Origin of the sequence: Pseudomonas sp. NPDC088444, from assembly GCF_044900175.1 — a bacterium.
Lineage (GTDB): Bacteria > Pseudomonadota > Gammaproteobacteria > Pseudomonadales > Pseudomonadaceae > Aquipseudomonas.
In genome coordinates, this window is sequence record NZ_JBJDNK010000002.1 from 1 (window position 1) to 223,408 (window position 223,408).

A 223,408-nucleotide genomic window follows, 5' to 3' on the forward strand; every position below is an offset into this window, starting at 1 on the left:
AGGCCGGTGCCTTCGGCCAGTTGTTCAAACGTGAAACCTTTACGGGATTTGCTGTCGAGCAGTTTGGCGGTCAGGGCCAGCGTTGGATCCTGGTAAGCATTGGACTGGGTCATGTCGGTCACTCCGATAGGTTTATTCAGTTTCGTTTCATTTAGTTGGAATCGATTTTTGGCGACAGCCGTCGCATCGCCGGTGAAGCTGTAGCACTCAACCGGTATGGCCAGTGCCGACGACTTCGTATTCCATCACGTGGATGACGCCCTTCGAATCCTCGTAGGTCATCTGGACAGTCGAGACATCCTTGAACTCATCTGGCGCGGTCTGATTGATGACCTTGGCGATGTCCAGTTCGGTGCCGTATTGATAGTGCTCAACCGGGGTCTGGTCTGCGGCGTGGGCTGCGAAACTGGTAAAGGTCAGGGCGGCGATTAGGAAAGTCTTGTACATGGGGAAGTCCTCTTTAATGGGGTAAATGGCAAATTTCAGGTGCAGGACGCCGGCGCATGGCCATCCATGCGCACAAGCATCGTTGTCAAAGGTTGGTGAGTGTCAGGCTACGGCCGCCTGCGGATCTGAACCGTAGGCACAAGCTTCTGGGTGCGCGCTGAGCGAAACAAACTCATTGGTGCGGCCATCGAGCGCTTCAACGGTGCCGCTTTCGATGTCGTAAACCCAGCCGTGCAGATTCAGTTGGCCTTGCTGACGAGCCAGGCGGACGCTTGGATGAGTCAGCAGGTTGCTCAGTTGCGCGGCGACGTTTTCGCGGACCATCGAGCTCAGTTTATGAGCCGGCGTCAGGTGTGTACGCCCCTGGTTGATGACCTTGGCTGAGTCAGCGTGACGCAACCAGCTGGCAACCGCCGGCAGATGATCCAGGCATTTGCACTGGGAGATTGCAGTCATGGCGCCGCAGTCGGAATGGCCGCAAATCACGATGTCTGTCACACCGAGTACCGCCACTGCGTACTCCACCGTTGCCGAAACACCGCCTGGCTCAGGGCCGTAGCTGGGAACGATGTTGCCTGCGTTGCGAATTACGAACAGTTCACCGGGCTCCTGCTGAGTCAGCATTTCGGGGATGACCCGGCTGTCCGAGCAAGTGATGAACAACGTCCCGGGGTTTTGCGTGGTGGACAGGTGTTTGAACAGATCAGTGCGTTGTGGAAACGCTTCTTTCTGAAACTTCAGGATGCCTTCGATCAATGCTTTCATGGTGTCGGTCTCGGTGTCGTTTGCTGTTGGAGCCATATTGAGCTTCGCCAGCTATAACGTCCAAGACCGAGATGCAATACTTTCTATAAGCAGTACCTATAGCTTGAGGGCGCATCGACAGGCGCTTTGAGAGTCAGTGCGGATCGCGGGTGCCTTATATACCAAGCGCCCGAGCAAGCGAATCCAGACCAGCGCAAAGATTGATAGGCCAAACAGGCCGTGCAACCCCAGGAGTGCAGAGCGCAACGTGCTCCCACGTGGAGACAGGCCTTTGAGTTCGATGCAGGCATAGACGCCGACGAACAGCGCAAGCATCAGCCAATGCAGATACATGGAGAGGTTGGCGTAACGCGGTGTTGATGACGTCATGTCGGGGCTCGCTTTCAAGAAGAGGATGAACAGGCCGTAGCGGCGATCGGACTGTGCGGCAGTTGTCTTAACGCAATCTGAAGAATGCGGCCTGCTCCCTTTTTTCTCACCTTCAGACTTCGTTAAGAATCGGCACCGATACTCCCCACCATTCACCACTGGGGAGGAGCCTCGCCCATGCAGGGTCTGGACTGGAACATTTGTCTACCATTGAGCTTCGGCACCGCTGAAGCCCCCGCTCTCTCACTCCACCGTGCCTTGGCACAAGAGCCGCGGCGCGAAAGTTTCGAAGCCTTTATCCAGCAGCGCTTTCGAAAAGCCCACGACGCAGAGATCCGTCAGTTCATGCCTGAGCTGTTCGGCCTGAACGATGGCGCAGGTAGCCTGTGTGCAGTCGCAGGGGTACGCACGGCGACCTCAGGCTCTTTGTTCCTGGAACAATATCTGGACGAGCCGATCGAGCGAGCCATCGAGGCGCAGGCGGCACGGCCAGTCGATCGCCAGGGTATCGTCGAGGTCGGCAACCTGGCCGCAAGCAACCTGGGCAGTGCCAGGCTCAGCATCATCACCGTCACCTGGTTACTCGCGATGGGCGGCCTGGAATGGGTAGCGTTTACAGGTAATGCCGGGCTGGTCAACAGATTCAATCGCTTGGGTCTGCGCCCTGTCATGTTGTGCGCTGCCGACCCGATGCGGCTGGGGGATGATCGCCATGCCTGGGGCAATTACTACGACACCCAGCCCAGCGTGCATGTGGGGGACATACGTTCCGGCTTCTTGCATTTGAGCCACAGCGGTGTGTTCGAGCGGTTTGGCCTGCCACTGACCTTGGAGCGCAGTTGCCATGTCGCCTGAACTCAGCGCTTTCCGTCAGCGGATCGCAGAGCTGGCGACCCATCAGCCAAACGCCTATGCCCTTTGGGGCGATGACCTCAAGCTCGACTACGCCGAACTGGATGCCGAGATTCGGATGCGCCAGCAGAGACTGCGCGACCTGGATGCCAAGGTGGTCGCAGTCTCGCTGGAAAACGGGCCTGACATGATGATCTGGGATCTGGCGATTCTGTTTGAGGAGCTGGCCTGCCTTGCTCTACCGCCCTTCTTCACCGCCGCTCAGCGCCTTCATTGCCTTGCACAGAGTCAGGCCGACGTGGTCATCGGCGGCGCCGACCATGGGGCAGAAATGGCGCAAGCGGGTTTTCAATGCCGTGATGGTTTCTGGGTCAGGCCTGCGGCTGAGCCCTCGCCGCTCCCGCCGGGCACGGCGAAGCTGACTTTCACCTCCGGTACCACCGGCACACCAAAAGGCGTGTGCCTGAGCGCCGACAGCGTGCTGTCCGTCGCGCGAGAACTGCAACTGGCCAGTGAATCGCAGGAACCTCGTCACCATATCTCACTATTACCGTTGGCCATTCTGCTGGAAAACATCGGCTGCTACGCTGCGCTCTACGCCGGTGCCTTGATCAGTTTGCCCAGCCAGCGGACGCTGGGCATTCACGGCGCCAGTGGCGTGGATCTGCCGAAGCTTCTATCTAGCCTGAAGCTCCGCCATCCTGAGAGCATGATTCTCGTGCCGCAACTCCTCCTGCTGTTGGTCAAGGCCTGTGAGATCGGCGCGTTCGACGGCGGCGAGTTGCGCTTCGTTGCAGTAGGAGGCGCAAAGGTCAGCCATGAGCTGCTGATGCGTGCCGCCTCCGCAGGCATTCCCGTTTACGAGGGCTACGGGCTCTCCGAATGCGCGTCGGTTGTCGCACTCAATCGCCCTGGGGCACATCGTCCGGGCAGTGTCGGCAAGCCATTGCCACATGTCCGGTTGCGTCTGGCTGAAGACGGCGAAGTCTTGATTGCATGCTCCGGCATGCTGGGATACCTCGGCGATACGCAGCCCGTTCCTCAGTGGTGGCCAAGCGGTGATTTGGGGGAATGGGACGCCGATGGGTTCCTCCATCTTCACGGCCGCAAGAAGGCTCAGTTCGTCACCAGCTTCGGCCGAAACGTCAGCCCTGAATGGGTAGAGGCCGAGCTGACCCAGCGCGGCCATATTGGTCAGGCGTTCGTATACGGAGAAGCGATGACCCACAACCATGCGCTGATCTGGCCGCTGCGTCCTGAAACCACTGACCTGCAAATCGCCGAAACCGTCGCCATGGCCAATGAAGGGCTACCCGACTATGCACGCGTCCATGGCTGGACACGGCTAGGGCAGCCGTTCAGCCCAGGTAATGACATGGCGACCGCCAATGGTCGTCCCAAGCGGGAAGCCATTCTGGCGCACTACCACCATCTTTTTACCGAGCCCGCACGAGCCGAGGATCATTCATCATGAGTTTTTTCGAGACGCTACAAGCCGCCACGTGCACTGAACGCGAGGCACTGTTCAATCTGCCGGTGATTCATCATGCGCTGTTTGGGCAAGTGACGCTGGAGAGCTATACCGCCTTCCTGACACAGGCCTATTACCACGTACGCCATACCGTGCCCTTGATGATGGCCTGCGGCGCTCGCCTGCCCTCGCGGCTGGAATGGCTACGCGGTGCTGTGTGCGAATACATCGAAGATGAGTACGGTCACGAGCAATGGATTCTCAACGACCTGCGCGCCTGCGGTGCTGACGCTGACGCGGTACGCAACGGCACGCCGGGCCAGCCCATCGAGTTGATGGTCGCCTACCTCTATGACTTGATTGCCCGGGGCAATCCCGTGGGTCTGTTCGGCATGGTGAATGTCCTGGAAGGCACCAGCATCGCCTTGGCGACTCATGCGGCGGGTAGCATCCAACAACGGCTTGGCTTGCCTGCCACTGCTTTCAGTTACCTCAGTTCCCACGGCAGCCTTGACGTCGAGCACATGGAAACCTACCGCAAATTGATGGATCGTCTGAACGATCCGCAAGATCAGGCAGCGGTGATCAAAGCGTCGAAGATGGTGTACGCGCTGTACACCGACATGTTCCGGCAACTCCCTGCCGTGCTCGTCGAACCTGAGAGGGAATCTATTCATGCGTCTGTCTGAAGCCCGTGTCGTATTGACCGGAGCCAGCGGCGGAATCGGCCTCGCCATTGCCGAAGCCTTGTGCAGCCACGGCGCCGAGGTGCTGGCGGTGTCCAGGCATCAGGAGCCCTTGCTACCGTTGCAGAAGCAGTACCCGCACTTGTTGCACTGGGTCAAAGCCGACCTGACGACTCATGACGGTCGTCAGCATGCCCTGATGACAGCTCAGGCTATGGAGGGCATCAACCTGCTGATCAATGCAGCGGGGGTCAATCACTTCGCGATGCTGGAGCAACTCCCTGCCAGAGAGATCGACGCGATGCTCAACATCAATGTGCATGCGCCGATCCTGCTTACCGGCCTGATGCTGCCGCTGTTACGCCGTGTCGAACGCGCCATGATCGTCAACGTCGGCTCGACCTTTGGTTCGATCGGTTACGCCGGCTACGCCACTTACTGCGCCAGTAAGTTTGCCCTGCGTGGATTCTCCGAAGCCTTGCGTCGAGAGTTGGCGGATACGCGAGTCGGTGTGCTGTACGTCGCCCCGCGTGCGACCCGCACCTCGATGAACGGCCCAGCGGCGCGCGCCTTGAATACGGCCCTAAAAAGCCATGAGGACGACCCTCAGACCGTTGCTGCCGCCGTTGTCAGCGCGATCGCTGGCAATCTACGCGAACTCTACCTGGGCTGGCCGGAACGTTTTTTCGTGCGTCTCAATGGTCTGCTTCCCGCCTTGGTTGACCGCTCCCTGCGCAAGCACCTGCCGCTGATTCGTCGGCTGAGCAGCACGCCTTTTGAAGAGAAACCCAAACGATGAAAGCCCTGATCATCACCCTGCTCTCGTTGTTCATCGTGCCTGCTTGGGCGCTAGATGCGCCGGACCAACAGCGCCTGGCGTCCATTCAACAGGAATGGGCACACATCCAGTACCAGTTGCCTGAAGACCAGCGTGTCGCCGCGTTCGAAAAGCTGGCCTCCCAGTCAGCACGGTTCAAGCAGGAGCGCCCCATGGCTGCCGAGGCCTGGATCTGGTCAGGTATCGTCACCAGTAGTTGGGCCGGTGCCCAAGCTGGGCTCGGCGCGTTGAGCAAGGTCAAGCAGGCCAAGGCTGATCTGGAAAAGGCGTTGTCGCTGGATCCGTCGGCGCTGCAAGGCTCCGCGTATGCGAGCCTAGCGGCCTTGTATGATCGAGTGCCCGGCTGGCCCATCGGATTTGGCGACGCGGACAAGGCTCAAGACCTGTTGGAGCAGGCGTTGAAAATCAATCCCGACGGTATCGACCCGCTGTACTTCTGGGGCGATCATCTTTTCCGCCAGGGGCACTATGCTCAAGCGAAGAAGGCGTTGGAGAAAGCCCTGCAAGCGCCCCCCCGCCCGGGTCGGGAGTTGGCCGACAGTGGCCGACGCAAGGATATCCAGCTGCTGCTGGTCGACGTGAACAAGAAACTGAAATGACGGAGCTTGCATGCGTCTGCTGTTGATCGAAGATGATGTTGCGCTGGGTGAAGGGATATATCAGGCGTTGAGTCGAGAGGGTTACACCGTCGATTGGGTGAAAGACGGCAGCAGTGCGCTGCATGCGCTGCTCAGCGAAGGGTTCGATCTGGCGATACTTGACTTGGGCCTGCCCAGGCTTGATGGGCTGTCGGTGCTACGGCGTCTGCGAGAGAGCGGTACTGCTCTGCCTGTGTTGATTCTCACCGCGCGGGATGCCACCGAGGATCGCATCGCCGGCCTCGATGCGGGTGCTGACGATTACTTGATCAAGCCCTTCGACCTCAGTGAACTCAAGGCGCGGCTGCGCGCTCTGCTGCGACGCAGCGCCGGGCGCGCACAGGTGGCGATCGAGCATGCCGGCATCCGGCTCGACCCTGCGACGCAGCAAGTGAGCTATCACGCAGCGCCCGTTTCTCTCACCCCTAAGGAATACCAGCTACTGCATGAGCTGCTGTCCCCTCCCGGCCGTGTAATGACTCGCGAGCGCCTGACACAGTTGCTTTACGGTTGGAACGAAGAAGCGGACAGCAACACCCTGGAGGTGCACATTCATCACCTGCGCAAGAAGTTTTCCAGTGAACTGATTCGCACCGTCAGAGGCGTCGGCTATTTGGTGGAGGATCGCCTTTGACCTCGATACGTCGTCGCACCCTGACGCTCATCATTGGCCTGGTACTCATCGGGCTGACGATCCTGACGCTGACCAATGTCCATGACAGCAACCACGAGATCGCCGAGGTCTACGACGCGCAACTCGCCACCAACGCCCGGTTACTGCAAGGGGTGATGCGCATGCCACTGGCGCGTCAGGAGCACGCCCAGCTGTATCAGGCGTTCAACCAGGCCTTGAGCCAGGCAGACCCCAAGGTCGATGGCCATCCATACGAAAGCAAGATCGCCTTTCAGGTGTGGGATCTACACGGCAACCTGCTGGTGCACACCCCCAGCGCGCCAACCCTGACGCGTGCGCCGACCTATACCGGGTTCAGCGATATCAATGATCTGGGAAAACATCAGTGGCGCACCTTTGTGCTCAAGGACGAGACGCATAACCTGCTGATCTGGGTGGGCGAGCGCGATGATGTGCGCTCCGATCTGGTCAATCGCATCGTGCGCCATACCGTACTTCCCAATCTTATCGGAAGCCTGTTGTTGATGGCCGCCATCTGGCTGGCCATTGGGTGGGGTTTAAAGCCGTTGGCGGATCTGGCCGCCACGTTGCGGGGGCGCCATCCAGGCTCACTTGAGCCCTTGCAACTGGCGCCATTGCCCAGCGAACTCGAACCGATGCAAGCAGCCCTGAACCGGCTGCTGGGGCAGATTCAGGAAGTGCTGAGCCGCGAACGGCGTTTCATCGCCGATGCAGCCCACGAGATGCGCACGCCACTTGCGGTGCTTCGAGTACATGCTCAAAACGTTCTAGAGGCACAAAACGACGCGCAACGACGGGAGTCACTGAACTACCTCGTCGTGGGCGTTGATCGAACGACAAGATTAGTCAATCAACTGCTGACGATTGCCCGGCTCGAACCCGGTACTAGCCCGATCAAGACGCAGCTTGGAGATCTTGTGGCTTCCGTACGCGAAAGCCTTGCGCAGTTGACACCCTGGGTCTTGAGCCGAGGTGTGGAACTGTCTTTCGAGTGCAACGAGCAGACGCATCTGCTGGACACTGACTTCGCGGCGATCGATATCGCGCTACAGAACCTGATTACGAATGCGGTGAATTTCTCGCCAGCAAACGGCCAAATCAACGTCATCCTGGCTGTTAAAAACGACGGTTTTGAATTGAGCGTCGAGGATCAAGGGCCCGGCATCAGTGAGTCTGATCGTGAACGGCTTTTCGAGCGCTTCTACAGCAAAGGTAACGACCACGGGGTCGGGCTCGGTCTTGCCATCGTGAAGACCGTCGCAGTACGCCTCAGCGGTGCAGTTCGACTGGAAAACAGAGTGCCTACAGGATTGGTTGCCATCCTCGCAGTTTCCGTCGTGGCGCAATAGTGTGGGTGGGGTTGAGCATCAGCACGTAGGAGTCAGTTTATGAAAATCCTGTTCATGTGTACGGCCAATAGCTGCCGTAGCGTCTTGTCCGAGGGGCTATTCAATCATCTAGCCCCGGACGGATTCACAGCCATCAGTTCGGGCAGCTTCCCCAGCGGCACGCTCAATCCGCGTGCGGTGAGCACTCTGCAAGGATTGGGAATCGACACGTCCGACCTGTACAGCAAAGGCTCGCAAGCCTTCGCAGACACACCACCTGATGTCGTCATCACTGTGTGCGACAAGGCCGCCGGCGAGCCTTGTCCGGTGTATTTCGGCCCAGCAATCAAAAGTCATTGGGGGCTGTCCGACCCGTCCGAGGTAAACGGCACTGATGAAGATAGTCAGGCCGCATTCGACGCGACGGTTGAACACATCAAGAGGCGATTCTCCGCGTTCTTCACCCTGGATCTGAAAACGCTTCAAGGTGCGGATCTGAAACAGGCCCTGGATCGGATCGGAGCACTGTGATGAGCGAATTTGATAGGGACTCCGCCGAGACCTTTCCAGCCCTTGATCTGTCGCTGATGGATCTCCCCACCGCCGATAAGCTGGGCCTGGCCGACATAACAGGCCGAATCAAGCCCTATACGAGTTTGCTCGAGACTTTTGTTATTGGCTGATGCCGACAACGAACTCCAGGAATGCACGTACTTTTGCCGGGGCAGGTGCCGCGAAGGATAGAGCGCGTATAGCGGGAAATATTCATCTGGCCAATCGGCGAAAAGTTCGATGAGGCGTCCTTCTCGCAGCGCAGCCTCTACGCCGAGTTCCAACACCTGAGCGACGCCCTGCCCCTCTTTGCTCGCCGAACCGCACAGCCAGATCGACTCCCTCTGCCACCAAGTCGCCCAATTGTTCCCGAGTGACGAGATCCAGCTCGATTTCAGGGTAGGTTTCCATGAAGCTCCCAAGAGCCGGCCAGGATCACTCTGGAGAAATACGGATCAACATTCACCCTGAGTCGCCCCGCACTGCAGTAGCACTGCCCGATGCCATCGTCGCCGCCCCTTCAAGTGCGGCAAGCAATGGCGCTATCTCTTCGTAGAGTTGGCGACCTTCAGCCGTGAGCGTGACTGACCGGGTCGTTCTGTCAAATAGGCGGATACCGAGCCTTGCCTCAAGCCGGTCGACTGCTCTGCTGACGCCTGACTGGGTCATGTCCAGCGCACGCGCCGCATTGACGAAACTTCCACTGTCGACCACTGCAGACAGCACTCCCATTCCACTGACTCGGTGTCAGCACCGTCGCTGAATGCATCGATCAGTTATCCACATCGCCTGCCTGGATCAGCGCAGGCCCAGGCGGCAGGGGTTTTGTCGAAGCGGCGGACGCCATTCTGGCGGGACGGGGTCAGCGTTGATCCTGCCGCCCTGCCAGACATGTACCAGACAGCCCGGCCACGATGCTGCCCGCGTGCATGGATGAGCGATATGACGCTCAGACCCTTTGCCATCCGCCTCATGGAAGCCCTCGGTCGAGCCAAAACCGAGAATGTGCAGATCAAGGGCGAAACGAACGCAGACCTTGGCGTGGGCGTCGAGGTCGATGGGTTCGAAGCTCAGAGGAACGAGGCTATCCATTCTGAAAAACGTCCTGTAGGTAAGTCAGGTGTCACCTTTGATTGGATAACGCGCTAGCGCCGACGGCAGGCACCGGTCAATCAGCGCTCGCACTTCCATTCACTCCCGTTCGAACGCAAATACCGGCTCGCCCAGGTTGAGCATCAGCCGATTGGCCCAGGCAAAAATGGAAATCGCGTGAATCAGATCGAGGATCTGTCCGTCATTCAGCCCGTGCTCGCGGAGCGCCTGTATGTGACGGGTACCGATTTCTGCGGGGGCCAGCGTCAGCTCGATGGAGAATTGCACGATGGCCTTTTCCCGTTCGCTGGTCCCGGCTGTCGCCGGATCGGCAAAAATCTCCCGGATGACATCGTTGCGTTTGGCCAACTGTTCGAAGCGCTGGGCGTGGACCGAGGCGCAGTACACGCACTTATTGATCCGCGACACCACCGTGCTCGCCAGTTCGCGCTCGCTGCGCGGAAGCCCGCCGGGTGCATACATGATGGCGTTGAAGGCCTGGGAACGCTGACGCAGGATGTCCGGGTGATGTCCCAGGGTCAGGTAGTAGTCAGAGGTCTTGGCTTGCGGATGACTCTCTTCGAGCACCGCGATCTGCTCAGGGGTTGCGGTTTCAAGGTCAAGCGTCGGCAACCAGGCTTTCCAGCCCAGCACCTCGTTGGTGAATCCGTTGCTGCGAATGGTTTCGCTCATCACGCGGCTCCTGTGGCCGACAAGGCTGAAAGGCCGGCGGCCAGTCGAACCTGATAGGAAAGAAAGGCGATCAGTTGCGCCAGCACCACAATTTCCCCGGTACTAAGCCCCTGTTGCTGCAAGGCCTGCAACGCAGCCCGATCACCATGGACCGGAGACTCGATCAGCGTCCTGGTGAAGCGCAGGATCGCCGCCAGACGGCCATCGTTGAGTTCATCCAGCTTTCCGGCATCGATCAACGCCAGCCCATCGGAGTCGATACCCTGCGCTTGCAGAGCCTTCAGGTAATACGCGCAAAGCGTGGCTTGCGGCGTCAGACGGGCAGCGAAGTATGCCACCCACAGGCGTTCGGTCAGTGACAGGTCAATCCCCAAATCCTGGGCGAAGAACAGGTTATGGCTGCTCTGAGTCGCCAGGGCGACTTTGTCACGGGCATGGCGCACGCCGTGTAGCGCAGAGCCAGGCTGGATATCAAGCAGGCTGTCGAGCACATCGGCAGTGACAGCGATCGGAGAAGTCGAGGACATGGCAATTCCTGAAGTCTATGGAAGCCATCCCGCATCGGCTGTGGCCCATGCGGGATGACCGCGGGTTCACGGTTGTTCGGTGACCATAAGGGCGGCCGTTCGGTCACTGACCAGCGGCTCGACCTTCAGCCCTTTGCGCGCCGCCCAGATGTTCTGGTAGTGGAACAACGGGATGATGCCGACGTCATCGCTGACGACTTTCACCGAGTCCTGAAGGATCTTGCGGCGCTTGGCGTCGTCGAATTCAGCGGTGGAGTCGATCAGAGCCTTGTCCACCAGCGGGTTACTGTAGTGACCCCAATTGGAAGCACCCTGCCCTTTACTGCTGTCGACCGTGGTCAGGATGTTGGTCAGTGCGTACGCCGCTTCGCCGGTGCCGTTGCCCCAGGCGATCACGCTGATTGCCAGTTCGTTCTTATTGGCTTTACCGGCGTACACGGCCCACGGCAGCACTTCCAGCTGGACCTTGACGCCGATCCGCGACCAGAACTGCGCCACCGCCTGCATTGCCTCGGGTGCCTGCGGGTAGCGGTCGCCCGGCACGTGAGCGGTCAGCTGAAAGCCCTCGGGAAAACCCGCTTGCGCCAACAGCTCCTTGGCCTGTTTCGGGTCGTATGGAATGTTCTTCACGTCCGGGTTGTAGCCGAAGGTGTTGGCGGGCATCCACTGATTGGCCTCGGTCACGGTGCCTTGCATGATGCGCTCGTCGATGGCCTGACGGTTGATCGCCAGCGACAGCGCCTTGCGCACACGCACGTCACGCAGCGGGTTTTCGACCAGTGGCTTGCCCGCATTGTCGCGAATGTATTCGTTCGGGCCTTCGCGGAAACTTGGCTGGATGATCAGCGCGCGCAAACCCTGATAGGCGAACACGTTGACACCTGCCGTCTTGCGCAAGCGTTCGACATCGGTGGGCGAGACCTTGTCGATCACGTCCACATCGCCCGCCAGCAGTGCCGCCGTGCGGTTGGCGGCGTTGGCGATGAAGCGGAAATCCACTTTGTCCCAGGTCGGTCTGGCGCCCCAGTAGCTGTCGTTGCGTTCGAAGATCGTGCGGTCACCCGGCACGTAGGACACGAAACGATACGGCCCGGTGCCGATCAGTGCCTTGCCCGAGTTGTAGTCGGCACTACTGGCACTGGCACCGGCATGACGGCTGACGATGTAGATCGAATCCACGTCAGGCAGCAGGTTGGCGTTCGGCGTTTTGGTTTTGATGATCAGGGTGTGATCATCTTTGGCCTTCACCGACTCCACCGTGCGCGTGGCACCGGCGTAAGACGCCACGCTGCCCGGCACGTTGCGCGCCCGTTCGAAGGAGAACACGAAGTCATCGGCGGTCAGCGGCGTGCCGTCCTGCCATTTCACATCATCGCGCAGGTCGAACTGCCAAGTGGTGTCATCCAGCACTTTCCAGCTTTTCGCCAGGCCCGGCAGGGTCTTGTCGTCGTGACGGTTGACCAGCGATTCGAAGGCGTGCAGCGCCACCGAACGGTCACCGGCATAGTTATTGAGTTGCGGGTCGAGAGACGACACCGGATCGGCGTAACCGATGCGCAGCGACTGCGCCGAAACGCTGCCAGCCGCCAGGATCAGCGCCGAGGCGATCAGTGTACGAACACGTGGTTGCATGAAGAAATCCTTGTACGCAATGGCAATGGACACGGCGAGCATTCAAGTGCTCGCTCATGACGGGTCGTTGAGGTGACACGCACTCAGGTGGTTCGGCGAAACCTCCCTGAGCACTGGAACGTCTTCGCGGCAGCGTGCTGTAGCGTGCGGGCAGCGAGGGTGGAAATGACACCCGGCGGGCGGGTTCAGCGGGCTGGGGATTTCCCCTTTGATCGCGTCATATCGGGTATTGCGAACATCGAAACGCGGAATCTGAGCCAATAGCGCCTGGGTGTAGGGATGGTTTGCCCGGACGAACAGGTCGTCTACCGACGCGCTCTCGACCACACGACCCAGGTACATCACCACCACGCGGTCGCACAGATGCTCGACCACCCCCAGGTCGTGACTGATGAACAGGTACGTCAGGTTCAGCTCGTCGCGCAGATCCATGAACAGGTTGAGAATCTGCGCCTGAATCGACACGTCCAGCGCCGCCACCGATTCATCGCAGACCAAAAGCTCAGGCTGCACGGCCAACGCACGGGCGATGCCGATGCGCTGACGCTGGCCGCCACTGAACTGGTGCGGATAACGCTGACGAAACTGCGGGCTGAGTCCGGCCCGTTGCAACTGCGCGCTGACGTAATCGTCGAAACCGGCCTTGTCGGTCAGGCCATGCAACAGAGCGCCTTCGCCGACAATCCGGTCGACCCGCAGACGCGGGTTGAGGCTGGACGACGGGTCCTGGAAGATCATTTGGACTTTGAGACGCACTGCATGGCGTTCCTCGGCCGTCAGCGAGTCGAGGGATTTGCCGTTCACCGACGCCGTGCCCGAGGACACCGGCAACAGCCCGGCGACCATGCGCCCCAGGGTCGACTTGCCGCAGCCGGACTCGCCCACCAGTCCGACCACTTCACCACGATGAATGCGCAGATCGACACGATCGACCGCGTGGGTCACCGGCTTGGTGCGGCTCAGTTGCAGGCGTTGCAGCAGGCGCTGAACCGAGTGGTCGGGGAGCGGTTTGCCAAAGGTCTTGCTGACCTGATTCAACTCGATCAGCGGGATCTGTTCACTGCGCATCGGCGGCTCCCGGATGAAAACAACGAACGATCTGGCCGGGGGCGACATCGCGCAGCGGCGGCTCCTCTGCGCACCGGTGCGAGGCACGCGAGCAACGGGCGGCGAACGCGCAACCGGCAGGCATCGACAACAAGTCCGGCGCCATGCCGGGGATCTGTCGCAAGCGCTGGCCACGATGGTTGCGGCTTGGCAGGCTGTCGATCAGGCCCTGGGTGTAAGGGTGTTGCGGGCGGTCGAGCACATCATCCACCGCCCCCTGCTCGACGATGCGCCCGGCGTACATCACCGCCACATCATCGGCCAGACCAGCGACCACGGACAGGTCGTGGGTGATCCAGATCAGCGAGGTGCCGTGCTCACGCACCAGTTTCTGCACTTCACTGAGAATCTGCGCCTGAATGGTCACGTCGAGCGCGGTGGTCGGCTCGTCGGCGATGATCAGGTCGGGCGAATGCAGCAAGGCAATGGCGATCGCCACGCGCTGACGCATGCCGCCCGACAATTGATGCGGGTAGGCACGCAGGCGTTCTTCCGGGCTGGGAATGCCCATCAGCGCCAGGGTGCGTGCAGCGTGCTCGCGGGCGTCGCGCTTGCTCAGCGAACGATGGGCGCGCACGGCTTCGATCATTTGTGTATCGACCCGTAGCACCGGGTTGAGGGTCATCATCGGGTCCTGAAAAATCATCGCGATCCGATTACCTTGCAGGTCACGCAACTGCGCGGGCGAAAGCCCGGTGAGGTCGCGCCCCTTGAACAGCACCTGACCACCACTGATTCGGCCTGGCGCATCGACCAGCCCCAGAATCGAGAACCCGGTCACCGACTTGCCCGACCCGGACTCCCCCACCAGCCCCAACACACGACCGGGCTGCACGCGCAACGACACATCACGCACCGCTGGCAGCACGCCTGCGCGGGTGTGGAAGGAGGTACACAAATTGAGCACTTCGAGGGTCGGGGCCGCCACGGCGGACGATTCAGGCAGGCTCATCGCTGCAACCTCGGGTTCAGAACGTCACGCAGACGGTCGCCGACCAGGTTGATCGCGACGATGGTGATCAGCAGCGCCAACCCGGGAAACAGGCTGATCCAGTATTCGTTGCTGAGCATGTATTGAAAGCCGTTGGCGATCAGCAGCCCCAGAGAGGGTTCGGTGACCGGCACGCCAAGGCCGAGGAACGACAATGTCGCTTCAAGGGTGATGGCCCGGGCGATCTGCAACGCGCCGATGACGATCAACGGCGGCAGGCAGTTGGGCAGAATGTGGCCGACGACGATGCGCCACGGCCCGATACCCTGTCCGCGTGCGGCCTCGACGTACTCCCGGCGGCTTTCGGTCAACGCCTGCCCCCGTGCCGTGCGGGCGTAATAGGCCCACTCCAGCAGCACCAGGGTGAGCATGACGTTGCCGACGCCCTTGCCCAGCCACGCCAGAATCATCAGCGCCATGAGGATCACCGGGAAAGACAGCAGCAGGTCCACCAGACGCATCAGCAAGGCGTCGACCCAGCCGCCGACATAGGCCGAGACCAGCCCGAGAAGCGTGCCGATGACCGCCGCGATCAGCGCCGAACCGATGCCCACCCACAGGCTGATGCGCAGGCCGTACATGATCGCCGATACCAGATCGCGGCCCTGCCCGTCGGTGCCGAGCCAATAGGTGTAGCCGCTGTCCATGTTGGCACTGCCAGGCGCCAGACGCGCATCCAGCACGTTGAGCTGCATCAGGTCATACGGGTTCTGCACCACAATCCATGGCGCGAGCACCGCGACCAGCACAATGATCAGCAGCGCAATCAGGCCGACCACCGCGGTGGGTGAACTGACAAACTCTACCGCGACGCGACGCCACGGGGACTGGGCCTGCAAGCGCGCGTCGCGTGGCACAGGTCTGGAGACTGCATTCATCGGGAAGCCTCGACACGCACGCGAGGGTCAAGCAGGTAATACAGGCCGTCAACGACCAGATTCAGCACGACGAAAATCACTACGACCACCATCAGATACGCGACCACCACCGGGCGGTCCAGGGTGTTGATGCTGTCCAGAATCAACTTGCCCGCCCCCGGCCAGGAAAAGATGCTTTCAGTGACCACGGCGTAGGCAATGGTCGACCCCAGCTCCATCGCCAACACTGTCACCACCGGAATCATGGTGTTGCGCATGACGTGCATGCACATCACCCGAAGCGGTGACAGGCCCTTGGCCCGGGCGAACTTGACGAATTCCTGGGGCAGCACTTCGCGCACACCGGCGCGGGTCAAGCGCAGCACCAGCGAGATCTTGAACAGAGCCAGATTCAACGCAGGCAGCAGCAGATGTTGCAGCCCGTCGAGGGTCAGCCACGACCATTGCACACCGAACCACTCGCGGGTGTCGCCGCGACCGCTGGCCGGCAACCAGCCGAGCTTGATCGAGAACAGCATGATCATCATCAACGCCACCCAGAACGCAGGCAGGGAAAACCCGACAATGCTGGCGGCCATCATCACGCGTGACAGCGGGTGGTCAGGGTAAGTCCCGGCGAACATGCCCAGCGGCACGCCGATCACAACGGCCAGAAAAAGCGCGCTGAAGGCCAGCTCGAAGGTCGCGGGAAGGCGTTGCAGGATCAGGCGCATGGCGTCTTCGTGATAGACGAAACTCTGGCCGAGATTGCCGTGCATCGCGCCTTGCAGAAACAGCAGGTATTGCTGCCACAACGGCTTGTCCAGCCCCAGATGAGCGATAGCCTGAAGACGTTCGGCCTGGTTGAGGTCCTCGCCGACCAGAATGTCCATTGGGTTCCCAATGGCATTCAGGCCGATGAACACCACCAGCGTCATCAGCAGAATGACCAGCAGTGACTGGCTCAGCCTTCTCACCGCCCAACCCATCATGAACGCAACTCTTCAGCGGTCGGCTGGCTGGCGACCCACTCGTCACCCAGCAGTTCGGGATCGGCGTAATTGCGCATGGCCTCGAAATGCTGCTCGATGTCTTCGTTGAACAACTGGCCGATCAGTGCGTGGGCCAAGCGCTTGGAGCCTTCGCTGATCGCCGGAATATCGCCGGAGACCGCGCCATAACTCAGGGCGGCCGGGTAACTGAAGCAGTGGATGTGGTTCAGTCCGGGGCAGACGCCAGGGGTCTTTTCCTGAAATTCGAAACAGGTGCCCAGATCCGGCAGCTCGGCCAGTTCGTCATCGGCTTCGCCAGCAGGTGCCGCGAAGCGATCCCGCCAGACCCGAATCTGCGCCGAGAACGGCGCGAATTCCGGACGCAGCGCAAAATCGGTGCGAAAACCTGTGGCGAACACCAGAAAATCCGCCTCGATCTGTGCGTCAGGTGTGTTCAGCAACAGGCCACCGGCGAGGTTTTCCTGCACCGACAGCACCGGGCTGTTCAGCAGAAACCGCGCCTTGCCCGAACGCGAGACACGCAATGTGCTGCCCCGTGGCGGCGGCACTTGCTGGGTATTGAGGTAATTGCGGATACGCCATTTCCACGCGTCGGGCAGGCGCCAGTAACCATGAGTCATGCCCGGATTGCCCGCGCCCTTGCCCTTGTTGATGCGTGGCAACTCGGCGCGGCGAATTAGCAGGTCGACTCGCGTGGCGCCTGCTTCCAGTGCGGTGGCGGCGCTGTCCATGGCCGAAGCCCCTCCGCCGATCACGGCGACACGCTTGCCTTCGAACCACTCGTTCTGCAGCCCATCGGCCGAGTGCGCCCACAAGTGACGCGGCACCTGATGGGCAAAGTCCGGCACCCATGGGCCGCCCAGCCCGTCGCGCCCGGTGGCGAGGACCACGTGACGGGCGAGCAGACGCTGAGTCTGTCCGGCGGTTTCTACATCAAGCTCGACGATGCCGTCCGCCCTTGGCGCAACACGGGCCACGTAATGCTCATTGCGCACATCCAGCGCCAGTACCTTGCGATACCAGCGCAGGTAGTCAGCCCATTGCAGACGCGGAATCTTGTCCAGCTGTGCCCAGCCCTTATCGCCGAACTGTGCTTCGTACCAGGCGCGAAAGGTCAACGCTGGCAAACCCAGCGCAGGGCCTGTCAGTTGCTTGGGCGAGCGCAGGGTTTCCATGCGGGCGGTGGTCGCCCACGGTCCTTCGAAACCTGCGGGAGCCTGATCGAAAATCACCGCCGCGACGCCCAGATGACGCAGCTCCGCCGCCAAGGCGAGACCGGCCATGCCGCCTCCGATGATCGCCACATCCAGCACAGGCGCGTCCTGATCGAGACGCGGCTTGACCCACGGATTGGCAGGCAGGTCGAGCCAGGCCAGATCCTGGCGCAGGCGCGCCTCCAGCACTTCAAGGCCAGCGGGGGCAAACGATTCGGACATGTTCGGTACTCGGCATGACGATCGGGCCAAATGCCCGGTCCTTGATTCAAATCACTTCAAAAAGCGTTCCAGAACCACAGAATATGAATTCATGAAGGCATTGAATGCTTAAATCGAATACTAAAAGGCGTTTTTTATTCTCGCAATGCGCAAAAAAGCATATTGATATTCTTTAAAAGAATATTTGATAAAAAAATGCCAGTACGCTATTCGGCGTAGATGCTCTGCAGCAGTGCATCGTGGGCGCTGGCTTCGTGCATCACCATCTCCGGCAGTAGTCGCTTCGCCGCATGGGCAATCTCCTCGATCAAGGCTAGCGCCACGTCAGACAGTGGACTGGCGAAGGCCGAGATCAGGCCGAAGAAGAACGGGATGTGGCTGTTGATGGGGCGAACCACTACCCCCTCGACCGGCACGCCTTTGGCAGTAAATGGGTCGATCAGCGCAATGCCGAGCCCCGCCCCGGCCATCTGCATGGCGATCAGAGAGGTGTTGGTGTCGAGCATGCGCGGCGTGCCGCACCCGGCATCGACAAACGCCTTGTCGATGCGACGCCGGAAGCGGTAGGGATTGGCCATGGTCACCAACGTTTCGCGTGCCAGCGCCTCCATGGACAGCACTTGATGGCCCGCCAGCGGTGAGCCAGCCGGCAACACCGCCACGCAGGGGGCCTCGCCGATCCAATGAATCTCCAGCCCGCGGTGCTCAAGCGGCAGACTCACGGCCCCCAGATCCGTGGTTTTCGACAGTACGGCCTGTACGACGTTTTCCGGCGACATGCTCTGCAACTGGACGTGCTGCGGACGCAGCGGCTCAGGTAGTTGCGCCAGGGCAGCAGGCAGCAACCCGGCCGCCAACGCCGAAATCGCCACCAGCTTGATGTGGTGATTCTCCTCGTGTGTGATGAGCTTGGCCCGTTGACGAATGTTGCGAATCCCCAGCAAGGCGCTTTCGACCTCGCCATACATCATGAATGCCTTTTGCGTCGGGGTGACCTTCGGCCCGCTGCGTTCGAACAGGGCAAAGCCCAGCTCCTGTTCCAGCTCCTGGATTGCCCGGGTAACGGAGGGTTGAGACCGGCCAAGCATCTTGCCCGCTGCTGTGACACTGCCTGCCGACATTGCCGCCGCGAACGCTTCCAGTTGACGCAGATCCATACACTCGTCCTACAAATGACCAATCAAGGAGGGCGCTTAAAGCATCCTCGTGGAGGCGCAGAAGTCTACACGCAGATGGGTCTCGGCATGGAAGAGACGTTTGCAAGGAGCAATGACAGTTTGCAGCGGATCCCATGCGGGCCTGATCCGGCGCCACGTCACTGCACCGTGCCTGATCCAGCCACGTCAGATGCTCTCGCGAACGACCACGCTGCACGCCAGCAGGTTCAGACGCTGCAGCTCGCCTTCGAAGTGGAGCACCCCCAGGCTCTGCAGCACCCGTTCAGCCGCCAACACACCGATCTCCAGTGCCGGTGGTTTGATCGTGCTCAGGCTGGGCAGCAACATGTGCGCGAACGGGTAATCGCCGAAGCCGAGAATGGCGCAATCTCCGGGAATGCTCAGCCCGGCCCGCTGCGCAGCGAGCTGCCCACCTGCGGCCAGGTTGTCGTTGGCGAAGAAAATCGCATCAGGCGGCTCGGGCTGCGCCATCAGGTCGGTCATGGCCTGTTTGCCCGCCTCGAAGGGCGCCAGGGTTGCGGCCGGGGTATAGACCTGCGGCGTCAGCCCAAGCGCCCGCATCGTGTCGCGATAACCGTCACAGCGCTCGACGGCGCTCAAGTCACCCGCCGCGCTGTTGAGTACAAAGGCGATCCGGCGATAACCACGCTCATGCAAACACTGTGTGCCGCTGACGCCCACTTGATGATGTGAAAAACCGATCTGAACTGGCGTGCGGTCAGGCTGATAATCCCAGGTCTCGATCACCGGGATATCGGCATCGGTCAGCATGCGCTCGGTTCCGGCGCTGTGAAAATGGCTGGTGACCACCAGCGCCGCCGGTGACCAGCCGAGGAAGGCACGCACCGCGCTTTCTTCCTGCTCAGTAGAGAAATAACTGGACGCCAGCAACAGCTGATGACCGTGTCGACTCAAGGTATCGCTGAAGCCCTGAATGGTGTCCGCGAAAATGGGCCCCGAGATGTTAGGCACCACCATGCCAACGATCTTGCCCCGCGCCGACGCCAGACCGCCTGCCACCAGATTGGGCACGTAGCCCAGCTCGGCCACGGCCTGTTCGATTCGCTGGCGATGATCTTCCGAGACGAGTTCTGGCTGATTGAAGTAGCGCGAAATGGTCATCATCGACACGCCGACATGCCGGGCCACCACGGCCTGAGTCACGCGTCCGGCACTTCGGCGCTTGCGCGCAGGTTCTTTTGCATCTGTCACGCTTATCCCCTTTTTAAAAACCAAAACGCATAACAGGCTAATTTTTGAGTATTGGACGGTCTATGTGTCAGTTGACAATACTGGCGATGTTAGCGCTAACCAAGTGCCTTGTCAGCTACTCGCTTGAGCGAATGCCACCCGCACCGGACACCTGACGCAACATGCGCGCAGCGCCCAGAGAAGGCGTAGCGCCCGGCATTCATCTTTCCAGTGAGCATCGCTATGCAGCAGACATCAGGGAACCGTATCACCGCTGTTTTCACCCCACGACGTGCCTCATCCTGTGTGCCGACCCGCCTTACCCAGGCCGTTGGCGCGGCATTGGCACTCGGCGCATTTCCGGTGCTGGCGACAGAGCCTGCGACCCGTGTCGAATCACCCTCTTCCGCGACCGGAACGGCCACCTTGCAGGCCGTTACGGTGACCGCCACTCGGCGCGAGGAGTCGCTGCAAAAAGTCCCGGTGGCGGTCACGGTCGTGGACGGCGAACAGCTCGAACGCGACAACCGCAACAGCGTCGCAGCCATCGCCCAGCAAGTGCCTACGCTGAATTTTCGCACTGGCGCGTCGAACAAGGATACGTCGTTGTTCGTACGCGGCGTCGGCACCATTTCAACGTCCCCCGGCGTGGAACCCACGGTCGCCACCGTGGTAGATGGCGTGGTCTACGGTCGCCCCGGCCAGGCAACGCTGGACTTGCTGGATCTGGAACGTATCGAAGTGCTGCGCGGTCCCCAAGGGACACTGTTCGGCAAGAATGCTTCGGCTGGCGTACTCAACGTCATCACTCGGGAGCCGACTGAGGAAACCCACGGCTACATCGATCAGTCCTGGTACACCGGCAACGAGAGCCGCACCCGCTTCGGCATCGGCGGCAGCCTGATTCCCGACACGCTGAAAGGCTCGTTGACCACCCTGTTCGGCACCTACGACGGCAACGTACACAACAAGGCCAACGGCCAGGAGGTCAATGGTTACAACCACAAGGGGATACGGGGCAAGCTGGAATTCACACCCAACGATGACGTCAAGCTGACGCTGATCGGCGACTACATGCAATCCCATGACGACACGCCCAACGGCGTGATCAGCCAGTCGCTGACCCCGGCCTTCGCCAATGCCCTGCTGCCGGTGCGCGCCAGCAGCGACAACCGCGATCTGGTGAGCGATTACCGCAGCCATGTCGATGACATCAACAAGGGCTTGTCCGCGCAACTGGACTGGAACCTCGGCGATTACACGCTGACCTCGATTACCGCCTGGCGCGGCTGGAACAACACGCAGTACCAGGACGGCGATCGTCTTGCGAACATCACCGCCGCGTTCCCCGGCACCGAAGACAAAGGCGATCTGGACTACAACCAATACTCGCAGGAGCTGCGTCTGGCCTCACCCAAAGGCCAATTTCTCGAATACGTCGGCGGGCTGTTTTACATGCACGGCAAGGACGAAGAAACCTACCGCCGCACGCTCGTCACGCCAACGGCCACCCACACCGGCATCGCCGACTACAGCACCACCAACGACAGCTACGCGGTGTTCGGTGAAACCACGCTCAATTTCACCTCGGCGTTTCGTGGCATCGCCGGTCTGCGCTGGACCCACGATGACCTGGAATACGATCACCGCCGGGTGTCGACGTCTGCCACCACGGTCAGCGGCATTCAGCCAGGGACCAGCAGCTCCGGTTCCGTGGACGAAGATGGCTGGTCGGGACGATTGGGTGTGCAATACGACCTCAGCGACAGCGTTATGGCGTATCTGACGTATTCGCGCGGCTACAAGGGCCCTGCGTACAACGTGTTCTTCAACATGCAACCGCGTGACACTGGCGCGCTTAAGCCGGAAACCTCGAACAACTGGGAAGTGGGTCTCAAAGCCAGCGCCTGGGACAACCGCCTGACCACCAATCTGGCGATCTTTCATAGCGAATACGACAACTACCAAGCCAACTTCTACGACACCGTGGCCGGTCAGGTGGTAACGCGGCTGATCAACGCGGGCAGTGTCAGCACCGAAGGCGTCGAGGCTGACTATGCGTTGCAGGTGACGCGCCAGTTCAAGGTCTCGGGGGCGCTGGCCTACACCAAGGCCCGTATCGACGAGTTCAGTTGCCCAGTGGGCGCTGCGGCGTCGTGCAACGTCAACGGCAAGCCACTGCCTTATTCGCCGGACTGGAAAAGCTACATACGCGCCGATTACAGCATTCCGCTGGACAACGGCCTGGACATCGAACTGGGCACCGACTACAGCTGGCAAAGCGAAGTGCAGTACGACATCAGCCAGAACCCGGACACCAAGCAAGGCGCTTACGGTATCTGGAACGCCAGCGTCGCGCTGGCCGACTACAGCAACGGCTGGCGCGTGGCCCTCCTGGCCAAGAACCTCACCGACAAATCCTATTCACCGTTGCTGGCCAGCGGCTCGGGCTACATCTACCGCGCGGTGCCCCGAGACGACGAACGCTACTTCGGCGTGCAACTGCGCAAGGACTTCTGATGACCCGACTCCCACAGGACAAGGAGCTTTCATGAGCGACGTATCGCGCCAGATCAAGCTCGGCGCATTTCTGATGGCCACCGGGCACCACGTGGCAGCCTGGCGCCACCCGGATGTGCCGTCCGATGCTGGGCTGAGTTTTGCTCACTACCGGCATCTCGCAACCGTGGCGGAAGCCGCTAAGTTCGACATGCTGTTCATTGCCGACAGCGTGGCCGCCGCCACCGGCGATATCGCCAGCCGCATGGCGCGCTCGGACCATTTCGAGCCGTTGACGCTGGTCTCGGCCTTGAGCGCGGTCACCGAGCGCATCGGTCTGGTGATCACGGCGACGACCACCTACAACGAGCCGTATCACATCGCGCGCAAGTTCGCCTCGCTGGATCATCTGTCGGCGGGGCGCGCCGGGTGGAATCTGGTGACCTCCGACGCGGCCGCCGAAGCGCTGAATTTCGGTCGCGACGAGCATCTGGAACACGCCCAACGCTACAGCCGGGCCGCCGAGTTTCATCAGGTCGTGACCGGCCTCTGGGACAGTTGGCAGGACGACGCCTTCGTGCGCAACAAAGCCAGCGGCGAGTATTACGACCCGACCCGATTGCATGTGCTTGATCACCGGGGTGAGCACTTTCAGGTCAAGGGGCCGCTGAACGTGGCCCGCTCGCCACAGGGCCAGCCCGTGGTGGTTCAGGCGGGTTCCTCCGAAGCGGGTCGGCAACTGGCGGCGCGCACCGCCGAAGTGGTGTTCACTGCACAACCTTCTCTGAGTGCAGCGCAAGCCTTCTATCGCGACCTCAAGGCACGCGCCTCGTCCTTTGGCCGAGACCCGGACAGCCTGAAAATCATGCCCGGCATGTTCGTCGTGGTCGGCGACAGCGAAGCCCAGGCGCAGGAAAAGTACGAAGCCTTTCAGGCGCTGGTCGAACCGCACGTCGGTGTTGCGCTGCTCGGGCGCATGCTCGGAAACTTCGACCTGTCCGGCTACCCACTAGACGAGCCGCTACCGCCCCTGCCGCTCACCCAAAGCGGTCAACAGAGTCGTCAGGCATTGCTGACCGAACTGGCGCAGCACGAGCAACTGACCTTGGCAGAACTGGGTCGCCGTATTGCCGGTGGTCGTGGGCATTTCAGCGTGATCGGCACCGCACGGCAGATCGCCGATCAATGGCAAGCCTGGTTCGAGCAAGACGCGGCCGATGGCTTCAATGTGCTGGTGCCGCACCTGCCAGGTGGTCTGGAAGACGTTGCCACTCACGTGATCCCGGAGTTACAGCGCCGGGGTCTTTTCCGCAGAGAGTATTCCGGCACCACATTGCGCGAGCACTTGGGCCTGCGACGCCCCGTACACCGCTTCGCCCATGCCTAGCCTCAATCAAGCCACCGCCAATCAAGCGAGCAAGACATGCAATCACTCAAACTGTTGTGGGCCGGCCTGCTGGCCTTGGGGCTGACCGGTACAGCGCTGGCGGACTCGCCGGAAACGGTGCGTATCGGCTATCAGAAAGGCTCGATCGCGCTGGTCCTGGCCAAGGAAAACCACCTGCTGGAACAGCGTTTTCCGGACACCCGCGTGCAGTGGATAGAATTCCCGGCCGGGCCGCAAATGCTTGAAGCCCTCAACATCGGCGCGCTGGACATCGGCTCCACCGGCGATATTCCACCGCTGTTCGCTCAGGCCGCCGGTGCGGACCTGGTGTACATCGGCGCTGAACCACCCAAGCCCGAGGCTGAAACCATCTTGGTCGCTGCAAACAGCCCGCTGCACAAAGTGGCCGACCTGAAAGGCAAGCGCGTGGCGTTTCAGAAAGGCTCCAGCTCCCATAACCTGATCCTGCGAGCGCTGAACCACGCAGGCTTGAACTACACCGATATTCAGCCGGTGTACCTGAGCCCGGCTGATGCCCGCGCCGCGTTCGAACAGGGCAGCGTCGATGCCTGGGCCATCTGGGAGCCGTTCTCGGCGCTCGCACAACTGAGCGGCCATGCACGCCTGCTGGCCAATGGCGAAGGGCTGGGTTTGTCCGGTCCGATTTACACCGCACGCCGTGCTTACGCCACACGATACGCGGACTTCATCCCTGCCCTGCTTGCAGAGCTGTCTGCTGCCGAGGCACTGACCCGCAGCCAACGCCAGTCGAGTCTGGACGTCCTGACCCGCTCGATGGGGCTGCCTTCCGAAGTCATCGCCCGCTACATGGACAGCCGCCCTGCCTCACCGATCCAGCCCATCAGCCCTGCCATCGTTGCGGCGCAACAGGCGACGGCGGATCTGTTCTATGAGAACCGCTTGCTGCCGAAAAAAATCGATGTCAGCGCCGTCGCTCACTGAGACGGACTTGCTCAAACCAGCGCCCTTCTGCGCTATATCGTTAGCGTTCGAAATTCTATTGGGACCGTGGTTCATAACGTTAGAGTGAAAGCATCGCGCATCCCAAGGGGAAACCTCGATGTCTTCACCTGCTCTTCAAGTGGCCTGGATCAATGGTGTCGGTGCGGTGCAGGGACTGGGCGCAGCCATTGCCCGACGCTTCGCTCAAGGCGGTTATCGCGTGGCGGTCACCGGCCGCAGTCGGGACCGACTCGATGCCGTGGTGGCGAGCATTCGTGAGGCGGGCGGTGAGGCCTTCGCAGTGGTCGCCGACGCAGGCAACGAGCACGATCTGTTGGCTGCGGTGCAGCAGGTCCGGGCGCTTGGGCCGTTGCATGTCGCGGTATTCAATGTCGGCAATTCGGTGTCGGCCCCAGCCCTCGACCTGAGTGCGGAATTATTCGAGCAAACCTGGCGCGCCTCGACCCTCGGTGGTTTTCTGTTTGCCCGGGAGAGCACCCGCCTGTTGCTGGAAAACGACGGCGGAAGCTTGTTGTTCACCGGTGCCACCGCTTCACTGCGCGGCAAGCCGCCGTATACCGCCTTTGCGGCCGCCAAGGCCGGGCTGCGTTCGCTGAGCCAGTCGTTCGCCCGTGAGTTCGGCCCACATAACGTGCACGTCGCCCATGTGGTGATCGACGGCGGCATCAACGGAGAACGGCTACGCCAGCATGCCCCGCAACGCGTCCAGACGGTTGGCGAAGACGGCCTGTTGGGCCTGGATGCCATCGCTGACGCGTATTGGTATCTGCATCGCCAGCCTCGCAGCGCCTGGACTCAGGAGCTGGATCTGCGCCCCTTCAAAGAACCTTTCTGACGTGCCTCACCGCAAGGAGTTGTCATGGGTATTCATCAGCCACACCTCACACCCGACGCCGTGACCGGAGAGCTCAATTACCTGCTCGATGACGGTACACACCCGGTCAACTACGCCTACCCACGGGAAGACGGCCTGCCGCAACGCATCGGCACGGTGCAGCCGACCCGCGTGGAAATTCACAATGCACGCCTGCTGGCCCGGCCACCGTTGTTGGACGATCAGGGTTTTCAGCGGATCGAACAACCCAGCGCGGTCAGCGACCTGCAGGACGAACAGCAGGTGCGCGAGCGTTATTACGCCGAAGCCGACGCCTTGATCCGCCAGGCCACCGGCGCAATCAAAACGGTGATTTTTGACCACACCATCCGCATCGACGAACCGGGTCGCGAAGCCAACGGCCTGCGCGAACCCGTGCGTTACGTGCACAACGACCAGACTGAACGCTCGGCCATTCGCCGGGTGCGCGATCACCTGCCGGCCGAGGAAGCCGAGCAGCGGCTGCGTAAGCGCTTTGCGATCATCAACCTCTGGCGCCCCATCGGCGGCCCGGTGTTCACCACCCCGCTGGCGGTGTGCGATGCCAGCAGCATTGATGCAGCGGACTTCATCCCAAGCGATCTGGTGTACCGCGACAAGGTCGGCGAGACCTTTGCCCTGCGCGCCAACCCACACCATCGTTGGTACTACTTCCCGCAGTTGCGGCCGGAAGAAGCCCTGTTGCTGAAGATCTATGACTCACGCACCGACATCGCCGCCCGTGCCGGTGCCCACACCGCTTTCGACGACCCGAACACACCTGATGACGCGCCACCTCGGCGCAGCATCGAACTGCGTGCGCTGGTGTTTTTTGACACTTGACAGCATGCTTTTATAGGCCATAAAGGAATTAATAAATGCCAATCAAGTATTTATAGTTCTATCGCAAGGCGGGTTACTGTGGACTCATTCGAACCCGCCTAGCGAGACTCAACCATGCCTGCTTCTGAAAACGTGATTGACCTGACCCTGGCCCGCAAGCGCCGACAGGCGCGCCTGATGGCACAGGTCATGTGGAATCTGTACCTGAGCCGCATGAACGTGCCGATGTACTCAACTCCAGCTGTCCTCAATCCACGCGAGATTCATTGGGCGTGAGACATGAACTACCTGGACACCGCCTCTGCCGAGAACGACCTTTCCACCTCCATCGACAGCCCCCTTTCCGAGCATGACCCCATTGGCCAGCAGGTCGCGATCAACCTGCAACGTCTGCGCTCCAAACGCTACCTGTCTCTGGACGCGCTGGCCCGTACGTCCGGTGTAAGCCGGGCGATGCTGGCCCAAATCGAGTCGGGCCGCAGCGTGCCGTCGATCAAAGTGCTGTGCAAAATCGCCAAAGCGCTGAAGGTGTCAGTGGCAGCCTTTCTGGAGAACCGTGCCTTTGAAGGGGTCGCATTACTGCCCGCCAGGCAGAGCAAGCAACTGGTCAGCGCCAGCGGCGACTTCATCAGCCGAGCGCTGTTTCCCTACGACACGGCACGTCAGACCGAGTTTTACGAGATTCGGGTAAAGCCCCTGGGCGAAGAAGTGTCCGACGCCCATGGGCCGGGGGTTCAAGAGAATCTGGTGGTTGCACAAGGCGTGCTGGAAATCAGTGTCAACGAGGAGCGCTACCTGCTGTCCACCGGTGACTCCATTTTGTTCTACGCCGACCAGCCTCACCGCTATCGCAACCCCGCCGACAGCGAGGCTGTCGCCTATCTGGTGGTTATCCATCCCGAGCGACTGGACTGAACCCCACCCTACCCGGCCCTGAATTGAAAAAAGCCCGGCGAATCGATTCGTCGGGCTTTTTTCAATCAGGCTAGCGTATCAGCAGGTGCAGCACATCATCGGCATGCCGTTGCAGCTCATCATCATCGGCATGCTGCAATCGACCATCATTTTCATCATCAGCATGCAGCAGTTGTTCATCATTTCCATGCTCATGCCTGGCATCGGCATCATCTTGCAGGTCATGCTGCCTGCCTCGACGGTGCATTCCATCATGCACTTCATCATCGGCATCGGCATGCCCATCGGCATCATCATCGGCATGTTCATGCCCGCCATCATGTTCATCATGCTCATGCCGTCTTCGGACATGCACATCATCGACATGTTGCCGCAGTGCATCATCATCGGCATGCCGCACTTCATCATCATGGCCATCATGTCGGCGCTGTTCTTGAACATCGCCATGTCCATGCCCGCAGCCGGTCTGAGGGTCATCATCATGCAGTCGGCCATCATGTCGCACTTCATGGTCGCCATCATCATGCCCATCATGGGCATCATCGGCATGGTGTTGTTCATCGGCATCTGCATTGCGTTCATCATGTTCGAAACTCCGTTATCGAAAAGTCAGTGCGAAAAGTCGTGCGAGGCAAAGGGTGTGCGAAGCAGTGGCGCCGATTCTAAAACCCGCGCTGATCAGGGCAAGCTGACAGCCTAGCAAACGGAATCAGTGCTGATTTGCCCCGGAAAACCAGCCTGACGTACGCAATGACTGCAATAACGATGGAAGGACTGTTTTGACAGATAAATCCGCACCGAAAGCCTACATGTTTACGCTATGGATATGGCATTGGGTTATTACCTAATAACCACCATGAATAATCGGTCTAAGAAATGAACGCAGAGCGTGGACAGGGGAACAATGCCCGGCAAATCCGTCCGCGTTTATGCGAAAGACATTCAGGATTGCGGGATCGAACTGAGCGATGGCGAAACACGATCGGCATATTGATATGCCATTAAGGTATTTAGCTTATTGCTTTTATACCTTTAGATTCATTGTGATACGGCTTATGTGACAAGTTGTTTCTGCACTTCGCCGCTGCTAACGCCTCTCCCACCCTCTTCGACGATTTCGAGCGTACGTGATGAAACGCACTTCCTCTGTGTCCCTGCCCGCCCTGATCGGTTCCTTGTGCCTGCTGACCGGCCTGTGGTCGGCGTCCTCCGTTGCGGGCCTGCTGGAGAAAGGCCGCAGCAGCGGACTGACCGCCGGTATTGCCAATGAACAACCCTACGCTTACATCGGCACCGATGGTCAGGTCACCGGTGCCAACATTGAAGTTCTCAAAGCGGTGCTGGCGCCATTGGGCATCACCCACATCGAGACGCCGATCACAGATTTCGGCTCGTTGGTACCGGGCTTGGCCGCCAAGCGCTTCGATCTCATCGGTGCGGGCCTGTTCATCAATCCGCAACGTTGCAAAGTGATCGGTTATTCCAACCCGGTGACTCGCTCCGGCGGCGCATTTATCGTCAAGGCAGGCAACCCGTTAAAGCTGCACAGCCTCAAGGACGTTGCGCAGAACGGCAAGGCGCGCCTGGCCACACAGCCGGGTAGCAATCAGGTGCAGGAAGCCAAGGACAGCGGTATCGCCAACGCCAACGTCGTGTTGTTCGACAAGGACACCGAAGCGCTGGCCGCCCTTGAGGCCGATCGTGTCGACGTGGTGTATTTTCCCGACGCGGAAATCATCAGCCTGTTGAAAAAGGCCAACAACCCGGCCATCGAACGCGCGTTGCCCTACGAGCAGATCCCCGACGCCCAGGGCAAACCGACCTGGAATTACCACGCCTATGGCTTGCCGAAGAACGATCCGGAGTTCATTCAGGCATTCAACGCGCAACTGGCCAAACTCAGGGCGTCGGGCGAGCTGCTGAAGATCCTGCAGAAATACGGCTACACCGAGAACGAACTGCCACCTGCCGACATCACCGCTGACCAGCGCTGCGCCCTGTGATCGCAAGGTAATGTCCACCGACAGACGAGATTCGCAATGAGCGCACTGACCAAACGGCTGCAGGGTAAGGACGGCCTGCTGAGCTGGGGCACGTTGGACTTCAGCCAGCCGCTGCTCAAGGACCTGCACCTGCCTTATTTCGACATTGTTGCCGAACAACCTGGGCCGCATATCGCGCTGATCGCCGGTATGCACCCCAACGAAGTCGATGCCATGGAAGCGGCGCTACAGGTAAAAGAGCACTTCGCCCGGCATCTGGTGCGAGGTTCCGTGTCGATCCTGCCGGTACTGAACATCCCCGGCCTGTACGCGCATGCGGAGTTCGTCTGCCCGGTGGACGGCAAGAACATCAACTTTCTGTCGCCCGGCGACCTGAATGGCTCTTTCAGCCAGGTGTTGATCCATGAGGTGCTGCACGAGTGGGCGAAAAACGCCGCAGTGTTCATCGATTTGCACGGTGGAGACCTGCGCGAGGAAGTGACGCGGTTCGTGATGTGTCAACTCACCGGCAACCCGGAATTCGATGCCCGGACTCGCGCTGTGGCGCATCAGTTCGACGCCGACAGCATCGTCGAATTTGCCGCAGACCAGACCAACAATCGCGGACGCGCCACCAACGAACTGCCGTGGCTGGGACGCCACGCGGTAATGGCCGAAGGCGGCGCCAATGGCGTGTTGGACCCGGTGTGCATCGACTTTCACGTTCAGGGCGTGCTGAACATTGCCCGCTATCTGGGGTTGACCGCCGAACCTGCGACGACCGTTAAGCAACGGCGCAATCAGGTGGTGCACAACTTCGCCAAGGTAGAGGCGCCTGCCAGTGGCCGTTTGTACCTGGACGTAGTTGCCGGTCAGACGGTGGAATCCGGCCAGCGTCTGGGCGTGCTCAAGGATCTCTTCGGCGACCCCCTGGGTGAACTGCACGCACCCCATGCCGGTCTGGTGTTGATGGTGGTCAATCACCCCATCATCAACCGTGGCGAGTGGCTGATCAGCCTCGCGCCGCTGCCCGACCGAGTCCCTGACGATGTTGATTGATCCCCTGCTGCCCGGGTCGTCAGGCCCCCTGACCTGCTGCCGGAGCACCCTTTGATGCACACTGCCACGTTCATCGCCGGCCAATTGGCCAAGGGCGCTTGGGTGACCCTGCAAATCACCGTCATGGCCGAGGTATTGGTGCTGGTGCTGTCGTTTGTGATCGCACTGATGCGTTTATCGCCGTGGCGCGTCGTGCGCTGGATCGCCACGCTGTATGTGGAGGTTTTGCGCGGGATTTCGGCCTTGGTGCTGCTGTTTTACCTGTTCTTCATTCTGCCGTTGTTCGACATCAGCCTTTCTCCGATGACCACCGGGGTCATCGGCCTGGGACTGACGTTCTCTGCCTATGGTTCGGAAATCGTGCGCGCTGCGCTGCTCAACGTCAGTCAGGGGCAGCGTGATGCCATTCGCGCGCTGGACTTCGGGCCCGTCATCGCGCTGCGTCGAATCATTCTGCCGCAGGCCTTGCCGGTCATGCTGCCGCCTTTGGGGAACCAGTTGGTTGAATTGCTCAAGACCACTTCGCTGGTGTCGCTCATTACCCTCACCGACCTGACGTTCTCCGGTGCCCAGCTCATCACCACCCTCGGCCAGCAAACGTTGATCTGGTGCCTGGTGCTGGCGGTGTATTTCCTCATGGCCTGGCCACTGACCCGTCTGGTACGTCGCTATGAACGCCATCTCACGGCATGGCGCGAGCAGCGGCAAAGGGAACGGGGGTAAGGCAATGGATTTCGATTTCGGATTTGCCTGGTCAATTGTCCCGGACCTGCTGCGCGGCCTGTCGGTGACCGTGCAGGTGGTGGTACTGGGCTTTCTGCTGGCCGTGTTGTTGGGCCTGCTGCTGGCGTTGGCGCAGCGCTCGTCGTCGCGCACGCTCGGTACGATGTGCGCCGGTTATCTGGGGTTCTTTCGCAGCACGCCCTTGATGGTCCAGCTTTATGTGCTGTTTTTCGCCTTGCCGTTGGCCGGGCTGACCCTGCCAGCATTCGCCACCGGTGTCATCGGGCTCGGGCTCTACTACGCCGCCTACATTGCCGAAGCCTTTCGCGGCGCGATCGATGCCGTACCCGAGGGGCAATGGGAGGCGGCTCGCGCACTGGATTTCGACACCGCCACCACCTGGCGTCGGCTGATTCTGCCCCAGGCACTGAAACCGCTGTTCCCGGTGCTGGGCAATTACCTGATAGGCATGTTCAAGGAAACGCCCTTGCTGGCCGTGATCACCCTGCCCGAGCTGTTTCAGGCCGCCAAGCAGATCGCGGGCATGACTTACCATTACAACGAACCCTACACACTGATGGCGTTGATGTTCCTGGCCATCAGTGTCCCGACCTCCCTGTTTTTCAGGTATCTGGAGCACCGCCGTCATGTCTGAGCGCCCGAACTCTCCTGCACCGGCGCAGATTGTGTTCAAGGATGTGGTCAAGCGTTTTGGCGAAACGCTGATCATCGACCACCTGAGCCTGAGCATTCCCCAAGGACAGAAAGTCGCGCTGATCGGCCCCAGCGGCTCCGGCAAATCCACCGTGCTGCGCCTGATCAAAGGCCTGGAAGCCTATCAGCACGGCAGCATTGAGGTGGCCGGGAGCCTTGTCTCGCAGAAACACCGCAGTTGGCACTGGCCCGGCCGTCGGCCCGCGACCGTGCACCGGGTCGGGATGGTGTTTCAGCAGTTCAACCTGTTCCCCCACCTGACGGTGCTGGAAAACATCGCCGAAGCCCCGCAGCGGGTACTCGGGCTCAGCCCGGAACAGGCGCGGGACCGCGCACGGGAATACCTGGAAAAAGTCGGTTTGAGCCACAAGGCCGACGCCTGGCCGGGCAAACTCTCCGGCGGTCAGCAGCAACGTGTGGCCATCGCCCGTGCGCTGGCCATGCGCCCGCAAGTGTTGCTGTTCGATGAGGTCACCTCCGCCCTCGATCCAGAGTTGGTGGCTGAAGTGCTCGCGGTGATTCGCGTCATTGCCCATGAGCAGCAGACCACAATGCTGCTGGTCACCCACGAGATGGGGTTCGCCCGGGATATCGCCGACCGGGTGTTGTTCATGGAGAGCGGTCGGATCGTCGCCGACGGCACGCCGCAGGAAATTCTGATCAACCCGGTGAACGAGCGCACACGACGCTTTCTCAATCGGGTCGAACGACGCGACACCGAGACACTCGCCGAGTGGCCGCCAGCCGTCCCCCGGCACGCCGCACACTGATTCGGTGACCGAACAGGCCGGATCAGCACCCGCTGCACCGGCCTCATGACGACCACGCACAAAGGAAACTGCCATGAACCGTCGACTGATCCTCGCCTTTTCGCTACTGATGTCTGCCGCAGGCGTCCATGCCGCCGAGCGCTGGGAAACCTTGCCCGCCACCCCGGCCTCGGTGGCCGCCACCAAAACCGGCTACGCCACGGTCAATGGCGCACGCATCTACTACAGCGTGTCCGGTCACGGCTCGCCCGTGGTGCTGCTGCACGGAGGGCTGTCGAATTCCGATTACTGGGGCTATCAGGTGAAAGCGCTGACGGGCAAACACACCGTCATCCGCATCGACAGTCGGGGCCATGGCCGCAGCTCGCGAGACGCCCAGCCTTATGGCTACGATTTGATGAGCGATGACGTGATCGGCGTGCTCGACACACTGAAGATCGCCAAAGCCGATATCGTGGGCTGGAGCGACGGTGCGATCATCGGGCTGGATCTGGCGATCCGTCACCCTGAGCGCACCGGCAAAGTCTTCGCCTTCGCGCCGAACACGCAAACCTCCGGGGTCAAGGAAGGCGTAGAGAAAAACCCGACGTTCGCTGCCTTCATCGAGCGGGCTGGCAAGGAGTACGCAAAGCTGTCGCCCACGCCGAAGGAGTACGACGGCTTCGTCGAGCAAATCAGCCACATGTGGGCCAGCCAACCCAATTGGAGCGATGCCGATCTGCAAAAGATCACCTCGCCCGTGCTGATCGTCGATGGCGATCATGATGAGGCGATCAAGCGCGATCATCTGGAATACATCGCCGCCACCATTCCCCATGCCGGGCTGCTGATCCTGCCCAACACCAGTCACTTCGCGTTCATTCAGGACCCGGCGTTCTTCAACGCAGCAGTCACGCACTTTCTGGACGGGAAATAAATCGCGGGCACAGGTAAAAGCCGGGCGATTTGCCCGGCTTTCGCGTTAATGGCTCCAGCGTCGATGCAGCCCGCGCGCCAAGGCATCCAGCAGAAAGCCCAAGACGCCAATCAGCAACACCATGGACATCAACTCCGAATACGCCAACCGGTCCCGCGTATCGAGGATGAAGTAACCCAGTCCCGCGCTGACTCCGAGCATTTCACACGGCACCAGCACGATCCAGAGAATGCCAATGGCCAGTCTGACGCCCGTCAGCACATGGCCCAGCACGCCGGGGATGATCACTCGACTCAAGGTTTCCCAGCGACTGGCGCTCAGGCTACGGCTCAGTTGCAACCAGCGCGGGTCAAGCTGACGCACTCCCGCGACGGTATTGAGCAGGATTGGCCATACAGCGGCGAACGCCAGCAGGAAATAGATCGGACGATCGCCCACGCCCATCAGCATCACCACCACCGGCATCCACGACAGCGGTGAAATCATGCGCAGAAACTGAAACGCCGGGGTCGTTGCGGCTTCCAGATTGCGCGAGCCACCGATCAACAGGCCCAGCGGTACGCCGATCAACAGTGCCAGCAGCAGACCCACGACGATGCGTTTCAGACTGACCAGCACATGCTCGTACAACTCCGGACGACCGAGTAGCTGCCACAGGCTGACGAAGGTTTCCTGAGGCGAAAAGCGGGCCGCCAGCCCGCTGCCATCACTGAACAGCCGCACGCCCAACCACCACAGCACCAGCAGCGCCAGCACACCGGCCAGCCCCAGTGCCCAGTGGCGGGCAAAAGACACCTTGCTCGTCACGCGCCGTACTCCTCGGTTCGCTGGAAGCTTTCCGCCAGGCCAAACGTCTTCAGCCCACCGACCGCGGCAATGCTGTTACGCACGAAGCGGTCATCGACCAGATCGCTGGCCACCTGGTGAGGGTCGAGAGCAGCCAGAAAGCCCTTGTCGCCTTCTATCAAGGTGCCTTTCAGGCGCCGCACCAGTTCTTCGGTGTAGCTGGGAAATGGATACGGCTGGAAGTCGATACGGTGCTCGTCCCACTGCGCATGCCGGATCGCACCGCTGGCCAAATAGCCTTGCCGCTCGCTGACTGCGGGCGCCAGCACCCGGTCCAGCACGCTTTGCGCATGAGGCGTATAGCGATTGTCGCCATCGCGAGACAGCAGTTTTGCCGCTTCGGCGCGGTTGTCGCGGGTCCAGACTTGCGCCTTGACGATGGCATTGACCACCTTCTGCGACCACGCTGGACGGTTGTTCAGGTCATGCTCGTGCATGAACACGGTGCAGCAGGCATGGTTACGCCAGACGTCGCCGGTGAAGCGCTGGATCCGCCCGACCTGAAGGTCCTCGGCCAGCGCATTGAACGGCTCGGCAACGATGAACCCGGCGATGCGCTTGCTGGCCAACGCAGGTGGCATGTCCGATGGCGGCAGCACCAGAAGATTGACCTCGTTGCTGGCCAAGGCGGCGTTCGCCGGTTTGCTCACCGGGGTCAGGCCGTTGTCACGCAGCAATTGCTGCACCACCACGTTATGGATCGAATACCAGAACGGAATCGCCACGGATTGCCCGCCCAATTGGCGAACCTCGCTGATCTGCGGAGCCACCGTCAGGCCTGAACCGCCAACGTGGTTCCACGCGACGATCTTCGCGGGCACCTTGCTGCCATAGCGCGCCCAGATGGTCATTGGCGAGAGCAAATGGATGACGTTGACCTGGCCAGAAATGAAGGCCTCGATCACCTGCGCCCAACTGCGCAACAGCACGGGGCGCTCGGCCTGAATGCCTTCGGCTTCGAACAGACCGTTGTTGTGCGCCACCAGCAGCGGCGTGGCGTCGGTGATAGGCAGGTAGCCAATGCGCACCGGAGCGTCAGGCTCACTCGCGGCACGGGCTTGCAGGCTGTCGAGCAGCGGCAAGGCACCGGCTGCGGTCAGCAACGCGCCGAGTTTAAGAAAGTCGCGACGTGTGTGAGTGAAGTCGTCCAGGCACATGGCCATTCTCCGGCGATTCGAGCGTTTCAGGATGGGATTGAGGAGTGCGGCTCGCCCGCCGAAGGGTTTTAAGGATGTCGACACGCAACACGCCCAGTTCCTCGACCCGGTCGGCCCTTGGCCGTGGCAGGTCGATGCGCCACTCCCCCACCGTCCGCGCCGGGGTGTTACCCAGTAACAGGATGCGGTTGGAGAGCAACAAGGCTTCGTCGATGTCATGGGTAATCAGCACCACGGCCGTGCGGTGCCGGGCAGTGACGTCCAACACCAGTTGCTGCATGTCGGCGCGCGTCACTTCGTCCAGTGCGCTGAAAGGTTCGTCGAGCAACAACACGTCCGGATGGCGCGCCAGGCAACGGGCCAGCGCAGTGCGCTGAGCCATGCCCCCGGACAATTGCGCCGGGTGATAGGTACGGGCATGACTCAGGCCGACTTCAGCGATCGCCTGCTCGACCCGCCTCTTTCGCTCTGCCGCCTCCAGCACCGGTTGACTGGCGAAATCGAGGCCGAAGGCGACATTCTTTTCCAGCGTCAGCCAGGGCAACAGGCCGGGATCCTGAAAGGCCACGGCGATACGCGGGTGCGGCCCACTGAGACGTTCGCCACCAACGCTAACGCCGCCTTCACGGGCGCTCTGCAACCCTGCCAGCACCCGCAACAGGCTGGATTTACCAACGCCGCTGGGGCCGAGTATCGACACCACTTCGCCCGCTTCGACGTGCAGGTCGAAACCTTGCAGCACCGTGTGCCAGCCCTGTTCGCCGGGATAGCCCAGACTGATGCCTGACGCTTGCAGTACGCCGCTCATGCTGCGTGATTTCCGGCTTGACGCTGCAACTCGGCCCGCAGTTGCACCAGGCTTGGCGTGACGATGGGCACGAAGGCCGACTCCCGCCAGCGCCGGGCAAAGTCGCTGCCGTATGCACTGAGAAACGCCTTGCCGCCACTGGCCTGCAGTTCCAGTTGCACCGCGTTCGCCACCGAGTCAGCCAGGGCGATGCGCAGGCGGAACAGCTCGGCAGGACGGGCCAGGAAGCGGCCATCGAGCAAACCGGCTTTTACTTCATCGACAGCGGCTTCGAGACGATGACGCTGGGTCTGATACTCATCACTTAACACGGAACGGGTGCCTGCGAGGTGGGTATTGACCTCTTCCAGCGCACGACGCGCCAGCCCGATGGACATGCCGCATTGCAAGCCCAGAAAGGCGGGGCGTACCGCAGGCAGGAACTGCCGGGCATCTTCGTGGAGCAACCAGTCGCGGCTTAGCGCTACATCCGTGAAATCCAGCGCTGCCGTGTTACTCGATTGCAGGCCCATCAGTTGCAGATCGTCCGAACGGCGCACACCCGGGAGGCCCTCAGGGATCGCCAGTACAAACGGAGGCTGGCCCGCCTGTGGCTCGATGGCCGCCGCGACCACGAAACCGCTCTTGCGCAGATTGGTCACCCAGTGCAGACGGCCCTCCAGCGCCCAACCGTCATCGCGATCGGCGGCCCGGACCTGCAGCGTCTCGATACCGGAAAGGAACTTCATTGCGTTGGACAGCCCGGTGGCCCCGGCCAGCCGACCCTGCAGCAAATCCGGTAACAGACGCTCACGCAGACCGGCGTTCGGACTTTGCAGCAGGTATTCAATAAACGCCCGTTGCCCCCAGAAAACAAACGCGGCGGCCAGCGAATGCCGGGCAACTGCCGCCACGGCTTCCACCGCATCAGCAACCGTGCCACCGGCGCCACCTGACTCAGCGGCGACGCCAATGCGCAGGACATCAGCGCCAGCCAGTTGCGTCAACACGTCCTCCGGCTCCTGGGTGCCGAGGTCTAGCGCCTGGGCGCGGGCGTCGAGCCAGTGGCCGAGAGCCGGATCAAACATGGTCTGCTTCCTTGTTCATCTTGGATCGAAAATAGGCGCAGCATCAGCCTGCCAGGCCCTGCCAGCGGTATTTGGCCAGTTCAGGGTTCAGCTCGGTGCGCGCAAAGACGTTGGCGAAATTGCACAGCGTCGCCAGGCTGACCCCGAGGATCACTTCCAGCGCGTTACCCTGGGTGTAACCGGCGGCCTGAAAAGCGGCGTAAGTCTCATCGCTGACGTTGCCGCGCGTGGCAATGACTTCACGCGCGAAGGCCGCCACGGCTTCCAGTCTGGCGTCCGGCAACGTATGACCTGCACGCAGCGCATCCACCACGTCCTGAGCAAGACGCGCCTTGTTCAGGCCGACAGCGGTATGCCCGGCGACGCAAAAACCACAGCCATGCTGGGTGGCGGCAATCAATTGCACCACTTCCCTTTCTGCCAGACTTAGCTCAGCCTTGCCGTTCAAGCCGGACACGGTCAGGTAGGTCTCCAGCGCAGCCGGTGCATTGGCCAGTGCGCCGAGCAGATTGGGAATGTAGCCGTTGGCTTTGAGCGCGTTTTCCAGAAACGGCTTGGCGGCCTCAGGGGCACTTTGCGGTGTGTGAACGGTAATGCGTGACATGTAGGAACTCCTCGAAACAGGGCGTCCGACAAGTGTGTTGGTTATAAAAATTTCGATCCATATTCTAAAGTAGCGATTACTTGCTCCAGAGTGTTTCCCTTAGATGAATTCTTCCAGCCCCCTTGTCGATTGGTTATTAGAGAGCCTTGAACTGGACGCCAGCGTGTTCCACGTCGGCCGATACTGCGGTGGCTGGCACGCCACGACACAAGGCCTGGCACGCTCCAGCTTCCATCTGCTGGTGCAGGGCCATTGCTGGCTGCACATCGATGGCCAAGCGCACGGGCTGAGACTGGACAGCGGCGACGCCGTGTTTCTGGTGCGTGATCTGCCTTATCGACTGTCCGGTGAGGAAGATCCCCAGACCGCCGCCTGCCAGCCGCGTGTCGACATGCAGGCGCTGGACAATCGTGCAACGGACGGCGTCGGGCTGGTGTGCGGTTTCTTTCACTTCCGGGCGGGGTTGTCGTCGCTGATCGTCGAGTCGTTGCCGGACGTGATCGTGCTGCGTGTCGACGATCCTTCCTCCAGCGCAGCACGCAGCCTGTTCGAGCTGATCCTGCAAGAATGTCAGCGTGTACCCGGCCCCTCGGCGGCATTGCTGGAGCGCTTGAGTCACCTGCTGTTTCTTTACGTGCTACGCCAGCATGTCAGTGACAACCCCGCTCTCGGCGGACTGGTGGCGCTCGCTCGGCAACCGGTATTCGCGACCTTGCTTGAGCAGCTGATTGCCGAACCGGGGCAGAACTGGACGCTGGAAAGCATGGCGGTGTGCACCGGGCTGTCACGTTCGGCGTTTTTCAAGCGCTTCAATGAAGTCGCCGGGCAATCACCGGGCAATGTGCTGCTGGCCCTGCGCATGCGTCATGCCGCGCAACTGCTCAAGGCCAACAACACCGTGGAGTCGGTGGCCGACAGTGTGGGCTACCAGTCCAACGCCGCCTTTACCCGCGCATTCACCAAAGTGGTCGGGATACAACCGGGCGCTTACCGTAAGCGTCAGTAGGGCACGCCCTTCCTGCTTTAAGTCAGCCCGTTTGCTTCAAGAACAGACGGGGGTCAGCGCGGCTGTTCAAAGAGATCCCGGTGCCTGGCCGCCATGACCGTGACAGGCAGAAACGACACGGCAGCAGTGATCGCAATGACAGTCACCGCAACGGTGATACCGGCATGGTCGCCCACATAGCCGTACAGCACCGGAGCCAGTGCACCGGAGCCAATCGTGCCGGTGTAAAAAATCGAAAAGGCTTTCTCAAGCCCGGGTGCCTCAACCACATCGGTGACGGCACCATAGAGCACCGAAGAGGTGCCGTTCAACACCACGCCGAGCAAAGGCAGGACCAGCATGGCCACTGTCAGCGGCGCGACCAGAACGGCCACAATGAGCACGGCGGTCGCGACCTCCGTCAGCATGATCGTTCTGGCGCTCCCCCAGGAATCGGCCATCCAGCCACAGCAGAACTTGCCGATCGCACCACCAATGAAAACCAGCGTCAGGCTGAGTCCCGTCTGCGTCAGCGAACCGCCATGGGCCTTGATGACGAAGGGCAGGAACGTGAGAAACCCCATCCTCACGGCGCTGTCCAGCACTGCAGTGACGAGCAATGCCCGGAATCCGAGTGGGTTACCGCGCCCTTCGCCAGTGCTGGAAATTTTTTGACTCGTCGCATGCTCAGCCAGGGTGCCGGCGTTTTTCAGCAGTGCTCCGATGCCCCATGCCGCACACAGTCCGACGCCCGCGTACACCATCACCACATCGCGGTAGGCGCCATAAGCCAACAATGCCGCCGCCGAGGCAGGCAGCAATGACTTACCGACATCGCCAGCAAAGTTGTAGAGACCAAGAGGCCGCTTGGCGGCCTTGCCGTATGCACGTGACACCAGGCCTGATGCAATGGGATGCTGAACACTTGCGCCGACCCCGGCGACCACCAACGCCGCACCCAGCGCAATCCCGCTACCTGCCAGGCCCGCCAACAACCAGCCCAGCGCGGTGATGACCGTTGACAGGACAAGCAGCTTCGTCGGTCGAATCCTCGCAGACAACGACGCGGCGGGTATTTGCAATACCGCCAACGTCAATGCGTAGGCACTTCTGAGCACGCTCAAGCCTACGTAACCGAGCATGAACATGTCCTGCCAAACTGGCAGGAACACGTACACCAAGTCGCTCAGCCCGTCATGCGTTGCGTGCGCGGTGCATGCCGCGATGAGCGTACTTTTACGTGTGGTTGGTTTAGTATCCGACGAATCAGGCGCTGGGACTAAAGAGGTCATGGTCGACAATCGCGGCAGAGAAAGCTCATTGTGTCCCGACCAAAGGAACCGTGGTTAATGAAAGGATTTAATGCCCTATGAATGTGCTTCAGAGCCTCGATGATGGCCGCTAGAAAGTTTCCCTCGATGGCCGCGCTCAGGGGGTTTGAAGCTTGCGCCCGCTACCTCAACTTCTCGCAAGCGGCGCTGGAACTGCATGTCACGCAAAGTGCAATCAGCCATCAAATCAGGCAACTGGAAGAGCTGCTGGAAACCGAGCTTTTTGCGCGGACTGCCGGGGCGATGATGCTGACCCAGGCTGGCGTTGAACTGCTGCCCATCGTCCGCCGGTTTTTAAAAGATTTCTCAGCGCTGGCCACACGCTTCGACAGAGACGTTCAGGGGCCCGTTTCGATCGAACTGTTCGTTCATGATTCCTTTGCCAACACCTGGCTGATTCCTCGGCTTTCGGCCTTCTATGCCAAACACCCGGGTATCCGCATTCTGCTCAATACCGAGGACTTTTCCAGGTTCGACAATGCAAGCGGACAAGCCGCCATACGCCTTGAGGCGCGAGAGGCGTCCTGGCCGGGGTTGTATTCGGAATTCATCCTGGCCGAACGCATCTTTCCTGTTTGCAGCCCTGCCCTCGTCCAGCGGTTGGGATCTCCTGAAACCGCGGCGGACGTTCTCGATTTTCCCGTCATCCTGCGCGCCAGGAGCATGGCCAATGGCGAGCAAATCTCGACGCCCTCCTGGGACTACTGGCTTCAGAAGCACGGGCTGACACGCTCCTCGCTCAATTGCGCACTGGTCGTGCCGCATTCCAACATGGCCGTTTCTGCGGCCATACGGGGCTTGGGAGTGGCCATGGCCCGGACCTCGCACATCTCGGATGAACTGCACACGGGAGCGCTGCAGAAGTTACTCGATGAGGAAATGGACAGTGACACCGGCTATCACTTTCTGTGTTCTCCGGGGAGACAGAACTCGCCAGAGATTCGCGCGATCCTCGACTGGTTGAAATCCGAATGCGGGGATCAGTCGCCTGTTGGGGCTTGATGCAATCGTCTTCAGAGCGTCGGTAAACACAGCGCTGCGCGGACACGGCATCTTCGCCCGGTGTGCTAACCCCGGTCAGTCCCCTCCAGCGACAACCCTGATCCGATGACAATCAGACGGCCCCAGTGGCTCGCCGCTGGCTGAACGGACCACCAGTGGCATCACCGGCTGGCCGGATGCAGTGTCCAACAACAGCGAGCGCGTCTCATGAGGTTCAAACTCAAAACGCTCGCCCCACTGCCGCAGGCTGACCACAACCGGAAAAATCGCTCGCCCTTTGTCTGTCAGCACGTATTCCTTGTAAGCACTGCCGTCCGAAGCCGGGCAGATGTCGAACACGCCGATCTCGACCAGCGCTTTGAGCCGTGACGCCAGAATGTTCCTGGCGACCCCCAAGCTCTTCTGGAATTCACTGAAACGGCGGATATCGTCGAACGCGTCGCGAATGATCATCAACGACCAGCGATCACCAATCGCCTCAAGCGATCTGGCGACCGGGCATTCCCGAGCGTCGTGCAAAAAGGTGTCAGCCATTTTTCTACCTTTCCAATCATGGGGCTGTGTGGAAGCGACTTGACCCGTACAAATCCGGTTGCAATTTGAAACAAGATCAAGCAAAAATCCAGTCAGGTTTCGATTTGCAACCAGATTACCTGCATGGAAGACGTTATGACAGCAGCGTTCAAATCACCCTCGGGTCACCCGCCAAAACCCGGCTCAACGGGGCTGCCTCGTGGCGAAAATCCGGATGCCGACACACCGCCCACCGGTCTTGGCGCGTCACTTAGCCTGTTGCTGTCCGTGACCTGCGGACTGGCCGTCGCCAACGTCTACTTCGCTCAGCCGCTGCTCGATTCCATGGCTGAAAGTCTGGGCGTCGCGTCGGGGCTGATCGGCATCGTGGTCACCATGACTCACGTCGGCTACGCGCTGGGGTTGCTGTTTCTCGTTCCACTGGGCGACCTGATTAATCGCAAACGGCTGGTGCTGACTCAGACCGGAATCTGCGCCCTGGCACTTGCGGGCGTCGGCGCGTCACAGGCATGGCCAGTCCTTTTGGGCGCCATGGTCATCGTCGGCCTGATGGCCGTGGTTGTTCAGGTGCTGGTTGCCTACACGGCAGTGCTGGCGCCACCCTCACAGCGCGGACAGGCCGTCGGCACCGTGACCAGCGGCATTGTGCTGGGGATTCTGCTGGCACGTTTCACGTCCGGGCTGATCGCTGATATGGCCGATTGGCGAGCGGTGTATTTCGCTTCTTCGGGGCTGATGCTGACCCTTACTGCGGTGTTGTTCAAATGCGTGCCCGATGCCCCGCCTTTGCGAACCGGCGGCACGTATGCGGGGCTGATCCGTTCACTGTTCACATTGCTGCTGAGTGAGCCGGTATTGCAACTCCGGGGGTTGCTGGCCCTGCTCATCTTCGCTGCATTTTCCGTGTTGTGGACGGCGATGGTATTGCCGCTGAGCGCACCGCCGCTCTCGTTGTCTCACACGGCCATCGGCTTGTTCGGCCTGGCAGGTGTGGCCGGTGCGCTGGCTGCGAAAAGAGCCGGTCGCTGGGCCGACCAAGGTCTCGGCCAGCGAGTCAGCGGCATCGCTCTGGGCCTGTTGACGCTGTCATGGCTGTCCATCGGCTTCGCCCAGACCTCACTGCTCGCCCTTGCCTGCGGCGTGATTGTGCTCGACTTCGCTGTTCAGGCCGTTCACGTCACCAATCAAAGCCTGATCTTTGCCGCACGGCCGGACGCCCAAAGCCGCATGGTCGGCGCCTACATGTTGTTCTACTCCATTGGGAGCGCCCTTGGCGCTGCGGCTGCAACCCAGACCTACGAACGCTACGGATGGCCTGCCGTCAGCCTGCTGGGCGCGTCGATCAGCGCCACCGCTTTGCTCCTGTGGTTTGTCACCGCCCGTTACTCAACCTCCCGTCAAGGAAGATCCCCATGAAACTCAGACACCTGCTGCTTGCCATCTCGATCACTGCGATATGGGGCGTGAACTTCTCGGTCATCAAACTGGGACTTGCCACCGTCGACCCGTTCATCCTGGCCGGCATGCGGTTCACCCTGTGCGCCCTCCCCGCGATATTTTTCATACCCAAACCGGATGTCCCATTGCGCTACCTCGCTGGGTATGGTCTGGTCTTTGGCGTCGGTTTGTGGGGCGTGGTCAACTTGGGCATCCAGTCGGGGCTGTCGGCGGGCATCGCGTCGCTGGTGCTGCAATTCAGCGCGTTCTTTACCATCCTGCTGGGCGCCCGCGTCTTCAAAGAAACAGTGTCCCGTTATCAGATCGCTGGAATGGCCATCGCCTTCTGCGGTTTGCTCAGCATCATTGCTATCGTCGACGGGAGCGTGACATCGAGCGGCCTGGCGCTGGTATTGATGGGGGCGCTGGCGTGGAGCGTGGCGAACGTGATCAACAAGAAGGCCAAGACCCCGCACGTGTTTGCCTTTCTGGTGTGGTCCAGCGCGTTTTCACCCATTGCGCTGTTTGCCCTCGATTTCGCGGTGAACGGCACAACCGGGTATCAAACGCTGATCACTCAGATGGACGATCGCGCTGTGCTGTCGATCCTGTTTCAGGTTTACCCCAACACCTTGTTCGGCTACTGGGTGTGGAATTCCCTGATGAAACGCTATCCGGTCTCCACGATTGCGCCGCTATCGCTGCTGGTGCCGGTGTTCGGCCTGCTCGGCTCCGTGATCATCTTCAACGAGAACCTGTCACTCAACAAAATCGTCGCCGTGGTGCTCATCGTGACAGGCCTGGGTGTGGGGCTGTACGGGCAACGGCTCATGAGCGCACTGATCAACCGACCGATACAGCCACAGCGCTGACGTGTCAGGTGTTGAGTCTCGATTGTTCATACAAGAGGTGGGCAAGCCTGCTTTGCCAGCGTTCCATCTTTGTAGGCACGCCGCCAGTACGCACGTTTAACTTGCGTAACTCTGCCACTCCGATGCTCCAGTGATCTATCACTCGGAACGATACTGGGCTGAGGAACTCATCTTAAGGGACGGATTTAAAATCGGGCCTTTCACGGCCCGTCCGGATTTTTCCGGATTTGATAAGGCGGAGCACACACCATGCAAACCTTGGATGACCTTAAAAACTCCCGAGCTGTTGCCAGTTTCATTTCTCGCCCGAGGCTGATGCTGGGAATGGTGATCTTCTGTGCCGGGGTGACCCTGCTGACGGTCGAAGCCGCCTCAACTTTGTACCGATGATCATTGCCGTGTCCCCACATCAAGTGCGGTGACCACAGGCATCCACCACTCAACATCCTCAGGATGTTGCCACCGAAGGAATGACCTATGCAGTCCAGACAACCCATCGTTGCTTTAGCCATGGCTCTGCTATGCGCAGTCTCAACCGTCTCTTATGCGGCAGATGATCCCAGCGTTACGCTGGATCGCCCTGGTACCGGGGACAGGGAATACAAAGTGGGTGATCCTGTCCCCGATGAATATCAACGTGAAAGCATGGAGGTCAAAGACTGGAAAAGCCGCCACTTGAAGGCGCCGACTGAACACGAGCAATGGGTGCAAATAAAAGGCAAATACGCCTTGATCAGCGTGCCTACGGGCACCATCAAGGAGATGGTCGACAAATAGTCCTCAGGAGGCCACAACCTCCTCAGCTACCGTTGAGAAGCATGTTCGACAGATGGGCTTAGCCCTGACAGTCGCGGCGTCACCCCAGCTTCCACTCTACATCGGTGACGCCGAGCTTCTCCGCTTGGGGTTGACTCAGCTTTTTGATGGGATCAGTTCGATAATTAGGGAGCTGGCCGATCCCAGCGTCCACGTTCGCCCAGTGCCACGCTTGCGCGTTATTCATATCAGTTGCCCGAATGTAGAACGTCTTGTAGGCACCGTTCAGTAGGCAGTCGATCCGATAGTGAATACTTCCGCTCGGCAAATACTGGGAACGATGCGTCCAGTGCACCGCTCCCTACTCCATGGACAGCCGTTGTCCATCAAGGAATGAAGAGGAATTCAGCATGTTCAATCCAATAAAAAGATCCGTTCCAGCGTTCGCCCTCATCGCTGCGTTGGGTACTCCCCTGGCCTACGCAGCTCAGGACGATGATTTCGTAGAAGACGCCTCTGCCAAAGGCGTGGCGGAAGTGGAAGCCGGGAAGCTGGCCCAGGAAAAGGGTACAGCCGCCGATGTGAAAAGCTTTGCTGACATGATGGTCCAAGACCACACTGCCGCCAACGCCAAACTCAAGTCGATTGCCGATGCGAAAAATCTTGAGGTATCTGACAGTGCTGAGCTGGTCGACAAAGCGAAGGCGATGATTCTTGAACTCAGAGGCGCCAAGTCGTTCGATCAGGCGTACGCCAACAATCAGGTCAAGGCTCACGAAGCGACCATTGAGCTGTTCGAGAAAGAGGTATCCGACGGCAAGGATGCGGAACTCAAAGCTTTCGCATCCGACACCCTGCCAAAACTGAAGACCCACCTGGAGCATGCAAAGGCGCTAGCGAAAGCCCATGGCGGTGATGCCGCGAGGTGATGCCGCGAACTGACACCACCTGCGCCGCGCTTATCAACGGCGGCGCATTTCACCACGCGCAGAAAAGGATTTCGTTATGGTCATCTCTTACGACGGTATCGCTTCGCTGTGTGTTTCTGCTGGCAAAGATCCATTGCATACGCGTCGCCTGCACACCATCGCTTTCATCAAGCTCAGGAGTGAATATCCGAAAGGGCTAGGCTTGGTGGACTTCGTGGGTCATTTGAATCGTCCCACGGGTTTCAAACACGTGCAGATTTGCACCTCAGGAGGGCCATCGCTTTCAGGAGAAATCATTGATTATCTAGAGCATGGGAACGGGGGCTGGATCAGGTTCGAGGTAGGTGGATCATGACCTGTTGCTTTCCACCTACTGGAGCGATAAAGCGGCTGATCACGCAATTTTAGGAGGCAGTTGTTTCTTGGTGTGGGGCATGGCGGCAAACTCGGCTCGAAGCTCTCCTATCAATTCCGAGATGGCCCGACTGGTGCCCAACGTCGCGATATCAATCCCACCTACCGCTAAATTGGCACCCGTGGCTCGGTCGATGATTTCGATGGTTAACTCATTGGCCGAAGGTGACGTGCATCGACATTCGAGAGGCAAAAATCCTGACTCGATGATGTGGCGTAACTCAAGCAGAGAAATAGACATGGTGTTTTCCTTTTTTTGTGTGTGCGGTCGACTCCGAGACAATTGTGTTAATTCAATCTTTCGGCCTGAAGGCGGCGACAGAAACGTTCCCATCACCTGTCAGGAGGGCATATGAACCATTCCCATCCCAACGCTGAAGCAGAGGTGGCAGGGCACTTGCTCAGACTGCGTAGCGCTATTCAAGCTCTCGCTGAACGACACACCTCTGAACGCCATGAGCTTTCCGGCCATCAGACGGTGGATTCACGGCAAAGCCTGCTGCTCAGCTTCGAACGGCTGGAGGCCTGCGTCGACGAAATGCAGCAGATCCTCGCAACCATCGTGGAAGCCACACACCCCGGATGACCCAGGCACCAGGAATACTGACTCCGCCCTTCCGGTCACGTCCGCGGTGTCATCTGTCCACTCCGATCAAACTTCGTTGAATTAATCCTCCAAGCCTTTCTCTCACCTACATACCAAGAAAACTGTGTAGGCCTACTTATGACTTCTCTGCGAAGTGTCGCCGACCGCCTGATCTCGAAACCGACGCAAACATCAGACGCGGTCTCCATCTATCACGCCCTCTTGAACCGACCTCAGGACGTCGCCTTTCCAGTGATTCAGGATTTTCTGAACGCTCAGCTGACGCTTGCCCGGCAGCACACTGACGCCGTAGCGCTTCCTGACGACCCCAGCAATTGGGCAGCGTGGATCGAGGGCAACGCAAGACAGGTGGCAAGCGCCTATCGCGACTATCTGGAAAGTCGACACGACGGGCATGGAAGAGAATTCTTTATCAACAAAGCCCACGCTCTGTACTTCCTGCAGCACGTGGCACCGACCAAACTGGTCGACGGCGCATGGCTATATGGCGCAGTGAATCATGCGGGTGACTGGCGATATCACCCTCTGATTCGCACGTATCTGGAAGAACTAGGCGATGGCGATCCAGCCATGAATCACGTCGTGCTCTACCGCAAACTGCTGGCAGATCATGATTGCGCGCCGCGTGAAGTGCTTGATCAGGCGTACTACGTACAAGGCGCCATCCAACTGGCATTGGGGCATGCAGGCCACGCGTATCTGCCCGAGGTGCTGGGCTACAACCTGGGTTATGAGCAACTGCCGCTGCATCTCTTGATTACCGCATTCGAGCTTAACGAACTGGGCATCGACCCCTACTATTTCACCCTCCACGTCACCATCGACAACGCCAGCACGGGCCACGCCTACAAGGCCGTGCAAGCCGTACTCGATCTCTTGCCCACCGATGACTCGCGAGAGGAATTCATCGCACGGATGCGCACGGGGTATCTCCTCAACGAGCTGGGCAAAGGCACCCAGGCTGTGATTTCGAGCTTCGATCTTGAGCAGGAAGTCGTCGCGATGCTGGAACGCAAATGCGCATTCGGACAGCACATGCATTCTGACTATTGCCGCCTCGATGGCATGACGGTCAATGAATGGCTTTCTGAGCCCGGGCGTTGCCGAGCCTTTCTTGCCGCTCTCGAAAACAAGGGGTGGATCAAACGACATCAAGATCCGGCTGATAGCCGTTTCTGGCAACTGTGCAATGGCCCGGGTGCAGCGATGTTCGGGGTGTTCAGCGGCTATGAAATGCAGCTGCTGTGGGACTGGATTGCGGGGAGTTGGCGGGCAGAACACCTCTTGAAAAAAGCCAGCCCATTTCGCGCGCAATTCCGTCGTCGAGCACCTTGTGTTGAGCGCCCATCAACAGCCTCAGGGTGTTTATCCATTGAGCACCTGACCCCCCTCCTGTCTCCGTCCATGCATTCCACCCCAGACGGCCTGGATGCTACCCGTGTGTTTTCCCGCCAACTTGCCGAAGGATCTTCAATCCGATGAGCCAAGCTATTGTCCATTCCCAGCCCCTCGATGTGATCAACCCCGAAGATCAAACCCATGATCTGGCGCTGCTGCAGTTGGGACGGCGTCTTCTGGCAGACGACTATCGATTCATTACCGTTACCCCAGTCACTCACCAGCGCAATAACAGCCGTGCCGAGAATCATCAGGCACGCGACCTCAGAGACATTTTCGGTTGGAACAGACCCTTTGCTTCTGAGCTACTCCCCGAGGCAGAACTCGAGGCCCTGCTCAGCCGGGGCATCCTGCGCGCCCATGCCGGCCTGTGGATCAGCGAAGTACGTTGGGCGAGCCTGCACGATCATCTGTTCGTGCACTCCGCTTTCCCCACCGTCTCGAACGACTCAGTGTTCTTCGGCCCTGACACCTACCGGTTTGCACAGGCCATCGAGGAGCACCTGCGCACCTCGACGCATCCCATCCGGACGGCAGTCGACATAGGCTGTGGGAGTGGAGCGGGCGCCATCCTGATCGCCAAGGCCAGGCACGACGCCCAAGTACTGGCGCTAGACATCAACCCCACGGCGCTGAGGTTTACAGCCGTGAACGCCGCGCTGGCTGAGACCGATAATGTCTCTGCATGGCACAGCGATCTACTCGACAGCGCCTCTGGCGATTTCGATCTGATCGTCGCCAACCCGCCCTACATGCAGGACAGCCGGAAACGCGCCTACCGCCACGGCGGGGACCGCCTGGGTTCGGAGTTGTCTGTACGTATTGTGGATCAAGCCATGAGCCGCCTGACGATAGGCGGCAGCCTCGTACTCTACACCGGCTCACCTTGGGTTGACGGGATGGATCTGTTTTTGAAACACGCCCGACCACTGGTGGACAAGCCAGGCTATAGCTGGTCGTATCGCGAGGTCGATCCTGATGTCTTTGGAGAAGAACTTGAGACCGACATTTACTCACGCGCGGAACGAATTGCGGCGGTGGTACTGACCGTGACCAGGCTCTCATGAGGCCAGTGATCGCCCAGCGCTCAGCGGTCGATGTCCAGGCGGGTTCTCATGCAGTCACGTTCGGATCGCTGAAGGATCGACTGGACTTCAATCGAAAGGAAATTCAGTACGACTTGCCCATCAAAAAGCTGGCGATGAACCACTTGAACAACGCGCGTTCATCCGATTTTCCTAGGTCAATGTCGAGGTCTGTAGCGCTGATCTTCTTACCCATGGCTCACCTCGTTCTGGCCTCCGGTTGGCCAGCTGCTGCTCATCCTGATCTGCGCCACTTCAGCGCTGAGGCGGATGCTCTTGCGACACGGAATCATTGGCCTCGACATCCGACATATCCTCATCCACCAAGATGTCACCATCCAGGATTGGCGCGGGCTTGCTGTCGTTCGTTTGCTCTTGAGCGTCGTCCTGATTCTGGTCGGGCATGCCGTCTGGACTTTCGGGTTCCAGTGGCTGGATTGGATCATTAGCATCTTTATCATCACCGGGTATTGCGGAACTGTTCATAAGCACCTCGCTTGATCACAAGAGATTCGCGATCTCCTGATTTCGAGATCGGGGCCTGCCCCAGCGTTCGATGAAGTTCTCGAATGGTCGTGCTGAGGCGATAAAGTGCGAACTCTGCGGATGACGAACCCTCACATGAACAGGTTCGGACTATTCGTAGGTACACAAAGGTGCAGGATCTAAAGATCGCCACGTTCAACGTCAATGGCACCGGCGGATTAGTCTCAAATAGCGGAATGACATAGGGTTGCCTCAGAACGTAGGGAGCGACATGGACTGGGTTCAATGGCCGGCGATGCTGGCTATCGTCTTGGCCTCTTGGCTGGTCGGATCGAAGCGAGCCGAGAGACGGACTACGGCTTTCGCCATATTCATTATTGGAAACCTGCTGTGGGTTGCTTGGGGGTTCTATATCGAAGCCTACGCCCTCGCGCTGCTGGACATCACGCTCTGCGGGATGAATGTCAGAGGTTTTCTAAAGAACAGAGCCGCAACTCGAATGGACGCATACGGCGCAGGTAAGTAGCCGATGAGCATCGCCTGTCAACTTATTTTAAGGAGATCGATCATTTGAACGATTTGGACTGGCTGCAATGGCCAGCGATGGTTGTGACCGTAATAGCCGCGTGGCTCATAGGCTCGCAGCAACCTCGTCGACGCATGATGGGATTCTGGGCCTTTATCGCCAGTAATGTTTTGTGGATTCTTTGGGGCTGGCCTGTCCACGCCTACGCGTTGATCATTCTGCAAATCGCTTTATTCGCCCTGAACCTCCGTGGTTTCACAAAAAACCTGCGCCATCATCAATCTCGCGAACCTTGATTCACGGTGGATAGTCCTTCAGTGCCCATTGGAAGTTGGCGGACTCATCAGATTGTCCGTTGACGGTCGCACCTTGCTCAAGCAGGACGGAGCATCTTGAGTCGCGTATCCATGCGGATAAGGAAGCCGATATCTCCCAGAAAGTTACACTGAGTTTGAACGCATTCCGGCGGTACTGAGCCGCTCGACACAAACCTGCTCCGCCCGTCGCTCTTGGTGCACTTATAACGTCTGCGACCTCTCTGAACTTCATGCGCGGATGAACTGCGTTCAGAGAGGAGAATTGCCATGTCAATCGATAACAACGGACCGGAGGCTGCTTATCCCGGGCCGACTCAAGGGGTCTCCAGTACCGGAGAAGGTCATGATTCAGGCCTCGAAAAAACCGCTTCGGAGCCCAAACAAGGTACGGAAGAACGACCAGAGGACTGGAATCCCCCACCGGTTAATCCCGGCTCGGATCCTGATGCTCAGACTGATGATAAAACCGGTAAATCCAGTGATGAGGAAGAATTAGGCTTCGACCCCGACTCACCTGATGTGTCTGATCCTCAAGTTGACCCGCTGCACCCGGCTCGCACCAGTAACGACCCTGCACCTTAAGGCGTTACAGCCTTTGCCCCTGGCGTCAGCCTCAGTTGCCGTAGGGCACTGAGGCTGTTGCAGCGGCCCCGTCAACGGTATCGGTTTCGGGATCCGCGACCGCCGACTTTAACAATCGGTAGTAGTGCATATGAAAACGTGACTCGTCATCTCGTCCATCCAGTTGTGCGCGCAGCGCGCTATCCAAGTGCCACTCTCGGATACGACGCAAACTTTCGAGTTGACGCGGGGATCGAGTATTGCTGGTCATCAGGCTCTCCTTGCCGTTCGTCGATAGACTTACACATGAGGCAGAGCCTGCCGGCAAAGGTTCGGTGAATTTCGATCCGCCACCGAAACCACCGACAGAAGGGGTTTTCGACACGTCTCGAGGCTTGTCTGGACTAACGGCACAGTGAACTTCTCCCAGTCGAAACCGCACAACTGCCACTGGACTCGCTTAGCCGCCTTGTGCCCTCGGTTCCTTATGCCGTTGCGGGAGAATCCAACAATGAATTCACTGGATTGGATACAGTGGCCCGTAATGAATCATCCATGACCTATGATCAGGGTACAGTCACTGCGCCCCTGCCGTGTCGAGGCCTCGCGCTATACCACCAGGGACTCTATATCGCCAGGAACTATAGCACCTGGACAAATTCCCGAAGTCCCCCGCCTGTCAAAGCCCTATTCTCGGCAACAACTGCTGGAACTCGTGGATGCGGTAGCCAGAGGCTCAACGGGCCCGGTTGCTCAAGGCGACCGGGCCTGAAGGGTCGACAACTTTTCAAATTTCCCCTGGATGCTCAGGCGTCAATGAATTGTTTCGCTCCACCTTCGTAGCGCCCTCCTCCTCTACCGGGGCCTCATCGTCAGATGGCAGAGGAATGTGATCATCCTCGGCCCCCGGCTCACTGATCGCTGGTGGCGTCGGGATCACGTCCGGCCCGCCCGGCTCCAGCGGCTGAATCGAATCGACGGCGTTTTCGGTGCCGCCAGGAATGCCTGCTGAGCTATTCATACTCACCTCGCATGGCCACGGAAAGGCCGCGACCTACCGATTTCGAATCGCAGCCAGTGGCTTGGTTCGATGAATTTCGCCAGTGGTACGCGAACGTCTGGTAGATCCAGTCACGTCGCCTTTATGCCCGATGGGCAAATTGTTCGAACTTCCTGGCAACGGCAATGCCCACACAGGACATGGCTGCACGGTTCTCGCGCAGCTGATTCGTGCCACCTCTGGCACTTCGATGGAGGCTCACCATGACCCAGGATTTGCACAGCAAGAAGGTTTTGATCATCACGGCCAATACCGGTATCGAACGCGATGAATTGCTCAAACCCATGGAGGCGTTGAAGGCGCATGGCGCCCAAGTGGTCCATGCAACGTTGAAAGGGGGTGAGGCGCAAACATGGCTGCATGACAGCGAGCACGACGTGTCCGTGCATTCGGACGCCACGCTCAAAGGTCTGAAGGCCAAAGACTTTGACCTGCTGGTGATTCCCGGCGGCACGGTCAATGCCGATACGCTGAGGCAGGACGCCGATGCGCAGCGTCTGGTGCGTGAATTCAGTTCGAGCGGCAAGCCTGTGGCCGCCATTTGTCATGGTCCGTGGCTACTCATCGATGCGGGCGTGCTGGACAGCAAAACGCTGACCTCCTACGTGAGTATCCGCCCGGATCTGGTCAATGCCGGTGCAGATTGGGTAGACGCTCAAGTCAAGGTCTGCCCCGCTGAAGGCTGGACGCTGATTACTTCACGTCAACCCGACGACTTGCCCGCGTTCAATGAAGCCCTCAGCAACGCCTTGCAAGCGGCATAAGACTCGGTCTTGCTCAGACGATATCAAGCGTGCAGTCACCGCCGTTGCTTCCACGATTCATAGCGGGTGAGCATGGGCTGCACGCTGATGCCATGAACGACGATGCTCAGCGCCACCACGGACAGCACCAGGTTCGTGGCTTGCCGAGCGATGTCAGCCTCCAGGCCATGGTTGAGCGCGTAAAAAAGGTAGTAGAGACTGCCTATTCCCCGGATGCCGAACCAGCCCAGCAGACTGCGTTGGCGAACGTTCAGCAGGCCGGGCAATGGCATGAGCAGCACACTGAGGGGGCGCAGCAGCAGAAACAGCACCGCTGCGACGATCAGTGAACGGCTGTCCCAATGGTCCAGCAGGACGACGCCGATCAGCGTCACCAGAAAAACTTCCATCGCCCGCTCGATGAGGCTGCCGAAGGCGAGCATGTCTCCCAGCATGATGCCTGCTGCGATCTGCTTGCTGTCGAGGGCGTCAATGTCCCCTTTGACCGCATGCTCGGGCGCCACATGCTGATGCCCCACGACCGGCTGCACCAGGTGCTCCGCGGCCGGGTCCTGCGGGTCGGATGAGGTTCTGACTTCCGCCTGACGCAGCCCCGCACCGGCGGCGAAAACGGCCAGGAAGCCGTAGCCGTGAATCGCCTCGGCCACCACGTAGGCGATGGCGATCAAGGCCAGCGCCAGATAGTCATTGGGGGAAACCGTACTGTCGTCATTTTGCAGCCGCAGATACAGCGTCAACTTGCCGAGGCTGCGCCCTAGCCAATAGCCACACAGCAAACCGGCTGTCACTGCCCACAGCACATCCTCAAGCAACCAGCCGCTTAGCCAGCCCTGTCGAGGGTGATTCAGGAGCAGCAGCCCGAGCAGAACGAACGGAAACGCCACCCCATCATTCAGCCCGGCCTCGCCGGACAGGCTGAAACGCACGGAGTCCGAGTCTTGCGCATCGACCACTTGGACCAAAGTCGCCAGCACCGGGTCTGTCGGTGCCAGAATCGCCGCTACCAGCACCGCGCCGCCCCAGGCCATGCCCAACCCGAAATGCAGCAATGCACTGACACCCGCGATGCAGGCGACCATGACCGGACCGGCCAGATAACTGGCAGCCCACCATCTGCGATTTTGCAAAGGCAGACGCAACTTCAGCCCCGTGAAAAACAACGAAAACAGCACGGCGACCTCGGTGAGATGCTCCATCCAGACGCGGGCCTGCGTCATGTCCAGTTGCACCAGCCCCAAACCACGCGCGCCCAACGCTACACCCAGGCCCAGACACACCACCGAAGAGGTGACGGGCATCCAGCGCAGATAGGATGATGAGAGCGCCAGCAACAACAGTACGGCGCCGAGCATGGCCAACCAGACGATGAAGGTCATCGGTCATGAAATCCTGATCGAGTATTGAATACGTGTACGACTGATGAATGGCCCGCATCGTTGCAGGAATCGACAGGAGAATGACTTCGCACCCAGGGTGGCATGAGCTGCTATCTTGACATCACCCATGCCGACAGGTATTTCGGTGCATCGCTCGCCAGCTCCGGGAGCATCAGACCGCTGTTAACTTTACGCAAAGCGTGGGTAGCCTCAGATTTTTTTGAACCTCTGAATCGCGCCACGCTCTTCCTATGATCAAAAAAAGGCGCTTAGCCTTCCCAGGAGTTACTTCATGGCAGCATTGCATCAAAACACCTTGAGTGCCCTCACCCGATCCGAGGCGCAACTGTCGGAGAGCTGGTGGCAGGCACTGGAAGCCAGTGGCTCTACACGCACTCTCAAGGCGGAAGATGTACGCCAGCAAATTTCCGAGTTTCTACAGTTGCTCATGTCCGTCCTGGCGCGTGGGGCCTCTCAGAACATCACGGCGGCAGAATGGGCAGACACTCGGCTTTTCCTCGAAAAGCTGTCGCACCAACGGGCGTTGGCCGGTCAGGACTCCCAGCAAACCGCACACTTCATTTTTGCGTTGAAAGGGCCATTGTTCGCGACCCTACAGACCGAATACGCCGAGCAACCGGCGTTGCTGGCCGAGCAGCTCTGGGAAATCTCCCAACTGCTGGATTTGCTGGCGATGCACACCATCCGTACCTTCCAGAAATCCCGCGAGGCAGTGATCAAACGCCAGCAGGAAGAATTACTGGAGCTGTCCACACCGGTCGTCAAACTCTGGGACGGCGTCCTCGCCCTGCCCATGATCGGTACGCTGGATTCTCAGCGAACCCAGATGGTCATGGAGTCGCTGCTCCAGCGCATCGTCGACACAGGCTCGCAAATCGCGATCATTGACATCACCGGCGTACCGACGGTGGACACCCTAGTGGCCCAGCATCTGCTCAAGACCGTTACGGCCATTCGACTGATGGGGGCCGATTGCATCATCAGCGGCGTGCGCCCACAAATCGCACAGACCATCGTTCACTTGGGTCTGGATCTGCAAGGCGTCGTGACCAAAGCCAACCTTGCCGACGCGCTTGGGCTTGCCTTGCGCCGTCTGGGTCTGACCGTCACTCAGTCGGTGGTGTAAGGCATGGAACGGATCCCGATTCTGCAAATGGGTGATTTCCTATTGGTCACCATTCAGGTGGATATGCATGACCAACTGGCAATGACCCTTCAGGACGACCTGTCCGAGCGCATCAGCAAGACCTCTGCCCGTGGCGTGCTGATCGATATCTCCGCCCTCGACATGGTCGACTCGTTCATTGGCCGGATGATCGGCATGATTTCAGGCCTATCCCGGATCATGGACGCTGAAACCGTGCTCGTCGGCATGCAACCCGCTGTGGCAATCACGCTGGTCGAATTGGGCATGACCCTGCCAGGCGTCAGCACCGCGTTGAACGTCGAACGCGGCATGGCCCTGCTGCGTGAACGAGCCTACGCCCGATGAGCGCGCCGAACAGCGGCAGCCGTGACATTCGCATCGAGCAAGATGTCGTGCTAGCCCGTCAGTTCGTGCGCAAACTGGCGCAAGACTACGGCATGCGCTTGATCGACCAGACCAAGCTGGTGACCGCCGTCTCGGAACTGGCGCGCAATACGGTGGTGTATGGCGGAGGCGGCATCATGGATTGGGAGGTCGTGGATGAGGCCGGGCGCACCGGCCTGCGGCTGACGTTTCGAGATGAAGGTCCCGGTATTCCCGATATAAAACTCGCCATGACCGATGGGTGGACATCAGGGGGCGGATTGGGTCTGGGCCTCACAGGGGCGAAGCGTCTGGTCGACGATTTTGAATTGGACACTGCACCGGGCAAGGGCACGCGAGTGATGATTGGAAAATGGATCTGAACCTGGCCGGTAGCCTGACGCAGGTATTACCAGTTGAAGACGACAGCCACATCGGGCACGCACGGCGAACGGCACGTAAACTGGCGGAAGACCTCGGTTTCGATGAGGTAGACGCTGGCCGCGTCAGCCTTGTTGTCACTGAACTGGCGACCAACATCCTCAAACATGCCGTTCATGGGGAGATTCATCTGCGCAGCCTGCCCGACAGTTCACCGGGTGTTGAAGTCATTGCGGTGGACCGTGGTCCGGGATTCGACCCAACCCATGGCCTCGCTGACGGTTTTTCAACGCGAGGCACGCAAGGTATCGGGCTGGGGGCGGCGCTACGTCAGGCCCAGGTATTTGATGTGCACAGCGATTCGCGCGGCTCGGTGTTGCTGGCGCGATTTTACCCGCGCCAGGCCCCCGTGCAGGATCGCCGCTACGGCGTCAGCCATCACTCGCTGCATAACGATCCCGCGTGCGGTGATCTGTGGGCCATTTGCGCCCGAGACCAGACAGTGAGCGTGCTGGTCATCGATGGGCTGGGTCATGGCCCCGTCGCTGAAGAGGCCGCCTTGGCCGGCGCTGACGCGTTCTCCCGCCATGCCATGGAAGAGCCCGGCAGCGTGCTGGATGCAATCCATCAGCAAATGCGCGGTACTCGCGGCGGCGCGGTGGCGATCGCGCAATACGATGGGGCGCAACGTCGGTTGCAATTCAACGGTATCGGTAACATCGGTGCGCTGCTGATTGGCGGAGAGAAACCCAGAGGGCTTGCGTCGCATCCAGGTATTGTCGGTCTGCAATTCCGTCGAGTCCCGACCGTGGCCTATCCTGACTGTGGCGGCCAGTTGCTGATCCTCTACAGCGATGGACTGCAGTCGCGATGGAACCTGCGTGACTATGCAGGGTTAGCGTTTCGCCACCCGGCGATCATCGCCACCGTACTGCACCGCGACTACTGCCGCGGCAAGGATGACGTGACTGTGCTGGTTATTACCCTGGAGACTTCCGATGACAGACGCTGACACTCACGATGCGGGCGGGGCGTCCGATGAAGTGGCGCAGCTAAGGGCGGAAGCGGCAGCACTGCGTGCCGAACTGGATGAAACCAATCAAGGCGTATTGGCGTTGTACGCCGAGCTGGACATTCAGGCCGAGCAATTGCGCCAGGCGTCCGACTTGAAGAGTCGATTTCTCTCCTACATGAGCCATGAGTTTCGGACACCACTGGGGTCGATTCTGAGCATTGCCAGCCTGCTGTCGGATGAACTGGACGGCCCACTGAGTCCGGAGCAGCACAAGCAGGTTTCCTATATCCGCAGCTCGGCGGGAGAACTGAGCGACATGGTCAATGACCTGCTGGACCTGGCCAAAATCGAAGCCGGACGCATCACGATCTCTCCTGCGTGGTTTGACATGCTTGATCTGTTCTCCGCGCTGCGTGGCATGTTTCGCCCAATCGTCGACACCTCCGCCGTCGACCTGATTTTTGAAGAGCCTGTCGGTTTGCCGCGTCTCTACACCGATGACAAAAAGCTGGCCCAGATACTGCGCAACTTTATTTCCAATTCACTCAAATTCACGCAACGCGGCGAGGTGCGTATTTCAGCGAAGCTGGAGAGTGAACACGAAATACGGTTTGCCGTGAGTGATACCGGTATCGGCATACCCGAAGAACTGCACGGAAAACTGTTCGAAGATTTCAGCCAGGTGGACTCCCCGCTGCAGAAGCGTTTGCGAGGAACAGGGCTTGGGCTGTCCTTGTGCAAACGCTTCGCAGAATTGCTGGGTGGGCGTGTGGGCCTGACCAGCCAGCCGGGCCGTGGCTCGACGTTTTTTGTCGTCATTCCGCTGGCATTGGCGCAGGAGCAAGGTGATGAATAGACATACCCGCCTGCTCATCGTCGACGACAACGAGGCGACCCGCTATGCCCTGCGTCGGCGCATGGAGAAACATGGCTTCAGCGTCGATGACGTCGGCACGGGCTCCGAAGGACTGGCGCTGATCACGGCCCGCTTGCCGGATGCCCTGATCCTGGACGTCAACCTGCCGGACATGAGCGGCTTCGACATCGTTCGTCAGTTGCGCAGCTCTCCTCGCACGGCCCTGCTGCCCGTCGTCCACGTGTCGGCGGCATCGATCCACACCGGGGACATCGTGACGGGGCTGGAAGCTGGCGCCGATGCGTATCTGATCCACCCCGTGGATCCAGACGTTCTGATGGCAACGATTGGCACCTTGCTAAGGGTCCGGGACACTGAACGGGCGTTGCGCGAGAGCGAGGAGCGCTTTCGCGAAATATTCGCCAACGTGGCCGCGCCGATTGCCGTGATGGACGGCGAGTTGAATGTTCATGAATGCAACCACGCCTTTACCCTGCTGGCAGGAAGATCCGGCCAGACGGTGCAGCCGCGTTTCGCAGAGGGTCAGGAACACCTGCTGAACGGACTGCGCGAAGCCCTTGGTAACAGCGAACGCTGGGAGGGCACATTGAGCATGTGGGTCAGAGATGAGCTGCGCGAGACGGAATGGCGTGTATCGCCCTACCGAGCCAATGGTTTGAGCCTGGTGTTCATCGAGGATGTGACCGAACAGCATCGTCGTGAGCAAACCCATCAGCAGGAACTCAAGTCGGTGAGCCATCAGTTGGCGCTTGAAGTGGCCGAGCGCACCAAGACCGAAGAAAAGCTGCTACAGGCTCAGAAGATGGACGCCATTGGCAAGCTCACGGGCGGGATCGCGCACGATTTCAACAATCTTCTGACCGGCATCATCACAGGCCTTGAGCTGATCAAAAAACGCGCGGTAGATGCGCAGACCCAAAAGCTGCTCAACTACGCCGACGCGGCGCTGGCGTCAGCCAAAAGCGCTGCCAGCTTGACCCATCGCCTGCTGGCGTTCGCACGTCAGCAACCTTTGGACGCCCGCCCCTGCGATATCAATTTGCACATTCGTTCTCTGGAAGACCTGCTCAATCGCACGATCGGTAAGCGCGTCTATCTGACGCTGGAACTGACGTCGCAAAATGCGATAGCCCTTGTCGATGCGGGCCAACTGGAAAGTGCCATTCTCAACCTGGTGATCAATGCGCGTGACGCCCTGCCCAACGGCGGGAACATTCGCATCAGCACCTTCCAGACCCACTCCAAAGGTGATGCACAGCTCACGGATGGCCCCTACATCGCCTTGAGCGTGCGGGACGACGGCGTCGGCATCGATCCTCAGGTCATCGATAAAGTCTTCGACCCGTTCTACACCACCAAACCTGTAGGTCAGGGTACGGGGCTCGGCCTCTCTACCATTTACGGCTTCGCGCACCAATCAGGCGGGGAGGTCAAGCTGCGCAGTGTTCTGGCGCAAGGGACGGAAGTGATCCTCATGCTGCCCGCCGCCGAAACCCGGTCGATTCCCCCGCCATTGCCCGTTGAACCCACCGATGCCGGGAAGGGTGAGCATGTTCTGATCGTCGAGGACACCGACTCGGTGCGCATGTTCGTAACAGAAATACTGACCGACGCCGGGTACCGATGCAGCCAGGCGGCAGATGTCAAAACGGCGTTGGACCTGCTACAGCACGATCCGACCATTGATCTGTTACTCAGTGATGTGGGCCTTCCACTCATGACCGGGCGAGAACTGGCTGACGAGATGCGCCGTTGGCGCCCAGAGGTACCGGTGCTTTTCATGACCGGCTATACGGAAAACGCCCACAATCGCCAAGCGTTCATTGGCGACAGGATGGACATGATCACGAAGCCATTCCAGATCCCGGAGTTGCTTGGCAAGCTGAAAAGGATGCTGGGACCACCCTCCGCGCAAGGGTGATCCCCTCATCGTGTGAATGAGTCAGAGGATGGGCTTTCCTCCCGTCACGCCATACCGCGAACCGGAAATGTAACTGCTTTCGTCGGAAGCCAGCAGAACGTAAATGGGTGCGACTTCGACCGGTTGGCCGGGCCGTCCCAACGGCGTGTTCCCGCCGAAGTTTTGCACTTCTTCGCTAGGCATCGTCGACACGATCAAAGGCGTCCAGATCGGCCCCGGCGCGACACTGTTGACCCGAATGCCACGCGGCCCAAGCATTTGCGCCAAACCCGCGGTGAAATTGGCAATCGCCCCTTTCGTGGTGGCGTAGGGCAACAGCGTGGGTTTGGGCGAGTCCGAGTTCACCGAGCTGGTATTAATAATCGAGCTGCCTGGCTTCATGTGCGGCAGCGCGGATTTGCACAAGCGAAACATCGCCGTGACGTTGATATCGAACGTCCGGAGCCACTCTTCGTCGGCGATTTCCTCGAGGCTTTCATGGCTCATCTGAAACGCCGCGTTGTTCACCAGCACATCGATGCGACCAAAGGCCTCCACGGTCTGCTGGACGACCGCCGAGCAATGCGCCTTGTCGGCCAGATCACCTGGCAACAAGACGCACTGGCGCCCCGCTTCTTCGACCCAACGCGCGGTCTCCCTGGCATCTTCGTGCTCATCCAGGTACGAGATCGCCACATCGGCGCCCTCCCGGGCGAACGCAATGGCAACCGCACGCCCAATACCGCTGTCGGCTCCTGTAATCAGCGCGATTTTGTTGGCCAGCCGATTGGAGCCCTTGTACCGCGTCTCGCCACAATCGGGATAAGGCTCCATCCGGCCCTGATCACCCGGCACAGGTTGCTGTTGGGCCTTGAACGGCGGCTTTGGATAATCGGTCATCACACTCTCCTTCGCTGTCCACACGCACTGTGCATGGGTAAGGGGTGGACTTTGCGGCTCACGCAGGAGTTCGCACTTTTTACACAAGCCTCCACACAACGTGACAAACCGTGGCCGCCCGGTAAAAAACGCTGAACGATTCTGACGGGCGCATGCTCCCACGCTGAAGACAACGTGCTTCCCGGTGCCAGACAACATTCACCCTGTGCGTCGCTCAACCCATATCCTTAACGTCGAGAACCGCATGAGCCAAATCATCACTCGCCCGTCAGAGTCCCATGCCACTCCCGCCGACGACGCGATCATGTTCGGCTCGCTGAAAGATCGTCTGGATTTTTACCGCAAGGAAATTCAGTACGAGACCACCATGCTCTCCAATCGCACCAACGCCTACCTTGGGGCGCAGTCGTTTCTGGTCATTGCGTATTCGTCTTCCATGGGCAACACCCATCCGCAGTGGGGAAACTTCTTTTCACTGGTGGTTTCAATTCTGCTGGCCGTGCTGGGCCTTATCACCTCACTACACGCCTGGTCAGGCATCAAGGCGGCGTCGGAGATCATCGGTCACTGGTACTTGAAGCAGACCCATCTGCTGCAGAGCCAGCCTGGCATGAGCGATGTGTACGACGACTCGCCGCTGTTCGCCAAGCGCGAATCCAACCAGCGGGGATACCGGGACGCGCTGAAATTTTCCATACGCTCACCGTGGATCTTCTCGACCCTCTGGATCGTGCTGGGTGGATTTTCCGGGTTCATTCACTTCGTCGGCGTGAAGTTATGAGCACTCTGTCGGAACGACGAAACCGTCTTGCACTACCCCAGTCAGGCTTTCTACCGACCACTGCATGTTTCGCCCTGCGTGGCCGGTCTCGTTCTCAATATCATCCCGAGGGTCAGCCATGATCGGTGTCGTCATCCCTGCTCACAATGAAGAGCTTTGCCTGGAGGCCTGCCTGCTCAGCGTACTGGCCGCCACCGCCCATCCACTGTTGGCCGCCGAACGCGTCGAGATCGTGGTGGTGCTGGATACCTGCTGCGATGAGTCCCGCGCCATCGCCGAACGCCATGCGGTCACCGTCATCGAAGTACAGGCACGCAGCGTCGGCGTCGCTCGAGCGGCGGGCGCTCAGTATCTGATCGACGCAGACGCCCGATGGCTGGCGTGCACAGATGCAGACTCGATCGTGCCGCTGGACTGGCTCGCCGCGCAGTTGGCCCATGGCGCCGACGCCGTCTGTGGCGTGGTCGAAGTGGACGACTGGAGCGAACATGGTGCGATGGTCCGCCAGCGTTATGAAGCCGCTTACATGGATCAGGATGGCCATCGCCACATTCATGGGGCTAACCTGGGCATGACCCGTACCGCCTATGTACAGGCGGGAGGGTTTCCGGCGATGCGCTGCCATGAGGACGTTCACCTGGTGCAAGCACTTCAGGCTTCGGGGGCCAACATTGCCTGGAGCCGATCGGTACGAGTGCGCACCAGTGCACGTATGGCGTTCAAGGCACAGGGCGGATTCGGGAGTTACCTGTTGAGCCTGGCCGCCAGTCTTGAAGGCGGTGCGGCATGAAGGCGATGAATTCAGCGGCCCGGCTGGCCGAACTGCTTCGCGCACTGACTGAGACTGACACTCAGCATCGTTCGACCTCCCGGATCATGGATACCCTGCTCGCGCTTCAAGCCGAAGGTCTTGATCGTCTGCCTTTACCGGGCTCAGGTGCCACCCTGCAACGTTGGCAACGGCTGGCCCACGTGGCGGCGGCGGATCTGTCACTGGCCAAGTTTTATGAGTCCCACACCGACGCGCTGGCCATTCTCGCCGAATGTCAGGCGGGCGTGCCCATGGACGAAGGCCTCTGGGCGGTATGGGCTGCCGAGCCGCCAGACGCTCGCGTTCGTATTGTCCAGCGCCGGGGCCGAGAGGTGCGCTTGACCGGGCGCAAGGCCTGGTGTTCGGGCGCCTTGCAGGTGGATCACGGGCTGCTGACTGTCTGGGATGAATCGCAGCAACCGCAGATGGCAGTGATCCATCTGGATAGTCGCGAAAGTCTGACCTTCATCGATCAGTGGCAGGCAGTCGGCATGGCTGCAACGCAGACCATCGACCTGGAGCTGACCGATTGTCCCGCGGTGCTTGTGGGCGAACCTGGTCAGTATGTGCATCGCCCCGGCTTCTGGCACGGCAGCATCGGCATTGCCGCATGCTGGTACGGCGCCGCCGTCGGGCTGGCTCGCCATCTGCACCTGCGCTGCCAATCCCCGAAGGCTGATCCTCACGCGCTGGCGCATCTGGGCGCCGTCGACGCAGCGCTGGCCGGAGCACGGGCAACGTTGCACAGCAGCGCCGCATGGATCGACGCCCATCCCTGCGCAGACGCCGCTCGGCTGGCGCAACAAACCCGCGCTCAAGTGGAACACGCGGTGCAGCAGGTTCAGGAACACGTCGGACGCGCATTGGGTGCGGCGCCCTTTTGCCAGAACAGCCACTTTGCCCGGCTGGCGGCGGATTTGCCGGTATTCGTCCGCCAAAGCCATGCAGAGCGCGACTTGGCTCAGTTGGGCCAGGCGGTCGCCAGCGAAGGTGAGCACACATGGATGATCTGAGCGCCGATCAGAATTTGATTCAGGGCAACGGCACGCGTCTTGAGGCCTGGAAAGCATCCCGTTCCCTGGCCAATACGCCGTGCATCGACCCACAGCAAGTACGGAGTTCCTTCGAACGCCTGGTGGTGGTCGCGCCGCATCCGGACGATGAAATCCTCGGCAGCACCGCCCTGCTTTCCACCCTGTTGGGCGAAGAACAGCGTCTGTTGATGATCGCCGTCACCGATGGCGAGGCCAGCCACCCCGACTCACAGGACTGGTCCCCGGACGCATTACGGCAACAGCGGCCATTGGAAAGCCGCCACGCGCTGGAGCGACTGGGGCTGCGCAGCGAGCACATCGTCTGGGATCGGTTGGGCCTGCCGGACAGCGAAGCCGCCTCTGGCATTGATCAGCTCGAAGCGCATTTACGCATGACCTTGCGGCCCCACGACACGGTGCTGACCACTTGGCGTCACGACGGGCATTGCGATCATGAAGCCGTCGGTCAAGCGTGCGCGAGGGTGACCGAAGAGAAAGGCCTGCCTTTGATCGAGGTGCCCCTCTGGGCCTGGCATTGGGCCGATCCTGAGGATGCGCGGCTGCCATGGTCGCGGGCGCGCAAGGTGCCCCTGAGCAACGAATGCCTGCAACGAAAGCGCGCCGCCATCGCCGCGCACGCCACCCAGTTAGCACCTCAAGGTGAGCAACCTGCGGTGCTGACGCAGGCCACCCTGCAACGCCTGTTACAACCTTTCGAGTTGATATTCATATGACCGTGAACGAAGCCTATTTCGAGCAGATGTTTGCCGACAGCGATGACCCTTGGTCGTTTCGCACCCGCTGGTACGAACAGCGCAAACGCGCGCTGATCATGGCCTGCCTTCCCCGACAACATTACGAACGGATCTTTGAGCCGGCCTGCGCCAATGGTGAGCTGAGTGCGCTGTTGGCCGAGCGGGCGTCGTCATTGCTGAGCCAGGACGTCAATGCCAAGGCCGTGATGCTGACGCGTGACCGACTGAGCGGCGTGGCCCACGCCAACGTCAATCAGGCCTCTTTGCCGAAGGATTGGCCACCTGGCAGGTTCGACCTGATCGTGCTGGGTGAAATCGGCTACTACCTGACACCGACGCAATGGCAGACCGTGATCGAGCGATGCCGCAATAGCCTGACTGCCGAGGGCGGCGTTCTGGCCTGTCATTGGCTTGCGCCCATCGAAGGCTGCCCACAAACCGGTCGCGAAGTGCATGAGCGCTTGCGTGAGAACTTGGGAATGAGCCGCCTGATCAAACACGAAGAACCTGACTTTATCCTCGAATACTGGACGGTTCGGCCATTCCGGTTCGACTTGAGCGAGCGCACCGCTTCATGTGAAGACAGCGCTTGCAGGTCGCTCAGTTCTGAAACCCGATAAGCACGTCGAGAAATACATAAAACAGCATTGCGCACGCCATGGAGACGCCCACGTAGCAAGCCAGAATCATTCGGTCACTCATCAGCCTACGCTCACTTCACATCAGGGAGTGGTCGTCTGATAGCCGGGCGCATGAACAGTTCCGACAAATGAGCGGCGGATGCCTCGTCTGAGCGACAGTCACCCTCGCTCGTTCTGATACGATGCTCGGGCCGCGCGTTGAATGCCTCGCGCGGCCCGATACTGCACCCTCAGCCAAAGACCGAGTTCACACCAGTTTGTCGAGGGTGACCGGAAAATCCCGCACCCGTTTGCCGGTGGCATGAAACACTGCATTCGCCACGGCCGCTGCAACACCGACAATCCCGATCTCGCCGACGCCTTTGGAGCCCAGCTCATTCACGATGTCGTCCTGCTCTTCGACAAAGAACGCGTCGATCTCTCCGACATCGGCATGCACCGGAATGTGGTATTCCGCCAGGCTGTGGTTCATGAAGCGGCCCAGGTTGTGGTCAGTCAGGGTGTCCTCCTGCAGGGCCATACCAAGGCCCCATACCACGCCTCCGAGCAACTGGCTCTGCGCAGTCTTCGGGTTGACCACCCGGCCTGCCGCGACCGCGCTCACTACGCGGCTGACCTTGATCGTGCCAAGGTCCTCATCCACCCGTACCTCGACGAACACCGCCGAATGCGTCGCGGTTGAAAATCCGCTGCGTTGAGGGCCGGGCTCTGCATCAATCTGCACCTCCAGCGCATCGCCTTCGCAACGGGCGACCACCTGCGCGATGGAAAAGCGGCGATCACCTATGTGCACGAACCCGTCACCGAATCCCACCTGCTCGACCGGCACACCGGCAACCTCCGGATGTAGACGGCGCAACGCCTCAAGCACCTGAGCGCGCAGGATCTGGCAAGCCTGCCTGACTGCCGAGCCCACCGACGACACCGTGAACGAACCGCCCTGCAGCGGCGCGGTAGGCAGCGATGAGTCGCCCAGTACGAACGTCACATCCTGCGGCATGACCCCGGCCGCATCAGCAGCGATCTGAGTCATGACCGTGTACGTGCCGGTGCCGATGTCGGTAGTCGCGCTGCTGACGGTCAACTTGCCGTGGGCATCCAGACGCGCCTTGGCACTGGCCTTCATCTGCATGGCTTCCCATACCCCGCCGGCTACGCCCCAGCCAAGCAACTCGCGCCCTTCGCGCATGCTCCGAGGCGCCGGGTTACGCCGGTGCCAGCCAAAGCGCTCGGCACCCTCGTCGTAACAGGCCAGCAGCGCTTTGCTCGAATACGGCTTGCCTTCGTTCCCATTGCTGTCAGCAAAGTTGATCCGACGCAATTGCAGCGGATCGATGTCGGCGGCCACCGCCAGTTCATCCATCGCACCTTCCAGCGCGATCACACCCGAGGCTGCCCCCGGCGCGCGCATGTCCAACGGCGTATAGACGTCGAGCGGCACGAGGCGATAGTTCAATGCAACGTTGTCACAGCGATAGAGCATGCCGCTCCACTCGACGAGGTGCTCGGTGAAGTCCTCGAAGCGTGAGGTCTGGCCGGTGGCGTCATGCCCGACGGCCACCAGCCGCCCTTCCCCGTCCGCGCCCAGACGTACCCGTTGCGACGTACGCGGGCGATAGCCAAAGGTGAACATCTGCTGACGAGTCAGCGTGACGCGCACCGAACGCTTGAGGGTGAGCGCAGCCATCACCGCCAGAGGCAGTTGATACTGTGGGCGCAGCCCCGAACCAAACGCCCCGCCCACGAAAGCGGCGAGGATGCGAATTTTCTCCTTGGGCAGATCGAAGACCTTGTGCAGGTAGTCTTGGCAGTTCTGCGTGCCTTGGGTCTTGTCGTGGATCTCCAGACTGCCATCCGCTTTGAACAGTACGGTTGAAGCATGTGGCTCCATCGGGTTGTGGTGTTCGACGGGCGTGGTATACGTCACGTCCACTTGCGTGGTGGCATCAGCGTAGTGCCGGGCGAAATCGCCACGGGCCTTGGGCGTCTCTGCCGGTGCCGTGTGTGCGCGGTCGAAGTCGGCGCTCAGGTCAGTCTGATGGGGTTCCTCTTCATAGGTGATGCGCAGCAACGACCCGGCGTAGCGGGCCATTTCCAATGTCTGCGCCACCACCAGCGCCAGCGGTTGGCCGCTGTACAGCACGCGATCGTTGTAGAGCGGCCGAAAGGGACTCCCCTCTGCCGAATCAGCATCGCTATAGTCATCGTCGTAACTGGACAAGCGTGGCCGATTCCGGTGGTCGAGAATGAGCTCCACCCCCGGCACCTTGAGCGCCGCTGATGTGTCGATGTCCAGCACGCGGCCTTTGGCAATAGTGCTGGACACGACACTGCCGAACAGCAATCCCTGTTCAGGAAACTCGCCCGCATAACGCGCCTGTCCCGTGACTTTCGCCACGCCGTCCACACGATCCAGCGGTTGCCCCACCACAGCATTGAAAGTGTTCATCTGGCATGTCCTCCCATCGCCGCATCACTTAGCGCCCGCACGACCGCACGTCGGGCGAGCCTGACCTTGAAGCCGTTGTGGCTCAGCGGTCTGGCCTCTCGCAATAGAAGTTCTGCAGCGTGAGTGAAGGTCTCATGGGCGACGGGCTGGCCCTTGAGCGAAGCTTCCACAGCCTTGTCGCGCCACGGCTTGTGCGCGACACCGCCGAGGGTCAGCCTCGCTTCGGCAATACGATCACCGTCCAGTGTCAGCGCAACCGCCACCGAGACCAGTGCAAAGGCGTAGGAGGCGCGGTCACGAATCTTGAGGTAGCGGTAATGCGTCATGAAACGCGGGGGTGGCAACTCGATCGCCGTGATCAACTCGTCATCGGCGAGCTGGTTATCCCGCTGCGGGGCGTCTCCCGGCAGGCGATGAAAGTCTGCGAACTCGATGCGACGCGAGCCTGCACGGCCTTCCACCAGCACCACCGCTTCCAGCGCTGCCAGCGCCACGCACATGTCGGAAGGATGGGTGGCGACGCAAGCATCGCTCGCGCCCAGAATCGCATGAATTCGGTTGAGGCCAGAGCGTGCCGGGCAACCGCTGCCAGGCTCGCGTTTATTGCACGGTGTTCCAGTGTCGTAGAAGTAGTAGCAACGGGTGCGCTGAAGCAGATTACCGCCGGTGCTCGCCATGTTGCGAAGCTGTGGGGAGGCCCCCGCCAGAATGGCCTGTGACAGCAACGGGTAGCGCTGTTCGATCAGCGGATGCCAGGCAAGATCCGCATTGCTGACCAACGCGCCAATGCGCAACCCACCGTCCGGTAGTTCTTCGACGCCATCGAGCCCCAGCCCGGTGATGTCGATCAAGCGGGTCGGGCGTACGACGTTCTCTTTCATCAGATCGAGCAGGTTGGTACCGCCCGCGATGAAGCGTGTGGTGGCGCCTGCCAGCTTGATGGCTTCGCTAACGTGCGCTGGGCGGGAATACTGGAAGGGCATCATGACTGCGCACCTCTCGGTTTGAAATGATCCTGCTGCAGATCATTGCGGGTACGAGACACGCCCTCCTCGACGGCGCGGATGATGTTGGTGTACGCGCCGCAACGGCAGAGATTGCCACTCATCATTTCCTTGATGCTGTCGCGGTCATGGGCCCGCCCCTCACGCGCGAGCCCCACCGCCGAACAGATCTGACCGGGGGTGCAGTACCCACACTGAAACGCATCATGGGTGATAAATGCGCGTTGCATCGGATGCAGTTCGTCGCCGTTGGCAAGGCCTTCAACGGTGGTCAGCTCGGCGCCGTCACACATTACGGCCAAGGTCAGGCAAGCGTTGATGCGCTGACCATTTCGCAGAACGGTGCAGGCACCGCATTGGCCGTGATCGCAGCCTTTTTTGGTGCCTGTCAGATCAAGCTCGTCTCTGAGCAGATCCAGCAGGGTCAACCAGGGAAAGACATCAAGAGCTTTGTGATCGCCGTTCAGGATGATGGAAATGCGATGCCGCTCGACGCCGGTAGAAGGACTCGGGTTCATATTGACCTCACGGTAGGTAAGCCAGGCGCGCAGTGTGCTGCGTCTTGGAGGTACGACCGGACGTGTTTCCTGAACGTTCAGCCTTTTTCGATGAGGAACCATTGATCAGCAGCAGAGAAACGGTCCCAGGGGACAGACGCCTTTTAGGAGAAGCGCAGAAGTGACTCACGCAATCCCGAGTTCCAATGCTGGCCACACATCGCACTCCACCGCGTGCAGGAAGTCATAGCATCTATGGACGCTGGATATGGAGAGAGAGATGGATACATGGCGGCAAGAAGTCGCAGCAGCGCTACAACGAGAATTCTCTGACATCGCCGATGCTTCCCAACTGACCCTCATAGCCGTTCGGCTCGTGATGGCCGCGCTGCTGGGCGCTATCTTGGGATTTGAGCGCGAGTCGCAGGGCAAATCGGCAGGGGTGCGCACTCACATGCTGGTCTCGATCGGCGCAGCGCTCTTTGTACTCGTACCTGATATTTCAGGCGCGGAGCATGACGCCATTAGCCGCGTAGTCCAAGGAGTGGTCGCCGGGATCGGGTTTCTGGGCGCAGGCACGATCCTTAAAAATAGTGATCTCGACACGCATCAGGTTAAAGGGCTGACGACTGCTGCAGGGCTATGGATGACGGCGGCCATAGGCGTCGCAGCCGGTATGGGCAAAGAGGCCACTGCTGTGTTCAGCACGCTCTTGGCGTTGCTGGTGTTCAGTGTAATGCCATGGTTCGTTAAATTCTTTGAGCGCAAAACTTAATGGGGGGCAGGTCAGACGTTCGATACAAAAATGTCAGGTGCAAATTCGTTGAAGCTTCCAATGTCCGTTTTGGGTCGATTCTTTAGAAAACAGTCGACCCGGCATGCCTTCAGCGGAGAAATCGCCATCCTTGCGCGCTGCTATGGCAAATCTGGACCCCTGAACCTCTGCTCACGCCAACCTCACCTCAAACCCCCGCCGTACTCCCGGTCGCGCCATCATCCTTTCATACCACGCCGCGACATTTGGCAACGCCGAAAACGACACCTGATGCCGTTCATGACGCCAGGCCCAGCCAAGGATGGCGAAATCGGCAATGGACGGCTCGCCTGAGGTCGCGACAAACTCGCGTGCGGCCAGGCGTGTGTCGAGGACGTGGTACAAGCGGTGTGTCTCGTTGCTGAATCGCTTTAGGCCGTAATCGCGGGCTTCGCCGTCGGGGAGTTGCAGGAAGTGATGAACCTGGCCGGGCGCCGGGCCGAAACCGCCCATCTGCCACATCAGCCATTCGTAAACAGCGACGCGTTCACTAAGGTTCCGGGGCAGAAAGCGACCGGTTTTTTCTGCGAGGTAGAGCAAGATGGCGCCGGATTCGAACACGGTGACGGGTTCGCCCTGCGGTCCGTTCTGGTCGATGATGGCGGGGATTTTGCTATTGGGATTGATCGCCACAAAAGCCGGCTCGAATTGTTGGCCGCGGCTGATATCGACTATGTTCACATCGTACGGCAGGCCGAACTCCTCAAGGGCAACGCTGATCTTTCGACCGTTGGGCGTGTCGTAGGTGTACAACTGGATGCTCATGTCTCCCCCTTACTCACTCAAAAAACGGCTCACGGATCGGGCCATCAAAGGTATCAGACCGGTGAGCGATCAAGGAGCCCCTTTCGCTGGCAAGGTGCGGTTTTAGTGCACATATCAAGTCGTCAAGGGTCACATCGTTTCGCATGTGCTACCCCAATAAGCTGATCAACACCGCGCAGCGTCCAACCGCTCCTTTATTTCAAGCAAATGGTGCAAGCGGCTGCCTGTGCAGGTTCAGAGTCATCCGTATCTGCACAGGCGATCTTCAAAACATCCAGCAGGCAACGTCGAAATCCCTCTACCACAGGCTGCGCGGAAGACGACATTCGCAAACACACGGCGAATTCCGGCAATTCAGGCAGCCCTGACTTCTCCAGGGTGATCAAATCCTCCGGAACCGTCGAGGCCAGCCACGCGGTGATCGCCAGCCCGACCCGCACGGTAGACGCCGTCGCTTCGAAGCTGCCATTTTCAAAGATCGTGCGCCACATAATCCCCTCGTTCGCCAGCGCGCCCAGCACCAGAGGCCGAAACACACAGCGCTCGTCCACCAGCGACAGCGGCAATGGCCTGGCTTTCCAGATCTCACTGCCCGCGCTACCCACCCAAACAAGAGGCTCTGTGCGAAGGATTTCGCCTTGCGGGTTGCTCGCCAGGTATTCGATGAGCGCGACGTCCAGATGGCCTTCCTTGATGTCGTCATGCAGTTCAGGCGACGGCGCGCACTTCAACGACAGTTCCACCAGCGGGTGCGATTCGGTGAACGCTTTCAAGGCAGGCGCCAGCGAGGTGATCAAGTCCGGTGGCGCGCCGATGCGCACGCGGCCGCGCTTGGGACTGCCCACGGTGTCCGCCCAGATTTCGTCGTTCAGTTGCAACAGGCGGCGGGCTTTGCCCAGGAACAACTCGCCTTGCGGGGTCAGTTCCAGTTGCCGAGGTTTGCGCGCCAGCAGCACACAGCCCAGGTGCTCCTCCAGGCGCTTGACTTGCTGACTCACCGCGCCTTGGGTCATGAACAGCAAATTGGCAGCAGTGGTCATGCTCTGGTGGTCGGCAACCGCCACGAAGGTGCGGATCAGGGCGAGGTCGAGGTTGCGAATCATGGTCGGGATTACGAAGTGTAATGTCGGGCATTAAGGATATTCGATTTTGTAATCGATGACGCCTCGGTAGCGTACGCGAATCCGTTCATCCTTCCTGCGTGGTTCAAGAAAATGCCTCCACTCCTCCCGTTCGCTGAATCGTTCGATCTCGATCACTGCTTCGCCACCCTTTCCGAACACTGGTCCCCCAAGGTCGTTGCACAGGTCAACGATCAGTATGTGAAGGTGGCCAAAGTGCTGGGGCAGCTGGTCTGGCACGACCACGAAACCCAGGATGAACTGTTCTATGTGGTCAAGGGGCATTTGCGCATCGAGTACGAAGGGGGTCGTGCGGTGGAACTGTCTGCCGGGTCGATGCACGTGGTGCCGCGCGGTGTTTTGCACAACCCGGTAGCCGAAGAGGAATGCTGGATTGTGCTGATCGAACCGGCAGACACGCTGCATACCGGCACGGCCTATTCGCCCCTCACCAAAACCGTGGAACAGCAATTGGGCTGACCCTTTGAGGCCCGTCTTCATTGAGCATGCTGGCGTGTATCGTTGCTTTACATGAATCTAATCATCTAAATCGATTCCACTTCTCGCGCCAAAAGGCCGATGCTCTTCATCAGGCCGCCGTCCTGTCGACGGCGACACTGAACGACGGAGAACATCATGAAAACGAATACCCATCAGGATTACCGCAACGTGCTGTTCCACGACACCGCCGCTGACGCGTTCTTTCTGATTCCGTCCACGGTTGAGAGTCACAGCGTGCGCGTTCACAGCGACGGCCATTCTTATCCTTACGTGGCGCTGGACATCTCCAGCGCTTCGCACCCGCTGTACACCCATCAGCAACGCAAGGCGGGCAGCGAAGGACGCATCGCAGGCTTCAACAAGCGCTTCGCGGGCTTCGGCTCGGTCGCGGCGTGATAAGCGACCCATTCATCGCGTGGCAGTCACCATTGCAGCCCAACCGCAGCCCCCGTCTCAGGGGGCTGTTTTTTTGTGGGGCGAAGGTGCGAACGGCGTGGACGTTGCCGCCGAGCACTGCATCGACCCCCGCCCGTAAACCATGCAATACAACGCCCCCGCCAGCACCAGCCCGACCACCCAACTGACGTCCGCTCCCAGCCATTGCGCCACGACACCGGTGAAGAAGGACAACTTCATGAATGGAATGGTGCCGACGATCGAGACGGCGTAGACCGCCAGCGTTTTACGGTTGAACCGCCCATAGCGCTTGCGGCAGTCATACAAGGCCGCCACGTCATAGTGCCCGTTGCACACCCAGTAGTAGTCGACCAGGTTGATCGCGCTCCACGGAATGAGCAGGTACAACTGGCCGATCAGGATGTCCGAGAAAAAGGTGTCGAAGCGGTACTGTGTGGCGATGGCGATCAAGGTCGCAGCCACACTCAGCACCGCCATCACCCCGGCTTTGGCCCGAGGCGTGACGGCGGTCAGCTTGCCGAACGCCCCGAAGATCGTCACTGACGACATGTACGCGCTGTACAGGCATAGCACGTTGTACTGAACGACGCCCAGCGCAATTACGGTCAGCGCCAGCGGCGCCCAAGGGCCAAACAGCCCGGCAATGGCGGTGGACGGATCCCGTTCAAGCGCAGCCGAAAGCGTCTGGGCCAGCAACGCGCCCAGCGCCATCATCGCAAACGACCCTAACGCGCAGCCGCAGTAGGTGTTCCAGAAAGTGGCGCGGCTGCTCACGTTGTCTGGCAGATAGCGCGAATAATCGGCCACATAAGGGCCATACCCCAACGTCCAGGACGCCGCTTGTGCAATGACTAGGTTGAAGGCGATCCAGGAAAATCCGGCGCCCGCCGCCACAGGTGTCGCACCATCGGGTTGCATGAGTACCAATGCCAGCGCGGTTCCGAATACCAGTGTGGACAACAGGCTCATCCAGGCGCCCAGGCGGTGAATCAGTTCATAGCCCACAAAACCGATGACAAAGGTCAGGACGCCGACCACCATGATCGCCGTGTCATCGCTCATGGGTATCAGGGCTTTGAGCGCATCGCGCATCAACACACCGCTGGCGGCCAGAAACAGCACGGCGGCGATCACCATCACCAGTAGCGGGATGGCCGCCCCATACACGCCAAATTGCGCGCGACTCTGGATCATCTGCGGGATACCCAGATGAGGGCCTTGGGCCGAATGGGCCGCCATGAACACGGTGCCGATCAAATTACCGATCAGCAGGCCGAGCAACGTCCAGCCAAAGCTCAACCCTGAAGCGATCCCCAGTGTGCCGACCATCAGGGCCGTCACCTGGAAATTGGAGCTGAACCAAATGGTGAACAGGCGCCGGGGTGTGCCGTAGCGCTCATCGTGAGGGACAAATTCGATACTTCGCTTTTCCAGCTTCACATCCATCTCCTGAGTCGTCTCGATGGATTATCGGGTACCGCGATATCGCCTCTCGCCCTGCCTGCGAACCTGACATAGCCGGTAACGTCATGTTTCCAGAAGAGAATCATTCGAGACGGCGGGCAGCACGCAGCAACGCTGCAATGACATGGGCAGGCAGGTGTGAGTACGATGGCGGCAAACCCGGACTGGAAACCTTCCATGAGCCCCCCCTATCGCCTGCTCGTACTCTGTGGGCGTGCTCGGCGCCACTCGCCCAGGCCTCGATGAGCTGTGAAAGCGGGATTGGCTTGCCCGGCAACGCCCAGCGGCTTGAGGTTATCGGTGCCCGCGCTCTTCTGCACCGCGTTCGGCACATAGGCAATGGGCAGGTGGAGTGAAGATACCGTGCCCGGTGCTTTTTTTTCGTAGGCGAATGCCTGAGTTTTTGCGGATGAATGCGCACCCACAGGGTTTAGGGATGTCATCGCTGCAAAGCGCCATTTGAAAGCAATACCCCGCCTCCTCTACCATTCGATCAATTTCCCGTCGAGCGTAATCCGTCGTGCATGACAAGCCAGGCACCCCGCCCTCCATCGATCTCAGCCTGCTGGGGGGGCATTACTCGCCCGTAGCGCTCATTGAGCGCGAGCGTAAGGTCCTTGGCCAACTCGCGGCGGGCGTACCGTTGACCGAAGTGCTGAACGAGCTGCTGCTGGCGGTGGAAGCCCAGAGCAACAACATGATGGCCTCCGTGTTGTTTCTCAGCGAGGACGGCCAATACATGCTCCACGGTGCGGCCCCCAGCCTGCCGACCCGCTACAACGAAGCGATTCACGGCATCGCTATCGGCGAAGGGATCGGCTCCTGCGGTACGGCAGCGGCCCGGGGAACCCCGGTTTACGTCAACGACATCGCCAGCGATCCGCTCTGGGACGGTTACGCTGATCTCGCCGTGTCCAACGGTTTGCGCGCGTGCTGGTCGATGCCGATCAAGGCGGCCGACGGCACGGTCGTCGGCACCTTCGCCGTGTATTACGCCGAGCCACGCGCCCCGACCGCCAGCGACATCGAAGCGATCGCCGTTATCGCCCAGACGGTGGCGCTGGCCATCGAGCGGCATCGTTCGGACGTTCGCCTGCGGCGCAGTCAGGATGCCCTGCGCGATTTAAGCTCGGAACTGGAAAGCAAGGTCAACGAACGGGCCACGGAGCGCAGCCGCACCTGGTTGTTGAGTCCGGACCTGTTATCCGTGATCACCACCGATGGCACGATCGAGGCCTCGAACCCGGCGTGGACGATTGCGCTGGGCTGGTCGCCGGAGGAGTTGCAGACCAATCTGCTGTCGTTGGTGCACCCCGACGACCTCGCAGCCACCCAGGCGGCCCTCGACCACGTCGCCAAAGGCCGCCTGGTCTCGCGGTTTCAGAACCGCTATCGGCACCGTGACAACCGCTATCGCTGGCTCGCCTGGGTTGCGGTGCTGGAGGACGGCAAGATCTATTGCAGCGCTCGCGACATCACCACAGAGAAAGAACAGGCCGAAGCGCTGCGTCAGTCGCAAAAAATGGAAGCGGTCGGCCAGTTGACCGGTGGTGTAGCGCATGACTTCAACAACTTGCTGACCGTCATTCGTTCCTCGACCGACCTGCTGATGCGCCCCACGCTGACCGAAGAGCGCCGTCTGCGTTACGTGACGGCCATTTCCGAAACCGTGGACCGCGCCGCCAAGTTGACCGGCCAATTGCTCGCCTTTGCCCGCAGGCAGGCGCTGCAGCCGGAAGTGTTCAGTGCCTGTGACAACGTGCGGGCCATCAGCGGCATGATGGGCACCCTCACGGGCGCCCGAATCGACACCCTGATCGACCTTGCCGACGCCCCGTGCTTCGTCAACGCCGATCCGAGCCAGTTCGACACCGCCCTGATCAACATGGTCGCCAACGCGCGGGACGCCATGCAAGGTGAAGGCAAACTCATGATTGCCGTGCGTGCAGTGGAGTCGGTGCCCGCCATACGCGAGCACGCTGCACTGTCCGGGCCGTTCGTCGCGGTGTCGATCACCGACACCGGGTCGGGCATTCCGGCCACGCAACTGCAGCAGATCTTCGAGCCGTTCTACACCACCAAGGGCGTGGGCGAAGGCACGGGGCTGGGGCTTAGCCAGGTGTTCGGCTTTGCCAAGCAGTCGGGTGGGGAAATCGCCGTCATCAGTGATATGGGCAAAGGGACGACGTTCACCCTGTACCTGCCACGCGTGGCCGGTGAAGAACGGGTGCGTGACGAGGAGCGGCCAGACCTGTGCCTCGAAGACGGTCATGGCACCCGTGTCCTGGTCGTCGAAGACAACGGCGATGTCGGCAGCTTCGCCACTCAGGCGCTTTCCGAACTGGGTTATGTGCCGACCCTGGCGCGTACGGCCGCAGAAGCGCTGGGACTGCTTCAGGCCCGCGCCAGCCAGTTCGATGTGGTGTTTTCAGACGTGGTGATGCCGGGCATCAGCGGTATCGAACTGGCCCGGGAGCTGCGCACGCTCTACCCGGCGCTGCCCGTGGTGTTGACCTCCGGTTACAGCCATATCCTGGCCCGCTACGGAGTCGATGGCTTCGAACTGCTGCGCAAGCCCTATTCGATCGATCAACTGTCCCGCGTCCTGTTGAAAGTGTCGGCCAGACGCTAGCCCGTGCCCTCAAGGCGCCGGGCTGGCCGTCCTGGACGCCACGGCCCTGAGCACTTTGACCATGAGTCGATGGATCTGATCTTGCCGGGGTAGCAGGAAACCCGGCGCGCTCCGGTTTCACGGGGGCACGACAAAGGCCACCACCGATTCGCCCCATTCGGCATCGTTTTTGGGCGGCGCATCATTTATCGTCAAGGAGTTGGCCAATGACGCGGGCAAGTTCCGCCTGATTGAACGGTTTGGGCAGGCGTGGACGTCCACTGTTGGCAAAGGACGGCGTGTCGGTGAACCCCGAGGCTATGACGACGGGCAGCGCCGGCAATACCCGGGAAATGTGTTGCGCCAACTCCGTACCTGTCATGTTCGGCATCAGGTGATCAGTAATCACCAGGTCGAAATCCAATTGCCGCTGAATCTGCGCCAGCGCCTCGGCCCCGTCTGCTGCGGTCACCACACGATGCCCCAAGTCTTCAATCATCGCGCGCGTGCTCAGGAGCACCAGCGGATCGTCGTCGACGAACAGAATTTTCAACGTCCGATAGAAGCGGGAATGGCCCGACGCATCGTCCTGGATAGGGCCAGCGGGATACTCGGGCACCGCGACGGACACCGGCAACCACAACTCGGCAGTCGTGCCCTGCCCCTGCACGCTGCTCAGGATCAGCTTGCCGCCCGACTGCTCGGCCAGGCCATGAATCATCGACAACCCCAGCCCGGTGCCCTTGCCCAACCCTTTGGTGGTGAAGAACGGCTCCATCGCCCGTACAAGCGTGGCCTCATCCATGCCTGATCCGGTATCGGCAACGCAGATGCACACAAAGGGCTCTTCTCTCTGAGCACCCGGCAGGGCGGAAAACAGCGCTTCACGGGCTGAGACTATGATGTTGCCACCACCCGGCATGGCATCCCGAGCGTTGATTATCAGGTTCATGATCGCCATCTCCAGTTGCCCCGGATCGACGAACACCGGCTGCAACCGTAAGGGAAACCGCGTCTCAACGTTGATGTTGGCGCCCAAGGAGGCGCCCAGCAATTCGGACATCCCTCGGATCAACGCCAACACATCGACGGGTTTGGGGTCCAACTCCTGACGACGGGCGAACGCCAGCATGCGCTGAGTCAACGACGAACCTCGATGAGCCGCGGCCATGGCGTTGTCCAGCAGCGACAGGGTTTTTGCGTCACCTTGCAGGCGTTTCTTCACCAGTCCCAGACTGCCCAAGATCACGGTCAACAGATTATTGAAGTCATGGGCGATGCCACCGGTAAGCTGACCGATGGATTCCATCTTCTGCGACTGATAAAGCGCCTCGCGCGCTTCCTTCAAAGCCGCCTGCGCCTGTTTGCGCTCGGTGAGGTCACGGGTGACTTTGGCGAAACCGATCAGGCTGCCATCGCTGGCATGGATCGGATCAATGACCACCAGCGCCCAGAGTCGCGTGCCGTCCTTGCGCACGCGCCAGCCTTCCCCCTCGAAACGCCCGGAGGTGGCAGCGATTTCCAGCGCCCTGGCAGGCGACCCGTTGAGGCGGTCCTCTTCGGTGTAGAACAGCGAGAAGGAACGCCCGAGAATTTCCGATTCTTCGTACTGCTTGATCCGGCGCGCGCCCGAGTTCCAACTGCGCACGATGCCCGCCGTGTCGATCATGTAGATCGCATAATCGAAGACGGCATCGACCAGCAACCGATAACGGTCTTCCTGAGCGAGCAAGGCGGAGGAGGATTCAAGTGGCGGCATGATGGCCTCGGGCAAAGGGGCGGCACTTGGGCATTATGACGAAGTTCGACCGCAAATGCCCGACGCGCCTCAGTGCGACCCAGGCCCCGGACCAATCAGCGCCTTGACGCGGGTCAGCACCGCCTGAATGTCGAAGGGCTTATCGAACACCTCGACGAACAGGTCGGGCCGCGCCATTCCCAGATACGCCTGTGCACCGCTCATGAGCATGATCGGCAGGTGCGCCAGGTGTTTGCGCTCGCGCACCGCTTCCGCCAGCTCGATGCCGTTCATCCCCGGCATCATGTAGTCGGTGATGATCAGTTGCGGCCGCTCTCGCTCCAGAATGTTCAACGCCCGCTGGCCACTGCCCGCCGTCACCGTCAGATAGCCTTCGTCTTCGAGGGCATAGCTGAGGATGTCGGCGATCAGGTACTCGTCGTCGACAATCAGAATCGTGCTCATAGCGCCCTCGATCCGCTGGACCCGACGTGAATCGGATCGCGACCGCGACCCTTACACGTGGTTGGTATCGCCAAGGGCATGGAAATGAACCTTTTTAACGTCCAGACCCTGTTTGCCGATCACAACTTCCAGCAAGGCGGGGTCGTAGGGGTTGTCCCTGATTTTAAGAATCGACAACTGGCGCTTTAGTTCAGCCGGTTCTTGAACGAAGCGCAGCAACAACAGGTTGTCGACGATGCCCGACAGATCGGGAGCCGGGGCGTCGATCTCACCACCCAACAGGCTTCTGACTTCCCAAGACGCGACGACCGTGACATTGCGTGCGCGCAGCTCGCCCATCAACGCGGTGTACAGATCCAGAATCCGCGTTTTGTCGGCCGCAGCACGGCCCATGCCGCCCAGACTGTCGAGGAACACCCGTTTGATCGATTTCTCTTCGACCGTGCGCAGCAATTCGAGCGCGAGCTTGTCGATCAGCTCGGTGGTGATCGACTTCCACATGACCGTCAACGCACCGGACTGCTCCAGGGCATGAAAGTCCAGCCCCAAGGCTGCGGCCTTCAGGCGTAACCGTTGAGGGGATTCGTAGAAACCGAAATGCAGGCCGGGTTCTTCGAGGGTGCATTGCCCGAGAAACGAGAGGCCGAAACAGGTCTTGCCAGAGCCCGAAGGCCCCACCAGCAAGGTCACCGAAGAAGACGTCAGGCCGCCGCCGATCAGGGGGTCCAGCGACGGCAGACCGCTGGGCAGGAGCGAAAAATGGTCGCTGTCGCGCATGGCCGAATAGATGATCGTGCTTTCCAGCCGTGGATAGACCACCAGTCCATCATCGGTGATTTCGCATTCGTGGGCGCCGGGGATGGCACCGCTGCCACGGGTCTTGCGCATCTTGATGCGTCGAATCGAGCGAGTGCCCACTTGCTCTTCGCCCAGCTCCAGCACGCCATCGACCATGGTGTGCTCGGGGCTGCCATCGTCCAGTTGTGAGCTGGTCAGGAAGAACACGGTGCAACCGGCAAACGCCGCATGGCCCTGCAATTCGGAAATGAAGCGTTTGGTGTTGATGGGCGAATCGGCCTTGGAGCGCGCGTTCAGCAGGCCATCGAGAATCATCACCGTGGATTTCTGGCGCACGATCTCGCGGCGTAGCAGTTTGACCACGTCTTCCAGACCGTCGTTTTCCATGGTGTCAAAGGCGCTGACGAACTGGATCTGATCGCCGATTTTGTCGCGGTCGAAGAAGCTCAGCGTGGACAGAAACTGGAACAGGCGCTCATGAGGCTCGGCCAGCAAGGTGGCGAACAGCACACGGCCGCCATTGCGGGCGTGGTTGAAACCGATCTGGTTGGCGAGGATCGTCTTGCCCGATCCTGGACGCCCTTGAATGATGTATGAAGACCCTGCGACGAAGCCGCCCTTCAGCAGTTCGTCCAGTCCTGGAATCCCGCTCTGAAGGCGTTTTAGCTGATTCAAATGTGCTTCCTCCGCCATTGTTCGTCAGCGGTGCGTACGATTGCGCACGACGAAAAGCGCATTCTTCCGTGTTTGGCGCGGCTTTCCAAGAACAATCAGCATTCGGGGTCCGCTGGCCCATGACGGATGACCGCCGTCGCACCTCAAACGCGCCCTCTTTGTGGGAGCGAATTCATTCGCGATGACGGCTTACAGGCGACGTTGATGTGTTGGATGGACTGGCCCTTCGCGAATAAATTCGCTCCCACAGCGGATCTCTGCGTCGGAAATATTTCGGTCTGCCGCCGTCGCCGTCGCTTTTGATCTTGTTACGCGGTGTCTGTGCTATTGCGTTAGAAGAGCAAGAGCAAAAGAGAAAAAGCCGTGCGTTCGACCATAGAATCTCCCACAGGGTGGTTTCGCAACAGGACCATGACATCAATGCAACTCAGCCAGGCACGCCTGCAAGATATCCAGCCCCTCCTCCAGCACCTCGGGTTCGATGGTCAGCGGCGCCAGCAGCCGCACGATGTGTCGCGACTTGCCACTGGGCATCAGCAACAAACCCCGTGCGCGGGCGCTTTCCAGCAGTTGGGCCATTTGCGCGGTGGCCGGTTGGCCATCCGGCGTGCGCAGTTCGATGCCGCGCATCGCCCCCACGCCCGTCAAACGGCCCAGGTACGGCGTGAGTTCCTGCGTCTGCCAATGTTCGTAGCGCGCTTGCACCGCCGTCGAATACGCCTCGCCCCAGCGCGTGAGATGCTCATCGCTCATCACATCCAGCGTGGCCAGCCCGGCGGCGCAGGCGATGGGGTTTCCCGAGTAGGTGCCGCCCAGTCCGCCCTTGGGCAAGGTGTCCATCAACGCTTTACGCCCGACCACCGCCCCCAGTGGCACGCCACCTGCGATGCTTTTACCCAGCAACAGCAAATCGGGCTCGATGCCCAATCGGCTGAACGCAAAGCGCTCGCCGGTCCGACCAAACCCGGACTGGATTTCATCGATGATCAACACAATGCCCTTGTCGTCGCACAGTTGGCGCAGGAGACGCGCGAACGCCGGGTCCAGCGCGAGAAAGCCCCCTTCGCCCTGTACCGGCTCGATGATGAAGCACGCCACTTCGTCAATGTCGATTTCCACGCTGAACAAACGCTCCATGGCCTTCACGGCATCGGCGACTGAAACGCCATTGTCAGGGCTGGGGTACGGCAAATGGAACACTGGCCCCGGCAGCACGCCCACTTTCTGTTTGTAAGGCGCCACCTTGCCGTTGAGGTTCAGGGTGGCCAGTGTGCGCCCGTGAAAGGCCCCGTCGAATGCGACCACCGCCGACTTCCCGGTATGGCCTCGCACGATCTTCAAAGCGTTTTCGGCGGCTTCGGCGCCGCTGTTGGTCAGCATGCCGCTGACCGGGTAACTCACCGGAATGAACGCCGCCAGACGCTCGATGAATTGCCGATACGGCACATGGGGCGCTGCATTGAACGCGTAATGGGTCATGCGCTGCGCCTGCTCACAAATCGCCGCGACAATCACCGGGTGGCAATGCCCCAGATTCAGCACGCCGATGCCGCCGACGAAATCGATGTATCGCTTGCCCTCGGCATCCCAGACCTCGGCGTTCTTGCCGTGGGTCAGGTTGACCGGATGAACGAAGGAAATGGAATTGCTGACACCTGGAAAAGCCATGCGCGTGTGCCCTGGGGACAATGAGGATGGCGGCTATGTAAACGATGAACAGGGCTGGCTCACAAGCGAAATAAAGGCAACGATTCATTCCGTCAGGGACTGATGTCGCACTTCAACGGTGCGGCGCACCAGCGCCACGCACGATGGGGCGTGCCCCTTCACGAGCGTTGACACGCCAATTTCATTCCTCGAATGCCACACCGTGAAGAGGTCTATCGCGAGGTCGGCAAATGGCTCAAAGGGGTGTTCCCGGCGTCGACCGGTCTGGTGGTCTCGGCATTGGGCCAGCCGCAATGGTTGATGGAAATCGATGTGATCGCGGTGATTCCCGATTGAACACACCGGTTCTGCACTTATAACGTTACGCGCTATCCGTTAGTTACAGATAGCGCGAACACCTTGCCACCGACTGCCCTTCTCCTCTGGTTGTCATTATCGACAGACCGCCCGCGCCCGCTCACCCGATGCCCGTCTACCGTGCGCTCCTACTTCCAGATCGCATTGGCTTCAGTTTTCGTTCAGCTTAACGGGCGTACGCTCAAACACAGAATAGAGCGAATTGTGCGACAGACAGATGTCTTAACACGATCGCAAGGTAAGCCAATCCCCTTTAAAACCGGGAGCCTCGACAAAAAAGCGAAATAATATAGACGACTTTTATGAAATTTCCATTTCACGTTTTAAATAGTTGAACGGGTCATCATAAATTCAGCCTTACGATGAAAAAACAACAGCTCGTAAACGGAATTTTCATAATTAATCTTCTATCGTTCAGACCGTAAAGTTCGAATGCAACGGATGTAAGTGTGTTAACCCATGGAGGGGCAAGTCATTTCAGTCATTACGCCTGCTCGTCAGTTACAACCTTATTCAAACAAATAACGAGTTTCCCCGCCTTATTGGGGTTAACCGTGGGGCGCCCGCGCGCCTGGCTATCGATGATTTGCCGGAGGGGATATAAATGAGTCAGGACTTTCTTCCTTTTTCTCGCCCGAGCATGGGCGATGAGGAAGTCGCTGCGGCCACTCGCGTGCTGCGCTCGGGCTGGATCACCACCGGTCCCGAAGCCCTGCGTCTGGAACAACAATTCGCCGAGCGCTGCGGTGCGCAACAGGCGGTGGCGTTGTCGTCTGCCACCGGAGCGATGCACATCACGTTGCTGGCTCTGGGTATCGGCCCGGGCGATGAGGTCATCACCCCTTCCCAGACCTGGGTCTCGACCGCCAACATGATCTGCCTGTTGGGGGCGACGCCCGTGTTCGTCGATGTCGACCGCGATACGTTGATGGTCGACGCTGCGCGCATCGAACGGGCCATCACTCCCCGCACCAAAGCCATCATTCCCGTGCATTACGCCGGAGCCGCGCTGGACCTCGACCCGCTGTACGCCCTCTCCCAACGCCATGGCATCGCGCTGATCGAAGACGCCGCCCATGCGGCAGGTACGTATTACAAAGGCCGTGCGTTGGGCGCGAAAGGCACCGCCATTTTCTCGTTTCACGCGATCAAGAACATGAGCTGCGCCGAGGGCGCGATGTTTGTCACGGACGATGCCGAGCTGGCCGATCGCGTGCGGCGTCTGAAATTTCATGGCTTGGGCGTCGATGCCTACGACCGCATGACACATGGCCGCAAGCCCCAGGCCGAAGTGATCGAACCCGGCTTCAAGTACAACCTGGCCGACCTCAACGCTGCGGTGGCCCTGGTGCAACTCGAACGTCTGGAAGCCATCAATGCCCGTCGCACTGAACTGGCAAATCATTATCTGGAACGTCTGGCCGGCAGCCCGGTGCTGCCATTGGCCCAGCCGCAGTACGACCAGCAGCACGCCTGGCACTTGTTCATCCTGCGCATCGACCCCGAACGCTGCGGCCTGGATCGCGACACCTTCATGAAGGCCCTGCAAGCGAAGCACATCGGCAGCGGCATTCATTTCATCGCCACCCACCTGCACCGCTACTACCGGGAGCGTTTCCCGACAGTCAGCCTGCCCGACACCGAATGGAACTCCTCCCGTCTGTGCTCCATTCCGCTGTTTCCGGACATGACCGTCGCCGATGTCGACCGCGTGGTCAGCGCCATTGAATCCATTGTTGTGGAAGCCCGCTCGTGAAACCGTATCCTATCCATCGCGTGTCGATCGTCATCCCGGTCTACAACGAAGAACAGAGCCTGCCTGAACTGCTGCGCCGCACCGAAGCGGCCTGCGCGCAATTGAGCGTTCCGGCGGAAATCATCCTGGTGGATGACGGCAGCCGCGACGAATCCGCCGAGATTCTGCTGCACGCCAGTCAACGCGAAGGCAGCCCGGTGGTAGCGGTCATTCTCAACCGCAACTACGGTCAGCACGCGGCAATCATGGCCGGATTCGGACAATGCAAGGGCGATCTGGTGATCACCCTCGACGCCGACCTGCAAAACCCGCCTGAAGAAATCCCGCGCCTTGTCGCCCTCGCTCAGCAAGGCTACGACGTGATCGGCACGGTGCGCGGCGACCGTCAGGATTCGGCGCTGCGTCGCTGGCCGTCGAAACTCATCAACCTGGCCGTGCAGCGCTCCACCGGTGTGGCCATGACCGACTACGGCTGCATGTTGCGCGCCTACCGGCGCAGCGTGGTCGACGCCATGCTGGCGTGCAGCGAGCGCAGCACGTTCATCCCGATTCTGGCCAACAGCTTCGCCCGTCACACTACGGAAATCGTGGTCGAGCACGCCGAGCGCGAACACGGCGAATCGAAGTACAGCGCCATGAAGCTGATCAACCTGATGTTCGACCTGATCACCTGCATGACCACCACCCCGCTGCGCCTGCTGAGCATCATTGGTTTCAGCATGGCCTTTCTGGGCATGGCCTTCGCCACGATGCTGATCGTGCTGCGCCTGATCTTCGGTGCGTCCTGGGCCGGTCACGGCACCTTCGTGCTGTTTGCCGTGCTGTTCGTGTTCACCGGCGGCCAGTTCATCGGCATGGGCCTGTTGGGTGAATACCTGGGTCGCATGTACAGCGACGTGCGCGCCCGTCCTCGCTACTTCATTGAAAAAGTCGTGCGCAGCCCCGCTACGCACGTCAGCAAAGTCGACTCTCCTTCTCCTGTATTGAATAAGGTTGCGCCATGAGCCTCAAAGCCGTTGTTTTTGCCTACCACGATATCGGTTGCGTGGGGATCGAAGCCCTGCTGAACGCAGGCTACGACATTTCGGCCGTGTTCACCCACGCCGATGATCCGAAGGAAAAGACCTTTTTCGGCTCGGTCGCTCAGTTGTGTGCTCAGCACGATATTCCCGTGCATGCCCCGGAAGACGCCAACCACCCGCTGTGGATCGAGCGCATCGGCAAACTGGCTCCCGACTTCATCTTCTCGTTTTACTACCGCCACCTGCTCAGCGAAAATCTGCTGGCCTGCGCCAAAAACGGCGGTTTCAACCTGCACGGTTCACTACTGCCTCGCTACCGTGGCCGCGCCCCCGCCAACTGGGTGCTGGTCAACGGCGAAACAGAAACCGGCGTGACCTTGCACCGCATGGTCAAACGTGCTGACGCAGGCGCCATCGTCGCTCAGCAGCGCGTCGCCATCAGCGCCTCTGACACGGCGTTGAGCCTGCACGGCAAGCTGCGCAGCGCCGCTGCCGATTTGCTGTCGGAAACCCTGCCATTGTTGGGCAAAAACCAGTTGCCGGGGGTGGAGCAGGACGAATCCAAAGCCACCTGTTTCGGTCGCCGCACACCGGCGGATGGCCTGATCAACTGGCAGCAACCGGCCTCGACCTTGCACAACCTGGTGCGCGCCGTTACCCAGCCCTACCCCGGCGCTTTTTGCCCAGTGGGCGAGCACAAGCTGATCGTATGGGCCTCGAAGGTGCAATCCGGCAACAACGGCCAGACACCCGGTACGGTAATCAGTTGCGAGCCGCTGCGCATTGCCTGTGGCGAAGATTCGCTGGTGATCAGCGCCGGTCAGCGCGGCGACGAAGGTTTGTACCTGAGCGGCCCGCAACTGGCCCGCGAGTTCGGTCTGGTGGAAGGTTCGCGCCTGCTGGGCGGTGAAAAACGTCGTCCACTGCGTCGCACGCGGGTCTTGATCCTCGGCGTTAACGGGTTCATCGGTAACCACCTGTCCGAGCGTTTGTTGCAGGACGACCGCTACGAAATCTTCGGCATGGACATCGGCTCCGACGCCATCGACCGTCTGCGCAGCCACCCCAACTTCAACTTCATCGAAGGCGATATCAGCATCCACACCGAGTGGATCGAATACCACATCAAGAAATGCGACGTGGTGCTGCCGCTGGTGGCCATCGCCACACCCATCGAATACACGCGCAACCCGCTGCGGGTGTTCGAACTGGACTTCGAAGAAAACCTGAAAATCGTCCGTTACTGCGTGAAGTACAACAAGCGGGTGATCTTCCCGTCGACCTCGGAAGTCTATGGCATGTGTCAGGACCCCAGCTTCGACGAGGACACCTCGAACCTGATCGTCGGCCCGATCAACAAACAGCGCTGGATCTATTCGGTGTCCAAGCAGTTGCTGGACCGGGTGATCTGGGCCTATGGCCAGAAAGGCCTGCAATTCACCCTGTTCCGCCCGTTCAACTGGATGGGACCACGTCTGGACCGTCTGGACTCGGCGCGCATCGGCAGTTCAAGGGCCATCACCCAATTGATCCTGCACCTGGTCGAAGGCACGCCGATTCGCCTGGTGGACGGCGGCGCGCAAAAACGCTGCTTCACCGACGTGGCCGATGGTATCGAAGCGTTGGCGCGGATCATCGAAAACCGCGACGAGCGCTGCAACGGCCAGATCATCAACATCGGCAACCCGGACAACGAAGCGAGCATCCGCCAACTGGGCGAAGAGCTGCTGCGTCAGTTCGAAGCTCACCCGCTGCGTAACAACTTCCCACCGTTCGCAGGTTTCCGTGAAGTCGAGAGCCAGTCGTTCTACGGCAAGGGCTATCAGGACGTCAGCCATCGCAAGCCCAGCATCGACAACGCCAGGCGGCTGATCGACTGGGCGCCGTCCATCGAGCTGAGCGAAACCATCGGCAAGACGCTGGACTTCTTCCTGCGCGAAGCCATGGCTGAAAAGGCGAACGCACATTGATTCCGGCCGGCCTGCGTATTGACGTCGACACCTATCGCGGCACCCGTGACGGCGTGCCGCGACTGCTGGATCTGCTCGACGAAGCCCAGATCAAGGCCACGTTCTTTTTCAGCGTCGGCCCGGACAACATGGGGCGCCACCTGTGGCGCCTGATCCGGCCACAGTTCTTCTGGAAAATGCTGCGTTCCAAGGCCGCGAGCCTGTATGGCTGGGACATTCTGCTGGCGGGCACGGCCTGGCCGGGCAAGCCGATCGGGCGCGACCTGGGTCCGCTGATGCGACGCGCTCAGGAGGCCGGACACGAAATCGGCCTGCATGCCTGGGACCACCATGGCTGGCAAGCCAATGCCGGACGCTGGTCGCCGACGCAACTGGGCGAACAGATTGCCCACGGCGTCGATTGCCTGACCGACATTCTGGGCCAACCGGTGACCTGTTCAGCGGCGGCCGGCTGGCGCGCCGACGAGCATGTGGTGCAAGCCAAGCAGGCTTTTGGCTTTCGCTACAACAGCGATTGCCGGGGCCAGAGCCTGTTCCGTCCGTTGCTCGCCGACGGTCAACCCGGCACGCCTCAGGTTCCCGTGGACTTGCCCACGTTCGATGAAGTGGTCGGCCCGCAACTGGAGGCCCGCGCCTTCAACGACTACCTGTTGCGGCAATTCAAACCCACAAAGCTGAACGTCTACACCGTGCATGCAGAAGTCGAAGGCATCGTCATGGCCGAACCGTTTCGCCAGTTGCTCCAGCAGGCCAGGCGCCAAGGCGTGGCCTTCAAACCGCTGGGTGATTTGCTGCCTGCAAGCCTGGACGCGTTGCCCATTGGGCATCTGGTGCGCGGCGCACTACAGGGCCGTGAAGGCTGGTTGGGAGTGCAACAGCCATGACCCGCAATCAATCGCTGCTGTTGCTGATCAGCGCCTTTCTACTCGCCTATCTGCTGCCCATGGGCTTCCACGGTTTGTGGATTCCCGATGAAACCCGCTACGCGCAAATTCCTCAGGAAATGTTGCACAGCGGCAACTGGGCCGCACCGCATTTCATGGGCGTGCGCTACTTCGAAAAGCCCGCTGCCGGTTACTGGTTCATCGCCCTCTCGCAAGCGATCTTCGGCGAAAACCTGTTCGGCGTGCGCTTTGCCTCGGCACTGGCCACCGGTCTGACCGCCATGCTGGTGTACCTGATGGCCGGCAAACTGTGGAATGACCCGCGCAAAAGCTTTACCAGCACCCTGCTGTACATGAGCTTCATGTTCGTGGCCGGGCAAGGCGGCTATTCCAACCTTGATCCGCAGTTCACCTTCTGGGTCAGCCTGTCGCTCACCGCCTTCTGGCTTGCCGTGCACAGCGCGGACAAAGCACGCCTGCTGTACTGGGCTTTGCTCGGCGCCGCCTGTGCCATGGGCCTGATGACCAAGGGCTTTCTGGCGCTGGCATTGCCGGTGATCGTCGCCTTGCCCTACATGCTCTGGCAAAAACGCCTGCGCGAGCTGTTTACCTTCGGCCCGCTGGCGGTGCTGATGGCGGTGCTGGTCAGCCTGCCCTGGGTGCTGACGGTGCACCTGCGCGAACCGGACTTCTGGAATTTCTTCTTCTGGCACGAGCACATCCGTCGCTTTGCCGGTGGAGACGATGCCCAGCACGCGCAGGCATGGTGGTTTTACCTGCCGCTGCTGGTGGTGTCTTGCCTGCCGTGGGCGCTGATGCTGCCGGTCACGTTCAAGCAGGCCTGGCAACAGCGACGGACCCACGAAAGTGGCTTCCTGTTGCTGTGGTTGCTGGTGCCGCTGACGTTCTTCAGCGCAGCCAGTGGCAAGCTGCCGACCTACATTTTGCCCTGCCTGATTCCGCTGGCGTTGTTGATGGGTCAAGCGTTGGTCGATCGACTGAAGGCTGGCCGCGTCTCGGCGTTGCGGATCAACGGCACGTTCAACGCAGTGTTCGGCGTGATTGCGTTGGTGGCGTTGGTGTTCATGCAAGTCAAAAAGACGGTGTATGAGCAAGAGCCGCAGCACCTGACGCTGGCCATTGTGGTGCTGTCCGTCTGGATCGTCGGCAATGCCCTGCAAGGGTTGAAACCCTTGCGCTTCTGGTTGATGCCAGCAGTGGCCGCCTGGTTTTTCGTGGCCTTGATTCCGTCGGCGTTGCCCAACAGCGTGGTGTTCAACAAGACGCCGGACCAGTTCGTCGCCCATCATCAACAAGCGCTCGCCACCAGCACTCACCTGCTCAGCAACGATCTGGGCGTCGCCGCTGCCTTGTCATGGCGGCTCAAACGCAACGATGTGGTGTTTTACAACACCTTTGGCGAGCTGAAATACGGCCTGAGCTATCCAGAAGCAGACGCCCGCACGGTAAACCTGCAACAGATCAACGACTGGATGACCCAGGCCCGGCGAACCGGTTCGGTGGCCGTGGTCATGCGCGGTGACGGCGAGGATGAACAACATGAATTGAGTTTGCTGCCCACCGACGGACAGCAATATCAGCAAGGCAATCTGTTGATTCTGATCTTCGAAAGGACGCCGTCATGACGTTCGTTCTCCTGTTTTGCGCCTGTCTGCTGACCTGTCTGGGGCAAGTCGCGCAGAAGCTGACCATCGAGCAATGGGACGGCTATTTCCCCGGCATCGCTCAGGCGCTGACCAGCGTCTGGCTGTGGCTGGCGCTTGCGTGTCTGGGCGGCGGGCTGTTGCTCTGGTTGCTGGTGCTGCAACGCATGGACGTGGGCATCGCCTATCCCATGCTGGCGCTCAATTTCGTGCTGATCACCCTGATCGGACGTTTTGGCTTCAAGGAGACGGTGGACCGTCGACACTGGCTGGGCATCGCGATGATTTTGCTGGGCGTCGCCCTGCTGGGGCGTCAGGCATGAGCGCGCAACGCGGCATTGCCCTGGCACTGGCCAGCGTGGCGCTGGTCAGTGCGGCGCAACTGGCGATGCGCTGGAGCATGCTCAGGCTGCCTCAGCCTGCGCAATGGCTGGCATCGATTGAAAACGGCAGCGTCGACGCCATGGCTTTCGCGGTGGTGCTGGCTGCCATCGCGGCGTACGGCCTGTCGATGCTCTGCTGGCTCGGCGCCCTGCGCGACCTGCCCCTGAGCCGTGCGTATTCACTGCTCAGCGTCAGCTACGCGCTGGTGTACCTGCTGGCGGCGTTTCTCCCTTTTTTCAACGAGACACTCACTGTTTCCAGAACGGTGGGTGTGACCTTGATCGTGCTCGGTGTGGTGACGATCAATTTCCGGCGTGACTGCGATCAAAGCGCCAAGGAGTTTTCCCGATGAAAATCAGTGTCTTCGGTAGCGGTTATGTGGGTCTGGTGCAGGCCACGGTGCTGGCGGAAGTGGGCCACGACGTGGTGTGCATGGACATCGATCCGAAAAAGGTCGAGCAACTGAGCAAGGGCCACGTGACCATCTACGAACCGGGGCTGGAAAGCCTGGTGCGAGAAAATCTGGAGGCCGGTCGCCTGCACTTCACCACGGACGAACAACGGGCTGTGGAGCACGGCGAAGTGTTGTTCATCGCGGTCGGCACCCCTTCTCGCCCGGATGGTGCAGCGGATCTGAGCGGTTTCTTCGCCGTCGGTGAAGCCATTGCCCGGCACCGCGTGGCACCGGTGATCGTGGTCGAGAAATCCACCGTGCCGGTGGGCAGCGGGGATGCCTTGCGCAGCCATATCGAACATCACCTGCGCCAGTCGGCTCGCCTGCTGAAGTTCGATATCGTCTCCAACCCCGAATTTCTCAAAGAAGGCTCGGCGGTCAAGGATTGTCGCCGTCCGGACCGTATCGTCATCGGCTGCGGCAACCCGGACGTGTTCCCGGTGATGCGGGAACTGTATGCCCCGTTCAACCGCAACCACGACCGCATCATGTTCATGGACCTGCGCAGCGCCGAGCTGACCAAATACGCCGCCAACTGCATGTTGGCGACCAAGATCAGCTTCATCAACCAGATCGCCGAACTGGCCGAGCACCTGGGGGCTGATGTGGAGTCGGTGCGACTGGGGATCGGCGCCGATTCGCGCATCGGCTATGACTTCATCTATCCCGGTTGCGGTTATGGCGGCTCATGCTTTGGCAAGGACATCCGGGCGCTGATCCACAGCGCGCGGGAAGCCGGTTGCTCCAATGACTTGCTCAGCGTGGTGGAAGACATCAACGAGCGGCAGAAAAACAAGCTGTTCGACCGCATCAACGCGTTTTACAAGGGTGACCTTCAGGGTAAGACCTTCGCGCTGTGGGGGCTGGCGTTCAAGCCCAATACCGATGACATGCGCGATGCACCGAGCCGGGTGTTGATGGAGTCACTGTGGGCCGCAGGCGCGACCGTGCGGGCATTCGATCCGGAGGCGATGCAAGAGACCCAGCGTCTGTACGCCGAGCAGCCGAACCTGATGTTGATGGGCACACCCGAATCGGTGCTTCTGGGGGCGGATGCGCTGATCGTGTGCACCGAATGGCAACAATTCAAGGCGCCGGATTTCGATCTGATCCAGCAGCGTCTCAAGGCGCCCGTGGTGTTCGACGGCCGTAATCTGTACGACACCGAGCGCATGGCCAAACGGGGGTTCCAGTACTTCCCGATCGGTCGCGGCGACTCGTGCAACCTGCCGATTCCGCTGCAGCAATGGGCGCCTTATGAGTTGTTGGCGAATCATCACGCGGTTTGATCGAGGGTTTCAACGTTGCGCGAGTTCCCACGCTGAGCGTGGGAACGCCGCTCATGGTGCTCCACTCGTGTGAACGCCAGACTCAACAAGTCCTCAAAACCGCCACCCCCGGCAAACCGGACAGGGACAAGAATTTCAGGTGCACGCTGTCGCGTCTCCCCCTGAATCAGGGCATGGGTCGGGTTTCCTGGGACATGAACTCGTAGATCCGCGCACGCAGCCAGCGCTCGGCGGGGTCGTTGTCGTGTACGCCGCTCCAGACCATGGACAATTCTGCAGGCTCGATCGGAAACGGCGGGTCTTCGGCACGCAATGCGCAGCCTTCGACCAACGCGCAGGCGGCGTAATCCGGAACCGTGGCGATCAACTCCGTGCCGGCCAGCAGCGCGCGCAAGCCACTGAATTGCGGCACCGCCACCACCACCCTTCTCGCCCGCCCGACTTTGGCCAGATCCAGGTCAATGTTGCCGGTCAGGTCCCCCGAGAACGACACCATGGTGTGTGGCCGTTCGCAGTAGTCATCCAGCGTCAATTCGCCGGGGCGCTTGTCGCCACGCAATACCTTGACGGTGATATCGCGCAACTTCTTGCGCTTGGCGTTGGCAGGCAACTCTGTGGTGTAACTGATGCCCACCGAAATTTCACCCGACGCGAGCAGCGACGGCATCAACAGGTAGTTGGCGCGTCGCACCACAACGATAATGCCCGGCGCCTCTTCGCGCAGACGCGTCAGCAACGGTGGAAACAAGCCAAACTCGGCGTCATCGGACAGGCCGATGCGAAAGATGTCGCAACTGGTGGCCGGGTCAAACTCCTTGGCCCGGCTCACCGCGCCAGAGATGGTGTCCAGCGCCGGTTGCAGCTCCTTGAGGATGTCCAGCGCGCGGGCGGTTGGCTCCATGGTGCGACCATTGCGCAGCAACAGCGGATCGTCGAACAGGTCACGCAGACGCGCCAGCGCCGCACTGATCGCTGGCTGGCCCATGAACAGCTTCTCGGCCACCCGCGTCAGATTGCGTTCGAACATCAGGGCTTCGAAGATCACCAGAAGGTTCATGTCGACGCGGCGCAGGTCATTGCGGTTCATGGATCGGTTCCGGGAGTGGCAAAAAGGAAGGCGCGGGATGGCCAGACAGGCTGCTTAAAACTGCGGCCAATATACCTCGACAGGCTGCCACGACAAGCCCGTAAAAAAATTGAACACTTGTGCTGCCCTGTCCAATGGCGCTGTTACAAAACGCCGGTCGCGTCAGCCCGCGCGACACACGACGGCTTGTGCCATGGAGCGGCGCCAGTTGAACGGTGTCACGCCCACCACGCGGGTGAATACCCGGGTGAAATGGGATTGGTCGGCAAACCCGCAATCCAGGCTGATCTGGGATATCGTCAGGCCCGACTCGCCCAACAGCCCCTTGGCCTTGTCCAGACGCATCTGCAAATACCAGTCGCGCGGTGACAGGCCAGTGTTCTTCTTGAACGCCCGAGAGAAGTGGCTGCGCGACAGCGAACACTCGCTGGCCACTTGAGCGATGGACAGGCCCTTGTCCATCTGACTGGACATCAACTCCTTGGCCCGGCGCTCCTGCCACGGCGACAGCGCGACCTTTTCCGTCGGGATTTCGATTTCCTGCTTCTGCTCCTCGGCGGCCAGGCGGTCAGTCAATTCACGTACCACCTGTTCGAGCAATACCTGTTCGCTGCCTGGCAGGGCACGAATGGACGCCAGCAGCGAGCGAAACAGTGACGGGTTGAATGCATTCATTCCGGGCTCTCCAGATCACGAGGGGGACGGTTCGTAAAGTCTGGTTCGGCCCTGCCTTAAAGTCCTTCTCGGGGCATTAAATGTTCTGAATGGTTAATAACGAGACAGGCCGGTGAAGCCCGGAACAGACCGTTTAAGAACATTTAAGGGATTTAAGGGGGACACCGCCACTGCAGGCGTTTAACGTCAGGATTCCACGAGGCCCGGTGCGCTGCGAGGGATTGCCAGTGACCACCCGATACGTTGCTGGAATCCTCATGCCCGACAGCGCGATGGCCCGCGCCGCGAGCGAGCTGATGCGGGAAACGCAAACCAGGCTGATGTTCGACGCTGCGCTGCGCACCTTCGTGTTCGCCAGCCTCTTGGGGCACAGCCGCGAACTGCATTATGACCCGGAACTGCTCTACATCAGCGCCCTGTTTCTGCGCATCGGTGTCACGCCGCTGTATGGCCACTCCCAGCAACGCTTCGAGGTCGACAGCGCCGACGCAGCAGCGCAGTTTTTGCGAGGCTATGGGCGTTCCGGTGCGGACATCGCGCAGGTCTGGGACGCCATAGCTCTGCACACCACGCCTGGCATTCCCCATTACAAAGCGGCCTTGACCGCCCTGCTCGCAGCGGCCGTGGAAACCGATCTGCTGGGCACCCATTGCCAGGCGTTCTGTCCGGGCGTGCTAGCCCTCGTACTCAGCGCCTTCCCTCGGGAGCCAGGGTTCAAGCTCAAATTTCTGCACACCCTGGCCACGGGGCAACTGCATCGCCCGAAAAGCACGCAAGGCACCATCAATGCCGACGTCTTGTCATTCCACGACCACCGTATCAATGCGGGGGGATTCTGCGAACGCCTGCTGATGTCAACGTGGCCTTACTGAGCGAGTGCCGTTGGCCTGTCGGCCTCTCATCGCACCTGTCTTTATCGCGGCATGCCTCAAGAAACGTCACCGCAGGCCGATACTGGCATACCATCAGACGGATTTGCCTTTCCCATCGCACTGTCCTGATCGACCTCGCCGCCGCGTTGCGGCGGCCGTTATACGTGTGATCTACAAGAACAATCAGGAGCGCCGATGAACATCAAACAAAAACTGACCTGGGCCTTTGCGGTGATTGCGTGCCTGCCGATCGTCCTCGTCGCGACGCTGGTCATTATCAATCTGCGGGACGACGCCGAGCGCGATTTTGTCGACAGTAGCGGCCGCGAGATTCGCCAGGTCGCCAACGCCATGCAACTGTGCTTCGAAGGTATCAGCCAGAACGTCGACTATCTGGCGGCCCACCCGCTGATCACCGCTGCCGGTGAAGGCGTGAAAAGCTACATGAGCGCTCAGGCGCCGGACATCGCGCAGACGGAGGTCGACAAGCAACTGTTCGACTTTTTCGCCAGTATCGCCAAAAGCCATCCGGCCTATTCCTATGTCTCTTACGGCCTGGCCAACGGTACTTACGCGTTCTGGCCGGGTGACCCGAAGATGGCCAGCTACGACCCACGCCAACGCCCGTGGTACAAGACCGCCCAGGCCAACCCCGGCAAAACCCTGCGCACCGAGGCCTATTACTGGGCAGGCGACGACGCCGTGCTGGTCAGCACCGTGCGTGCCGTCAACAACGCCTTGGGCAGTTCCGGCGGCGTGGTCAACATCGACGTCTCGTTGAAGCAGCTCACCACCCTCGTCAAGCAGATCAAGCTGGGCGAAAGCGGCTATCTGATGCTGATCGAGAACAACGGCACCGTGTTGGTCGACCCCAAGCAACCGGAACACAACTTCAAGAAACTCGGTGAGCTGGGCGATGGCTTCAGCCAATTGGCCAAGGCCGGGCCGGGGCTGACCAAAGTCAGCCTCAACGGCGAACACTTCATGGCCAACGTGTTCCCGTCCGATCAACTGGGTTGGAGCTTCATCGGCCTGATCAAACAGGACGAAGTGATGAGTTCGGCGACTCACCTGACGTGGTTGATCGCTGTGATCGCCGGGGTGCTGGCGGTGATTTTCGCCCTCGTCGGCGCCAGTTTCGCGACCCTGATCGTGCGCCCGATTCGCGGCGTCGCCGATGGTCTGGAGGGCATCGCTCAAGGCGAAGGCGATCTGACCAAGAGCCTGACGATTCGCGGCAAGGATGAAACCGCGCAACTGGCCAACTGGTTCAACCAGTTTCTGGCGGCGATTCGTGGCCTGATTCAACACATCAGTCTGGCCGCAACCCGCATTCTCGACAGTTCCGCCAGCTCGACCCGTGTGTCCAACGAAATGGCCGAAGCGGCCGGGCGCCAGCGCGAGGCGGTGGACATGGTCTCCACCGCCTTCCATGAGATGGTCGCCACCGCCAACGAAGTGGCCCGTTCATGCAGCCAGGCGGCCGAATCCGCCGACAACGGCCAGCGTCAGGCCCGCGAGGGGCAGCGCCAGATCGACGATGCAGTGCACAGTGTCGATCAGTTGAGCGCCGAGATTTCCCGATCGGCCAGCGACATGTCTCAACTGGAGAAGGACAGCAACGACATCCAGTCGATTCTCGACACCATCCGCCCGATTGCCGAGCAAACCAACCTGCTGGCGCTCAACGCCGCCATCGAAGCGGCCCGCGCCGGTGAGCAGGGGCGAGGTTTTGCGGTGGTCGCCGACGAGGTACGTGCCCTGGCCAAGCGCACGGCTGACTCGACGGCCGAGATCGATACGCTGCTGGGCAACCTGGCCAAACGCACCGCATCGGTGGCGCAGCAGATGCACGCCAGTCTCGATGTGTCGCAACAGTCCGTGGCGAAGATCGGCCAGGCCCGCAGCAGTTTCGGGCAGATCCGCGAATCGGTGGACGTGATCCGTGACATGAACACGCAGATCGCCACCGCCGCCGAAGAACAGCATCAGGTGGCCGAGGACATCAACCGCCACATCAGCCAGATCCACGGCGACGCCCAGCGCGTGGCCGAGCTGGCCGACTCGGCGCGGGGCGACTCAAGCCATCTGGCGGCGCTTTCCAATGAACTGGACGGGTTGGTGCGGCGGTTCAGGACCTGATTCAAAGGGGATCACCCTGTGGTGGCGAGTTCACCGACGCCGCCGCAGGCAAGCCAGGCTGCTACAAGTCGTTATTCAAATGCTCCAACCCCGCCAGCATCAACTCATGCTGGCGAATGCTGTCCAGACTCATCGTCGATTCCGACACGTCCGGCACCGCGTGCCAGACCACGAAATCTCTCTGCACGTCGAGAAACAGAAAGTATTCGTTGAAGATTTCCGCCTGAGCGAAGCGTCGCTCCAATGCGTCGCGTAACTGCTCGGGGCGCAGCGCCCTGCCTTCGATGTGCAAGGCGATGCCCCAATCCCGATGTTCCCGACGGCTGACGAACGCCACGCCGGTTGCCACTGGCCAGATCGCCGCCTGCTCAGCTGCGACGTGCGCGTAGAACGCCTTTTTTTCCGATACCCGAATCATGCTCAATCCTTCAGTGGCACAACGGTGAAGTCCTGTTCGTGATCACGCTCGTCGATCCCCTGGCGCATGTCGGGTGGCCACCAGATCACCAGTTCCCGGTCGTTGGAGTCCGGGCGTTTGCAGGCGTAACCGGCGCAGCCGGAATGCATCGCGCAGCCGCCCAGTGTGGCGAACAACAGCAGAAGAATGACGCAACCGCGCAGATTCATCGTGCAGCCCCCTTGAGCAGCGAAGGTCGGTTTTGTTTGGCCTTGGTCGACACCTGAGGCTGACGCAAGGCGATGTAGATTTCGCTCTCGGCACCCGGTTGCAACCAGGCATGAGGCCAGGCGCTGACGCCCATCACCCAGCGCCCGCCGCACCGGCTTTCATCGATGCGCACCGGTTTTGCGGTGGTGTTTTTCGCCACCACCACAGCGATGCCCCAATCCTTGCGCGAGAACCACTGAGAACGCTGGCGATCCAGCTCAAGCCCCACGCCCGGATCGCACAGGCTGTCAGGTTCGAACGGCAAGGCTTCGCCACTGTTGAAGCCCACTGGCGCCACACCGTCTAGCAACTGTGTGAACGCATTTTGCACATCGCCACGGGTCGGCTCTTCGCCGCCATCACGGCGTTGTTTGATGCGCTTCATCTGATCATCGACGTCATGGGGGTTACTGATTTCCACGTAGCGCGACGGGTTGACCTGATCGCCGATCAGGCGCGGGGTCAGAATGAACAGCCGTTCGCGCTGATTCAGTTCGCGGGTGCGGTTCTGGAACAGCAGTTTGCCAATCACCGGGATGTCCCCCAACAGCGGGATCTTGTTCACTTTGTCGTTGGTCTCCAGCCCATGGAACCCACCGATCACCAGCGAACCGTGCTCGGCGATGACGGCCTGGGTGCTGACATTGCCCTTGCGCACCGCAGGCTGATCTTCATTGATGTTCGAGGTGTCGATCTGGCCGTCTTCGATGTCGACGATCAGTTGCACCTGGGAGCTGTTGCCCTTCTCCAGCGAGCGCGGGATGACCTGCAAACTGGTGCCCGCCGTGATCGGCTGGATATCGGCGACCCGCTCGGAGGTGGCGGTCAGGTATTCGGTGCGACTGAAATCAATCACCGCAGGCTGGTTTTCCAGGGTCAGAATCGACGGGTTGCCAATCACCGAGGCCGCACCATTGCCCTCCAGGGCGTGCAGGTCGGCGGCGAACTTGCCCGCGTCCTGAATGAACAGCGTCGAACTGGTGCCCTGAGAGAACAGGTTGGCACCGCCGCTGACGCTGCCCGCGTTGAAATTCCAGCGGCTGGACAGCTCGGCCAGTTCGTTGCGGTCGATGTCGAGGATGACCGCGTCGATCTCGATCAGGTTACGCGGGGTGTCCAGTTCCTTGACCAGTTTCTGGTACATGGCCTTGCGTTTGGGCAGGTCGTAGATCAAAACGGCGTTGTTGCGCACGTCTGCACTGACGCGGATTCTGGAACGGCCTCCCGACGCGCCGGAGCTGCTGCCCCGTTTGCCACTGCTGCCCAGCACCCGATCCAGCCCCTGTTCCAGCGCATTGGTGTCAAAACCGCCGCTTTCGAGACCGCCATAATTCAGCCCGGCACCGTTGTTCGCTGACATGCCGTTGGCGCCACCCTGCCCTTGCAGCAGATTCACGCCATTGATGGACTCGCCACGGGACCGGCTCTCCAGCAGTTCCTGAAGAATGCTTGCAACGCCCGCCACCGTCAGTTGCTGATCGCGATAACGAATGGTGCGGTCGGCGGCGTTGGCGTACTTCAGCGGCAGGACCACGATGTCCTGCTTCTCGGCTTTTTCCGGCGCCTCGACCTTCTTGCTGTAGTTGCGCACGAAATCGACGTACTTGGCCGGGCCGCGCACCAGCACCACGCCTTCATCGGGCAAGGCTCCCCAGCCGAAACGCTTGTCCAGCAGACCGACATCGGAGAGCGCCTGCTGCAAGTCATCCACCGCTTCAGGGGAGACTTCGATGCGCGCGGAGGTCTGCTCGCTGGTGGGGCTGATGTAAAGGGTTTCGTTGTACACGAACCACTGGAAATGGTGCTCCTGCCCCAGCCGGTCGAGGAATTCCTGCGGGTTCTGGGCGCGGATACGCCCATCGAGGGTGCCCTGAATCGGCGCCATGTCCAGGCCAATGCCGAACTCTTTGGCAAAATCCTTGAGCGCGGTGGCCAGGTCGGTCTGCCGCGCATCGTAGGCGTACGCGGTGTGTTTCCAGGCGTCGGGCACCGCCGCCAGCGTGGGCGCTGCGACCCCGATCATCAGCAAAGGCAACCACATTAAGGCCTTGCGCATTTCACACTCCTGGTTGCCAGGTATTGAAGGTGGCGCGAGGCGACGACAGAGCCGTGGCGTGGCGCATGGAGGTTTGCATCAGGCTCAGCATGGCTGCACGCTGGTTGGCCAGTTGTTCCAGCCGGTTGAGCAGATCAGCGGGACCGCAGGGATCGGCCAGCCAAGTGAGCAGGACGACGCAACGGCTGTCCGGGTCGATGGCCAGCGCGCCTGCGCAATCGCAAGCCACACTGGCGCCGCCTTGCGCCAGCAGCGCGTCGAGGCGTTGCGGGTCGCTGCCGTCGTAGGGGTCCAGCAGGTCCAGACTGATGCGCACGCCGTTGCCGAGCACGGCCAGCCTCGCGTTGGCGTCGTCGATCCAGCAGTCCAGTGGCGCGAGCGGACGCTGCTCACACCACTGGGCGAGGATCGCCGTGAACTCACTGAATTCCATCGATGATCGCTTTGGTGATGCCGTGTTTGGCGCGCAACCCTTCATTGAGGATCATGTTGGCGACGTTGGTTTGTTGCGACGCATCGTTGAACGCCTGAAGGTCTTCCATGGTGCCGCTTTCCGACGCGGTTTCGGCGGCGTCTTCCATGTCGTTCTGGGCGCGACTGTAGGCGTGGTCGAGGTGGTTTTGCAGGGATTTGAAACTGATCATTGCGGACAACTCCGACGTAAGGGTTCATGCCCTGAGTGGGAGCGGCGCGGGATCTGGTTCCCTGCGCAATCACAAAAACGTGGCGAGGTCACGCCAGGAATGTCCGTAGCAGCATGGCTTGCCTGCGGTGGCGTGTGGCATCGCTGCCGCCAACAAGGCAGACGCTAGAGAGGGTGACGCCAGCTATCGACACCATCGGGAAGCCGGTCGGCTACAGGTTTGTGGCATCCGTGCCCAGCAACCCACGGCGCAACGACGCCCACTCGATATCGAACGCGCCGTTGTCATCACTCAGGCGCAGCGCTTCGGGGGGCATCAGCGGGTCGCCTTTGAGTTGCCAGTGCTCGGAAAACCGACTGTCCGTGAGCCAGTCCGCCAGGGCGTCGAGCCTGTCGGGATGAGCACTGAGGGTGGCGCTCACGGCGTAACGCTGGCTGTCCGCGAGATGACGGACCAGGGCGCGGGTGCGTTCGGCCAGCGTCGTTTCGTCCAGCAGGCGCGCCAGTGTCTGGTTGAGCAGCTCTTCCACCGCCGCCATGGATTCGCGCTGCAAGGTCTGGCGTTGCTGCTCGAGATCCTGAAGCACCGCATTGGCGTCCATCCAGAATTGCGCCAGTGCCTGATCCCGCTCTCGCTGCGCTTGCTCCCTGGCATCGACGAGGATCTGCTGCGCGTCGAGATGGGCGTTGCGCAACACTTCGCAAGCGCGTTGCAGGTCGACCAAGTCATCTCGGCGCAGAAGGGGTTCGGCCAGGACGGCGGAGGACGCCAGAGAAAGGCTGCGTTTGGCGAGCATGTCGGATTCCTTTCAAGGGGTTTCAAGCGTTCGTGACACGCCAGAGCACGGCGTGCCAGAGGGTGTGTAATTTGTTCGCGGGCAGGTCGATGACCGACGCTGACAAGACGTCCGGTGCCCAGCTCAGCCGCAGACGGGACCAGCACGCCTCCCCGGCCCACGCCGCCAACAGCCCGCGGGGGTCGCTCAGCCCAGGATCGAGCCAGGCACCGGGACGCAACGCCTTGGCAATCGCGCGGCACCAGCTTTCGTGGGTGGTGTTCTCCTCATCCTGCAAAGGCCATCCCAGGCAAGTGCTCGCCACCAGACGCAGCGCCAAGGCCTGCTGCCCGGCGCTCAACGACAGCCATTGCACGATGCCGTCCACCGGCTCGGGGGGTTGACTGGGCGTGATGCCCACTTCGGACAGAAACGCCGCGTGCCGCCCCCGCAACAGCTGTTCTGCGCCCATTGCAGGCCATCCACACGCCCGAGCCAGCGGCTCGATCCAGCCGGGATGTGCCCCTTGCCAGGGCGCGCACCACCACTGAATCCAGCGCGCGTTGACCGTGTCCATCAGGCGCGCACCGGCAGGCTCGAACGCTCTCCTCGTTGCAGTCCGATGCGTTGCAGCAACGCATTACGCCAGTCGCTGCGCAGCGCCAGGATCAGCAACAGGATCAACAGCACTCCTGCCGCGGGCGATGCCCAAAGCACGCCTTTCCAGAACCCGAGGTTATCGCTGTCCACCAGAAACGGGCCGAAATGAACCAGCCGTTCGGTGTCCTGAAATTCCGCTGCGGGCACAAACACGATGGCGAATTTTTTCGAGTCCAGTGGCTCACCGGACATACCGGGAATGCTGCTGGCGATCATCTGCTGAATCCGTCCGCGCACGCTGTCCGGGTCCAGCGCCGAGGTGTGTTTGATGAACACCGCCGCCGACGCAGGCTGCACCGGCTCCCCCGGCGCAATGCGCTCGGGCAGCACCACATGCACCCGGGCGACAATCACCCCATCGATCTGCGACAGCGTGGCTTCCAGCTCCTGAGACAACGCGTAGATGTAGCGGGCGCGCTCCTCCAGTGGCGTCGAAATCACGCCCTCTTTCTTGAAAATCTCGCCCAGGCTGGTGCGTGAGCGCCGGGGTAAGCCAGCAGCATCCAGCACCCGCACGGCGCGGTTGATGTCGGCGGTGGCGACGGAAATCACCACCCCGGTCTTTTCCACGCGCTTGCGCGCGTCGATGTGTTGATCGGCCAGGCTGGCGATCACGTCGTTGGAGTCCTGCTCGGACAGATCACTGAACAGATCGGTCTCGTCGCTGCACCCACTGAGCAGCAACATCAGGCACATCAGCGCTGCGGTCAGATATCTCACGGCAGACCTCTATTGCAGGTTGGTCAGCTTGTCGAACGCCTGAGCGCTCTTGTTGACGACTTTGGTGGTCAACGCCATTTGCAGCGAGTACTGGGACAGGGACCGGCTCATTTGCGCGATCTCCAGCGGGTCGTCCGTGGTGGACGCCTTTTTCATCTTGCGCACCGCCTGCTGGGAAAACTTGTCCATCGTGCCCAGCCGTTCGGACAGCGCGCTGGCGATCTGTTCGGACAACTGACTGGGTTGCAGCGCCGCGTCAGGACGCATCGCCGCATTGAACAGGTCGACATCCGCCTGCGAAGGCCCGCTGACCAGTCCCTGATCAAGCCGTGGCTCAAGATCGGGGGATGGCGATTTGAGTTGATTGATGTTGGAAACGGTCACGGGGATTCTCCGGCAGACGGTGTCGAAACGATTGACGAATCAGGCGAGGTTTTTGTCCGCGCCCAGGAGCGCCGAGACGATGGCATTGGCCGCTTGCCCCAGGCTGTTTTGCAGGTCGTGCTGGGCAAACAGCGGGTTGTGTCCGCCGATGTTGTTGCCGCCGTTCTGGCTGGCCTCCAGGCCTTTTTCGATCAGGCCGCCCAGTAACTGGCCCAGATCCTGGGTCACGCTATGGCCGGAATTGCCCGACTGAAACGCGTCACTGACCGGCGACCCCAGGCCACCGCCGACGTTGTTGCCATTGCCCGCGTTGGCATTCAGGCCTTGCTGCAACAGCCCGCTGAGCAGTTGACCGAGGTCCTGAGTGGGATTGCCGCTGAGTCCGCTCTGCCCGCCGGACGGATCGGCCGCCAGCGTGTTGCCCAACTGGCCACCGCCCTCGCCGATGCCGTTCTGCTGCTGTTCGAGTTGACCACCGAGCATGTCCAGAGCTGCACGGAAAGCGCTGGTCTCGCTCTTGTCGAGGTAGTTGTCCTCTTTCAGCTCGTTCTTCCAGGAGCCGGAGTCCGGCGCCGGAAACTTGCTCGGGTTCTGATCCATGAACTGCGCGACCTTGTCCAGCAGCGGCATGTCGTCCGAGGAAAACTTCGTTCCATCACCCTGCTTGCTGAGAAGGTCATCCAACGAAGCTTTACCCAGGCCATTGAGCACTTGGGACATCAGATCGGGTTTGCCTGCGCCGGTCCCCGAACCGCCACCCAGGCCGAAATCCGCGGCGGCACCGAAGTTGTCGCCCAGCTTGTCCTTGATCAATTCGCCCAAGGCGGCCTTGACCATGTCCGGCGAACCACCGCCGAGGGCGGCCAGCGGGTTCATTTTCTTCATCTGATCGCCCACCATCTTGCCCAGTGGGGAGTCTTGATCCAGATGGCCGTCCTTGGTCAGCGCATCGGCCAACTGGTTGATCACATCCTTCAACGACTGCTGCGGGCCTTGCTGACCACCGATCCCGCCGGTGGAAATCACCGTGCCGATGTGGGCGTTCTGCAGCGGGTTGATACTGGCATTGAGACTAAGCATGAAACCTCCAACGTCAGGTGGATGCCCCCGTTTTCAGGGGGCACTCTGAATGATCAGTAGCTGATGCCCTTGGCGTTCTGTGCCTCGGCGCTGATCGCTTTGTTCGCGCTGTCTTCCTTGCCGGAACGGATGGCGCTGAGCACGTCGTTGGTCTGTTTGCGGATGTCGGCGTCGGTCTGCATCGCGATCAGGCGAGCCTGGCTGGCATCGGCCTTTTCGGTGGCCGCGCTTTGTGCGGCTTCGGCCTTGGAAGGGCCAGCGGCGTCGGTGATGTTGCTTTCCTGTTTGAAGTTGGAGACGGCGCTGGCGGCCTGCTGAGCGGCCTGGCCACCGCCGCTGATCAGGCTGTTTGCGAAGTTGCCAGCCATCGAGATTGGGTTAATTGCCATGTCGAATACTCCTGGGTCATCACCAGCGAAAGTGCTTGGTGTCGATGGGTGGTATCGAGGGCAGGATCGGTTCCGTGGGGAAGCGTAATTTTTCTGCCTCTGCGCTTCGTACGCAAAGACCTGAAAAAGACGAGGCGATGTGCACGGCCATGAGCCGTTTGTCAGCGGGCGTGGATGTTTCTGCCCTTCCGCTTTCGTCACCAGGGCGGCTCCCACGTTTTGTCGCCCGCCCTGGCACGTGAGTAAACAGCCAAACCTGTGGGAGCCGCCTTGGTGGCGAAAGCAGTCCGTCAGTCGACATCGCGAACGAGCGAGACGCCCTCAGAGAATGCGCCTTCAACCATCGATCTCTCGCGGGGAAAGGGCGTAACGGCCTAGCCGCCCGCCTTACGCTGCTGCCAGGCCGCGGCCAGCCCGCTCAGACAGATGATCGCAATGCCGGCCTGAGCCGTGAGTGACGGTGCGTGATTGAACACCACGTACCCCCACAATCCGGCGAACACAATCTGGCAGTACCCAAACGGCGCCAGCAACGCAGGGGCAGCGAAGCGAAACGCCTGAGTCAGCATCAAGTGCGCGACCATCCCGCACGTCCCCAGCGCGAGCATGAACGGGATATGAGTCCACGCCGGCGACTGCCAGAAGAACGGCACGATGGCGCTCATCAGCAGGCTGTTGAACAGCCCGGCGAAGAAGTTACTGGTGGTCGGGCTGTCGTGAGCGGCCACCAATCGGGTCAGCAGTTGATAACAGGCGAAACACAACGCCGAACCGAAGGGCAGCAGCACGGCGGGCGTGAACAGTTCGCCACCGGGGTGCACGATGACCATCACCCCGCCAAATCCCACCAACACCGCGATCCATTGCCCGCGGGAGACGTTCTCTTTGAGCAACGGCACCGACAACGCCGTCACCAGCAACGGCGCAAGAAAGTTGACCGCCGTGGCCTCGGCAATCGGGATGTACATCAGCCCGCTGGTGAACAGCAGACTGGTGCCCAACAGACAGGTTGCCCGCAACGCCTGTAGCCCCGGACGTTTGGTACGCAACACCCGCAACCCGGACGACGGCATGAAGATGCAGGCCATCAATCCGGTGTGCACTACATAGCGCACCCACACCACCATCATGATCGGGTAGATGCCGGAGAGGTATTTGGACAGGGTGTCGTGGCTGGAAAACAGAAACGTCGCCAGGACGATCAGTGCAATGCCCTTGAGCGGTTGGTTGACGCCGGAGAGCGGCGTGCTGGTGGTACTCATCAGCTGTCCTTTGGCCTTGCGTGAGTGCTTCGTCGTTCCGCTGCCTCTCCGGGCATTAGGGTAGACGCAGAAAGCATATAGAAGGCGTCGTCAGATGACCAAACATTCATGAAACATTCAGTTGTTTTTCTGAATCGCCGGTCAGCCGCCGTTTCGACACTGGTCATCAGAGGAACACTCCACGCGGACAAGTGAAATACACGGACGATATTTTATGGACTAACTGGTTAATTTTTGGGCGATTATCGCCCAAAAGCCGTTTTACCCGATTGATCCCTTGCTCACCCGCCTCGCACCATGGACTTCGGTTTCGCGCCACTCATAACTACAAAAAAGGTCTCAAGATGCACAAATCCCCTGTTTTCAGCGCTCTCTGCGTCGCCATCGCCACCAGCGCCCTGACCCCTTTTGCGGCCAATGCCGACGGGGTCGTCGACGACGCCAAGGTCAATCTCAACCTGCGCAATTTCTTCATCAACCGTAACTTCGTCGACCCGGCGCACGCCCAGGGACTCGCGCAGGAATGGACCCAGAACTTCATCCTCGATGCCCGCTCCGGCTACACGCCGGGCACCGTGGGTTTCGGTGTCGACGCGTTGGGGCTGTACTCGGTCAAGCTTGACGGTGGCAAAGGCTCGGGCGGTACGCAGTTGCTGCCGATCCACGATAACGGTCGTCCGGCGGATGATTTCGGTCGTCTTGCGCTGGCAGCCAAAGCGAAGGTGTCGAACACTGAAGTGAAGATCGGCGAATGGATGCCGGTCCTGCCGATTCTGCGCTCTGACGACGGCCGCTCCTTGCCCCAGACATTTCGCGGCGGGCAGATCACGTCGAAGGACATCAGCGGCGTGACGCTGTATGGCGGCCAATTCCGAGGTAACAGCCCGCGTAACGACGCCAGCATGGAAGACATGTCGCTGTTCGGCAAAGCGGCGTTCACCTCGGATCGCTTCAACTTCGGCGGCGCCGAGTACACCTTCAACGACAAGCAGACCCAGATCGGCATGTGGTACGCGCAACTGGAAGACATCTACCGGCAGAAGTATTTCAACCTGGTGCACAAACAGGGCGTGGGCGACTGGACCTTGGGCGCCAACCTCGGCTACTTCACCGGCAAGGAAGACGGCAGTGCGTTGGCGGGTGCTCTGGATAACCGCACCTGGTCTGCCCTGCTCTCGGCCCGTTACCAATCGAGCACGTTCTACGTGGGCTTGCAGAAAATCAGCGGCGACAGCGCGTGGATGCGCGTCAATGGCACCAGCGGCGGCACCCTGGCCAACGACAGCTACAACTCAAGCTTCGAAAACGCCAAAGAGCGCTCGTGGCAAGTGCGTCATGACTTCGATTTCGCAGCGCTCGGCGTACCGGGCCTGACGCTGATGAACCGCTACATCAAGGGCGACAACGTGCACACCGGGACGATCACCGATGGCGAAGAATGGGCGCGGGAATCGGAACTGGCCTACGTGATTCAGGCGGGGAGATTCAAGAACCTGTCGGTGCGCTGGCGCAACTCGACCATGCGCCGGGACTTCAGCACCAACGCGTTCGATGAGAACCGGTTGATTGTCAGTTACCCGATTTCGATTATGTAACGGCCCCTTCAGGCAACACCAATCCCCTGTGGGGGCGAGTTCATTCGCGAAAAAATCGTACAGACGATAGAGATACATCGGACGCAATGGCCCATCGTCGGATCGCCGCCCGGAACGAATTCGCTCCCACAGGGAAGACGGGGTTTGCAGGACGTTATTCCTGCAACGACTCAACCCCCAACTCGTTCCACACCTCCTCAGCCAGATGAAACGTCGCATTGGCCGCCGGAATCCCGCAGTAGATCGCGCTCTGCATCAGCACTTCCTTGATCTCGTCGCGGGTCACGCCGTTGCTCTTCGCCGCACGCAAGTGCAGCTTCAATTCGCCTTCGCGGTTCATACCGATCAGCATGGCGATGGTGATCAGGCTGCGGGTGTGGCGCGGCAAACCCGGACGGGTCCAGATGTCGCCCCAGGCGTGGCGGGTGATCATTTCCTGAAATTCGCCGTTGAACGGCGTGAGTTTTTCCAGGCTGCGATCGACGTGAGCATCGCCCAACACTTCGCGGCGCACTTTCATGCCCGCCTCGTAACGTTGTTTCTCGTCCATTTTTGGTCCTAACGAAGATTGAAAGCCTGATGGTCGGCCACGGCGCGTTTGACCCAACGCCGAGACTGCCCCAGATAGTGAGTGGGATCGAGCAGGCTATCCAGCGCGGAGGCCGACAACTGCGCGGTGATCTCGGGCTCGGCGCCAAGCACTTCACGCAGGTGCTTGCCCTGCTCCACCGCGCGACGGCAGCACTGCTCGATCACATGATGCGCCTTGTCGCGACCGATGCGTTGCGCCAGGGCGATGCTGACAGCTTCGGCCAGTACCAGCCCTTGGGTCAGGTCCAGATTGCGCAGCATGCGCTCGGCGTCCACTTCAAGGCCAGGAACCACCACCAGCGCCTGTTGCAACGAGCCTGACACCAGGCAGCACAACTCGGGCAGGGTTTCCCATTCGGCATGCCACAGCCCGAGGCTGCGTTCGTGCTCCTGAGGCATGGCGCTGAACATCGTCGCCACCAGCCCCGGTGCGCGAGTGGCCGCTGCGATCATCACTGCGGCACCCACCGGGTTGCGTTTGTGCGGCATGGTCGATGAACCGCCCTTGCCCGCCGCTGCCGGTTCGAACACCTCCCCGGCTTCGGTCTGCATCAGCAAGCTGATGTCGCGCCCCATCTTGCCGAGGCTTCCGGCGATCAACCCCAACAGGCTGGCGAACTCCACCAGACGGTCGCGCTGAGTGTGCCAAGGCTGGTCCGGCAGATTGAGTTTCAGCTCTTTGGCCAGCGCCTCGGCAATCGGAAACGCCATCTCGCCCAATGCCGCCAGACTGCCCGAGGCACCGCCGAATTGCAGGCACAACACGCGCGGTCGCAGCTCCTTGAGGCGTTGGCGATGGCGCGTGATCGCCCCCAGCCAACCGGCGATTTTCGCGCCGAGGGTCACAGGCGTCGCCTGTTGCAGCCAGGTGCGCCCGGCCATGGCCACGCCCGCGTGCCGCTGAGCCTGTTGCGCCAGTGCTTCGGCCAGATGGCCCAGATCCTGCTCCAACAGGTTTATGGCCTTGCGCAGTTGCAACACCAGGCCGCTGTCCATCACGTCCTGGCTGGTCGCCCCCAAATGCACATAGCGCTCGGCGGCCTCGTTGCGCGACGCGATCTGTCTGCCCAGTGCCTTGACCAGTGGAATCGCCGAGTTGCCTGCATTGCCAATGGCGATGGCCAGCGCATCGAAGTCATACAGCGAGGCATCGCAGGCGGCGCCGATGTCCTGCACCACCTCCGGAGGAATCGCGCCAATGGCGGCTTCGGCCCGGGCCAGTGCGGCCTCGAAATCCAGCATGCCTTGCACACGACCGTGATCGGAAAAGACCTCGGCCATGGCCTGCTGGGTGAAGTAACGGTCGAAAAGTTGGTGTGTGGGTCTGCTCAACGTACTGCTCCTGACGGCTCGTCCATAGCGTAGGTCCCGCCGTGGTCAGAAGTCGAAGAACACGGTTTCATCTTCGCCCTGCACACGGATGTCAAAACGATAGGCCACTTTGCCGTCGACGGTGCAGCGTTTGGCCACCAGTGTCTGGCGCCGGGCGGGTTGCTCGATGAGATTGAGCACCGGGTCCACCGCATTGCTCTGTGCTTCGTCATCGAAATACAGGCGGGTTTGCAGGTGAATGTTGATGCCCCGGGCGAACAGCGAGACGTTGACGTGAGGCGCCATGGGCACCCCGGCCGCGTTGCGCACCACGCCAGGTTTGATGGTTTTGACCACCCACTCGCCTTCGTCGGCAGTGGCCGTGCGGCCGAAGCTGTTAAAGGGTTTGCTCAGGTCGTAATCGGTCTCGTACTGGCCGTCGGCGTTGGCTTGCCACAGCTCCAGAAACGAGTCGCGAATCAGGTGACCGTTGCCGTCATAAACGTGCCCCAGCAGCAGAATGTGCTCGCCAGGCGCACCGGGCCTGGCCATTTCGTTCCAGATTTCCTGTTCGCGAGCCGGGTTGCCCGCGGCCTCCAGCGCCAGGCCGATATGCACGTAAGGGCCAGCGGTCTGGGAAGGGGTTTCCGGCAAAATGTGAACGGGCATGATCAACCTCCTCAGACGTTTTCGAAGTGAGTCTTGCGCTGACCGCGCAGCACGATGTCAAAGCGATAAGCCAGGCAATCCATCGGATTGGCCATGCTCATGTCGAGCCTGGCGATCAGGCTCTGCACCGCTTGCGGGTCGGCAATCGACTTGACGATGGGGCACATCGGGATCAGCGGGTCGCCTTCGAAATACAGTTGGGTGATCAGCTTGGTCGAGATCGACGGACCGCTGATGGAGAAGTGAATGTGCGCCGGGCGCCAATCGTTGGGGCCGTTGCGCCATGGATAAGGGCCGGGTTTGACAGTGCGGAAGATGTAGTTGCCGTCACGATCGGTCAGGCAACGGCCCACGCCCCCGAAATTGGGGTCCAGCGGTGCGAGGTAGGCGTCTTTTTTGTGGCGGTAGCGACCACCGGCGTTGGCCTGCCACATCTCCACGAGGGTGTGGGGTACTGGCTTGCCGTACTGATCGATCACCCGGCCAGCGACGATGATGCGCTCACCAATGGGCAGGCCACCGTTGTTGAAATTGAGCAGCAAATCGGCGTCATGATGACCGAATTGCAGGTGAGTGAAATCCGGCCCCGTGGTTTCGGACACCGATTGCGGAATGCTCACCAGGGCCTGACGCGGCGAGCGCAGGATCGAGGTCTTGTAATCAGGGGTCAGGGCTTTGGGGTGCCAATTGCGGTCGCGAATGGCGAAACGGCTGTCGTGGGCGTCGGACATGCCAGGCTCCTTTCTAGTTGTTGGAGGTTGGCAGTGTCCCGCTTAGCCGCCTTCGGCAAAATTGAAAAGAACGCCGTCATCCATAACCGTTTGGTTATGGATGACGGCTATGGATACCGGCTACGGAAAGCGCTCTTCACGGTAAGCCTGCCCCACTTCGCGCAACACCTCGGCACAACCCTGAGCGGCAATCGACAACGGCAACGCCGGATTGCTGCACAGCCCCACCGAGCCGCCCGGTTCGCGAATCCCCAGTTCCAGCTCAACCAGTTCACCCCGATTCAAGTCCTGGCGCACCGCATCGAACGGCGCGATCCACACCGCATCGCTGCATTGCACGTAACGACGGCTCAAGGTCAGAGACAGGGTTTCCAGTCGTTGCCGGGGCGCACGGATGCCGTGCTGGACGAACAGGCTGTCGGCGAACTTGCGAATGGTGGTGCCCGCCAGTGGCAACACCAGTGGAAAGTCTTCCAGCGAACCTTGGGTGTCGGTGCTGGACAACAGCGGATGGCCGTCGCGCACCACCAGCGTCATGGATTCGCTGTACAGGTGCTCGAAGCTCAGGCCGAGGATTTGCGGGCTGTCGGTCATGCGCCCGACAACCAGATCCAGCTCACCCAAGCGCAGTTGCGACAGCAAATAGGCGCTGGGGCCTGTCGCGACACTGACCACCAACGCCGGGTGACGGGCATGCAGGCGGCAGATCACCTCAGGCACCAGCAGGCTTTCAACCGTCGACAAAACGCCCAGCCGCACAGTGAGCGGTTCGTGCTCGCCAGATCGCAGGCTGTTCACCCCTTCGCGCAGCGCCTGCACACAAGGCCCTGCATAGCGCATGAACGCCACACCGGCTTCGGTCAATGCAGCGCCGCTCTTGCTGCGCAGAAACAGACTGGCCGACAACAGACCCTCCAGCTCCTTGAGGGTCTTGGACAGCGCAGGCTGGCTGATCGCGAGCTTGTCGGCAGCCTTGGCCAGACTGCCCTGACGCGCCACTTCGAGAAAGCACACCAGATGGCGGAATTTGATGCGGGTGTCGATGTTCACGTTAAAACGACCTTGTTCTTTGCAACGGTGCGCAGCCTATACCTCGCGGTGAATGAACCGCCGTATTCGCCACCAAGGCGGCTCCCACAGATTTAGCGTCAAACACCCGATCAGGATTCGGCTCAAGACTTGTGGGAGCCGGCGTGCTGGCCAAAGCGAGGGAGCGAAGACATCGTCAGCGACTGACGTACTGCATTCACCCCATTCAATGATTACAGGGTCGCCAACGGCAACGTGAAACGAAACACGCTGCCCACCCCCAGCTCACTGGTGGCGGTCAATTCACCACCGTGGGCCTTCACGATGCCTTGCGAGATGTACAGACCCAACCCGGTGCCACTCGGGTTGCCCTCACGAATCCGCCAATAGCGTTCAAACACATGGGGCAGTTGATCCGCTGCGATGCCCGGCCCGGAATCGACGATATTGACGGCCACGAAATGCCCCTCCACCGTCGCCGTGACGCTGATCTTGCCTTCCTTGGGCGTGAATTTGATCGCGTTGCCCACCAGGTTCGACAGCACCTGAAACATCCGCTCAGGATCGGCCAGGATCTTCAGGTCCGGCTCTCCGGTGAACGACAGGTCGATGAACTTGTTCAGCGCCAACGGTGTAAGCAGTGTCCAGGCATCTTCGAAGAACTGGCTCAGTTCCAGCGTCTGGGCGTCGATGAGGTAACGCCCGGCTTCGATCTTCGAGGTGTCCAGCAAGTCTTCCAATAGCGTGGTCATGCGTGCCGTCGCCCGCTGGAGCGTGTCGATGGCCGAATTCAGGCGTTTGGACGCGGGGCTGACATCGGCCGCGATCACCCGTTGCATCATGCCGCACTGCATGCTGATCACCGTCAGCGGGCTGCGCAGGTCGTGGGACACCACGGCCACCAGTTCGTCCCGGGCGCGCACGGCGTCCTGCTCGCGCAGCACTTGCCGTGCAAGGTCAGACTCCAACGCTGAACGCCGCAAGTCGGTGGCCGCATACACATCGCCCACCGTCCACAGGCGCGAGATGCCGTCGACCTCCTGCTTCCAGGCTTCGAACGACTCACGTGGCTGCAAGCGGTCGGCAACGATCACTTTCGATGCGTCGGGGTTGCCGCTCCACTGCACGGTTTCCTTGATCTCGGGACGAAACCACATGACCGCGTTATCGACCGGCTTGGGCAAGGTAAATGCCAGCAGTCCACTGGCGAACCGGCGATACCCCTGCGCCTCGGGGAACACTGCACTGAGGCTCGGCGTTTCGAAAACTGCGGTGGGTTGCGCCTTGAGCCACTGATGCAGCGATTTGACCTGGTCCGCCGCCGGGCACTGGCCGAACAGATGAACAGCATCGTCAATCACCACTGCGGCGCCTGTGGCACCGGTCAGATCCATCAGGTCGCGAGAGCGTTCGACCAGACCGTGATAGACGTCCCCACAGGCAGCCGCCATCGACTCGGCCAGAGACACCAGCAACCCGTCCTTGGCCCTGCGCTCACGTTGCGCTGCCAGATCCTCCAGCGCGCCGATCTGCATCGACAGCACCTGGCCGATGGTCTGGCAGGCAGCGCGCAACGCGTGTGGCACTTGCAGCGGCTGGCGGTTGCCGCAACTGATCAGGCCCCACAGACGATCGTCCTTGAGCAGCGAAATGCTCATCGATGAACGCACGCCCATGTTCTGCATGTAGTGGCAATGAATCGGCGAGACGCTGCGCAGCACTGCATAACTCATGTCCAGCGGCTGACCAGTGTCCGGACGCAGCGCGGGCACCAGCGGCACCGGCACGTAGGTGGCGTCGGGAATGATCCGCAGCCAGTTCAGGCGGTACAACTCACGCGCCTGCTCGGGAATGTCACTGGCCGGAAAAAACAGCCCCTGGTAGGTGTCCAGCTCAGGGGTGGCGGCTTCGGCGATCACCTGGCCGTGGCCCTGCTCCTGAAAACGGTAGATCAGCACCCGGTCATAGCCGGTCAGCGCGCGAATCTCGTTGACGCTGATCTCGTACAAATCGGCCAGACTTTTTGCCGACTGCAGGCGGCGCAGCGTGCGCGTCAGGTGTTGATCGACGGATGTGCCGCTCTCCGAAGTGGCGACCGCTTCCAGTTCGATAAACAGCACCCCGTCGTGCCGGTGCAGCAAAGCGTCATACGCAACGGCATTCACCTGCACGGCAAACGGATTAAGGTCGTCCAGCGAATCGTTCGAAAGCGCGCCTTGCAAGCGCTGCGTCGTAGCCTCGCCCAGCCAGTGGGACAACGGCTGCCCCTGCTCCGCAGCCACACCCAGCACGTCAGGGGCATTGGCACTGGCCTGCTGAACGGTCCATGACCGCTCATCGATGGTCAACATCACGCCATGGGGCTGAATAGCACCGGGAATGCGGATCGGCTCGTCAGCGCACCGCTGGAGCAAGGCATTGAGGTTTGGCTCGAGTTCAGACGTCATCGCAACACTCCCGCACGGTCCAGCCATTGCTCGAAGCAGTAAAACGTCGCGCACGCGGCGTCCACGACCTGCGGGTTGGCGTCAGGGTGATCGAACTCAGCCAGTCGTGCGAGAAACGCCTTCCACAACCGCCCGGTGTCGCGGCCATACACATCGAGAAATTCACCGCCATTGTTGGCATCGATGCCCAACCGCGCGCCGATGATCCGCCGCAGCACCTGGCCGCCCAGCGTGGCGCCTTCCATCACGTACTGAATACCGAGCAACTGTGCTTGGCTACCGAGTGACGGCAGTTCATCGCACAACGGCAGCGCTGCGATATCGGCGTTGCTGAACCCCAGAGCACGCAGATCCTTGATCAACGCCGGGATTTTTTGCCGTTCGGAATCGACGGCGTCAGCATCGAGGAAAGCATCGATCTGCCGTTGCAGCGGTGCGTGAAAACCATAATAGGCGGCGATGACACGTGTGTAGGCGCGGGTATCGAGATCGGGATGCGTCAATGGCAAGCGTGCTTCCAGCGCTTTATGTTGCACCGCGGTCGCGATGCGCAGTTGCTGCAAGAGGCTAGCAGGCGGCGCGCAGGCAGAGGGAATAGAGAATTCGGAGATGGCGTCGACCAAGGGCGGTGGCGTCCTGGCTGGAAGGAAGGGAAACGTTCAAGTACACAGACATCCGCAGATTCAGCTCGTGCAACGCAAATGACTACCGCGCACACTAATGGACGCGGCCGTTCGGTGTAAATACGCCTGCGATCAGCTGTAGGCGCATGCGCGGTCGTGATCGGTTGCGCAGCGGCACACAACCGACCATCGTGATTGCGCTGACCTCAGTCAGAAAATGTAGTCAGTGGTCAGGAAGCTCGACTCGCGATTGTGAATGATGTCGCTGATCAGCGCCTTGTTGTTCTCCTGGAATTTGGTCGCGACCAATGTTCGGATCGAGAACACCCGCAAGGCGTCGTGCACCGACAACGTCCCTTCGGCCGAGTTCTTGCGCCCGTTGAACGGGAAGCTGTCCGGGCCGCGCTGGCACTGAGCGTTGATGTTGATCCGTCCGACCTGGTTGGCGAACGCGTCCACCAGCCGTCCGACCTGTTTGGAATCGTTGCCGAAAATGCTCAACTGCTGGCCGAAATCCGAATCCAGCACGTATTCGATCACGTCTTCCAGATCACGATAAGCCACCACCGGCACCACCGGGCCGAACTGCTCTTCGTGGTACACGCGCATGTCCGGGGTCACCGGGTACAGCACCGCCGGGTAGAAAAACTGCTGATGGGTGGCGCCACCGCCTTCGTTCACCACTTTGGCGCCTTTACTCACCGCGTCGTCCACCAGCCCTTGCAGGTAATCGGTCTTGCCCGGTTCCGGCAACGGCGTCAGCGACACACCCGCCTCCCACGGCATCCCCGGCTTGAGCTGGGCGAGTTTTTCCTCGAATTTCTCCAGGAAGCTGCCCACCACGTTCTCGTGCACGAACAGAATCTTCAGCGCCGTGCAGCGCTGACCGTTGAACGACAGCGAGCCGGTGATGGCCTCGGACACTGCGTTGTCCAGGTTGACATCGGGCAGCACGATACCCGGGTTCTTCGCATCCAGCCCCAGCGCTGCGCGCAGACGGTGCGGTTTGGGGTGAAGTTTTTTCAGGGCGCTGGCCGCCTTGTTGGTGCCAATGAACGCGAACACGTCGATCTTGCCGCTGGCCATCAGCGCACTGACCGTCTCGCGGCCGCTGCCGTAAATCACGTTGATCACGCCTGCCGGGAAGCTGTCGCGGAAGGCTTCGAGCAATGGGCGAATGAGCAGCACGCCGAATTTCGCCGGTTTGAAGACCACGGTGTTGCCCATGATCAGCGCCGGGATCAGTGTGGTGAAGGTTTCGTTCAGCGGGTAGTTGTAAGGCCCCATGCACAGGGTCACGCCCAGGGGTACGCGGCGGATCTGACCCAGCGTGTCCTGCTCCAGTTCGAAACGGCTGGAGCGGCGATCCAGTTCCTTCAGCGCATTGATGGTGTCGACGATGTAGTCGCAGGTGCGGTCGAACTCTTTCTGCGAGTCCTTGAGGTTCTTGCCGATTTCCCACATCAGCAGCGTGACCACGGCTTCACGCTGTTCACGCATCTTTTTGAGGAAGGTTTCGACGTGGCGGATGCGGTCCACGACGCGCATCGTCGGCCATGTGCCCTGACCTCGGTCGTAGGCTTTGACTGCCGCGTCCAGCGCGGTCATTGCCGTGTCCGCGTCCATCAGTGGCGTGCTGCCCAGCACTACGGATTCCAGCCCCGCATCGGTTTTGAGCGACACCGGACTGAGCACTGGCGCCAGTGGTCCATGCCACTGACGCAGCTCACCATTGACCAGATACTCACGCTGCTCGATCGCAGGCCCTGCACGGAACTGCTCAGGGATGTCTTCGGCGCGCGGATACAGGTTGTCCAGGCGGTTTTGCAGGGTCATTTCTCGTTACCTCTTCCAGTCGGCAATTGTGCGAACGACACTACGCCACAGCCAGCGCGGAATGAAAAGACTTGTGGCACATGTCACCGCCCCGTGACAGAGCGCCATTTCTGGTTTCGCTTTCTGCTTTTGCTCCCGCTTTTGCCGTTGCTCTTCATACGCAATAGCCCAGACACCGCCGACCGCGACTTGCGTTCAGCCTGCACCCAAATCGCGTTCGGCGGTGTCTGGACGTTTTGTGTCTGAAGAGCAAAAGCGAGAGCAGTGCTGAGCGCGTTTCGGTTTGCTCAGGCCACTGCTGTCTGATTACGCCCTTGCGCCTTGGCACGGAACAGCGCTTTGTCGGCGTTGTTGAGCAAGGCCTGGAACGCCTGATCGTGTGCCGTCATGGTCGCCACACCCAGACTCGCCGTGATGACTTCGCCGTGTTCGCAGGTCAATCGGGTGATGGCATCACGCAGTTGCTCGGCGCGGGTCTGCGCCACATCGATGGTCGCGTTGGTCAACAGCAACCCGAACTCTTCTCCGCCCAACCGACCACAGATGTCGGCATCACGGATCGAATCGCAGATGACCGCGCCAATCTGCCGCAACACCTGATCCCCGGCCTGATGGCCATAAGAATCGTTGATTCGCTTGAAGTGATCGATGTCCAGCATCAACACGCTCAGCGGCAGGCGATTGCGCTTGCAGTGGTCGAACGTTTGCTCGGCCTGCCGGAAAAACGCGCGACGGTTCTTCAACCCCGTCAATTCATCGGTTTGCGCCGCGTGGTTGGCGATACGATGGGCGTACTCCATCTCTCGCTTCATGTAGAACGCCTTTTCCATGGCTTCGGACAACTTGCGCGTGGCGCTGATGACGAAGGAGGCGAACACCAGGGACGCCACCGCCATGCCGATCTGCGTGCCACCGGGCTGTAACAGCAACCACAACGTGCAGGGCAGCAACACCAGGCCTATGGAAACGATGGTCATGGAGCGATAAGCGGAATAACAGGACACCGCACTCACCGACATCCCCACGGCGAACAACAACACCAGCGTTTGCGTCAGCACGTCATCCGGCCCCACCAGGGCCAGCGCGCCGCCGCCCCAGATCCCGGCTGACAAAACCAGGGTCAGCCAGTATTTCAGTTCCCAGCGCTCAGGCGTGCGCACGTCCGCCGGGCTGCGAAACCAGGAGGACAGCAACAATACGCGCAGCAAGGTAGAAGCGCTCAACAGGGCCAGCCAGGTGGTGACCACGTCGTGGTCCACGCGTGCCCAGCACAGCCAGCTCAGCATCACAGCGCCAAGAAAACTGCCGGTCACCGAGAACACGCTTTGTCGAAACAGCAGGTGCAGACAATCCGTTCGCACCTGGGCCCGAATCAGGACATCGCGCTCGTGTTGAAACTCAAGGAGATACATCGAATACGCCTGTCCATACCCCGGTGATGGGGTCGATTGTGGCACCCTGCTATGACGCTATACAACACGCACGATGACAAACCGGTCAGAATTGAGCATCCGCAGGACAAAAGAAGCCCGGACTCCCCGCAAAAGCGCCAGCCAGTGCCCTCATCTCCTCAAATGGAGCCACCCAAACGGCAGCATTCACGGCTTAAACGTCCAGCTCTTTCATCCGGTGATAGAGCGTGCGGCGAGGAATGTTCAGCTCTTGGCTCACGGCGTCAATGCTGTTGTTGTGACGTTTGAGTGAGGCCTGTATCAATACCTTCTCGATGACCCGTAATTGCGATTTCAATCCCGTCGAGGAGTCACGCTCTTCATCCGTACCGTTGCCCAACAGCGGTACGCCCAGCACGAAGCGTTTGGCCGCCGACTTCAGCTCACGGATATTGCCGGGCCAGTCGTGATTCAGCAGCACGTGGCGCAGCACGCAGCCAATATCCGGCAGGGCGAGGCCCGCATCTCGCGCCGAGGCCAGAGCAAAACGGCGAAACAGCGGGAGTATCCGTTCCCGTCGGGCACGCAAGGGCGGCAATTTGAGGGTCAGCACGTTGAGCCGGAAGTAGAGATCGCGGCGAAAGCGCCCCTGCTCCACCAGTTCATCCAGCGAATGCTGCGCCGAAGCAATCACGCACACATCCAGCGCAATCGAGGCGGTTGACCCCAGCCGTTCGACCGCACGGGTCTCCAGCACGCGCAACAACTTCGCTTGCAGGCTCAGCGGCATGCTGTCGATTTCGTCAAGATACAAAGTGCCACCCTGCGCGGCCTCGATGTAACCGACCCGGGAGCGATCGGCGCCGGTGTACGCGCCGCTGACCACGCCGAACAGTTCGCTTTCGGCCAGCGATTCCGGAATCGCCGCGCAGTTCATGGCCACCAGCCTTCCCTTGCGCCCGGACAATTCATGTATGCGCTGTGCGACGGTGTCCTTGCCGGTGCCGGTCTCGCCCGACAGCAGCACGTCGATCCCCAGTTGCGAAATACTCTGGGCCACGATCGTCAGGTTGGGCACATGACGGTCGTCTTCCAGTTGTTCATCGAAAAAATCGTACACACTCATCCACGACCTCGGGCAGTTAACGCGCCTGCGGCCAAGACGACGCCGCAGACCTTCCACACAATTGGCGAGACAACAGGTATTCGGGTGTTACGAAAACAGCGGATCCGGGGTGCTCAGACAGGCCAGCCCAAGTTCTTTCATCCGGTGATACAAGGTACGGCGCGGGATTTCGAGCTCTTGCAGCACGGCATCCAGGCGGTGTTTGTGGCGCTTGAGGGCATCCTCGATGAGCATTTTCTCGATGACCCGCAATTGCGTTTTAAGCCCTGTTTCGGGGTCGCGGTCCGGCTCGATGTCCGCGCCCAACAGAGGAAATCCGAGCACGAAACGCTTGGCGGCCGACTTCAGCTCGCGGATGTTGCCGGGCCAGGCGTGGCTGAGCAGCACTTGCACCAGGCCATTGCTCAGCACAGGCACTGCGCGATTGAAGTCCGCGGCGATGGCCTGGGTGAACTGGTCGAACAACGGCAGGATCTGTTCGCGACGGCTGCGCAGCGCTGGCATCTGAATGGTCAGCACATTGAGTCGAAAAAACAGGTCGCGACGAAACAGCCCTTGTTCCACGAGTTCATCCAGCGGTCGCTGGGACGAAGCAATCACCCGCAAATCCACGGGAATGAACGCGGTGGAGCCTAAACGCTCAATGCCCCGGGTCTCCAGAATGCGCAGCAGCTTGGCCTGTAGGCTCAGGGGCATGCTGTCGATTTCATCCAGGTACAGCGTGCCGCCGCTGGACGCCTCGATGTAGCCTTCGCGGGCGCGGTTGACCCCCGTGTACGCCCCGTTGACCACACCGAACAGTTGGCTTTCCGCCAGGGATTCGGGAATGGCGGCGCAGTTCATGCCTATAAAGGAACCTGTCCGACCGGACAACTCATGAATGCATTTGGCCAGCGTGTCCTTGCCAGTTCCGGTCTCCCCGCACAGCAACAGATCCATGCTCAGATTCGCGGTATTCAATGCAATCTGATGAATATCCAGCGATGCATTTGCCCCTAATGACGCCCAGCCGCTTACATCGATTTCTTCCTTCATCGATACCTCTCAAAGTGGGTGCAAGCGATTTATTAGTATCACGCAATACAGAGGCAGCACTATTTAATTTTAGTTCCCGCACTTGGTGAGAACCTGTTCACATCGCTACATATGATATCAATATGATTTCATATGACAGCGCCCAATTACTTGCACTCAAACATTCAAACGATTATTTAAATTTACGACTTGCTTGCGCAGCGTCGATGTTTTATTAACACCACGCCAAGCCGGAACCGTTCTCATCCAGCATCACACAACGTTAACAATCAACGGGTTATGCTCTGTTTCAGTGCGCCGATCGCCGATGAGCAGCCTAGCCGTCAGAAAAACATCGAATGCAACGATGCCCCGCCTCAGTGTTTTTTAATAAGTGACGGGGCATTTAATTTTAAACGCACGCACCACCCCACTGTTTATAACTTACTTAAGTCCTCGCACTTCGATACTAACACTCACATTTAAGTGCTGTTTATTCTCCTCGCTGACTTTCTATCAGCTTCCGGTATTTTTCATTCACCGCCGTCGCCCGTTAGTGATTTGATTATTTTAAGTACGACTGTTGTTCCGCGTTCGGTTTTCCAACTAAGGCCATTCGGTTTTCCGAACATTGCTTTATCCATTCAGCCACACCGGACGGAGGCCCTTGTTTTTCGGGGGGTACGGTGGCATTGCGCTGGCACTTTCTACGCATACCTGCTCGACGCTTTGCGTCAACAGGCACACTCTGGCAATCGGGATCCAACTAACGAACAGCGTGGCCATCGGGTGGAAAACGGTGGCCTTAGCTGAACATTCGGCTATTGAATACTGTTTCGGTGTTTCAAGATATGTCCGCCGCTGAAATCTACACAGGTGTATCAGCGACGTTACACGGCGCTGTAAAAGTTCATTAAGAATGCGCCGAATCGGATTAGCGCGAGGCCAGGAAGAACGCGCTTATGGGCAGGACAGGTGCCACTTTCAGGGAAAAATCGCTCTGTATCAGTGCCGTTACGCGAACGAGTGGCGATCTTTTGCGCCGAATCAGGTCATTGTCCTGCCGCCACGAATGGCGTGATCACGGCAGCGATCGGACGGACGGCGCAGCGGGAGCCGCACTGACCGCCAGGGTCTCGGCGGCGGTTTGCGGCGAATTCATCCGGGCCAGGCTGGCTGTAATCTGACGCGTCTGATCCCTGGGCACCAGCAGGTGCGCCGGGCCATCCACAGTTTTCTTGCGCAGAAACGCAGGGTTCAGCCCCAGCAGCACCGCTTCGTCGACCCCGGCACTGGCGGCCAACTGGCTCAGGTCCACGGGTCGGGTCAGCTCAATGGCCGTGAAATATGGCGAGTTGGCCACCGGATTCAGCTCGACCCCATAGGCGCCGGGTTCTCGCACCAGCATCGACAGCGCCAGCAGGCGCGGCACGTAATCCTGGGTTTCCCGAGGCAGATTCAGATGCCAGTAGTCGGTGGGCAATCCTCGCTGCTGATTGGCCGCGACCGCGCGGCTGACCGTGCCCTCACCTGCGTTGTAAGCCGCCATCGCGAGCAGCCAGTCGCCATTGAACTGGTCGTGCAATCGTGTCAGGTAATCCATCGCAGCCTTGCTGGACGCTACCACGTCTCGCCGTCCGTCGTACCAGGCGGTCTGGCGCAGGTTGAAATCACGGCCGGTGGCGGCCATGAATTGCCACAATCCCGCCGCATCCCGTACGGAATTGGCTTTGGGGTTGTAGGCGCTTTCCACGATAGGCAGCAGCGCCAGTTCGGAGGGCATGCCGCGCACGTCGAGACTTTCGGCGATGAAATGCAGGTAGGGGCTGGCCCGCAGACTGGCGTTACGCAAAAAGCCGGGGTTGCTCAGCAACCAGTCGCGCTGGCGCTCGATCCGCTGATTGAGGCCGTTGTCGTCAACGAGCGTAAAGCCTTGCCCCAGCCGCCCCCAGATATCACTGCCGTCATAGGCCACGGGCGCGGCCCTTTTACCCTGCACCTTGCCCGGCGCTGCGCCTGTATCTGACGAACGATTGAGTCCGGCCACCAGCCTCGGCGTACGTTCTATGGAGGGTTTGGGCGGATACCCCATGGCCGCTGAATAATCGAACGACTGACAACCCGCACACAGCAGCGCCAGACTCAGCGAGCCGAAACGAATTTGACGCGCCAGCGTCGCGCGCTCGTTGAGGGAGAAAAAAGCAGGGGGCATAGGGCGAGGGTCCTGAGGGCAATCTCCCTAGGTGGCCCGCGCGCCCGAGCGGTTCCATGTCGACCCGCAATCCACCCGTCAGCGGTACGACCAACCCTGCACCGTGCGCACCAGTTCAGTCAGATCCCGCTCCCCACCGTCCTGTTGTGCTGCGACGTTCCACAACTGACGCGCTGCATTGCCCAGCCACATGGGCACGCCCAGGGCCTGACACTCTTCAACCGCCAACCCGACGTCCTTGCACACGCTGGACAGCGGAAAACCGAAATCGTAGGTGCCCGGCAGCACGTGTTTGGGGAATTTATCCAGCGTGGCGCCGTTCTTGCCGCTCCCGGCGTTGATCACCGACATCATCACTTCAGGGTCCAGCCCGCCTTTGACGCCTGCGACGAAGGCTTCGCTGGTGATCGCAAAGGCCGTGGTGGACAGCATGTTGTTGAGCAATTTGAGCAACTGCCCCTGCCCCGGCTGTTCGCCAACGATGAACACCTTGCCGAACACCTCGAACAGCGGACGCACTTGCTCGACCACCGCAGGCTTGCCCGCGATCATCAGCGCCAGCGTGCCCTTCTTCGCACCTGCGGCGCCACCGCTGACCGGGGCGTCCACCGTTTCAATGCCTTTGGCCGCAAGCCCCGCAGCCACTTCCTGCTCAGCCCGAGAGCCGACCGTCGAGAGGTCCACCAGAATCCGCACCGCACAGCCGTCGACGATGCCATCGTCACCCAGCGCCACGGCCTTGAAAATGGCCGGGCTGGGTAGGCTGGTGAAGATGATGTCGGCAGTGTCCGCCACCTCGCGCACGCTACCGGCGACCCGAGCGCCCAGTGCACCCAACTCATCCAGCGCGCGTTGATCCTTGTCATAAATGACCAGCGAATGCCCCTGCTCCAGCAGACGCCGCGCCATAGGGCGCCCCATGACGCCCACGCCAATGAATCCCAGTTGTTGATCAGCCATGATGACGTTCCTGTGGGTTAGCGACTGGCCAGACGCATGAGTGCGCCTGCGTCGATTGACTGTTCCAGTGCCCATACCGCCTCGATCAGCGGCTCGGGCGTGCACCCCGAACCACCAAAGGTGGCCAGTTCACGCACTTTGTCTTCGAGAAACCGGTCGCTCAGCGGCGCACCCAGGCTGCCCAGTGATACATCGATAACGTGGGTCAGCGGTTCGCGGTTGTGAAAGCAGATCCGCACTTGCACCGACTCCACCCGATAGCAGGCGTCGTCGATGAAGTGCAGCCGCGCGTACAACGCACGCAGGTTCGGGTCGCTGACGGCGGCATCGCTGAACTCGGCCAGCCCCGCCTTGCCCCTCGCCAGACTGACCGACACGGCATGTTGAGCGCTGACCTGAGATTGCCGTCCCCGTTGAATGTCAGGACGATCCGTGCGCTGCCTTAATAAAGGGTGTCCGGTGAGTTCGATGCGTGTGATGTCGTCCAGTGCCCAGTCGCGCTCGCGCGACACATGCAAGCAAGCCTCAATCACCGGGTTGAGCACCACGCCGCAAGGCCAGGGTTTATAGGTGTTGGCCAGCAGCGCCCAGCGTTCGCCCAACCCGGCGCTGATTTCGTCGAAGCGCGGCTGTTCGCCGAACACGCGCAGAAAGCCTCGCTCGCCTTCCAGCGGCTGATCCGGCCCGGCAAAGCCGTCCTGCGCCAACAAGGCCGAGAGCACGCCGTTACGTGCGGCATTGCCCACGCCGACGCTTTTCGCGGCACTGCCCAACGTCTCGACAAGGCCCGATGCTTGCGCGCTGGCGCTGCCAAAGGCCCACACCAGTTGGGTTGCGGACAGCCCCAGCACTTTACCCACCGCCGCTGCTGCACCGAATACGCCACAGGTCGCGGTGATGTGCCAGCCGCGACGGTAGTGTTCGGGAGAGATGGCCATGGCCAGGCGGCACTCCACTTCCACACCCAGTACAAAGGCCAACAGCAGTTGCTCACCCGAGATGACCCGGCTTTCAGCCAGCGCGAACAAGGCCGCAGCCACGGGCGCGGTCGGGTGCAGGATGGTGGGCATGTGGGTGTCGTCGTAGTCGAAAACGTTGGCGCTCATGGCGTTCAGCGATGCGGCGTTGAGCATGTCCATCGTTTCGTCACGGCCGATGACATGGGCGTTGCCCCCTGCATTGAAGCGGGCGAACAGCGTCGCAGCCTTGATCACGTCCGGGTCGCTGCAACCGGCCAGCGATACGGCGAAGTAGTTGAGCAGCGCGCGCCGGGCTTCGTGGCGCACGTTGGCCGGGATGTCCGCCCACAGGGTGGTTTCGACGAACTCAGCCAGTTGAAGGCTCAGGGTTGAGGTCATGAGGTGTCCTTTATGCAATGCCTGACGCAATCCCTGTAGGAGTGAGTTTGCTCGCGAGGCGTCGGGCCGGATATTGATGTCGTATAGGCGGACGCATCGCGAGCAAGCTCACTCCTACAAAAGACGCGTATTTTCAATTCAGATTTTGTTATTCACCCCGCCATCCACCCATCATCCACCGGCAACGTCGCGCCCGTGATCGACCCGGCCGATTCGCTACACAAATAAACGATGAGATCGGCCACATGACTGGCCTCGACGAAACGCCCGGTGGCCTGTTTGCCTTGCAGAAACTCACGGGTCGCCGTCTCGCGATCCAGTTGTTTTTGCGCCATCAACGCCGTCAAACGGCCTTCGATGTTGGGCGTCAGCACCGAGCCCGGACACACCGCATTGCAGGTGATGCCCTGGCCCTGGGTTTCCACGGCCACGGCGCGGGTCAGGCCGAGCAGCGCAGTCTTGGTGGTCACGTAATCGATGCGGTTGGCAATGCCGCGCGCGCCGTAGGCCGAAGACAGGTTGAAAATGCGCCCCCATTGCCTTTCGCGCATGCCGGGCAGTACCAGCTGGATGGCGCGGAAAGCGGCCGTCAGGTTCACCGCCAGCGCCTGATCCCAGCACGCCATCGGGAAATCTTCCAGCGGCGAGAAGTGCCGTACCACCGCGTTATTGACCAGCACATCGACGGGCCCCGCCGTCTTGATCAGGCGCCCGATCTGGTCGACATCCGACAGGTCCGCATGCACGTAGCGCACCTCGACATCATGGGCGCGCATCAGCTCATCGCAGGTCTGCTGCATCGATTCCGGCGCGGCCAATCCGTGCAGCACCAGATGACAGCCTGCCGCCGCCAAACCTTTGCCCATGGCCAGCCCGAGACCGTCGGACGAGCCGGTCACCAATGCCGTTTTGCCTTTCATACCCCGGCTCCATGGGCATCGATCCGTACCGCGAACGAAGGGTCCTGCGGGTCAACGGGTGCAAAGCGGTTCATGACATCCGGGTCATGCCCCGGAATCACCAGCGCACCGGGCCGCTGCATCCACTCACGGATCAACTCGTAGCCCCGGTACATGTCCGCGAGGCTGTCGAGCACGGCGAACGGCCGGTCCAGTTCCAGTTCTTCGTAGTAGTGAATGGCGTCGGAGGCGAGGATCACCGGGCCTTCGGGCATTTCCACCACCACCGCCATCTGCCCTGGCGTGTGGCCACCCACTTCATGCAGCTCGATACCGGGAATCAGCGTGTGACGTGGCCCGTCGAGCAACGTGATGCGCCCGTCGCGGTGCAATGCCTGAATGCGCTCGATGTCCAGCGGGTCAATATGGTGGCCGTACTGCGGGCGTTTGCCCATGTCGGTGCCCCAGAACTCGAACTCTTTGCGCGACATGACGATCTGCGCGTTGGGGTAAAGGCCCAGATTTCCGGCGTGGTCGTAATGGGCGTGGGTCAACACCAGCAACTTGACCTCTTTGGGGTCGATGCCCAGCCTTGCCAGCGCATCGGCAGGCGCCACCACCGGCTGCCGACGCCGTGCCGCAGCCGCTTCAGGGCTGAAACCGGTGTCGATGACGATGGTCTGCTCGGCGTTGCGGAAGATCCAGAAGAAGTAATCCATGGTGATTTCCACGTCCGGCTCGCGGTAGGCGCGAAAGTTGTAATAGCACTCGGCTTTGCTGGTTTGCCGGGTGCCGTAGCGCACCACGATCACTTCGGGGTCAGTCCAGTTCGGTTTCACGGGTTTGGATGGCGTGTTCATGTGCGTTCCTCGCTGTTGTTTTTATGAGGCGTATCGCAGGCGACGTTATGGCGAGTCGGGTGCGCTCCGGCCCAGGGCCTGTTCGAGCAGCGGCGCCGCTTCGAGGGCGCCGTGAATCCCGATCAGGCTGACGATCTCCAGCAGCTCCATGATTTCTTCCTTCGTCGCTCCGTAACGCAGTGCGTTGCGCATGTGCAGCTTGAGGCCCGGCACGTACAGGTGCGTGGCGGCGGCGTCGAAGGCGCAGTACATGAACTCCTTGACCTTGGGTTCGAGCACGCCCGTGCGCCACGGCACTGAAGAGAACTCGACGTAGGCGTCGAACAACTCGGGGTCCAGCTCCAGCAGGCCTTCCCACGACGCATGCCAGTAGCCGCGGTTTTCGATGAAGCTGCTCTTGAGTGCCTCGCGCCTGGCGTCCAGTGGCGCCGGGCCGTCGCGCATGCCCTCTTCTTCCAGCACCTCCAGCAGCGTCGGCACACCCACGTTGGAGGCGTGAATGCCGACCGTGCTGATCAACTGGAGCACTTCCACCAGCTCTTCGCGGGTGGCGCCGGAGCGGATCGCCATGGCGATGTGCGCCTGCATGCCGGGCCGAAACAGGTGAGTGGCGTTGGCACTGGCCGCCAGCGCGATGAAGGCCTTGACCTTGTCGGGCAGGTAATTCTTTTGCCACGGCACGGCGGCAAACCCGGCGTAGGCCTCGACAAAGCCGGGGTCCAGACGCAGCAGGCTGTCCCACCCGGCGCTCCACGTGCCTTGACTGCGTTCAAAAGCGGCTTTGGCCTGTTGTTGTTTTTCAGTGAGGCTCATGGTGTTCCTCTTATATGGATGCAACTCAAACCGCTTCTGGCCGAAGGCCGTTCTCTGCGGCCCAGACCAAGCCACGCTCCTACGGCCTTCGGCCAGAATCAAAAGCATTGCGGCGTTCAGCCAGAACCCATCGTGCAATTCAATCCGCGCTGCGCAGGTAATCCACATCCGCCACCGCTTCCTGCCACTCGGTTTTGCCGATGGAGGTGGCGGTGTGGACCATAAAGTTCTTGGTGTTGGCGCCGTGCCAATGCCGTTCGTGCGGGCCGATCCACACCGTGTCGCCCTGACGGATCGGTTGCGGGTCGTTGCCCTCCAGACAAATCCAGCCGCTGCCCGCCGTGACGTACAGCACCTGGCCTTGTTCGTGGTAATGCCAGTGGGTGCGCGCACCGGGGTTGAACGACACGTTATTGATGGTCACGCCATCGGTGGTCGGCATCACCGGATCGGCCCAGACCACGCCGGTGAACGTGGCGCCACGCTGCTCGGAAATCGCCCCTTCGACGCTGCCGTGAAACACCTTCATGCTTTGTCTCCTTCTTTTGATGCGTGAAGCCGCACGCCACCGGACATGTCGCCAATGGCGTCCACCACGCGATTACTGATCAGGTCGCCATAACCCAATGCCGTCTGCAGCCCGAAACTGGCCAGCGGCCCGGACGCATTGAGCGACGCCACCCCCAACTCGCGAACGCGCTCCAGGTAGAGCACCACGTCCTTGCTCATCAACTTGCCGGTCAGGCCGCCTTCCAGGTAATTGCCGTCGACGATGTGCGGAAAGCGGTTGAGCGTGGCGAAGTTAACCCCGCTGCTGCTGTTGAGCACGTCGAGCAGCCGATGCAGGTCCAGCCCGGCCTTCTTGCCCGCCACCATCACCTCCGCCGTGGCTGCGAGGCTGACAGCATTGAGAAAATTGTTGAGCAGTTTGGTGGTGTGCCCGGCGCCGCTGTCGCCCATCAGAAACACCTTACTGGCGATGGGTTCGAACACCCAGGCCAGTGCCTCGACCGTGGCCGCGTCGCCGCCAACCATCAGGGTCAACGCGCCCTTTTCCGCCGCCGCAGCACCACCGGAAATCCCGGCATCGACGTACTGCACGCCGCGCTCGGCAAATAGACCGTGCAGTCGCATCGTCGAACTGGCCGCCGCCGTGCTCAAATCCACGACAATCTGACCTTCACGACAATGTGCCAGCAGCCCGTTGGCGCCCTCGACCACCGCCTCCACCACCTTGCTGTCCGGTAGCGACAACAGCACCACATTCGCCTCGGCCATGACATCGGCCATGGACGCAGCCACCTGCGCGCCTGCGGCCTTGGTCCGCTGGGGGTCAGTGTCGAAACCCAGCACCGGCAGCCCGGCATTCACCAGGCAGCGCGTCATGCGCCCGCCCATGTTGCCCAGCCCAATGAAACCCACGGTTTTGCTCTTCACGACGGCTCTCCTCGTGGATTAGAAATCAACGTCTTTGGTTTCCGGCCCCATGTAGGCGCCGAGGGTCGCGATCACCCCGCCAATCACCAGCAGCACAGCGGGCGTGACGGTGAATGGGATGAACTGGCCCAGCCAGGCCATGTAGAAGGCGTAGAAAGAGGGAATGATCACCGACAGACTGAAGCCGACCCCAAACCCGGTGGCGCGCACATCGGTCACGAAGCGCTCGTTGATGTAGGTCACGATTACGCCCCACGGCGCGGTCACCAACACCGACAACACACAGACCAGGGTCATGATCACCGGCAGTGACAATCCTTGAACGTTGGCCAGCACGTACATGATCCCCGCGCCCGCCGTGGCGATGATCGGCCCCAGGGTGATGAAAAAGCGTCGACGGCCGATCTTCTGGCCGATGATTCCCGAGGCGATGTAGCTGAAGAACAGAATCGAATAGGCCAGCAGCAAGGTGCCCGTCACTTGCAGCCCGGACAGGTGCAAGGTGTTCACCAGCAAGCCGGTGGGCAGGAAGATGGTGATGATGTTCTGGGTCAGCCAGAAGCCGGTCATCATCAGCAGCACTTGCAGCAGGTTGCGGCCGCTCTTGCCTTTGAGCAGGTCGGTCAGCGGCAGTTTTTCCCGAGGCTTGTTACCGGTTTCGCTTTCCCAGATTTCCGATTCCGACACCGCGTACACGTAGTACAGCGCCAGCACACCGGCCAACAGCGCGCCGATCACGAACGGAATCCGCCAGCCCCACTGCACGTACGGCGAGCCGGGGCCATCCAGCGGGAACAGCATGAACATCAGCATCGCCACCAGGTTGATGCTGACGTAGGCCAGCGGGAAACCGGCGATGATCAAACCGCCCACGAAACCGCGCTGATGCTTTTTCGAATACTCGATGGCCAGCGGCATGGCCCCGGTGTAGCCGCCGCCGAGAAAGATGCCATCCACGAAACGCAGCAGCACCAGCGCCCAATACGAGGCGATACCAATGGTCTCGTAACCGGGCAACAGCGCGATCAGCAACGTGACAATGCCAAACCCGGACACCGAATAGATCGAGGCCATGCGGCGCCCGGTCTTGTCGGCGATCATGCCGAACAGCAACGCGCCGATGGGACGCCCCAGCAATGTGGTGATGAACACCAGCGAGGCCAGAATCGCCGCCATGCCCGGCGACAACTGAGCGGGCTGGAAGAAGAACAATACCGGCGATAACACCACCACCGGCAGATAGATGTCGAACATGTCGATGTATTCGGAGAAAAACGCGCCCTTGATGGCGTTCCTTCTCTTCTTCTCGATCGACTGCTCAGATTCAGCCACCGCAGTGGCCGGGGCGTATGTGCTCATGACGGTTCCTTGTAGTTATTGTTGAACGCCTGTCGTGTGTGTTGTGGAGAACGGAATCAGCCTTTTGCGGTTTCAGCCTCGTAGGCCTTGATCGCCTCCGACGCCACCCGAAACGCCGCCAGGCCCAGCGGTGCACCGCAATACACGGCGGCATGCATCAGCACGGCGCGGATCTCGTCCTGGGTCACCCCGTTGCGCAGCGCACCGCGCACGTGAACGCTGAGTTCGTGGTGCTGGCTCATGGCAGTGAGCATGGCGATGTTGATGATGCTGCGGGTCTTGAACGGCAGCGTCGGGTCGCCCCAGATCTCGCCCCAGCAGTATTCGGTGACCAGCTTTTGCATTGGCCGGTTGAAGTCGTCTGCCGCCGCCCAGGATTTCTCCACGTGACGGTCGCCCAGCACCTCCTTGCGGTTGTTGAAGCCCTGATTGAAACGTTCGTTGTCTTCCATCGTTCTGGCACCTTATTCGTACGATCGACTGATTGTCATACAGCTAAAGCAGGCAAATTTTTTTAGGTCACGGCGCGGCTGTCCGAATACGGATCAGGCGCCGTAACCGACCATCGATTTCACTTCCAGGTATTCGCGCAAGCCGTACTCGCCCCACTCGCGGCCATTGCCCGAGCGCTTGACGCCGCCAAAAGGCGCGGCGAAATCCGCAGGCGGGTAATTCAAATGCACGGTGCCCGCCTGCAACCGCCGGGCAACGTCACGAGCACGTTGGTGATCGGCCGATTGCACATAGGCCGCCAGCCCGTAGTGGGTGCCATTGGCGATGGCAATCGCTTCGGCTTCGCTGTCGTAAGGGATCATCGACAGCACCGGGCCGAAGATTTCTTCCTGAGCGATGGTCATCTTGGGGGTCACGTCGGCGAACACCGTGGGTTTGGCGTAGTAACCTTTTTCAATGCCGCTCGGCAGGCCCACGCCGCCCGTGACCAAGGTGGCACCTTCGTCGATGCCGTTCTGGATCAACGCCTGCACGCGGCGAAACTGGGCGCGGTTGACCAGCGGGCCCAGTTGAGTGCTTTCGTCAGTGGTCGGGCCAACGCTGTAACCCTCGGCAGCCACTTTGGCGATCTGCACCGCATCGGCCATCAGCGCACGGGGGATCAGCATCCGCGTCGGGATCGAACAGGACTGCCCGCTGTTGGTAAAGCACGCGGCCACGCCTCGGGTCACCGCATCTTGCAGATTGACGTCGTCGAGCAGAATGTTCGCTGACTTGCCACCCAGTTCCTGCGCCACGCGCTTGACCGTATCGGCGGCAGATTTGGCCACCAGAACGCCTGCGCGGGTCGAGCCGGTGAACGACAACATGTCGATGTCCGGGTGCGCCGACAGCGCCGCGCCCACGCCGGGGCCGTCGCCGTTGATCAGGTTGAACACCCCCGGTGGCACGCCCGCTTCGTCCAGCACTTCGGCGAACAACAGGCTGCTCAGTGGCGAGTATTCACTGGGTTTGAGCACCATGGTGCAACCAGCGGCCAAGGCCGGACCAACCTTGACCACGATCTGGTTGATCGGCCAGTTCCAGGGCGTGATCAGGCCGCAGACGCCGACGGGTTCGTGGCGGATCAAGGTGCTGCCCTGCGGCTCTTCGAACTGAAAGCGCTGCAAGACTTCGATCAATTGATTCAGGTGCAGCCAGCCCCGAGGGACCTGAAACTGGCGGGAAAAGGTGATCGGCGAACCCATTTCCACGCGCATGGCCTGAGCGAATGCCTCTTGGCGGCGCTCGTAAATCGCCACCACGCGTTTGAGCAAGGCAATGCGTTCAGCAACCGACGTCTGCGCATAGCTCGGCAACGCTGCCCGAGCGGCCGCTACTGCGCGGTCCACATCCGTCGCATCGCCCAGTGCCAGACGCTCGACAACGTTTTCCGTGGCGGGGTCGATCACATCGAACCAGGTCGGGGATGCCGGTTCGACCCAACGGCCATTGATATAAAAGCGATCAGCGTTTGACATGACAACAGCCCCTCACTCGCCTTCGTTGGCCAGCATGCGGTACATCTCGGTGTGGTCCGTCGTGGGCGTTGCACCTTGCGCCACGTCATTCCAGACCTTGATCGCGCTCTGGCCAAAGATCAGCGGGTAATCCAGCGCGTCGGACAGGCCCTTGGCGATCTTCAGGTCCTTGTTCATCAACTGCATCGAGAACCCGGAACCAAAGGTGCCGCTGAGCATGAACTGCTTGGCTTTATTCAGTGAAGTGTTACTGCCGCCGCTGGAGGCGTTGAGCACATCGACCATCACATCGGGATCGATGCCGAAACGCTTGGCCACGTGCAACGCTTCGACCGTGGCCATCAGACCGGCCGCCGAAACGAAGTTGTTCAGTGCTTTGGCGGCGTGGCCGGAACCGGCATCGCCGATGTGCAGGATGTTCTTGCCCATGGCGTCGAGCACCGGTCGACAGCGCTGCATCACGGCGGCGTCGCCGCCCACCAGAATCGCCAGACTGCCGTCCACCGCGCGTTTCACGCCTCCGGAAACCGGAGCGTCGAGGTAAGCGAGGTTGAGAGTGTTGAGTTTCTGCCCCAACTCGCGAGAGCGCGCAGGCTCTGACGAACTCATGTCGATCACCACGGTTTGCGGGGCCAACGAGCCGGCCCAACCGCCCTCACCCAGCAACACCGTCTCGACAATGTTCGAATTGGGCAGCATGGTGATCAGCACATCGAGGGTCTGGGCGTTTTCGGGAGTGAGTGCGCTGGCGTCGAGGGTCGCCTGCACGTCGCGCAGACGCCCGGCATCGGCGTCGGCGAGGAACAATTGAAAGCCGGCGTTGGCCAGGCAGGCGGTCATGGGCGTGCCCATCATGCCCAGTCCGATGAAGCCGATCCGTTGCGGTTGCGTCATGTTCGTGCCCTTTGATTTCTTATGTTCTTGTCAATCGGGTCGAGGCGGCGTCTTGCACAAGCTGCAGGATGGTCGCCAGCAGGTGAGGTGAAATTATCGGATTGTCATACAGTCGGTCAATAGGCTAGTTTACAGATTCTTACCAGCGGTACTTTGAAAGAGGAGTTAACGGATGATCGTCGAATTACGGATTTACCACTGCGCACCGGGCCGCCTGCCGGCCCTGCACGACCGTTTCACCAGCACGACATTGGGTTTCTTTGAGAAATACGGGATCAAGCAGATTGGCTTTTGGACCAACCTGAGCGGCCCGACCAACCAGTCGTTGACCTACTTGCTGCAATGGGAAAGTCTCGCTGAGCGCGAGGCGAAGTGGAATGCGTTTCAAAGCGACGCCGAGTGGATCGCCAAACGGGCCGCGAGCGAGGCGCAGGCGATCATCGTCGAGCGCATCGAGAACCAATTCCTGACCCCGACGGCGTATTCGGCATTGCGTTGAGCATCAAAAGCCTGAAACGACAAAGATAACGCTGCCGTTGCCGTTGCCGTTGATCTTGATCTTGATCTTGATCTTGATCTTCTTACGCAATAGCCCAGACACCGCCGGCCGCGACTTGGGTGCTGGCTGAGCGCAGGCGTTGCGTAGTGGGTTGAGCCGCAGGGATGCGGCGAGAGCGAGGTGGCCATGGATGGCCATCCCTCGCGTGCCCACGGAGCGTCGCCGAAGTGAGGGGACTCTGACGCAGTCAGAGCCAAACCAGGAGCAATGGTTTTTGGTGACTTTTTCCCGAAAGAAAAAGTTACCCGCTGTAAGAGCGGAAAGGTGAATCAGCGTCACCCCCACGAACGGATCAGACCCGGATATCTGGACCGCGCTTTTAAAGCTATTGGAGACGTTGAAATCCGGGGCAGATCCGTTATTGGGGATATAGGGATTTAGGGTTTCGCCCCCTCGGGCGACCTACTTTCCTTACGGGGAAAGTAGGCAAAGCCACCTGCTCCTGGTTTGGCCTTGACTGCGTCAAGGTCCCCTCACTCCGGCGCCGCTCCGTGGGCACGCGAGGGATGGCCATCCATGGCCACCTCGCTCTCGCCGCATCCCTGCGGCTCAACCCACTACGCGACGCCTGCGTTCAGCCTGCACCCAAGTCGCGTTCGGCGGTGTCTGGACGTTTTGTGTATGAAGAGCAAAAGCAGAAGCAACGGCAACGGCAACGGCAACGGCTATTGCACCGTATGCCCGTCATTCTCCGCCAGCAGCTCAAGCACGTTTTTCGAGGCGTTCTCAACGTGCAACAACGCCGCCGCACAGGCGCCCCCCTCATCGCGCTGCTGAATCTTGCGCACGATCGCCTTCAATTCAGCCAAGGTGTGCGGCATGCGCCCTTCCCGCCCCAGCGACAACGCCCGCAGCAGGCTCACGCGGTTGTTCAACTGTTCCAGCATCCCGCCGACCACCCGGCTCTGCTCGATGTCCAGCAGCACGTGATAGAAACGCCGCTTGATGTCCAGCAACGCAGTGCCGTCAACGCTGGCGGTGTGAGACTGCTCTTCAAACTCATCGAAGACCTCCGCCAGCTCCGCCACGTCTTCATCGGTGGCGTAACGCACGAAATTGCGCACGGCCAATACCTCCAGCGCGCCGCGCACGTCGTAGATCTGCACCGCATCCTTGGCGTCCACCGACGCCACATAAGCGCCACGGTGCGGCACCTGCTCCACCAGCCCCTCGGCCTCCAGTTGACGCAACGCTTCGCGCAACGAGGTGCGGCTGACATCCAGCGCGGTGTACAACTGCTGCTCCACCAGACGGTCGCCGGGCTTGAAGCGGCCCGAGATGATTTCGTTGCGCAGTGCATCCTGCACTTGATGCCGCAAGGACGACGCTTGGCGTAGTACTTTCATGCTGTATTCCCGAAGACCTGTGAATGCCGTGCCGCTGGCGACCCGCGAACTGGCCGCCAGCAGTCAAATCCGGGGACTGATCCTCATGATGCCGCCCCGCTGAAGCAATCGTATTGTATTACAGGTCATTTCGGAAAAATAAATCAGCGCATTTTCGTCTCACCACACCGCGATGGTCGAATCGGCCCTTGGCTCGGTCCCGCCGCACAGCACGCCGGTCACGGGATCGCGCACGATGATCTGCCCGCGGCCGTATTCCGTGGAGTCAAAGGCAATGCTGATTTCATGCCCGCGTCGCGCCAGCGCGGCCGCCAGGTCCGCTGACGCGCCCTGCTCGATACCGATTTTCTTGCCCCCCAGCCATTGCCAGCGCGGGGCATCCAACGCGGCCTGCGGGTTTAGGCCGAAGTCCACCAGGTTCATCACCATCTGCACGTGACCCTGAGGCTGCATGTAACCGCCCATCACGCCGAACGGCCCTACGGCGTTGCCATCCTGGGTGAGAAAGCCCGGAATGATGGTGTGAAAGGTCTTTTTACCAGGCAACAGGCAGTTCGCATGAGCGGGATCGAGGCTGAATTCCTGCCCCCGGTTTTGCAAGGACAGACCGCTCTCCGGCAACACCACGCCCGAACCGAAGCCGTGGTAGTTGCTCTGGATGAACGACACCATATTGCCTTCAGCGTCGGCCGTGGCCAGGTAAACGGTGCCGCTGGCGTGAGGGTCACCTGGCTTCGGCGCTTGCGCCTGCTCACCGATCAACGCGCGGCGTTCGTCGCTGTAGCGATCGCTCAGCAAATCCGCCACCGCCACCTTCATGTGCAGCGGATCGGTGATGTGATGCAGGCCGTCGCTGTAGGCCAACTTCATGGCCTCCAGTTGGCGATGCCAGGTTTGCTGGCTGTCTCGGTGGTCGAACTCGAAGCCTTCAAGGATCTTCAACGTCATCAGCGCCACCAGCCCCTGGCCGCTCGGCGGAATTTCCCAGACGTCGTAGCCCCGGTAATTGACGCTGATCGGATCGACCCACTGCGGGCGGAAGCTGGCCAGGTCTTCAGCCCGCAGATAGCCGCCCGTGGCACGGGAGTGGGCGTCGATGCGCTGGGCCAGCGCGCCGCGATAGAGGCTTTCGCATTGCGTGTTGGCCAACTCTTCAAGGGTTAGCGCTTGCGCCGGGTTGCGAAACAGCTCCCCGGCTTTCGGTACACGACCGTCGATGAGAAAGGTGTCAAACCAGCTGTCCAGCTCCGGGCTGCGGTGCGCGTTGAACTCATCGAATGCCATCTGCCATTGATGAGCAACCACCGGCGACAACGGAAAACCGTCCCGCGCCAAATGGATCGCCGGTTGCAGCAGATCGGCAAAGGGCAGCTTGCCAAAACGCCGGGACAACTCCGCCCAGGCCGACGGACAGCCCGGCACGGTGACCGGCGTCCAGCCATACAAAGGCATCTGCTGATGCCCCGCGCCTTTCACCGCTTCGATGCTCAAGGCCGCAGGCGCATGGCCGTTGGCGTTCAAACCGTGCAACTGACCTTTGCACCAGACCAGCGCGAAAGCGTCGCCGCCAATGCCGCAGCCAGTGGGTTCGACCACCGTCAGCGCGGCCGCCGTGGCGATCGCTGCGTCGATGGCGTTGCCGCCCTTTTGCATCATTTCAATACCGGCCTGTGCGGCCAGCGGTTGCGAGGCCGCCACCATGCCCCGACGGGCAAACACGCTCTGGCGACGGGACGGATACGGGTACTCGTGGGCAGAAAAATTCAACATGGCAAACGCTCGGTAATTTCGGGATTCAGTGACCCAAACAGGTCACAGGACACGGCTGAGAAACGCCTGCGTGCGCGGATGGCTCGGGCGGCTGAAAATCTGCTCCGGTGGCCCCTGCTCGATCAGTTCGCCCTGGTCCAGCACCACCACGCGGTCGGCCACTTCCCGGGCGAAGCCCATCTCATGGGTCACCACCACCATGGTCATGCCGTCTTCGGCGAGTTCTTTCATGACTTGCAGCACTTCGCCCACGGTTTCCGGGTCCAGCGCGCTGGTAGGTTCGTCGAACAGCATCGCTTTGGGTTTCATCGCCAGCGCGCGGGCAATCGCCACCCGCTGTTGCTGGCCGCCAGACAGCATCGACGGGTAATGCCCGGCTTTGTCGGCCAGTCCCACCCGCGCCAGCAATTCACGCCCCAGGCTCAACGCAGCTTCGCGGGACACACCGAGCACGTGAATCGGCGCTTCAATGATGTTTTCTAACGCAGTCATGTGGGCAAACAGGTTGAAGCGCTGAAACACCATGCCAATGTCGCGGCGCTGGCGAGCGATGTTGCGCTCCGAATCCCGGACCAGACTGCCATCGGCCTTTTCCCGGTAGCCCATGGCCTGGCCGTTGACCCGGATGCGTCCGGATTGAATGTCTTCGAGCAGGTTGATGCAGCGAATGAAGGTGGTCTTGCCTGAACCGGACGCGCCGATCAGCACCACCACTTCGCCTTTGCGCACCTGCAACGAGATGCCTTTGAGGATTTGCAGATCGCCGAACGACTTATGCACGTCCAGCGCTTCGATGATCAGTTCTTCACTTTGATGCGCCATCTCAACGCCCCCTCAGCAATTTCATGGCGCCACGCCCGAACATGCGCTTGGCTGCCGGTGGCTGGCGATCCGACTGACCGAAGCGTTGTTCCAGCCAGCGCTGGAAGAAGCCCCACAGCGTGGTGAGCATCAGGAAATAGATCGCCACCACCAGGTACAGCTCGAACACACGGAAGGTGGCCGAGGTGATCATCTGCGTGCTCAACAGCAGCTCCTGCACGCCAATGACGCTGACCAGCGTGGTGTTTTTCAGCATCACGTTGAACTCGTTGCCCAACGGCGGCACGATCACCCGGAACGCCTGGGGCAGCACGATGCGGCGCATCAGCTTGCCGAACGTCATGCCCAGCGAGCGCCCCGCTTCGTATTGGCCCTTGTCCACGGCGCCGATCCCGGCGCGGATGATTTCGGCCATGTACGCGCCTTCGTTCAAGCCCAGCGCGATGATCGCCGCCTGAATGTTGCCCGGTATGACAACCCAGCCCAGGTCGATGTCCTCGAAGCGGAAAATCCCGCCCGCGGCCAGCGCGGTGTACAGAAACACGATCTGCACCAGCAGCGGCGTGCCGCGCATCAGCCACACGTAAAACCGCACCGGCAGGTTCAGCAGCGGGTTCTTCGACAGGCGCATCAGCGCCGCGATCAAGCCCAATGCACAACCCAGCAACATCGCCAGCACACTGATCAGGCAGGTCAGCCACAGCCCGGTGAGGTAAACCCCGCTGGGCTGGGACAGGTACTGCCAGAACACTTCCCAATTGAAATTCATCGGTCTCTTCCGTTCAGCGCGGGGTCAGTCGAGCTTGTCGCTTTCGACGTGCCATTTAGCGAGCAACTGGGTGTAGCTGCCGTCGCTGCGCATGTCGCTGATCACTTGCTGCACGGCGGCGGTCAGTTGCGCGTCGTCCTTGCGGATGCCCAGCCCAGTGAGGATTCGGCTGAAGGCAGGCACGCCTTCCTGGAACAGGTCTGGCGCCATGGCGGCGTAGTAACCGGCGGTTTCCACGGTAGTGCCATAGGCGTCAACCTGATTGATGCGCAAGGCCTGGAAAGCATCGGTATCGGTGTTGTAGACCACCAGTTTCAACGGCGCCTTGCCCGCTTTGGCGAGGCTTTCGTTCTGGGTGTCGAGCAAGGATTTGATGGTCGAGCCGTTGAGCACCGCCACTTTGTGCCCGGACAGGTCATCCAGCGACTGGATGCCCTTCGGATTGCCCTTGGGCACCACCACCGACTGACTGGAGTACATGTAATTGACGATGTTGATCACTTCCCGGCGCTCGGGCTTGTCGAACAACTGGTCGACGATCATGTCGCACTGCTGGGCCAGCAAGGCAGGCACCAACCCGGAAAACGGGATCACTCGCCATTCGACCTTTTTGCCGCCCAGACGCTTGGCGATTTCCACGCCCAGATCGATGGTCAGGCCCACCGGTTTCTGCGCAGCATCGAAGGACACCAGCGGCGGCGAGTCCATGCCCGAGCAGTAAGTGACTTTGTCGACCTTCTGCAAACGGTCCGGCACGGTGGGGGCAGCGGACACCAGCGGTACACACAGGCTCAGGGACACAAGGGCGGCCAGCGCAGCGGGTTTATGCATGACGAAAGCTCCGGTTTCGGTAAGAAAGTAAGGGCAGTTGTGAACGTCACAGCGGTGCGGCAATGCAGCGTGCGGACTGGCTGTCCGCTCTGTTTTTTTTCAGAAATCAGGGTCGGGTTTGCTGTTCGAGGAAGGCGATCAGGCTCGGCACCGTGCCTTCGATGTGCTCGCGCAACACGCGCTCGGCGTGATCGGGGTCTCCCGCGCGCACGGCATCGAGAATCACCGCGTGTTCATCGCGGGCGCTGAGGGGCTTTTCGCCGTGCTCAAGCCACACCCGCATGTGCGGCTCAATGACGGTATAGAGCGCAGAAATCTGACGCATCAGCCGCGAGCGTTCGCTGAGGCTGCACAGGTATTCATGAAAGGCGCGGTGGCGGCTGACCCACTCCGAGCTGTCGTCGCGATAGTCGTCCATGTCGTCGAGCAGACGTTCAAGATGGATCAGATGACGCTCGGTGATCTTCGGCACGGCGACGCGAATCGCCAGCCCTTCCAGTGCGCTGCGCATTTCGAACACTTCGCGCATTTCTTCGATGTTCAGGCCGCTGACCACCGCCCCCCGGTTCGGGCGCAGCGTCACCAGGCCATCAGCGGCCAGGCGGCGAAACGCCTCGCGTACCGGCATGCGGCTCATGCCGATTTCCGTGGCGATGTCTTCGGCGATCAAGCGCTCGCCCATGCGGTAAATGCCCTTGCAGATGGCATCGAGCAAAAAGGCGTAGGCCTCTTCTTCAGCAGTGACGGGTTGACGTTCGGCGTATCCGGGTGCGAGGCGCATGGCGTTACCTTTTGAATTTTTGTATCCAATCATCCACGAATACATAAAGGCAAAAGCGATGCCACATCACGGATACGTCAGCAAGGTGATGATCTGTATGGGAAATGAGCGCAAGCAACGCCGATGAGCAGTCGCCAAGGACTGCTACATAACGGATCAGCGGAGGTCAGGCGCGCACAACAAGTGTGCGTTTGGGAACGAAACCGCGAAGTGATTCGATCAGGCGTGGCGAATCACGGCTTCGATTTGCTGCATGGCGGGCAACAGGGAATCAGCGATTTCCTGAGCCTTGGCCGTCGGCTGCATGCAGCGGTTGCGCCGCAGAAACAGCGGATCATCGAAGCACTGGCGCAAACGTACCAAGGCACCGCTGACCGCAGGCTGAGTCACGTGCAAGTGGCGTGCGGCGGCGCTGACGTTGCGTTCGCGAAACACCACCAGGAAGGTCAGCAGCAGGTTCAGGTCAATGCCCAACAGGATGTCTTCATTCAGGGACATGTCAGGCCGCCTTGCTCGCCGCGACGACGAAACTGTTGAACTGCAAACGACTGATGGCGCCGCTGAGCAGCAGCGTCATGAAGCCATCGAGTTCCGGATGAGAGAAATGTGCCTGCATTTCGGCCTCGGACTGCCAGTAGCCACTGACGATCCAGGACGTGGCGTCGGCATTGTTGGGGGTCAATGTGTAGGCGATACATGGGGTGGAGTTGTTCAACACATCGAGCATGCGGGTGATGCCCGCACTGATTTCACTGCAACGACCCGAAGCGGCGTGTATTTCCACGGTGTTGATGGCCGAAACAAGCATCATCCTCTCCTGCGACAAATGATCGGGCAAGTTTGACGTCCGAAGGCATGCGGATAAACCGCGTGTTCGGAGTTTCAGCTTTGCGGATTAAGCGACAATTAACGGCGTTACATCTGATCGTACGGTGACGCGGAGCGTCGAAGGCGGCGTTCCCACGCAGAGCGTGGGAACGATCACAGACCTCAGAAATTGCCTTTCAGCGCTTCCAATCCACCCTGATAGACATCCAGAAACAACGCCTCGGCCTCGGCATCGGAAATGCCGTTGGGGGTGAAACTGCCGGACCATTCCACCAGCGAAGCCTGATCGCCATCGGCGCTGACCTTCAAGGTGGCCAGGTAATTCGTCACCGGGAACGGGCCTTGGGTGATCGAATAGCTGTAAGTGCGCCCCTTCTCGTCAAAGGTTTGCAGTTGCTCGCTGATCTGCGCGCCGTCCTGAGTGGTCAGGTGACGGATGCGTCCACCGGCATCGGCCACGCTTTTAACGATGAACGGCAGCCAGGTCGGCAGTGCGTCGAAACCGCCCACCAGTTGCCAGACCTTGTCTGCCGAGGCCGGGATGCGCAGGGTTGCAGAGGCTTTTGCCATGATGATGCTCCAATGAATGTTCGCTTAAATAGCCAGACTGTCGACCACACCGCCATCGACGCGCAAGGCGGCTCCAGTGGTGGCCGAGGACAAGGGGGATGCCAGGTAGGCGACCAGATTGGCCACCTCATCGACTTCCGCAACGCGCTGGATGATAGATGAAGGCCGAGCCTGGCGGACAAAGTGATTGGCCTCATCGCGCGCACTGCGCCCGGATTCGGCCATCGCGTCCTTGAGCATGTCTTCCACGCCGTCGGTGAAGGTCGGCCCCGGCAGAATCGCGTTGACCGTCACGCCGGTGCCCGCCAGTCGCTTGGCCAGACCGTGGGAGACCGCAAGGTTCGCCGCCTTGGTGGTGCCGTAGTTGATCATGTTGGCCGGAATCGCGACGCCGGATTCGGACGAAACGAAGATCACCCGCCCCCATTTATTCGCCACCATGTCGCCCACGTAATGCCGCGCCAGACGCACGCCGGAAATGACGTTGGTTTCGTAGAAGCGGGTCCACTCTTCATCGGGGGTGTCGAAGAAATCCACTTCGTTGAAGATGCCCAGGTTGTTCACCAGAATGTCCGCGCGCGGCTCGGTAGCGAATAACTGCTGCGCGCCCTCGGCAGTGCCCAGATCCGCGACCACGCCGCGCAGCTGAGCTTCGGGTACGTCCCGTTTGATGCTGGCAATGGCCTCGTCCACTTTCGCCGCTGCGCGGCCGATGATCACCACCGTCGCGCCCGACAGCGCCAGCGCCTTGCCGATGCCCAGGCCAATACCGGCGGTCGAGCCGCTGACGACGGCCAGCTTTCCAGTCAGATCGATTTTCATGTGTGCACCTCAATAGGGGTTGGCCGGGCTGACAAGACAGCCAGTGTGGCCGGTCACCGGCGGTGACGTTGAGGTGAAGCGTAGAGGGGAATGACGAGACCGTCCAAGACGGAATTTGGAAGAGTTGATGCCTCCAAGGTCTGAACATTAGCACATGCCGACGGACAACCGGTGGGAGTGAGCTTGCTGACGCAGCCACTGTCGGAAATTTTTTGTCGCCTGACTAACAGCTTTCGCCACTCAGTTGACTCCCACAAGGATCGCGCCGAGCCTAACTCGCAGAAATTGTGGGAGCCGGCTTGCTGGCGAAAGCGGTGTGTCAGTCGACTCATCCATAACTGAAACACCGCCTTCGCCAGCAAGCCGGTCCCCACAACGATCGTGCCCGCCAAAAGCTGAGACGGATGCAGGACCGGTGGATCCTCAGCTTACTTATTGAACGCCGCGTAGCTGTTCATCAGGTTGCGGTAGTTCGGGATGCGCTGGGACAGCAGGTTGGCCAGGCCTTCCATGTCGTTGCGCCAGTCGCGTTGCAGCTCGCAGGCCACGGCGAACCAGTTGACCAGTTGTGCACCAGCAGCGGACATGCGCGCCCAGGCCGCTTGCTGAACCACGTCGTTGAAGGTGCCCGAAGCGTCAGTCACCACGAACACGTCAAAGCCTTCTTCCAGCGCGCACAGGGTCGGGAACGCCACACAGACGTCCGTCACCACACCGGCGATGATCAGTTGCTTGCGACCGGTGGCCTTGATGGCCTTGACGAAATCTTCGTTGTCCCAGGCGTTGATCTGGCCAGGACGAGCAATGTACGGCGCGTCCGGGAACATTTCTTTCAGCTCAGGCACCAGCGGGCCGTTCGGGCCGGACTCGAAGCTGGTGGTCAGGATGGTCGGCAGTTTGAAGAACTTGGCGCAGTCGGCCAGGGCCAGCACGTTGTTCTTGAACTCGTTCGGGGAAAAATCCTGCACCAGCGAGATCAGACCGGTTTGGTGATCGACCAGCAGCACGACGGCATCGTTGATATCCAGACGCTTGTAAGGAACGGTCATGATTGACTCCATCAGTTGAGTTGCGGGTGTGTGCATTGCCAACGAACGACGTCAGCGAGTGACCTTGCCAGGTAACCCTGGCAAGGCGTTTTGTGCTCTTTTAGAACGCGAAGCACGAGCAGCCGAAGGCGCCCCAGAAGCCCTGGAAGTCGCTGACCGGGGCTTTCGACTGACGGGCCTTGTCGTGGCTGTGGGCGTGGACCGCGCACGGACCGCTGCACTGGTGCACGGCAGCCGCCATCGGTGCGCCCTGACGCCAGTGACCCGGCACCTTGGCGACCGGCGACCAGTCCGGCAGCACCGGCACGCTCGGCGGCGACAGTTGATCGAACTCGTTGGTGGCGTAAACGACCTTGCCGTCGACGATGGTCAACACCGACTCGATCCACTTGATCGACTCTTCCGGCACGCTGAAGAAGTCCTGGGACAGCGCCACCACGTCCGCCAACTGGCCGACCTTGATCTGGCCCTTCTTGCCCTGCTCGGACGAGAACCAGGCGCTGCCACGGGTGAACAGTTCCAGCGCGGTCTCGCGGGACAGGCCCTCCGGATACAGTTCCAGACCGCCAACGGTGCGACCACTGACCATCCAGTACAGCGACGTCCAGGGGTTGTAGCTCGACACGCGAGTGGCATCGGTGCCCGCGCCGACTGGCACGCCTTCAGCCAGCATGCGCTTGATCGGTGGCGTGGCTTCAGCGGCCTGTTTGCCATAACGATCAACGAAATATTCGCCCTGGAACGCCATGCGGTCCTGAACGGCAATGCCGCCGCCCAGCGCCTTCACACGCTCGATGTTCTTCGGCGAAATGGTTTCGCAGTGGTCGAAGAACCACGGGATGCCGCCGAACGGAACGTCGCGGTTGACCTTCTCGAACACGTCGAGCATGCGCGAGATCGATTCGTCGTAGGTGGCGTGCAGGCGGAACGGCCAGCGATTTTCCACCAAATGGCGAACCACCGGCTCCAAGTCCTGCTCCATGCCAGGCGGCAGGTCCGGGCGCGGTTCGAGGAAGTCTTCGAAGTCCGCCGCCGAGAAGGTCAGCATTTCGCCCGCGCCGTTGTGCCGCAGGAAGTCGTCGCCCTGGTGCAGCTTGACGGTGCTGGTCCAGTGCTTGAAGTCGTTCAGCTCTTCTTTCGGCTTCTGGGTGAACAGGTTGTAGGCGATACGCACGGTCAACTGCTTGGCTTCGGCCAGTTGGTTGATCACCTCGTAATCGTCCGGGTAGTTCTGGAAACCGCCGCCAGCGTCGATGGCGCTGGTCAGGCCCAGACGGTTCAGCTCGCGCATGAATTGACGGGTCGAGTTGACCTGATATTCCAGCGGCAGCTTCGGCCCTTTGGCCAACGTGGAGTACAGGATCATCGCGTTCGGGCGGGCCACCAGCATACCGGTTGGGTCGCCATTGCTGTCACGCACGATCTCGCCGCCCGGCGGGTTGGGCGTGTCACGGGTGTAACCGGCCACGCGCAGCGCAGCGCGGTTCAACAGGGCACGGTCGTACAGGTGCAACACGAACACCGGGGTGTCCGGCGCAGCCTGGTTGAGTTCTTCGATAGTTGGCAGGCGCTTCTCGGCGAACTGGAATTCGTTCCAGCCCCCCACGACACGGACCCACTGCGGGGTCGGCGTGCGATCAGCCTGGGCCTTGAGCATGCGCAGGCCATCGGCCAGCGAAGGCACGCCTTCCCAGCGCAGTTCCAGGTTGTAGTTCAGGCCGCCACGAATCAGGTGCAGGTGCGAGTCGTTGAGGCCCGGGATCATCGTGCGCTTGTGCAGGTCGATGACCTGGGTCGCGCTGCCGCGCAGGGCCATGATCTCGGCATCGTTACCGACCGCGACGAACTTGCCACCGCCGATGGCCACGGCACTGGCCCTGGGCTTTTCCGGGTCAACCGTGTGGAAGTTACCGTTGTAGAGAATCAGATCGACGTTCATCGCGCCTCCATGGGCAGAATGTTTTGAAGCGCCGACTGCAAGGCCGGCGACAGGCAGTGAAGACAAAAGGGCAGCGGCGGCACCGAGCAGAGAGCCCTTGGTCACGAAATCGCGGCGCCCGCTGCTGGTCAGCGATTCATCGTTGGATTCATCCTTCATGATCGCCACCGGGCACCGGCGCTGGCCGGGCGTTCAACCAAGGGGCGGCCAGGCGGGTCGCCGCGGGCATCAACAGGTACACCACCAGCAGAACGATAGTCACAGTGACCAGCGCGGTGCTGATCACGTAATTACCCAGCAACGGGAACGCACCGAACACCGGCCCCCACAGCAGCGGGATCAGCAAGGTCAGCGGGCAGATCACGAAAAAAGTCACCACGGCCTGCTTCCAGCGCGGTGGTGGCGGCAGTTCACTGGCGGGCACGAACCAGAATTCGTTGTGGCGATTCACTTCAGTGACGTCACCATCGGCCAGCATCGGCGACGCTTCGGCCACCAGTTCGCGACGCTCGCTGGAGTCCAGCCAGCTTTGCATGGCGTCGGTGGAGCAGAAACGCAGCACGCATGTGAACAGGCTCAAACCGTCGGCTCTGCCTCGAATGACGTCGACCCCCAGATGCCCCGGATAACTGGCGGCAATCGCCACAATGCGGCGCAACCACGCTTCGTAATGCGCCTCCAGGCCTTGCTTGACCCGGTGTTTGACCACCAGCGTGACGATCTCGTCGGCGGACAGTTTCGACGTCGTGGAAACGTCGGTGGAGATGGCGGACTCAGGCATAGCGAAGCGCTCCCGGCAAACGAACATTGAGCGCCAGACGGCCAGGTCCGGCGATCAGCACACTGGTAAAGATGAGGGTGAGCAACCAGCCAAACTGGCCCTGTTCCACGGTCCACTCGCTGTGCACCACCACCAGCGCCACCAGCAGCAGAAACAGGATCGGCAGGCAGGCCAGACGCGTCAGCACACCGAACAGGATCAGCAACGGGCACAAGACCTCAGCGAAAATCGCCATGCACAGGGTCAGGCTCGCCCCCATGTGGAACGGGTCTTCGATCAGCGCCAGTTGCGCCTTGAAGTCCAGCAGCTTCGGCAGGCCGTGAACGAACAGCAGAAACAACGCCCCGCTGGCCCGCAGAAACAGCAGGCCCAGGTCTTGCGCGAGGTCGTTGGAAGTTGAATGGCTCATTGCGCACCACAGTCATCATCGAAAGTCCGCCACCTGCGAAAAACGCCAGTGACGAAGGATGAAGCCATAGTGTCGCGGTAGGACTTTGGGGTCTTGAACAGACGTGCTGCACTTGGACCGTTTGTGTGAGGAGTGATTGCTACGAATTGTTTCTGGTCACCCCGAACCGCTCAGAGCACGCGCTGCATGTGGGTGGTCTGCCACAGCGGATCGTCTTCGATGTCGACGATGGTGAAGCCCTGACGCTGCCAGAAACTGATCGCGCCCGGCAGAAACGGGTGGGTGTGCAGGTACAGCATGGGAAACATTTGCGCCCGTGCCTGCATGACGAAATTCACCACCTCGGGGATCTGCTCGGGGCGAACGTCGGTAATCTGAGAGGTGCGCGATGGTGGGGTCATGAACGAAGTGTTAAAAGATGTGGCAGTCGGTTTGCTGGCGAGTGCCGAGTGTCAGATACGCACAGGCTGACTGTCCACTGCCTTCGCCAGCAAGCCGGCTACCACGGGTCACTTGCCAGCTTGAAGATCCCGCGTTGGCCGTGGCTGTTGATCTTGATCTTTGGACACGCCGGTCCGGACACCGCCGAACGCGACTTGGGTGCAGGCTGAACCCAAGTCGCGTTCGGTGGTGTCTGAACTGGCGCGTCCCAAGATCAAAAGCAACGGCAACGGCAGAAGCCTGGAGGCAAGGAATCCGCCCAGGCGGTGAATGCGGTTGGACCATAGAGGCTCCCACCGCGTGAGCTTGCGTTTTAATACCGCGGTTTGACCGCCTTCCACTCCGGCTTGTACTTCTGCATCTGCTTCACGTCATCGCGCGAGCGAATGCCACACGTCAGGTACTGATCGTTGAGCTTGCCCAACTGGTCGTAATCCAGCTCAAGGCCCAGCCCCGGCTCGCGGGTGATCTTCACGCAGCCATCGACAATGGGCAGCTTGCCGCCCTTGATCACCTCCTCGTCCGGTTCCTGCCACGGGTAATGGGTGTCGCAGGCGAAGTCCAGATTCGGTACCGCCGCCGCCACGTGGGCCATGGCCATCAGACTGATGCCCAAGTGCGAGTTGGAGTGCATCGACACACCCAGACCAAAGGTCTCGCACATTTTCGCCAGCGCCTGCGTGTCTCGCAGTCCGCCCCAGTAATGATGGTCGGCGAGCACGATCTGCACGCTGTTATGCGCCACGTTGCGGCGGAACTCGTCGAAATCGGTGACCACCATATTGGTCGCCAGCGCCAGCCCGGTACGTTTGTGCAGCTCGGCCATGCCGTCAAGGCCGGGGGTCGGGTCTTCGTAATATTGCAGGTCATCGCCCAGCAGTTCGGCCATGCGGATCGCCGTGTCCAGTGACCAGTTGCCGTTCGGGTCGATGCGCAGCGGATAGCCCGGGAACGCCTTTTTCAGCGCCTTGATGCACGACACTTCGTGCTCAGGCTCCAACGCACCGGCCTTGAGCTTGATGCTCTTGAATCCGTAAGCCTCGATCATGCGCCGCGCCTGGGCAACGATTTGCTCTTCACTGATGGCCTCGCCCCAACTGTCTGGCGCATACGGCGAATCGGCATGCTGGGCGTACTTGAAGAACAGGTAGGCGCTGAACGGCACCTGATCGCGCACCGCGCCGCCCAGCAGGTCCACCAACGGCAGGTTCATCGAGCGTGCCTGCAAATCAAGAAACGCCACTTCGAACGCCGAATAGGCATTGCTCACCGCCTTGCTCGCATGGGAACCCGGCGCCAGTTCAGCCCCGGCGATGCTGGCCGGTTTGTTCGCCGCAACAGTGGCCTTGACCCGCGCACGCAGCGCGTTGAGGTTGAACGGGTCCATGCCGATCAATTGCTGCTGCAACTGTTGCTGAATCGCCAGCGCGGGGGCGTCGCCGTAGCTTTCGCCCAGGCCGATGTAACCGTTGTCGCTCTCGATTTCGATGATCGAACGCAGCGCGTAGGGTTCATGGATGCCGCTGGCGTTAAGCAATGGCGGGTCACGAAAGGCAATCGGGGTGACGGTGACACGTGTGATTTTCAAAAGACTTCTCCCGGTCAATCAGGGTTTGAGGCTGGAGGTGGAGTTCAAGGGCGCGGGCTGCAAGGGATTCGCGGTCGGCTCAAACGACGGCCGTTGATCGCCCTTCGGGGAGGTACGGGCGAAAAAGATCACCACGGCAGCCACCAGCGACGTGATCGCCAGCGCGTACATGCCGCCTTGAATGGAACCGGTGGTCTGCTCCAGAAAACCAAACGCGGTGGGCGCGACGAAACCGCCGAGGTTGCCGATGGAGTTGATCAACGCGATCACCGCCGCAGCGATGCGCGCATCCAGATAACCTTGGGGAATCGGCCAGAACAGCGCCGATGCGGCCTTGAAACCAATGGCCGCAAAACAGATGGCGACGAACGCGAACACCGGCCCGCCCGTGGTGGACATGAACATGCCGCAGGCGGCGATCACCAACGTGACCGCAACCCATGCCTGCTGGTGTTTGAAGCGGGCAGCCAGCGCGGCAAAGCCGTACATGGCGACGATGGAAATGATCCAGGGGATCGAGTTGAACAGACCCACGTCGAAGTCGCTCAGGCTGCCCATCTTCTTGATCATGCTCGGCAGCCAGAACGTCGCGCCGTAAATGGTCAAGGCCACCGAAAAATAGATGAAGCAAAACAGCACGATCTGGCGGTCAGCGAGCAGCTTGAACATCGATGGTTTGACGATCTGCGTCGCTTCGCGAGCACGCTGTTCCGCTTCGACCGCGAGGATCAAGGCGCCCTTCTCCTCCTCGCTCAACCACTTGGCCTCGCGGGGGTGGGATTGCAACCAGAACCAGACGAAACCGCACAGCGCGATCGAGGCAAAACCTTCAATCAGAAACATCCACTGCCAGCCGTGCAGATTGAAACCGCTGATGCCCAACAAGGCACCAGACACCGGCCCGGAAATCACCGAGGCCACTGCCGAGCCGCTCAGAAAGATCGCCATGGCCTTGCCCCGCTCGCTGGCAGGCAGCCATTGGGTGAAGTAATAGATGATACCGGGAAAGAACCCCGCCTCTGCCGCGCCCAGAACGAAGCGCAACACATAGAAGCTGGTTTCGCCCTTGACGAACGCCATGGCCATTGCGGCCGCGCCCCAGGTGAACATGATGCGGGTCAGCCAGGCGCGGGCGCCGAAACGTTGCAGCAGCATGTTGGAGGGGACTTCGAACAGCGCGTAGCCAACGAAGAACAGACCGGCGCCCAGGCCGTAGGCCGCCGCGCCGATGCCGAGGTCGGCTTCCATGTGACTGCGCACAAAGCCGATATTGACCCGGTCAATGTAGTTGACGATGAACATGATCACGAACAACGGCAGCACATGCCGTTTGACCTTGGCGGCCGCTCGGGCCAGCGCATTCGGGTCCACAGACCCACGAGGATTGTTCAAGAGGCGACTCCCGTTGATTGTTTTTTTGGGGGGCTTTCTTTGGGATGCCTCGATGATGGACGCTGGTATTGTTCCCGTCTAATCTAGATTGACTGTTGATTGATACCCGGAATATATCAATGTTCGAACTGGCTCAACTGCGCTGCTTCACGACGGTCGCGACCGAACTCAACTTCCGTCGTGCTGCCGAGCGTCTGAACATGACTCAGCCACCCCTGAGCCGACAGATTCAACTGTTGGAACACCATCTGGGTGTCGAGCTGTTCACTCGCAGCACCCGTAGCGTGGCATTGACCGCGGCGGGGCGTGCGTTCTTCATCGAAGCCCAGACCTTGCTCGAACGCGCGCAGCAAGCAGCCATCGCTGCACGGCGCTTTGCCGAAGGCGATATCGGCTCGGTGACCATCAGCTTCGTGGGCAGCGCTGTGTACGAGTTTCTGCCACGGGTCATCGCCGAAGCGCGACTGAAACAGCCCCACGTGAAAATCTCCCTGACCGAGATGAACACCTATTCCCAACATGAAGCGCTAAGAGCGCGGCGGATCGATTTGGGTATAGTGCGGGCACCGCTGTTGCAGCCCGGTTATGAAACGGAGTGTCTGGTGCGCGAGCCGTTTGTGCTGGCGATCCCGGGCAACCATCCGCTGGCCCATGCCGAGACCGTCGGCGTGCAGGACCTGGATGCGCAGCCATTTCTGATGTACTCCCACTCCGCCTATCCGCCGTTCAACGAACTGCTCACCGGGACCTTGCGCTCGGCACAGGTGGCGCCGGAATACGTGCAATGGCTGGGTTCGTCCTTGACGATTCTGGCGCTGGTCAACGCGGGTATGGGACTGGCGCTGGTGCCCCGCTGTGCCACCAATGTGGTGTTCCGGGACGTGGTGTTTCGAGAGATCGATCTGGGCGAAGGGGTGCAGAGTGAATTGCATCTGGTCTGGCGCTCGGACAATGACAACCCGGCGTGCACCATGCTGCTGGAGGCCATTCGGGCGGCGGTAAAAGCCGAGAGCCTGTGACTGTGATTTGCCGGTGCGCCTCGCTATGATCGGCCCATGACCACCCCGATGCCGATTCGCTCCCCCTGCCCGCCCGGCGCTTGCGTCTGCGATCGCGAGCGCCTGCTGGAAACGGCGGGAGCCGATCGGCGCATCCTCCACCTGACCCGCCAGGAAGAGAAGCGCCTGCTCGATCGACTGGAAAACATCACCACACTGGACGACCTGAAACACATGCAGCAACGCATGTTCGAGCTGCTCGGCCTGCGGGTGGATGTGGCGCCGGGGTTCAATGAGGTGCGGACAATGCGCGGGATCGCCATCGACATCGCCGAACTCCCCGGCCTCTGCCGCAAGACCCGCACCGCGATTCCAGCCGCCATCCGCAAAGGCATGGAGAAGCACCCGGAAATCGCCTGGCGACTGCTCGACGCCCACGACCTGTTGCGGGATGCGTGAAAACTGACTTCATCGTTCTGTAGAAGCGTGGCTTGCCCGCGCCCGACCGCAGGCAAGCCACGCTCCTACAGGCTACGGCCAGACTGCGAACTCACTGCTCCCACTCAGCCTTGCCAATCTTCAACCCGTGCAAGCCGTTGTACTCAGCGCGTCTGGGCTGCTCCCAACCTTCCAGCAACGCTGGATCAAGGTCATAGATTTCCACGCCCAACGGGCGGCAGACACTCAGCGGATCCTGCGCCTCCGGCCCCCACATGGGCAGCGACAGGTCGCCGCCCGGACAGGTCGACAACGCGCACAGCAGGTCGATTTCCGCGAAGAACTCCAGATAATCGCCCTGCTGTGCCGGACAAGCCTTCATGAAATACATGTCGTCGTGGTTCAGCCCCGTGCACTGAAAGATGTTCAACACATCGTGCACGTCGAACTCGGTCAGGCCATGGGGCAGCACGGCGCGGGTCAGGTTGGAGTGGCAATGGTGATGAAAGTCTTCGCCGGTGAGCATCTTATTCACGTACGGGTCGCAGCGCGTGCCAAGCAGGTCGTGCAGGCGACCGCCGTGTTCGTCGATGCCGTAACCGGCCAGGCTGTCATCGGTGATGGTGACCATCGGGCGCAGGAACGGCAGGTTCGACCACAGGCGGTCATGGGTGGTGACGTGGGCGCCCTGCAACTGGCGGGTGCGCGCCGCCCACATGCGCTCGCGAGGGTCGTTGGCATTCCACACGTTGAAGTCGCCGACCTGCGGGCCAACTGGCGTGGTCACGCGGAACACCTGTCCGGCCTTGACCTTCCAGGCTCGTCCGGTGCGAATCGGCACCTCGAATTGCTCGACCTGCGTGCGGGCATCCTGCGCCTGACGAATGCGCTCGTAAAAAGCGGTATCGACCTGCAAGGCCGCGCCTTTACTGACCTGATACGCGGCGGGGTAGTCTTTGTACATGGCAATCTCCTGCTCAGGGTCTGGCGACACTGGACAGTAGATCCAGTGCCTGACGTTCGGAATCGTTGAGGTAACTGTCCATCGCCTCGCCTGCATCCAGACGACGGTCTTCGATGAGCAACTGGTAAATGTGGCGGTCCCGCGCCAGCCACGGCGTTTGATAGCGGGCTTCGTCTCGGGCGCTGGAAAACACCAGGCGCATCTGCGCCACGATGTTGGTGAAGAATTCGTCGAACGACGGGCTGCCCAGCAGGCCCACCACGTGCTGATGAAAGCGCAGGCTGTGGCTGCCAAAAGCGCGCCAGTCTTCCCGCTCGCAGGCAAGCTCGGCCGCTTCGATGGCGTTGGCCATGGGTTGCGACTGCCCCTCGATCACTGGCGCGCCTGCGAGAATGGCGCGGGATTCAAGGGTCCGTCGGACACTGAACAGGTCCCGCACATCGTCGACGGTCAGCCGCCGGACGATGACGCCTTTGTGTCGTACATAGGTGGTCAAACCCTCACGACCCAACAGGTGCAACGCTTCGCGCACGGTGTTACGCGAGGCGTTATAGCCGCGCACCAGCTCGCTTTCCACCAACGGCATGCCGGACAGCAAACGCCCGTTGATGATGTCTTCGCGCAGTTCATGAGCGACTTGGTCGGCCAGCGAGAGGCCGTTTTCTTTGGCAATGGACACAGCCTGAACTTCCTGACAGGGCGGATTGTTCAACAAACCGATAACTATCAGGGCAGCACAGGCTGTGCCAACTGCACAAAAAGTGCATCCAGGGGCAAAGCAGGACGGATCACTGGATCAGCGTTTCTCACCGGCCAGCTTGTATTCCAAGTAGTGAATGTTGACGCCGCCTTTGCAGAAGCCTTCATCGCGGGTCAGATCACGCCGCAAGCGCAGATGACTTTTGCCTTCTTTCAGTTCAAGCGCTGCCAGACTGGACGTCTCGATCAGTGCCACCCGTTCTTTGACTTTTGCAATATCCCACTTAATTCAATATGCGCCTGTCCGCCCTCTGAATATCAACTCAAAAGCACATTTACAATGGCGACACTTTCCACAGTGCCCGATCAATAAAGCGGGCACGCATTGTTTATTTACCGACGCAGATCGCCTTTGGAGGTGTCGCGCAAGGTCGTCAACGCGATCAATGCCAGCAGCGCCGCACCGCCCATGAAATAACCAGGCCACAACAAGTTGCTGGTACTGCCAATTAACGACGTCACGATATAAGGCGTCAGGCCGCCCCCCAGAATGGCCCCAACGTTAATACTGATCGCCATGGCGGTATAACGCACACGGGTCGGAAACTGTTCTGCGTAGGTCGGATAACCCACCGACTGCACCACGGGCATCGGCAGGGTTGCGATGAACATCGCCAGCGCGGCGATCCAGAAGCTACCGCTGCCCATCAACAGCATCATCGGCACCACCAGGACGACATAACCCACGAAACCAATGGTCAGCGCTTTTTTTCGTCCTATCCGGTCAGACAGTCCACCCCAGAACGGCATCATCGCCGCCATGCACAGGCTGATCACTGCGATCAGCCAGTAGACCTTGGTCTTTTCGAAGTGCAGGTAGGTCGTCAGGTAGATGTTCATGAACACCATGCCGATGAAGTACCCGGCGTTCTGTGCAAAGGCGAACACGATGACGCGCAACAGCGACGGCAGGTCAAGGCTGAACACTTCGCGAATCGGTGCAACCGGTGGTTTGTCCTTGGCCAGAAACGCCCTGAACTCCGGGGTTTCCTCGACGTTGTGACGCATGTAGAACGAGAACACCACCAGCGGAATCGACAGGAAAAACGGGATGCGCCAGCCCCATTTCTGCAGTTGTTCGGCATCCAGCAGGCCCGTGGTCACGCCACAGACGATTGCCCCGGTCGCGCCACCGATCGCCACGCCCACCGGAGTGAAGGCGCCAAAGAAACCGCGCCGCCCGTTAGGCGACGACTCAGCCACGAATGCCGCCGCGCCGACCACTTCGCCACCGGCGAAAAAGCCCTGACACAGCCGCAGGAGCACCAGCAAAATGGGCGCCGCGATGCCAATTTGCGCTGCCGTCGGCAACACGCCGATCAGCGCCGTCGCCAAGCCCATGCCGATCACCGTACTGAGCAGCACGTTACGGCGGCCAAAGCGATCAGCCAATCGACCCAGCACAATGCCGCCAATGGGCCGCACCACGAAAGCAATGCCGAACACCGCAAGGGTGGCGAGCAACGCTGCGGTCGAGTTACCGCTGGGGAAAAACAGCGGCGCAATAATGGTTGCCATGTAGCCGTAGATACTGAACTCGTAATATTCAACCGCTGTGCCGGTGGCCGACGCCATGGCCGCACGCTTGGCAATCATGGTCGAATCACTGTCCTGACTGAACGAACGGGCAACACCGGAAGTTGTATCTATTTCAGAAAGCACGCGAGACATATTTACCTTCCATCTTAGCCGCTGGCTAATAGAGTTATTGGGCGGTAGGTCGTACAAGAAGTGGCTAATCAAACGCGTTGAATAGTTAACTTCCGCTGACCCTGGCAGAGGTAAATGTTGATGAATCTGTTCTGCATGTAGCGCTCCTTATTATTGTTGAATGGCTACGAACGTTTTATGTGTGTGTCACTAAACCACGCCGTCAAACAGGGCTTCTGATCACCACCCCTTCGCTTAGCAGCGCTTGTTTGATCGACCGCGCAAACGCCGCCGCGCCCGGCTGATCGCCATGAATGCACAAGGTCTCGGCGCGCACTGGAACCCAGTTGCCCTGGATGCTGCGCACTTCACCGCGATGGAGCATGTTCAGGACCTGATCGACCGCCACGGTGACATCCTCGATCATCGCGCCGGGCTGCCCGCGCGGGGTCAGCGTGCCGTCGTCCTGATAGGTGCGGTCGGCGAACACTTCATGGGCCACCTTCAAGCCGCATGAGGTCGCCGCCGCCGTCAGTTCGCTGCCTGACAGGCCAAACAGCATCAGGCCGGGGTCGATGTCCTTGACTGCATGGCAGATCGCATCGGCTGTCGGTCGGTGAGTCGCCGCCAGGTTGTACAACGCGCCGTGGGGTTTGACGTGCTTGAGCGGCACACCCGCCGCACAGGTGAAGCCCATCAACGCGCCGACTTGATACACCACCGCTTCGTACACTTCGTCTTCCGACAGTTTCATCAGTCGACGACCGAAGCCCTGCAAATCTTGAAAGCCAGGATGGGCGCCCACCGCTACACCCAGTTGCGCCGCTAACGCGACCGTTCGGCGGATGGTGCGCGAGTCACCGGCATGAAAGCCGCAAGCGATGTTGGCAGAGGTGATGTGCGGCAAGACGGCAGCATCATCCCCAGCGTGGTATAGGCTAAACCCCTCGCCCACATCGCTGTTGAAATCGATCTCAGGCATTGAAGGCCTCCATTGCTTTTACAGTGCGCGCGCGTTCGATGAAGAGCTTTTGCGCGGCGTGCAGGTCAATCAATGAGAAGCGCAGCGCATCGCCCGGCAGCATTTGCGCCAGGCGCGGCAGGTCCACGCTGGCCACTTGAGCGATACGCGGATAGCCGCCGGTGGTTTGCCGGTCCGCCATCAAAATCAACGGCTGCCCGCTGGGTGGCACCTGCACCGTGCCGAACGCCACGCTTTCGGAAAGCAGCTCACAGGGCGCCGACAGGGTCAGCGCCTGGCCTGTCAGGCGATAGCCCATGCGGTCCGAATCGCCGCTCAGGGTGTAGGTGCCGTTGAGGAAGTCCTGCTGCGACTGTTCGCTGAACAACGCCCACTCACGCCCTTTCATGACCCGGATCGGCTGATCTTCATCATGGCTCGCAGACGACGGCTCATAGGTTTTGGCCAGACGCGGCGGGTTGGCGAACGAGGAACAAATCGGAATCAGATCGCCCGCCTGCAACGCCCGCCCCCGCAGCCCACCGAACCCGCCACGGGTGTTGGTGCTGGTGCTGTCCATGACCTCGGGCAACAGGAAGCCGCCCGCCACCGCCAGATAACTGCGCGCACCGTGCAAACGCTTGCCGAAACTCAGCGTCGAGTTGGCCGCAACGATCTGCGCGGTGCCCGGTTTGAAAGGCTCGCCATTGAGTGTCGCGCCCAGATCGGCACCGGCCAGCGCGATCAACGCCTTGGCCTGAAACTGCAACGTCGGGCCTTGCAGGGTCATTTCCAGCGTGGTGAACGACCTGGGATTGCCCACCAGCAGGTTGCACAATTCGTGCGCCGCTTCGTCCATGACACCTGACACCGGCACACCCCAATGCTGGAAACCATGCCGCCCAGTGTCCTGAAACGAAGACAGCAGCCCCGGTTTGATGACATGAATGGTCATAACGATTCTCCCCGCGCCAGCGCTTCGAACTCGCGGCTGCTGATGGCGGTGAAACGGACTTGGTCACCCCCCTTGAGCAGACAGGGAACGTCGTTGAAGGGGGAAAACAGGTCGAGCGGCGTGCGCCCGACCAGGTTCCAGCCGCCGGGCAATTCGGCGGGGTAAATCACGCTCTGGCCGTTGGCAATGCCCACACTGCCCTTCGCCACGCGCTTGCGCGGCACCGAACGGCGAGGCAATGACAGCGCCTGCGGGTGAAGACCGATATAAGGATGGCCCGGCGCGAAACCGACCATCAGCACGTCGAGCCAGTCGGCGGTGTGAGCCGCAATCACCTCGTCGACAGTCAACGCACAGGCTTGGGCGATCGCTGCCAAATCGGGTGCGTATTCGGACTCATAGCAGACCGGGATTTCAATGCGGTTCGTATTACCCACAGTCGCGCCGATCGATTGCAACAGTGCAGCGCTCAACGCCTGGCAAACCACGTCATATGGCGATGCATCAGCGTCCAGCGTCACGAACGCCAGCGGTGAATAATGCACGCCGACTGTGACCATGGCCGCCACCACATCGGTGATGCCAGGCAATGCACCCTGGCTGGCCAGCGTGCGCAGGATATTGGCAACCGAGGCGGCCTCGCGGTTGGCCTCGATCGAAAAAACGCTGTCGAAAACAAGGATGACGCAGCGCTCGCCACAGGGCTCGAATCGCCAGGATCGGGCAGGCGGACGCAGGTCCGGAACGGGCGCGGATGGCGCATGGGCACTGATGTAGAACATACCGTTCTCTATCCTTATGCAGCAGGCAGGTGTTCAGCCAGGCAAGCACAGGACGGAACGCCGCTTTTGACTACGCGGAGTCCACACATCATCAGGGCGCTGCAAGGCTAGACGGCAAAGGGCGCAGTCGCTCTTGTACAGGCTGCGTGAAAACTACTGCGCTCGGTAATACGGCGTTAAAAACAGGCGAAAAATGCTCATTTAGAACATCTAAAGTCGGACGCGACCCCGGCCGTTTTTCGCCTGTTTTTGCCTTGTCTTACCTTCGCTCGGTACGTTTTCACACAACCTGTCCGGCGACGGTCGCGGTCACTCAGGGTGTATCGATTACTTGGCGAACAACTGGCTCATGTCCTTGAACGCCTTGAATTCCAGCGCGTTGCCGCACGGGTCGAACAGGAACATGGTCGCCTGCTCGCCCACCTGGCCTTTGAAACGCACGTAAGGTTCGATCACGAACTTGGTTTCGCGGGCACGCAGGCGGTCAGCCAGTGCTTCCCACTCTTCCCAGTGCAAGATGATGCCGAAGTGCGGGACCGGCACGTCATGGCCGTCGACCGGGTTGGAATGCACCGACTCTTGAGAAGCGGTTTTCGGGTGCTCGTGGATCACCAGTTGGTGACCGTAGAAATCGAAGTCCACCCACTGATTGCTGGAGCGGCCTTCGGACAGGCCGAAGACGTCGCCGTAGAAGTGCCGTGCAGCAGCGAGGTCGTAAACAGGGATAGCGAGGTGGAAAGGAGAAAGGCTCACGATGTATTCCTACAGGTTGTTGTGCGTGAGCTGATTCTTGACTGAGAGACCCCGCGGTAAAAGCGGATATTTTTAGTTCTGAGCAACAATAATTTTGATGAGTCGTGGAGTTTTAAAGCGTTTTGCACCAAAGACACACGCAACGCCCCAAAGCCGTGCACTTATCGTTTGGCCGACTAAACCGTTGACGCTCAAAAAGAAGCTCTAGCCTGCCGTGTCTGGGCGTTGTGTTTGGCCATCGCATCCATCACACAGGTGCGAAACAGATTGAACAATGGCGCATGGCGCTGCTGATAACGACTCAGCAGGACGATTTCCCGAGAGAAGGTCAACTCGCCCAACGGCAGGATTCGCACCTCCGACGCGTTCTCCAGCCACACCCCCGCCATCGGCACCAGTGCCACACCCAAACCGCTGCGCACCATTTTCACGATGGCATCCAGTTCATCCAGCTCCAATGCCTGGCGCACATGCAGCTTTTGTTCGCGCAGAAACTGCGTGACCGAGCGGCCGCCGAACGAATTGCGGTCATAGCGAATGAACGGATGGTCTCGCAGCAACTGAATCGGATCATTGCCACGGACATTTTTAGGGGTGATGAGCACGAACGGCTCGCGGGCAATCACCTCGGCGCGCAAGTCCTTGGGCAAGGCAAACGGCGGGTTGATCATGATCGCCAGGTCCAGATCACCGGAGTCCACCAGACTCAGCAGATTGAGCGAAACGCCGGGGATCAGGCTGGCCTCGATGAACGGTGCCTTGGCCTTCAAGGCCACCAGCACTTGCGGAAGAATGCCGGTCTGCACCGTACCGATGGCACCGATGCGCAAGGCGCCATGGAAGTCGTTGTCGGTGTCCGGTGCGCCCATGCGGGAGAAAATCTGCAGAATCTCTTCGGCCAGCGGAATCGCCCGTTGCCCCGCCGAGTTGAGGGTGGCGGCGCGCCCAGAGCGGTCGAACAGCTTCACGCCCAGGCTGTCTTCAAGGTTGCGGATCTGTGCGCTGACCGCCGACTGGGTCAACCCCACCTCCTGCCCCGCTGCGGCGAAGGTACCGCGTCGTGCGACGCTGATGAAGGTTTTGAGTTCTCTGATCACGCTGGGGCCTCGGGCAAGTGGAGAGCCGCGAGTTTATCGTGAACTGAACAGCCAGGAACGAACAGGTGGCTGAATAACGCTTCAGATCATCCCGCGCAGGAAGAAAGATGTCTCGTAGACGATCGGCACGTGATGCGCGAATCTCTGCACATGCGCATCGATGACTCGCGCAGGAAAACGCCCCACCCAGTGCCTTTGGAATCGAAGCGGCTCATGAACTGGAAAGCATTCTTTATCGTTACGCTGTTTGGCGCGCTGCCATCGATTGCAGTGGCCGACGCTCAGGAGATTCCCCCTTTGGCTGAAACCGGCTCCGCTCACTATCGCTTCGAACGGTTGAACGTCGACTCCCCCGACCGCCAACGGCATTACCGGCTGGATATCGGTATTCCCCGCCGGGCACCCTCGGCGGCGGGCTATCCGGTGATGTACCTGCTCGATGGCAACAACGTGATGGCTGAATTGAAGGAAGACTGGCTTGGCGAACTGGATGCAGGCGCTCCGCCGCTGCTGGTCATGATCGGGTACGACATCGAGGGCACGTACGACGGCGAGCAACGCACCCGGGATTACACCGGTGATACGTCCCATGCGTTTCTTGATCTGCTCCAGACAACGATCAAGCCAGAAGTGCAGTCGCATTACCCTGTCGATCCGACACGACAGACACTGTGGGGGCACTCGTTCGGCGGCCTGTTCACGCTTTATGCCTTGCTTCAGAAGCCCGACCTGTTCCAGACCTGGATCGCCGCCAGTGCGTCGCTGTGGTATCAGCCCATCACCTACGACAACGGCATGGCGCTTAACCGGTTTCCCGCCGGGGTGACACCCACGATACGGCTGGTCAGAGGCGAACGAGAGGGAAAACCGCCGGTCGCTCAGTTCGATGGTGGCTCACCGGAACGCAGAGCGGCGATGGCAGCCGTGCCTGCCGATGCCAATCGCTTGCTGGCCGAACACCTGGCTGAACTGCCAGGCACTCAGGCCAGTTACCAATCGTTCAGCGGTCGCAATCACGGCCAGATGTTCAGCACCGCTCTGCACTTGGGACTGCGCAGAGCGGCCGGATTACCCGAGCATAATCAGCATAGCGACTGAACGGCCCCGGAGCCGAGCGTGCGGTCAGTCACCTTCACGACTCGGCAAACCCCAAACGCGCCGCCTTGGCCCGCTCCGACCGGTTGCGGGTCGCCAGGCAGTAATACAGCGGGCAGGTCACCAGCAAGCCCACCAGCCATGACAGATCAGCCCCTTCCAGGTAATTGGCATACGGCCCGACGTACAACGACGTATTGGCAAACGGCAGTTGCACGATGATGCCAATGAAGTACGCGACGATGGCGTGCAGGTTGAAACGCCCGTACATCCCGCCGTCGACGCTAAAGATCGAGGCAATGTCATAACTGCCGCGTTTGATCAGGTAGAAGTCGATCAGGTTGATCGACGCCCACGGCACCAGCACGATCAGCAACGTCAGGATCAGGCCGATGAACTCTTTGATGAAGTCACCCGACGCGCCCACCGCCGTGAGGCAGCAGCCCGCGAGAATCAACGTCGCCAGGATCACCCGCACTTTGACGCTGGGCGTCCATTGCCCGGCGAACGTCTGGATCGAGGTGACGATGGACAACACCGCGCCGTACAGATTGAGTGCGTTATGGCTGATGATGTTGAGCAAAAACAGCAGCATCAGAATCGGCCCCAACGCGCCGGTCGCCTGTTTGACTGCCGCCATCGCTTCGGTGCCTTCTGGCGTGGCCAGGACCGCCACAGCACCAAAACTGAACGACAGCGTGGTGCCCAGGGTCGCGCCGAAGAACGTGGCCCAGAAGGGTTTGGCGATGCCGATGTCGCTCGGCAGGTAACGTGAATAATCCGAAACGTAAGGCGAGAAGCTGATCTGCCAGATGACCCCCAAGCATATCGTCGCCAAAAAGCCCGACAGGTTGAAACCGCCCCGACTGAAGAAGTCGGCGGGCAGGTCCTGGCTGAAGATCATGATGAAACCTGCCAGCAGCGCTGCGCCCATCACCCAGGTCCCGAGGCGGTTGAGGGTGTGAATGAAACGGTAGCCGATCACACCGATGGCCGTGGCGCTCAAGGCACCGATCACCACACCTACTGGCAGCGGAACGCTGGGAACCATGCCATGGATCGACTGCCCTGCCAGCACGATGTTAGAAATGAAGAAACCCACGTAGATCAACGCCGCGAAGAACACGATCAACAGCGCACCGTAGCGACCAAACTGGCCTCGGCTCTGCACCATTTGCGGGATGCCCATGCGTGGCCCCTGCGCCGAGGCCAGGGCAATGAACACCCCACCGATCATGTGGCCCAGGGCAATCGCGATCAGCCCCCAGAGCAGATTCAGATGGAACACCTGAACCACCATGGCTCCGGTGACGATAGGCAGTGGCGCAATGTTGGTGCTGAACCACAGGGTGAACAGGTCCCGCGCCTTGCCATGACGTTCGGCCAGCGGCACGTAATCGACAGTGTGGTTTTCAATCAAAGGGGTGGCGTTGCCGCCATGAGTATCGGATGTAGTCATCGTTTCGCCTGAATTCTTGTCTTTGTGGCCAGCTAAAACCATGCAGCGCCTCGCCGAGCCTGTGGCCGGAGGACACCTGTCACGCCGCAAACACATCCCTGCACTCACGAGCGCCATCACAATATTATGGTATACCAACAATTGACAACCGTCGGTTGGGCTATTTCTGACAGATTGCAAGGCTCAGTCGATGAGGGAAAAACCGGTTCAGCAGGCATCAAAGCCGCGTTTTTAAAGGACCACGCAACGTCGATTGCCACCTGCACTCTGCGAACATGAAAGAAAAAACACTTGCATCATCAGTATTACGGTATACCATCAGACACATAAAACTCATCACCTTCGGCACCGAACCGCAGAGGTAGCAACATGATCGACGCAATCGCCTACAAGAACGTCCTGGGCTCCTTTCCTTCCGGCGTGACGGTAATCACTACCCTCAATGACGATGGCGAAGTGGTCGGTCTGACAGCCAGTGCCTTCAGTTCGCTGTCGATGGACCCGCCACTGGTGCTCTTCTGCCCCAACTACAGCTCCGACTCCTACCCGACGCTGATCAAGAACAAGCGCTTCGCCATTCACCTGTTGTCCGGCACGCAACAGAGCGAAGCCTATGCGTTCGCCCGCAAAGGCAAGGACAAGGCCGTTGGCATCGAATGGACATTGAGTGCGCTGGGTAACCCGCTGCTGTCGAATGCCACTGCGATCATCGAATGCGAGTTGTGGCGCGAATACGAAGGTGGCGACCACGCCATCATGGTCGGCGCCGTCAAGAACCTGATCGTGCCGGAGCAGCCCGCCAGCCCCATGGTTTACTGCCGTGGCAAAATGGGCGCCCTGCCCGCGCTGGCTTGAGCCTGACGATACGAAGTCATACGGTCTATCGAAAAAAACGCCCGACCGCCGAGCAGCGGACGGCATATTTACCCGAGGTAAGCGTCATGAAATTTTCGTTGTTCGTACACATGGAACGCTGGGACGAATCGGTCAGCCATCGACAGTTGTTCGAGGATCTGACCGAGCTGACGCTGATGGCCGAACAAGGCGGTTTCAGCACCGTGTGGATCGGCGAACACCACGCCATGGAATACACCATTTCGCCAAGCCCGATGCCGCTGCTGGCTTACCTCGCCGCCCGCACCACCACCATTCACCTGGGCGCGGGCACCATCATCGCGCCGTTCTGGCATCCGCTGCGGGTGGCCGGTGAATGCGCGCTGCTGGACGTCATCAGCAACGGGCGCATGGAAGTGGGTCTGGCGCGCGGCGCCTATCAGGTCGAATTCGACCGCATGGCCGGTGGCATGCCTGCCTCCGAAGGCGGCAAGGCCCTGCGCGAGATGGTTCCGGTGGTCAAGGCATTGTGGCAAGGCGACTACGCCCACGATGGCGAAATCTGGAAATTCCCCACCTCTACCAGCGTGCCAAAGCCGATCAAGACACCGCCAATGTGGATCGCGGCCCGCGACCCGGACTCGCACAACTTCGCGGTAAAAAACGGCTGCAACGTGATGGTCACGCCATTGATGAAAGGCGACGAAGAAGTGGTCGACCTGAAGAATAAATTCGAAGCGGCCCTGGCCGCCAACCCTGACGTACCCCGTCCGCAACTGATGGTGTTGCGTCATACCCACGTCCACGCGGACAACGATCCGGAAGGCTGGAAGGTCGGCGCCAAGGCCATCTCGAAGTTCTACCGCACCTTCGATGCCTGGTTCGGCAACAAGACCACGCCGGTCAACGGCTTCCTCGACCCGAGTCCGGAGTCGAAATTCGCCGAACGTCCTGAGTTCACCCTCGACAGCCTGCACAAAACCGCCATGATCGGCACCCCGGAAGAAATCATTCCGCGCATCCAGTACTACAAAGAGCTGGGCGTGGATGAGTTCAGCTTCTGGTGCGACAACAGCCTGCCTCACGCCGAGAAGAAGAAATCGCTGGAACTGTTCATCAAGCACGTGGTGCCTGCGTTTCGCTGATTGACCCTACGCTTGCCCCCAGTGCCGCGGCGCCTCCCGCGGCATTGTTCATTCTGCCGCCCGGCATTCGCCGACACAGCGCGTGCGCTCGAAGATCGCCCCCTCGATGCCCAGCACCTCGCGGTTGTCCGCGTAAATACCAACGCCCTTCTCCCAGACATTCTTGATCGCACCGCTCGCACAGCGAATCCGGTAACTCAATTCGAACGGCACCTGCCGCGCCAGCGCGTATTGCACCTCGCGCCAGACGTAATCGGCATCTTCAGGGAGGATCAGGCTGTTGTAGGTAAAGTCGTGGTTGTCCACCAGACGCTCCGCCGGGTAACCGGTCAATTGCAGGCAACCGGCACTGACAAACTCCATGGTCCAGTCGCGGTTGTTGCGCCCGCGATAAATCAGCCCCGGCATGCTGTCGAGCAGGCTTATGGCGCTGCGTTGGCTGGCCTGCAACGCGGTTTCCCGACGTTTGTGCGCCGTGATGTCCCCCAGCACCAGACAGAAACCTGAAGCCACCGATTTGAGCCCGACCTCACACCAGCGCAAATCGCCGTCAGGATGAACGAAGCGCAAGCGCTGCCGGAATGACGTGCCGGGGTGGGCGCGCAACTGGGCCAGGGCTTGCAGCCACAGCGGACGGTCCTCCTGATGCACATAGTCCAGCGCATTGCGCATACGGGCCGAGGTGCCCATCAGATCGGTCCAGGCCTGATTGAATCCGGTGATCTGCCCGTTCTCCGCCAGTTCCAGCAAGGCGACCGGAAAGCGGTCCAACGCAGCGCCTGAGCTGACGTTTGACAGCAGGTCTCGCACAGCACTGTCTTCGCTCATTCAGTGGCGCTCCTCTTTTCTAGCGACCGTCGACTGATGAACCCAGGCCGCCAGTTCCAGCCGCGAATGCAGGCTGAGCTTCTGCAGCAGGTTCTTGACGTAAATCTTCACCGTGCCGTCGCTGATGCCCAGCTCGCGGGCGATCTGCTTGTTGCTCATGCCGCCGGCGATCAGGGTCAGGGTCTGGCCCTCGCGCTCGGTGAGGCTGCCCAGCTCCGGGCCCGGATCCAGCCGTTCCGGGCCTGATTCGGGGGCATCATGGGCAGCCAGCAACGACACCAGCGAGTCATCCAGCACAATTGCCCCCTGATTGCAGTTGCGCATGTAGGCCAGCAGCGCGTCAGGCTCGGTTTCCTTGAGCACATAACCTCTGGCGCCCAGGCGCAACGCGGACAGCAGCTCGCTGCGGTCCATGGATGCCGTGAGCACCACGACCTGGCAGCCCAGACGCAACTGACGCAACTCGTCGAGCACCTGCAACCCGCTCAGACCGGGCATGTGCAGGTCCAGCAGCACTTGTTGTGGGGCCAGACTCACCGCCAGATTGATCCCTTCCCGGCCACTGGCCGCCTGGCCCACCACCTCGAAGTCGTCGCTGGCGCTGAACAACTGCGCCAGGCCCTTGCGGAACAGCGGGTGATCATCGATCAGTAACAAGGTCGTGGCGTGCATCGTGACTCTCCGAAAAATCAGCGGGGTGGCAGGTCAGCCACAGGTGCACGCGCACACCGTGGGGCTGGATCGGCTCGATTGCCAGCCGCGCGCCGATACTGGCGGCACGCTCGCGAATGATCGCCAGGCCAAAGTGGTTGTCATCGCCGGACGCCGAGCTCAGGCCGATGCCATCGTCCTCGACCGACACCAGGACGTCGCCGGAGGGGGGCTGGCGCAGCTCGATGCGCACGTGTCGGGCATGGGAGTGGCGCACGGCGTTGGTCAGGGCTTCGCGGATGATTTGCAGGATCTGCAATTCGGTTTCCGGGCTCAGGGCGTTGTCCGGCAATCGGTTGTCCAGCTCAAAGACGATGATGCAGCGCCGGGAAAATTCGGCCACCGAGTCAGCCAGCGCCTGGCGCAACGAGCGCCCGTCCATGGTCAGCCGGGCGCTGGTGATCAGTTCGCGCACTTGCCGTTGCAACTGGCTCAAGCCGTTGCGCAGCTCGGTCAGTGAAGTGCCTGCCAATTCCGGATCAGTCAGTCGGGTCTGGACCAGCCGCGCCTGAAACGACAGATAACCCAGCTGTTGCGCCACTGAATCGTGCAGCTCACGGGCCAGCGCACCGTGCTGCGCGGTGGCCTGCTTGCGTTGCTGTTCACGGCGATGGCGCAGTAACTGGACGGTGACCCCGAGCGCCTCACTCACCTCACCCAGCATCTGCTGCCAGAAGCGGTCGGCCTCACGCGGCGTGTCCAGCAGCACCATGGCGCTGCCGGGCACCCGCGCTTCAGGCAAACCGCAGATCAAGCGATGCACGCCCCGCTGGCGGCACGGGTCGCAAGCCACCGGCGACGTTGTCACGCACGCCCCGCTGCGCCACGGGCAATCGGCGCTGCGCTCGCACTCGGCGGTCAATACCCGGCGCGCGGGCCCCAGGTCTTCGTCCACCTGAATCAGGTTGAGCGTGACGCCGGGCTGCAGCGCCTCAAAACGGTCCAGAAAGCGCGGCAAGGCACCGTCGGCGTGCATCAGACACAGCGGCAGTTCAGCCAGCAACCCACGCAGTTCGTTCACCTGCCGGGGGCTGGCGCGCCGAAACCAGCGGGGCCAGCGTCGCCACCAATTCGCTTGGGTCTGCACTGTCGAATGTTCCTTTTCCGTTGCGCCGTTGTGACTGGCAAACCAGCAACTTCCATGCCCCGCAGTCCCCCTTCGCCACGGACTACCTCCAAAGAGATACCCCTTTTTCCGGATTGAGCGATTTTTCCTGTCGAGAAATTATCTTGCCCATCAGAGAACAGCGACCGCTCACCCGCTTCGGCGATTCGCGTCGTTTCACGCCCACCGCAGGTCCACCGGGAAGCCGCCATGATGGATAAACCCGACATCGAACGCGCAAGGCTGCACAGCCTTCCTCGCTATCGTCAGCCAGCGCCACAGGAGGCAGTGTGTCAGCCGCTGGTGGTGATTCAATCGGCCGACAGTTGCCCCGCCTTTGTCGGCACATTGGACCAGCCCACCGTGCTGAACGCCGAGAACGGCGATTTCAACGACCGTCTGGGCCGTTGCCTGGCGACCTGCACCGTTGGCACCCGGCTGTACCTCGTCGGCGATGAAGCCTTCATTTGGCGCATTCATGCCCTGGCCCGCAGCGCCGGGCTGCAGGATGACGAAATCGACATGACCCTCAGCGTGCCCGGTGTGCGCACCGTTTACTGCGTGCACTGCGGCCAGCGTCAGCCCGGCACGCAACAGGACAGCCTGCAATGCAGCGGCTGCCGGGTGTTGCTGGAGATTCGCGAACACTTTTCCCGACGTCTGGGCGCCTACCTGGGCGTGTGTGGCAATCCGGACCAGCCTTACGCGGGGTTCCGGCCATGAGTGCGACACTGAAAGTAAAGGTCAGTGAGGCACGAATGCTCACCCCGCTGGTGCGCGAATTCACCCTGACCCCTTGCACAGGCCGTCTGCCGGGCTTTTCGGCAGGCAGCCACGTTCAAGTGCACCTGCCATTGGGTGAGCGCACGTTGCGCAATGCCTATTCGCTGACCAGCGATCCGGCGCAACACGACCACTACCGCATCGCCGTGCGTTTACAGAGCGATTCCCGGGGCGGCTCACGGCATCTGCATGAACAGGTGCAGGTCGGTGACACCTTGACCCTGTCGCCTCCTGCCAACCTGTTCGCCCTGCACAGTCAGGCCAGCCAGCACATTCTGATCGCCGCGGGCATCGGCATTACGCCATTCATGGCCTACCTGAGCGAGCTGGAAAAGCGCAATGCCGCTGTCGAACTGCATTACCTGTGTCGCCCGGGCCTGAGCGATGCCTACCTCGCCACCTTGCAACAACGCCTGGGCGCACGCCTGTATGTCTATGACGGCCAACGGCGCATCGATCTGCCCGCCATTCTCGGTAACCGGCCCTTGGGCACCCACGTTTATACCTGCGGCCCGCAACGCCTGCTCGCCGATGTTCAGGAATACGCCCGGGCGCTGGGCTGGCCCGCCAGTCGCGTGCACCACGAAGCCTTCAGCGCGCCGCAACCCGGCACGCCGTTCGAACTGGAACTGCTGCGCAGCGGCAAACGCCTGACCGTCGCTGCCGACCAAAGCCTGCTGGAAGCCCTGGAGGCCATCGGCGTCGAGGTGCCCAACCTGTGCCGTGGCGGGGTCTGCGGGCAGTGCATCACCCGTCACGGTGGCGGCGACATCGAACACCGCGACCACTTTCTGACCCGCAACGAACAGGCCGAATTTCTCATGCCGTGCGTGTCACGTGGCTGTGGCCCGTGTGTATCACTGGATCTCTAGGAGTCGAGCATGACCGTGCCATTCAGCCCTACCCAGACGTACCGTGAAGACTTCAGCTTTCGCAATAGCCCCACTGCGATCAAGCGTTTCCCGTTTCCGTTCCCCCAGGACAGCTACCTGTATTCGGTGAACATCGAACCGGCCACCTCCCGTGACCCCGGCTCGGTCTACGAACACTGCTTTGACATCGATGAGCATTACCGCTCGGAAATGGCCGAACGCGCCCAGGTGCTGGGCAAAGACCCTCGTCGTTATCTGGTCATGCCACACATGCAGAATGCCGCTTGGGACGCCCTGCAGATGTTGATGGAACACCTGGCCCGAGACTATCCGCAGTGGTTCGAACTCGACCGCGACGGCGACCACTGGCATTGGCGCAACAACGCGCTGGGCATCGATCAGCGCTTCGTGTTTGGCGATGCCACAACCTTGCCCAGCGAGCCGCTGGAATTCATTGGCCGTCAGGTGCAGGGCGACTTTGCCCTGCTCGATCAGCGCGACGGCGACCTGTTCATGGACGCCGGACTGGTCACCAGCCCCGCCGACTGGTCGCTGGCGTTTGATGCCGGAATGAGCTTCAAGCAATGGCATTCGCCGGTGCCGATGGCCCATCAGATGGGGGTGTTCGACCGGGCGCTGAAATACCTGCTCAACCTGCAAGTCGACCATCCCGTGCGGCGTCTGAACTGGACCCTGACCATCAACCCACGTCTGGATTCGTCACCGGAAACCTTTCACGAATGGGGCGCCGACCGCGGCACCGTCACCGCGCAGAACGCCGGGCAACTCGTGCACCTGCGCGTCGAATTGCAGGTCATGGCTCGGCTGCCGCGCAGCAACGCGATGATGTTCAGCATCCGCACCTACCTGATCAGCCTCAACGAGCTGGTCACCCAGCCTGAATGGGGCTGCCGCCTGCACCGGGTGATCCGCGACCTGCCCGACGCCATCGCCGATTACAAAGGCATGACCCGTTACCGCCACGCACTGATCGAATGGCTCAGCCAGTTCGACCCGCAGGCCTGACTTTTCCGATCACTCACCGACAAGGATCTTCACATGGCTCATTCATGGCGCATTTCTGCACTCGCTGACCGTCACCGCGCGCTCGGCTCACAGCTGGAAGACTGGAACGGCATGGGCACCGCCTGGACCTACGCCAGCGACCTGGCCGATCACCACGAAGCCATCCGCACCCGTGCCGGTTTGATGGACGTCTCGGGGCTGAAAAAAGTCCACTACGTCGGCCCTCACGCCGAAAGCCTGCTGCAATGGGCCACGACCCGGGACATCAGCAAGCTGTACCCCGGCAAGTCGGTGTACGCCTCGATGCTCGACGAAGAAGGCAAATTCGTCGATGACTGTATCGTCTACCGCACCGGCCCCAACGCCTTCATGGTGGTGCACGGCGCGGGCACCGGTTACGAGATGCTGGTGCGTTCGGCCCAGGGCCGTCAGGTGGGCGTGCTGTTCGATGACGACCTGCACGACCTCTCGCTGCAAGGCCCGCTGGCGGTGGACTTCCTCGCTGACCACGTGCCTGGCATCCGCGACCTGCCCTACTTCCATCACCTGCAAACCCGCCTGTTCGGCCGCCCGGTGATGATCTCGCGCACCGGCTACACCGGCGAACGCGGCTACGAAATCTTCTGCAAGGCCGCCGATGCCCCGGCCATCTGGGACGCCATCCTGCGCCACGGCGAGGCCATGGGCATCATCCCCTGCGCCTTTACCGCGCTGGATTGGCTGCGGGTGGAAAGCGCGCTGATGTTCTTCCCCTACGACAACTCGCAGATGTACCCCTTCGCCGACCAGAAGGCCGGCGACACCCTGTGGGAACTGGGTCTGGACTTCACGGTTTCGCCAGACAAACGCGACTTCCGCGGTGCAGAAGAGCACCGCCGACTGCAAGGCCAGGAACGTTTCAAAATCGCCGGCGTGCTGCTCGACAGCGGCATCGCTGCCGAAGCGGGAGACACCCTGTGGCACGCCGGTCAGGAAGTGGGCGTGATCACCTGCGCCATGTATTCACGCCTCACCCAACGTTCCATGGCCATCGCCCGTGTCGCCGTCGACTGCGCCGAGCCCGGCGTCGCTCTACAGGTGCGCGGCAGTCAGCAGGTCGCCGCCGTGACCCACGCCATGCCCTTCGACGACCCGCAGAAAACCAAGCGCACGGCCAAGGGCTGATTGCCGTTTTTCATTGCCGACACGAGAGCGCCATGGACACTTCAAACGAGCAATACATCCTCAAGATCAACTGCCCGGCCACCTCCGGGATCGTCGCCACCCTGACCTCCTGCCTGGCCAGCCAGCAGTGCTACATCAGCGAACTGGCGCAATTCGACGACGAATTCACCGGGCAGTTTTTCATGCGCGCGGTGTTCCGCTTCAACCGGGGCGCCCACGGCGATATCGACGCCCTGCAACGGGAACTGGCGTCACTGGCGGGCGGCTTCGACATGCAATGGCAACTGTTCCGCTCGTCACAGCCGACCCGCGTGCTGCTGATGGTCAGCAAGTTCGACCACTGCCTGACCGACCTGTTGTACCGCCATCGCAAGGGTGAACTGGACATGGAGATCACCGCCGTGGTGTCCAACCACCTGGACCTGCGCGCCATGGCCGAGCGCGAAGGCATCCGCTTCGTTTACCTGCCGGTGAGCAAAGATACCAAGGCCCGTCAGGAGTCCGAATTGCTGCGCATCGTTCAGGAAACTCGCACCGATCTGGTGGTGCTCGCCCGCTACATGCAAATCCTCTCCGACGACCTGTGCAAGCAGCTCTCGGGGCGGGCCATCAACATTCATCACTCGTTCCTCCCCGGCTTCAAAGGCGCCAAGCCCTATCACCAGGCGTTTGACCGGGGCGTAAAGCTGATCGGCGCCACGGCGCACTACGTCACCAGCGACCTGGACGAAGGCCCGATCATCGAGCAGGAGGTGCAGCGCGTCGACCACACCTACCTGCCTGAATCGCTGGTCGCCATTGGCCGCGACACGGAAACCGTCGCGCTCTCCAAAGCCTTGAAATACCACCTGGAGCACCGGGTATTCATCAACCAGGACAAGACCGTGATCTTCCGCTGATCGCCCCTTTTTCTCTAGCGAGGCACAGACATGACTGTACGCGTAGCCATCATCGGCGCCGGCCCCTGCGGCATGGCCCAACTTCGAGCTTTCCAGTCGGCGCGGGACAAGGGCGCTGACATCCCGGAACTGGTCTGCTTCGAAAAACAGGCCGACTGGGGCGGCATGTGGAACTACACCTGGCGCACCGGGCTGGACGAACACGGCGAGCCGGTGCACGGCAGCATGTACCGCTATTTGTGGTCGAACGGTCCCAAGGAGTGCCTGGAATTCGCCGACTACACCTTTGAAGAACACTTCGGTCGGCCGATTGCCTCCTACCCGCCGCGGGAAGTGCTGTGGGATTACATCAAGGGGCGCGTCGAGAAAGCCGGTGTGCGCGACTACATTCGCTTCAATACCGTGGTGCGCCAAGTCACCTTTGACGAAGCGACGCAGCTTTTTACGGTGCTGTCCCACGACCACGGCAACGATGTCAGCGTGAGCGAACAGTTCGATTACGTGATCAACGCCTGCGGCCATTTCTCGACGCCCAAGGTGCCGTATTTCAAGGGCTTCGAGCAGTTCGCCGGACGCATTCTGCACGCCCACGATTTCCGTGAGGCGCTGGAATTCAAGGGCAAGGATTTGCTGATCGTCGGCAGCAGCTATTCGGCCGAAGACATCGGTTCGCAATGCTACAAATACGGCGCGCGCAGCATCACCAGTTGCTACCGCACCGCGCCCATGGGCTACAAATGGCCCGCCAACTGGGAAGAAAAGCCGCTGCTGCAACGTCTGGAAAACAGCCGGGCGTATTTCGCCGATGGCACCAGCAAGCACATCGACGCGGTGATTCTGTGCACCGGCTACCAGCACCACTTCCCGTTCCTCGACGAGTCGCTGCGCCTGAAAACCGACAACCGCCTGTGGCCGCGCAATCTCTACAAGGGCGTGTTCTGGGAAGCCAACCCGCGCATGATCTACCTCGGCATGCAGGACCAGTGGTACTCCTTCAATATGTTCGATGCCCAGGCCTGGTACGCCCGCGACGTCATTCTGGGACGCATCGCCCTGCCATCCCACGCTGACATGCTCGCCGACAGCCAGCAGTGGTTCGAGCGCGAACAGACCCTGGAAACCAATCAGCAAATGTTCGAATACCAGGGCGCCTACATCCAGCAACTGGTCGACGCCACCGATTACCCCAACTTCGATATCGCTGCGGTCAACGACACCTTCCTGCACTGGAAGCACGACAAGGCCGAAGACATCATGGGCTATCGCGACAAGTCGTACCGCTCGCTGATGACCGGCACCCAGTCGCCGCCGCACCACACGCCGTGGCTGCAAGCGCTGGACGACTCGATGGCCGCGTACCTCATCGAACCGACCACGCCCATCAAGTCGGTCGGTTGACCGCGGAGCCCGGACATGAATGCACCGCGCATCTCCTCGCCCCGCGAACCCGGTTTGTTCGCCCGCACCCCAGCCCTTGAGCGTTATCGGTTGGGCGCTGGCGGGCTGACCCTGCTGGCGCTGGAAGCTGGCGACCGCTTGCAGGTGATCGACCTGGAAGGCTGGCAACCCTGCGAGCTGCTGGTGGTTGACACCCAGGGCCGCAGCGCGCTGGCCGACTGGTCATTGAGCCCGGCGAGTCAAGCGGCTTTCATCCCTCGGCAGCTGGCTGCGGGCGGTGTGCAGGCTCGGCGTATCGCACAGGCGCTGGAAAAACGCGGGCTGGACGGGCGAGCTCTGCCCACTCCCGCATCGCTGTGGGAGGCACAGACGCCCGCCGGTTTCAGCCGTCAGTTCGTGGCCGAAGGCCGTCTGCTGATCATCGCCGCAGCCCCTGATGAAGCCACAGCAGTCGACCGGCAATACTGCCACAGCGAACTGCGGCTGGTGGTCGAGCGCGCTCATCCGTCGGCAGTATTGACCCCAGCGTTACCTGAACCTCTGGGCGAACTGCTCGATGAATTCACCATTCGCGCAGGCACCGCTCACAGCTACACCGTCGCCAAGGGGCAGTACATTCAGGTGCTCGACGTGGCCGGTCGGCAGTGCTCGGACTTCGTCGCCTTTGACCGTCGCGCACTGGACCGGGGCATTGAGCTGGACCTTGACCAGACCGTCACCCGCACCCTGAATGGCAGTGCTTATCCGGCACCGGGGCTGTTCGGCAAATTCTTCGACCGGCGCATGCAGCCGATGCTGGAAGTGGTGCAGGACACCGTCGGGCGTCACGACGCCTTTGCCCTCGCCTGCGCCGCCCGCTACTACGAGAGCCACGGCTATTTCGGGCACGACAACTGCAGCGACAACCTCAGTCGCGCGCTGGCCGCCCACGGGGTGCAGGCAAGGGAAGGCTGGCCAGCGATCAACTTTTTCTTCAACACCGCCATTGATGCTCATCAGCAGATGACCCTTGATGAACCGTGGTCGCGCCCCGGTGATTACGTGCTGTTGAAAGCCATGACCGATCTGGTCTGCGGCAGTTCGTCCTGCCCTGACGACATCGACCCGGCCAATGGCTGGGAGCCGACCGATATCCATATCCGCGTCTACAGCGAAAAGGAGCGCTTTGCCCTCGCCATGAGCACTCGCAGCACGGCCGACGCCGACCCCGTTCTCACCCGTCAGTCGGGTTTCCATTCACGCACCCGCCAACTGACCGGCAGCTTCGTCGATTACCGCAACTGGTGGCTACCCCTGCGTTACGACGGCTTTGGCGCCATCGACGAATACTACGGTTGCCGCGAGCGAGTCGCGGTCATGGACCTCACCGCCCTGCGCAAATTCGAGATCATCGGCCCGGACGCCGAAGCCCTGTTGCAACACTGCCTGACCCGCGACGTGCGCCGCCTTGCCATCGGCCAGGTGGTGTATTCAGCGATGTGCCACGAACACGGCGGCATGCTCGATGACGGCACCCTGTTGCGTCTGGGGCCGGACAATTTCCGCTGGATCTGCGGCGAAGACTACGCGGGCATCTGGTTGCGCGAGCAGGCGCAAAAGCTCGGCATGAAGGTCTGGGTCAAATCGGCCAGCGAACAGATCCATAACCTCTCGGTGCAGGGTCCGTTGAGCCGCGAATTGCTCAAGCAAATGGTCTGGACTCCACCCACGCAACCGGCGCTGGAAAACCTCGGCTGGTTCCGTTTTCTGGTGGGGCGAATGGACGACTACGACGGTTGCCCGCTGATGATTTCCCGCACCGGCTACACCGGCGAACTGGGTTACGAGGTGTGGTGCCACCCGGACCACGCCGAACAGGTCTGGGATCGCATCTGGGCGTTGGGCCAACCGTTGGGCATCGTGCCGCTGGGGCTGGAAGCGCTGGACATGCTGCGCATCGAGGCCGGACTGATTTTCGCAGGGTATGAATTCAGCGATCAGACCGATCCGTTCGAGGCCGGTATCGGTTTCAGCGTGCCACTGAAGACCAAGACCGATGACTTCATTGGTCGTGAAGCCCTGCTGCGGCGCAGCGCCACGCCGAGCCACAAACTGGTCGGACTGGACCTGAGCGGTAACGAAGGCGCGCACCACGGCGACCCGGTGTTCCGTGGCCGCGCGCAAGTCGGCGTGATCACCAGCGCCTGTCGCTCGCCTTTGCTCAATCGCAACATTGCCTTGTGTCGCCTTGACGTGTCCTGTGCCGAGCCGGGCACTGCACTTGAAATCGGCAAAATCGACGGCCTGCAGAAGCGCATCAGCGCCGAGGTCACGGCACCGATCTTCTACGACCCGGACAAGAGCCGAGTGCGCAGTTGATCCGTATCACCCCTGGCTGCGCCCCCTTCCACTGCCCTCCGACCACATTTCAGACATGGGATTACCAAGATGGAAGCGACTACGTTCGAGGCTCTACCGCAGGCCGACCACAGCGTCGGCAGCCTGCAACGCAAGATAGACTGGCGCGGCGCCTTCTGGGTAGCCAGCGGCGTACCGGCCCTGGTGCTGTTTTCCATCGGCGCGATTGCCGCCACAGTGGGCAAACCGGCGTGGATCGTCTGGATCGTGTCGATCCTGTTCGGTTTCATCCAGGCCTTCACCTACGCCGAAATCGCCGGGCTGTTTCCGCACAAATCCGGCGGCGCCTCGGTGTACGGCGCCATCGCCTGGGTGCGGTACAGCAAGCTGATCGCGCCGATTTCGGTGTGGTGCAACTGGTTGGCCTGGTCGCCGGTGCTGTCCATCGGCTCGGGGCTGGCGGCGGGGTACATCCTCACCGCGCTGTTCCCCGCCGATGCCCTGATCAACACCTGGCAACTGACGCTGGTGGATTTAGGCTGGGTCAAAAGCGGGCTGTCCCTGCGCATCAACGCCACCTTTGTCATCGGCCTGGTGATTCTGCTGACCGTGTTCGCCATCCAGCACGGCGGCATCCTGCGTTCGGCCCGCCTGACCCTGGTGCTTGGCGCCACCTCGCTAATACCGCTGGTGCTGGTCGGTGTGGTGCCACTGCTGACCGGTGACGCCACCCAGGCCAACTTCCTGCCGTTGTTTCCGCTGGCCCACGACGCAGCCGGGCAAGTGATCGACGGCACCTGGGACATTTCCGGCTGGTCGCTGATGGCGGGCGGGCTGTTCATGGCGGCGTGGTCCACCTACGGTTTCGAGACCGCGGTGTGCTACACCCGCGAGTTCAAGGACCCCAAGCGTGACACCTTCAAGGCGATTTTCTACGCCGGTTTACTGTGCATTCTGGTCTTCACCTTCGTACCACTGGCGTTTCAGGGCAGCCTGGGGCTGGGGCAACTGGTGACCCCTGCGATACTCGACGCCAGCGGCGCAGTGGTCACACCGGCCGTTTACAGTGGGCTGCTGTCACCTGAAATCTACAGCGGCATGGGCGTGGGTAAGGCCATGGCCGACAGTATTGGTGGCGGCAAAGTGATCGCCAACATCGTGCTGATCATGCTGGTGCTCGCCACCCTGCTGGCAATCATGACCTCGATGTCCGGTTCGTCGCGCACGCTGTACCAGGCCTCGGTGGATGGCTGGTTGCCCAAGTACCTGGGCCGCACCAACGAGCGCGGCGCCCCGACCGCGGCCATGTGGACCGACCTGTCGTTCAACCTGCTGCTGTTGCTGATGTCCGACTACGTATTCGTGCTGGCGGCGTCCAACGTCAGCTACATCATCTTCAACTTCCTCAACCTCAATGCGGGCTGGATTCACCGTCTGGATCGCCCTGAATGGGCGCGCCCGTACAAGGCCCCGACGCTGCTGCTGGCCGCCGGTGGCGTATTGAGCTTCGTCAACCTGGCCTGCATGGGCCTGGGTGCGGACATCTGGGGCGCGGGCACGCTGGTCACCGGCCTGCTGTTGGCGATGCTGATCCTGCCGGTGTTCTGCTTCCGCCATTACGTGCAGGACAAGGGCCGCTTCCCCGCCGCGATGCTCAGCGACCTGCACCTGCAAGCCGACGGGGGCAGCAAACGCGCGGGTGTCTTGCCCTACGTCACGCTGATTGCGGGCGCCGTGGTGGTCTACGCCTGTCATCACCTGGTCGCTTGACCACCCCCTGCCTGTGACTGATCATCGGGGCCCATTCGGGCCTCGGTGTTCCATCGACGTTCCTTCCCTACCGACAATGGTGACGCATCCCATGAGCATGACCCCTGCACTCGCCCGCGATATCGACGGCAAGGCCATCGCGGCTCAGGTTCTCGACGAAGTCAAAGACGATGTTCTCGCCCTGGCCCGGCAACAGGTGTACCCCGCGCTGGCCGTGGTGCTGGTCGGCGAGGATCCGGCCAGCCAAGTGTATGTGCGCAACAAGCTGCTCAAGGCCGGGCAAGTGGGCATTCGCTCCCTCGAACACCGTCTGCCTGCCAGCGCCACCCAGCACGAAGTGCTGACATTGCTGGATCAACTCAATGCCGACCCTGAGGTCAACGGCATTCTGGTGCAACTGCCACTGCCCGCACACATCGACGAAAAGGCGGTGATTCACGCCATCGACCCCATCAAGGACGTGGACGGTTTTCATCGCGAGAACGTCGGCGGACTGGTCCAAGGCGCCGAAGTACTGACGCCTTGCACGCCCAGCGGCTGCATGCGCCTGCTGCATGAAACCTGCGGCGACCTGAGCGGCCTGCATGCGGTGGTGATTGGCCGCTCCAACATCGTTGGCAAGCCGATGGCAACCTTGCTGCTGCAAGCCAACTGCTCGATCAGTGTGGTGCATTCACGCAGCGTCGATGCGGCAGCGTTGTGCCGATTGGCGGACATCGTGGTGGTCGCGGTCGGTCGACCGCAGATGATCGACGCCAGTTGGCTCAAGCCTGGCGCGGTGGTGATCGATGTGGGAATCAACCGGATCGCCACGGCAAAAGGTGACCGGCTGGTGGGTGACGTCGACTACGCCAGCGCCCGTACTGTGGCCCGCGCCATCACCCCGGTGCCGGGCGGCGTCGGGCCGATGACGATTGCCTATCTGTTGAAAAACACCGTGATCGCCACCCAATTGCAGAGGGCTGGACACCCGCAGTTGGCCACTACCCTGTGATGATCGTGCCCACGCTCCGCGTGGGCATGCATCCTGTGACGCTCTGCGTCACCTGGGGCAGACGCAGAGCGTCCAAACCTGCGTTCCAACGCGGAGCGTGGGAACGATCAATCAATGCGCGTTAAATCAACGCGTGATCAATGGTTGTACGCACTCTCATTGTGCTCGGCCAAATCCAGGCCCATTTCTTCGACGTGCTCATCAGCACGCAGCCCCACAATGGCCTTGACCACCTTGAGAATCACCCAACTCACCACGAAGCAATACACGGTGGTGAACACCACGCCCTTGATCTGCGCGATCACTTGCCCGCCCAAGGTCACGCCTTCCACCAGCCCGCCCAGCGACGGCACGCAAAATACGCCCGTCAGCACCGCACCGATCATGCCGCCGATACCGTGCAGGCCGAATACATCGAGGCTGTCGTCGTAACCAAAGCGTTTCTTCAGCACCGTCACGCTCAGGTAGCAGAACACGCCGCACAACAAGCCAATCGCCAACGCGCCACCGACGCCCACATACGCACACGCCGGGGTAATGCCCACCAGACCGGCCAACGCACCGCTGGCCAGACCCAATGCACTCGGTTTGCCGACCTTGAACCACTCGGTGAACATCCAGCCAAGGATTCCGGCACAGGCGCCGAGTTGGGTGTTGAGCATGACGATGCCCGACAGGCCGTTCAAACCGCCGCCCGAGCCGATATTGAAACCGAACCAGCCCACCCACAGCATCGCTGCGCCAGTCATGGTCAGGCTCAGGTTGTGGGCAGGCATCGGCGCGTTTTCATAGCCTTTGCGCTTGCCCAGCAACAGGCACGCCGCCAGCGCCGCCACACCCGCGTTGATGTGCACCGCCGTCCCGCCCGCGAAATCCAGCACGCCCCAGTTGTGCATCAGCGCACCCGCCCCGCCCCAGACCATGTGCGCGACTGGCGCGTAGACCAGGGTGAACCAGACGGCCATGAACAGCAGCGCCGCCGAGAACTTCATGCGCTCGGCGAAGGCACCGGCAATCAGCGCCGGGGTGATGATGGCGAAGGTCATCTGGAAGGTCACGAACACGCCCTCGGGGATGTCACCCACCAGACTTTCCGGGGTCAATCCTGCGAGAAACGCGCGACTGAGACCGCCGACGAAGCTGTTGAAACTGACTTTACCCTCGACCATGTTGGTGGTATCCACCACCATGCTGTAGCCGTAGATCACCCACAGCACGCCGACCAAACCGGCGATACCAAAGCACTGGGTGAACAACGACAGCATGTTTTTCGCCCGCACCAGGCCGCCGTAAAACAGCGCAAGGCCCGGCAGGCACATGAACAGCACCAGCACCGCGGCGGTGACCATCCACGCGGTGCTGCCGGTGTTCAGGGTGGGGGCGTCGGCCGCTTGGGCCAGGGGAATACAGGCGCTGAGCGCCAATAGCGTAAGAAGGGATTTGCCGGGTAGACGGTTAACCATTTTCGAAGCTCCTGCAATGAATGGAAAAGTGTCTGGCAGAAAGCGATGTGAAGAAGCACCGGGCCTTGCTGGCCTCTTTGAATGGGTGATGACGCAGCATTGAATGCAAGGCTGGCCAGAACTGTGGGAGCGAATCCATTCGCGATGGCGGCATATCAGACGAAAAATCTCCATCGACCATACCGGCCTCTCGCGAATGAATTCGCTCCCACAGGATTGCGCCAGGTCATACGAATCGGGGCTGCCAAAAAATCAGCCCCTTTTCAAAGCCTTAATACTGCTGCCCCGGAATCCACGATGTCCCTGCCAATGGCACCCGGGCCATGGCCGCCGACTCCACGGTCAAGGCCACCAGATCCTCGGGGTCGAGGTTGTGCAGGTGAGACTTGCCGCACGCGCGGGCCATGGTCTGCGCTTCCAGCACCAGCACACGCAAATAATTGGCCAACCGGCGTCCGCCTTCGACCGGGTCCAGACGTTTCGACAATTCCGGGTCTTGGGTGGTGATCCCCGCCGGGTCGCGACCGTTCTGCCAGTCGTCGTAGAAACCGGCTGCCGAACCGATTTTCTTCAGCTCGTCATCCAGACGCGGATGGTTGTCGCCCAGAGCAATCAACGCCGCCGTACCGATGGCCACCGCATCCGCGCCCAACGCCATGGCCTTGGCCACGTCGGCGCCGTTGCGAATGCCGCCAGAAACGATCAACTGCACTTTGCGGTGCATGCCCATCTCTTGCAGCGCCTGAACCGCCTGAGGAATGGCAGGCAGAATCGGGATGCCAACGTGCTCGATGAACACTTCCTGCGTCGCCGCCGTGCCGCCTTGCATGCCGTCGAGCACGATCACGTCCGCCCCGGCCTTCACCGCCAGCTTGACGTCGTAATACGGGCGGCTGGCGCCGATCTTCACGTAGATCGGCTTTTCCCAATCGGTGATTTCACGGATCTCGGCAATCTTGATCGCCAGATCGTCCGGGCCAGTCCAGTCCGGGTGACGGCACGCCGAACGCTGGTCGACGCCGATCGGCAAGGTACGCATACCGGCCACACGCTCGGTGACTTTCATGCCCAGCAGCATGCCGCCGCCGCCCGGTTTGGCGCCCTGCCCCAGCACGATCTCGATGGCGTCCGCCTTGCGCAAATCATCCGGGTTCATGCCGTAACGGGACGGCAGGTATTGATAAACCAGGTGCTGCGACTGGCCGCGTTCTTCCGGGGTCATCCCGCCGTCACCGGTGGTGGTGCTGGTGCCCGCAATGGTCGCGCCACGGCCCAACGCCTCTTTGGCATTGGCCGACAACGCACCGAAGCTCATACCGGCGATGGTCACCGGGATTTTCAGGTGAATCGGCTTCTTGGCGAAGCGGTTACCGAGGATCACGTCAGTGCCGCACTTCTCGCGATAGCCTTCCAGCGGATAGCGCGACACGCTAGCACCGAGCAGCAACAGGTCGTCGAAATGCGGCAGCTTGCGCTTGGTGCCGCCGCCGCGAATGTCGTAGATGCCGGTTTCGGCAGCGCGCTGGATTTCCTGGATGGCCAGACGATCGAAGGTCGCCGACTCGCGCAGGACCGGAGCTGTTTTGGGGGTGTTGGATTCGCTCATGTTCGTGCTCCTGAATCAGTACGCGGAGGCGTTATCGACTTTGAAGTTGTACAACTGACGGGCCGAGCCGTAGCGCTTGAAGTCCGACGCCTTTTCGTTGAAACCGGCGCGGTTCAGCAACGCTTGCAGCTCTTCGAGGTGCTCCGGACGCATCTCTTTCTCGATGCAGTCCGAACCCAGCGACTCGACCTTGCCCTTGACGAAAATCTTCGTCTCGTACAGCGAATCACCCAGCGCATCGCCTGCGTCGCCGCACACCACCAGGCGCCCGGCCTGGCCCATGAAGCAGCTCATGTGGCCGATGCTGCCGCCGACAACGATGTCGATGCCTTTCATGGAAATCCCGCAGCGGGCACCGGCGTCGCCTTCGATCACCAGCAAACCGCCGTGGGCCGTGGCGCCCGCCGCCTGGGAGGCGCTGCCTTTGACGCGGACGTAGCCAGACATCATGTTCTCGGCGCAGCCCACGCCGACGTTGCCGTGCACCGTGACTGAGGCCTTCTGGTTCATGCCCGCGCAGTAGTAACCGGCGTGCCCCTGAATATCCACGGACACCGCTTCGTTGACGCCGACGGCCAAGTTGTGGGCGCCGTTGGGATGGGTCACTACCCACTCCCGTTCTTCAAGATTCTTGACCTGGTCGTGCAGCGCCTGATTGAGATCACGCACGCTGGCGATGGAAAGATCGATGGTTTTCATGTGCGTGCTCCTTAAGCCGACTCGCGTTCCCAGATGTACATCGTGGCGGGAACGGGTTCCCAGACTTTGGCGTTCTCGATGCCCGGCAGGCTCGACAGCGCCTGATATTCCGAGGCCATGGCGACGTAGTCGGCGGTCTCGGCGAGGATCGCCGGTTTGCAGGCAATCGGGTCGCGAATCACCGCAAAGCCGTTGCGGGTGCCGATGGCGAAGGTGAAGAAGCCATCGAGTGCTTCCAGCGAACTGTCCAGTGCGGTCTTCAGCGAATCGCCCTGTTGCAGGCGCCAAGCCAGATAACCGGCGGCCACTTCGGTGTCGTTCTCGGTGTCGAAATTGATCCCTTCGCGTCGCAGTTCCTGACGCAGACGGAAGTGGTTGGACAGCGAGCCGTTGTGCACCAGGCACAGGTCAGCGCCGGTAGAGAACGGGTGGCTGCCTTCCATGGTCACGGCGCTTTCAGTGGCCATACGGGTGTGGCCGATGATGTGACTACCTTTCATGGAGCCCAAGCCAAAGCGCTCGGAAATTTCTTTCGGCAAGCCCATGCCCTTGAGGATTTCAATGCTCTTGCCTGCGCTCATGATGCGCACCGTCGGGGCCAATTCACCCAACGCGGCGCGTACGGCAGCTTCTTCAGCCTTGATTTTCAGCACGATGGCGCTGGCGTTCTGGAACCAGTCCAGGGAAGCACCCAGCTTGCCTTCCAACGCGGCGATCAGCGCTTTGAAGTCATAGCCGTCGGTGGTGGCTTGCAGGGTCAGCTTGACCCAGCCGTCAGCCACTTCATCGCCGTAAATGGCGAAGCCTGCGCTGTCCGGGCCACGGTCGGTCATGGCTTCGAGCATCGGTTCAAAGAGTTGGCCGAGCCGGGATTCCAGCGCCGGGTTCTTGAGGTATAAACCCACGATTCCACACATATTCATAACTCCAGGGCAGACGACGCCCAACCCATTGGCTGGGCGTCAGAAAGGGTTGTTTAAAGCGCTCGAATCAGAAAAATTCGGTGTAACGCTGGATTTCCCAGTCGCTCACATGGCGGCTGTATTCCACCCACTCCATGCGCTTGAGCTTGATGAATTCGCCAACGATTTCGTTGCCCAGCACTTCGGCAAACAGCGGGTCGGCTTCCAGCGCGTCGCAGGCTTCCTTCAGCGACTGCGGCAGGGTCTTGATGCCGCGAGCGGCGATCTCTTCAAGGCTCAGCTTGTAGAGGTTCTCGTTGCAGACTTGATCGATTTCCAGCTTGCGGTCGATGCCGTCCAGGCCGGCAGCGATGATCGCGGCGCTGACCAGATACGGGTTGCAACCGGCGTCCGGCAGGCGGAATTCCAGACGGCCATACGGCACACGAACCATGGCCGAACGGTTGTTGGCACCGAAGGCAATGAACGCTGGCGCCCAGGTCGCTCCGGACAGGGAGTTACCCACCACCAGGCGCTTGTAGGAATTGACGGTAGGCGCAGCGAAAGCGCATAGCGCCGGGCCGTGAGCGAGGAGACCGGCTGCAAAGTGATAGGCCATTTTCGACAGACCCATACCGCTCGGGTCACTGGCGTCGTGGAACAGGTTCTTGTGGGTCGCGCTGCCGATCGACAAGTGGAAGTGCATGCCGTTACCCGCGCGTTTCGGGTCCGGTTTGGGCATGAACGAGCAGATCATGCCCATGTCGTTGGCGATCTCACCGGCCGCCATGCGGAAGAAGGTGAAGCGGTCTGCCGACTCCATGGCGTCGCTGTAGGTGTAATTGATTTCGAACTGGCCGTTGGCGTCTTCGTGATCGATCTGGTAGATGTCGAAACCTACCGGTTGCAGGGCTTCGGTCAAACGCTCAAGAAATTCGCGGGAACGGGACAGGCCCTTGTAGTCGTAGCAAGGCTTGTCCAGCGCATCGCTGGCGTCGACCAGTTGCAGGCTGCCTGCGGCGTCACGCTTGAACAGGCTGAACTCAGGCTCAAGACCGGTGTTCAACGTCCAGCCACGGTCGCTCAGACGCTCGACCTGTTTTTGCAACACGTAGCGGCTGTCATACGGCCAGGGTTTGCCTTCAACGTGACCGATGCACACGACACGACCGTAGCCCTTCTGCCACGGCACCGGGGTCAGCGACGACAGGTCGCCCTTGGCCATGAAGTCCGGGCCATGGGGCTCCATGCCCATGCCGCAGATGGCGAAACCAGCGAAGCCCGCGCCATCTTCGGCAACGGCCTCCAGGCCCGAGACCGGCACCGATTTGGTCTTGGACGAACCGTGAATATCGACGAATTGAGCCAACACGTACTTGATCCCGTGTTCCTCGATCAGCCGCTGTGTTTCGGGTGGCAACATGAGCATTCACTCCTGGCGATAAGCAAAACGTTGAGGTCAACGACCATTGTCCCGTGACCTGAAAGGTGTTTATTCCATTCAGGAAACTTACTTTCTCAACAGGAATGCAAACGTCTTGCCAACTCGGTATACCAAAAAGTGTGTGCGGTTTGGGGCGGAATTTCTGCTGTATATATGGGAAACTCGTTTTCACTGTGGGAATAATCCGGCGCCAGACAAAACAGCCCGGAGCCGAATCGCACATTCCTGGTGCGAATTTAAAATTATCGAACGGAAACCGTGCAAAACCGATGAGTACGCCTGACGAACAACCGAAGTTGAAGCTGGAGCAATACCTGGGCATTCAGATCAAGCGCCAGCGTCAGGCGCAGGAGCTGAAACTGGCCGATGTGGCGCGCATCGCCGGGATCAGTCAGGGCATGCTGAGCAAGATCGAGAACGCCCAGGTCTCCACCAGCCTTGATAACCTCAGCCGTCTTTGCGACGTGCTGGGCATGCCCATGTCCAAGCTGTTCAGCCAATACGATCAACAAGGGAGCAGCGCGCTGCTGGTCAAACGCGATGACGGGCTGGAAGTGGTGCGGCGCGGCACCGAGAAAGGCCACACCTATCATCTGCTCAACCATACCCGCGGGCCGAAGAAGAACTTCGAGGCCTACATGGTGACCATGGACGACGCCAGCGAAGAATTCCCGACCTTCTCCCACCCCGGCACCGAGTTTTTGCACTTGCTGGAAGGTGAACTGGTGTATCGCCACGGCAACCAGCTCTACCACATGCAAGCAGGTGACAGCCTGACCTTCGACGGCGACATTCCCCACGGGCCGGAGCAACTGGTGCAGGTGCCGATTCGTCTGCTGTCGATCATGAACTATGGGTCGTCGGGGGAGTGATCAGGTTCAGTAGCGCGTTGCTTTCCGGACCAGCCATGGACCATCTCGACAACCTGACGCAAAATGCCTTCCTTGCCTTGGATTGGACTCAACCATGTACCTGACGAAACTCGAAATCGCCGGCATCCGCTCTCATGAGAGGTTTGTCTTTCAGGTTCCTGAAGACAAACCGTGGGGCTGGCACGTCATTCTGGGTGACAACGGTGCAGGCAAGTCCAGTTTCGTGAAATCTCTAGCGGTGGCCCTTGCTGGCCCTGCCGAGGCCCGGGCATTACGGCAGGACTGGAGCACCTGGCTGCGAACAGGCTGCAACCAGGCCAACGTCACCGCACACCTGACCTGGAACCCTGTAGTCGATTCGATCACTGGCCAAGGTCGTGCTCCAGTGAAAAAGCTGGTCTGCGAAATCGTGATCGAATCCAACAACGAAGCCCTGAGCACCGGTGCAATCCTGGTGGAAGGCAACAGTTCGAAAGGGCTTGAGCGTGCACTTTGGGGTCGCAGCAGAGGCTGGTTCTCAGCGTCATTCGGGCCGTTTAGACGGTTTACTGGTGGTAACCGCGACTATGAGAGGATGTTCTACACCAACCCGCGCCTGGCCCCCCACCTCACTGCATTTGGCGAAGACATTGCGCTAACGGAATGCCTTGAATGGTTGAAGTCACTCCATATCAAACAGCTGGAAAGCAAGGATGACTCCCAATTTCTGGACTGTGTTATCTCGTTCATCAACAACGGTGAGCTTTTACCTCACGGCTCGCGCATCAGTCGAATTAGCTCTGAGGAAATCATTTTTGTCGATGGCAATGGTCATGAGGTCAGTGTCGATTTCCTGAGTGATGGGTACAGATCGATCCTCAGCCTGACATTTGAGCTTATACGCCAGCTCACCATCAGTTACGGGCAGGCGATCGTTGAGCCAGAAATTCGTACAGGCGTCATTTCACTGCCTGGCGTAGTGGTTATCGATGAGGTTGACGCACACCTGCACCCTTCCTGGCAGAAGCGGATCGCTCCGTGGTTCCTCAAAGTATTTCCCCGCCTCCAATTTATCGTCACCACCCACAGCCCCATCATCTGCCAAGCCGCAGAACATGGCACCGTCTGGCGCCTGCCAACACCGGGCACTGACGAGGCAGGTGGCCAGGTTCAGGGTGACACGCTCAATCGGCTCATCTTCGGCAACATCCTCGAAGCCTACGACACGTCGTTCTTCGGTGCCGAGGTCACGCGCTCGGAAACGTCCAAGGCACAGCTTCTTGAGCTTGCTCAACTCAATCGCAAGGAAGTGTTGGGAAAAATCGACGAAGCAGGACGCAAGCGAATCGAAACACTGCGTGCCTGCATGCCAACCACGGCGTCTGTAGCCGCCCGGTCAGGGTTGGAAGTGGAATGATCCGGTTGGCTGAGTTTCCAGCGCCCAAGTCCATGCTGGACGGGTTAGCGATGTATCAACAGACCGTGGACGCAAATGCCACATACGCTGAAAGAGTGGTCAGCGCAAAATCAGAGTTCAAGGCACGCAACACTAAAACCAATCCCATATTCAAACAGGTGCGCGCCGAACTCACCAGGATGTGCTCTAACACTCGGCGGTGTTGTTACTGTGAAGACTCGATGGCCGATGAGGTCGAGCACATCGCGCCCAAGGATCTCTACCCTGAACGCGTATTCGACTGGGGCAATTACGTGTATGCCTGCGGTCCCTGTAACAGCCCCAAGGGCAATAAGTTCGCTGTCATCAATGCCAGTGATGAGCTGATACACGTGGGCAGGACCAAAGACGCCAACGTCGTCGAGCCCACAGCGGGAGAGCATGCGTTGATCAATCCACGGATAGAGAATCCTCAAGACTTTCTATGGCTAGACATCATCGACACGTTCAACTTCGTGGCAATAGACGAGCCGGGAACTCGTTCCGAAAAAAGAGCAACCTACACTTGCCAACTTCTTGCGTTAAACAACCGGGATGTATTGATCGAAGCCAGGCGTCTGGCTTTCGGCTCTTACCGGGCCCGCTTGTTCGAGTACATACATCGGCGCGACGCAGGAACACCCGATGTGCAACTGGAAGCATTGGTCATCAGCCTTAAATCCATGGCCAACCCTGCCGTCTGGGCAGAAATGAAGCGATCACACGCCGCTCATCCCGACATCGCGATGTTGTTCGCAAAAGCCCCTGAAGCGTTGGATTGGTGACGGCAAACTACGACTTTGGTACTGGTTTTCGTCTCTATGGTCGCATTCACAAAGTGCCGTTTCTGACATGTAATGCCGCTGAGCCGTGACTTGGCCCTCGACACGATGAGGGCCACACAATAAGAAAGGTGAAAAACCATGTACAAGATCCTGATTGCCGATGATCACCCGTTGTTTCGCGAGGCCATCCACAACGTCATTTGCGACGGTTTTCCAGGCAGTGACGTCATGGAGACCGAGGACCTGGACAGCGCGCTGGCGCTGACTCGCGACCACGACGATCTCGATTTGATTCTGCTGGACCTGAACATGCCGGGCATGCATGGCCTCAACGGGCTGATCACCTTGCGCAACGAGGCGCCGACCATTCCGGTGGTGATCGTCTCTGCCGAGCAGGACAAACAGGTGGTGCTGCAGGCCATCACCTATGGCGCAGTGGGCTTCATCACCAAGTCATCGCCGCGCAAGCAGATGACCGAGGCCATCGAGCAGATCCTCAACGGCAACGTGTACTTGCCGTCGGACATCATCCGCAGCCAGAAAGCCCCTTCCCGACGCAACAACGCAGACACCCCGCCATTGCCGCCCGAGCTGCTGCAAGCCCTGACCCGCAAACAATTGCTGGTGCTGGAACGCATGACCAAGGGCGATTCCAACAAGCAGATCGCGTTCAGCCTGGCCATCGCCGAAACCACGGTCAAAGCCCATGTCTCGGCGATTCTGCGCAAGCTCAATGTGCACAACCGAGTGCAGGCGATTCTCAGCGCCGGACACATCGATTTCGCAGCCTATTTGCGGCGCTAGCCAGCACGCGTGCATTGTCAGCATCCCTGGCAGGAATCACGCCTGCTGCCAATACGCTGGCCGGTTGTAGACCTCCTTCAAAAAGGCAATGAAAAACCGCACTTTTGCGGGCAGGTAATGCTGCTGGGGATAGACCCCCTGAATGTCGTAACTGGGCAGCGCAAACTCATCGAGGACCGTCACCAGCGCCCCGCTCCGCACCTCGTTCTGAATCTCCCAGGTCGAACGCCAGCATAATCCCAGCCCCCGTTTGGCCCAGTCATACAACAGCTCGCCGTCGTTGCAGTAGAGATTGCCCGCGACCTTGATCGCGACCTGTTTGCCATCCCGCTGAAAGGTCCAGCCACGGTGTTGGCCACCTTGCAGGTTGAACGACAGGCAATTGTGCTCGGCCAGTTGCTCCAGGGTTTGCGGAAAGCCATGTTTGGCGAAGTACGCCGGTGAACCACAGACCACGCGTTTGTTGGCAAACAGCTTGATCGCCACGTAATTGGGGTCGAGCACCTCACCAATGCGGATGCTCATGTCGTACCCCTCGCGCACCAGGTCGACCACGTTGTCGGTGAGGTTGAACGACAACTGCAAATCCGGAAATCGCGCCTGAAACTCCGGCGCATGGGGCGCCACGTGCTGGCGGCCAAACCCGGCGGGCGCGGATACCACCAAATGCCCGCGCACGCTGCTTTCGTTCTCGCTGATGCTGGCGTCCAGCTCTTCGAAGGACTGCAACACGGTCTTGGCGTTTTCCAGGTACGACTCACCGGCATCGGTCAATGTCAGGCCACGGGTCGAGCGGTGGATCAGCTTAACGCCCAGTCGCTCCTCCAGCGCGCTCAAGCGCCTGCCCATGATCACCGGGGTGACGCCCTCCACCAGCGCCGCCGCAGCGAAACTGCCGTGGGTGGCCACCAGTACATAACTGCGCACCTCTGTGTAACGGTCCATTCGATACTCCTGATACCGACAGAACTGCCAAAAGCAGCCATTCACAAAATCAACGATTCAAATCAGGCTGAGCACGTACAAAAACTACCGAGTTCAGGAGACTAACAAATGACCATCATGAGAGCCATCGAAGCCGCCGTTCTGGTGATGCGTCGCGAAGGGGTCGATACCGCATTCGGTATCCCCGGCGCTGCCATCAACCCGCTGTACGCAGCGTTCAAGAAACTCGGCGGTATCGATCACGTGCTGGCCCGTCACGTCGAAGGTGCGTCACACATGGCCGAGGGTTATACCCGCGCCATCGCGGGCAACATTGGCGTGTGCATCGGCACCTCCGGCCCAGCCGGAACCGACATGATCACCGGCCTGTATTCTGCGTCTGCCGACTCCATCCCGATCCTCTGCATCACAGGGCAAGCGCCACGTGCCCGCATGCACAAGGAAGATTTCCAGGCCGTGGACATCGCTGCCATCGCCTCGCCGGTCGCCAAATGGGCCACCACCGTCATGGAGCCGGGCCAAGTGCCCTACGTGTTCCAGAAAGCCTTTCAACTGATGCGCAGCGGCCGTCCGGGCCCGGTGCTGATCGACCTGCCGTTCGACGTGCAGATGGCCGAGATTGAATTCGACATCGACGCTTACGAACCGCTGCCGGTGATCAAACCGCAAGCCAGCCGTACGCAGATCGAAAAAGCCCTGACGATGCTCAACGCCTCCGAGCGTCCGCTGATTGTCGCCGGTGGCGGCATCATCAATGCCGATGCCTCGGATGCGCTGGTGGAGTTCGCCGAACTGACCGGTATTCCGGTCATCCCGACCCTCATGGGCTGGGGCACCATTCCTGACGATCACCCGCAAATGGCCGGGATGGTCGGTTTGCAGACGTCTCATCGTTACGGCAACGCGACGATGCTCGAATCGGACCTGGTACTGGGCATCGGCAACCGCTGGGCCAACCGCCACACTGGCACCGTTTCGGTGTACAGCGAGGGCCGCAAGTTCATTCATGTTGACATCGAACCGACCCAGATCGGTCGTGTGTTGACGCCGGACCTGGGCATCGTGTCCGACGCAGGCGCGGCGCTGGCGATGTTCCTCGAAGTCGCTCGCGAATGGCACACCGCTGGCAAACTGAAAAATCGCGCTGCGTGGCTCGCCAGTTGCCAGGAACGCAAGCGCACGATGCAGCGCAAGACCCACTTCGACAACGTGCCGGTCAAGCCGCAGCGCGTCTACGAAGAAATGAACCAGTACTTCGGCAAGGACACCTGCTACGTCAGCACCATCGGCCTTTCGCAGATTGCCGGTGCGCAATTTCTGCACGTCTACAAGCCGCGTCACTGGATCAACTGCGGTCAGGCGGGCCCGTTGGGTTGGACGATTCCGGCAGCGCTGGGCGTGGCCAAGGCCGATCCGAGCCGCAAGGTCGTGGCGCTGTCGGGCGACTATGACTTCCAGTTCATGATCGAAGAACTGGCGGTAGGTGCGCAGTTCAAGCTGCCGTATATCCACGTGGTGGTGAACAACTCGTATCTGGGCCTGATCCGTCAGGCGCAGCGCAACTTCGACATCGATTACTGCGTGCAGTTGTCCTTCGATAACGTCAACGCCCCGGAACTTGAAGGCTATGGCGTGGACCATGTCGCGGTGGCCGAGGGGCTGGGCTGCAAGGCGATTCGCGTCAGCGACCCGGCGCACATTCAGGCGGCATTCGCCGAGGCGTCAAGCCTGATGCAGCAGTACAGCGTGCCGGTTGTGGTCGAAGTGATCCTTGAGCGCGTCACCAACATTGCCATGGGCACTGAGATCAACGCGATCAACGAATTCGAATCGCTGGCCGAGACCCGCGCCGACGCCCCGACGGCTGTCTGCCTGCTCGACTAAATAACGGCACTGATTCGCCACCGAATAAAAAGCAAGAAAGGAGCAAGCCATGCCACGTCTGTGCGCCAACCTGTCCATGCTGTTCACCGAACTGGACTTTCTGCAACGCTTCGAAGCCGCTGCCAATGCGGGCTTCCGCGGGGTCGAGTACCTGTTTCCGTACGACTTCAGCTCGGCCCAGATCAAGGCCGAACTGGACGCCAACGGCCTGACCCAAGTGCTGTTCAACCTGCCTGCGGGTGATTGGGTCAAGGGTGAACGCGGGATCGCCTGCCACCCGGACCGGGTCGAAGAATTCTACGCCGGGGTCGACCTGGCCATCGCCTACGCCAAGGTCCTGGGCAACACCCAGGTCAACTGCCTGGCCGGGATCAAACCGCAGGGTTTCGATGATGCGCTGATTGAAAAGACCTTCGTCGACAACCTCAAGTACGCCGCTGACAAGTTGCAGGCTCAGGGCATCGATCTGGTCATGGAAATGATCAACACGATCGACATTCCGGGCTTCTACCTGAACACCACGGCCCAGGCTCTGGCCATCCGCGAGAAAGTCGGCAGCCGCAACCTGTCGTTGCAGTACGACATCTACCACATGCAGATCATGGAGGGCGATCTGGCCCGGACCCTGGAGAAAAACCTGCCGGTGATTCGTCACGTGCAACTGGCGGACAACCCGGGCCGTCATGAGCCGGGCACCGGGGAAATCAACTACGGCTTTCTGTTCGGGCATCTGGACCGGTTGGGCTATCGCGGCTGGATCGGTTGCGAATACAAGCCGCTGACCACCACCGAAGCCGGTTTGGGCTGGCTCAAGACCCACAACCTGATCTGATCACACCCTCTGTAGGAGTGAGCTTGCTCGCGATAGCGGTGGAACATTCAAGCATGGGGTACCTGACACATCGCTATCGCGAGCAAGCTCACTCCTACAGGGGCAAACCGACATCAAGAAAGGACATACATCATGGCTAACATCGGCTTTATCGGCACCGGCATCATGGGCCTGCCCATGGCAGAAAACCTGCAAAAAGCAGGTCATCAACTGTTCCTGTCCAGCCACTTCGTCGCCCCGCCCGCCTCGTTGGTCGACGGCGGCGCCACCGTGCTGAACAACCCGCGCGAAGTGGCTCAGGAAGCGGAATTCATCATTGTCATGCTGCCTGATACCCCGCAGGTCAACGACGTATTGTTCGGCGACAACGGCCTGAGCGAAGGCACAGGGCCGGGCAAAGTGGTGATCGATATGAGTTCGATCTCGCCGTCTGCCACCAAGAGTTTCGCCGAGCGCATCAACGCCACCGGCGCGCAATACCTCGACGCCCCGGTCTCGGGCGGTGAAGTCGGCGCCAAAGCAGCGACACTGAGCATTATGGTCGGGGGTGATCAAGGTACGTTCGACCGTGCCCTGCCCCTGTTCCAGACCATGGGCAAGAACATCACCCTGGTCGGCAGCAACGGCGACGGCCAGACCGCCAAGGTGGCGAACCAGATCATCGTCGCGCTGAACATTCAGGCGGTGGCCGAAGCCCTGCTGTTCGCCTCGAAAAACGGCGCCGATCCCGCGAAAGTCCGTGAGGCCCTGATGGGCGGCTTCGCGTCGTCGAAGATTCTTGAAGTGCATGGTGAGCGCATGATCAAAGGCACCTTCAATCCGGGCTTCCGCATTGCCCTGCACCAGAAAGACCTGAATCTTGCGCTAGAAGGCGCGAAAGAGCTGAGCCTGAACCTGCCCAACACCGCCAACGCCCAACAGGTCTTCAGCACCTGCGCCGCGCTGGGCGGCAGTGGCTGGGACCATTCGGGCCTGATCAAAGGGCTGGAGCACATGTCCAACTTCTCGATTCGGGGTGATCACAAGCCGGATTGATGGCGCATTGAAAAAAGAGAGGTGTGGGAGATTCTATCTCGTCTGACCAAGCGCTTTCGCCAGCAAGCCGGCTCCCACAGTTTCGGCGTCGATACGAGATTCGAGTTCGGCGCGATCATTGTGGGAGCCGCCTTGGTGGCGAAAGCGTAAGATCAGCGGCCGACCTCCCACAAAAAAGCCAGGCACTCACAAGAGACGCCTGGCTTTTTTGTGGGTGACGCCGATGAATCAGAACACGTTGATCGGATAGTCCGCGATCAGGCGCAGTTCGTTGTTATCCCCTTCCGCCTGGTCAGCGTTGGCACGGTGAAAGGATTGGCGCATGCGCAACGACAAGTCTTTCGCCGGACCGGACTGCACGACGTACTTGGCCTCGATATCGGTCTCGTGGTGCTTGCCATCGTCACCATAGCCATAGTTGACATACGTGCTATTCGCCGGCATATGCGATCCATCGATATTATCGCCGGTGATATAGCGGGCCATGAAACTCAGCCCCGGCACGCCATAACTCGCCATGTTCAAGTCATAACGGGCCTGCCAGGATTTCTCGCCCGGGCCGTTGAAGTCCGAATATTGAACGGAGTTGGCGAGGAAAATCGAATCCGCGGTATCACCCGGGCCGTTAATCCCGAAGGCTACATAGTCGAATGGCGTGTCGCCATGAACTTTCTGGTACGCCAGCGTCAGGGTGTGTGCTGTCAGGAAAGAATAAGCAGCGGCCATCGACCACGTGGTGTTGCTGATATCACCGGCCTTGGCAGAGCCCGCATCATTGGTACGGTAGATATTGAAATCCAGGTTGACTGACTGCGTGTCGGTAATCCCTTGGGTGTAGTTGACGTTGGCGTAGTACTGATCCCAAACGTCCTTGAGATTGGAGCCATACAGGCTCGCGGTCAGGTTATCGTTGAAGGTGTACTTGCCGCCGACATAGTCGATGCTCGATGCCGTCACCCCGGCATAAGAGGCGTAGATGTCGTGATCGTGGTTAGTCGTGACCGGCCCGTTGCCGCCAGTAAAGTGGCCGCCATCCAGCTCAAGACCCGCAATGTCACTGCTCAGCAGGTTGAAACCGGTGGCCGTTTGCGGGAACAGACGCGATCCGCCGGCGGCGAATACCGGCGCAGTCGGCATCAGGTCGCCATACCGCAACTCGGTCTTGGAAATGCGCATTTTGATTGCACCGCCTGCGGTGCCGTATTCATCTTCCGGGTTGCCGTGGCTGTCGATCGGCAGGTTACCCGTACCGGTGGTGCCGCCACCGCCGTCAAGCTTGATGCCCCAGTAGCCATAGGCATCTACGCCAAAGCCTACAGTGCCTTGAGTGAAGCCGGAGCTGAAATTACCCAGAACGCCCTGTGTCCAGTCCTTGCGATCGTTGCCGCCGTCCCGAACATCACGGTTGAAATAATAGTTCTTCAGATGCACCGTCAGGCTGCTGTCTTCGACAAAGCCCTTGGCGTCGGACTGATCACTGACAACGCCTGCCGATGCCAGTTGACTCACGCCCAGCGAAACCGCGAGCGTCACGAGGTTCCATTTTACAAACGTCATTATTATCCCCTGTCTCAATTAAGGCCCAACGTTCCGCAAACCCCGAGAGTCGAGGCATCCCCCTGAGATCAGGCGAAGTTTGAAACGGTGGAAATCGCGCTACGGCAGATGGGCTAAAAACATCAACACCGTGATGATTATTCACGGCAAAACGACAGGCTTTCAGCCCATTTCTTTATTGTTTCGACGAAGCGTCGGACACTTCATATTTACCGGCGTGTGCTCCGCCGGCGCAAAAACTTTTAGCATTTTTCCGCCGAACGGATCATAAACGAGAGGTGATAGTCACTATCGATTTTCGTAATAGTTGAAATCTTTCCATCGGTGTTACCGTTGTCGTCGATGAAGCACACGACTCAATAGCCTGATGAATCCGCAGCATCAGGTCATCGAATCCTGCTCCACTTCATCATTCCTTTGGTAAGACTTTTTCAGCCACCTCACGCCCGTGCGGTGGCTTTTTTTATTAAATAATTATTCATCCTGTATTAACGGTCTCGTTCAATAAGTGAATGCCGCTATTGAATAACCCGGTTTGAAATTGGGTTATTTGGCAGAATCAGGCAAGTTTCTGTTTATTCATTTTTCGCTCGTGCGCCTCAGCTTCTCTTCCCCTTCTCACCCCGATAGCCCCCTCCATCGCTCGGCTTTTTTCACAAGCCGCCCTGAAAAATACCTCGCGCCCAACCGAATAACTCGCCGCGCTGAAGTGTTCATCACCAGACACGTTCAGGGATTCGCCGCTGTGAGCGCTGGACTTCGGCGCTGACGGGAATAAATCCGGGCCTTCTCCTGTTTATTGACAGGTGAACCGCTACTTTTTCTGCTGCGTCGCAATGGAGCATGACCGCAATGAAAAACCGCTACCTGGCTGCTGGCTTTCGAAACACTTGGCTTCTGGGCGCCTGCGTGGCGCTGGTCATCGCGGCGGGACAGGCCCGCGCGTCCGGCGACGAGTCTACGCCGCCCAAACCCAATTGCCCGAAAGGCCAGGTCTGGGACAGTAAAACCCGCAAATGCGCCCTGCAAACCAGTCAGGCGACCTCCGATGAGGACCGCACAGATTACGCCTATCGGCTGGCTAAAGACGGTCGTTACGAAGAAGCGCTGTCGTTGCTCGACACCCTGAAAAATCCAGACACCGCCAAGGCGCTGAACTATCGTGGATATGCAACGCGCAAATTGGGTCGCACGGACGAGGGCATTGGTTATTACCTGAAATCCGTGGCGTTGGACCCCAACTATGCGCAGGTGCGCGAATACCTGGGCGAAGCCTATGTGATCAAGGGTCGAATCGATCTCGCGCAGGAACAACTGGTCAAGATCAAAGCGCTGTGCAGCACCACGTGTGAAGAGTACGAGGACCTGGCGGACGCGATCGCAGCGGCTCCCCAGACCTGAGCGCAACAGCGGTTGAAAAGCGGAACATCGGGAGGCGGTTATAGCCAGCAACGCTGAATTTCGTAGCGAACTGGGCCAATTGTTGCCACGTCTGTGGCGCTACGGGCTGGTCTTGTCCCGACAAAAGCACTTGGCAGACGATCTGGTCCAGGCCACCTGCGTTCGAGCGCTGGAGCGTGCCGAGCAATTCATCGCTGGCACGCGGCTGGACCGCTGGCTGCTGGCGATCATGCATTCGATCTGGCTCAACGAAATCCGCGCCCAGCGTGTGCGTCAGGGCCAGGGCTTCGTCGATGCCGAGCAGGAGCTGTCGTTTGACGGAGAGAGCCAGGCGCAGGACCAGGTGCTGGCCGCGCAGGTGATCAAGCGGGTGAACGCACTCCCGGAAGCGCAGCGAGAGACGGTCTTTCTGACGTATGTCGAGGGGCTGTCGTACAAGGAAACCGCCGAAATCCTGCACATCCCGGTTGGCACGGTGATGAGCAGGCTGGCGGCTGCACGTTTGAAACTGGCCGAAACCGCACCAACCCACGCCATGTCGGATAAATCGACAGGAGAACGGCGATGACTTACAGCAGTGCCCATTCGCCACCGTCTGATGAATTGCTGGTGGCTTATCTGGACGATGAACTGGATCGCGAGCAGCGCCAGCACATCGACCATCTCCTGCGCACTGAGGCTCCGGTGGCCGCGCGACTGGAGCAACTCAAAGGCGGCGATCTGCCGTTTCTGGCCGCGTTCGACTCGCTGCTTCAGGACGCTCCAACGTTGCGGCTGCAAGCGATGTTTGACGCGCTGCCGCCGGCAGCACCCCGGCACCGAGCGACCATGAGCCGCCGCGGCTTTCTCGCCACTGCGGCCAGTTTCGTGATCGCTGGCATAGCCGCCGATCGCCTGTTCCTGCACTGGCAAACCACCGAAAGCGATGAGGGTTGGCGCGGCTCGGTGGCCGAATACATGGTGCTGTACACCCCCGAAACGCTGGACAACCTGACCCACGACGTCGCCTCCCACGCCTTGCAGCTTGGCTCCGTGGGCAAACAGCTGGGCCTGGCGCTGTCGCCAGAGACGGTGAACCTGCCGGGCGCCGAATTCCGTCGCGCCCAGATCCTCGACTATGAAGGCGCGCTGATTGGCCAACTGACCTATCTGGACGCTCGGCATGGCCCGCTGGCGCTGTGCATCACCGCCGCGCGGTCCGGGGCGGAAAAACTCGCCACGGAAGAACGCCTTGGGCTAAACGTGGTGTATTGGTCCAACCCGACCCACGCGTTCATGCTGATCGGCAAGAACCCGTTCGAGGACCTGGAAATCATGGCCCGCAGCGCCCAGCGAAGTTTGTCTGCATGACCGAACGTAATGGACATTAACTGGAGTCTGGGCACACTTTCTGGTCTAGTAGCGCACGATTTTTGTTGAAATCGGCACGTATCGATTTCAGTCACGTCCGTTGCTGCACCCTGCTGCCGCATAACCAAAGGTGCCCTTGATGTCTGCCCATCGCCTGAAACTTGCCCTCTCCTGCCTGCCGTTGCTGGCCTGCCTGGCCGCGCCGTCCGCCTTCGCCCATGCCCATCTTGAAAGTCAGTTGCCTGCGGCAGACAGTGAGGTCACAACGCCGAAAGAACTGCGCCTGAATTTCTCGGAAGGCGTCGAAGAAAAATTCACAAAAGTCGCTATCAGCCTCGACGGCCCCGGTGACAGCACCGAAATCATTCAGACCCAGAGCGTCACCACCGATCCGGCTGACAAGAAAGTGCTGATCGTGGTCCCGGCCGTGCCGCTGGCGCCGGGCAAGTACAAGGTCGAATGGCATGCGGTGTCCGTGGACACCCACAAGAGCGAAGGCGTTTATCGCTTCAAGGTCACGCCATAATCCATGCATGAAGGACTTATCCTGTGCCGATTCCTGCATTTCGGCGCAGTGTTGCTTCTGTTCGGCAGCGATGTGTTTCGCTACGTGTTGTTCAAGGCTTTACTGCCAGGCACTGAGTCTCGCCCCGCGCGATGGTGTGTTGAAAAAGCTCAAGGCGCGCTGGCTGCGATGGCGCTGCTCAGTGCCTTGGGCTGGCTGATGCTGACGGCGGCGAACATGGCGGATGACTGGCACGACGCACTGGACCTGCACACCAACGCGCTGGTGCTGGGCCATACGATTTTTGGCCACGTGTGGGGCGTTCACTTGCTGCTTAGCCTGTTGGCGCTGATTTGCCTCCCGCGTTGCGCCCCGCGTCACCGACTGCTGATCAGCACGTTGTTGCTGCTGACGCTGGCGCCGGTGGGGCATGGTGCCATGTTCGACGGCACCCAAGGCGCACTGTTGATTGTGAACCAAATGTTGCACCTGATCGGCACGGGCACCTGGCTTGGCGGGCTTCTGATGCTCACGGTCCTGCTGATGCGTCCTGATGACATAGACCTGCGGGCGATTCTGGCGCGCTTCAGCGGCATCGGCTATGCCCTCGTGGCGGTGATTATCGTGACCGGCATGATCAACGTCCGCGCGCTGAGTGGCGGCTTTTGGCCCGACCCGGCGCTGGCGGGATTCGGACAGGTACTGGCGATCAAGGTCGCCATGGTGCTGTGCATGCTCGCCCTGGCCGGCCTCAACCGCAGCCTGGCCCGCGCCCAGACGTTGCAGGTAGCGTGGTTGCGCGTCAGTGTCGTGCTGGAAGGCCTGTTCGGCGCGGCGGCGCTGGCTGCGGTTTCCCTGCTGGGCACCCTGCCGCCGATGCTGGGCTGAATTTGAACGCAAGAGTCGGGGTTTCAGCGTGGCGTCCACGGATTAACCTTTGAATCCCACGCTCTCCCAAGGAATCGACCATGGCCCGGCGCAGTGTTCAACCCGACACCCGACAGACACAAGACGATCCCCGCTGGGCAGCGGTGCTCGCCAGGGACCCGGCTGCCGACAGCCAATTCGTCTATGCCGTGCGCACCACAGGTGTGTACTGTCGACCGAGCAGCGTGTCGCGCTTGCCTCGGCCCGAAAACGTGGTGTTCTTCGACACCGCCGAGCAAGCCGAAGCCGCAGGCTACCGCGCCAGCAAGCGCGCGACGGGTGACAAGACACAGTTGACGGAGCATTACGCTGCGCTGGTGGAACAGGCCTGTCGACAGATCGCCAGCGCCGAGCAGCCACTGGGCCTCAATGCACTGGCTGATCAGGCCGGCATGAGCCCCTGGCATTTTCATCGGGTGTTCAAAACCGTGACCGGAGTAACGCCCAAAGCCTGGGCCAACGAGCACCGCGCCCACAGGATTCGTGCCCGTCTGGGCGATGGGCGCACCATCACCGAAGCGATGTACGACGCAGGTTTCAATTCCAACAGCCGCTTTTACGAGACCAGCGACCAACTGCTGGGGATGACCCCCTCGGACTATCGCAAGGGCGGTGGCAAAGACGCCATCCACTTTGCCATCGGCGAGTGCTCGCTCGGCTCGATTCTGGTCGCCCAAAGCCCTCGGGGCGTCTGCGCGATTCTGTTGGGGGATGACCCCGAGCAATTGCTCATCGATCTGCAAGACCAGTTTCACGCTGCAACGCTGATCGGTGACGACCCCGATTTTGCGCGCGTCATTGCCCAGGTGGTGGGCTTCATCGAAGCGCCGGGCGTTGGCCTGGACCTGCCGCTGGATTTGCGGGGCACCGCGTTTCAGCAGCGAGTCTGGCAGGCGCTGAAAGACATCCCTCCGGGTACGACGGTCAGTTACGCGCAGATCGCACACCGCATCGGCGCACCCAAATCATTTCGCGCAGTGGCACAGGCGTGCGGCGCGAACCATCTGGCCGTAGCAATTCCATGCCATCGCGTGGTGCGCAGCGACGGTGCGCTCTCGGGGTATCGCTGGGGGGTGAAACGCAAGCGCCAGTTGCTGGAACGCGAAAACCAGGCAACCTCAGGTAACAGCTTGGCCCTTGAGAAAACATGACAGGCGCGTAAGTTTTGAGCAGGATTTCAGACCGAGGAGCATGGACGTGCCAGCCATTTTTCAATCGTCGACCAATGCCGCACCTGCCTTCTGGCTGATCGCCGATCAGCTCAACACCCGTAATGAGACCGAACGCCTGGCGTACATTCGCACCGGTTTTCCTCCCGGATGGGTCAAGGCGGTACGCACCGCGTTTCAATTGAGCAACAGCCAGCTTGAACGGTTGCTCAATGCGTCGATGTCAACGCTGGAGCGGCGCCTGAAAGAGCGACGGCCGCTGGACATCGTCAGTTCCGAGCGCCTTGACCGCATCGCCTCGCTGGCCGTTCGCGCGGCTGAAGTGTTCAACGACCAGCAAACCGCCCAACACTGGATCATCTCCCCCAATCGAGCCCTGAACGACCAGACGCCGATTACATTGTGCGAAACCGACATTGGCGCCCTGCAGGCCAGACGCGTGCTGGCGGCGCTGGAACATGGCGGTGTCGTCTAATGCAGGCCTGGAGGATCGCCAAGGCCGAGGCCGTTTCAGACTTCTCCGGCGACGGCGCAGCGCTTTATGGGGGTCGCTGGAACCATCCCGAATACCCCGCCCTGTATTTGGGTTTGAGCCCTGCGGCCTGCGCACTGGACGCCGTAATCATTGCCGGGCACTTGCCCGCTCTGCCGCTGAAATTAATGCACCTTCAACTGCCCGCTGATCCAGAGCTGTATCTGGAGCCCCCGTTCGCGCATCTGCCCGCTGGCTGGAATTCACTTCCGCCCGACAGGCCTTCCATGACGTTTGGCAGCGACTGGTTGGCGCGCGGCGAGCAGCTCGGGTTGATCCTGCCGTCGGCCACGGTGGAAAGTGCCCATTGCGTATTGATCAACCCCAAACACCCCGCCTGCGCACGGATCGAGGTGCTAAAGGTCACAGACTTCGAGTTTGGTCGCCCTGTGAGGACGGCGCCTTATCGCTGAGTGTCGACCACCACCCGCCCGCGCACCTGCCCATCCATCAATCGATGGGCGGTGTCGATCACCTCACCGAGGCCAATCTCGTGGGTGATCAGCGCGAGCGCGTCACGATCGAGATCGGTCGCCAAGCGGCCCCAGGCCGCAATACGGTCCTGTCGTGGACGCATCACACTGTCGATGCCCGCCAGCGTGACTCCACGCAGAATGAACGGTGCGACCGAGGCGGGAAACTCCATGCCCTGCGCCAGCCCGCAGGCCGCGACGGTACCCCAGTAACGGGTGCTGGCGCAGACGTTGGCCAAGGTGTGACTGCCCACGGAGTCGATTGCTGCGGCCCAGCGCTCTTTGGCCAACGGACGGCCCGGCTCGGACAACGTGGCGCGATCAATGATTTCGGCCGCACCCAGTTGCTGGAGGTAGCCAGCTTCAGCCATACGGCCCGTCGACGCCACGACGCGATAACCCAGCTTCGCGAGAATGGCGATAGAAAAGCTGCCGACACCGCCATTGGCGCCCGTCACCAGCACGTCACCCTTGTCTGGCGTCACACCGTTTTTCTCCAGCGCCATGACCGCCAGCATTGCTGTGTAGCCCGCCGTTCCGATGGCCATCGCTTGGGAAGCAGAAAACGCGTTTGGCAGCGGGATCAACCATTTGCCTTGCAGACGCGCCATCTGTGCCAGCCCGCCCCAATGGCCTTCCCCCACACCCCAACCGTTGAGCAGTACCTGATCGCCCGGCTTGAAATCCGGGTCGCTGCTCGCCTGCACAGTCCCCGCCAGATCGACACCCGGCACCATGGGAAAACTGCGTACGATGGGGCCTTTGTTGGTAATGGCCAGCGCGTCCTTGTAGTTCAACGTGCTGTGGGAAACCCTTACGGTCACATCGCCCGGAGGCAACTGCGCTTCGTCGATGGTGCTGAGTTTGACGTGATAGCCAGTGTCGTCCTTGTCGATCAGAATGCCGTTGAACATGCCTTGCCTCCGGTATAGACCAATCGTCTATAAATGAAGCCGGAAAATCACCGTGGCAAGCCACGGAGAAATCCGGCGATGAATGTATTGAGAGGAGCGTCGCTTTGAACCAGCCGGGCACGCAGCACTGCGCCTTCCCAACTGATCCAGAAATAGGCCGCAAGCTCGGCGCAGTCGGTATATCGAGGCAATTCGCCGGCCTGTTTGGCGGCCTCGAAACATGTGCACAGACGCAGTTGCCAGTCGAGAAAAATGGCCTCCAGGGCGTCACGGAAACCGTCTGGCAACACACTGACTTCCTGCCCCATGTTGCCGACCATGCAACCACGACGGTAGCCGTAGCGCGCCATGCTGGCCTTGGAGTGCTGAACGAAACCGGCCAACCGCTCCAGCGGCGACAGCGTCTCGTCCAACAGCCAGCGGTCCAGCCGACGGGCGAAATACCCGGCATAGCTGTTCAGCACATCGAGGCCGAAGGCTTCTTTGCTGGCGAAATAGTGATAGAACGAGCCTTTGGGCACGCCGACGCGCTTGAGAATGCCGTCGATGCCAGTGGCCATGAAACCCTGTTCGGTCAGCACCTCGACACCGCAGCGAATCAACGCTTCACGGGTGTCGAAGTCGTCGGGACGGGCAATTTTCGGAGGACGCCCGGGGCGCCTTGGCTTTGCAGGAGAGTCAGTCATAGGGTTGCATATTAGACTGACCGTCTATTAAATCAACCGGACTTTTCCAGAACGCTAAAAACAAACGTTTGTCGCATCCTCATGACCGCGACCCCATTTGGAGAAACTGCCCATGATCGCCTGGCCCAACACACGCCTGCTCAAGTTGTTTGGCATTGAAGTCCCCATCCTGCTTGCCCCGATGGCCGGCGCCGCAGGCTCCGCACTTGCCATTGCCGTGGGCAAAGCCGGTGGATTGCCCTCGTTGCCCTGCGCGATGCTCAGTCACGAACAGATTCGCGAAGAGGTGGCGTTGATTCGCGCCGGAACTCGCGCGCCGCTGAACCTCAACTTCTTCAGCCACCAGAATCCCGAGCCGAACCCTGCGGGCGACAAGGTCTGGAAGGATCAGCTCAAGCCCTACTATCAAGAACTGGGCGCCGACTTCGATGCTCCGACGCCTGTGTCCAACCGCGCCCCGTTCGATGAAGCCAGCTGTGCACTGGTTGAAGAACTCAGGCCCGAAGTGGTCAGTTTTCATTTCGGACTGCCTTCTGCCGAATTCGTCCACCGGGTAAAAGCCACTGGCGCCGTCATCCTGTCTTCCGCCACGACAGTCGATGAAGCCGTCTGGCTGGAACAGCACGGTTGTGACGCGATCATCGCCATGGGCGTTGAAGCCGGTGGCCATCGCGGCATGTTCCTCAGCGATCAACTGCACACTCAGGTCGGTACGCTCGCGCTGGTGCCCCAGGTCGTCGACGCGGTCAACGTTCCAGTCATTGCTGCCGGAGGCATCGCTGACAGTCGCGGGATCGCGGCTGCGTTCATGCTCGGTGCGTCAGCCGTGCAATTGGGTACGACGTACCTGTTCACCCCTGAAGCCAAGGTGTCGAAGCTGCACAAGGCCGCATTGGCCTCGGCCAAAGACAGCCAGACCGCACTCACCAACCTGTTCACCGGACGCCCCGCCCGCGGCATCGTCAACCGCATCATGAGCGAGATCGGCCCGATGAATGCCAACGCGCCCGCATTCCCCACGGCAGGCGGCGCGCTGATGCCACTGCGCAGCAAGGCCGAGCCTCAAGGCAACGATGGCTTCATGAACCTATGGGCCGGTCAGGCGGTAGGGATCAAGCATTCACTTTCCGGGGAGGCGCTGACCCGCCAATTGGCGATTCAAACTCTGGAACGGCTGGGTGGCGTCAGAAACTGACTGCCGAGGCAAACTTCAGGCTTCCTTGAGGTGCTCACTCGCTATATATTTCGATGCATAGCGTTTGGCCTGTATCGGGTTGACGTCCGTCATCACCTCATAAAAACACCATGGAGCTGCTTCAATGCGCGCAACGCCCCTTCGCCTCACATCCAAAACGCTCAAATCTTTGGCCATCGCCGTCGCGGCCTTCTCGGTCAGCAGTGCGTTCGCCGATGAAGTGCAGGTCGCCGTCGCGGCCAACTTCACCGCGCCCATCCAGACCATCGCCAAGGATTTCGAAAAAGACACCGGTCACAAGCTGGTGGCTTCTTTCGGCGCCACGGGCCAGTTCTACACCCAGATCAAGAACGGCGCGCCGTTCGAAGTGTTCCTCGCCGCTGACGACACCACCCCGGCCAAGCTGGAAAGCGAGAACGAGATCGTCAAAGGCTCGCGCTTCACCTACGCCGTCGGCACCCTGGCGCTATGGTCGGCCAAAGAAGGCTACGTCGACGACAAGGGCGCCGTGCTGAAGAAAAACGAATACCAACACCTGTCGATCGCCAACCCTAAAGCCGCGCCGTATGGCCTAGCCGCCACTCAGGTGCTGGAAAAAGAAGGCCTGACCGAAGCCACCAAAGCCAAGATCGTCGAGGGCCAGAGCATCGCCCAGGCCTATCAATTCGTGCAGACCGGCAACGCCGAGCTGGGTTTCGTTGCCCTGTCCCAGGTCTACAAGGATGGCAAGCTGACCAGCGGTTCGGCATGGATCGTCCCGGCCAACCTGCATGAACCGATCAAGCAAGACGCTGTGATCCTCAACAAGGGCAAGGACAACGCCGCCGCCAAAGCGCTGATGGACTACCTCAAAGGCCCGAAAGCCGCTGCGGTGATCAAGTCCTTCGGATACCAGCTGTAAATGCCGCTGGGCAGTGCCGATCTGGCGGCCATCTGGCTGACGCTGAAACTGGCGTCGTTGACCACCGTGATTCTGTTGATCGTCGGCACCCCCATCGCGTTGTGGCTGGCCCGCACCCGCTCTTGGCTCAAAGGGCCAGTGGGCGCGGTGGTGGCGCTGCCGCTGGTGCTGCCACCCACGGTGATCGGGTTCTATCTGTTACTGCTGCTCGGCCCGAACGGTGCGCTGGGGCAATTCACCCACAGCATCGGCCTGGGCACGTTGACGTTCAGCTTCAGTGGCCTGGTGATCGGCTCGGTGCTGTATTCGATGCCGTTCGTGGTGCAGCCGCTGCAAAACGCATTCGTGGCCATCGGCCCGCGACCGCTTGAGGTGGCTGCAACCCTGCGGGCCAGTCCGCTGGACACCTTCTTCTCGGTCGTGCTGCCGCTGGCGCGCCCCGGTTTCATCACTGGCGCGATCCTGGGCTTTGCCCATACCGTCGGCGAGTTTGGCGTCGTGCTGATGATTGGCGGCAACATCCCGGAGAAAACCCGAGTGGTGTCGACCCAGATCTACAACCACGTCGAGTCCATGGAATACGCACAGGCCCACTGGCTGGCCGGTGCCATGCTGGTGTTTTCCTTTCTGGTTCTGTTGGCGCTCTACTCCAGCGGCAAGACCAAAGCAGCCTGGAGCTGACAGCCATGACCGCATCCATCGAATTGCGCCTGAACGTGGACTTCCCCGAATTTTCCGTGAACGTCGATCTGTCCCTGCCAGGGCACGGCGTTACGGCACTGTACGGCCATTCCGGCTCTGGCAAGACCACGTGCCTGCGTTGCATCGCCGGGCTGGAAAAAGCCTCCAGCGGTTTCATTTCGATCAATGGCGAGGTCTGGCAGGACAGCGCCAAGGGCGTCTTCGTCCCACCGCATAAACGCTCGCTGGGCTACGTGTTTCAGGAGGCCAGCCTGTTCCCGCACCTGACCGTGCGCGGCAACCTGGAATTCGGCCTCAAGCGCATTGCGGCCAGTGGGCGGCGAGTGGATCTGGAACAGGCGACCACCCTGCTCGGGATCGATCATCTGCTGGCTCGGCAGCCCGACAAGCTGTCCGGTGGCGAACGCCAGCGCGTCGGCATCGCCCGCGCCCTGCTGACCAGCCCGCGCCTGTTATTGCTCGACGAGCCGCTCGCGGCGCTGGACGCCCACCGCAAAAGCGAAATCCTGCCATATCTGGAACGCCTGCACGACGAACTGGACATCCCGATGCTGTACGTCAGCCACTCGCAGGATGAAGTGGCGCGGCTGGCGGATCATCTGGTGCTGCTCAGCGGCGGCAAGGCGCTTGCCAGTGGCCCAATCGCCGAAACCCTCGCCCGCCTCGACCTGCCGCTGGCCATGGGCGATGACGCCGGTGTGGTCATCGAAGGCGCCGTGATTGCCTACGATGCCGCTTACCATTTGGTGACCGTGCGCATCCCGCGTAGTGACTTGACGTTGCGCGTCGCGCACACCTCGCTGGAAATGAACAAGCCGCTGCGTTTCAAAGTTCAGGCGCGCGACGTCAGCCTCAGCCTCCAACCGGAGGACCAGAGCAGCATTCTCAATCGCTTGCCGGTGACGGTGGTGAGTGAGATCCCCGCCGACAACGCCGCCCACGTGCTGGTGCGGCTGGACGCTGCCGGTACGCCGCTGCTGGCCCGAATCACCCGCTATTCCCGTGATCAGCTACAACTGCACCCCTGCCAATCGCTCTGGGCGCAGATCAAATCGGTAGCCCTGCTGGCCTGACCCTGCTAAAAATCCGGCACGTCTGCGCAACCGAGTGGTCCATCGAAAGACCAACGCTCGGAACTGCCACCCATGCCGGACACCACCCCCTTCGAAGACCTGCCCAAAGACCTGCATTATGTCGATGACAGCCTGCCGGGCATCACGCGCAAGATCTTGCGGGGCAAATTCGCCTATTTCGACACCGACGGCGTACGCATTCGAGACGAGGCGCAGATCAAACGCATCAACGCGCTGGTGATCCCTCCCGCCTATAAGGACGTGTGGATCTGCGCCGACCCCCAAGGTCACCTTCAGGCTACCGGGCGTGACGCGCGGGGTCGCAAACAATACCGCTATCACCCACGCTGGAGAGAAGTCCGGGATGAAAACAAATACTCGCGGATGATCGCGTTCGGCCTCGCGCTGCCCAAGGTACGCAAGCAAATCGAAGCGCAACTGGCGACTCCTGGCATGGGGCGGGAAAAAGTGATGGCAGCGGTGGTTTCGTTGCTCGATCAGACGCTGATCCGCATAGGCAACAGCCAATACGCCCGAGACAATCGTTCTTATGGCCTGACCACCCTGCGCAACAAACACGTTGATGTGCATGGCAGCAAAATCCTGTTCCAGTTTCGCGGCAAAAGCGGCGTCGAACATCAGGTCAGCGTCACCGACCGGCGCCTGGCGAACATCATCAAACGCTGCATGGAGCTGCCGGGGCAGAATCTGTTTCAGTATCTGGACGATGAGGGCCAGCGCCACACCGTCAGCTCCCATGACATCAATCAATACCTGCACCAACTGACCGGCGCCGATTTCACCGCCAAGGACTATCGCACCTGGGCTGGCAGCGCGATGGCTCTGGCGACGTTGCGCAAGCTCGATTGGGAACCGGAAGCCGACGCCAAGAAGCACATCGTCGCCATGGTCAAGGAAGTCGCCCGGCTGCTGGGCAACACCCCGGCGGTCTGCCGCAAATGCTACATCCACCCGGCGGTTCTGGAAGCGTTCGTGATCGGCGAATTGGCCAAACTGCCCCGCTCGCGCCAACGCAAGGGCCTGCGTCTTGAAGAGGCCGCACTGGCGGGCTTTCTCAAAGGCTTGCAAGTCGCCGAGGCGCTCCCCAAAGACGAATCCTGACTCGCGACCAGACCACCAACGCAGGTAAGCTCTCTGCACTGATTTCAGACCAAGGCCCGCCCATGACCACTGCGCCACACTTGCCTGACGAGGCCCACGCACAGCCAAGTGTATCACTTACCGTCGCCCCGGACAGGCCCGGCTTCGTCCGCGTGCGCGGCGCTCGCGAGCACAACCTAAAGGACGTGGACGTCGACATTCCGCGCGACGCGTTGGTGGTGTTCACCGGGGTGTCTGGCTCGGGCAAGTCGTCGCTAGCGTTTTCGACGCTTTACGCCGAGGCTCAGCGCCGTTATTTCGAATCGGTCGCGCCTTATGCGCGACGACTGATCGATCAGGTCGGCGTGCCCAACGTCGACGCCATCGACGGCCTGCCGCCTGCCGTGGCCTTGCAACAACAGCGGGGCACACCGAGCACGCGCTCGTCGGTGGGCAGCGTAACGACTCTGTCGAGTCTGATCCGCATGCTCTACTCCCGCGCCGGTGAGTACCCTGCCGGGCAACAGATGCTCTACGCCGAAGACTTCTCGCCCAACCTGCCCCAAGGCGCGTGTCCTGAATGCCATGGTCTGGGCCGCGTGTATGAAGTGCCCGAAGAACTGATGGTGCCCGACGATTCCCTGACCATCCGCCAGCGGGCCGTGGCTTCATGGCCGCTGGCGTGGCAAGGCCAGAACCAGCGGGACATTCTGGTGACGCTGGGCTACGACGTCGACATCCCGTGGCGCGACCTGCCGAAGAAACAGCGCGACTGGATTCTGTTCACCGAAGAACAGCCCACCGCCCCGGTCTATGCCGGGATGACGCCCAAGCAAACCCGCCAAGCCCTGAAGCAAAAGCTCGAACCCAGCTACCAAGGCACGTTCATGGGTGCACGGCGTTACGTACTGCATACCTTCACCCACTCGCAAAGCGCGCTGATGAAAAAGCGCGTTTCGCAATTCATGCGCGGCAGTCCTTGCCCAGTGTGCAACGGCAAGCGTCTGAAACGGGAAGCACTTTCGGTGAAGTTCGCAGGGCTGGACATCGGCGAGCTGTCACAGATGCCGCTGCTGCGGGTAGCCGAGATCCTCCGACCTGTGGCAGCAGGCAACGCCGAAACCGATGCCTCCATCGAGAAAAAGCTCGCCGCCCAGCGGCTCGCTCAGGACCTCTTGGCCCGCGTCAGCACGCTGACCGAACTCGGCCTTGGCTACCTCGCCCTCGATCGCAGCACGCCGACCCTCTCCTCTGGCGAACTGCAACGCTTGCGCCTGGCGACACAACTGGGCTCGCAATTGTTCGGCGTCATTTATGTGCTCGACGAACCGTCCGCAGGCCTACACCCCGCTGACAGCGAAGCGCTGTTCAGCGCCCTTCAGCAACTCAAGGCCGCGGGCAACTCATTGTTCGTCGTTGAACACGATCTGGACACCATGCGCCGGGCTGACTGGCTGGTGGACGTCGGACCGGCAGCGGGCGAGCACGGGGGCCGCGTGTTGTACAGCGGCCCACCGGCAGGCCTCGCCCAGATTGTCGCGTCGAAAACCCGAGAGCATTTGTTTGCCGATTACAGTGCATTGCGCACGGAACGTCGCGCGGCCAAAGACTGGTTACGCCTGGAAGGCGTCACCCGCAACAACCTCAGCGACCTGACCGCCGAATTTCCTTTGGGTTGCTTTACCTCCGTCACGGGCATTTCCGGCTCAGGCAAATCCAGCCTCGTGAGCCAGGCACTGCTCGAACTGGTAGGCGCAGAACTCGGACGCCCCGCTCCGACGGCCGATCAAGAAGAGCCGAGCCTGGAAGACGACGCCCCGCAATTGACCGGCGGACGCATCACCGGCGGCCTGGCATCGATCAAACGCCTGGTGCAAGTCGACCAGAAGCCCATCGGCCGTACCCCACGCTCCAACCTTGCGACCTACACCGGCCTGTTCGACAACGTGCGCAAACTGTTCGCTGCCACCGACGCCGCCAAAGCAGCCGGCTACGACGCCGGACAGTTCTCGTTCAACGTTGCCAAAGGTCGCTGCGAACAGTGTGAGGGCGAGGGCTTCGTCAGCGTGGAATTGCTGTTCATGCCCAGCGTCTATGCGCCCTGCCCGACTTGCCACGGCGCGCGCTACAACCCGGACACGCTCGCCGTGCAGTGGCACGGTCTTGACATTGCACAAGTCTTGCAATTGACCGTAGAGCAGGCCGTCGACGTGTTCGCCGAACAGCCCGGCGTGCTGCGCTCACTGCTCACGCTACGTGACATTGGCCTGGGTTACCTGCGCCTCGGACAACCTGCCACTGAACTTTCCGGCGGCGAAGCGCAACGCATCAAGCTGGCGACGGAACTGCAACGCAATGCGCGGGGCGCCACACTCTATGTGCTGGATGAGCCCACTACGGGCCTGCACCCGAGCGACGTCGATCGGCTGCTCAAGCAATTGAATACGCTGGTGGACAATGGCCATACCGTCATCGTCGTGGAACACGAAATGCGCGTCGTGGCACAAAGCGACTGGGTAATCGATATCGGGCCGGGCGCAGGCGATCAGGGCGGGAGGATTGTCGTCAGTGGTGCGCCGGAACAGGTTGTCACGAGCAAAGAAAGTCGGACTGCACCGTTTCTCGACAAGGCCCTCGGACATTCGTGAGGATTTTGCCCAATGGTCAATAGCCCTGTTCAATCAGCGAATGAGCTGCCGCATCTTCAGCCGAAATCCACGGCGGCTGCTGGCTGCTGCGACAAGACGTCAAAAACGCTTTGGTTCGTTCGAGATTGAGGCGCTGACCGGTGGCCTTAAGCTGTTCAAACAGCTCACCCGGCATACCGTAAAAGCCGCACTCTTTGCAGTGTCTGACCGCGAATTGGCCAACGGTGGAAATCTCTCTGTCCTGTAGATCGCAAATGACGCACGTCATCGCCAGTTCCTCCTTGATCTGTCATCCAGCGAACGTTACTGATTCTTTCAGCCGACTTCAACGACTGGCCGATGAAGTGCGCGCACAGCGAGTGCGATGCTCAAGGCCGCCCACGCACGCTACGAACAACAAACAGGGCATGCTACCGTCGTGATGACAGCGAAACACGTCCAAGACAGGAAGGAGAAAAAGATCACTCCGGCGAAGTGATTGCGGACCAGCCACAGAGAGAGAAACCAAAGGCCGCGTCTCTGCAACCCTTGCTTTAGATGGTGCCCCGAGCCGGAGTCGAACCGGCACATCCTTTCGGACGACGGATTTTAAGTCCGGTGTGTCTACCAATTTCACCATCAGGGCAATGTTGCGGGCCAGACATGCAATCCCGAAAACTTGGGAGACCGCGTGTACCGACAAGAGGTGGGAATATATACATCCCCACTCATTGAAGCAAGCTTGAAACGCTTCAAAATGCGTCTGACATGCATGTTCAGTGCAAATAAAAAAGCTCTGTAAATCAACGATCTACAGAGCTCATTTATAGTGGAGGCCGAGGTCGGAATCGAACCGGCGTAAACGGATTTGCAATCCGCGGCATAACCATTTTGCTACTCGGCCCCAAACATTCAGCACTCTAACCGCTAGCGCTCAATGCGTACAAACTGGAGCGGGAAACGAGACTCGAACTCGCGACCCCGACCTTGGCAAGGTCGTGCTCTACCAACTGAGCTATTCCCGCTTGGTGTGGGCGCCATTCTATAGATTCAAATGACCCCGTCAACCCCTTGATTTAAAAATACTTATTTTTCTTCGGCGGTTATCCGCAAGTGCGGCCAAGCCGCCCGCAAATACTGCATCATCGACCACAGCGTCAGCCCTGCTGCCACCATCAGCAACACATACCCGATCACTACCCAAAAGGTAAACGCCGGCGGGTTGGCTAACAAAATCACCAGCGCCAGCATTTGCGCTGCCGTTTTCCATTTACCCAGATTCGACACGGCCACCTGAGCACGCGCCCCGATTTCTGCCATCCACTCGCGCAGTGCGGAAATCACGATCTCACGCCCAATGATCACCGCCGCAGGCATCGTCAACCAGAAGTTGGCGTGGACCTGAACGAGCAATACCAGTGCCACGGCCACCATCAGCTTGTCGGCCACCGGATCCAGAAACGCACCAAACGGCGTGCTTTGTTCGAGACGACGAGCCAGATAGCCGTCCAGCCAGTCAGTGGCAGCCGCCAACGCGAAAACAGAACTGGCCGCCATGTAGCTCCAGTGATACGGCAGATAGAACAACAGAATGAAGATCGGAATCAGCAAGACACGTAATACGGTGATCAGATTAGGGATATTCATTGGCACAACTGGCTACAAGGTGAGCGGGCATTCTACTCGCTGTGCAGGCTGGCATAAATCGACTCTGCAAGCTTTTTGCTGATTCCAGGCGCCTTGGCGATTTCTTCAATGCTCGCGCGGGACAATTCCTGCAACCCGCCGAAGTGCTTCAACAGGTCGCGACGCCGTGTCGGCCCCACCCCTGCCACGCCTTCCAGCGTCGAGGTGCGACGGGTCTTGCCTCGACGAGCACGGTGCCCGGTAATCGCAAAGCGGTGAGCCTCGTCGCGGATCTGCTGAATCAAATGCAGCGCAGGAGAGTCTCCACGCAGGGTGAATTCGTTGGCCGCTTCGTTGAGGTACAGCGTCTCGAAACCGGCCTTACGCGTCGTACCTTTCGCCACGCCCAGCAAGATAAGATCGGGCACCGCCAGCTCATTCATGACCTCGCGCGCCATGTTCAACTGCCCTTTGCCGCCGTCCACCAGCAAAATGTCCGGGAGCTTCCCTTCCCCGTCCTTGATCTTGCCAAAGCGCCGGGTGAGCGCCTGATGCATGGCCGCATAATCATCGCCGGCTGTCACGCCTTCGATGTTGTAACGACGGTAGTCTGACTTGATCGGCCCTTCAGGACCAAAGACCACGCACGATGCGACCGTCGCCTCGCCGCTGGAATGGCTGATGTCATAGCACTCAAGACGTTGCGGCGGCTCGTCGAGCTTGAGCACGTCTGCCAATGCGTCGAACCGGGCGGCAACGTGTTGTCGGTTCGCCAGGCGCGCTGCCAGTGCCTGCTCGGCGTTGGTGACCGCCAGTTGCTGCCAGCGTGCCCGCGTGCCGCGCACCCGATGGCTGATGGTGATCTCGCGACCACGGGACGCCTCGATGGCTTCGATCAACGCCGGGAAATCTTCGTTGACCACGTTGACGATCACCTCGCCCGGCAGCTCGCGCTCGCCACCGCCCAGAAAGTATTGCGCCAGAAATGCCGACATGACTTCGCCGACCTCTTCTTCAATGCCGACTTGGGGGAAAAAGTTCTTGCTGCCCAGCACCCGGCCGCCCCGTACGCTGATCAAGTGCACGCACGCCCCACCCGGGTTGACGAATGCCGCCACCACATCGACATCACCGGTTCCGCCTTCCATGCTTTGTTGGTCCTGAACTCGGCGCAGCAACGCGATCTGATCGCGTAATTCGGCAGCGTGCTCGAAATCGAGGGCCATCGCGGCCTTTTCCATCGACGCATTGAGTTCGTCACTCAACGCATTGCTGCGCCCTTCCAGGAACATGACCGAGTGACGCACATCTTCGGCATAAACCAGAGGCTCGACGAAGCCGACGCACGGCGCCTTGCAGCGCTTGATCTGATACTGCAGGCAAGGGCGCGTGCGGTTCTTGTAGAAGCTGTCTTCGCACTGACGCACATGAAAGGTCTTTTGCAGAATGCTCAGGCTTTCGCGAATCGCTCCGGCGCTCGGATATGGCCCGAAATACCGCCCTTTCGCTTTCTTGGCACCACGATGAATGCTCAGACGCGGAAACTCGCCGTCGGACAAATGCACATAAGGGTAGGATTTGTCGTCACGCAACAGAATGTTGTACGGCGGCCGCGTTTCCTTGATCAGCGTCTGCTCCAGCAACAGCGCCTCAGTCTCGTTGGCGGTGATGGTGGTTTCGATCTGGGAGATGCGCGCAACCAGCGCACCGGTCTTTGGCGCGTGCCCTGTCTTGCGGAAATAGCTGGAAAGACGCTTCTTAAGGTTCTTGGCCTTGCCGACATACAGCAACCGCCCGTCGGCATCGAACATGCGATACACGCCAGGACGGCCACTGCAAGTGGCCAAAAAAGCGCTGGGATCAAACGGTGGGTTCATTTCAGGCGCTGGCATCGACCATGCCGTGACGGACAGCCAGCAAAGCCAGCTCTACGTCACTGCCAATCGACAGTTTCTCGAAGATGCGGTAACGGTAAGTGTTCACGGTTTTGGGAGAAAGGCAAAGCTTGTCGGAAATGGTCTGCACTTTTTGGCAGCCAACGATCATCAGGGCGATCTGGATTTCCCGCTCGGAGAGCAGGTCGAACGGCGAGTTGCTGGTTTGTGGCTGAAACGATTTCAACGCCAATTGCTGGGCAATCTGCGGGCTGATGTAGCGCTGGCCGGCGAACACCAGGCGAATGGCCTGAACCATTTCCGTCAGTCCTGCACCCTTGGTCATATACCCGGCGGCGCCCGCCTGCAACAGCCGCGTGGGAAACGGATCTTCCTCGCACACGGTCACAGCCACCACTTTCATGTCAGGGTGGCTGCGTATCAATTTACGCGTGGCCTCCAGCCCGCCGATGCCAGGCATTTTCACGTCCATCAGGACGACATCCGGTTTAAGCTCACGAGCCTTCTTGAGAGACTCCTCACCGGATTCGGCCTGCCCAACGACCTGAAGACCGTCGATGTCCGCCAGCATGCGCGTGATACCTGTCCGAACCAGATCATGGTCATCGACAACCAGCACCCTAATCAAGCAGACACCTCACGGAACGATTTATGACGAATGCTCGCCACCTTAGCAAAAAGAAAGTGCATGACCTAGCGCGAAAACGTTGTTCGACTGGCCATGACAGATGGTCTGTAAAGATACTGACACGCTAGCATTACCGACCACTGAACTTGCAAAAAATCTTCAAACGCACGCTTGCGAGCGAACTCAGTCCTCCTCCGGTTCAGGCTTTTTTTCAGGCGCGTAGGTGGCCTTGTATTCGGCCAGCGTGGTGGTCAGGCGCCGAATGGCATCCTGATCTTCTTTGACCAGCGTTCTGTAGCTGCCCAGCACCCACTCTTCCACTTCACTGAGGTTTTCGATTGGCGCGGGTGTCCGCGAACCGGTCAGTACATACAGGACATCGACGCCCTTCGCCGCGACGGCTGCCAGATAATCGGCCTTGGGCGTGCGGTCACCATTTTCGTATTTACCCTGCGCATTGGGCTCGACACCGCCGATTTCTCCAAACGCTCGTTGTGATAACCCCAAGCGCTCGCGTTCTTCCCTAAGACGGGCTCCAATTCCACTCATTTGAATGCACAACCTTGTTGACCCCATCCTTACGAATGGTAGAATCCAGATAAATTTAAACAGACTTGAACGGTTTTGAACTATGCCCGGAATACGCACCGCAGCACAAGCCAAGGCCTGGCTGGAACAACAGGGTAAATCTGTTCAAGAGTTTGCCCGGGAAAACAGCGTTGACCCGGCCACGACTTACCAGATTCTTTCTGGCCGTAAGAAAGGTCGTCGCGGCGAATCCCATAAAGTTGCGGTGCTATTAGGAATGAAGATCGGCGTAATACCGACATCGCCGTCGACTAAGTCAGACATATCCTTGGAATAAGTTGTTTTCGGCTTTGTTCATGTAGGAATATTCTTCGCAAAAGAGAGTATGCGAGCGTTCAGTTGGAGTAACGACAACTGAACGCTAGTCGACGCGTTCCATCCAGAATAGCGCTGACTCCTCTCCCGCAAAGGTGTAACCCAGCCTCAAGTACAAGTCAGTCGCCGGGTTGCTCTTGAACACTTTCAAACGAGTACGCCCACACCCTCTGTCTCTGGCCATCTGCGAGACGCGATCCATGACCCATGCCCCTACCCCTTCGCCACGATGAGCCTCGATCAACTGGATATCGCGCACATATAAATATCCGCGCTCAATGGTCAGCCCCAGAAAGCCAATCACTGCGCCTTCTTTTTCAACCAGATAACTTTCACGGGTCCACCATTGAGCGTCGAATGCATCCGGCTGCCAGATCAATCCATAACGGGCGTAATATTCTCGCATGTTGGCGCGGGTCAGCTCTCGTGCAAACGCAAGATCCTCGGCCTTGGCCGGAGACAGACGAAGTCTTCGCTCTTTCAGTGCCGCTCTCATCGCTGCATTACTCTTTCCAGCCTCAGGCGACTCCAGTCTGGCCACGATTCAGACTCACCTCAATCATGATCATTGAAATTTCCAATTGATCGTCCGCATGCGCCTGAAGTAAGCTCGCCGACATTCCACGGAGACAAACCATGTTGCTTTCCATCCTTTCACAGCCTGCACACTCTGCCGACGCCTCGCGTCAGGCGGCGACGCTGGCTGCATGGGAAGCAACCACCGCTGGCTCCCCGGCTTCTTATTTTTATGGGTATTGGTTTAGCCACTGGCGCGCCTGATACCCAAACGGCGCCCACGAATCACGGGACGCCACCAGAGAACACTCTAACCCCCGGTCGGCCTCCCGACCGGGGGTTTTGTTTTTTTGGCTTCAACACACTGATCAACGCTTCGAATCGAGGAAACATCACATGAACTACAGCACCTATTACCGCAGCGACATCGACTTTGCATGGCGATTTAGCAACCTCCGTTCGGGACAGCCTGCCGCCTCCGATCGGTCACTCACAGGTGGCGAATCAACACGTACAGCCCTCACGACCCTTTGTCGAACACCCCAGTAGGTCCGCGCGGGAAACGCCCGCCGACCAGGAAGCCCTGCTCATGAATTCGTCCGTCGCTGCAAAAAATCTGTCAGACCTGCCAAGCCACCCTGTCACCCTGATCGACAGCCACCCTGCTCCCCTGCGCCTGCCCAGTACACTGGCTCTGAAAAACCAGTTGCCACTGGACGCCGCTTTAAACGCCCAAGTCGCCAGCCACCGCCAATCGGTGCGCGCCATTCTCAACGGGGAAGACACCCGATTGCTGGTGGTCGTTGGCCCCTGCTCGATCCACGATCCGCAATCGGCTCTCGAATACGCCGAGCGTCTGGCGAATCTGGCCACCGACGTCAGCGACCAGATGCTGCTGGTGATGCGTGCCTACGTTGAAAAACCGCGCACCACCGTAGGCTGGAAAGGCCTGGCTTACGATCCGCATCTGGATGGCAGCGATGATATGGTCGGCGGGCTGACGCTGTCGCGGCAATTGATGCGCGAAATGATTGGCCTCGGCCTGCCCATCGCCACTGAGTTGCTTCAGCCCATGGCCGCCGGTTATTTCGATGACCTGCTGAGCTGGGTCGCCATCGGCGCGCGCACCACCGAATCGCAGATTCACCGTGAGATGGCCAGCGGCCTGCACATGCCCGTCGGCTTCAAGAACGGCACGGACGGCGGCGTTTCAGTGGCTTGCGATGCGATCCGCTCTGCCGCTCACGCCCATCGTCATTTCGGTGTCGATCGCCACGGTCATCCGGCGATCATCGAGACTCAAGGCAACCCGGACACGCATATCGTATTGCGCGGTGGTCATGCCGGGCCGAACTACGACGCAGACAGCGTTGCCCGCGTCAACGCGAGCCTGGACAAAAATCGCATCGCAGCGCGAATCATGGTCGATTGCAGCCATGCCAACAGCGGCAAGGACCCGCTGCGTCAGCCACAGGTGTTCAACGACGTATTGCAGCAGCGCCTGGCGGGTGATCGCACCCTGATCGGCATGATGCTTGAAAGCCACCTGTTCGAAGGCTGCCAGCCTTTGAGCGAATCGCTGCGCTATGGCGTTTCCGTCACTGACGGCTGCCTGGGCTGGGAAGGCACCGAACGGTTGCTGCGCGATGCGGTCGACAAACTGCGCTACAGATAAGCCCGTGGCTGAGGGAAGCAGGCGAACGCCCACGCCTGCTGACTGCCTGTCGACCTTACTGACAGCCCCAATCGCGTTATCGGCGCATCCGTCGGAACTTTCCTCGAGAAAACCTGCACTTAATCCGGTAGGCTCTTCCCTTTTTCACAGGAGTAACCTTCCCATGGCTAAAGCCACTGCCCGCCACATCCTTGTATCCACCGAAGAAAAATGCAACGAGCTCAAGGCTCAGATTGAAGGCGGAGCTGACTTCGCAGAAGTGGCTCGTGCCAACTCCAGTTGCCCATCGAGCCGCCAAGGCGGTGACCTGGGCTCTTTCGGTCCGGGCCAGATGGTCAAGGAATTCGACACCGTGGTCTTCAGCGCCCCGGTCAATGTGGTGCAAGGTCCGGTGAAAACCCAGTTTGGGTATCACTTGCTGGAAGTGACCAGCCGTCAGGATTGATCCTGCAGCGGACATCTCGAAACGGCTCGCCCTGAAAAGCGGGCCGTTTCTATTTAGTGCGCCGCAAACCGGTGCTGTATCGATTCCGGCAAAGAACTTGCTTTATTTTGGCTCGTTCACGGATGTTTACCCGCATACGCGCGCGCAGCGCCTGTTCACGCTTGGAGCGTTCAGCCACCACAAGCAACGTGCGGTTACAAAGATCACGGTATTCCGGTACCTTGCCACCGGAGGTAACGAACAAGAACAAACGGAAAAAACCACCGGGCAGACGGCAATCGTTGGCCCATGACCTTCAACCCTGATGTTGTGCCGCAACGTCAGTCAGGATTTGTGTAATGCGTTTTGTTTTTTCATCGCTGATGGCTGCAACACTCCTCCTGGTTTCGGGTTTTCAGTCCCTGTCCGCCGCACCGCAACATGCCTTGACCGTGTACGGCGAAGCGCCGCGTTACCCGGCGAACTTCAAGCATTTCGACTACGTGAACCCCGATGCCCCAAAAGGCGGCAGCATGCGCCGTTCGGCGCAGGAAATCGGTCAGTTCGACCACATCATGCCGTACATCGATAAAGGGACCGGCGTCTCTCAGGTCAATGGCCTCCTTTACTCGCCCTTGGCGTTCAAGTCTCTTGACGAGCCTTACACCGTCTACGGCCTGATCGCCGAAAAAATGGAGCGGGCGCCGGATGGCATGTCGCTGCGCTTCTATCTCAACCCCAAGGCAACGTTTTCCGACGGCACGCCTATCACGGCCGAGGACGTGCGCTTCACTTATAACCTGCTGATGACCCAGGGCAGCCTGTCGTATCGCACCGAGTTCGGCGACGTTCAGGGCGTTGAAGTGGAATCGCCGACCACGATCCGTTTCGATTTCAAGAGCAACGAGAGCCGCACCCTGCCCCTGGACCTGGCGTCGTTGCCGGTGTTTCCGGAGCATTACTGGAAGGACAAGGATTTCGCCAACGGCGGCGGTTTCGAGATTCCAGTGGGCAGTGGTCCCTATCGCATCGGCAAGGTCGATCCGGGCCGCAGCATCACCTTCGAACGTAATCCTGACTGGTGGGCCAAGGACCTGCCAGTCAATCGCGGGCTGTACAACTTCGATCACTTCAGCGTCGAGTATTTCGGCGACACCGACGTCGCTCGCCAAGTTTTGCTGGGCGGCGGTTACGATTACAACCGCGAATATTCCGCCACCGGCTACGCGGTGCGTTACGACAGCCCGGCCCTGACCGAAGGCCGCCTGCAACGCGGGCAACTGGCACCGGGGGCGGTACAAAGCTCCCAGGGCTTCGTGTTCAATCTGGACCGACCCAAGTTTCAGGACCGCCGCGTGCGCGAAGCGCTGGCCATGCTCTGGGACTTCGAATGGACCAACAAACAGATGATGCGCAACGGCTACGTGCGTCAGAACAGCTATTTTTCCAACAGCGATCTGGCGGCCACTGAGCTGCCGAGCGAGTCCGAGCTGAAGATTCTTGAACCGCTGCGCGGCCAGGTTCCGCCGGAAGTGTTCACCACGGTGTTTCATACCCCGAAAACTGATGGCAGCGGCTTCATTCGCGATAAACAGCTACAGGCGCTGGCGTTGCTCGAAGAGGCGGGCTGGATGCCGAAAGGCGACAAACTGGTGAATGCCGCAGGCGAGCCGCTGAGTTTCACCTTCCTCAATGGCCAAAGCGGTTTCGAGAAGATTCTGCTGCCGTACAAGCGCAATCTTGCACAGATCGGCATCGATTTCGAAATCCGTCGCATCGACTCCGCGCAGTACCTGAACCGGGTCATGGCACGGGATTACGACATGATCGTCACCGGTTACGGCGTTTCGACCTCTCCCGGCCTGGAGCTGTACAACAACTTCGGCTCTAAAGTGGCCCGGGACTCAGGCTCCAGCAACTACATGGTGCTGCGAGACCCGGCCGTTGACAGCCTGATCGAAGGCCTGGCCAAGGCCGACAGCAAACCGGCCATGATCGATTATGCCCACGCACTGGACCGCACGTTGCAATGGGGTTTTTACTGGATTCCCAACTATTACCCGCCCGGCTCATCAACCGTGTGGTGGAACCGCTTCGGCATTCCCAAGGTACAGGCGGCCAACAGTGAAGCCATCGACACCTGGTGGGAATTGAGTCCGCAAGCGCTGACCAAAGACCAATTTGCCCAGCAACGTGGCAATTCGGCCCTGCCTTGGGAGATGAAGTGATGTTCGGCTATCTGATGCGGCGCCTGCTGCTGATCATTCCGACGCTGTTCGCCATTTTGCTGGTGAACTTTTTCATCGTGCAGGCGGCTCCCGGTGGCCCGGTAGAGCAGGCTATCGCCAAGCTGCAAGGTGTGGCGGGCGGCACGATTGGCGCCGGACACACGGAAACCATGAACGCGGGCCAATCCCGCGCCAGTCGGGGCCTGGACCCCAAACTGATCAAGGAAATCGAGCACCAATACGGCTTCGACAAGCCGCTGCACGAACGCCTGTGGCTGATGCTCAGTCACTATGCACGGCTGGATTTCGGTAACAGTTTTTTCCGTGGCGCCAAGGTCACCGACCTGATCCTGCAAAAGATGCCGGTCTCTATTTCACTGGGGCTATGGGCGACGTTGATCACCTATCTGGTGTCGATTCCGCTGGGCATTCGCAAGGCGGTCAAGCACGGCAGCCATTTCGACATCTGGAGCAGCACGGCCATTGTGATCGGTTACGCGATGCCCGCCTTTCTGTTCGCGATGCTGTTGGTGGTGCTTTTCGCAGGCGGCACATCGTTGAGCTGGTTCCCGGTGCGTGGCCTGGTGTCGGAAAACTTCGATCAGATGACCACGTTGGGCAAGATTGCCGATTATTTCTGGCACCTGGTCCTGCCGGTGGCCTCGCTGGTGATCGGTGGCTTCGCGACGTTGACCATTCTCACCAAGAACTCGTTTCTCAACGAAGTCACCCGGCAATACGTGGTCACCGCACGGGCCAAGGGCCTGAGTGAGCGTCGCGTGCTGTACGGGCATGTGTTCCGCAACGCGATGCTGCTGGTGGTGGCGGGCATTCCCCAGGCGTTCATCAGCGTGTTCTTTGCCGGATCACTGCTGATCGAGGTGATTTTCTCCCTCGATGGCCTCGGGCGCATGAGTTACGAAGCGGCTGTGTCCCGGGACTATCCGGTGGTGTTCGGCTCGCTGTTCATCTTTACCCTGTTCGGGCTGCTGATCAAACTGGTCGGGGACATCTGCTACACCCTGGTCGACCCCCGAATCGACTTCAGCGCGAGGAACGCCTGATGCGCAGACTGTCTCCGGTGGCTCGCCGACGTTTCGAGCGTTTTCGCAACAACCGCCGTGGCTGGTGGTCGCTGTGGCTGTTTTGCGGCCTGTTTGTCATCAGCCTGTGCGGCGAACTGATCGCCAACGACAAACCCTTGGTGCTCAGTTATCAACACGAACTGTACTTCCCTGCCTTCAAACGCTACACCGAGCAGGAGTTCGGCGGGCAACTGCCCTTCCAGCCGGACTACCGCAGCGACTACGTGCGCCAACTGATCAGCAAGGGCGATGGCTGGATGCTGTTCCCGCCGATCCCGTTCAGCGAAGACACGCCCAACTACGATCTGAACAAACCCGCGCCCAGTCCACCTTCCGAAATCAACTGGCTAGGGACGGATGATCAGGCGCGCGACGTGCTGGCCCGGGTGATTTTCGGTTCTCGGGTGTCGATCCTGTTCGCCCTCGCCCTGACGGTCATCAGCGCCCTGATCGGCATCGCCGCGGGGGCGTTGCAAGGCTACTACGGCGGCTGGGTCGATCTGATCGGTCAGCGCTTGCTGGAGGTCTGGTCGGGCCTGCCGGTGCTGTACCTGCTGATTATCCTGTCAGGTTTCGTCGAGCCGAACTTCTGGTGGTTGCTGGGGATCATGGCCCTGTTTTCGTGGCTGGCACTGGTGGACGTGGTGCGCGCCGAATTCCTCCGTGGCCGCAACCTGGAGTACGTGAAAGCGGCGCGGGCGCTGGGTCTGGACGACCGAAAAGTGATATTGCGACACATCCTGCCCAACGCCATGAACGCGACGCTGAGCTACCTGCCGTTCATTCTGACGGGCGCCATCTCGACCCTCACCGCGCTGGATTTTCTGGGCTTCGGCATGCCCGCAGGCAGTGCTTCGCTGGGCGAGTTGATCGGCCAGGGCAAGCAGAACCTGCAAGCGCCCTGGCTCGGTTTCACGGCTTTCTTCACGCTGGCGCTGATTCTGTCGCTGCTGGTGTTCATTGGCGAGGCGTTGCGTGACGCCTTCGACCCGAGGTCCTGACATGTCTGAAAACCTGATTGAAATCCGCGACTTGTCAGTCTCGTTCAATGGCAACACGGTGGTTAAAAACCTGAGCCTCGATATCCCTGCCGGGCAGTGTCTGGCCTTGGTGGGTGAGTCGGGGTCAGGCAAATCCGTCACCGCCCACTCGATCCTGCAACTGCTGCCGCAATCCGGAACGGTCAGCACCGGCAGCATCCGCTACCGCGGGCAGGAACTGCTGGGGGCCGACGGCAAAATGATGCGCCAGATTCGCGGCAACCAGATCGGCATGATCTTTCAGGAGCCGATGACCTCGCTGAACCCCTTGCACACCGTGGCCAAGCAGATTGGCGAGACCCTGTTGTTGCACAAAGGCCTGAGTGGCAAAGCAGCGCAGGCGCGCATCCTCGAATTGCTGGAAATGGTCGGCATTCAGCACCCCGAGAAGCGCCTGAAGGCCTATCCCCATGAGCTGTCCGGTGGGCAGCGTCAGCGAGTGATGATCGCCATGGCCCTGGCCTGCGAGCCGGAACTGTTGATCGCCGACGAACCCACGACCGCACTGGACGTGACCGTCCAGCGAAAAATCCTGTTATTGCTCAAGGCGTTACAGCAACGTCTCAACATGTCGCTGCTGTTGATCAGCCACGACCTCAACCTGGTGCACAGCATCGCCCAGAAGGTCTGTGTGATGCGCGCCGGTGAGATTGTCGAGCAGTCCAACTGCCAGAGCCTGTTCAAGCACCCGCAACACCCTTACAGCCGCCTGCTGCTGGATGCTGAACCGGCGGGCGAACCCCTGCCACGGGACACCCGCGAGAAAGTCCTTGAAGTGGACAATCTGCGCGTCTGGTTCTCGTTGGGGGGCGGGATTTTCAATCGCCACGTCGAGTACCTCAAGGCCGTCGACGACATCAGCCTCAGCATCGAGCGCGGCAAGACGCTGGGCATCGTCGGTGAGTCGGGTTCGGGCAAATCGACACTTGGTCAGGCAATCCTGCGTTTGCTGGAGTCCCGTGGCAGTATCCGCTTCAAGGGTCACGCGCTGGACCACCTGAACCAGAAACAGATGCGTCCGTGGCGCAAGCAGATGCAAGTGGTGTTTCAGGACCCTTACGGCAGTCTCAGCCCGCGCATGTCGGTGGCGCAGATCATCAGCGAGGGTCTGGAGGTTCACAGCGAACTGGACAAGGTGTGCTGCGAAGCCGAGGTGGTTCGCGTGCTGGAGGAAGTCGGGATCGACCCGTTGAGTCGGCACCGCTACCCGCACGAATTTTCCGGCGGTCAACGGCAACGCATCGCCATCGCCCGCGCTCTGGTGCTTAAACCTGCCCTGATTCTGCTCGACGAACCCACGTCGGCGCTGGATCGTACCGTGCAAAAACAGGTGGTGGCGTTGTTGCGTCAGTTGCAGGAGAAGCATGGCCTGACGTACCTGTTCATCAGCCACGATCTGGCGGTGGTCAGGGCACTGGCGCACGATCTGATCGTGGTCAAGGACGGCAAGGTGGTCGAACGTGGCGCCAGTCACGATGTGTTCGACGCGCCCCAGCATCCGTACACCAAGGAATTGCTGGCAGCGGCACATCCGGGTTTCAACTGAATAAAAGCGATCACCAGCAGTCTGTGCGGCCAGATGCCGGAACGGAACCGACGGAACAGTGCATGAAAGACAGTGACAGCCTCAAGGACTACCGGCGCGTACGTCGGCTCGCGATCCGTTCGCTGTTTGAAATCATCGAGCAGTCCAGCGAAGGAACGGTGATCGTCGACAAAGAGGCCCGTATTGTCTGGATCAACGAGCGCTATGCCCGGCGCTTCGGCCTCGACGACGCCAGCCGTGCCGTCGGCCAGCCCTGCGAGAAAGTGATCCCCGGCAGCTTGCTGCGCCAAGTGGCGAGCAACGGCCAGCCCATCCTGCTGGACATGATGGACACCGCCAAAGACCCGCTGGTGGTCATGCGCTTGCCGATCCATGACGACCTTGGCGGTGTCATCGGCGCCATCGGTTTTGCCTTGTTCGACGAACTGCATGCCCTGTCGCCGTTGCTCAAACGCTACCTGAGCATGCAACAGGAACTGGCCTCGACCCGCTCGCTGCTGCGTGCCCGGCAGGCCAAATACAGTTTTGCGCATTTCATTGGTACGAGCGCGGCGAGCCTTGAAGTCAAACGTCGCGCCCGTCGCAGCGCCAGTACCGAATCGCCGGTCCTGCTGCTGGGCGAAACCGGTACCGGCAAGGAGCTGCTAGCCCATGCCATTCACAACACCTCGCCCCGGGCGCACAAGCCTTTCGTCAGCATCAACAGCGCGGCAATTCCGGAAACCCTGCTTGAAGCCGAGTTCTTCGGCAC

General features: G+C 60.4%; 226 protein-coding genes, 3 tRNA genes and 7 pseudogenes (1 of these 236 cut by a window edge). 110 read left to right on the plus strand and 126 right to left on the minus strand.

The genetic code is table 11. The features are described 5' to 3' along the window. Positions 1-207: 207 nt before the first annotated feature. From ACI2KB_RS04285 to ACI2KB_RS04295, 3 genes and pseudogenes are all read right to left on the minus strand, one after another. Positions 208-447: a DUF2790 domain-containing protein gene (locus ACI2KB_RS04285; RefSeq protein WP_404631760.1), complete on the minus strand. Its 240-nt coding sequence runs from the start codon at positions 445-447 to the stop codon at positions 208-210. Between the two features lie 102 nt (positions 448-549). Then, positions 550-1,212 (minus strand): carbonic anhydrase, encoded by a 663-nt coding sequence (locus ACI2KB_RS04290; protein ID WP_404632750.1) that lies wholly within the window; start codon positions 1,210-1,212, stop codon positions 550-552. Positions 1,213-1,359: 147 nt separating this feature from the next. Beyond that, positions 1,360-1,581: pseudogene (locus ACI2KB_RS04295) on the minus strand (cytochrome B); the annotation flags it as partial. 177 nt (positions 1,582-1,758) lie between these two features. On the opposite strand from ACI2KB_RS04295, the gene ACI2KB_RS04300 reads away from it, so the two are divergent. From ACI2KB_RS04300 to ACI2KB_RS04340, 9 genes are read left to right on the plus strand one after another with little or no spacing between them, the layout of a single operon-like run. Further along, positions 1,759-2,436 (plus strand): thermostable hemolysin, encoded by a 678-nt coding sequence (locus ACI2KB_RS04300; protein WP_404631762.1) that lies wholly within the window; start codon positions 1,759-1,761, stop codon positions 2,434-2,436. Further along, positions 2,426-3,907: an AMP-binding protein gene (locus tag ACI2KB_RS04305; protein ID WP_404631764.1), complete on the plus strand. Its 1,482-nt coding sequence runs from the start codon at positions 2,426-2,428 to the stop codon at positions 3,905-3,907. The genes ACI2KB_RS04300 and ACI2KB_RS04305 overlap by 11 nt, the downstream gene beginning before the upstream one ends. After that, positions 3,904-4,593 (plus strand): TenA family transcriptional regulator, encoded by a 690-nt coding sequence (locus ACI2KB_RS04310; protein ID WP_404631766.1) that lies wholly within the window; start codon positions 3,904-3,906, stop codon positions 4,591-4,593. The genes ACI2KB_RS04305 and ACI2KB_RS04310 overlap by 4 nt, the downstream gene beginning before the upstream one ends. Continuing rightward, positions 4,580-5,389 carry an SDR family oxidoreductase gene (locus ACI2KB_RS04315; RefSeq protein ID WP_404631768.1) on the plus strand — a complete coding sequence of 270 codons (810 nt, stop codon included), beginning with the start codon at positions 4,580-4,582 and terminating at the stop codon, positions 5,387-5,389. Before ACI2KB_RS04310 ends, ACI2KB_RS04315 begins: the two co-directional genes overlap by 14 nt. Beyond that, positions 5,386-6,027 (plus strand): tetratricopeptide repeat protein, encoded by a 642-nt coding sequence (locus ACI2KB_RS04320; protein ID WP_404631770.1) that lies wholly within the window; start codon positions 5,386-5,388, stop codon positions 6,025-6,027. The genes ACI2KB_RS04315 and ACI2KB_RS04320 overlap by 4 nt, the downstream gene beginning before the upstream one ends. 10 nt (positions 6,028-6,037) lie before the next feature. After that, positions 6,038-6,700, plus strand: coding sequence for a response regulator (locus ACI2KB_RS04325; protein ID WP_404631772.1), 663 nt, complete (start codon positions 6,038-6,040; stop codon positions 6,698-6,700). Further along, complete coding sequence (locus tag ACI2KB_RS04330; protein ID WP_404631774.1) at positions 6,697-8,070, plus strand: ATP-binding protein; 1,374 nt, start codon at positions 6,697-6,699, stop codon at positions 8,068-8,070. Before ACI2KB_RS04325 ends, ACI2KB_RS04330 begins: the two co-directional genes overlap by 4 nt. A gap of 39 nt (positions 8,071-8,109) precedes the next feature. After that, positions 8,110-8,580 carry an arsenate reductase ArsC gene (locus ACI2KB_RS04335; RefSeq protein WP_404631776.1) on the plus strand — a complete coding sequence of 157 codons (471 nt, stop codon included), beginning with the start codon at positions 8,110-8,112 and terminating at the stop codon, positions 8,578-8,580. Further along, the gene (locus ACI2KB_RS04340; RefSeq protein ID WP_404631778.1) at positions 8,580-8,732 is read left to right on the plus strand and encodes a hypothetical protein; all 153 of its coding nucleotides are present in this window, start codon (positions 8,580-8,582) and stop codon (positions 8,730-8,732) included. Before ACI2KB_RS04335 ends, ACI2KB_RS04340 begins: the two co-directional genes overlap by 1 nt. Before the next feature lie 82 nt (positions 8,733-8,814). Here ACI2KB_RS04340 and ACI2KB_RS04345 read toward each other — a convergent pair. The 13 genes and pseudogenes from ACI2KB_RS04345 to ACI2KB_RS04405 form a co-directional block, all read right to left on the minus strand. Further along, a pseudogene (locus tag ACI2KB_RS04345) lies at positions 8,815-9,018 on the minus strand (hypothetical protein); the annotation flags it as partial. Positions 9,019-9,063: 45 nt separating this feature from the next. Then, positions 9,064-9,333, minus strand: coding sequence for a LysR family transcriptional regulator (locus ACI2KB_RS04350; RefSeq protein ID WP_404631780.1), 270 nt, complete (start codon positions 9,331-9,333; stop codon positions 9,064-9,066). Positions 9,334-9,399: 66 nt separating this feature from the next. Beyond that, positions 9,400-9,693 carry a hypothetical protein gene (locus ACI2KB_RS04355; RefSeq protein WP_404631782.1) on the minus strand — a complete coding sequence of 98 codons (294 nt, stop codon included), beginning with the start codon at positions 9,691-9,693 and terminating at the stop codon, positions 9,400-9,402. A gap of 99 nt (positions 9,694-9,792) precedes the next feature. Beyond that, on the minus strand, positions 9,793-10,386 hold the full coding sequence (locus ACI2KB_RS04360; protein ID WP_404631784.1) for a peroxidase-related enzyme: 594 nt from the start codon (positions 10,384-10,386) through the stop codon (positions 9,793-9,795). After that, positions 10,386-10,913, minus strand: a complete 528-nt coding sequence (locus tag ACI2KB_RS04365) for a CMD domain-containing protein (RefSeq protein ID WP_404631786.1) — start codon at positions 10,911-10,913, stop codon at positions 10,386-10,388. The genes ACI2KB_RS04360 and ACI2KB_RS04365 overlap by 1 nt, the downstream gene beginning before the upstream one ends. A gap of 66 nt (positions 10,914-10,979) precedes the next feature. Then, positions 10,980-12,545 (minus strand): ABC transporter substrate-binding protein, encoded by a 1,566-nt coding sequence (locus ACI2KB_RS04370; protein WP_404631788.1) that lies wholly within the window; start codon positions 12,543-12,545, stop codon positions 10,980-10,982. A 54-nt stretch (positions 12,546-12,599) separates the two neighbouring features. After that, the gene (locus tag ACI2KB_RS04375) at positions 12,600-13,613 is read right to left on the minus strand and encodes an ABC transporter ATP-binding protein (RefSeq protein ID WP_404631790.1); all 1,014 of its coding nucleotides are present in this window, start codon (positions 13,611-13,613) and stop codon (positions 12,600-12,602) included. Next, positions 13,603-14,604 (minus strand): ABC transporter ATP-binding protein, encoded by a 1,002-nt coding sequence (locus ACI2KB_RS04380; protein ID WP_404631792.1) that lies wholly within the window; start codon positions 14,602-14,604, stop codon positions 13,603-13,605. Before ACI2KB_RS04380 ends, ACI2KB_RS04375 begins: the two co-directional genes overlap by 11 nt. After that, entirely contained in the window at positions 14,601-15,521 is a 921-nt protein-coding gene (locus ACI2KB_RS04385) for an ABC transporter permease (protein ID WP_404631794.1), read from the minus strand. The genes ACI2KB_RS04380 and ACI2KB_RS04385 overlap by 4 nt, the downstream gene beginning before the upstream one ends. Then, positions 15,518-16,492: an ABC transporter permease gene (locus ACI2KB_RS04390; protein WP_404631796.1), complete on the minus strand. Its 975-nt coding sequence runs from the start codon at positions 16,490-16,492 to the stop codon at positions 15,518-15,520. The genes ACI2KB_RS04385 and ACI2KB_RS04390 overlap by 4 nt, the downstream gene beginning before the upstream one ends. Then, on the minus strand, positions 16,489-17,949 hold the full coding sequence (locus ACI2KB_RS04395) for an FAD-dependent oxidoreductase (RefSeq protein ID WP_404631798.1): 1,461 nt from the start codon (positions 17,947-17,949) through the stop codon (positions 16,489-16,491). Before ACI2KB_RS04395 ends, ACI2KB_RS04390 begins: the two co-directional genes overlap by 4 nt. 206 nt (positions 17,950-18,155) lie before the next feature. Next, the gene (locus ACI2KB_RS04400; protein ID WP_404631800.1) at positions 18,156-19,106 is read right to left on the minus strand and encodes a LysR family transcriptional regulator; all 951 of its coding nucleotides are present in this window, start codon (positions 19,104-19,106) and stop codon (positions 18,156-18,158) included. Between the two features lie 186 nt (positions 19,107-19,292). Continuing rightward, positions 19,293-20,339, minus strand: a complete 1,047-nt coding sequence (locus ACI2KB_RS04405; RefSeq protein ID WP_404631802.1) for a substrate-binding domain-containing protein — start codon at positions 20,337-20,339, stop codon at positions 19,293-19,295. A gap of 345 nt (positions 20,340-20,684) precedes the next feature. Here ACI2KB_RS04405 and ACI2KB_RS04410 point away from each other — a divergent pair, with 345 nt between their 5' ends. The 14 genes from ACI2KB_RS04410 to ACI2KB_RS04475 all read left to right on the plus strand — a co-directional run bounded on the left by ACI2KB_RS04410 (position 20,685) and on the right by ACI2KB_RS04475 (position 33,963). Continuing rightward, positions 20,685-22,838, plus strand: coding sequence for a TonB-dependent receptor (locus tag ACI2KB_RS04410; protein WP_404632752.1), 2,154 nt, complete (start codon positions 20,685-20,687; stop codon positions 22,836-22,838). 31 nt (positions 22,839-22,869) lie between these two features. After that, positions 22,870-24,204, plus strand: a complete 1,335-nt coding sequence (locus tag ACI2KB_RS04415; RefSeq protein ID WP_404631804.1) for an LLM class flavin-dependent oxidoreductase — start codon at positions 22,870-22,872, stop codon at positions 24,202-24,204. A 36-nt stretch (positions 24,205-24,240) separates the two neighbouring features. Beyond that, positions 24,241-25,167, plus strand: a complete 927-nt coding sequence (locus ACI2KB_RS04420; RefSeq protein WP_404631806.1) for an aliphatic sulfonate ABC transporter substrate-binding protein — start codon at positions 24,241-24,243, stop codon at positions 25,165-25,167. A gap of 118 nt (positions 25,168-25,285) precedes the next feature. Continuing rightward, positions 25,286-26,023: an SDR family NAD(P)-dependent oxidoreductase gene (locus ACI2KB_RS04425; protein WP_404631808.1), complete on the plus strand. Its 738-nt coding sequence runs from the start codon at positions 25,286-25,288 to the stop codon at positions 26,021-26,023. Positions 26,024-26,047: 24 nt separating this feature from the next. Further along, on the plus strand, positions 26,048-26,884 hold the full coding sequence (locus ACI2KB_RS04430) for a CmcJ/NvfI family oxidoreductase (protein ID WP_404631810.1): 837 nt from the start codon (positions 26,048-26,050) through the stop codon (positions 26,882-26,884). Positions 26,885-26,998: 114 nt separating this feature from the next. Further along, entirely contained in the window at positions 26,999-27,160 is a 162-nt protein-coding gene (locus ACI2KB_RS04435; protein ID WP_404631812.1) for a hypothetical protein, read from the plus strand. A 3-nt stretch (positions 27,161-27,163) separates the two neighbouring features. Next, entirely contained in the window at positions 27,164-27,799 is a 636-nt protein-coding gene (locus tag ACI2KB_RS04440) for a helix-turn-helix domain-containing protein (RefSeq protein WP_404631814.1), read from the plus strand. 85 nt (positions 27,800-27,884) lie between these two features. Then, positions 27,885-28,499: a hypothetical protein gene (locus ACI2KB_RS04445; protein WP_404631816.1), complete on the plus strand. Its 615-nt coding sequence runs from the start codon at positions 27,885-27,887 to the stop codon at positions 28,497-28,499. A 430-nt stretch (positions 28,500-28,929) separates the two neighbouring features. Beyond that, positions 28,930-29,802, plus strand: coding sequence for an ectoine/hydroxyectoine ABC transporter substrate-binding protein EhuB (ehuB, locus tag ACI2KB_RS04450; protein WP_404631818.1), 873 nt, complete (start codon positions 28,930-28,932; stop codon positions 29,800-29,802). Positions 29,803-29,838: 36 nt separating this feature from the next. After that, complete coding sequence (locus tag ACI2KB_RS04455) at positions 29,839-30,840, plus strand: succinylglutamate desuccinylase/aspartoacylase family protein (RefSeq protein WP_404631820.1); 1,002 nt, start codon at positions 29,839-29,841, stop codon at positions 30,838-30,840. 54 nt (positions 30,841-30,894) lie between these two features. After that, the gene (ehuC, locus tag ACI2KB_RS04460; RefSeq protein ID WP_404631822.1) at positions 30,895-31,563 is read left to right on the plus strand and encodes an ectoine/hydroxyectoine ABC transporter permease subunit EhuC; all 669 of its coding nucleotides are present in this window, start codon (positions 30,895-30,897) and stop codon (positions 31,561-31,563) included. A gap of 4 nt (positions 31,564-31,567) precedes the next feature. Next, a complete protein-coding gene (gene ehuD / locus ACI2KB_RS04465; protein WP_404631824.1) occupies positions 31,568-32,218 on the plus strand; it encodes an ectoine/hydroxyectoine ABC transporter permease subunit EhuD in 651 nt (216 codons plus the stop codon). Next, complete coding sequence (locus ACI2KB_RS04470; protein WP_404631826.1) at positions 32,211-33,047, plus strand: amino acid ABC transporter ATP-binding protein; 837 nt, start codon at positions 32,211-32,213, stop codon at positions 33,045-33,047. Before ehuD ends, ACI2KB_RS04470 begins: the two co-directional genes overlap by 8 nt. Before the next feature lie 73 nt (positions 33,048-33,120). Beyond that, positions 33,121-33,963, plus strand: coding sequence for an alpha/beta fold hydrolase (locus ACI2KB_RS04475; protein WP_404631828.1), 843 nt, complete (start codon positions 33,121-33,123; stop codon positions 33,961-33,963). 45 nt (positions 33,964-34,008) lie between these two features. Here ACI2KB_RS04475 and ACI2KB_RS04480 read toward each other — a convergent pair whose 3' ends face one another. From ACI2KB_RS04480 to ACI2KB_RS04500, 5 genes are read right to left on the minus strand one after another with little or no spacing between them, the layout of a single operon-like run. After that, positions 34,009-34,758: an ABC transporter permease gene (locus ACI2KB_RS04480; RefSeq protein WP_404632754.1), complete on the minus strand. Its 750-nt coding sequence runs from the start codon at positions 34,756-34,758 to the stop codon at positions 34,009-34,011. 8 nt (positions 34,759-34,766) lie between these two features. Next, a complete protein-coding gene (locus ACI2KB_RS04485; protein ID WP_404631830.1) occupies positions 34,767-35,966 on the minus strand; it encodes an ABC transporter substrate-binding protein in 1,200 nt (399 codons plus the stop codon). After that, the gene (locus ACI2KB_RS04490) at positions 35,923-36,774 is read right to left on the minus strand and encodes an ABC transporter ATP-binding protein (protein ID WP_404631832.1); all 852 of its coding nucleotides are present in this window, start codon (positions 36,772-36,774) and stop codon (positions 35,923-35,925) included. The genes ACI2KB_RS04485 and ACI2KB_RS04490 overlap by 44 nt, the downstream gene beginning before the upstream one ends. Beyond that, positions 36,771-37,841 carry an acyl-CoA dehydrogenase family protein gene (locus ACI2KB_RS04495; RefSeq protein ID WP_404631834.1) on the minus strand — a complete coding sequence of 357 codons (1,071 nt, stop codon included), beginning with the start codon at positions 37,839-37,841 and terminating at the stop codon, positions 36,771-36,773. Before ACI2KB_RS04495 ends, ACI2KB_RS04490 begins: the two co-directional genes overlap by 4 nt. A 43-nt stretch (positions 37,842-37,884) precedes the next feature. Next, a complete protein-coding gene (locus tag ACI2KB_RS04500) occupies positions 37,885-38,445 on the minus strand; it encodes a carboxymuconolactone decarboxylase family protein (protein WP_404631836.1) in 561 nt (186 codons plus the stop codon). A 103-nt stretch (positions 38,446-38,548) separates the two neighbouring features. Between ACI2KB_RS04500 and ACI2KB_RS04505 the strand changes: the two genes are divergently transcribed. Next, positions 38,549-39,451 (plus strand): AraC family transcriptional regulator, encoded by a 903-nt coding sequence (locus tag ACI2KB_RS04505; RefSeq protein WP_404631838.1) that lies wholly within the window; start codon positions 38,549-38,551, stop codon positions 39,449-39,451. Between the two features lie 53 nt (positions 39,452-39,504). On the opposite strand, the gene ACI2KB_RS04510 is transcribed toward ACI2KB_RS04505, so the two are convergent. Continuing rightward, entirely contained in the window at positions 39,505-40,608 is a 1,104-nt protein-coding gene (locus ACI2KB_RS04510; RefSeq protein WP_404631840.1) for an MFS transporter, read from the minus strand. Between the two features lie 240 nt (positions 40,609-40,848). Between ACI2KB_RS04510 and ACI2KB_RS04515 the strand changes: the two genes are divergently transcribed. Next, positions 40,849-41,763, plus strand: a complete 915-nt coding sequence (locus ACI2KB_RS04515; RefSeq protein ID WP_404631842.1) for a LysR substrate-binding domain-containing protein — start codon at positions 40,849-40,851, stop codon at positions 41,761-41,763. A 75-nt stretch (positions 41,764-41,838) separates the two neighbouring features. On the opposite strand, the gene ACI2KB_RS04520 is transcribed toward ACI2KB_RS04515, so the two are convergent. Beyond that, on the minus strand, positions 41,839-42,297 hold the full coding sequence (locus ACI2KB_RS04520) for a winged helix-turn-helix transcriptional regulator (protein WP_404631844.1): 459 nt from the start codon (positions 42,295-42,297) through the stop codon (positions 41,839-41,841). A 135-nt stretch (positions 42,298-42,432) separates the two neighbouring features. On the opposite strand from ACI2KB_RS04520, the gene ACI2KB_RS04525 reads away from it, so the two are divergent. From ACI2KB_RS04525 to ACI2KB_RS04535, 3 genes are all read left to right on the plus strand, one after another. Then, positions 42,433-43,713: an MFS transporter gene (locus ACI2KB_RS04525; protein ID WP_404631846.1), complete on the plus strand. Its 1,281-nt coding sequence runs from the start codon at positions 42,433-42,435 to the stop codon at positions 43,711-43,713. Next, positions 43,710-44,606 (plus strand): EamA family transporter, encoded by an 897-nt coding sequence (locus ACI2KB_RS04530; protein WP_404631848.1) that lies wholly within the window; start codon positions 43,710-43,712, stop codon positions 44,604-44,606. Before ACI2KB_RS04525 ends, ACI2KB_RS04530 begins: the two co-directional genes overlap by 4 nt. A 477-nt stretch (positions 44,607-45,083) precedes the next feature. Continuing rightward, entirely contained in the window at positions 45,084-45,383 is a 300-nt protein-coding gene (locus tag ACI2KB_RS04535; RefSeq protein WP_404631850.1) for an RcnB family protein, read from the plus strand. Between the two features lie 79 nt (positions 45,384-45,462). On the opposite strand, the gene ACI2KB_RS04540 is transcribed toward ACI2KB_RS04535, so the two are convergent. Further along, a complete protein-coding gene (locus tag ACI2KB_RS04540; protein WP_404632756.1) occupies positions 45,463-45,675 on the minus strand; it encodes a DUF6555 family protein in 213 nt (70 codons plus the stop codon). Between the two features lie 97 nt (positions 45,676-45,772). On the opposite strand from ACI2KB_RS04540, the gene ACI2KB_RS04545 reads away from it, so the two are divergent. Next, entirely contained in the window at positions 45,773-46,291 is a 519-nt protein-coding gene (locus ACI2KB_RS04545; RefSeq protein WP_404631852.1) for a DUF4142 domain-containing protein, read from the plus strand. 76 nt (positions 46,292-46,367) lie between these two features. After that, positions 46,368-46,646 (plus strand): hypothetical protein, encoded by a 279-nt coding sequence (locus ACI2KB_RS04550; protein ID WP_404631854.1) that lies wholly within the window; start codon positions 46,368-46,370, stop codon positions 46,644-46,646. Between the two features lie 39 nt (positions 46,647-46,685). Here ACI2KB_RS04550 and ACI2KB_RS04555 read toward each other — a convergent pair whose 3' ends face one another. Beyond that, positions 46,686-46,946, minus strand: coding sequence for a DUF1652 domain-containing protein (locus ACI2KB_RS04555; protein ID WP_404631856.1), 261 nt, complete (start codon positions 46,944-46,946; stop codon positions 46,686-46,688). A gap of 111 nt (positions 46,947-47,057) precedes the next feature. Here ACI2KB_RS04555 and ACI2KB_RS04560 point away from each other — a divergent pair, with 111 nt between their 5' ends. The 3 genes from ACI2KB_RS04560 to ACI2KB_RS04570 all read left to right on the plus strand — a co-directional run bounded on the left by ACI2KB_RS04560 (position 47,058) and on the right by ACI2KB_RS04570 (position 49,777). After that, on the plus strand, positions 47,058-47,291 hold the full coding sequence (locus ACI2KB_RS04560) for a hypothetical protein (protein ID WP_404631858.1): 234 nt from the start codon (positions 47,058-47,060) through the stop codon (positions 47,289-47,291). 138 nt (positions 47,292-47,429) lie between these two features. Next, positions 47,430-48,794, plus strand: coding sequence for an iron-containing redox enzyme family protein (locus ACI2KB_RS04565; RefSeq protein ID WP_404631860.1), 1,365 nt, complete (start codon positions 47,430-47,432; stop codon positions 48,792-48,794). Next, on the plus strand, positions 48,791-49,777 hold the full coding sequence (locus tag ACI2KB_RS04570; RefSeq protein WP_404631862.1) for a methyltransferase: 987 nt from the start codon (positions 48,791-48,793) through the stop codon (positions 49,775-49,777). The genes ACI2KB_RS04565 and ACI2KB_RS04570 overlap by 4 nt, the downstream gene beginning before the upstream one ends. A 273-nt stretch (positions 49,778-50,050) precedes the next feature. Here ACI2KB_RS04570 and ACI2KB_RS04575 read toward each other — a convergent pair whose 3' ends face one another. Continuing rightward, a complete protein-coding gene (locus tag ACI2KB_RS04575) occupies positions 50,051-50,281 on the minus strand; it encodes a hypothetical protein (protein ID WP_404631864.1) in 231 nt (76 codons plus the stop codon). 271 nt (positions 50,282-50,552) lie between these two features. Here ACI2KB_RS04575 and ACI2KB_RS04580 point away from each other — a divergent pair, with 271 nt between their 5' ends. From ACI2KB_RS04580 to ACI2KB_RS04590, 3 genes are all read left to right on the plus strand, one after another. Then, the gene (locus tag ACI2KB_RS04580; RefSeq protein WP_404631866.1) at positions 50,553-50,807 is read left to right on the plus strand and encodes a hypothetical protein; all 255 of its coding nucleotides are present in this window, start codon (positions 50,553-50,555) and stop codon (positions 50,805-50,807) included. A gap of 77 nt (positions 50,808-50,884) precedes the next feature. After that, positions 50,885-51,103 carry a hypothetical protein gene (locus ACI2KB_RS04585; RefSeq protein WP_404632758.1) on the plus strand — a complete coding sequence of 73 codons (219 nt, stop codon included), beginning with the start codon at positions 50,885-50,887 and terminating at the stop codon, positions 51,101-51,103. Positions 51,104-51,391: 288 nt separating this feature from the next. Beyond that, positions 51,392-51,706 (plus strand): DUF6021 family protein, encoded by a 315-nt coding sequence (locus ACI2KB_RS04590; RefSeq protein ID WP_404631868.1) that lies wholly within the window; start codon positions 51,392-51,394, stop codon positions 51,704-51,706. Positions 51,707-51,737: 31 nt separating this feature from the next. Here ACI2KB_RS04590 and ACI2KB_RS04595 read toward each other — a convergent pair whose 3' ends face one another. Further along, entirely contained in the window at positions 51,738-51,956 is a 219-nt protein-coding gene (locus tag ACI2KB_RS04595; protein ID WP_404631870.1) for a hypothetical protein, read from the minus strand. A gap of 516 nt (positions 51,957-52,472) precedes the next feature. Then, complete coding sequence (locus ACI2KB_RS04600) at positions 52,473-52,706, minus strand: hypothetical protein (RefSeq protein ID WP_404631872.1); 234 nt, start codon at positions 52,704-52,706, stop codon at positions 52,473-52,475. Positions 52,707-52,948: 242 nt separating this feature from the next. Here ACI2KB_RS04600 and ACI2KB_RS04605 point away from each other — a divergent pair, with 242 nt between their 5' ends. Continuing rightward, entirely contained in the window at positions 52,949-53,509 is a 561-nt protein-coding gene (locus ACI2KB_RS04605) for a type 1 glutamine amidotransferase domain-containing protein (RefSeq protein ID WP_404631874.1), read from the plus strand. A gap of 35 nt (positions 53,510-53,544) precedes the next feature. Here ACI2KB_RS04605 and ACI2KB_RS04610 read toward each other — a convergent pair whose 3' ends face one another. Next, on the minus strand, positions 53,545-54,885 hold the full coding sequence (locus ACI2KB_RS04610) for a cation:proton antiporter (protein ID WP_404631876.1): 1,341 nt from the start codon (positions 54,883-54,885) through the stop codon (positions 53,545-53,547). 292 nt (positions 54,886-55,177) lie between these two features. Here ACI2KB_RS04610 and ACI2KB_RS04615 point away from each other — a divergent pair, with 292 nt between their 5' ends. Genes ACI2KB_RS04615 through ACI2KB_RS04640 form a run of 6 tightly spaced genes read left to right on the plus strand, consistent with a single transcriptional unit; the run spans position 55,178 to position 60,610 of the window. Next, positions 55,178-56,032 carry an STAS domain-containing protein gene (locus ACI2KB_RS04615; protein WP_404631878.1) on the plus strand — a complete coding sequence of 285 codons (855 nt, stop codon included), beginning with the start codon at positions 55,178-55,180 and terminating at the stop codon, positions 56,030-56,032. A 3-nt stretch (positions 56,033-56,035) separates the two neighbouring features. Then, positions 56,036-56,398: an STAS domain-containing protein gene (locus ACI2KB_RS04620; protein ID WP_404631880.1), complete on the plus strand. Its 363-nt coding sequence runs from the start codon at positions 56,036-56,038 to the stop codon at positions 56,396-56,398. Beyond that, positions 56,395-56,799 carry an anti-sigma regulatory factor gene (locus ACI2KB_RS04625; RefSeq protein ID WP_404631882.1) on the plus strand — a complete coding sequence of 135 codons (405 nt, stop codon included), beginning with the start codon at positions 56,395-56,397 and terminating at the stop codon, positions 56,797-56,799. Before ACI2KB_RS04620 ends, ACI2KB_RS04625 begins: the two co-directional genes overlap by 4 nt. Then, positions 56,790-57,809: an ATP-binding protein gene (locus ACI2KB_RS04630; RefSeq protein WP_404631884.1), complete on the plus strand. Its 1,020-nt coding sequence runs from the start codon at positions 56,790-56,792 to the stop codon at positions 57,807-57,809. Before ACI2KB_RS04625 ends, ACI2KB_RS04630 begins: the two co-directional genes overlap by 10 nt. Then, positions 57,796-58,668: a sensor histidine kinase gene (locus ACI2KB_RS04635; RefSeq protein WP_404631886.1), complete on the plus strand. Its 873-nt coding sequence runs from the start codon at positions 57,796-57,798 to the stop codon at positions 58,666-58,668. The genes ACI2KB_RS04630 and ACI2KB_RS04635 overlap by 14 nt, the downstream gene beginning before the upstream one ends. Next, entirely contained in the window at positions 58,661-60,610 is a 1,950-nt protein-coding gene (locus ACI2KB_RS04640; protein ID WP_404631888.1) for a response regulator, read from the plus strand. The genes ACI2KB_RS04635 and ACI2KB_RS04640 overlap by 8 nt, the downstream gene beginning before the upstream one ends. A 21-nt stretch (positions 60,611-60,631) precedes the next feature. Here ACI2KB_RS04640 and ACI2KB_RS04645 read toward each other — a convergent pair whose 3' ends face one another. Then, a complete protein-coding gene (locus ACI2KB_RS04645) occupies positions 60,632-61,489 on the minus strand; it encodes an SDR family oxidoreductase (RefSeq protein ID WP_404631890.1) in 858 nt (285 codons plus the stop codon). Between the two features lie 244 nt (positions 61,490-61,733). Between ACI2KB_RS04645 and ACI2KB_RS04650 the strand changes: the two genes are divergently transcribed. The 5 genes from ACI2KB_RS04650 (at position 61,734) to ACI2KB_RS04670 (ending at position 65,490) form a co-directional block, all read left to right on the plus strand. Then, a complete protein-coding gene (locus tag ACI2KB_RS04650; RefSeq protein WP_404631892.1) occupies positions 61,734-62,270 on the plus strand; it encodes a hypothetical protein in 537 nt (178 codons plus the stop codon). Positions 62,271-62,388: 118 nt separating this feature from the next. Further along, entirely contained in the window at positions 62,389-63,060 is a 672-nt protein-coding gene (locus ACI2KB_RS04655) for a glycosyltransferase (protein ID WP_404631894.1), read from the plus strand. After that, entirely contained in the window at positions 63,057-64,094 is a 1,038-nt protein-coding gene (locus ACI2KB_RS04660; RefSeq protein ID WP_404631896.1) for an acyl-CoA dehydrogenase, read from the plus strand. The genes ACI2KB_RS04655 and ACI2KB_RS04660 overlap by 4 nt, the downstream gene beginning before the upstream one ends. Next, the gene (locus ACI2KB_RS04665) at positions 64,082-64,849 is read left to right on the plus strand and encodes a PIG-L deacetylase family protein (RefSeq protein WP_404631898.1); all 768 of its coding nucleotides are present in this window, start codon (positions 64,082-64,084) and stop codon (positions 64,847-64,849) included. Before ACI2KB_RS04660 ends, ACI2KB_RS04665 begins: the two co-directional genes overlap by 13 nt. After that, positions 64,846-65,490 (plus strand): SAM-dependent methyltransferase, encoded by a 645-nt coding sequence (locus ACI2KB_RS04670; protein WP_404631900.1) that lies wholly within the window; start codon positions 64,846-64,848, stop codon positions 65,488-65,490. The genes ACI2KB_RS04665 and ACI2KB_RS04670 overlap by 4 nt, the downstream gene beginning before the upstream one ends. Before the next feature lie 268 nt (positions 65,491-65,758). Here the strand turns inward: ACI2KB_RS04670 and ACI2KB_RS04675 are convergent, their stop codons facing one another. Genes ACI2KB_RS04675 through ACI2KB_RS04685 form a run of 3 tightly spaced genes read right to left on the minus strand, consistent with a single transcriptional unit; the run spans position 65,759 to position 69,482 of the window. Continuing rightward, on the minus strand, positions 65,759-67,960 hold the full coding sequence (locus ACI2KB_RS04675; RefSeq protein ID WP_404631902.1) for a xanthine dehydrogenase family protein molybdopterin-binding subunit: 2,202 nt from the start codon (positions 67,958-67,960) through the stop codon (positions 65,759-65,761). After that, the gene (locus tag ACI2KB_RS04680; RefSeq protein ID WP_404631904.1) at positions 67,957-68,946 is read right to left on the minus strand and encodes an FAD binding domain-containing protein; all 990 of its coding nucleotides are present in this window, start codon (positions 68,944-68,946) and stop codon (positions 67,957-67,959) included. The genes ACI2KB_RS04675 and ACI2KB_RS04680 overlap by 4 nt, the downstream gene beginning before the upstream one ends. Next, positions 68,943-69,482, minus strand: coding sequence for a (2Fe-2S)-binding protein (locus ACI2KB_RS04685; RefSeq protein ID WP_404632760.1), 540 nt, complete (start codon positions 69,480-69,482; stop codon positions 68,943-68,945). The genes ACI2KB_RS04680 and ACI2KB_RS04685 overlap by 4 nt, the downstream gene beginning before the upstream one ends. Positions 69,483-69,741: 259 nt before the next feature. On the opposite strand from ACI2KB_RS04685, the gene ACI2KB_RS04690 reads away from it, so the two are divergent. After that, positions 69,742-70,236: an MgtC/SapB family protein gene (locus ACI2KB_RS04690; protein ID WP_404631906.1), complete on the plus strand. Its 495-nt coding sequence runs from the start codon at positions 69,742-69,744 to the stop codon at positions 70,234-70,236. A 171-nt stretch (positions 70,237-70,407) separates the two neighbouring features. Here ACI2KB_RS04690 and ACI2KB_RS04695 read toward each other — a convergent pair whose 3' ends face one another. After that, positions 70,408-71,040: a glutathione S-transferase family protein gene (locus ACI2KB_RS04695; protein ID WP_404631908.1), complete on the minus strand. Its 633-nt coding sequence runs from the start codon at positions 71,038-71,040 to the stop codon at positions 70,408-70,410. A 194-nt stretch (positions 71,041-71,234) separates the two neighbouring features. Further along, positions 71,235-72,143 (minus strand): LysR substrate-binding domain-containing protein, encoded by a 909-nt coding sequence (locus tag ACI2KB_RS04700; protein WP_404631910.1) that lies wholly within the window; start codon positions 72,141-72,143, stop codon positions 71,235-71,237. A gap of 111 nt (positions 72,144-72,254) precedes the next feature. Here ACI2KB_RS04700 and ACI2KB_RS04705 point away from each other — a divergent pair, with 111 nt between their 5' ends. Beyond that, positions 72,255-72,641 carry a cupin domain-containing protein gene (locus tag ACI2KB_RS04705; protein WP_404631912.1) on the plus strand — a complete coding sequence of 129 codons (387 nt, stop codon included), beginning with the start codon at positions 72,255-72,257 and terminating at the stop codon, positions 72,639-72,641. Positions 72,642-72,797: 156 nt separating this feature from the next. Continuing rightward, positions 72,798-73,058: a type B 50S ribosomal protein L31 gene (locus ACI2KB_RS04710; protein ID WP_404631914.1), complete on the plus strand. Its 261-nt coding sequence runs from the start codon at positions 72,798-72,800 to the stop codon at positions 73,056-73,058. A gap of 57 nt (positions 73,059-73,115) precedes the next feature. Here the strand turns inward: ACI2KB_RS04710 and ACI2KB_RS04715 are convergent, their stop codons facing one another. Further along, positions 73,116-74,519 (minus strand): purine-cytosine permease family protein, encoded by a 1,404-nt coding sequence (locus ACI2KB_RS04715; protein ID WP_404631916.1) that lies wholly within the window; start codon positions 74,517-74,519, stop codon positions 73,116-73,118. A gap of 544 nt (positions 74,520-75,063) precedes the next feature. Here ACI2KB_RS04715 and ACI2KB_RS04720 point away from each other — a divergent pair. Next, positions 75,064-77,175: a GAF domain-containing protein gene (locus tag ACI2KB_RS04720; protein WP_404631918.1), complete on the plus strand. Its 2,112-nt coding sequence runs from the start codon at positions 75,064-75,066 to the stop codon at positions 77,173-77,175. Positions 77,176-77,356: 181 nt separating this feature from the next. On the opposite strand, the gene ACI2KB_RS04725 is transcribed toward ACI2KB_RS04720, so the two are convergent. From ACI2KB_RS04725 to ACI2KB_RS04740, 4 genes are all read right to left on the minus strand, one after another. Next, complete coding sequence (locus tag ACI2KB_RS04725) at positions 77,357-78,913, minus strand: PAS domain S-box protein (RefSeq protein WP_404631920.1); 1,557 nt, start codon at positions 78,911-78,913, stop codon at positions 77,357-77,359. Between the two features lie 69 nt (positions 78,914-78,982). Further along, on the minus strand, positions 78,983-79,357 hold the full coding sequence (locus ACI2KB_RS04730; RefSeq protein ID WP_404631922.1) for a PleD family two-component system response regulator: 375 nt from the start codon (positions 79,355-79,357) through the stop codon (positions 78,983-78,985). A 51-nt stretch (positions 79,358-79,408) separates the two neighbouring features. Beyond that, positions 79,409-80,830: an ATPase domain-containing protein gene (locus ACI2KB_RS04735; protein WP_404631924.1), complete on the minus strand. Its 1,422-nt coding sequence runs from the start codon at positions 80,828-80,830 to the stop codon at positions 79,409-79,411. A gap of 417 nt (positions 80,831-81,247) precedes the next feature. Further along, a complete protein-coding gene (locus ACI2KB_RS04740; RefSeq protein ID WP_404631926.1) occupies positions 81,248-82,498 on the minus strand; it encodes an aspartate aminotransferase family protein in 1,251 nt (416 codons plus the stop codon). 198 nt (positions 82,499-82,696) lie between these two features. Here ACI2KB_RS04740 and ACI2KB_RS04745 point away from each other — a divergent pair. From ACI2KB_RS04745 to ACI2KB_RS04785, 9 genes and pseudogenes are all read left to right on the plus strand, one after another. After that, positions 82,697-82,834, plus strand: a pseudogene (locus tag ACI2KB_RS04745) (RidA family protein); the annotation flags it as partial. A 625-nt stretch (positions 82,835-83,459) separates the two neighbouring features. Then, a complete protein-coding gene (gene arnB, locus ACI2KB_RS04750; RefSeq protein WP_404631928.1) occupies positions 83,460-84,611 on the plus strand; it encodes a UDP-4-amino-4-deoxy-L-arabinose aminotransferase in 1,152 nt (383 codons plus the stop codon). After that, complete coding sequence (arnC, locus tag ACI2KB_RS04755) at positions 84,608-85,615, plus strand: undecaprenyl-phosphate 4-deoxy-4-formamido-L-arabinose transferase (protein WP_404631930.1); 1,008 nt, start codon at positions 84,608-84,610, stop codon at positions 85,613-85,615. The genes arnB and arnC overlap by 4 nt, the downstream gene beginning before the upstream one ends. Beyond that, complete coding sequence (arnA, locus tag ACI2KB_RS04760) at positions 85,612-87,603, plus strand: bifunctional UDP-4-amino-4-deoxy-L-arabinose formyltransferase/UDP-glucuronic acid oxidase ArnA (RefSeq protein ID WP_404631932.1); 1,992 nt, start codon at positions 85,612-85,614, stop codon at positions 87,601-87,603. Before arnC ends, arnA begins: the two co-directional genes overlap by 4 nt. Continuing rightward, entirely contained in the window at positions 87,603-88,487 is an 885-nt protein-coding gene (arnD, locus tag ACI2KB_RS04765) for a 4-deoxy-4-formamido-L-arabinose-phosphoundecaprenol deformylase (RefSeq protein ID WP_404632762.1), read from the plus strand. The genes arnA and arnD overlap by 1 nt, the downstream gene beginning before the upstream one ends. After that, positions 88,484-90,133 carry a lipid IV(A) 4-amino-4-deoxy-L-arabinosyltransferase gene (arnT, locus tag ACI2KB_RS04770; RefSeq protein WP_404631934.1) on the plus strand — a complete coding sequence of 550 codons (1,650 nt, stop codon included), beginning with the start codon at positions 88,484-88,486 and terminating at the stop codon, positions 90,131-90,133. The genes arnD and arnT overlap by 4 nt, the downstream gene beginning before the upstream one ends. Continuing rightward, positions 90,130-90,474: a 4-amino-4-deoxy-L-arabinose-phosphoundecaprenol flippase subunit ArnE gene (gene arnE / locus ACI2KB_RS04775; protein WP_404631936.1), complete on the plus strand. Its 345-nt coding sequence runs from the start codon at positions 90,130-90,132 to the stop codon at positions 90,472-90,474. The genes arnT and arnE overlap by 4 nt, the downstream gene beginning before the upstream one ends. After that, positions 90,471-90,887 carry a 4-amino-4-deoxy-L-arabinose-phosphoundecaprenol flippase subunit ArnF gene (gene arnF / locus ACI2KB_RS04780; protein WP_404631938.1) on the plus strand — a complete coding sequence of 139 codons (417 nt, stop codon included), beginning with the start codon at positions 90,471-90,473 and terminating at the stop codon, positions 90,885-90,887. Before arnE ends, arnF begins: the two co-directional genes overlap by 4 nt. Then, a complete protein-coding gene (locus tag ACI2KB_RS04785; RefSeq protein ID WP_404631940.1) occupies positions 90,884-92,278 on the plus strand; it encodes a UDP-glucose dehydrogenase family protein in 1,395 nt (464 codons plus the stop codon). The genes arnF and ACI2KB_RS04785 overlap by 4 nt, the downstream gene beginning before the upstream one ends. Before the next feature lie 166 nt (positions 92,279-92,444). Here ACI2KB_RS04785 and ACI2KB_RS04790 read toward each other — a convergent pair whose 3' ends face one another. Together ACI2KB_RS04790 and ACI2KB_RS04795 are read right to left on the minus strand one after the other, a co-directional pair. After that, the gene (locus ACI2KB_RS04790) at positions 92,445-93,365 is read right to left on the minus strand and encodes a LysR substrate-binding domain-containing protein (RefSeq protein ID WP_404631942.1); all 921 of its coding nucleotides are present in this window, start codon (positions 93,363-93,365) and stop codon (positions 92,445-92,447) included. A gap of 162 nt (positions 93,366-93,527) precedes the next feature. After that, the gene (locus tag ACI2KB_RS04795) at positions 93,528-94,040 is read right to left on the minus strand and encodes a helix-turn-helix domain-containing protein (RefSeq protein ID WP_404631944.1); all 513 of its coding nucleotides are present in this window, start codon (positions 94,038-94,040) and stop codon (positions 93,528-93,530) included. Between the two features lie 257 nt (positions 94,041-94,297). Between ACI2KB_RS04795 and ACI2KB_RS04800 the strand changes: the two genes are divergently transcribed. The 3 genes and pseudogenes from ACI2KB_RS04800 (at position 94,298) to ACI2KB_RS04810 (ending at position 97,054) form a co-directional block, all read left to right on the plus strand. Then, a complete protein-coding gene (locus ACI2KB_RS04800) occupies positions 94,298-94,912 on the plus strand; it encodes a phosphohydrolase (RefSeq protein WP_404631946.1) in 615 nt (204 codons plus the stop codon). A gap of 444 nt (positions 94,913-95,356) precedes the next feature. Continuing rightward, a pseudogene (locus ACI2KB_RS04805) lies at positions 95,357-96,196 on the plus strand (cache domain-containing protein); the annotation flags it as partial. Between the two features lie 129 nt (positions 96,197-96,325). Continuing rightward, the gene (locus tag ACI2KB_RS04810) at positions 96,326-97,054 is read left to right on the plus strand and encodes a methyl-accepting chemotaxis protein (RefSeq protein ID WP_404632764.1); all 729 of its coding nucleotides are present in this window, start codon (positions 96,326-96,328) and stop codon (positions 97,052-97,054) included. A 61-nt stretch (positions 97,055-97,115) separates the two neighbouring features. Here ACI2KB_RS04810 and ACI2KB_RS04815 read toward each other — a convergent pair whose 3' ends face one another. The 12 genes from ACI2KB_RS04815 to ACI2KB_RS04870 form a co-directional block, all read right to left on the minus strand. Then, positions 97,116-97,472 (minus strand): type III secretion protein HrpV, encoded by a 357-nt coding sequence (locus ACI2KB_RS04815; RefSeq protein ID WP_404631948.1) that lies wholly within the window; start codon positions 97,470-97,472, stop codon positions 97,116-97,118. Positions 97,473-97,474: 2 nt separating this feature from the next. Next, complete coding sequence (gene hrpT, locus ACI2KB_RS04820) at positions 97,475-97,681, minus strand: HrpT family type III secretion system protein (protein ID WP_404631950.1); 207 nt, start codon at positions 97,679-97,681, stop codon at positions 97,475-97,477. Next, the gene (gene sctC, locus ACI2KB_RS04825) at positions 97,678-99,777 is read right to left on the minus strand and encodes a type III secretion system outer membrane ring subunit SctC (protein ID WP_404631952.1); all 2,100 of its coding nucleotides are present in this window, start codon (positions 99,775-99,777) and stop codon (positions 97,678-97,680) included. The genes hrpT and sctC overlap by 4 nt, the downstream gene beginning before the upstream one ends. 1 nt (position 99,778) lies before the next feature. Further along, entirely contained in the window at positions 99,779-100,210 is a 432-nt protein-coding gene (locus tag ACI2KB_RS04830; RefSeq protein ID WP_404631954.1) for a type III secretion protein, read from the minus strand. Beyond that, positions 100,197-100,421 carry a type III secretion protein gene (locus tag ACI2KB_RS04835; protein ID WP_404631956.1) on the minus strand — a complete coding sequence of 75 codons (225 nt, stop codon included), beginning with the start codon at positions 100,419-100,421 and terminating at the stop codon, positions 100,197-100,199. The genes ACI2KB_RS04830 and ACI2KB_RS04835 overlap by 14 nt, the downstream gene beginning before the upstream one ends. 211 nt (positions 100,422-100,632) lie before the next feature. Then, positions 100,633-101,217, minus strand: coding sequence for a type III secretion system stator protein SctL (gene sctL, locus ACI2KB_RS04840; protein WP_404631958.1), 585 nt, complete (start codon positions 101,215-101,217; stop codon positions 100,633-100,635). Positions 101,218-101,239: 22 nt separating this feature from the next. Then, positions 101,240-101,773 carry a type III secretion protein gene (locus tag ACI2KB_RS04845; protein ID WP_404631960.1) on the minus strand — a complete coding sequence of 178 codons (534 nt, stop codon included), beginning with the start codon at positions 101,771-101,773 and terminating at the stop codon, positions 101,240-101,242. After that, positions 101,773-102,576 carry a type III secretion system inner membrane ring lipoprotein SctJ gene (gene sctJ / locus ACI2KB_RS04850; RefSeq protein ID WP_404631962.1) on the minus strand — a complete coding sequence of 268 codons (804 nt, stop codon included), beginning with the start codon at positions 102,574-102,576 and terminating at the stop codon, positions 101,773-101,775. Before sctJ ends, ACI2KB_RS04845 begins: the two co-directional genes overlap by 1 nt. 9 nt (positions 102,577-102,585) lie before the next feature. Then, complete coding sequence (gene sctI, locus ACI2KB_RS04855) at positions 102,586-102,960, minus strand: type III secretion system inner rod subunit SctI (RefSeq protein ID WP_404631964.1); 375 nt, start codon at positions 102,958-102,960, stop codon at positions 102,586-102,588. 39 nt (positions 102,961-102,999) lie between these two features. Next, entirely contained in the window at positions 103,000-104,040 is a 1,041-nt protein-coding gene (locus ACI2KB_RS04860) for a type III secretion protein HrpZ (protein ID WP_404631966.1), read from the minus strand. Between the two features lie 53 nt (positions 104,041-104,093). Continuing rightward, the gene (locus tag ACI2KB_RS04865; protein ID WP_404631968.1) at positions 104,094-104,429 is read right to left on the minus strand and encodes a hypothetical protein; all 336 of its coding nucleotides are present in this window, start codon (positions 104,427-104,429) and stop codon (positions 104,094-104,096) included. Between the two features lie 374 nt (positions 104,430-104,803). Beyond that, on the minus strand, positions 104,804-105,691 hold the full coding sequence (locus tag ACI2KB_RS04870; protein ID WP_404631970.1) for a DMT family transporter: 888 nt from the start codon (positions 105,689-105,691) through the stop codon (positions 104,804-104,806). Between the two features lie 344 nt (positions 105,692-106,035). Here ACI2KB_RS04870 and ACI2KB_RS04875 point away from each other — a divergent pair, with 344 nt between their 5' ends. Further along, positions 106,036-107,286, plus strand: a complete 1,251-nt coding sequence (locus ACI2KB_RS04875) for an OprD family porin (protein ID WP_404631972.1) — start codon at positions 106,036-106,038, stop codon at positions 107,284-107,286. Between the two features lie 154 nt (positions 107,287-107,440). On the opposite strand, the gene pcaC is transcribed toward ACI2KB_RS04875, so the two are convergent. The 23 genes and pseudogenes from pcaC to ACI2KB_RS04990 form a co-directional block, all read right to left on the minus strand. Further along, a complete protein-coding gene (gene pcaC / locus ACI2KB_RS04880) occupies positions 107,441-107,836 on the minus strand; it encodes a 4-carboxymuconolactone decarboxylase (protein WP_404631974.1) in 396 nt (131 codons plus the stop codon). 8 nt (positions 107,837-107,844) lie between these two features. Next, positions 107,845-109,209, minus strand: coding sequence for a 3-carboxy-cis,cis-muconate cycloisomerase (locus ACI2KB_RS04885; RefSeq protein ID WP_404631976.1), 1,365 nt, complete (start codon positions 109,207-109,209; stop codon positions 107,845-107,847). 45 nt (positions 109,210-109,254) lie between these two features. Then, positions 109,255-109,857 carry a protocatechuate 3,4-dioxygenase subunit alpha gene (pcaG, locus tag ACI2KB_RS04890; RefSeq protein ID WP_404631978.1) on the minus strand — a complete coding sequence of 201 codons (603 nt, stop codon included), beginning with the start codon at positions 109,855-109,857 and terminating at the stop codon, positions 109,255-109,257. 11 nt (positions 109,858-109,868) lie between these two features. After that, positions 109,869-110,588, minus strand: a complete 720-nt coding sequence (pcaH, locus tag ACI2KB_RS04895; RefSeq protein WP_404631980.1) for a protocatechuate 3,4-dioxygenase subunit beta — start codon at positions 110,586-110,588, stop codon at positions 109,869-109,871. A gap of 120 nt (positions 110,589-110,708) precedes the next feature. Next, complete coding sequence (gene pcaQ / locus ACI2KB_RS04900) at positions 110,709-111,638, minus strand: pca operon transcription factor PcaQ (RefSeq protein ID WP_404631982.1); 930 nt, start codon at positions 111,636-111,638, stop codon at positions 110,709-110,711. 212 nt (positions 111,639-111,850) lie between these two features. Beyond that, a complete protein-coding gene (locus tag ACI2KB_RS04905; RefSeq protein ID WP_404631984.1) occupies positions 111,851-114,064 on the minus strand; it encodes an ATP-binding protein in 2,214 nt (737 codons plus the stop codon). Next, positions 114,061-114,687, minus strand: coding sequence for a biliverdin-producing heme oxygenase (locus ACI2KB_RS04910; RefSeq protein ID WP_404631986.1), 627 nt, complete (start codon positions 114,685-114,687; stop codon positions 114,061-114,063). The genes ACI2KB_RS04905 and ACI2KB_RS04910 overlap by 4 nt, the downstream gene beginning before the upstream one ends. A 210-nt stretch (positions 114,688-114,897) precedes the next feature. Beyond that, positions 114,898-116,523 (minus strand): NADP-dependent glyceraldehyde-3-phosphate dehydrogenase, encoded by a 1,626-nt coding sequence (locus tag ACI2KB_RS04915; RefSeq protein ID WP_404631988.1) that lies wholly within the window; start codon positions 116,521-116,523, stop codon positions 114,898-114,900. 287 nt (positions 116,524-116,810) lie between these two features. After that, positions 116,811-117,935 (minus strand): diguanylate cyclase, encoded by a 1,125-nt coding sequence (locus ACI2KB_RS04920; protein WP_404631990.1) that lies wholly within the window; start codon positions 117,933-117,935, stop codon positions 116,811-116,813. Between the two features lie 193 nt (positions 117,936-118,128). Then, positions 118,129-119,040 (minus strand): sigma 54-interacting transcriptional regulator, encoded by a 912-nt coding sequence (locus ACI2KB_RS04925; protein ID WP_404631992.1) that lies wholly within the window; start codon positions 119,038-119,040, stop codon positions 118,129-118,131. Positions 119,041-119,127: 87 nt separating this feature from the next. After that, positions 119,128-120,075, minus strand: coding sequence for a sigma 54-interacting transcriptional regulator (locus ACI2KB_RS04930; RefSeq protein ID WP_404631994.1), 948 nt, complete (start codon positions 120,073-120,075; stop codon positions 119,128-119,130). 1,063 nt (positions 120,076-121,138) lie between these two features. Beyond that, positions 121,139-122,266: pseudogene (locus tag ACI2KB_RS04935) on the minus strand (transglycosylase SLT domain-containing protein); the annotation flags it as partial. Positions 122,267-122,344: 78 nt separating this feature from the next. Continuing rightward, positions 122,345-123,301: an NAD(P)-dependent oxidoreductase gene (locus ACI2KB_RS04940; RefSeq protein ID WP_404631996.1), complete on the minus strand. Its 957-nt coding sequence runs from the start codon at positions 123,299-123,301 to the stop codon at positions 122,345-122,347. After that, positions 123,244-124,584, minus strand: a complete 1,341-nt coding sequence (locus ACI2KB_RS04945; RefSeq protein ID WP_404631998.1) for an MmgE/PrpD family protein — start codon at positions 124,582-124,584, stop codon at positions 123,244-123,246. Before ACI2KB_RS04945 ends, ACI2KB_RS04940 begins: the two co-directional genes overlap by 58 nt. 152 nt (positions 124,585-124,736) lie before the next feature. After that, on the minus strand, positions 124,737-125,504 hold the full coding sequence (locus tag ACI2KB_RS04950; protein ID WP_404632000.1) for an SDR family NAD(P)-dependent oxidoreductase: 768 nt from the start codon (positions 125,502-125,504) through the stop codon (positions 124,737-124,739). Continuing rightward, positions 125,501-126,343 (minus strand): N-acyl homoserine lactonase family protein, encoded by an 843-nt coding sequence (locus ACI2KB_RS04955; protein ID WP_404632002.1) that lies wholly within the window; start codon positions 126,341-126,343, stop codon positions 125,501-125,503. Before ACI2KB_RS04955 ends, ACI2KB_RS04950 begins: the two co-directional genes overlap by 4 nt. 45 nt (positions 126,344-126,388) lie before the next feature. Then, entirely contained in the window at positions 126,389-127,156 is a 768-nt protein-coding gene (locus tag ACI2KB_RS04960) for a carboxymuconolactone decarboxylase family protein (RefSeq protein ID WP_404632004.1), read from the minus strand. Positions 127,157-127,295: 139 nt separating this feature from the next. Further along, positions 127,296-127,685, minus strand: a complete 390-nt coding sequence (locus ACI2KB_RS04965; protein WP_404632006.1) for a cupin domain-containing protein — start codon at positions 127,683-127,685, stop codon at positions 127,296-127,298. Beyond that, a complete protein-coding gene (locus ACI2KB_RS04970; protein ID WP_404632008.1) occupies positions 127,682-128,593 on the minus strand; it encodes an NAD(P)-dependent oxidoreductase in 912 nt (303 codons plus the stop codon). The genes ACI2KB_RS04965 and ACI2KB_RS04970 overlap by 4 nt, the downstream gene beginning before the upstream one ends. 18 nt (positions 128,594-128,611) lie before the next feature. Next, on the minus strand, positions 128,612-129,952 hold the full coding sequence (locus tag ACI2KB_RS04975) for an MFS transporter (protein ID WP_404632010.1): 1,341 nt from the start codon (positions 129,950-129,952) through the stop codon (positions 128,612-128,614). A gap of 56 nt (positions 129,953-130,008) precedes the next feature. Beyond that, complete coding sequence (locus ACI2KB_RS04980) at positions 130,009-130,404, minus strand: carboxymuconolactone decarboxylase family protein (RefSeq protein WP_404632012.1); 396 nt, start codon at positions 130,402-130,404, stop codon at positions 130,009-130,011. Positions 130,405-130,497: 93 nt separating this feature from the next. After that, positions 130,498-131,925, minus strand: coding sequence for an aldehyde dehydrogenase family protein (locus ACI2KB_RS04985; protein ID WP_404632014.1), 1,428 nt, complete (start codon positions 131,923-131,925; stop codon positions 130,498-130,500). 12 nt (positions 131,926-131,937) lie between these two features. Continuing rightward, positions 131,938-132,819 (minus strand): NAD(P)-dependent oxidoreductase, encoded by an 882-nt coding sequence (locus ACI2KB_RS04990; RefSeq protein WP_404632016.1) that lies wholly within the window; start codon positions 132,817-132,819, stop codon positions 131,938-131,940. Positions 132,820-132,991: 172 nt separating this feature from the next. Here ACI2KB_RS04990 and ACI2KB_RS04995 point away from each other — a divergent pair, with 172 nt between their 5' ends. Beyond that, complete coding sequence (locus ACI2KB_RS04995; protein ID WP_404632018.1) at positions 132,992-133,318, plus strand: NIPSNAP family protein; 327 nt, start codon at positions 132,992-132,994, stop codon at positions 133,316-133,318. A 3-nt stretch (positions 133,319-133,321) separates the two neighbouring features. Here ACI2KB_RS04995 and ACI2KB_RS05000 read toward each other — a convergent pair whose 3' ends face one another. The 18 genes and pseudogenes from ACI2KB_RS05000 to ACI2KB_RS05085 form a co-directional block, all read right to left on the minus strand. Further along, entirely contained in the window at positions 133,322-133,516 is a 195-nt protein-coding gene (locus tag ACI2KB_RS05000) for a hypothetical protein (RefSeq protein ID WP_404632020.1), read from the minus strand. Between the two features lie 527 nt (positions 133,517-134,043). Further along, complete coding sequence (locus tag ACI2KB_RS05005; protein WP_404632022.1) at positions 134,044-134,724, minus strand: GntR family transcriptional regulator; 681 nt, start codon at positions 134,722-134,724, stop codon at positions 134,044-134,046. A gap of 159 nt (positions 134,725-134,883) precedes the next feature. Next, positions 134,884-136,494: a gamma-glutamyltransferase family protein gene (locus tag ACI2KB_RS05010; RefSeq protein WP_404632024.1), complete on the minus strand. Its 1,611-nt coding sequence runs from the start codon at positions 136,492-136,494 to the stop codon at positions 134,884-134,886. A gap of 42 nt (positions 136,495-136,536) precedes the next feature. Further along, entirely contained in the window at positions 136,537-137,316 is a 780-nt protein-coding gene (locus ACI2KB_RS05015; RefSeq protein WP_404632026.1) for an amino acid ABC transporter ATP-binding protein, read from the minus strand. A 1-nt stretch (position 137,317) separates the two neighbouring features. Continuing rightward, positions 137,318-138,085 (minus strand): amino acid ABC transporter permease, encoded by a 768-nt coding sequence (locus ACI2KB_RS05020; RefSeq protein ID WP_404632028.1) that lies wholly within the window; start codon positions 138,083-138,085, stop codon positions 137,318-137,320. 24 nt (positions 138,086-138,109) lie between these two features. After that, positions 138,110-138,916: an ABC transporter substrate-binding protein gene (locus ACI2KB_RS05025; protein WP_404632030.1), complete on the minus strand. Its 807-nt coding sequence runs from the start codon at positions 138,914-138,916 to the stop codon at positions 138,110-138,112. Between the two features lie 106 nt (positions 138,917-139,022). Beyond that, positions 139,023-139,697, minus strand: a complete 675-nt coding sequence (locus ACI2KB_RS05030; protein WP_404632032.1) for a GntR family transcriptional regulator — start codon at positions 139,695-139,697, stop codon at positions 139,023-139,025. 219 nt (positions 139,698-139,916) lie between these two features. Continuing rightward, positions 139,917-140,195: a LysR family transcriptional regulator gene (locus ACI2KB_RS05035; protein WP_404632034.1), complete on the minus strand. Its 279-nt coding sequence runs from the start codon at positions 140,193-140,195 to the stop codon at positions 139,917-139,919. Position 140,196: 1 nt separating this feature from the next. Next, entirely contained in the window at positions 140,197-140,505 is a 309-nt protein-coding gene (locus ACI2KB_RS05040; RefSeq protein ID WP_404632036.1) for an antibiotic biosynthesis monooxygenase, read from the minus strand. 182 nt (positions 140,506-140,687) lie between these two features. Beyond that, positions 140,688-141,095: an SRPBCC family protein gene (locus ACI2KB_RS05045; protein WP_404632038.1), complete on the minus strand. Its 408-nt coding sequence runs from the start codon at positions 141,093-141,095 to the stop codon at positions 140,688-140,690. 24 nt (positions 141,096-141,119) lie between these two features. Continuing rightward, positions 141,120-141,917 (minus strand): SDR family NAD(P)-dependent oxidoreductase, encoded by a 798-nt coding sequence (locus ACI2KB_RS05050; protein WP_404632040.1) that lies wholly within the window; start codon positions 141,915-141,917, stop codon positions 141,120-141,122. A 428-nt stretch (positions 141,918-142,345) separates the two neighbouring features. Then, on the minus strand, positions 142,346-142,966 hold the full coding sequence (gene ycaC, locus ACI2KB_RS05055; RefSeq protein ID WP_404632042.1) for an isochorismate family cysteine hydrolase YcaC: 621 nt from the start codon (positions 142,964-142,966) through the stop codon (positions 142,346-142,348). Positions 142,967-143,066: 100 nt separating this feature from the next. Continuing rightward, the gene (locus ACI2KB_RS05060) at positions 143,067-144,905 is read right to left on the minus strand and encodes an amidohydrolase (protein ID WP_404632766.1); all 1,839 of its coding nucleotides are present in this window, start codon (positions 144,903-144,905) and stop codon (positions 143,067-143,069) included. Between the two features lie 148 nt (positions 144,906-145,053). Continuing rightward, complete coding sequence (locus tag ACI2KB_RS05065) at positions 145,054-145,686, minus strand: antibiotic biosynthesis monooxygenase (protein ID WP_404632044.1); 633 nt, start codon at positions 145,684-145,686, stop codon at positions 145,054-145,056. Continuing rightward, entirely contained in the window at positions 145,679-146,095 is a 417-nt protein-coding gene (locus ACI2KB_RS05070) for a DoxX family protein (RefSeq protein WP_404632046.1), read from the minus strand. Before ACI2KB_RS05070 ends, ACI2KB_RS05065 begins: the two co-directional genes overlap by 8 nt. Before the next feature lie 170 nt (positions 146,096-146,265). Next, a pseudogene (locus tag ACI2KB_RS05075) lies at positions 146,266-146,394 on the minus strand (GNAT family N-acetyltransferase); the annotation flags it as partial. A 455-nt stretch (positions 146,395-146,849) separates the two neighbouring features. Beyond that, positions 146,850-148,124: a glucarate dehydratase family protein gene (locus ACI2KB_RS05080; RefSeq protein WP_404632048.1), complete on the minus strand. Its 1,275-nt coding sequence runs from the start codon at positions 148,122-148,124 to the stop codon at positions 146,850-146,852. 18 nt (positions 148,125-148,142) lie between these two features. Further along, positions 148,143-149,426 (minus strand): MFS transporter, encoded by a 1,284-nt coding sequence (locus ACI2KB_RS05085; RefSeq protein ID WP_404632768.1) that lies wholly within the window; start codon positions 149,424-149,426, stop codon positions 148,143-148,145. A 209-nt stretch (positions 149,427-149,635) separates the two neighbouring features. On the opposite strand from ACI2KB_RS05085, the gene ACI2KB_RS05090 reads away from it, so the two are divergent. Both ACI2KB_RS05090 and ACI2KB_RS05095 read left to right on the plus strand, forming a co-directional pair. Next, a complete protein-coding gene (locus ACI2KB_RS05090) occupies positions 149,636-150,535 on the plus strand; it encodes a LysR substrate-binding domain-containing protein (protein ID WP_404632050.1) in 900 nt (299 codons plus the stop codon). A 36-nt stretch (positions 150,536-150,571) separates the two neighbouring features. Then, positions 150,572-150,973, plus strand: a complete 402-nt coding sequence (locus ACI2KB_RS05095) for a hypothetical protein (protein ID WP_404632052.1) — start codon at positions 150,572-150,574, stop codon at positions 150,971-150,973. A 91-nt stretch (positions 150,974-151,064) separates the two neighbouring features. Here ACI2KB_RS05095 and ACI2KB_RS05100 read toward each other — a convergent pair whose 3' ends face one another. From ACI2KB_RS05100 to ACI2KB_RS05140, 9 genes and pseudogenes are all read right to left on the minus strand, one after another. Then, positions 151,065-151,916, minus strand: coding sequence for an urea carboxylase-associated family protein (locus tag ACI2KB_RS05100; protein ID WP_404632054.1), 852 nt, complete (start codon positions 151,914-151,916; stop codon positions 151,065-151,067). Positions 151,917-151,929: 13 nt separating this feature from the next. Continuing rightward, entirely contained in the window at positions 151,930-152,595 is a 666-nt protein-coding gene (locus ACI2KB_RS05105; RefSeq protein ID WP_404632056.1) for a GntR family transcriptional regulator, read from the minus strand. A 117-nt stretch (positions 152,596-152,712) separates the two neighbouring features. Next, positions 152,713-152,805, minus strand: a pseudogene (locus tag ACI2KB_RS05110) (hypothetical protein); the annotation flags it as partial. A gap of 203 nt (positions 152,806-153,008) precedes the next feature. After that, entirely contained in the window at positions 153,009-154,346 is a 1,338-nt protein-coding gene (locus tag ACI2KB_RS05115; protein WP_404632058.1) for an MFS transporter, read from the minus strand. A 202-nt stretch (positions 154,347-154,548) separates the two neighbouring features. Continuing rightward, positions 154,549-155,307, minus strand: a complete 759-nt coding sequence (locus ACI2KB_RS05120) for a LamB/YcsF family protein (RefSeq protein WP_404632060.1) — start codon at positions 155,305-155,307, stop codon at positions 154,549-154,551. After that, positions 155,300-156,241: a biotin-dependent carboxyltransferase family protein gene (locus ACI2KB_RS05125; protein ID WP_404632062.1), complete on the minus strand. Its 942-nt coding sequence runs from the start codon at positions 156,239-156,241 to the stop codon at positions 155,300-155,302. The genes ACI2KB_RS05120 and ACI2KB_RS05125 overlap by 8 nt, the downstream gene beginning before the upstream one ends. Continuing rightward, on the minus strand, positions 156,238-157,023 hold the full coding sequence (locus ACI2KB_RS05130) for an allophanate hydrolase subunit 1 (protein ID WP_404632064.1): 786 nt from the start codon (positions 157,021-157,023) through the stop codon (positions 156,238-156,240). The genes ACI2KB_RS05125 and ACI2KB_RS05130 overlap by 4 nt, the downstream gene beginning before the upstream one ends. Before the next feature lie 327 nt (positions 157,024-157,350). Then, positions 157,351-157,776 (minus strand): VOC family protein, encoded by a 426-nt coding sequence (locus tag ACI2KB_RS05135; protein ID WP_404632066.1) that lies wholly within the window; start codon positions 157,774-157,776, stop codon positions 157,351-157,353. A 191-nt stretch (positions 157,777-157,967) separates the two neighbouring features. Next, positions 157,968-158,873, minus strand: coding sequence for a LysR family transcriptional regulator (locus tag ACI2KB_RS05140; protein WP_404632068.1), 906 nt, complete (start codon positions 158,871-158,873; stop codon positions 157,968-157,970). A 213-nt stretch (positions 158,874-159,086) separates the two neighbouring features. On the opposite strand from ACI2KB_RS05140, the gene ACI2KB_RS05145 reads away from it, so the two are divergent. Beyond that, positions 159,087-159,971: an alpha/beta hydrolase gene (locus tag ACI2KB_RS05145; protein WP_404632070.1), complete on the plus strand. Its 885-nt coding sequence runs from the start codon at positions 159,087-159,089 to the stop codon at positions 159,969-159,971. 34 nt (positions 159,972-160,005) lie between these two features. On the opposite strand, the gene ACI2KB_RS05150 is transcribed toward ACI2KB_RS05145, so the two are convergent. Next, positions 160,006-161,427 carry a purine-cytosine permease family protein gene (locus tag ACI2KB_RS05150; protein ID WP_404632072.1) on the minus strand — a complete coding sequence of 474 codons (1,422 nt, stop codon included), beginning with the start codon at positions 161,425-161,427 and terminating at the stop codon, positions 160,006-160,008. A gap of 369 nt (positions 161,428-161,796) precedes the next feature. On the opposite strand from ACI2KB_RS05150, the gene ACI2KB_RS05155 reads away from it, so the two are divergent. Further along, positions 161,797-162,282, plus strand: coding sequence for a flavin reductase family protein (locus tag ACI2KB_RS05155; RefSeq protein WP_404632074.1), 486 nt, complete (start codon positions 161,797-161,799; stop codon positions 162,280-162,282). Positions 162,283-162,368: 86 nt separating this feature from the next. After that, a complete protein-coding gene (locus ACI2KB_RS05160) occupies positions 162,369-163,406 on the plus strand; it encodes an LLM class flavin-dependent oxidoreductase (protein ID WP_404632076.1) in 1,038 nt (345 codons plus the stop codon). Between the two features lie 48 nt (positions 163,407-163,454). On the opposite strand, the gene ACI2KB_RS05165 is transcribed toward ACI2KB_RS05160, so the two are convergent. Genes ACI2KB_RS05165 through ACI2KB_RS05175 form a run of 3 tightly spaced genes read right to left on the minus strand, consistent with a single transcriptional unit; the run spans position 163,455 to position 166,032 of the window. Next, positions 163,455-164,234, minus strand: a complete 780-nt coding sequence (locus ACI2KB_RS05165) for a PAS domain-containing protein (protein ID WP_404632078.1) — start codon at positions 164,232-164,234, stop codon at positions 163,455-163,457. Beyond that, positions 164,235-164,906: a response regulator gene (locus tag ACI2KB_RS05170; RefSeq protein ID WP_404632080.1), complete on the minus strand. Its 672-nt coding sequence runs from the start codon at positions 164,904-164,906 to the stop codon at positions 164,235-164,237. Further along, complete coding sequence (locus ACI2KB_RS05175) at positions 164,875-166,032, minus strand: sensor histidine kinase (RefSeq protein WP_404632082.1); 1,158 nt, start codon at positions 166,030-166,032, stop codon at positions 164,875-164,877. The genes ACI2KB_RS05170 and ACI2KB_RS05175 overlap by 32 nt, the downstream gene beginning before the upstream one ends. A 228-nt stretch (positions 166,033-166,260) precedes the next feature. Here ACI2KB_RS05175 and ACI2KB_RS05180 point away from each other — a divergent pair, with 228 nt between their 5' ends. The 9 genes from ACI2KB_RS05180 (at position 166,261) to folD (ending at position 177,293) form a co-directional block, all read left to right on the plus strand. Beyond that, a complete protein-coding gene (locus ACI2KB_RS05180; RefSeq protein ID WP_404632084.1) occupies positions 166,261-166,773 on the plus strand; it encodes a dimethylamine monooxygenase subunit DmmA family protein in 513 nt (170 codons plus the stop codon). After that, positions 166,770-167,705: a PDR/VanB family oxidoreductase gene (locus ACI2KB_RS05185; RefSeq protein ID WP_404632086.1), complete on the plus strand. Its 936-nt coding sequence runs from the start codon at positions 166,770-166,772 to the stop codon at positions 167,703-167,705. The genes ACI2KB_RS05180 and ACI2KB_RS05185 overlap by 4 nt, the downstream gene beginning before the upstream one ends. Positions 167,706-167,714: 9 nt before the next feature. Then, positions 167,715-168,731, plus strand: a complete 1,017-nt coding sequence (locus tag ACI2KB_RS05190) for a heme-dependent oxidative N-demethylase family protein (RefSeq protein ID WP_404632088.1) — start codon at positions 167,715-167,717, stop codon at positions 168,729-168,731. Between the two features lie 33 nt (positions 168,732-168,764). After that, on the plus strand, positions 168,765-169,895 hold the full coding sequence (locus ACI2KB_RS05195) for an aminomethyltransferase family protein (RefSeq protein ID WP_404632090.1): 1,131 nt from the start codon (positions 168,765-168,767) through the stop codon (positions 169,893-169,895). 32 nt (positions 169,896-169,927) lie between these two features. Then, positions 169,928-170,794, plus strand: a complete 867-nt coding sequence (purU, locus tag ACI2KB_RS05200; protein ID WP_404632092.1) for a formyltetrahydrofolate deformylase — start codon at positions 169,928-169,930, stop codon at positions 170,792-170,794. A 30-nt stretch (positions 170,795-170,824) separates the two neighbouring features. Continuing rightward, positions 170,825-172,192: an NAD(P)-binding domain-containing protein gene (locus tag ACI2KB_RS05205; RefSeq protein WP_404632094.1), complete on the plus strand. Its 1,368-nt coding sequence runs from the start codon at positions 170,825-170,827 to the stop codon at positions 172,190-172,192. Between the two features lie 15 nt (positions 172,193-172,207). Next, complete coding sequence (locus ACI2KB_RS05210) at positions 172,208-174,550, plus strand: DUF1989 domain-containing protein (RefSeq protein WP_404632096.1); 2,343 nt, start codon at positions 172,208-172,210, stop codon at positions 174,548-174,550. Between the two features lie 69 nt (positions 174,551-174,619). Then, a complete protein-coding gene (locus tag ACI2KB_RS05215; RefSeq protein WP_404632098.1) occupies positions 174,620-176,299 on the plus strand; it encodes an APC family permease in 1,680 nt (559 codons plus the stop codon). Positions 176,300-176,390: 91 nt separating this feature from the next. After that, positions 176,391-177,293 (plus strand): bifunctional methylenetetrahydrofolate dehydrogenase/methenyltetrahydrofolate cyclohydrolase FolD, encoded by a 903-nt coding sequence (folD, locus tag ACI2KB_RS05220; RefSeq protein WP_404632100.1) that lies wholly within the window; start codon positions 176,391-176,393, stop codon positions 177,291-177,293. A gap of 137 nt (positions 177,294-177,430) precedes the next feature. On the opposite strand, the gene ACI2KB_RS05225 is transcribed toward folD, so the two are convergent. The 5 genes from ACI2KB_RS05225 to glnT all read right to left on the minus strand — a co-directional run bounded on the left by ACI2KB_RS05225 (position 177,431) and on the right by glnT (position 183,386). After that, the gene (locus ACI2KB_RS05225; protein ID WP_404632102.1) at positions 177,431-178,756 is read right to left on the minus strand and encodes an ammonium transporter; all 1,326 of its coding nucleotides are present in this window, start codon (positions 178,754-178,756) and stop codon (positions 177,431-177,433) included. Between the two features lie 271 nt (positions 178,757-179,027). Then, complete coding sequence (locus tag ACI2KB_RS05230) at positions 179,028-180,362, minus strand: FMN-binding glutamate synthase family protein (protein ID WP_404632104.1); 1,335 nt, start codon at positions 180,360-180,362, stop codon at positions 179,028-179,030. Between the two features lie 15 nt (positions 180,363-180,377). After that, entirely contained in the window at positions 180,378-181,061 is a 684-nt protein-coding gene (locus tag ACI2KB_RS05235) for a protein glxC (protein ID WP_404632106.1), read from the minus strand. Between the two features lie 11 nt (positions 181,062-181,072). Next, on the minus strand, positions 181,073-181,978 hold the full coding sequence (locus ACI2KB_RS05240; protein ID WP_404632108.1) for a glutamine amidotransferase family protein: 906 nt from the start codon (positions 181,976-181,978) through the stop codon (positions 181,073-181,075). Between the two features lie 73 nt (positions 181,979-182,051). Further along, on the minus strand, positions 182,052-183,386 hold the full coding sequence (gene glnT, locus ACI2KB_RS05245) for a type III glutamate--ammonia ligase (RefSeq protein WP_404632110.1): 1,335 nt from the start codon (positions 183,384-183,386) through the stop codon (positions 182,052-182,054). 290 nt (positions 183,387-183,676) lie between these two features. Here glnT and ACI2KB_RS05250 point away from each other — a divergent pair, with 290 nt between their 5' ends. From ACI2KB_RS05250 to ACI2KB_RS05265, 4 genes are all read left to right on the plus strand, one after another. Next, complete coding sequence (locus tag ACI2KB_RS05250) at positions 183,677-184,279, plus strand: helix-turn-helix domain-containing protein (protein WP_404632112.1); 603 nt, start codon at positions 183,677-183,679, stop codon at positions 184,277-184,279. A 94-nt stretch (positions 184,280-184,373) separates the two neighbouring features. Continuing rightward, positions 184,374-185,675, plus strand: a complete 1,302-nt coding sequence (locus tag ACI2KB_RS05255) for an AAA family ATPase (RefSeq protein ID WP_404632114.1) — start codon at positions 184,374-184,376, stop codon at positions 185,673-185,675. Further along, entirely contained in the window at positions 185,672-186,478 is an 807-nt protein-coding gene (locus ACI2KB_RS05260; RefSeq protein ID WP_404632116.1) for a hypothetical protein, read from the plus strand. The genes ACI2KB_RS05255 and ACI2KB_RS05260 overlap by 4 nt, the downstream gene beginning before the upstream one ends. A gap of 138 nt (positions 186,479-186,616) precedes the next feature. After that, positions 186,617-187,282: a response regulator gene (locus ACI2KB_RS05265; protein WP_404632118.1), complete on the plus strand. Its 666-nt coding sequence runs from the start codon at positions 186,617-186,619 to the stop codon at positions 187,280-187,282. Positions 187,283-187,318: 36 nt separating this feature from the next. Here ACI2KB_RS05265 and ACI2KB_RS05270 read toward each other — a convergent pair whose 3' ends face one another. Continuing rightward, a complete protein-coding gene (locus tag ACI2KB_RS05270; RefSeq protein ID WP_404632120.1) occupies positions 187,319-188,227 on the minus strand; it encodes a LysR family transcriptional regulator in 909 nt (302 codons plus the stop codon). A gap of 108 nt (positions 188,228-188,335) precedes the next feature. Between ACI2KB_RS05270 and gcl the strand changes: the two genes are divergently transcribed. From gcl to ACI2KB_RS05285, 3 genes are all read left to right on the plus strand, one after another. After that, the gene (gene gcl, locus ACI2KB_RS05275) at positions 188,336-190,111 is read left to right on the plus strand and encodes a glyoxylate carboligase (protein WP_404632122.1); all 1,776 of its coding nucleotides are present in this window, start codon (positions 188,336-188,338) and stop codon (positions 190,109-190,111) included. Between the two features lie 49 nt (positions 190,112-190,160). Beyond that, on the plus strand, positions 190,161-190,943 hold the full coding sequence (gene hyi / locus ACI2KB_RS05280) for a hydroxypyruvate isomerase (protein ID WP_404632124.1): 783 nt from the start codon (positions 190,161-190,163) through the stop codon (positions 190,941-190,943). 132 nt (positions 190,944-191,075) lie between these two features. Next, on the plus strand, positions 191,076-191,978 hold the full coding sequence (locus ACI2KB_RS05285; protein ID WP_404632126.1) for a 2-hydroxy-3-oxopropionate reductase: 903 nt from the start codon (positions 191,076-191,078) through the stop codon (positions 191,976-191,978). Positions 191,979-192,206: 228 nt separating this feature from the next. Here ACI2KB_RS05285 and ACI2KB_RS05290 read toward each other — a convergent pair whose 3' ends face one another. Further along, positions 192,207-193,535 (minus strand): OprD family porin, encoded by a 1,329-nt coding sequence (locus ACI2KB_RS05290; protein WP_404632128.1) that lies wholly within the window; start codon positions 193,533-193,535, stop codon positions 192,207-192,209. Positions 193,536-194,387: 852 nt separating this feature from the next. Here ACI2KB_RS05290 and ACI2KB_RS05295 point away from each other — a divergent pair. From ACI2KB_RS05295 to ACI2KB_RS05330, 8 genes are all read left to right on the plus strand, one after another. Beyond that, the gene (locus ACI2KB_RS05295) at positions 194,388-194,936 is read left to right on the plus strand and encodes a tetratricopeptide repeat protein (protein ID WP_404632130.1); all 549 of its coding nucleotides are present in this window, start codon (positions 194,388-194,390) and stop codon (positions 194,934-194,936) included. Positions 194,937-195,006: 70 nt separating this feature from the next. Further along, a complete protein-coding gene (locus ACI2KB_RS05300; RefSeq protein ID WP_404632770.1) occupies positions 195,007-195,504 on the plus strand; it encodes an RNA polymerase sigma factor in 498 nt (165 codons plus the stop codon). Further along, entirely contained in the window at positions 195,501-196,286 is a 786-nt protein-coding gene (locus ACI2KB_RS05305) for an anti-sigma factor family protein (RefSeq protein WP_404632132.1), read from the plus strand. Before ACI2KB_RS05300 ends, ACI2KB_RS05305 begins: the two co-directional genes overlap by 4 nt. Positions 196,287-196,425: 139 nt before the next feature. After that, complete coding sequence (gene copC / locus ACI2KB_RS05310; protein ID WP_404632134.1) at positions 196,426-196,812, plus strand: copper homeostasis periplasmic binding protein CopC; 387 nt, start codon at positions 196,426-196,428, stop codon at positions 196,810-196,812. 3 nt (positions 196,813-196,815) lie between these two features. After that, positions 196,816-197,679: a copper homeostasis membrane protein CopD gene (gene copD, locus ACI2KB_RS05315; protein WP_404632136.1), complete on the plus strand. Its 864-nt coding sequence runs from the start codon at positions 196,816-196,818 to the stop codon at positions 197,677-197,679. A gap of 80 nt (positions 197,680-197,759) precedes the next feature. Continuing rightward, a complete protein-coding gene (ada, locus tag ACI2KB_RS05320; RefSeq protein ID WP_404632138.1) occupies positions 197,760-198,869 on the plus strand; it encodes a bifunctional DNA-binding transcriptional regulator/O6-methylguanine-DNA methyltransferase Ada in 1,110 nt (369 codons plus the stop codon). 46 nt (positions 198,870-198,915) lie between these two features. Then, the gene (locus ACI2KB_RS05325; protein WP_404632140.1) at positions 198,916-199,362 is read left to right on the plus strand and encodes an antitoxin Xre/MbcA/ParS toxin-binding domain-containing protein; all 447 of its coding nucleotides are present in this window, start codon (positions 198,916-198,918) and stop codon (positions 199,360-199,362) included. Then, positions 199,362-199,832: an RES family NAD+ phosphorylase gene (locus ACI2KB_RS05330; protein WP_404632142.1), complete on the plus strand. Its 471-nt coding sequence runs from the start codon at positions 199,362-199,364 to the stop codon at positions 199,830-199,832. The genes ACI2KB_RS05325 and ACI2KB_RS05330 overlap by 1 nt, the downstream gene beginning before the upstream one ends. Here ACI2KB_RS05330 and ACI2KB_RS05335 read toward each other — a convergent pair. Together ACI2KB_RS05335 and ACI2KB_RS05340 are read right to left on the minus strand one after the other, a co-directional pair. After that, a complete protein-coding gene (locus tag ACI2KB_RS05335; RefSeq protein ID WP_404632144.1) occupies positions 199,823-200,806 on the minus strand; it encodes an MDR family oxidoreductase in 984 nt (327 codons plus the stop codon). The genes ACI2KB_RS05330 and ACI2KB_RS05335 overlap by 10 nt on opposite strands. A 47-nt stretch (positions 200,807-200,853) precedes the next feature. Further along, complete coding sequence (locus ACI2KB_RS05340; protein WP_404632146.1) at positions 200,854-201,492, minus strand: TetR/AcrR family transcriptional regulator; 639 nt, start codon at positions 201,490-201,492, stop codon at positions 200,854-200,856. Positions 201,493-201,604: 112 nt separating this feature from the next. On the opposite strand from ACI2KB_RS05340, the gene ACI2KB_RS05345 reads away from it, so the two are divergent. The 6 genes from ACI2KB_RS05345 to ACI2KB_RS05370 all read left to right on the plus strand — a co-directional run bounded on the left by ACI2KB_RS05345 (position 201,605) and on the right by ACI2KB_RS05370 (position 209,112). Beyond that, the gene (locus tag ACI2KB_RS05345; RefSeq protein WP_404632148.1) at positions 201,605-202,687 is read left to right on the plus strand and encodes an NAD(P)H-dependent flavin oxidoreductase; all 1,083 of its coding nucleotides are present in this window, start codon (positions 201,605-201,607) and stop codon (positions 202,685-202,687) included. A gap of 124 nt (positions 202,688-202,811) precedes the next feature. Beyond that, positions 202,812-203,588, plus strand: coding sequence for a molybdate ABC transporter substrate-binding protein (modA, locus tag ACI2KB_RS05350; protein ID WP_404632150.1), 777 nt, complete (start codon positions 202,812-202,814; stop codon positions 203,586-203,588). Beyond that, positions 203,589-204,269 (plus strand): molybdate ABC transporter permease subunit, encoded by a 681-nt coding sequence (modB, locus tag ACI2KB_RS05355; RefSeq protein ID WP_404632152.1) that lies wholly within the window; start codon positions 203,589-203,591, stop codon positions 204,267-204,269. A 5-nt stretch (positions 204,270-204,274) separates the two neighbouring features. Then, entirely contained in the window at positions 204,275-205,363 is a 1,089-nt protein-coding gene (gene modC / locus ACI2KB_RS05360) for a molybdenum ABC transporter ATP-binding protein (protein WP_404632154.1), read from the plus strand. A 72-nt stretch (positions 205,364-205,435) separates the two neighbouring features. Then, positions 205,436-206,485, plus strand: a complete 1,050-nt coding sequence (locus ACI2KB_RS05365) for a DNA topoisomerase IB (protein ID WP_404632156.1) — start codon at positions 205,436-205,438, stop codon at positions 206,483-206,485. A 62-nt stretch (positions 206,486-206,547) separates the two neighbouring features. Beyond that, complete coding sequence (locus tag ACI2KB_RS05370) at positions 206,548-209,112, plus strand: excinuclease ABC subunit A (protein WP_404632158.1); 2,565 nt, start codon at positions 206,548-206,550, stop codon at positions 209,110-209,112. Positions 209,113-209,128: 16 nt separating this feature from the next. On the opposite strand, the gene ACI2KB_RS05375 is transcribed toward ACI2KB_RS05370, so the two are convergent. From ACI2KB_RS05375 to ACI2KB_RS05410, 8 genes are all read right to left on the minus strand, one after another. Next, entirely contained in the window at positions 209,129-209,287 is a 159-nt protein-coding gene (locus tag ACI2KB_RS05375) for a hypothetical protein (protein WP_404632160.1), read from the minus strand. 363 nt (positions 209,288-209,650) lie between these two features. Beyond that, positions 209,651-209,737 (minus strand) — tRNA-Leu (locus ACI2KB_RS05380). 184 nt (positions 209,738-209,921) lie between these two features. Further along, a tRNA-Cys gene (locus ACI2KB_RS05385) sits at positions 209,922-209,995 on the minus strand. Positions 209,996-210,040: 45 nt separating this feature from the next. After that, positions 210,041-210,116: transfer RNA gene (locus tag ACI2KB_RS05390), tRNA-Gly, on the minus strand. 61 nt (positions 210,117-210,177) lie between these two features. Beyond that, positions 210,178-210,738 (minus strand): CDP-diacylglycerol--glycerol-3-phosphate 3-phosphatidyltransferase, encoded by a 561-nt coding sequence (gene pgsA / locus ACI2KB_RS05395; protein ID WP_404632162.1) that lies wholly within the window; start codon positions 210,736-210,738, stop codon positions 210,178-210,180. 32 nt (positions 210,739-210,770) lie between these two features. Continuing rightward, positions 210,771-212,594, minus strand: a complete 1,824-nt coding sequence (gene uvrC / locus ACI2KB_RS05400; RefSeq protein ID WP_404632164.1) for an excinuclease ABC subunit UvrC — start codon at positions 212,592-212,594, stop codon at positions 210,771-210,773. A gap of 1 nt (position 212,595) precedes the next feature. Next, the gene (gene uvrY, locus ACI2KB_RS05405) at positions 212,596-213,240 is read right to left on the minus strand and encodes a UvrY/SirA/GacA family response regulator transcription factor (protein ID WP_404632166.1); all 645 of its coding nucleotides are present in this window, start codon (positions 213,238-213,240) and stop codon (positions 212,596-212,598) included. Between the two features lie 183 nt (positions 213,241-213,423). Next, positions 213,424-213,789: a helix-turn-helix domain-containing protein gene (locus ACI2KB_RS05410; RefSeq protein WP_404632168.1), complete on the minus strand. Its 366-nt coding sequence runs from the start codon at positions 213,787-213,789 to the stop codon at positions 213,424-213,426. 82 nt (positions 213,790-213,871) lie between these two features. Between ACI2KB_RS05410 and ACI2KB_RS05415 the strand changes: the two genes are divergently transcribed. Continuing rightward, the gene (locus ACI2KB_RS05415; protein WP_404632170.1) at positions 213,872-214,105 is read left to right on the plus strand and encodes a DNA-binding protein; all 234 of its coding nucleotides are present in this window, start codon (positions 213,872-213,874) and stop codon (positions 214,103-214,105) included. A gap of 84 nt (positions 214,106-214,189) precedes the next feature. Here the strand turns inward: ACI2KB_RS05415 and ACI2KB_RS05420 are convergent, their stop codons facing one another. Continuing rightward, complete coding sequence (locus tag ACI2KB_RS05420; RefSeq protein ID WP_404632172.1) at positions 214,190-214,639, minus strand: GNAT family N-acetyltransferase; 450 nt, start codon at positions 214,637-214,639, stop codon at positions 214,190-214,192. A 140-nt stretch (positions 214,640-214,779) separates the two neighbouring features. On the opposite strand from ACI2KB_RS05420, the gene ACI2KB_RS05425 reads away from it, so the two are divergent. The 8 genes from ACI2KB_RS05425 to ACI2KB_RS05460 all read left to right on the plus strand — a co-directional run. Then, complete coding sequence (locus tag ACI2KB_RS05425; RefSeq protein ID WP_404632174.1) at positions 214,780-214,923, plus strand: hypothetical protein; 144 nt, start codon at positions 214,780-214,782, stop codon at positions 214,921-214,923. A gap of 325 nt (positions 214,924-215,248) precedes the next feature. Then, complete coding sequence (locus tag ACI2KB_RS05430) at positions 215,249-216,334, plus strand: 3-deoxy-7-phosphoheptulonate synthase (RefSeq protein ID WP_404632176.1); 1,086 nt, start codon at positions 215,249-215,251, stop codon at positions 216,332-216,334. Positions 216,335-216,497: 163 nt separating this feature from the next. Further along, complete coding sequence (locus tag ACI2KB_RS05435) at positions 216,498-216,779, plus strand: peptidylprolyl isomerase (protein WP_404632178.1); 282 nt, start codon at positions 216,498-216,500, stop codon at positions 216,777-216,779. Positions 216,780-217,117: 338 nt separating this feature from the next. Then, positions 217,118-218,986, plus strand: coding sequence for an extracellular solute-binding protein (locus ACI2KB_RS05440; RefSeq protein WP_404632180.1), 1,869 nt, complete (start codon positions 217,118-217,120; stop codon positions 218,984-218,986). Continuing rightward, a complete protein-coding gene (locus ACI2KB_RS05445; protein WP_404632182.1) occupies positions 218,986-220,050 on the plus strand; it encodes a microcin C ABC transporter permease YejB in 1,065 nt (354 codons plus the stop codon). Before ACI2KB_RS05440 ends, ACI2KB_RS05445 begins: the two co-directional genes overlap by 1 nt. Next, the gene (locus ACI2KB_RS05450; RefSeq protein WP_404632184.1) at positions 220,050-221,072 is read left to right on the plus strand and encodes an ABC transporter permease; all 1,023 of its coding nucleotides are present in this window, start codon (positions 220,050-220,052) and stop codon (positions 221,070-221,072) included. Before ACI2KB_RS05445 ends, ACI2KB_RS05450 begins: the two co-directional genes overlap by 1 nt. A 1-nt stretch (position 221,073) precedes the next feature. After that, complete coding sequence (locus tag ACI2KB_RS05455) at positions 221,074-222,657, plus strand: ABC transporter ATP-binding protein (RefSeq protein WP_404632186.1); 1,584 nt, start codon at positions 221,074-221,076, stop codon at positions 222,655-222,657. 62 nt (positions 222,658-222,719) lie between these two features. Continuing rightward, positions 222,720-223,408, plus strand: the beginning of a protein-coding gene (locus tag ACI2KB_RS05460) for a sigma-54 interaction domain-containing protein (protein WP_404632188.1). The gene runs 730 nt beyond the window's last position; the window shows 689 of its 1,419 coding nt (coding positions 1-689); it begins with the start codon at positions 222,720-222,722; the stop codon falls past the right edge of the window.

What these genes read in the sequence shown, in the direction of transcription:
- ACI2KB_RS04285 (WP_404631760.1), bottom strand. Translation starts at nt 447, where the DNA reads ATGTACAAGACTTTCCTAATCGCCGCCCTGACCTTTACCAGTTTCGCA.
- ACI2KB_RS04290 (WP_404632750.1), bottom strand. Translation starts at nt 1,212, where the DNA reads ATGAAAGCATTGATCGAAGGCATCCTGAAGTTTCAGAAAGAAGCGTTT.
- ACI2KB_RS04300 (WP_404631762.1), top strand. Translation starts at nt 1,759, where the DNA reads ATGCAGGGTCTGGACTGGAACATTTGTCTACCATTGAGCTTCGGCACC.
- ACI2KB_RS04305 (WP_404631764.1), top strand. Translation starts at nt 2,426, where the DNA reads ATGTCGCCTGAACTCAGCGCTTTCCGTCAGCGGATCGCAGAGCTGGCG.
- ACI2KB_RS04310 (WP_404631766.1), top strand. Translation starts at nt 3,904, where the DNA reads ATGAGTTTTTTCGAGACGCTACAAGCCGCCACGTGCACTGAACGCGAG.
- ACI2KB_RS04315 (WP_404631768.1), top strand. Translation starts at nt 4,580, where the DNA reads ATGCGTCTGTCTGAAGCCCGTGTCGTATTGACCGGAGCCAGCGGCGGA.
- ACI2KB_RS04320 (WP_404631770.1), top strand. Translation starts at nt 5,386, where the DNA reads ATGAAAGCCCTGATCATCACCCTGCTCTCGTTGTTCATCGTGCCTGCT.
- ACI2KB_RS04325 (WP_404631772.1), top strand. Translation starts at nt 6,038, where the DNA reads ATGCGTCTGCTGTTGATCGAAGATGATGTTGCGCTGGGTGAAGGGATA.
- ACI2KB_RS04335 (WP_404631776.1), top strand. Translation starts at nt 8,110, where the DNA reads ATGAAAATCCTGTTCATGTGTACGGCCAATAGCTGCCGTAGCGTCTTG.
- ACI2KB_RS04340 (WP_404631778.1), top strand. Translation starts at nt 8,580, where the DNA reads ATGAGCGAATTTGATAGGGACTCCGCCGAGACCTTTCCAGCCCTTGAT.
- ACI2KB_RS04350 (WP_404631780.1), bottom strand. Translation starts at nt 9,333, where the DNA reads ATGGGAGTGCTGTCTGCAGTGGTCGACAGTGGAAGTTTCGTCAATGCG.
- ACI2KB_RS04355 (WP_404631782.1), bottom strand. Translation starts at nt 9,693, where the DNA reads ATGGATAGCCTCGTTCCTCTGAGCTTCGAACCCATCGACCTCGACGCC.
- ACI2KB_RS04360 (WP_404631784.1), bottom strand. Translation starts at nt 10,386, where the DNA reads ATGAGCGAAACCATTCGCAGCAACGGATTCACCAACGAGGTGCTGGGC.
- ACI2KB_RS04365 (WP_404631786.1), bottom strand. Translation starts at nt 10,913, where the DNA reads ATGTCCTCGACTTCTCCGATCGCTGTCACTGCCGATGTGCTCGACAGC.
- ACI2KB_RS04370 (WP_404631788.1), bottom strand. Translation starts at nt 12,545, where the DNA reads ATGCAACCACGTGTTCGTACACTGATCGCCTCGGCGCTGATCCTGGCG.
- ACI2KB_RS04375 (WP_404631790.1), bottom strand. Translation starts at nt 13,613, where the DNA reads ATGCGCAGTGAACAGATCCCGCTGATCGAGTTGAATCAGGTCAGCAAG.
- ACI2KB_RS04380 (WP_404631792.1), bottom strand. Translation starts at nt 14,604, where the DNA reads ATGAGCCTGCCTGAATCGTCCGCCGTGGCGGCCCCGACCCTCGAAGTG.
- ACI2KB_RS04385 (WP_404631794.1), bottom strand. Translation starts at nt 15,521, where the DNA reads ATGAATGCAGTCTCCAGACCTGTGCCACGCGACGCGCGCTTGCAGGCC.
- ACI2KB_RS04390 (WP_404631796.1), bottom strand. Translation starts at nt 16,492, where the DNA reads ATGATGGGTTGGGCGGTGAGAAGGCTGAGCCAGTCACTGCTGGTCATT.
- ACI2KB_RS04395 (WP_404631798.1), bottom strand. Translation starts at nt 17,949, where the DNA reads ATGTCCGAATCGTTTGCCCCCGCTGGCCTTGAAGTGCTGGAGGCGCGC.
- ACI2KB_RS04400 (WP_404631800.1), bottom strand. Translation starts at nt 19,106, where the DNA reads ATGGATCTGCGTCAACTGGAAGCGTTCGCGGCGGCAATGTCGGCAGGC.
- ACI2KB_RS04415 (WP_404631804.1), top strand. Translation starts at nt 22,870, where the DNA reads ATGAGCGACGTATCGCGCCAGATCAAGCTCGGCGCATTTCTGATGGCC.
- ACI2KB_RS04420 (WP_404631806.1), top strand. Translation starts at nt 24,241, where the DNA reads ATGCAATCACTCAAACTGTTGTGGGCCGGCCTGCTGGCCTTGGGGCTG.
- ACI2KB_RS04425 (WP_404631808.1), top strand. Translation starts at nt 25,286, where the DNA reads ATGTCTTCACCTGCTCTTCAAGTGGCCTGGATCAATGGTGTCGGTGCG.
- ACI2KB_RS04430 (WP_404631810.1), top strand. Translation starts at nt 26,048, where the DNA reads ATGGGTATTCATCAGCCACACCTCACACCCGACGCCGTGACCGGAGAG.
- ACI2KB_RS04435 (WP_404631812.1), top strand. Translation starts at nt 26,999, where the DNA reads ATGCCTGCTTCTGAAAACGTGATTGACCTGACCCTGGCCCGCAAGCGC.
- ACI2KB_RS04440 (WP_404631814.1), top strand. Translation starts at nt 27,164, where the DNA reads ATGAACTACCTGGACACCGCCTCTGCCGAGAACGACCTTTCCACCTCC.
- ehuB (WP_404631818.1), top strand. Translation starts at nt 28,930, where the DNA reads ATGAAACGCACTTCCTCTGTGTCCCTGCCCGCCCTGATCGGTTCCTTG.
- ACI2KB_RS04455 (WP_404631820.1), top strand. Translation starts at nt 29,839, where the DNA reads ATGAGCGCACTGACCAAACGGCTGCAGGGTAAGGACGGCCTGCTGAGC.
- ehuC (WP_404631822.1), top strand. Translation starts at nt 30,895, where the DNA reads ATGCACACTGCCACGTTCATCGCCGGCCAATTGGCCAAGGGCGCTTGG.
- ehuD (WP_404631824.1), top strand. Translation starts at nt 31,568, where the DNA reads ATGGATTTCGATTTCGGATTTGCCTGGTCAATTGTCCCGGACCTGCTG.
- ACI2KB_RS04470 (WP_404631826.1), top strand. Translation starts at nt 32,211, where the DNA reads ATGTCTGAGCGCCCGAACTCTCCTGCACCGGCGCAGATTGTGTTCAAG.
- ACI2KB_RS04475 (WP_404631828.1), top strand. Translation starts at nt 33,121, where the DNA reads ATGAACCGTCGACTGATCCTCGCCTTTTCGCTACTGATGTCTGCCGCA.
- ACI2KB_RS04485 (WP_404631830.1), bottom strand. Translation starts at nt 35,966, where the DNA reads ATGTGCCTGGACGACTTCACTCACACACGTCGCGACTTTCTTAAACTC.
- ACI2KB_RS04490 (WP_404631832.1), bottom strand. Translation starts at nt 36,774, where the DNA reads ATGAGCGGCGTACTGCAAGCGTCAGGCATCAGTCTGGGCTATCCCGGC.
- ACI2KB_RS04495 (WP_404631834.1), bottom strand. Translation starts at nt 37,841, where the DNA reads ATGTTTGATCCGGCTCTCGGCCACTGGCTCGACGCCCGCGCCCAGGCG.
- ACI2KB_RS04500 (WP_404631836.1), bottom strand. Translation starts at nt 38,445, where the DNA reads ATGTCACGCATTACCGTTCACACACCGCAAAGTGCCCCTGAGGCCGCC.
- ACI2KB_RS04505 (WP_404631838.1), top strand. Translation starts at nt 38,549, where the DNA reads ATGAATTCTTCCAGCCCCCTTGTCGATTGGTTATTAGAGAGCCTTGAA.
- ACI2KB_RS04515 (WP_404631842.1), top strand. Translation starts at nt 40,849, where the DNA reads ATGGCCGCGCTCAGGGGGTTTGAAGCTTGCGCCCGCTACCTCAACTTC.
- ACI2KB_RS04520 (WP_404631844.1), bottom strand. Translation starts at nt 42,297, where the DNA reads ATGGCTGACACCTTTTTGCACGACGCTCGGGAATGCCCGGTCGCCAGA.
- ACI2KB_RS04525 (WP_404631846.1), top strand. Translation starts at nt 42,433, where the DNA reads ATGACAGCAGCGTTCAAATCACCCTCGGGTCACCCGCCAAAACCCGGC.
- ACI2KB_RS04530 (WP_404631848.1), top strand. Translation starts at nt 43,710, where the DNA reads ATGAAACTCAGACACCTGCTGCTTGCCATCTCGATCACTGCGATATGG.
- ACI2KB_RS04535 (WP_404631850.1), top strand. Translation starts at nt 45,084, where the DNA reads ATGCAGTCCAGACAACCCATCGTTGCTTTAGCCATGGCTCTGCTATGC.
- ACI2KB_RS04545 (WP_404631852.1), top strand. Translation starts at nt 45,773, where the DNA reads ATGTTCAATCCAATAAAAAGATCCGTTCCAGCGTTCGCCCTCATCGCT.
- ACI2KB_RS04550 (WP_404631854.1), top strand. Translation starts at nt 46,368, where the DNA reads ATGGTCATCTCTTACGACGGTATCGCTTCGCTGTGTGTTTCTGCTGGC.
- ACI2KB_RS04555 (WP_404631856.1), bottom strand. Translation starts at nt 46,946, where the DNA reads ATGTCTATTTCTCTGCTTGAGTTACGCCACATCATCGAGTCAGGATTT.
- ACI2KB_RS04560 (WP_404631858.1), top strand. Translation starts at nt 47,058, where the DNA reads ATGAACCATTCCCATCCCAACGCTGAAGCAGAGGTGGCAGGGCACTTG.
- ACI2KB_RS04565 (WP_404631860.1), top strand. Translation starts at nt 47,430, where the DNA reads ATGACTTCTCTGCGAAGTGTCGCCGACCGCCTGATCTCGAAACCGACG.
- ACI2KB_RS04570 (WP_404631862.1), top strand. Translation starts at nt 48,791, where the DNA reads ATGAGCCAAGCTATTGTCCATTCCCAGCCCCTCGATGTGATCAACCCC.
- ACI2KB_RS04575 (WP_404631864.1), bottom strand. Translation starts at nt 50,281, where the DNA reads ATGAACAGTTCCGCAATACCCGGTGATGATAAAGATGCTAATGATCCA.
- ACI2KB_RS04580 (WP_404631866.1), top strand. Translation starts at nt 50,553, where the DNA reads ATGGACTGGGTTCAATGGCCGGCGATGCTGGCTATCGTCTTGGCCTCT.
- ACI2KB_RS04585 (WP_404632758.1), top strand. Translation starts at nt 50,885, where the DNA reads ATGGTTGTGACCGTAATAGCCGCGTGGCTCATAGGCTCGCAGCAACCT.
- ACI2KB_RS04590 (WP_404631868.1), top strand. Translation starts at nt 51,392, where the DNA reads ATGTCAATCGATAACAACGGACCGGAGGCTGCTTATCCCGGGCCGACT.
- ACI2KB_RS04595 (WP_404631870.1), bottom strand. Translation starts at nt 51,956, where the DNA reads ATGACCAGCAATACTCGATCCCCGCGTCAACTCGAAAGTTTGCGTCGT.
- ACI2KB_RS04600 (WP_404631872.1), bottom strand. Translation starts at nt 52,706, where the DNA reads ATGAATAGCTCAGCAGGCATTCCTGGCGGCACCGAAAACGCCGTCGAT.
- ACI2KB_RS04605 (WP_404631874.1), top strand. Translation starts at nt 52,949, where the DNA reads ATGACCCAGGATTTGCACAGCAAGAAGGTTTTGATCATCACGGCCAAT.
- ACI2KB_RS04610 (WP_404631876.1), bottom strand. Translation starts at nt 54,885, where the DNA reads ATGACCTTCATCGTCTGGTTGGCCATGCTCGGCGCCGTACTGTTGTTG.
- ACI2KB_RS04615 (WP_404631878.1), top strand. Translation starts at nt 55,178, where the DNA reads ATGGCAGCATTGCATCAAAACACCTTGAGTGCCCTCACCCGATCCGAG.
- ACI2KB_RS04620 (WP_404631880.1), top strand. Translation starts at nt 56,036, where the DNA reads ATGGAACGGATCCCGATTCTGCAAATGGGTGATTTCCTATTGGTCACC.
- ACI2KB_RS04625 (WP_404631882.1), top strand. Translation starts at nt 56,395, where the DNA reads ATGAGCGCGCCGAACAGCGGCAGCCGTGACATTCGCATCGAGCAAGAT.
- ACI2KB_RS04630 (WP_404631884.1), top strand. Translation starts at nt 56,790, where the DNA reads ATGGATCTGAACCTGGCCGGTAGCCTGACGCAGGTATTACCAGTTGAA.
- ACI2KB_RS04635 (WP_404631886.1), top strand. Translation starts at nt 57,796, where the DNA reads ATGACAGACGCTGACACTCACGATGCGGGCGGGGCGTCCGATGAAGTG.
- ACI2KB_RS04640 (WP_404631888.1), top strand. Translation starts at nt 58,661, where the DNA reads ATGAATAGACATACCCGCCTGCTCATCGTCGACGACAACGAGGCGACC.
- ACI2KB_RS04645 (WP_404631890.1), bottom strand. Translation starts at nt 61,489, where the DNA reads ATGACCGATTATCCAAAGCCGCCGTTCAAGGCCCAACAGCAACCTGTG.
- ACI2KB_RS04650 (WP_404631892.1), top strand. Translation starts at nt 61,734, where the DNA reads ATGAGCCAAATCATCACTCGCCCGTCAGAGTCCCATGCCACTCCCGCC.
- ACI2KB_RS04655 (WP_404631894.1), top strand. Translation starts at nt 62,389, where the DNA reads ATGATCGGTGTCGTCATCCCTGCTCACAATGAAGAGCTTTGCCTGGAG.
- ACI2KB_RS04660 (WP_404631896.1), top strand. Translation starts at nt 63,057, where the DNA reads ATGAAGGCGATGAATTCAGCGGCCCGGCTGGCCGAACTGCTTCGCGCA.
- ACI2KB_RS04665 (WP_404631898.1), top strand. Translation starts at nt 64,082, where the DNA reads ATGGATGATCTGAGCGCCGATCAGAATTTGATTCAGGGCAACGGCACG.
- ACI2KB_RS04670 (WP_404631900.1), top strand. Translation starts at nt 64,846, where the DNA reads ATGACCGTGAACGAAGCCTATTTCGAGCAGATGTTTGCCGACAGCGAT.
- ACI2KB_RS04675 (WP_404631902.1), bottom strand. Translation starts at nt 67,960, where the DNA reads ATGAACACTTTCAATGCTGTGGTGGGGCAACCGCTGGATCGTGTGGAC.
- ACI2KB_RS04680 (WP_404631904.1), bottom strand. Translation starts at nt 68,946, where the DNA reads ATGATGCCCTTCCAGTATTCCCGCCCAGCGCACGTTAGCGAAGCCATC.
- ACI2KB_RS04685 (WP_404632760.1), bottom strand. Translation starts at nt 69,482, where the DNA reads ATGAACCCGAGTCCTTCTACCGGCGTCGAGCGGCATCGCATTTCCATC.
- ACI2KB_RS04690 (WP_404631906.1), top strand. Translation starts at nt 69,742, where the DNA reads ATGGATACATGGCGGCAAGAAGTCGCAGCAGCGCTACAACGAGAATTC.
- ACI2KB_RS04695 (WP_404631908.1), bottom strand. Translation starts at nt 71,040, where the DNA reads ATGAGCATCCAGTTGTACACCTACGACACGCCCAACGGTCGAAAGATC.
- ACI2KB_RS04700 (WP_404631910.1), bottom strand. Translation starts at nt 72,143, where the DNA reads ATGATTCGCAACCTCGACCTCGCCCTGATCCGCACCTTCGTGGCGGTT.
- ACI2KB_RS04705 (WP_404631912.1), top strand. Translation starts at nt 72,255, where the DNA reads ATGCCTCCACTCCTCCCGTTCGCTGAATCGTTCGATCTCGATCACTGC.
- ACI2KB_RS04710 (WP_404631914.1), top strand. Translation starts at nt 72,798, where the DNA reads ATGAAAACGAATACCCATCAGGATTACCGCAACGTGCTGTTCCACGAC.
- ACI2KB_RS04725 (WP_404631920.1), bottom strand. Translation starts at nt 78,913, where the DNA reads ATGCCGCCACTTGAATCCTCCTCCGCCTTGCTCGCTCAGGAAGACCGT.
- ACI2KB_RS04730 (WP_404631922.1), bottom strand. Translation starts at nt 79,357, where the DNA reads ATGAGCACGATTCTGATTGTCGACGACGAGTACCTGATCGCCGACATC.
- ACI2KB_RS04740 (WP_404631926.1), bottom strand. Translation starts at nt 82,498, where the DNA reads ATGGCTTTTCCAGGTGTCAGCAATTCCATTTCCTTCGTTCATCCGGTC.
- arnB (WP_404631928.1), top strand. Translation starts at nt 83,460, where the DNA reads ATGAGTCAGGACTTTCTTCCTTTTTCTCGCCCGAGCATGGGCGATGAG.
- arnA (WP_404631932.1), top strand. Translation starts at nt 85,612, where the DNA reads ATGAGCCTCAAAGCCGTTGTTTTTGCCTACCACGATATCGGTTGCGTG.
- arnT (WP_404631934.1), top strand. Translation starts at nt 88,484, where the DNA reads ATGACCCGCAATCAATCGCTGCTGTTGCTGATCAGCGCCTTTCTACTC.
- arnE (WP_404631936.1), top strand. Translation starts at nt 90,130, where the DNA reads ATGACGTTCGTTCTCCTGTTTTGCGCCTGTCTGCTGACCTGTCTGGGG.
- arnF (WP_404631938.1), top strand. Translation starts at nt 90,471, where the DNA reads ATGAGCGCGCAACGCGGCATTGCCCTGGCACTGGCCAGCGTGGCGCTG.
- ACI2KB_RS04785 (WP_404631940.1), top strand. Translation starts at nt 90,884, where the DNA reads ATGAAAATCAGTGTCTTCGGTAGCGGTTATGTGGGTCTGGTGCAGGCC.
- ACI2KB_RS04790 (WP_404631942.1), bottom strand. Translation starts at nt 93,365, where the DNA reads ATGAACCGCAATGACCTGCGCCGCGTCGACATGAACCTTCTGGTGATC.
- ACI2KB_RS04795 (WP_404631944.1), bottom strand. Translation starts at nt 94,040, where the DNA reads ATGAATGCATTCAACCCGTCACTGTTTCGCTCGCTGCTGGCGTCCATT.
- ACI2KB_RS04800 (WP_404631946.1), top strand. Translation starts at nt 94,298, where the DNA reads ATGCCCGACAGCGCGATGGCCCGCGCCGCGAGCGAGCTGATGCGGGAA.
- ACI2KB_RS04810 (WP_404632764.1), top strand. Translation starts at nt 96,326, where the DNA reads ATGGTCTCCACCGCCTTCCATGAGATGGTCGCCACCGCCAACGAAGTG.
- ACI2KB_RS04815 (WP_404631948.1), bottom strand. Translation starts at nt 97,472, where the DNA reads ATGATTCGGGTATCGGAAAAAAAGGCGTTCTACGCGCACGTCGCAGCT.
- hrpT (WP_404631950.1), bottom strand. Translation starts at nt 97,681, where the DNA reads ATGAATCTGCGCGGTTGCGTCATTCTTCTGCTGTTGTTCGCCACACTG.
- sctC (WP_404631952.1), bottom strand. Translation starts at nt 99,777, where the DNA reads ATGCGCAAGGCCTTAATGTGGTTGCCTTTGCTGATGATCGGGGTCGCA.
- ACI2KB_RS04830 (WP_404631954.1), bottom strand. Translation starts at nt 100,210, where the DNA reads ATGGAATTCAGTGAGTTCACGGCGATCCTCGCCCAGTGGTGTGAGCAG.
- ACI2KB_RS04835 (WP_404631956.1), bottom strand. Translation starts at nt 100,421, where the DNA reads ATGATCAGTTTCAAATCCCTGCAAAACCACCTCGACCACGCCTACAGT.
- sctL (WP_404631958.1), bottom strand. Translation starts at nt 101,217, where the DNA reads ATGCTCGCCAAACGCAGCCTTTCTCTGGCGTCCTCCGCCGTCCTGGCC.
- ACI2KB_RS04845 (WP_404631960.1), bottom strand. Translation starts at nt 101,773, where the DNA reads ATGGACACGGTCAACGCGCGCTGGATTCAGTGGTGGTGCGCGCCCTGG.
- ACI2KB_RS04860 (WP_404631966.1), bottom strand. Translation starts at nt 104,040, where the DNA reads ATGCTTAGTCTCAATGCCAGTATCAACCCGCTGCAGAACGCCCACATC.
- ACI2KB_RS04865 (WP_404631968.1), bottom strand. Translation starts at nt 104,429, where the DNA reads ATGGCAATTAACCCAATCTCGATGGCTGGCAACTTCGCAAACAGCCTG.
- ACI2KB_RS04870 (WP_404631970.1), bottom strand. Translation starts at nt 105,691, where the DNA reads ATGAGTACCACCAGCACGCCGCTCTCCGGCGTCAACCAACCGCTCAAG.
- ACI2KB_RS04875 (WP_404631972.1), top strand. Translation starts at nt 106,036, where the DNA reads ATGCACAAATCCCCTGTTTTCAGCGCTCTCTGCGTCGCCATCGCCACC.
- pcaC (WP_404631974.1), bottom strand. Translation starts at nt 107,836, where the DNA reads ATGGACGAGAAACAACGTTACGAGGCGGGCATGAAAGTGCGCCGCGAA.
- pcaG (WP_404631978.1), bottom strand. Translation starts at nt 109,857, where the DNA reads ATGCCCGTTCACATTTTGCCGGAAACCCCTTCCCAGACCGCTGGCCCT.
- pcaH (WP_404631980.1), bottom strand. Translation starts at nt 110,588, where the DNA reads ATGTCCGACGCCCACGACAGCCGTTTCGCCATTCGCGACCGCAATTGG.
- ACI2KB_RS04905 (WP_404631984.1), bottom strand. Translation starts at nt 114,064, where the DNA reads ATGACGTCTGAACTCGAGCCAAACCTCAATGCCTTGCTCCAGCGGTGC.
- ACI2KB_RS04915 (WP_404631988.1), bottom strand. Translation starts at nt 116,523, where the DNA reads ATGACCCTGCAAAACCGCCTGGACAACCTGTATCCGCGCGCCGAAGAC.
- ACI2KB_RS04920 (WP_404631990.1), bottom strand. Translation starts at nt 117,935, where the DNA reads ATGTATCTCCTTGAGTTTCAACACGAGCGCGATGTCCTGATTCGGGCC.
- ACI2KB_RS04925 (WP_404631992.1), bottom strand. Translation starts at nt 119,040, where the DNA reads ATGAGTGTGTACGATTTTTTCGATGAACAACTGGAAGACGACCGTCAT.
- ACI2KB_RS04930 (WP_404631994.1), bottom strand. Translation starts at nt 120,075, where the DNA reads ATGAAGGAAGAAATCGATGTAAGCGGCTGGGCGTCATTAGGGGCAAAT.
- ACI2KB_RS04940 (WP_404631996.1), bottom strand. Translation starts at nt 123,301, where the DNA reads ATGGGCACTGGAACAGTCAATCGACGCAGGCGCACTCATGCGTCTGGC.
- ACI2KB_RS04945 (WP_404631998.1), bottom strand. Translation starts at nt 124,584, where the DNA reads ATGACCTCAACCCTGAGCCTTCAACTGGCTGAGTTCGTCGAAACCACC.
- ACI2KB_RS04950 (WP_404632000.1), bottom strand. Translation starts at nt 125,504, where the DNA reads ATGAAAGGCAAAACGGCATTGGTGACCGGCTCGTCCGACGGTCTCGGG.
- ACI2KB_RS04955 (WP_404632002.1), bottom strand. Translation starts at nt 126,343, where the DNA reads ATGAACACGCCATCCAAACCCGTGAAACCGAACTGGACTGACCCCGAA.
- ACI2KB_RS04960 (WP_404632004.1), bottom strand. Translation starts at nt 127,156, where the DNA reads ATGAGCCTCACTGAAAAACAACAACAGGCCAAAGCCGCTTTTGAACGC.
- ACI2KB_RS04965 (WP_404632006.1), bottom strand. Translation starts at nt 127,685, where the DNA reads ATGAAGGTGTTTCACGGCAGCGTCGAAGGGGCGATTTCCGAGCAGCGT.
- ACI2KB_RS04975 (WP_404632010.1), bottom strand. Translation starts at nt 129,952, where the DNA reads ATGAGCACATACGCCCCGGCCACTGCGGTGGCTGAATCTGAGCAGTCG.
- ACI2KB_RS04980 (WP_404632012.1), bottom strand. Translation starts at nt 130,404, where the DNA reads ATGGAAGACAACGAACGTTTCAATCAGGGCTTCAACAACCGCAAGGAG.
- ACI2KB_RS04985 (WP_404632014.1), bottom strand. Translation starts at nt 131,925, where the DNA reads ATGTCAAACGCTGATCGCTTTTATATCAATGGCCGTTGGGTCGAACCG.
- ACI2KB_RS04990 (WP_404632016.1), bottom strand. Translation starts at nt 132,819, where the DNA reads ATGACGCAACCGCAACGGATCGGCTTCATCGGACTGGGCATGATGGGC.
- ACI2KB_RS04995 (WP_404632018.1), top strand. Translation starts at nt 132,992, where the DNA reads ATGATCGTCGAATTACGGATTTACCACTGCGCACCGGGCCGCCTGCCG.
- ACI2KB_RS05000 (WP_404632020.1), bottom strand. Translation starts at nt 133,516, where the DNA reads ATGGCCATCCATGGCCACCTCGCTCTCGCCGCATCCCTGCGGCTCAAC.
- ACI2KB_RS05005 (WP_404632022.1), bottom strand. Translation starts at nt 134,724, where the DNA reads ATGAAAGTACTACGCCAAGCGTCGTCCTTGCGGCATCAAGTGCAGGAT.
- ACI2KB_RS05010 (WP_404632024.1), bottom strand. Translation starts at nt 136,494, where the DNA reads ATGTTGAATTTTTCTGCCCACGAGTACCCGTATCCGTCCCGTCGCCAG.
- ACI2KB_RS05015 (WP_404632026.1), bottom strand. Translation starts at nt 137,316, where the DNA reads ATGGCGCATCAAAGTGAAGAACTGATCATCGAAGCGCTGGACGTGCAT.
- ACI2KB_RS05020 (WP_404632028.1), bottom strand. Translation starts at nt 138,085, where the DNA reads ATGAATTTCAATTGGGAAGTGTTCTGGCAGTACCTGTCCCAGCCCAGC.
- ACI2KB_RS05025 (WP_404632030.1), bottom strand. Translation starts at nt 138,916, where the DNA reads ATGCATAAACCCGCTGCGCTGGCCGCCCTTGTGTCCCTGAGCCTGTGT.
- ACI2KB_RS05030 (WP_404632032.1), bottom strand. Translation starts at nt 139,697, where the DNA reads ATGCGCCTCGCACCCGGATACGCCGAACGTCAACCCGTCACTGCTGAA.
- ACI2KB_RS05035 (WP_404632034.1), bottom strand. Translation starts at nt 140,195, where the DNA reads ATGTCCCTGAATGAAGACATCCTGTTGGGCATTGACCTGAACCTGCTG.
- ACI2KB_RS05040 (WP_404632036.1), bottom strand. Translation starts at nt 140,505, where the DNA reads ATGCTTGTTTCGGCCATCAACACCGTGGAAATACACGCCGCTTCGGGT.
- ACI2KB_RS05045 (WP_404632038.1), bottom strand. Translation starts at nt 141,095, where the DNA reads ATGGCAAAAGCCTCTGCAACCCTGCGCATCCCGGCCTCGGCAGACAAG.
- ACI2KB_RS05050 (WP_404632040.1), bottom strand. Translation starts at nt 141,917, where the DNA reads ATGAAAATCGATCTGACTGGAAAGCTGGCCGTCGTCAGCGGCTCGACC.
- ycaC (WP_404632042.1), bottom strand. Translation starts at nt 142,966, where the DNA reads ATGACCGTTCCTTACAAGCGTCTGGATATCAACGATGCCGTCGTGCTG.
- ACI2KB_RS05060 (WP_404632766.1), bottom strand. Translation starts at nt 144,905, where the DNA reads ATGAACGTCGATCTGATTCTCTACAACGGTAACTTCCACACGGTTGAC.
- ACI2KB_RS05065 (WP_404632044.1), bottom strand. Translation starts at nt 145,686, where the DNA reads ATGCCTGAGTCCGCCATCTCCACCGACGTTTCCACGACGTCGAAACTG.
- ACI2KB_RS05070 (WP_404632046.1), bottom strand. Translation starts at nt 146,095, where the DNA reads ATGAGCCATTCAACTTCCAACGACCTCGCGCAAGACCTGGGCCTGCTG.
- ACI2KB_RS05085 (WP_404632768.1), bottom strand. Translation starts at nt 149,426, where the DNA reads ATGTTCATCGTCAACTACATTGACCGGGTCAATATCGGCTTTGTGCGC.
- ACI2KB_RS05090 (WP_404632050.1), top strand. Translation starts at nt 149,636, where the DNA reads ATGTTCGAACTGGCTCAACTGCGCTGCTTCACGACGGTCGCGACCGAA.
- ACI2KB_RS05095 (WP_404632052.1), top strand. Translation starts at nt 150,572, where the DNA reads ATGACCACCCCGATGCCGATTCGCTCCCCCTGCCCGCCCGGCGCTTGC.
- ACI2KB_RS05100 (WP_404632054.1), bottom strand. Translation starts at nt 151,916, where the DNA reads ATGTACAAAGACTACCCCGCCGCGTATCAGGTCAGTAAAGGCGCGGCC.
- ACI2KB_RS05115 (WP_404632058.1), bottom strand. Translation starts at nt 154,346, where the DNA reads ATGTCTCGCGTGCTTTCTGAAATAGATACAACTTCCGGTGTTGCCCGT.
- ACI2KB_RS05120 (WP_404632060.1), bottom strand. Translation starts at nt 155,307, where the DNA reads ATGCCTGAGATCGATTTCAACAGCGATGTGGGCGAGGGGTTTAGCCTA.
- ACI2KB_RS05125 (WP_404632062.1), bottom strand. Translation starts at nt 156,241, where the DNA reads ATGACCATTCATGTCATCAAACCGGGGCTGCTGTCTTCGTTTCAGGAC.
- ACI2KB_RS05130 (WP_404632064.1), bottom strand. Translation starts at nt 157,023, where the DNA reads ATGTTCTACATCAGTGCCCATGCGCCATCCGCGCCCGTTCCGGACCTG.
- ACI2KB_RS05145 (WP_404632070.1), top strand. Translation starts at nt 159,087, where the DNA reads ATGAACTGGAAAGCATTCTTTATCGTTACGCTGTTTGGCGCGCTGCCA.
- ACI2KB_RS05150 (WP_404632072.1), bottom strand. Translation starts at nt 161,427, where the DNA reads ATGACTACATCCGATACTCATGGCGGCAACGCCACCCCTTTGATTGAA.
- ACI2KB_RS05155 (WP_404632074.1), top strand. Translation starts at nt 161,797, where the DNA reads ATGATCGACGCAATCGCCTACAAGAACGTCCTGGGCTCCTTTCCTTCC.
- ACI2KB_RS05160 (WP_404632076.1), top strand. Translation starts at nt 162,369, where the DNA reads ATGAAATTTTCGTTGTTCGTACACATGGAACGCTGGGACGAATCGGTC.
- ACI2KB_RS05165 (WP_404632078.1), bottom strand. Translation starts at nt 164,234, where the DNA reads ATGAGCGAAGACAGTGCTGTGCGAGACCTGCTGTCAAACGTCAGCTCA.
- ACI2KB_RS05170 (WP_404632080.1), bottom strand. Translation starts at nt 164,906, where the DNA reads ATGCACGCCACGACCTTGTTACTGATCGATGATCACCCGCTGTTCCGC.
- ACI2KB_RS05180 (WP_404632084.1), top strand. Translation starts at nt 166,261, where the DNA reads ATGATGGATAAACCCGACATCGAACGCGCAAGGCTGCACAGCCTTCCT.
- ACI2KB_RS05185 (WP_404632086.1), top strand. Translation starts at nt 166,770, where the DNA reads ATGAGTGCGACACTGAAAGTAAAGGTCAGTGAGGCACGAATGCTCACC.
- ACI2KB_RS05190 (WP_404632088.1), top strand. Translation starts at nt 167,715, where the DNA reads ATGACCGTGCCATTCAGCCCTACCCAGACGTACCGTGAAGACTTCAGC.
- ACI2KB_RS05195 (WP_404632090.1), top strand. Translation starts at nt 168,765, where the DNA reads ATGGCTCATTCATGGCGCATTTCTGCACTCGCTGACCGTCACCGCGCG.
- purU (WP_404632092.1), top strand. Translation starts at nt 169,928, where the DNA reads ATGGACACTTCAAACGAGCAATACATCCTCAAGATCAACTGCCCGGCC.
- ACI2KB_RS05205 (WP_404632094.1), top strand. Translation starts at nt 170,825, where the DNA reads ATGACTGTACGCGTAGCCATCATCGGCGCCGGCCCCTGCGGCATGGCC.
- ACI2KB_RS05210 (WP_404632096.1), top strand. Translation starts at nt 172,208, where the DNA reads ATGAATGCACCGCGCATCTCCTCGCCCCGCGAACCCGGTTTGTTCGCC.
- ACI2KB_RS05215 (WP_404632098.1), top strand. Translation starts at nt 174,620, where the DNA reads ATGGAAGCGACTACGTTCGAGGCTCTACCGCAGGCCGACCACAGCGTC.
- folD (WP_404632100.1), top strand. Translation starts at nt 176,391, where the DNA reads ATGAGCATGACCCCTGCACTCGCCCGCGATATCGACGGCAAGGCCATC.
- ACI2KB_RS05225 (WP_404632102.1), bottom strand. Translation starts at nt 178,756, where the DNA reads ATGGTTAACCGTCTACCCGGCAAATCCCTTCTTACGCTATTGGCGCTC.
- ACI2KB_RS05230 (WP_404632104.1), bottom strand. Translation starts at nt 180,362, where the DNA reads ATGAGCGAATCCAACACCCCCAAAACAGCTCCGGTCCTGCGCGAGTCG.
- ACI2KB_RS05235 (WP_404632106.1), bottom strand. Translation starts at nt 181,061, where the DNA reads ATGAAAACCATCGATCTTTCCATCGCCAGCGTGCGTGATCTCAATCAG.
- ACI2KB_RS05240 (WP_404632108.1), bottom strand. Translation starts at nt 181,978, where the DNA reads ATGTGTGGAATCGTGGGTTTATACCTCAAGAACCCGGCGCTGGAATCC.
- glnT (WP_404632110.1), bottom strand. Translation starts at nt 183,386, where the DNA reads ATGTTGCCACCCGAAACACAGCGGCTGATCGAGGAACACGGGATCAAG.
- ACI2KB_RS05250 (WP_404632112.1), top strand. Translation starts at nt 183,677, where the DNA reads ATGAGTACGCCTGACGAACAACCGAAGTTGAAGCTGGAGCAATACCTG.
- ACI2KB_RS05255 (WP_404632114.1), top strand. Translation starts at nt 184,374, where the DNA reads ATGTACCTGACGAAACTCGAAATCGCCGGCATCCGCTCTCATGAGAGG.
- ACI2KB_RS05260 (WP_404632116.1), top strand. Translation starts at nt 185,672, where the DNA reads ATGATCCGGTTGGCTGAGTTTCCAGCGCCCAAGTCCATGCTGGACGGG.
- ACI2KB_RS05265 (WP_404632118.1), top strand. Translation starts at nt 186,617, where the DNA reads ATGTACAAGATCCTGATTGCCGATGATCACCCGTTGTTTCGCGAGGCC.
- ACI2KB_RS05270 (WP_404632120.1), bottom strand. Translation starts at nt 188,227, where the DNA reads ATGGACCGTTACACAGAGGTGCGCAGTTATGTACTGGTGGCCACCCAC.
- gcl (WP_404632122.1), top strand. Translation starts at nt 188,336, where the DNA reads ATGACCATCATGAGAGCCATCGAAGCCGCCGTTCTGGTGATGCGTCGC.
- hyi (WP_404632124.1), top strand. Translation starts at nt 190,161, where the DNA reads ATGCCACGTCTGTGCGCCAACCTGTCCATGCTGTTCACCGAACTGGAC.
- ACI2KB_RS05285 (WP_404632126.1), top strand. Translation starts at nt 191,076, where the DNA reads ATGGCTAACATCGGCTTTATCGGCACCGGCATCATGGGCCTGCCCATG.
- ACI2KB_RS05290 (WP_404632128.1), bottom strand. Translation starts at nt 193,535, where the DNA reads ATGACGTTTGTAAAATGGAACCTCGTGACGCTCGCGGTTTCGCTGGGC.
- ACI2KB_RS05295 (WP_404632130.1), top strand. Translation starts at nt 194,388, where the DNA reads ATGAAAAACCGCTACCTGGCTGCTGGCTTTCGAAACACTTGGCTTCTG.
- ACI2KB_RS05305 (WP_404632132.1), top strand. Translation starts at nt 195,501, where the DNA reads ATGACTTACAGCAGTGCCCATTCGCCACCGTCTGATGAATTGCTGGTG.
- copC (WP_404632134.1), top strand. Translation starts at nt 196,426, where the DNA reads ATGTCTGCCCATCGCCTGAAACTTGCCCTCTCCTGCCTGCCGTTGCTG.
- copD (WP_404632136.1), top strand. Translation starts at nt 196,816, where the DNA reads ATGCATGAAGGACTTATCCTGTGCCGATTCCTGCATTTCGGCGCAGTG.
- ada (WP_404632138.1), top strand. Translation starts at nt 197,760, where the DNA reads ATGGCCCGGCGCAGTGTTCAACCCGACACCCGACAGACACAAGACGAT.
- ACI2KB_RS05330 (WP_404632142.1), top strand. Translation starts at nt 199,362, where the DNA reads ATGCAGGCCTGGAGGATCGCCAAGGCCGAGGCCGTTTCAGACTTCTCC.
- ACI2KB_RS05335 (WP_404632144.1), bottom strand. Translation starts at nt 200,806, where the DNA reads ATGTTCAACGGCATTCTGATCGACAAGGACGACACTGGCTATCACGTC.
- ACI2KB_RS05340 (WP_404632146.1), bottom strand. Translation starts at nt 201,492, where the DNA reads ATGACTGACTCTCCTGCAAAGCCAAGGCGCCCCGGGCGTCCTCCGAAA.
- ACI2KB_RS05345 (WP_404632148.1), top strand. Translation starts at nt 201,605, where the DNA reads ATGATCGCCTGGCCCAACACACGCCTGCTCAAGTTGTTTGGCATTGAA.
- modA (WP_404632150.1), top strand. Translation starts at nt 202,812, where the DNA reads ATGCGCGCAACGCCCCTTCGCCTCACATCCAAAACGCTCAAATCTTTG.
- modB (WP_404632152.1), top strand. Translation starts at nt 203,589, where the DNA reads ATGCCGCTGGGCAGTGCCGATCTGGCGGCCATCTGGCTGACGCTGAAA.
- modC (WP_404632154.1), top strand. Translation starts at nt 204,275, where the DNA reads ATGACCGCATCCATCGAATTGCGCCTGAACGTGGACTTCCCCGAATTT.
- ACI2KB_RS05365 (WP_404632156.1), top strand. Translation starts at nt 205,436, where the DNA reads ATGCCGGACACCACCCCCTTCGAAGACCTGCCCAAAGACCTGCATTAT.
- ACI2KB_RS05370 (WP_404632158.1), top strand. Translation starts at nt 206,548, where the DNA reads ATGACCACTGCGCCACACTTGCCTGACGAGGCCCACGCACAGCCAAGT.
- ACI2KB_RS05375 (WP_404632160.1), bottom strand. Translation starts at nt 209,287, where the DNA reads ATGCCGGGTGAGCTGTTTGAACAGCTTAAGGCCACCGGTCAGCGCCTC.
- pgsA (WP_404632162.1), bottom strand. Translation starts at nt 210,738, where the DNA reads ATGAATATCCCTAATCTGATCACCGTATTACGTGTCTTGCTGATTCCG.
- uvrC (WP_404632164.1), bottom strand. Translation starts at nt 212,594, where the DNA reads ATGAACCCACCGTTTGATCCCAGCGCTTTTTTGGCCACTTGCAGTGGC.
- ACI2KB_RS05410 (WP_404632168.1), bottom strand. Translation starts at nt 213,789, where the DNA reads ATGAGTGGAATTGGAGCCCGTCTTAGGGAAGAACGCGAGCGCTTGGGG.
- ACI2KB_RS05415 (WP_404632170.1), top strand. Translation starts at nt 213,872, where the DNA reads ATGCCCGGAATACGCACCGCAGCACAAGCCAAGGCCTGGCTGGAACAA.
- ACI2KB_RS05420 (WP_404632172.1), bottom strand. Translation starts at nt 214,639, where the DNA reads ATGAGAGCGGCACTGAAAGAGCGAAGACTTCGTCTGTCTCCGGCCAAG.
- ACI2KB_RS05425 (WP_404632174.1), top strand. Translation starts at nt 214,780, where the DNA reads ATGTTGCTTTCCATCCTTTCACAGCCTGCACACTCTGCCGACGCCTCG.
- ACI2KB_RS05430 (WP_404632176.1), top strand. Translation starts at nt 215,249, where the DNA reads ATGAATTCGTCCGTCGCTGCAAAAAATCTGTCAGACCTGCCAAGCCAC.
- ACI2KB_RS05435 (WP_404632178.1), top strand. Translation starts at nt 216,498, where the DNA reads ATGGCTAAAGCCACTGCCCGCCACATCCTTGTATCCACCGAAGAAAAA.
- ACI2KB_RS05440 (WP_404632180.1), top strand. Translation starts at nt 217,118, where the DNA reads ATGCGTTTTGTTTTTTCATCGCTGATGGCTGCAACACTCCTCCTGGTT.
- ACI2KB_RS05445 (WP_404632182.1), top strand. Translation starts at nt 218,986, where the DNA reads ATGTTCGGCTATCTGATGCGGCGCCTGCTGCTGATCATTCCGACGCTG.
- ACI2KB_RS05450 (WP_404632184.1), top strand. Translation starts at nt 220,050, where the DNA reads ATGCGCAGACTGTCTCCGGTGGCTCGCCGACGTTTCGAGCGTTTTCGC.
- ACI2KB_RS05455 (WP_404632186.1), top strand. Translation starts at nt 221,074, where the DNA reads ATGTCTGAAAACCTGATTGAAATCCGCGACTTGTCAGTCTCGTTCAAT.